The sequence below is a fragment of the Trinickia sp. Y13 genome, from assembly GCF_029522115.1.
In the GTDB taxonomy this organism is placed as follows: domain Bacteria; phylum Pseudomonadota; class Gammaproteobacteria; order Burkholderiales; family Burkholderiaceae; genus Trinickia.
Map to the genome: position 1 here is coordinate 456211 of NZ_JAKWFK010000002.1, position 207573 is coordinate 663783.

The 207573-nt window shown below is 63.0% G+C and carries 197 protein-coding genes, 2 tRNA genes, 8 pseudogenes and 1 riboswitch (1 of these 208 only partly in view); of the genes and pseudogenes, 96 read left to right on the top strand and 111 right to left on the bottom strand.

Annotated elements, in window-relative coordinates; genetic code table 11:
* Positions 1-2414: the 3' portion of an indolepyruvate ferredoxin oxidoreductase family protein gene (locus MMB74_RS05175; RefSeq protein ID WP_277427522.1), read on the top strand. The gene continues 1183 nt to the left of window position 1, outside the view; the window shows 2414 of its 3597 coding nt (coding positions 1184-3597); its start codon lies off the left edge, out of view; it ends in the stop codon at positions 2412-2414.
* A 57-nt stretch (positions 2415-2471) separates the two neighbouring features.
* Here MMB74_RS05175 and MMB74_RS05180 read toward each other — a convergent pair whose 3' ends face one another.
* The 9 genes from MMB74_RS05180 to MMB74_RS05220 form a co-directional block, all read right to left on the bottom strand.
* Complete coding sequence (locus MMB74_RS05180) at positions 2472-3677, bottom strand: branched-chain amino acid ABC transporter substrate-binding protein (RefSeq protein ID WP_277427523.1); 1206 nt, start codon at positions 3675-3677, stop codon at positions 2472-2474.
* A gap of 366 nt (positions 3678-4043) precedes the next feature.
* Positions 4044-5324, bottom strand: coding sequence for an EAL domain-containing protein (locus tag MMB74_RS05185; protein ID WP_277427524.1), 1281 nt, complete (start codon positions 5322-5324; stop codon positions 4044-4046).
* Positions 5325-5630: 306 nt separating this feature from the next.
* The gene (locus MMB74_RS05190; protein WP_277427525.1) at positions 5631-6938 is read right to left on the bottom strand and encodes a solute carrier family 23 protein; all 1308 of its coding nucleotides are present in this window, start codon (positions 6936-6938) and stop codon (positions 5631-5633) included.
* Between the two features lie 268 nt (positions 6939-7206).
* Positions 7207-7611 carry an adenosylmethionine decarboxylase gene (gene speD / locus MMB74_RS05195; protein WP_277427526.1) on the bottom strand — a complete coding sequence of 135 codons (405 nt, stop codon included), beginning with the start codon at positions 7609-7611 and terminating at the stop codon, positions 7207-7209.
* On the bottom strand, positions 7604-8827 hold the full coding sequence (locus tag MMB74_RS05200; RefSeq protein ID WP_277427527.1) for an MFS transporter: 1224 nt from the start codon (positions 8825-8827) through the stop codon (positions 7604-7606). The genes speD and MMB74_RS05200 overlap by 8 nt, the downstream gene beginning before the upstream one ends.
* A 2-nt stretch (positions 8828-8829) precedes the next feature.
* Positions 8830-10248: a radical SAM protein gene (locus MMB74_RS05205; protein ID WP_277427528.1), complete on the bottom strand. Its 1419-nt coding sequence runs from the start codon at positions 10246-10248 to the stop codon at positions 8830-8832.
* 417 nt (positions 10249-10665) lie between these two features.
* Entirely contained in the window at positions 10666-11088 is a 423-nt protein-coding gene (locus tag MMB74_RS05210) for a DUF305 domain-containing protein (RefSeq protein ID WP_277427529.1), read from the bottom strand.
* Between the two features lie 176 nt (positions 11089-11264).
* Positions 11265-12221, bottom strand: coding sequence for a substrate-binding domain-containing protein (locus MMB74_RS05215; RefSeq protein WP_277427530.1), 957 nt, complete (start codon positions 12219-12221; stop codon positions 11265-11267).
* Positions 12218-13744 carry a methyl-accepting chemotaxis protein gene (locus tag MMB74_RS05220; RefSeq protein ID WP_277427531.1) on the bottom strand — a complete coding sequence of 509 codons (1527 nt, stop codon included), beginning with the start codon at positions 13742-13744 and terminating at the stop codon, positions 12218-12220. The genes MMB74_RS05215 and MMB74_RS05220 overlap by 4 nt, the downstream gene beginning before the upstream one ends.
* A gap of 293 nt (positions 13745-14037) precedes the next feature.
* Here MMB74_RS05220 and MMB74_RS05225 point away from each other — a divergent pair, with 293 nt between their 5' ends.
* Both MMB74_RS05225 and MMB74_RS05230 read left to right on the top strand, forming a co-directional pair.
* Positions 14038-14643 (top strand): TMEM175 family protein, encoded by a 606-nt coding sequence (locus tag MMB74_RS05225; protein WP_277427532.1) that lies wholly within the window; start codon positions 14038-14040, stop codon positions 14641-14643.
* A gap of 105 nt (positions 14644-14748) precedes the next feature.
* Positions 14749-15072, top strand: a complete 324-nt coding sequence (locus MMB74_RS05230; protein WP_277427533.1) for a hypothetical protein — start codon at positions 14749-14751, stop codon at positions 15070-15072.
* Between the two features lie 61 nt (positions 15073-15133).
* On the opposite strand, the gene MMB74_RS05235 is transcribed toward MMB74_RS05230, so the two are convergent.
* Entirely contained in the window at positions 15134-15304 is a 171-nt protein-coding gene (locus tag MMB74_RS05235; protein WP_277427534.1) for a hypothetical protein, read from the bottom strand.
* Positions 15305-15751: 447 nt separating this feature from the next.
* Between MMB74_RS05235 and MMB74_RS05240 the strand changes: the two genes are divergently transcribed.
* The gene (locus tag MMB74_RS05240; protein ID WP_277427535.1) at positions 15752-16708 is read left to right on the top strand and encodes a chemotaxis protein; all 957 of its coding nucleotides are present in this window, start codon (positions 15752-15754) and stop codon (positions 16706-16708) included.
* A gap of 47 nt (positions 16709-16755) precedes the next feature.
* Here MMB74_RS05240 and MMB74_RS05245 read toward each other — a convergent pair whose 3' ends face one another.
* Together MMB74_RS05245 and MMB74_RS05250 are read right to left on the bottom strand one after the other, a co-directional pair.
* The gene (locus MMB74_RS05245; RefSeq protein WP_277427536.1) at positions 16756-18120 is read right to left on the bottom strand and encodes a Fic family protein; all 1365 of its coding nucleotides are present in this window, start codon (positions 18118-18120) and stop codon (positions 16756-16758) included.
* A gap of 167 nt (positions 18121-18287) precedes the next feature.
* Complete coding sequence (locus MMB74_RS05250; protein ID WP_277427537.1) at positions 18288-19085, bottom strand: H-NS family nucleoid-associated regulatory protein; 798 nt, start codon at positions 19083-19085, stop codon at positions 18288-18290.
* Between the two features lie 261 nt (positions 19086-19346).
* On the opposite strand from MMB74_RS05250, the gene MMB74_RS05255 reads away from it, so the two are divergent.
* The 3 genes from MMB74_RS05255 (at position 19347) to MMB74_RS05265 (ending at position 22418) form a co-directional block, all read left to right on the top strand.
* Positions 19347-20306, top strand: a complete 960-nt coding sequence (locus tag MMB74_RS05255) for an SOS response-associated peptidase family protein (RefSeq protein WP_277427538.1) — start codon at positions 19347-19349, stop codon at positions 20304-20306.
* A gap of 810 nt (positions 20307-21116) precedes the next feature.
* Entirely contained in the window at positions 21117-21839 is a 723-nt protein-coding gene (locus MMB74_RS05260) for a hypothetical protein (protein ID WP_277427539.1), read from the top strand.
* 78 nt (positions 21840-21917) lie between these two features.
* Positions 21918-22418: a hypothetical protein gene (locus tag MMB74_RS05265; RefSeq protein ID WP_277427540.1), complete on the top strand. Its 501-nt coding sequence runs from the start codon at positions 21918-21920 to the stop codon at positions 22416-22418.
* 58 nt (positions 22419-22476) lie between these two features.
* Here MMB74_RS05265 and MMB74_RS05270 read toward each other — a convergent pair whose 3' ends face one another.
* The 4 genes from MMB74_RS05270 to MMB74_RS05285 are packed head-to-tail and all read right to left on the bottom strand — an operon-like array spanning position 22477 to position 24528.
* Positions 22477-22797: a hypothetical protein gene (locus tag MMB74_RS05270; RefSeq protein ID WP_277427541.1), complete on the bottom strand. Its 321-nt coding sequence runs from the start codon at positions 22795-22797 to the stop codon at positions 22477-22479.
* Positions 22798-22823: 26 nt separating this feature from the next.
* Entirely contained in the window at positions 22824-23177 is a 354-nt protein-coding gene (locus MMB74_RS05275; RefSeq protein ID WP_277427542.1) for a hypothetical protein, read from the bottom strand.
* The gene (locus tag MMB74_RS05280) at positions 23174-23989 is read right to left on the bottom strand and encodes a hypothetical protein (RefSeq protein WP_277427543.1); all 816 of its coding nucleotides are present in this window, start codon (positions 23987-23989) and stop codon (positions 23174-23176) included. Before MMB74_RS05280 ends, MMB74_RS05275 begins: the two co-directional genes overlap by 4 nt.
* Complete coding sequence (locus MMB74_RS05285) at positions 23989-24528, bottom strand: PAAR domain-containing protein (protein ID WP_277427544.1); 540 nt, start codon at positions 24526-24528, stop codon at positions 23989-23991. The genes MMB74_RS05280 and MMB74_RS05285 overlap by 1 nt, the downstream gene beginning before the upstream one ends.
* Before the next feature lie 249 nt (positions 24529-24777).
* On the opposite strand from MMB74_RS05285, the gene MMB74_RS05290 reads away from it, so the two are divergent.
* Complete coding sequence (locus MMB74_RS05290; protein ID WP_277427545.1) at positions 24778-25287, top strand: H-NS histone family protein; 510 nt, start codon at positions 24778-24780, stop codon at positions 25285-25287.
* A gap of 554 nt (positions 25288-25841) precedes the next feature.
* Here MMB74_RS05290 and MMB74_RS27400 read toward each other — a convergent pair.
* The 6 genes from MMB74_RS27400 to MMB74_RS05315 form a co-directional block, all read right to left on the bottom strand.
* Positions 25842-26177: a TOPRIM nucleotidyl transferase/hydrolase domain-containing protein gene (locus MMB74_RS27400; RefSeq protein WP_346780668.1), complete on the bottom strand. Its 336-nt coding sequence runs from the start codon at positions 26175-26177 to the stop codon at positions 25842-25844.
* Positions 26177-27670, bottom strand: coding sequence for an AAA family ATPase (locus tag MMB74_RS05295; RefSeq protein ID WP_277427546.1), 1494 nt, complete (start codon positions 27668-27670; stop codon positions 26177-26179). Before MMB74_RS05295 ends, MMB74_RS27400 begins: the two co-directional genes overlap by 1 nt.
* Before the next feature lie 215 nt (positions 27671-27885).
* On the bottom strand, positions 27886-28443 hold the full coding sequence (locus MMB74_RS05300) for a hypothetical protein (protein ID WP_277427547.1): 558 nt from the start codon (positions 28441-28443) through the stop codon (positions 27886-27888).
* Complete coding sequence (locus MMB74_RS05305) at positions 28421-29155, bottom strand: hypothetical protein (RefSeq protein ID WP_277427548.1); 735 nt, start codon at positions 29153-29155, stop codon at positions 28421-28423. The genes MMB74_RS05300 and MMB74_RS05305 overlap by 23 nt, the downstream gene beginning before the upstream one ends.
* Positions 29156-29374: 219 nt before the next feature.
* Positions 29375-30253 carry a hypothetical protein gene (locus tag MMB74_RS05310; protein ID WP_277427549.1) on the bottom strand — a complete coding sequence of 293 codons (879 nt, stop codon included), beginning with the start codon at positions 30251-30253 and terminating at the stop codon, positions 29375-29377.
* Between the two features lie 58 nt (positions 30254-30311).
* Positions 30312-36242 carry a DUF3320 domain-containing protein gene (locus MMB74_RS05315; RefSeq protein WP_277427550.1) on the bottom strand — a complete coding sequence of 1977 codons (5931 nt, stop codon included), beginning with the start codon at positions 36240-36242 and terminating at the stop codon, positions 30312-30314.
* A 429-nt stretch (positions 36243-36671) separates the two neighbouring features.
* Between MMB74_RS05315 and MMB74_RS05320 the strand changes: the two genes are divergently transcribed.
* The 3 genes from MMB74_RS05320 to MMB74_RS05330 all read left to right on the top strand — a co-directional run bounded on the left by MMB74_RS05320 (position 36672) and on the right by MMB74_RS05330 (position 38090).
* Positions 36672-36986 (top strand): hypothetical protein, encoded by a 315-nt coding sequence (locus MMB74_RS05320; RefSeq protein WP_277427551.1) that lies wholly within the window; start codon positions 36672-36674, stop codon positions 36984-36986.
* Between the two features lie 348 nt (positions 36987-37334).
* The gene (locus tag MMB74_RS05325) at positions 37335-37535 is read left to right on the top strand and encodes a hypothetical protein (protein ID WP_277427552.1); all 201 of its coding nucleotides are present in this window, start codon (positions 37335-37337) and stop codon (positions 37533-37535) included.
* Positions 37536-37649: 114 nt separating this feature from the next.
* On the top strand, positions 37650-38090 hold the full coding sequence (locus MMB74_RS05330; protein ID WP_277427553.1) for a hypothetical protein: 441 nt from the start codon (positions 37650-37652) through the stop codon (positions 38088-38090).
* A gap of 726 nt (positions 38091-38816) precedes the next feature.
* On the opposite strand, the gene glmS is transcribed toward MMB74_RS05330, so the two are convergent.
* The 5 genes and pseudogenes from glmS to MMB74_RS05355 all read right to left on the bottom strand — a co-directional run bounded on the left by glmS (position 38817) and on the right by MMB74_RS05355 (position 44520).
* Positions 38817-40634, bottom strand: coding sequence for a glutamine--fructose-6-phosphate transaminase (isomerizing) (gene glmS / locus MMB74_RS05335; RefSeq protein WP_277427554.1), 1818 nt, complete (start codon positions 40632-40634; stop codon positions 38817-38819).
* Positions 40635-40736: 102 nt separating this feature from the next.
* On the bottom strand, positions 40737-42098 hold the full coding sequence (gene glmU / locus MMB74_RS05340; protein WP_277427555.1) for a bifunctional UDP-N-acetylglucosamine diphosphorylase/glucosamine-1-phosphate N-acetyltransferase GlmU: 1362 nt from the start codon (positions 42096-42098) through the stop codon (positions 40737-40739).
* Between the two features lie 121 nt (positions 42099-42219).
* A pseudogene (gene ttcA, locus MMB74_RS05345) lies at positions 42220-43128 on the bottom strand (tRNA 2-thiocytidine(32) synthetase TtcA); the annotation flags it as partial.
* 104 nt (positions 43129-43232) lie between these two features.
* Entirely contained in the window at positions 43233-43634 is a 402-nt protein-coding gene (locus tag MMB74_RS05350; RefSeq protein WP_277427557.1) for a dihydroneopterin aldolase, read from the bottom strand.
* Positions 43635-43698: 64 nt separating this feature from the next.
* On the bottom strand, positions 43699-44520 hold the full coding sequence (locus MMB74_RS05355; RefSeq protein WP_277427558.1) for an SDR family oxidoreductase: 822 nt from the start codon (positions 44518-44520) through the stop codon (positions 43699-43701).
* A 13-nt stretch (positions 44521-44533) separates the two neighbouring features.
* Here MMB74_RS05355 and MMB74_RS05360 point away from each other — a divergent pair, with 13 nt between their 5' ends.
* Positions 44534-45757, top strand: coding sequence for an SAM-dependent methyltransferase (locus tag MMB74_RS05360; protein ID WP_277427559.1), 1224 nt, complete (start codon positions 44534-44536; stop codon positions 45755-45757).
* A gap of 3 nt (positions 45758-45760) precedes the next feature.
* Here the strand turns inward: MMB74_RS05360 and MMB74_RS05365 are convergent, their stop codons facing one another.
* From MMB74_RS05365 to MMB74_RS05380, 4 genes are all read right to left on the bottom strand, one after another.
* Positions 45761-47002: a multifunctional CCA addition/repair protein gene (locus MMB74_RS05365; protein ID WP_277427560.1), complete on the bottom strand. Its 1242-nt coding sequence runs from the start codon at positions 47000-47002 to the stop codon at positions 45761-45763.
* Positions 46999-47649, bottom strand: coding sequence for a glutathione S-transferase family protein (locus MMB74_RS05370; protein WP_277427561.1), 651 nt, complete (start codon positions 47647-47649; stop codon positions 46999-47001). Before MMB74_RS05370 ends, MMB74_RS05365 begins: the two co-directional genes overlap by 4 nt.
* A gap of 252 nt (positions 47650-47901) precedes the next feature.
* The gene (locus tag MMB74_RS05375) at positions 47902-48858 is read right to left on the bottom strand and encodes a complex I NDUFA9 subunit family protein (protein ID WP_277427562.1); all 957 of its coding nucleotides are present in this window, start codon (positions 48856-48858) and stop codon (positions 47902-47904) included.
* Positions 48859-48925: 67 nt separating this feature from the next.
* Positions 48926-50911 carry a lytic transglycosylase domain-containing protein gene (locus MMB74_RS05380; protein ID WP_277427563.1) on the bottom strand — a complete coding sequence of 662 codons (1986 nt, stop codon included), beginning with the start codon at positions 50909-50911 and terminating at the stop codon, positions 48926-48928.
* 20 nt (positions 50912-50931) lie between these two features.
* On the opposite strand from MMB74_RS05380, the gene MMB74_RS05385 reads away from it, so the two are divergent.
* On the top strand, positions 50932-51540 hold the full coding sequence (locus MMB74_RS05385) for a 5-formyltetrahydrofolate cyclo-ligase (protein WP_277427564.1): 609 nt from the start codon (positions 50932-50934) through the stop codon (positions 51538-51540).
* A gap of 59 nt (positions 51541-51599) precedes the next feature.
* On the opposite strand, the gene MMB74_RS05390 is transcribed toward MMB74_RS05385, so the two are convergent.
* Positions 51600-52112 (bottom strand): winged helix DNA-binding protein, encoded by a 513-nt coding sequence (locus MMB74_RS05390; protein ID WP_277427565.1) that lies wholly within the window; start codon positions 52110-52112, stop codon positions 51600-51602.
* Between the two features lie 155 nt (positions 52113-52267).
* On the opposite strand from MMB74_RS05390, the gene pxpB reads away from it, so the two are divergent.
* Genes pxpB through pxpA form a run of 3 tightly spaced genes read left to right on the top strand, consistent with a single transcriptional unit; the run spans position 52268 to position 54749 of the window.
* Positions 52268-52921: a 5-oxoprolinase subunit PxpB gene (gene pxpB / locus MMB74_RS05395; protein ID WP_277427566.1), complete on the top strand. Its 654-nt coding sequence runs from the start codon at positions 52268-52270 to the stop codon at positions 52919-52921.
* A complete protein-coding gene (locus tag MMB74_RS05400) occupies positions 52918-53976 on the top strand; it encodes a biotin-dependent carboxyltransferase family protein (RefSeq protein ID WP_277427567.1) in 1059 nt (352 codons plus the stop codon). Before pxpB ends, MMB74_RS05400 begins: the two co-directional genes overlap by 4 nt.
* 20 nt (positions 53977-53996) lie before the next feature.
* Positions 53997-54749, top strand: coding sequence for a 5-oxoprolinase subunit PxpA (pxpA, locus tag MMB74_RS05405; protein ID WP_277427568.1), 753 nt, complete (start codon positions 53997-53999; stop codon positions 54747-54749).
* 366 nt (positions 54750-55115) lie between these two features.
* Here pxpA and MMB74_RS05410 read toward each other — a convergent pair whose 3' ends face one another.
* The 7 genes from MMB74_RS05410 to MMB74_RS05440 form a co-directional block, all read right to left on the bottom strand.
* Positions 55116-56240, bottom strand: coding sequence for a TraB/GumN family protein (locus MMB74_RS05410; RefSeq protein ID WP_277427569.1), 1125 nt, complete (start codon positions 56238-56240; stop codon positions 55116-55118).
* Entirely contained in the window at positions 56233-57252 is a 1020-nt protein-coding gene (locus tag MMB74_RS05415; RefSeq protein ID WP_277427570.1) for a peptide ABC transporter ATP-binding protein, read from the bottom strand. Before MMB74_RS05415 ends, MMB74_RS05410 begins: the two co-directional genes overlap by 8 nt.
* On the bottom strand, positions 57249-58256 hold the full coding sequence (locus tag MMB74_RS05420; RefSeq protein ID WP_277427571.1) for an ABC transporter ATP-binding protein: 1008 nt from the start codon (positions 58254-58256) through the stop codon (positions 57249-57251). The genes MMB74_RS05415 and MMB74_RS05420 overlap by 4 nt, the downstream gene beginning before the upstream one ends.
* 2 nt (positions 58257-58258) lie before the next feature.
* Positions 58259-59173 carry an ABC transporter permease subunit gene (locus tag MMB74_RS05425; RefSeq protein ID WP_277427572.1) on the bottom strand — a complete coding sequence of 305 codons (915 nt, stop codon included), beginning with the start codon at positions 59171-59173 and terminating at the stop codon, positions 58259-58261.
* Between the two features lie 13 nt (positions 59174-59186).
* The gene (locus tag MMB74_RS05430; protein ID WP_277427573.1) at positions 59187-60197 is read right to left on the bottom strand and encodes an ABC transporter permease subunit; all 1011 of its coding nucleotides are present in this window, start codon (positions 60195-60197) and stop codon (positions 59187-59189) included.
* A 130-nt stretch (positions 60198-60327) separates the two neighbouring features.
* Entirely contained in the window at positions 60328-61965 is a 1638-nt protein-coding gene (locus tag MMB74_RS05435) for an ABC transporter substrate-binding protein (RefSeq protein WP_277427574.1), read from the bottom strand.
* A 329-nt stretch (positions 61966-62294) separates the two neighbouring features.
* The gene (locus MMB74_RS05440) at positions 62295-63935 is read right to left on the bottom strand and encodes an ABC transporter substrate-binding protein (protein WP_277427575.1); all 1641 of its coding nucleotides are present in this window, start codon (positions 63933-63935) and stop codon (positions 62295-62297) included.
* Positions 63936-64191: 256 nt separating this feature from the next.
* On the opposite strand from MMB74_RS05440, the gene MMB74_RS05445 reads away from it, so the two are divergent.
* Complete coding sequence (locus tag MMB74_RS05445) at positions 64192-65049, top strand: MurR/RpiR family transcriptional regulator (protein WP_277427576.1); 858 nt, start codon at positions 64192-64194, stop codon at positions 65047-65049.
* Positions 65050-65158: 109 nt separating this feature from the next.
* Complete coding sequence (gene ggt, locus MMB74_RS05450) at positions 65159-66877, top strand: gamma-glutamyltransferase (RefSeq protein ID WP_277427729.1); 1719 nt, start codon at positions 65159-65161, stop codon at positions 66875-66877.
* Between the two features lie 184 nt (positions 66878-67061).
* Here the strand turns inward: ggt and MMB74_RS05455 are convergent, their stop codons facing one another.
* The 6 genes from MMB74_RS05455 to MMB74_RS05480 form a co-directional block, all read right to left on the bottom strand.
* Positions 67062-67586, bottom strand: coding sequence for a hypothetical protein (locus tag MMB74_RS05455; protein ID WP_277427577.1), 525 nt, complete (start codon positions 67584-67586; stop codon positions 67062-67064).
* Between the two features lie 318 nt (positions 67587-67904).
* The gene (gene metF / locus MMB74_RS05460) at positions 67905-68750 is read right to left on the bottom strand and encodes a methylenetetrahydrofolate reductase [NAD(P)H] (protein ID WP_277427730.1); all 846 of its coding nucleotides are present in this window, start codon (positions 68748-68750) and stop codon (positions 67905-67907) included.
* 15 nt (positions 68751-68765) lie between these two features.
* The gene (locus tag MMB74_RS05465) at positions 68766-69119 is read right to left on the bottom strand and encodes a phage holin family protein (RefSeq protein ID WP_277427578.1); all 354 of its coding nucleotides are present in this window, start codon (positions 69117-69119) and stop codon (positions 68766-68768) included.
* Between the two features lie 208 nt (positions 69120-69327).
* Positions 69328-70749 (bottom strand): adenosylhomocysteinase, encoded by a 1422-nt coding sequence (gene ahcY / locus MMB74_RS05470; protein ID WP_277427579.1) that lies wholly within the window; start codon positions 70747-70749, stop codon positions 69328-69330.
* A 35-nt stretch (positions 70750-70784) separates the two neighbouring features.
* Positions 70785-70910, bottom strand: a riboswitch (S-adenosyl-L-homocysteine riboswitch).
* Between the two features lie 103 nt (positions 70911-71013).
* Complete coding sequence (locus MMB74_RS05475) at positions 71014-71742, bottom strand: LrgB family protein (RefSeq protein WP_277427580.1); 729 nt, start codon at positions 71740-71742, stop codon at positions 71014-71016.
* A gap of 33 nt (positions 71743-71775) precedes the next feature.
* On the bottom strand, positions 71776-72195 hold the full coding sequence (locus tag MMB74_RS05480; RefSeq protein ID WP_277427581.1) for a CidA/LrgA family protein: 420 nt from the start codon (positions 72193-72195) through the stop codon (positions 71776-71778).
* 112 nt (positions 72196-72307) lie between these two features.
* Between MMB74_RS05480 and MMB74_RS05485 the strand changes: the two genes are divergently transcribed.
* Positions 72308-73249, top strand: coding sequence for a LysR family transcriptional regulator (locus MMB74_RS05485; protein ID WP_277427582.1), 942 nt, complete (start codon positions 72308-72310; stop codon positions 73247-73249).
* Here the strand turns inward: MMB74_RS05485 and MMB74_RS05490 are convergent.
* Positions 73207-74868 (bottom strand): GMC family oxidoreductase N-terminal domain-containing protein, encoded by a 1662-nt coding sequence (locus MMB74_RS05490; RefSeq protein ID WP_277427583.1) that lies wholly within the window; start codon positions 74866-74868, stop codon positions 73207-73209. The two genes, MMB74_RS05485 and MMB74_RS05490, sit on opposite strands and share 43 nt — an antisense overlap.
* A 311-nt stretch (positions 74869-75179) precedes the next feature.
* Between MMB74_RS05490 and MMB74_RS05495 the strand changes: the two genes are divergently transcribed.
* Together MMB74_RS05495 and MMB74_RS05500 are read left to right on the top strand one after the other, a co-directional pair.
* Complete coding sequence (locus MMB74_RS05495) at positions 75180-76886, top strand: isovaleryl-CoA dehydrogenase (RefSeq protein WP_277427584.1); 1707 nt, start codon at positions 75180-75182, stop codon at positions 76884-76886.
* A gap of 89 nt (positions 76887-76975) precedes the next feature.
* Positions 76976-78394, top strand: coding sequence for a coniferyl aldehyde dehydrogenase (locus MMB74_RS05500; protein WP_277427585.1), 1419 nt, complete (start codon positions 76976-76978; stop codon positions 78392-78394).
* A gap of 148 nt (positions 78395-78542) precedes the next feature.
* Here MMB74_RS05500 and MMB74_RS05505 read toward each other — a convergent pair whose 3' ends face one another.
* From MMB74_RS05505 to MMB74_RS05515, 3 genes are all read right to left on the bottom strand, one after another.
* The gene (locus MMB74_RS05505) at positions 78543-79580 is read right to left on the bottom strand and encodes a serine/threonine protein kinase (RefSeq protein ID WP_277427586.1); all 1038 of its coding nucleotides are present in this window, start codon (positions 79578-79580) and stop codon (positions 78543-78545) included.
* A 43-nt stretch (positions 79581-79623) separates the two neighbouring features.
* Positions 79624-81021, bottom strand: a complete 1398-nt coding sequence (dbpA, locus tag MMB74_RS05510) for an ATP-dependent RNA helicase DbpA (RefSeq protein WP_277427587.1) — start codon at positions 81019-81021, stop codon at positions 79624-79626.
* Between the two features lie 381 nt (positions 81022-81402).
* The gene (locus MMB74_RS05515) at positions 81403-81618 is read right to left on the bottom strand and encodes a hypothetical protein (RefSeq protein WP_277427588.1); all 216 of its coding nucleotides are present in this window, start codon (positions 81616-81618) and stop codon (positions 81403-81405) included.
* A gap of 360 nt (positions 81619-81978) precedes the next feature.
* Here MMB74_RS05515 and MMB74_RS05520 point away from each other — a divergent pair, with 360 nt between their 5' ends.
* Together MMB74_RS05520 and MMB74_RS05525 are read left to right on the top strand one after the other, a co-directional pair.
* Positions 81979-82194 carry a hypothetical protein gene (locus tag MMB74_RS05520; protein ID WP_277427589.1) on the top strand — a complete coding sequence of 72 codons (216 nt, stop codon included), beginning with the start codon at positions 81979-81981 and terminating at the stop codon, positions 82192-82194.
* A gap of 155 nt (positions 82195-82349) precedes the next feature.
* A complete protein-coding gene (locus tag MMB74_RS05525; protein ID WP_277427590.1) occupies positions 82350-82535 on the top strand; it encodes a hypothetical protein in 186 nt (61 codons plus the stop codon).
* Between the two features lie 57 nt (positions 82536-82592).
* Here the strand turns inward: MMB74_RS05525 and mgrA are convergent, their stop codons facing one another.
* Complete coding sequence (gene mgrA, locus MMB74_RS05530) at positions 82593-83636, bottom strand: L-glyceraldehyde 3-phosphate reductase (RefSeq protein WP_277427591.1); 1044 nt, start codon at positions 83634-83636, stop codon at positions 82593-82595.
* A gap of 135 nt (positions 83637-83771) precedes the next feature.
* Here mgrA and MMB74_RS05535 point away from each other — a divergent pair, with 135 nt between their 5' ends.
* The gene (locus MMB74_RS05535; protein WP_277427592.1) at positions 83772-83978 is read left to right on the top strand and encodes a DUF3185 family protein; all 207 of its coding nucleotides are present in this window, start codon (positions 83772-83774) and stop codon (positions 83976-83978) included.
* Between the two features lie 35 nt (positions 83979-84013).
* Here MMB74_RS05535 and MMB74_RS05540 read toward each other — a convergent pair whose 3' ends face one another.
* The gene (locus MMB74_RS05540; protein WP_277427593.1) at positions 84014-84775 is read right to left on the bottom strand and encodes a phytanoyl-CoA dioxygenase family protein; all 762 of its coding nucleotides are present in this window, start codon (positions 84773-84775) and stop codon (positions 84014-84016) included.
* 332 nt (positions 84776-85107) lie between these two features.
* On the opposite strand from MMB74_RS05540, the gene MMB74_RS05545 reads away from it, so the two are divergent.
* From MMB74_RS05545 to MMB74_RS05570, 6 genes are all read left to right on the top strand, one after another.
* On the top strand, positions 85108-85440 hold the full coding sequence (locus MMB74_RS05545; protein ID WP_277427594.1) for a hypothetical protein: 333 nt from the start codon (positions 85108-85110) through the stop codon (positions 85438-85440).
* Positions 85441-85578: 138 nt separating this feature from the next.
* Positions 85579-85797 (top strand): hypothetical protein, encoded by a 219-nt coding sequence (locus tag MMB74_RS05550; RefSeq protein ID WP_277427595.1) that lies wholly within the window; start codon positions 85579-85581, stop codon positions 85795-85797.
* A gap of 101 nt (positions 85798-85898) precedes the next feature.
* Complete coding sequence (locus MMB74_RS05555) at positions 85899-86117, top strand: hypothetical protein (protein ID WP_277427596.1); 219 nt, start codon at positions 85899-85901, stop codon at positions 86115-86117.
* 117 nt (positions 86118-86234) lie between these two features.
* A complete protein-coding gene (locus MMB74_RS05560; protein WP_277427597.1) occupies positions 86235-87104 on the top strand; it encodes an AraC family transcriptional regulator in 870 nt (289 codons plus the stop codon).
* 92 nt (positions 87105-87196) lie between these two features.
* The gene (locus tag MMB74_RS05565; protein WP_277427598.1) at positions 87197-87574 is read left to right on the top strand and encodes a cupin domain-containing protein; all 378 of its coding nucleotides are present in this window, start codon (positions 87197-87199) and stop codon (positions 87572-87574) included.
* 90 nt (positions 87575-87664) lie between these two features.
* Positions 87665-88294, top strand: coding sequence for a LysE family translocator (locus tag MMB74_RS05570; protein WP_277427599.1), 630 nt, complete (start codon positions 87665-87667; stop codon positions 88292-88294).
* 232 nt (positions 88295-88526) lie between these two features.
* Here the strand turns inward: MMB74_RS05570 and metK are convergent, their stop codons facing one another.
* Positions 88527-89714: a methionine adenosyltransferase gene (gene metK, locus MMB74_RS05575; protein WP_277427600.1), complete on the bottom strand. Its 1188-nt coding sequence runs from the start codon at positions 89712-89714 to the stop codon at positions 88527-88529.
* Between the two features lie 288 nt (positions 89715-90002).
* On the opposite strand from metK, the gene MMB74_RS05580 reads away from it, so the two are divergent.
* The 11 genes from MMB74_RS05580 to MMB74_RS05630 all read left to right on the top strand — a co-directional run bounded on the left by MMB74_RS05580 (position 90003) and on the right by MMB74_RS05630 (position 101752).
* Positions 90003-90890, top strand: coding sequence for a lipid A biosynthesis lauroyl acyltransferase (locus MMB74_RS05580; protein WP_277427601.1), 888 nt, complete (start codon positions 90003-90005; stop codon positions 90888-90890).
* Between the two features lie 33 nt (positions 90891-90923).
* Positions 90924-91796, top strand: coding sequence for a diaminopimelate epimerase (gene dapF / locus MMB74_RS05585; protein ID WP_277427602.1), 873 nt, complete (start codon positions 90924-90926; stop codon positions 91794-91796).
* A 51-nt stretch (positions 91797-91847) separates the two neighbouring features.
* Positions 91848-92600: a DUF484 family protein gene (locus tag MMB74_RS05590; RefSeq protein WP_277427603.1), complete on the top strand. Its 753-nt coding sequence runs from the start codon at positions 91848-91850 to the stop codon at positions 92598-92600.
* Positions 92601-92637: 37 nt separating this feature from the next.
* A complete protein-coding gene (gene xerC / locus MMB74_RS05595) occupies positions 92638-93567 on the top strand; it encodes a tyrosine recombinase XerC (protein WP_277427604.1) in 930 nt (309 codons plus the stop codon).
* Between the two features lie 70 nt (positions 93568-93637).
* Positions 93638-94846 carry a class I SAM-dependent rRNA methyltransferase gene (locus MMB74_RS05600; protein ID WP_277427605.1) on the top strand — a complete coding sequence of 403 codons (1209 nt, stop codon included), beginning with the start codon at positions 93638-93640 and terminating at the stop codon, positions 94844-94846.
* Between the two features lie 177 nt (positions 94847-95023).
* Positions 95024-96097: a GTP-binding protein gene (locus MMB74_RS05605; protein ID WP_277427606.1), complete on the top strand. Its 1074-nt coding sequence runs from the start codon at positions 95024-95026 to the stop codon at positions 96095-96097.
* A gap of 468 nt (positions 96098-96565) precedes the next feature.
* Positions 96566-96985: an RNA polymerase-binding protein DksA gene (gene dksA / locus MMB74_RS05610; RefSeq protein ID WP_277427607.1), complete on the top strand. Its 420-nt coding sequence runs from the start codon at positions 96566-96568 to the stop codon at positions 96983-96985.
* Positions 96986-97388: 403 nt separating this feature from the next.
* Positions 97389-97925 carry an ATP-dependent protease subunit HslV gene (hslV, locus tag MMB74_RS05615; RefSeq protein ID WP_277427608.1) on the top strand — a complete coding sequence of 179 codons (537 nt, stop codon included), beginning with the start codon at positions 97389-97391 and terminating at the stop codon, positions 97923-97925.
* A 15-nt stretch (positions 97926-97940) separates the two neighbouring features.
* On the top strand, positions 97941-99284 hold the full coding sequence (gene hslU, locus MMB74_RS05620; protein WP_277427609.1) for an ATP-dependent protease ATPase subunit HslU: 1344 nt from the start codon (positions 97941-97943) through the stop codon (positions 99282-99284).
* Between the two features lie 61 nt (positions 99285-99345).
* Positions 99346-99762 carry a tRNA (N6-threonylcarbamoyladenosine(37)-N6)-methyltransferase TrmO gene (gene tsaA / locus MMB74_RS05625; protein ID WP_277427610.1) on the top strand — a complete coding sequence of 139 codons (417 nt, stop codon included), beginning with the start codon at positions 99346-99348 and terminating at the stop codon, positions 99760-99762.
* Positions 99763-100048: 286 nt separating this feature from the next.
* Positions 100049-101752, top strand: coding sequence for a carboxylesterase family protein (locus tag MMB74_RS05630; RefSeq protein ID WP_277427611.1), 1704 nt, complete (start codon positions 100049-100051; stop codon positions 101750-101752).
* 23 nt (positions 101753-101775) lie between these two features.
* Here the strand turns inward: MMB74_RS05630 and MMB74_RS05635 are convergent, their stop codons facing one another.
* Genes MMB74_RS05635 through MMB74_RS05645 form a run of 3 tightly spaced genes read right to left on the bottom strand, consistent with a single transcriptional unit; the run spans position 101776 to position 103860 of the window.
* Complete coding sequence (locus MMB74_RS05635) at positions 101776-102318, bottom strand: response regulator transcription factor (RefSeq protein ID WP_277427612.1); 543 nt, start codon at positions 102316-102318, stop codon at positions 101776-101778.
* Positions 102319-102330: 12 nt separating this feature from the next.
* Positions 102331-103608 carry an ATP-binding protein gene (locus MMB74_RS05640; RefSeq protein WP_277427613.1) on the bottom strand — a complete coding sequence of 426 codons (1278 nt, stop codon included), beginning with the start codon at positions 103606-103608 and terminating at the stop codon, positions 102331-102333.
* Between the two features lie 6 nt (positions 103609-103614).
* Positions 103615-103860: a cysteine-rich CWC family protein gene (locus MMB74_RS05645; RefSeq protein ID WP_277427614.1), complete on the bottom strand. Its 246-nt coding sequence runs from the start codon at positions 103858-103860 to the stop codon at positions 103615-103617.
* 223 nt (positions 103861-104083) lie between these two features.
* On the opposite strand from MMB74_RS05645, the gene argB reads away from it, so the two are divergent.
* From argB to MMB74_RS05675, 6 genes are all read left to right on the top strand, one after another.
* Entirely contained in the window at positions 104084-104983 is a 900-nt protein-coding gene (gene argB / locus MMB74_RS05650) for an acetylglutamate kinase (RefSeq protein ID WP_277427615.1), read from the top strand.
* A 68-nt stretch (positions 104984-105051) separates the two neighbouring features.
* Entirely contained in the window at positions 105052-105834 is a 783-nt protein-coding gene (locus MMB74_RS05655; protein ID WP_277427616.1) for a pyrimidine 5'-nucleotidase, read from the top strand.
* A gap of 41 nt (positions 105835-105875) precedes the next feature.
* Positions 105876-106496 (top strand): nucleoid occlusion factor SlmA, encoded by a 621-nt coding sequence (gene slmA, locus MMB74_RS05660; RefSeq protein ID WP_277427731.1) that lies wholly within the window; start codon positions 105876-105878, stop codon positions 106494-106496.
* A 263-nt stretch (positions 106497-106759) separates the two neighbouring features.
* Positions 106760-107935: a homoserine O-acetyltransferase gene (locus MMB74_RS05665; RefSeq protein WP_277427617.1), complete on the top strand. Its 1176-nt coding sequence runs from the start codon at positions 106760-106762 to the stop codon at positions 107933-107935.
* Positions 107932-108561, top strand: coding sequence for a methionine biosynthesis protein MetW (gene metW, locus MMB74_RS05670; RefSeq protein ID WP_277427618.1), 630 nt, complete (start codon positions 107932-107934; stop codon positions 108559-108561). The genes MMB74_RS05665 and metW overlap by 4 nt, the downstream gene beginning before the upstream one ends.
* Before the next feature lie 37 nt (positions 108562-108598).
* Positions 108599-109885 carry an AmpG family muropeptide MFS transporter gene (locus MMB74_RS05675; RefSeq protein WP_277427732.1) on the top strand — a complete coding sequence of 429 codons (1287 nt, stop codon included), beginning with the start codon at positions 108599-108601 and terminating at the stop codon, positions 109883-109885.
* A 427-nt stretch (positions 109886-110312) separates the two neighbouring features.
* Here MMB74_RS05675 and MMB74_RS05680 read toward each other — a convergent pair whose 3' ends face one another.
* Complete coding sequence (locus MMB74_RS05680; RefSeq protein ID WP_277427743.1) at positions 110313-110627, bottom strand: hypothetical protein; 315 nt, start codon at positions 110625-110627, stop codon at positions 110313-110315.
* On the opposite strand from MMB74_RS05680, the gene MMB74_RS05685 reads away from it, so the two are divergent.
* On the top strand, positions 110626-112116 hold the full coding sequence (locus MMB74_RS05685; protein WP_277427733.1) for a carboxylesterase family protein: 1491 nt from the start codon (positions 110626-110628) through the stop codon (positions 112114-112116). The two genes, MMB74_RS05680 and MMB74_RS05685, sit on opposite strands and share 2 nt — an antisense overlap.
* A gap of 42 nt (positions 112117-112158) precedes the next feature.
* Here the strand turns inward: MMB74_RS05685 and MMB74_RS05690 are convergent, their stop codons facing one another.
* The 5 genes from MMB74_RS05690 to gatC form a co-directional block, all read right to left on the bottom strand.
* A complete protein-coding gene (locus tag MMB74_RS05690; RefSeq protein ID WP_277427619.1) occupies positions 112159-112935 on the bottom strand; it encodes an exodeoxyribonuclease III in 777 nt (258 codons plus the stop codon).
* Between the two features lie 72 nt (positions 112936-113007).
* Entirely contained in the window at positions 113008-113847 is an 840-nt protein-coding gene (locus MMB74_RS05695) for a PPK2 family polyphosphate kinase (RefSeq protein WP_277427620.1), read from the bottom strand.
* 90 nt (positions 113848-113937) lie between these two features.
* Positions 113938-115413: an Asp-tRNA(Asn)/Glu-tRNA(Gln) amidotransferase subunit GatB gene (gatB, locus tag MMB74_RS05700; RefSeq protein ID WP_277427621.1), complete on the bottom strand. Its 1476-nt coding sequence runs from the start codon at positions 115411-115413 to the stop codon at positions 113938-113940.
* A complete protein-coding gene (gene gatA / locus MMB74_RS05705) occupies positions 115410-116912 on the bottom strand; it encodes an Asp-tRNA(Asn)/Glu-tRNA(Gln) amidotransferase subunit GatA (protein ID WP_277427622.1) in 1503 nt (500 codons plus the stop codon). Before gatA ends, gatB begins: the two co-directional genes overlap by 4 nt.
* Positions 116913-116951: 39 nt before the next feature.
* Positions 116952-117251, bottom strand: coding sequence for an Asp-tRNA(Asn)/Glu-tRNA(Gln) amidotransferase subunit GatC (gene gatC / locus MMB74_RS05710; RefSeq protein WP_277427623.1), 300 nt, complete (start codon positions 117249-117251; stop codon positions 116952-116954).
* Between the two features lie 378 nt (positions 117252-117629).
* On the opposite strand from gatC, the gene MMB74_RS05715 reads away from it, so the two are divergent.
* The 5 genes from MMB74_RS05715 to rodA all read left to right on the top strand — a co-directional run bounded on the left by MMB74_RS05715 (position 117630) and on the right by rodA (position 123889).
* On the top strand, positions 117630-118673 hold the full coding sequence (locus MMB74_RS05715) for a rod shape-determining protein (protein ID WP_017772379.1): 1044 nt from the start codon (positions 117630-117632) through the stop codon (positions 118671-118673).
* Between the two features lie 99 nt (positions 118674-118772).
* Positions 118773-119774, top strand: a complete 1002-nt coding sequence (gene mreC / locus MMB74_RS05720; protein WP_277427624.1) for a rod shape-determining protein MreC — start codon at positions 118773-118775, stop codon at positions 119772-119774.
* On the top strand, positions 119771-120283 hold the full coding sequence (gene mreD / locus MMB74_RS05725) for a rod shape-determining protein MreD (protein ID WP_277427625.1): 513 nt from the start codon (positions 119771-119773) through the stop codon (positions 120281-120283). The genes mreC and mreD overlap by 4 nt, the downstream gene beginning before the upstream one ends.
* A 19-nt stretch (positions 120284-120302) precedes the next feature.
* Entirely contained in the window at positions 120303-122729 is a 2427-nt protein-coding gene (gene mrdA, locus MMB74_RS05730; protein ID WP_277427626.1) for a penicillin-binding protein 2, read from the top strand.
* An 11-nt stretch (positions 122730-122740) separates the two neighbouring features.
* Positions 122741-123889: a rod shape-determining protein RodA gene (gene rodA, locus MMB74_RS05735; RefSeq protein WP_277427627.1), complete on the top strand. Its 1149-nt coding sequence runs from the start codon at positions 122741-122743 to the stop codon at positions 123887-123889.
* Between the two features lie 56 nt (positions 123890-123945).
* Here rodA and MMB74_RS05740 read toward each other — a convergent pair whose 3' ends face one another.
* The 15 genes from MMB74_RS05740 to def form a co-directional block, all read right to left on the bottom strand.
* Positions 123946-124677, bottom strand: coding sequence for a tetratricopeptide repeat protein (locus tag MMB74_RS05740; RefSeq protein ID WP_277427628.1), 732 nt, complete (start codon positions 124675-124677; stop codon positions 123946-123948).
* Positions 124674-125462 carry an aldolase/citrate lyase family protein gene (locus tag MMB74_RS05745; RefSeq protein ID WP_277427629.1) on the bottom strand — a complete coding sequence of 263 codons (789 nt, stop codon included), beginning with the start codon at positions 125460-125462 and terminating at the stop codon, positions 124674-124676. Before MMB74_RS05745 ends, MMB74_RS05740 begins: the two co-directional genes overlap by 4 nt.
* A gap of 261 nt (positions 125463-125723) precedes the next feature.
* Entirely contained in the window at positions 125724-126173 is a 450-nt protein-coding gene (queD, locus tag MMB74_RS05750) for a 6-carboxytetrahydropterin synthase QueD (protein WP_277427734.1), read from the bottom strand.
* A gap of 9 nt (positions 126174-126182) precedes the next feature.
* Entirely contained in the window at positions 126183-126815 is a 633-nt protein-coding gene (gene queE / locus MMB74_RS05755; RefSeq protein ID WP_277427630.1) for a 7-carboxy-7-deazaguanine synthase, read from the bottom strand.
* Between the two features lie 72 nt (positions 126816-126887).
* Complete coding sequence (gene queC, locus MMB74_RS05760) at positions 126888-127619, bottom strand: 7-cyano-7-deazaguanine synthase QueC (protein ID WP_277427631.1); 732 nt, start codon at positions 127617-127619, stop codon at positions 126888-126890.
* 290 nt (positions 127620-127909) lie between these two features.
* Positions 127910-127985 (bottom strand) — tRNA-Phe (locus tag MMB74_RS05765).
* Between the two features lie 205 nt (positions 127986-128190).
* The gene (locus tag MMB74_RS05770) at positions 128191-128751 is read right to left on the bottom strand and encodes a hypothetical protein (protein WP_277427632.1); all 561 of its coding nucleotides are present in this window, start codon (positions 128749-128751) and stop codon (positions 128191-128193) included.
* Positions 128752-129361: 610 nt separating this feature from the next.
* Positions 129362-130054, bottom strand: coding sequence for a response regulator transcription factor EsaR (esaR, locus tag MMB74_RS05775; protein ID WP_277427633.1), 693 nt, complete (start codon positions 130052-130054; stop codon positions 129362-129364).
* A complete protein-coding gene (locus MMB74_RS05780; protein WP_277427634.1) occupies positions 130055-132466 on the bottom strand; it encodes a PAS domain-containing sensor histidine kinase in 2412 nt (803 codons plus the stop codon).
* A complete protein-coding gene (locus MMB74_RS05785; RefSeq protein ID WP_277427635.1) occupies positions 132456-133049 on the bottom strand; it encodes a DUF4390 domain-containing protein in 594 nt (197 codons plus the stop codon). Before MMB74_RS05785 ends, MMB74_RS05780 begins: the two co-directional genes overlap by 11 nt.
* The gene (gene rsmB, locus MMB74_RS05790; protein WP_277427636.1) at positions 133046-134500 is read right to left on the bottom strand and encodes a 16S rRNA (cytosine(967)-C(5))-methyltransferase RsmB; all 1455 of its coding nucleotides are present in this window, start codon (positions 134498-134500) and stop codon (positions 133046-133048) included. The genes MMB74_RS05785 and rsmB overlap by 4 nt, the downstream gene beginning before the upstream one ends.
* Positions 134501-134765: 265 nt before the next feature.
* Positions 134766-135623: a zinc metalloprotease HtpX gene (gene htpX / locus MMB74_RS05795; protein ID WP_277427637.1), complete on the bottom strand. Its 858-nt coding sequence runs from the start codon at positions 135621-135623 to the stop codon at positions 134766-134768.
* A 129-nt stretch (positions 135624-135752) separates the two neighbouring features.
* Positions 135753-136403, bottom strand: a complete 651-nt coding sequence (locus MMB74_RS05800) for a LysE family translocator (protein WP_277427638.1) — start codon at positions 136401-136403, stop codon at positions 135753-135755.
* Positions 136404-136507: 104 nt separating this feature from the next.
* Positions 136508-137503, bottom strand: coding sequence for a methionyl-tRNA formyltransferase (fmt, locus tag MMB74_RS05805; RefSeq protein WP_277427639.1), 996 nt, complete (start codon positions 137501-137503; stop codon positions 136508-136510).
* Positions 137504-137546: 43 nt separating this feature from the next.
* On the bottom strand, positions 137547-138050 hold the full coding sequence (gene def, locus MMB74_RS05810) for a peptide deformylase (protein WP_277427640.1): 504 nt from the start codon (positions 138048-138050) through the stop codon (positions 137547-137549).
* A gap of 223 nt (positions 138051-138273) precedes the next feature.
* Between def and dprA the strand changes: the two genes are divergently transcribed.
* From dprA to MMB74_RS05825, 3 genes are all read left to right on the top strand, one after another.
* Entirely contained in the window at positions 138274-139701 is a 1428-nt protein-coding gene (gene dprA / locus MMB74_RS05815) for a DNA-processing protein DprA (RefSeq protein ID WP_277427641.1), read from the top strand.
* A gap of 73 nt (positions 139702-139774) precedes the next feature.
* A complete protein-coding gene (locus MMB74_RS05820; protein ID WP_277427642.1) occupies positions 139775-140152 on the top strand; it encodes a thioredoxin family protein in 378 nt (125 codons plus the stop codon).
* 241 nt (positions 140153-140393) lie between these two features.
* A complete protein-coding gene (locus tag MMB74_RS05825) occupies positions 140394-143048 on the top strand; it encodes a DNA topoisomerase III (RefSeq protein WP_277427643.1) in 2655 nt (884 codons plus the stop codon).
* 143 nt (positions 143049-143191) lie between these two features.
* Here MMB74_RS05825 and MMB74_RS05830 read toward each other — a convergent pair whose 3' ends face one another.
* Both MMB74_RS05830 and MMB74_RS05835 read right to left on the bottom strand, forming a co-directional pair.
* Positions 143192-144295 carry a LysR family transcriptional regulator gene (locus MMB74_RS05830; protein WP_277427644.1) on the bottom strand — a complete coding sequence of 368 codons (1104 nt, stop codon included), beginning with the start codon at positions 144293-144295 and terminating at the stop codon, positions 143192-143194.
* Between the two features lie 341 nt (positions 144296-144636).
* Positions 144637-146496 (bottom strand): phosphoenolpyruvate carboxykinase (GTP), encoded by a 1860-nt coding sequence (locus tag MMB74_RS05835; RefSeq protein WP_277427645.1) that lies wholly within the window; start codon positions 146494-146496, stop codon positions 144637-144639.
* Between the two features lie 373 nt (positions 146497-146869).
* Between MMB74_RS05835 and MMB74_RS05840 the strand changes: the two genes are divergently transcribed.
* Positions 146870-147883: a D-2-hydroxyacid dehydrogenase family protein gene (locus tag MMB74_RS05840; RefSeq protein ID WP_277427646.1), complete on the top strand. Its 1014-nt coding sequence runs from the start codon at positions 146870-146872 to the stop codon at positions 147881-147883.
* A gap of 164 nt (positions 147884-148047) precedes the next feature.
* Here the strand turns inward: MMB74_RS05840 and MMB74_RS05845 are convergent, their stop codons facing one another.
* Entirely contained in the window at positions 148048-148920 is an 873-nt protein-coding gene (locus MMB74_RS05845) for a patatin-like phospholipase family protein (protein WP_277427647.1), read from the bottom strand.
* Positions 148921-148963: 43 nt separating this feature from the next.
* Positions 148964-149368, bottom strand: coding sequence for a PaaI family thioesterase (locus tag MMB74_RS05850; RefSeq protein ID WP_277427648.1), 405 nt, complete (start codon positions 149366-149368; stop codon positions 148964-148966).
* Between the two features lie 265 nt (positions 149369-149633).
* On the opposite strand from MMB74_RS05850, the gene MMB74_RS05855 reads away from it, so the two are divergent.
* Together MMB74_RS05855 and MMB74_RS05860 are read left to right on the top strand one after the other, a co-directional pair.
* Positions 149634-149709 (top strand) — tRNA-Lys (locus tag MMB74_RS05855).
* 94 nt (positions 149710-149803) lie between these two features.
* Complete coding sequence (locus MMB74_RS05860) at positions 149804-150505, top strand: site-specific integrase (RefSeq protein ID WP_277427649.1); 702 nt, start codon at positions 149804-149806, stop codon at positions 150503-150505.
* Positions 150506-150773: 268 nt separating this feature from the next.
* Here the strand turns inward: MMB74_RS05860 and MMB74_RS05865 are convergent, their stop codons facing one another.
* The 5 genes and pseudogenes from MMB74_RS05865 to MMB74_RS05885 form a co-directional block, all read right to left on the bottom strand.
* Complete coding sequence (locus MMB74_RS05865; protein WP_277427650.1) at positions 150774-151724, bottom strand: hypothetical protein; 951 nt, start codon at positions 151722-151724, stop codon at positions 150774-150776.
* Positions 151725-153794 (bottom strand): hypothetical protein, encoded by a 2070-nt coding sequence (locus tag MMB74_RS05870; protein ID WP_277427651.1) that lies wholly within the window; start codon positions 153792-153794, stop codon positions 151725-151727. It abuts the gene before it with no gap.
* On the bottom strand, positions 153755-154705 hold the full coding sequence (locus tag MMB74_RS05875) for a hypothetical protein (protein WP_277427652.1): 951 nt from the start codon (positions 154703-154705) through the stop codon (positions 153755-153757). Before MMB74_RS05875 ends, MMB74_RS05870 begins: the two co-directional genes overlap by 40 nt.
* Positions 154702-156039, bottom strand: a complete 1338-nt coding sequence (locus MMB74_RS05880) for a hypothetical protein (RefSeq protein ID WP_277427653.1) — start codon at positions 156037-156039, stop codon at positions 154702-154704. The genes MMB74_RS05875 and MMB74_RS05880 overlap by 4 nt, the downstream gene beginning before the upstream one ends.
* A 1656-nt stretch (positions 156040-157695) precedes the next feature.
* Positions 157696-157794, bottom strand: a pseudogene (locus tag MMB74_RS05885) (transposase); the annotation flags it as partial.
* A gap of 109 nt (positions 157795-157903) precedes the next feature.
* On the opposite strand from MMB74_RS05885, the gene MMB74_RS05890 reads away from it, so the two are divergent.
* The 4 genes from MMB74_RS05890 (at position 157904) to MMB74_RS05905 (ending at position 160170) form a co-directional block, all read left to right on the top strand.
* The gene (locus tag MMB74_RS05890) at positions 157904-158284 is read left to right on the top strand and encodes a PIN domain-containing protein (RefSeq protein ID WP_277427654.1); all 381 of its coding nucleotides are present in this window, start codon (positions 157904-157906) and stop codon (positions 158282-158284) included.
* Between the two features lie 301 nt (positions 158285-158585).
* Positions 158586-158837, top strand: a complete 252-nt coding sequence (locus tag MMB74_RS05895; RefSeq protein ID WP_277427655.1) for a hypothetical protein — start codon at positions 158586-158588, stop codon at positions 158835-158837.
* Positions 158834-159217 carry a hypothetical protein gene (locus MMB74_RS05900; RefSeq protein WP_277427656.1) on the top strand — a complete coding sequence of 128 codons (384 nt, stop codon included), beginning with the start codon at positions 158834-158836 and terminating at the stop codon, positions 159215-159217. The genes MMB74_RS05895 and MMB74_RS05900 overlap by 4 nt, the downstream gene beginning before the upstream one ends.
* 380 nt (positions 159218-159597) lie before the next feature.
* Entirely contained in the window at positions 159598-160170 is a 573-nt protein-coding gene (locus MMB74_RS05905) for a hypothetical protein (protein WP_277427657.1), read from the top strand.
* A 139-nt stretch (positions 160171-160309) separates the two neighbouring features.
* Here MMB74_RS05905 and MMB74_RS05910 read toward each other — a convergent pair whose 3' ends face one another.
* From MMB74_RS05910 to MMB74_RS05935, 6 genes are all read right to left on the bottom strand, one after another.
* Entirely contained in the window at positions 160310-160978 is a 669-nt protein-coding gene (locus tag MMB74_RS05910; protein WP_277427658.1) for a phage tail tip lysozyme, read from the bottom strand.
* A 269-nt stretch (positions 160979-161247) separates the two neighbouring features.
* Positions 161248-161607, bottom strand: a complete 360-nt coding sequence (locus MMB74_RS05915) for a hypothetical protein (protein ID WP_277427659.1) — start codon at positions 161605-161607, stop codon at positions 161248-161250.
* A gap of 35 nt (positions 161608-161642) precedes the next feature.
* Positions 161643-162272, bottom strand: coding sequence for a YceI family protein (locus MMB74_RS05920; protein ID WP_277427660.1), 630 nt, complete (start codon positions 162270-162272; stop codon positions 161643-161645).
* A gap of 42 nt (positions 162273-162314) precedes the next feature.
* The gene (locus MMB74_RS05925; RefSeq protein ID WP_277427661.1) at positions 162315-163115 is read right to left on the bottom strand and encodes an anti-sigma factor; all 801 of its coding nucleotides are present in this window, start codon (positions 163113-163115) and stop codon (positions 162315-162317) included.
* A complete protein-coding gene (locus tag MMB74_RS05930) occupies positions 163112-163633 on the bottom strand; it encodes a sigma-70 family RNA polymerase sigma factor (RefSeq protein WP_277427662.1) in 522 nt (173 codons plus the stop codon). Before MMB74_RS05930 ends, MMB74_RS05925 begins: the two co-directional genes overlap by 4 nt.
* 15 nt (positions 163634-163648) lie before the next feature.
* Positions 163649-163810: a hypothetical protein gene (locus MMB74_RS05935; RefSeq protein ID WP_277427663.1), complete on the bottom strand. Its 162-nt coding sequence runs from the start codon at positions 163808-163810 to the stop codon at positions 163649-163651.
* A gap of 242 nt (positions 163811-164052) precedes the next feature.
* Between MMB74_RS05935 and MMB74_RS05940 the strand changes: the two genes are divergently transcribed.
* Entirely contained in the window at positions 164053-164715 is a 663-nt protein-coding gene (locus MMB74_RS05940; RefSeq protein ID WP_277427664.1) for an alpha/beta hydrolase, read from the top strand.
* 354 nt (positions 164716-165069) lie between these two features.
* Positions 165070-165465, top strand: coding sequence for a hypothetical protein (locus MMB74_RS05945; RefSeq protein WP_277427665.1), 396 nt, complete (start codon positions 165070-165072; stop codon positions 165463-165465).
* Positions 165466-165515: 50 nt separating this feature from the next.
* Here MMB74_RS05945 and MMB74_RS05950 read toward each other — a convergent pair whose 3' ends face one another.
* Positions 165516-165773 carry a LysR substrate-binding domain-containing protein gene (locus MMB74_RS05950; RefSeq protein WP_277427666.1) on the bottom strand — a complete coding sequence of 86 codons (258 nt, stop codon included), beginning with the start codon at positions 165771-165773 and terminating at the stop codon, positions 165516-165518.
* Between the two features lie 57 nt (positions 165774-165830).
* On the bottom strand, positions 165831-166817 hold the full coding sequence (locus tag MMB74_RS05955) for a zinc-dependent alcohol dehydrogenase family protein (RefSeq protein WP_277427735.1): 987 nt from the start codon (positions 166815-166817) through the stop codon (positions 165831-165833).
* 100 nt (positions 166818-166917) lie between these two features.
* On the opposite strand from MMB74_RS05955, the gene MMB74_RS05960 reads away from it, so the two are divergent.
* Positions 166918-167787 (top strand): LysR family transcriptional regulator, encoded by an 870-nt coding sequence (locus MMB74_RS05960; RefSeq protein ID WP_277427667.1) that lies wholly within the window; start codon positions 166918-166920, stop codon positions 167785-167787.
* A 79-nt stretch (positions 167788-167866) separates the two neighbouring features.
* Here the strand turns inward: MMB74_RS05960 and MMB74_RS05965 are convergent, their stop codons facing one another.
* The gene (locus tag MMB74_RS05965; RefSeq protein WP_277427668.1) at positions 167867-168721 is read right to left on the bottom strand and encodes an oxidoreductase; all 855 of its coding nucleotides are present in this window, start codon (positions 168719-168721) and stop codon (positions 167867-167869) included.
* 151 nt (positions 168722-168872) lie between these two features.
* Here MMB74_RS05965 and MMB74_RS05970 point away from each other — a divergent pair, with 151 nt between their 5' ends.
* The 5 genes and pseudogenes from MMB74_RS05970 to MMB74_RS05990 form a co-directional block, all read left to right on the top strand.
* Positions 168873-169817: a LysR family transcriptional regulator gene (locus tag MMB74_RS05970; protein ID WP_277427669.1), complete on the top strand. Its 945-nt coding sequence runs from the start codon at positions 168873-168875 to the stop codon at positions 169815-169817.
* A gap of 138 nt (positions 169818-169955) precedes the next feature.
* A pseudogene (locus tag MMB74_RS05975) lies at positions 169956-170195 on the top strand (helix-turn-helix domain-containing protein); the annotation flags it as partial.
* 33 nt (positions 170196-170228) lie between these two features.
* Positions 170229-170552 (top strand): annotated as a pseudogene (locus tag MMB74_RS05980) (LysR family transcriptional regulator); the annotation flags it as partial.
* 8 nt (positions 170553-170560) lie between these two features.
* Positions 170561-171007, top strand: a pseudogene (locus MMB74_RS05985) (succinylglutamate desuccinylase/aspartoacylase family protein); the annotation flags it as partial.
* A gap of 31 nt (positions 171008-171038) precedes the next feature.
* Positions 171039-171755, top strand: a pseudogene (locus MMB74_RS05990) (MBL fold metallo-hydrolase); the annotation flags it as partial.
* Between the two features lie 45 nt (positions 171756-171800).
* Here the strand turns inward: MMB74_RS05990 and MMB74_RS05995 are convergent.
* A complete protein-coding gene (locus MMB74_RS05995) occupies positions 171801-172016 on the bottom strand; it encodes a DUF3820 family protein (RefSeq protein ID WP_277427670.1) in 216 nt (71 codons plus the stop codon).
* Between the two features lie 316 nt (positions 172017-172332).
* On the opposite strand from MMB74_RS05995, the gene MMB74_RS06000 reads away from it, so the two are divergent.
* The 15 genes and pseudogenes from MMB74_RS06000 (at position 172333) to MMB74_RS06070 (ending at position 185535) form a co-directional block, all read left to right on the top strand.
* Entirely contained in the window at positions 172333-173841 is a 1509-nt protein-coding gene (locus MMB74_RS06000) for an SAM-dependent methyltransferase (RefSeq protein WP_277427671.1), read from the top strand.
* A gap of 147 nt (positions 173842-173988) precedes the next feature.
* Positions 173989-174312, top strand: a complete 324-nt coding sequence (locus MMB74_RS06005; RefSeq protein ID WP_277427672.1) for a metalloregulator ArsR/SmtB family transcription factor — start codon at positions 173989-173991, stop codon at positions 174310-174312.
* A gap of 13 nt (positions 174313-174325) precedes the next feature.
* The gene (locus tag MMB74_RS06010) at positions 174326-174802 is read left to right on the top strand and encodes an ArsI/CadI family heavy metal resistance metalloenzyme (protein WP_277427673.1); all 477 of its coding nucleotides are present in this window, start codon (positions 174326-174328) and stop codon (positions 174800-174802) included.
* Positions 174803-174834: 32 nt separating this feature from the next.
* Positions 174835-175329, top strand: coding sequence for an arsenate reductase ArsC (locus MMB74_RS06015; protein ID WP_277427674.1), 495 nt, complete (start codon positions 174835-174837; stop codon positions 175327-175329).
* Between the two features lie 26 nt (positions 175330-175355).
* Entirely contained in the window at positions 175356-176426 is a 1071-nt protein-coding gene (gene arsB / locus MMB74_RS06020) for an ACR3 family arsenite efflux transporter (protein WP_277427675.1), read from the top strand.
* Between the two features lie 10 nt (positions 176427-176436).
* Positions 176437-176988, top strand: a complete 552-nt coding sequence (locus MMB74_RS06025; RefSeq protein WP_277427676.1) for an aspartate carbamoyltransferase — start codon at positions 176437-176439, stop codon at positions 176986-176988.
* Between the two features lie 138 nt (positions 176989-177126).
* Positions 177127-177372 (top strand): DUF1272 domain-containing protein, encoded by a 246-nt coding sequence (locus tag MMB74_RS06030; RefSeq protein ID WP_277427677.1) that lies wholly within the window; start codon positions 177127-177129, stop codon positions 177370-177372.
* A gap of 137 nt (positions 177373-177509) precedes the next feature.
* The gene (locus MMB74_RS06035; RefSeq protein ID WP_277427678.1) at positions 177510-178034 is read left to right on the top strand and encodes a hemerythrin domain-containing protein; all 525 of its coding nucleotides are present in this window, start codon (positions 177510-177512) and stop codon (positions 178032-178034) included.
* Positions 178035-178316: 282 nt separating this feature from the next.
* Positions 178317-180596, top strand: a complete 2280-nt coding sequence (locus MMB74_RS06040) for a nitric-oxide reductase large subunit (RefSeq protein WP_277427679.1) — start codon at positions 178317-178319, stop codon at positions 180594-180596.
* 105 nt (positions 180597-180701) lie between these two features.
* The gene (locus MMB74_RS06045) at positions 180702-181040 is read left to right on the top strand and encodes a metal-sulfur cluster assembly factor (protein WP_277427680.1); all 339 of its coding nucleotides are present in this window, start codon (positions 180702-180704) and stop codon (positions 181038-181040) included.
* A gap of 5 nt (positions 181041-181045) precedes the next feature.
* A complete protein-coding gene (locus MMB74_RS06050) occupies positions 181046-182179 on the top strand; it encodes a hypothetical protein (RefSeq protein ID WP_277427736.1) in 1134 nt (377 codons plus the stop codon).
* 103 nt (positions 182180-182282) lie between these two features.
* Positions 182283-182522 (top strand): annotated as a pseudogene (locus MMB74_RS06055) (DUF2249 domain-containing protein); the annotation flags it as partial.
* A gap of 307 nt (positions 182523-182829) precedes the next feature.
* Positions 182830-184620, top strand: coding sequence for a ribonucleoside triphosphate reductase (locus tag MMB74_RS06060; protein WP_277427681.1), 1791 nt, complete (start codon positions 182830-182832; stop codon positions 184618-184620).
* A 2-nt stretch (positions 184621-184622) separates the two neighbouring features.
* A complete protein-coding gene (nrdD, locus tag MMB74_RS06065; RefSeq protein ID WP_277427682.1) occupies positions 184623-184799 on the top strand; it encodes an anaerobic ribonucleoside-triphosphate reductase in 177 nt (58 codons plus the stop codon).
* Positions 184792-185535, top strand: a complete 744-nt coding sequence (locus MMB74_RS06070; protein WP_277427737.1) for an anaerobic ribonucleoside-triphosphate reductase activating protein — start codon at positions 184792-184794, stop codon at positions 185533-185535. Before nrdD ends, MMB74_RS06070 begins: the two co-directional genes overlap by 8 nt.
* A gap of 70 nt (positions 185536-185605) precedes the next feature.
* Here MMB74_RS06070 and MMB74_RS06075 read toward each other — a convergent pair whose 3' ends face one another.
* From MMB74_RS06075 to MMB74_RS06095, 5 genes are all read right to left on the bottom strand, one after another.
* The gene (locus MMB74_RS06075; RefSeq protein WP_277427683.1) at positions 185606-186022 is read right to left on the bottom strand and encodes a putative zinc-binding protein; all 417 of its coding nucleotides are present in this window, start codon (positions 186020-186022) and stop codon (positions 185606-185608) included.
* Between the two features lie 68 nt (positions 186023-186090).
* Positions 186091-186558, bottom strand: a complete 468-nt coding sequence (locus tag MMB74_RS06080; RefSeq protein WP_277427684.1) for an SCP2 sterol-binding domain-containing protein — start codon at positions 186556-186558, stop codon at positions 186091-186093.
* Positions 186555-187475, bottom strand: a complete 921-nt coding sequence (locus tag MMB74_RS06085) for a U32 family peptidase (protein ID WP_277427685.1) — start codon at positions 187473-187475, stop codon at positions 186555-186557. Before MMB74_RS06085 ends, MMB74_RS06080 begins: the two co-directional genes overlap by 4 nt.
* Before the next feature lie 20 nt (positions 187476-187495).
* Positions 187496-188491, bottom strand: a complete 996-nt coding sequence (locus MMB74_RS06090; protein WP_277427686.1) for a peptidase U32 family protein — start codon at positions 188489-188491, stop codon at positions 187496-187498.
* Between the two features lie 72 nt (positions 188492-188563).
* The gene (locus MMB74_RS06095) at positions 188564-189796 is read right to left on the bottom strand and encodes a nitronate monooxygenase family protein (RefSeq protein ID WP_277427687.1); all 1233 of its coding nucleotides are present in this window, start codon (positions 189794-189796) and stop codon (positions 188564-188566) included.
* A gap of 119 nt (positions 189797-189915) precedes the next feature.
* Here MMB74_RS06095 and MMB74_RS06100 point away from each other — a divergent pair, with 119 nt between their 5' ends.
* Both MMB74_RS06100 and MMB74_RS06105 read left to right on the top strand, forming a co-directional pair.
* The gene (locus tag MMB74_RS06100) at positions 189916-190152 is read left to right on the top strand and encodes a DUF2249 domain-containing protein (RefSeq protein ID WP_277427688.1); all 237 of its coding nucleotides are present in this window, start codon (positions 189916-189918) and stop codon (positions 190150-190152) included.
* Positions 190152-191474 carry a hypothetical protein gene (locus tag MMB74_RS06105; RefSeq protein WP_277427738.1) on the top strand — a complete coding sequence of 441 codons (1323 nt, stop codon included), beginning with the start codon at positions 190152-190154 and terminating at the stop codon, positions 191472-191474. The genes MMB74_RS06100 and MMB74_RS06105 overlap by 1 nt, the downstream gene beginning before the upstream one ends.
* Here the strand turns inward: MMB74_RS06105 and MMB74_RS06110 are convergent.
* Positions 191445-192146, bottom strand: coding sequence for a Crp/Fnr family transcriptional regulator (locus MMB74_RS06110; RefSeq protein ID WP_277427689.1), 702 nt, complete (start codon positions 192144-192146; stop codon positions 191445-191447). The genes MMB74_RS06105 and MMB74_RS06110 overlap by 30 nt on opposite strands.
* A 23-nt stretch (positions 192147-192169) precedes the next feature.
* On the bottom strand, positions 192170-193615 hold the full coding sequence (gene hemN, locus MMB74_RS06115; protein ID WP_277427690.1) for an oxygen-independent coproporphyrinogen III oxidase: 1446 nt from the start codon (positions 193613-193615) through the stop codon (positions 192170-192172).
* Positions 193616-193807: 192 nt separating this feature from the next.
* Here hemN and MMB74_RS06120 point away from each other — a divergent pair, with 192 nt between their 5' ends.
* Positions 193808-194278: an Rrf2 family transcriptional regulator gene (locus MMB74_RS06120; RefSeq protein ID WP_277427691.1), complete on the top strand. Its 471-nt coding sequence runs from the start codon at positions 193808-193810 to the stop codon at positions 194276-194278.
* Between the two features lie 31 nt (positions 194279-194309).
* Here MMB74_RS06120 and MMB74_RS06125 read toward each other — a convergent pair whose 3' ends face one another.
* Positions 194310-195170 (bottom strand): MBL fold metallo-hydrolase, encoded by an 861-nt coding sequence (locus MMB74_RS06125; protein ID WP_277427692.1) that lies wholly within the window; start codon positions 195168-195170, stop codon positions 194310-194312.
* A gap of 92 nt (positions 195171-195262) precedes the next feature.
* Here MMB74_RS06125 and MMB74_RS06130 point away from each other — a divergent pair, with 92 nt between their 5' ends.
* The 5 genes from MMB74_RS06130 to MMB74_RS06150 are packed head-to-tail and all read left to right on the top strand — an operon-like array spanning position 195263 to position 198896.
* Positions 195263-195598 carry a metalloregulator ArsR/SmtB family transcription factor gene (locus MMB74_RS06130; RefSeq protein ID WP_277427693.1) on the top strand — a complete coding sequence of 112 codons (336 nt, stop codon included), beginning with the start codon at positions 195263-195265 and terminating at the stop codon, positions 195596-195598.
* The gene (locus MMB74_RS06135) at positions 195595-196020 is read left to right on the top strand and encodes a YeeE/YedE family protein (protein WP_277427694.1); all 426 of its coding nucleotides are present in this window, start codon (positions 195595-195597) and stop codon (positions 196018-196020) included. The genes MMB74_RS06130 and MMB74_RS06135 overlap by 4 nt, the downstream gene beginning before the upstream one ends.
* A gap of 1 nt (position 196021) precedes the next feature.
* Complete coding sequence (locus tag MMB74_RS06140; RefSeq protein WP_277427695.1) at positions 196022-196447, top strand: YeeE/YedE family protein; 426 nt, start codon at positions 196022-196024, stop codon at positions 196445-196447.
* Positions 196448-196463: 16 nt separating this feature from the next.
* Complete coding sequence (locus MMB74_RS06145; protein ID WP_277427696.1) at positions 196464-198062, top strand: bifunctional protein tyrosine phosphatase family protein/NAD(P)/FAD-dependent oxidoreductase; 1599 nt, start codon at positions 196464-196466, stop codon at positions 198060-198062.
* Positions 198063-198077: 15 nt separating this feature from the next.
* Complete coding sequence (locus MMB74_RS06150; RefSeq protein ID WP_277427697.1) at positions 198078-198896, top strand: sulfite exporter TauE/SafE family protein; 819 nt, start codon at positions 198078-198080, stop codon at positions 198894-198896.
* Between the two features lie 12 nt (positions 198897-198908).
* Here the strand turns inward: MMB74_RS06150 and MMB74_RS06155 are convergent, their stop codons facing one another.
* Genes MMB74_RS06155 through MMB74_RS06180 form a run of 6 tightly spaced genes read right to left on the bottom strand, consistent with a single transcriptional unit; the run spans position 198909 to position 203984 of the window.
* Entirely contained in the window at positions 198909-199697 is a 789-nt protein-coding gene (locus tag MMB74_RS06155; RefSeq protein ID WP_277427698.1) for a c-type cytochrome, read from the bottom strand.
* Positions 199694-201319 carry a b(o/a)3-type cytochrome-c oxidase subunit 1 gene (locus MMB74_RS06160; protein WP_277427699.1) on the bottom strand — a complete coding sequence of 542 codons (1626 nt, stop codon included), beginning with the start codon at positions 201317-201319 and terminating at the stop codon, positions 199694-199696. The genes MMB74_RS06155 and MMB74_RS06160 overlap by 4 nt, the downstream gene beginning before the upstream one ends.
* The gene (locus MMB74_RS06165) at positions 201309-201878 is read right to left on the bottom strand and encodes a cytochrome C oxidase subunit II (RefSeq protein ID WP_277427700.1); all 570 of its coding nucleotides are present in this window, start codon (positions 201876-201878) and stop codon (positions 201309-201311) included. Before MMB74_RS06165 ends, MMB74_RS06160 begins: the two co-directional genes overlap by 11 nt.
* 9 nt (positions 201879-201887) lie before the next feature.
* Positions 201888-202070, bottom strand: coding sequence for a hypothetical protein (locus MMB74_RS06170; protein WP_277427701.1), 183 nt, complete (start codon positions 202068-202070; stop codon positions 201888-201890).
* Between the two features lie 13 nt (positions 202071-202083).
* Entirely contained in the window at positions 202084-203361 is a 1278-nt protein-coding gene (locus tag MMB74_RS06175; RefSeq protein ID WP_277427702.1) for a cytochrome c, read from the bottom strand.
* A gap of 11 nt (positions 203362-203372) precedes the next feature.
* Positions 203373-203984 (bottom strand): c-type cytochrome, encoded by a 612-nt coding sequence (locus tag MMB74_RS06180; protein WP_277427739.1) that lies wholly within the window; start codon positions 203982-203984, stop codon positions 203373-203375.
* A 678-nt stretch (positions 203985-204662) separates the two neighbouring features.
* Between MMB74_RS06180 and MMB74_RS06185 the strand changes: the two genes are divergently transcribed.
* Positions 204663-205469 carry a helix-turn-helix domain-containing protein gene (locus MMB74_RS06185; RefSeq protein WP_277427703.1) on the top strand — a complete coding sequence of 269 codons (807 nt, stop codon included), beginning with the start codon at positions 204663-204665 and terminating at the stop codon, positions 205467-205469.
* A 117-nt stretch (positions 205470-205586) separates the two neighbouring features.
* The gene (locus tag MMB74_RS06190; RefSeq protein WP_277427740.1) at positions 205587-205730 is read left to right on the top strand and encodes a glycine zipper 2TM domain-containing protein; all 144 of its coding nucleotides are present in this window, start codon (positions 205587-205589) and stop codon (positions 205728-205730) included.
* A 95-nt stretch (positions 205731-205825) separates the two neighbouring features.
* On the opposite strand, the gene MMB74_RS06195 is transcribed toward MMB74_RS06190, so the two are convergent.
* Together MMB74_RS06195 and MMB74_RS06200 are read right to left on the bottom strand one after the other, a co-directional pair.
* Positions 205826-206962 (bottom strand): porin, encoded by a 1137-nt coding sequence (locus MMB74_RS06195; RefSeq protein ID WP_277427741.1) that lies wholly within the window; start codon positions 206960-206962, stop codon positions 205826-205828.
* Between the two features lie 147 nt (positions 206963-207109).
* A pseudogene (locus MMB74_RS06200) lies at positions 207110-207573 on the bottom strand (sulfate adenylyltransferase); the annotation flags it as partial.

Here is a 207573-nt window from a genome sequence, read left to right on the forward strand (position 1 = left end):
CGCGCGTGCTGCCCGTGTTCGCGCAATGGCTGGCCCGGCATAAGCCTCATCTGGACCGGCGCGAGCGCGTCGTCGATCTCGTCGCGCCGAGCATCCTCTCGAATGCGGCCGACGCCGTGCGCCGCACGCCCTACTTCTGCTCGGGCTGCCCGCACAACACGTCGACGAAGGTGCCCGAAGGCTCGATCGCTCATGCGGGCATCGGCTGCCATTTCATGGCTTCGTGGATGGATCGCGCTACCACGGGCTTGATTCAGATGGGCGGGGAAGGCGTCGACTGGGCCTCGCACTCGATGTTTACGAAGACCAAGCATGTCTTCCAGAACCTTGGCGACGGCACGTATTTTCATTCGGGCATCCTCGCCATCCGCCAAGCCGTGTCGGCCAAGGCCAACATCACCTACAAGATCCTCTACAACGACGCCGTCGCCATGACGGGCGGCCAACCCGTCGACGGCAGCATTTCGGTGCCACAGATCGCCCGGCAAGTCGAAGCCGAAGGCGTCTCGCGCTTCGTCGTCGTCTCCGACGAGCCCGAGAAGTACGACGGGCATCACGCCCTGTTCCCGAAAGGCACGACGTTCCATCATCGGCGCGAACTCGACGACGTCCAGCGGGAGTTGCGCGACACCCCAGGCGTGACGGTCCTCATCTACGATCAAACCTGCGCCGCCGAAAAACGCCGCCGCCGCAAGAAAGGCGAATTCCCCGACCCGGACAAGCGGCTGTTCATCAACGAAGCGGTTTGCGAAGGCTGCGGCGACTGCGGCGTGCAGTCGAACTGCCTGTCGGTCGAACCCGTGGAAACGCCGCTTGGCCGGAAGCGCCGCATCGACCAATCGTCGTGCAACAAGGACTTCTCCTGCGTGAACGGCTTTTGCCCAAGCTTCGTCACGATCGAAGGCGGCAAGCTGAAGAAAGCGGCCGGCGTGGCGTTCGACGAAGCGGCTTTGGCGCACAGCGTCGAGGCGTTGCCCGTTCCACGCACGCATCTGGACGCCGCGCCTTACGACATCCTCGTGACCGGCGTGGGCGGCACGGGCGTCGTCACCGTCGGGGCGCTGATCAGCATGGCGGCTCACCTCGAAGGTAAGAGCGCATCGGTGCTCGACTTCATGGGCTTCGCGCAAAAGGGCGGCTCGGTGCTCTCGTTCGTGCGTTTCGCGGCGCGCGACGAGTGGCTGAACCAAGTGCGCATCGACACGCAGCAAGCCGACGTGCTGCTTGCCTGCGACATGGTCGTCGGGGCGAGCGCGGACGCACTGCAAACGGTTCGCCACGGCCGCACGCGAATCGTCGTCAACACGCACCAGATCCCGAACGCCTCGTTCGTCCATGATCCGGACGCGAATTTGCACGCCGATGCGCTCGTCGACAAAATGCGCGCCGCCGCAGGCGCCGAATTCATGTCGACCTGCGATGCGCAGGCGCTGGCCGCGAAGTTCCTCGGCGATTCGATCGGCGCGAACATTCTCATGCTGGGCTTCGCCTGGCAGTTGGGCCTCGTGCCGGTCTCGCACGCGGCATTGATGCGCGCGATCGAGTTGAACAACGTCGCCGTGCCGATGAACAAGCTCGCGTTCTCGGTGGGCCGCCTCGCGGCGGGCGATGCCGCCGCGCTCGAAGCGCTTTGGGCCGAGCGTCATATGGCGCGCGCGGCCGCTGGGACGTCCGAGGACGCGCTCGCCGAACTGGACGCGCTCGTCGCCGATCGCGAACGGCGCCTTGCCGCCTATGGCGGACCGCGCTACGTCGAGCGCTACGGCGCGCTCGTTGCGGCGGCGCGCCAGGCCGAAAGCCGCGTGCCGCAAGCGCGGGTCACGCGCGCCGTCGCGACCACGTTTTACCGCTTGCTCGCCGTCAAAGACGAATACGAAGTCGCACGCTTGCATACCGACGCCGCATTCCGCGAGGCGCTCGAAGCGCAATTCGAAGGCAAGGCCGGCAAGGATTTTCGCGTCAATTTCAACTTGGCGCCGCCGGCGCTCGCGAAAGCCAAGCCGGGCCAGGCGCCGCGCAAGCTGACGTTCGGCCAATGGCTCTGGCCGGTGCTCGGCATGCTCGCGAAATGGCGCGGTTTGCGCGGCACCGCGCTCGATCCGTTCAGCCGCACCGCCGAACGCCGCATGGAACGCGCGCTTGCCGACGATTACCAAACGACGATGGAGCGCGCGTTCGATCGGATGAACGCGGAAAATGCCGAAGCGATCGCGCAGCTAGCGGAACTGCATGCTCGCGTGCGCGGCTACGGGCACGTGAAACTGCGCAACCTTGCCAGCGTGAAACGCAGCGAGCGCGAGCTGGCTGCCCGCCTTGGCTTGGAAGCGGCGACCAGCCCCGCCGTGCAACACGCGCTCGACGAGATGAAGGGCGCGGGCTCGCTGCGCGGCATCCCGGTCGTCGTTGCGAAATAAGAAAAAGAGACTCGGCACACAAGGCGCGCCGCGTTCCGGCGGCGCCCGCTACTCCGCTTACTTCGACGCCACCCAGCGCCCGTTCCGATCGAGATGCCGGTAGGCTTGGAACTTCCCGCCTTTCACGATCACGGCCACATAGACTGCCTTGGAGCGATCGCCTCTCTCGTTGAACGCGATCTCGCCCGTCGCCCCGTTGAAATTCGATATCTTATGCAGAGCGGCGACGATGTCCGCGGGCTTGGTCGAATGGGCGTTCTCGATCGCTTTGGCCGTCACGGCGATGGCATCGTATTCGTAAATCGAATACGGTCCGGGCTCGACGCCGTAAGCTTTCTTGTAAGCGTCGACGAATCGGCGCGCCTTCGCGCCGGTGAGGAATGCGGGCAGCGGGGCCGTGGTGCAAATCATGCCGTTTGCCGCGCTACCGGCGGTTTTGATGAGCGTGGGCTGCGTCGTCCCGTCGCCGCCCATGAAGTATTTGACGCGAAGCTTCAACTGGTGAAAATCCCTCGCTAGCAAGGCGGCCTCGGGGTAATAGCCCGTGTAGTAGACGACGTCGGGCTTGAGCGCCGCCACTTGCTTGGCGAGATCGGCGTAATCCATTTGCCCCGGCGTCAGCGCGTCGTCGTACACCACCTCGATGCCCTGCTGCTTCAACGCTTGGACGGCGTTCTCGGCGAGCCCTTTCGAATAAGTCGTGTTGTCGTTCACCACGGCCACCGACTTCGCATGCAGGACTTCCTTCATGAGCTTGGCGGCGAATGGACCCTGCTCGTCGTCTCGGCCGATCGTGCGAAACGCGTTGTCCCACCCTTTCTCGGTCAGCTCCGGATTCGTCGACGCATCCATCACGTACGCCAGGCCAGCGCCGTGAAAGACGCGCAACTCGGGCAGCGCCGCGCTCGAGCAGTAGCCGCCCGCCACCGCCACGACGCCCTTCCCCACAAGAGTTTGTGCAGCCTGAGCCGCCTTGTCCGCGTCGCATTCGTCGTCTTCCTGCACGAGCTCGATCTTTTTGCCGAGCACGCCGCCCCGGCGATTGATGTCGTCGGCGGCCAGTTGCGCGCCGTTCAAGATATCCTTGCCGGCCATCGCGTAACCGCCTGACAGCGGCACCGGCACCCCGATCTTGATCGTCTCTTGCGCCCACGCCGCGCCAGGGGCGGCGGCGATCGATAACGCGGCTATGCCGAAGCCGGCGAGCGCCGCTCGCCTCAAACTGCTCCATCCGCGCGCTGCAGCGGGTTGCCGAACCGTCATGTCTGTGCTCCTTGTGGTTTTTATGAACGGGGAGCGCGTCTCGGCCATAGGGGCAGCGAACGCCGAGCCGCGGCTGCGGACGCGCGCATCGCTAGTAGCAATCCACGCGCCGCGCCGCTCGGGCCGGCGAAGCATCGATCGCGCCCAGCCCGCCGCGCTGTCTTGATGATACGCGTCGAACCGGGCAGATCAAGCGAGCGAGTGCTAGATACAATGGGAAGGGCTGCTCAGTAAGCCCCTTGGAGTAAAACGAGAGTTCGCAGACTCGTTTTGGTAAGGAGCACGCAAATGGATGCGTCCGAGACAGCCCTTCCCATAGTATCTAGATGACGGCGGCGGTCGCGGATGGCGGCCCGCCAAGCACGTCTAAAGGCCAGTGGCGTCTTCCTGCCAATCGATGTCGCCGCACAGAACGCACAGGCCTGCGCCGATCCGCACGGCCACCGACAGCGTCACGCAAGGAAGCGCTTCGTTGATCGACAGGTACGGCCGGGTGGCATGAACGCGATCGGGCGCCTCGATCGCAGCATGGAAGTAAGGACGGCGCATCCAGTTCGCACCTTGCGCGTCGGCCACGGGTAAAAACCGCGCTTCGTGCCCGGCGCGATCGGCGCGCAGCACGACGTTGCGGCCCTTCTGGCGGCCCTCTTCGTCCAGGAGGAAGCAGCGCGCGGCATGATCGAGCGCGAGGAAGTTCCAGCACACTTCATCGAGCGGCTCGCCTTGCGCGAGGCGCTCAGCCGCGCGTTCGAACGCGCGCACGTAGGGCGCGAGCCGGCTGGCACGCGCACGCTCGCGCGCTTGGGTCTGCGCGCGGTGGCACTCGGCCAAGGCCGCAATGCGCTCGGCGGCGTAGGCGCTATCGGCAGCGCCCGGACCCGGCCGTCCGAAGTGAAAGCCCTGAACGAAATCCGCATCGCAGGAAAACGCCAATTGCGCCTCGTGCTCGGTCTCGACGCCCTCGATGAGCACGAGCTTGCCGGCCTCGTGCAGCATCGCCACGAAGCCGGGCAGAATGGCCGCCGCTTCCGTGCGATGCGCCGCTTGCGAGAGCATCATGCGATCGACCTTGACGATATCGGGATCGAGCTGCCAAATCCGCTCCAAATTCGAATCGCCCGCGCCGAAATCGTCGAGTGCGATCAAGAAGCCCTGCGCGCGAAACCGGCGCGCTTCGTCGGCCAATTTGTCGAAGTCTTCGGCGCGCACCGCTTGGAGCTCTAGCACGATGCGGCGCGGCGACAGTTCGAGCCGCTCGAGGTGCGCGCGCAGCGCGGCCTCGTGATAGGAGTCGGCGAGCGCGCCCGCGTGAATGTTCAGGAAGAGCCACTCGCGCTCGGCATGCAGCGTCTTGAAGTTCTCCAAATGCAACGACTGCGCGAGACGATCGACATAGTGAAGCTCGCTCTGGCGCGCCGCGTCGCCGAATACGTCGAGCGGCGGCACGGGCCGATCGAAGATATCGTGGGCGCGCAGCAGCGCCTCGTAGCCGACGGCGCGCAAGTGCGACAAGCTGAAGATCGGCTGAAACACGCTCGTGAGCGTGAGGTCGCGATGGCGCAACGCGTAGCGCTGCAACCCGGAGATCAGATCGGGTTCAAGCGATCGCGGCGCAGCTACGCCGCTTTCCCGCACGGAAATCACCATGGCGCTCCCCACGCGCGGCGCGCGCGAACGCCGGACACGACGCTGGAACGATGACGACGAACACACATGACGATAGACCTCATCGACGGCTCCCTCGGTTCTTTGTACTGTAGTGGCAGCCGGGAGCAAAGCAAGGTCCGTGCGCAGCGATCATCGGTGCATGGCGCGGCGGCGCGACGAGCGCGCAGCGAGTGGTGGCGAGATTGGCGCTTTCAAGCGTCTTGACAGACGCAGCGCCAGGGCGTGCGCGCTCGCACCATCGAGGTGCAATCACGCACGCGGCAAGACCGATGACGGGGCTTACGCTTAGAGCACCGGGCCGCGCGCCAATTCGCGGCGCAGCAATGCATAGAGGAGGATGGCGCCGAAGGTGGCGGTGCCGATGCCGCCGAGGGCGAACCCGCCGAGCTGCAACGAGAAGTTGCCCGCGCCGATCACCAATGTCACGGCCGCGACGATCAGGTTGCGGTTGTCGGAGAAGTCGACTTTATTGACGACCCAAATGCGTGCGCCCGTCACGGCGATGAGGCCGAAGACGACGATCGACACGCCGCCCAGCACGGGTCCGGGAATCGTCTCGATCAGCGCGCCGAACTTCGGCGAGAAGCCGAGCACGATGGCGATGACGGCCGCGACGACGAACACGATCGTCGAATAGATCTTGGTGACCGCCATGACGCCGATGTTTTCCGCGTAGGTCGTGACGCCCGTGCCTCCGGCGAAGCCCGAAACGATGGTCGCGAGGCCGTCGCCCACGAAGGCGCGACCAATGTAGCGATCGAGATTGTGCCCCGTCATCGCGCTCACCGCCTTGATGTGGCCGAGGTTCTCGGCGACGAGGATGATGGCGACGGGCGCGAGCAGCAACATGGCATGCCCGTCGAAGACCGGCGCCGAGAAGTGCGGCATGCCGAACCAGGCGGCGTTGCCGACGATCGAAAAATCGATCGGCTTGCCAAGGCCCATGCCGTTGGTGGCGACGGCGTAGATTGCGTAGGCGATCAGCAGGCCTACGAGAATGAGCAGCCGCTGCACCATGCCGCGCGTGAACACGGCGACGATGCCGACGCTGAGCACGGTCACGACGGCCATCCACGAATCGAAGTTAGAGCCGCTCACGCCTTTCACGGCGATGGGGGCGAGGTTCAGGCCGATGACCGCGACGATCGAACCGGTGACGACGGGCGGCATGAGCGTCTCGATCCACTTGGTGCCGACCGCTGCGACGACAAGCCCGATGATGGCGTACACCACGCCGCAGACGATAATGCCGCCGAGCGCGACGGGGATGTTCAGGTTGGGGCCGTGTCCCGCATAGCCCGTCACGGCGATGACGAGCCCGATGAACGAAAAGCTCGAGCCCAGGTAGCTCGGCACTCGACCGCCGACGAGCACGAAGAACAGCAAGGTGCCGATGCCGGACATGAGAATGCACAAGTTCGGATCGAAGCCCATGAGCAGCGGGGCGAGCACGGTCGAGCCGAACATAGCGACCACGTGTTGAACGCCCATTGCGAACGTCTGTGGCCAGGGCAAACGCTCGTCGGGCGCGACGACGCGGCCCTCGGCGGCGCGCGGCGCGACTCGCCAGCGCGGAAAATAGGACTCGGCCATGCTGATTGGGCTCCTTCTCGCGTGGGGGGACCGCCTTGGTGCGGCGGCGTATTGGAATCACGCGCGAGTTTAAGGACGGCAATAAGCGGTGGCAAGCTGTCGATGGACGGCATGGGCTCTAAATTGCCGCACAGCGGCGTACGGGTGAATCCTGCCGAGCACAGCCGAGGACCGCAGAAGCCGAGACTTGGCACAGCCACTGCGGCGCGATTAGCGATAAAAGTGCCCGTGCTCACCCGCATGCGGTCGGCGCAGCCTTCTCTCCATCTCAGGCCACGCCACCGGCCCCGCACGGCACCGTCTCCCGCGGCCCGGCTTCGCCGCGCTCGCAAAACACCATTCGATACGTGCCCACCGGATGCGCGGCGACGAACCGGCGAAAGATCCGGACCGGCTCGCACCGCACGCCGCACGTGAACGCATCGAAGAATGCGCGTCCTTCGTCGGGATACGTATGCAGCGAAACGTGCGACTCGGCGAGCAGCAGCAAGATCGTGACGCCGTTCGGTTCGAACGCGTGCTCGATCGTGCCAAGCACGGTCGCGCCCTCGGCCACCGCAGCATCGGTCAACGCGCGCACGAGTGCCCCGCGATCATTGAGCAGCGCATGGTCGGCTTGTGCAATGTCGACCAGCACGTGACGGCCATAGGCCAGATGCGGCGATTCACTCATGACGTTTGGACGCCCGTGCAGTGCCCGCATAGCCCACCGATACGACGGCTACGCCGATGATCGATATCCCGACGGCCACCGGCGCAATGGCGCTGAGCGCACCCGCGAACGCGCCCGACATCGCCTCGCTCGTGTTGGCCAACGTCGAGAACAAGCTGAAGTTCTTGCCGACGTTCGCGTCGGTGGACAAGCGCTGAATGTTGGTGGGCAACACCACATCGACGAATGCACCGATCGCACCGAGCACGAAACAACCGGCGAACGTCGCCGGCGCGCTGACCGCGCACAACGGCAGCAGCGCCAGCATGAAGCCGTAGCAGCGCCAATACGTCATCAAGCTCGGCGTGCTGAAATCGCGCGAGACGCTACTGCACACGAGCGCGCCGCTGAACGCGCCGAGGGCGATGGCGCTCATTGCGAAGCCGATGACGCTGTCGGCGTAGCCTTCGCTCTTGAGCATCGTCGGGATGAGCACGCGCAAGGCCGCGCCGACGAACAGAATGCACAACGCCGAGTATCCGATGCTGACGAATAACTCGCGCTTGGCCAGCGATGCCTTGAAGTTCGCCGCGAACTCGCCGTACAAGCCGCGCAGCGTGCAGCGCGCGATGGGCTCACGGTGTGCGGCCTGTTCCGATGCCGCGATCGTTCGCCAAACGCAGAGCGCCGAGATCAAATAAGTGGCCGCATCGATCGCCAGCACGTAGCCGGAGTCGGCCACGGCATAAAGCAGCCCGCCACCGAGCGCGGGACCGACGAGCCCGCCCATTTCCGCCGCCATTTGCGCTGCGCCGTTGGCCGCGGGCAAGTGATCGGCCCGCACCAGCAAGGGGATCGTGCCTTGGAACGCGGGCTGAAACAGCGTGCGAAACGCCGTCATCGACATGCCGATCAGGGCCAGCGCCGCCACGTCGATCTGCGTGCTCGACAACAGAAAACAGAACACGGCGGTAATGCTCATCCGCGCCAGATCGGCGGCGATCATCAACGAACGTCGCGAGCGCCGATCCGATAGCGCGCCGCCCAGCGGTCCGAGCACGACGTACGGGATGAATCGGAAGAAGTAGATCGCGCCCGAGAGCGCCACGTTCGCATGCGTGACGTTGAGCACGGTGACGATGAAGATGAATTCGTGAACGCCGTCGCCGATCTGCGACAGCAGATTGCCCGTCAGCAGGATGGACAGCCGGCGTTCCTTGCGCAGCATCGCGAGCATCGTCATCCCTCGGCGACTTGCGCGGACACGAGCGGAAACAACAGTTCCCGCTTGGAGAACCGCCGGCCAGAGTCTTTCAGCTTATCGATCACCATGCCGTTCATCAGCAACTGGTCCGCGTTCGGCATGAGGTAGTACATGAGATTGACGTACCAATACCAGCCGAGCTTGGTCAACGCCAACGACGTATCGTCCTCGACGACGAATCCTTCTTGCCGAACGCGGTCCAGCTTTTCCAGCACTTCCGGATGCACGGCATCCCATCGCACGTGCCGTTTATCGAGCCGGCCGTGATACGGCAAACGCAGCACGATCGGCCGGGCGAAATCGAGCGCCCGCTCATGCCGGCTGATTTCGCAAGGGACGCGGCCTTGCGCGATTGCCTCGCGATAAACCTTCTTGCTGTGGGTTTGCGTCAGCACGTGCCCGATCGTCGAGCTGATCGCATTGACGCCGAAGCCCATCAGGTCGTGATCGTGATAGCCGTACACATGCTCGTGATAGACGAACGAATATGCGTCGCTCACGACATCGCCCGTAGCGGGCGTGCGAACGTAGCCGTGGCCGTTATGCGGCATGAACCCCGCGTGGCGCATCGCTTGATCGATCAACAGGTTCATGCCGAACTTGCGCATGGCCGAAGTGGGCGCGGCGCCGGCCGCCTCCAGTTTGGCGTGCAAGCCGACCTGCGTGACGATGTTATCGATCGGATAGATGTCGACGTTGGTCGTTCCGAGCGCAACGGCCGCTTCCAGATCGGCGATCAACTCCTCTTCGTCTTGACCGCTCATGCCGTACAAGATGTCGAACGTTTGATACGGAAAGCACTGTTTCAACAGCGCGGCCGCATCATGGATTTGATCGAGCGTGGCGGTCAGATCGAACATGTCGCGCCATTTCAGCGAAAAGCTCTGCAAGCCGAAGCGCGGGTGCGTAACCCCGATGGCGCGCATGGCTTGCGCGCGCTCCTGGGTCAAGCTCTTGGCTTCGACCTCGAACGAAAATTCCCGCAGGTGAGACAAGTCGAAGGTGCGCCGTATCAAATCGCCGAGTTCGACGATCTGCTCCGGATCCAGCAAGCTTGGCGTGCCACCGCCGAAGAAGATTGCCGAAACCGGCACGCGCTTCAAGTCGATCAGATCCGCTTTCAAACGAATTTCGGCAAGCAAGCTCGCGAAGTATTCGTCGATGACGGCGCGGCTCGAATAGCGGCCCCGCGTAAATGGGCAGAAGTTGCAGATCGTGTCACAAAACGGGATGTGGAAATACAGCGCGCGCGAGCGCACATGGCGCGCCGCCTCGTTCCAGACTTGCGGCACGGACAACGCAGCGCGCGCTTTTCCCTGGTTCGGAAAGAAGAAGTTGTAGATCGGAAACTGGCGATCGAATTTGACGAGCGTGCTGCCTGAGCGCAACTGCATGCGTTTCTCCAAATGGAAGGGGCGCACGGCCCCTTCTCGCTTCTATACCGGACCGCTTACCAAACGCCCATCTTCACGGGCATGGGCTGCACCTTGGGCGGCTCGAAGTAGTGCGACACGTCGTTCATTTCGGACTCCTAATTGAGTGCAGGACACCTCCTGCGGGACGTTGGCCGGGAATGCCAACATTCGGTGAGTCATCGCCACGAAATCTTACACGGGCGACGTTTATCTCGATTAGGCGAATTTAACGGAGGGCGCGATCGCAACGAACCCGTCAAGCTTGATAGGAAGCGCACGCGCTACGGACGTGCCATGCGGGGCACCGGACCGAATGAACGACAGGCGGGGAGCGGGCGCACATAGCGCCCGGTAAGAGGAGAGGGGACGATGGCTAAAGCGGCCGCGTTGGGCGGCTTATCGCTTGGCGTGCTTGGCTTGCCACGCTTTCATGAACTGAATCTCTTTGCGCTGGCTCGCCACGATGCGCTCGGCCAGGCGCTTCAGCTGCGGGTCTTTGCCATATTTGAGCTCGACTTGCGCCATGTCCACCGCGCCTTGATGATGCGGGATCATGTGCGACACGAAATCTTCGTCGGCATGGCCGGTATAGGCTGATCCTTCCATCGACTTCATCATCCGCTCGTCCGCGGACTTGAATGCGGCGGTTGAATCGCCGGTCGCGCCTTGACTGCCTGCGGGCGCCGATTGCGCCTCGGCCGTGCTGCTCATGCTGGGCATCGATGCACTCTGCTGCGCCTGAGCTAGGAGCGGCGCGCCGTAGAGCGCGGCGGCGGCAACCCAAAGCAGCGGTGAGCCGATTTTGCGGGGACATTGCATGCGTATCACCTCCTCATTGACGGTGGACAGTCGTGCGCGAGCGGCGGACGGAACGCGGGCCGCGGGCCGCGCCATCGGCATGCCAGGCCGTTGATTGCGCTGCCTCTAAAGCAGCTCGCAGCAAGTTCTCAGCAAATTCGATGCCAATGATCGGGCCGGGTGCCCCCGCCGCGCGCTCAGTACGCCATGAGGTCCTTATAGTTCTGCGGCGTGATGAGCTTGAACGGCACGTCGACGGCGCGCGGCACGTTCGGCTCGCCCTTCTTCATGGCAATCGCTAGATCGACGGCCGCCACGCCTTGTCCCTTCGCGTCTTGATAGACGGTCGCCTTCATCGCGCCTCGATCCATCTGCGCGAGCGCATCGGGGGTGGCGTCGATGCCCATGATGAACATGCTGCCGGGCGCGCGACCCGCCTTGTGCAAGGCGATGATCGCGCCGATCGCCATCTCGTCGTTGTTCGCGACGATCGCATCGAGCTTTTTGTCCTGCTTGAGCCAATCGGCCGTCATCGCCATGCCCTTCTCGCGCGACCAATCGCCCACCTGTTCGATGGCCAGATGCATGCCGGGATAATGCGCCAGAACTTCCTTGAACCCCCGCGTGCGCAAGACCGCCGCCTCCGTGCTCAACTGGCCGACCATCAACGCGACCTCGCCTTTGCCGCCCAGTTGCTGCGCAACGTAGTCGGCTTGCATCCGCCCCGCCAGGATGTCTTGCGATCCCACATACGCCATGCCCTCGCCAATGGGCTCGCTCGGCTTGCGATTCACGTAGACGAGCGGCACCTTGGCGTCGCGAATCGTCTTGGTCATCGTCGCCGTCGCCGTGGCATCGACGGGCAAGATCACGATCGCATCGACGTGATCGTTCGCGATCAGCGAGGCGACCTCTTCGTTTTGACGCTGCTGATCGGAATGGCCATCGGCGAACACGGGTTTCCACCCTTGCTTGCGCGCTTCCTTGGACATCGCTTCGCGCAAAAGCGTGGGGAAGTTGTCGTCGAATTCGGCCATGGCAATGCCGATCTTCGGTTTAGCGGGCGCGTCCGTTTGCGCCGAGGCGCCCGTCCAGGATGCGGCCCAGAGGCACACTGCAAAGAGCGAAGCGCCTAGAAAATCGATCGCTTTCATGCTGCGCTCACCCGGAACACTGCCACGAGAGAAGCGAGCCGGTCCGCTTGATCACGCAACGACGAAGCGGCCGATGCGGACTGCTCGACGAGCGCGGCGTTTTGCTGCGTCGTCTCGTCGATATGCACCACGGCCTCGCGCACTTGCACGAGATCGCGTTGCTGTGCGTGCGAAGCGTCGGCGATTTCGCCGATCAGCGCGCCGACGTGGCGGACGGCTTCGATGATGTCGCCCATCGCGCCGCCCGCTTCGCCCACGAGCTGGCCGCCCGCGCCCACGCTGGCGACCGACGACTCGATCAACTCCTTGATCTCCTTGGCGGCGGCAGCCGAGCGTTGCGCGAGGCCGCGCACTTCGCTCGCGACCACGGCAAAGCCGCGGCCCTGCTCACCCGCGCGCGCAGCTTCGACCGCAGCGTTCAGCGCGAGGATATTCGTCTGGAATGCGATGCCGTCGATCACGCCGATGATGTCGCTGATCTTGCTCGACGAGGCCGTGATCTCGTTCATGCTCGTCACGACGCGCGAGACGATATCGCCGCCGCGCTCGGCCGCATTGAACGCCTGCTGCGAAAGCGCGTTGACCTGCAACGCGGTGTCGGTCGCTTGCGAAGCCGACTGGCCCAGTTGGTCCATGTACGTCGCCGTTTGCTGCACGCTGAACGCGACTTTCTCGGTGCGGGCGCTCAAATCGAGATTGCCCGCCGCGATTTCGCTCGATGCGGTATTGACCGATTCCACGCCGTCCCGCACCTCGGCAATGAGCGTGCGCAGGCGATCGGACATTTCGGACAACGAACGAATCATGCGTGCGACTTCGTCGTCGCCCTGCGCGCGCAGGTTGACCGTCAAGTCGCCGCGCGCGACAGTCTGCGCGAAGTCCACCGCCGCATTGAGCGGCACGCTGATCGCGCGCGCAACGAGCGTCATCAAGATTGCGGCGATGGCCGCCGCGATCACCACCGCAATCGCGATCAACGTGAGCGAGCGATGCGCGGCGCTCGTCGCCGCGTCGCTTGCGTGCGTCGCCTCGCCCTGGCTCGCGCTCGCCAATTCCGAGAGTTCGGTCGTCAAACGCTCGAAGCTTTTTGCGCTGTCCTGCATGATGATGGCGCGCGCCGCGTTGGGCGATGCATTGTCGACTTCGTCTTGCAGCTTCGCATCGAGCGCGAGATAGTCGCGCCACTCGGCGCTCGCTTGCTCGTACGTCTTGCGCTCGGCATCGCCGAGTTGTTGTTCGCCGAACGCTTTGAGCTGCGCAGTCATCGCATCGATGCTCTTCTTCAGCTCCGGCAACACTTGGTCGCGCTGATCGTAGCGCACGAGAATGTAGGCGAATTCCTTGTTGCGCACGGTAGCCGCGAGTTGAGCGGTGCGCTGCGCCCCCATGGCCGTGGGCATCCATCGGCCGCTGATCGCCCCGCTTTGGGACGCGATCCGCGCGATTTGAATGGCGCCGAACCCACCGACCAACAACAGGCTGGCCAATGCCACGGCAAGCACGATCTGCAGCTTACGGGCCACAGATACTTGAGAAAGAGCGTTCATAGTCGAAAGTAAGAAGTCCGTGTAAATGCTTAAAAGAGCATTTCCCGCACTGCTTATCGGCACCGGAGGCGGCCCGCTTAATCTTTTAAGTATCTTTTTATTTAGCACCGGACCCTCGTGCGCGCGCGGCGTCCGCTTCCGTGCCGCGACCTGTGCTCAAATCAAGGGGCGCGACATCGGCGGTCACGTTACGGCTTCAAGGTGGAAGTCGAAGCGACCGCAGTCATTTAACCTAGCTCGAACACACGTAGAACCGCGAACCGACGACAATGGAAAAAAACCGATTGGAAGCATTCAGCGACGGCGTGATGGCCGTCATCATCACCATCATGGTGCTCGAACTGAAAGTTCCGCACGGCGAGGACCTGCCCGCACTGGCGCAGCTTTGGCCCATTGCCATGAGCTACGTGCTCAGCTTTATCTACATCGGCATCTATTGGAACAATCACCATCATCTGCTGCAGGCTTCGCACCGCGTGACCGGCGCGATTCTCTGGTGGAATCTGCACCTCTTGTTTTGGCTGTCGCTACTGCCGTTCAGCACGGGATGGATGGGTGAGAACCATTTCGCACGATGGCCGACCGTGCTCTACGGCGTGAACCTACTCGCATGCGCGTGCGCCTGGTTCATCTTGGAAACGGGGCTCGTGCGCCATCATGGGCCGGGCAGTCTCCTTGCACAGGCGATTGGCCGCGATACGAAAGGAAAGGCTTCGCCGCTCTTGTACCTGCTGGGCATCGCGGCCGCGTGGGCAGGCTATCCGCGCATCGGTCTCGCCTTCTTCGCCGGAGTGGCGTTGCTGTGGCTCGTGCCGGACCGTCGGGTCGAACGGCTGATCGCGGCGCGCGATAAGGGGAGCGGGGATGTACGCTAGCGGCGCTGCACGAATGCGTAGGAGTCCGCGCGGTCAACCGGCGGGGTCGCGCACCGTTAACGGGGAGAAGCCTTTTGCTTCACACCACTTCAGGAGGGAATGGTCATGTTGAACAAATTTGTCTTGGCGGCTATCGCGGGCATGTTTGCTGTGGGCATGGCCCACGCTCAAGCCTCCGGCGCCGCGGCGGCAAGCGGTGCGGCGGCTGCGCCCGCTTCCTCGGATTGCGCGGCACAGGCAGTGGGCAAGAACGGCAAACCGCTGTCGGGCGCGGCCAAGGCGTCGTTCATCAAGAAATGCAAGGCCGACAAGATGAAGTCGGCGAAGGCGGAATGTGAAACCAAGGCCGTCGGCTCGAACGGCAAGCCGCTCGCCGGCGCGGCGAAGGCCTCTTTCATGAAGAAGTGCGAAGCGGACGCCGCCAAGTAAGGCTTCACTGAAAAGCGGGGCGAGCCGATCAGCACCGGTTCGTCCCGCGCAAACCCCAAGGCTAGCCGACGCTCGGCTCGCCCTCGCCAGACTGCCGCCCCGGCTTATCGGCCGGAGACTGCTTGCGCCCGCGATCGTCGCGTTCCGGCATGCGGCTACGCGCGTTATCGCTGTGATGCGCCGGCTCGGGCCGATCGGCCACCTGTTTCGGCTCCTTGCTACGCTGGTTCATGCTCGCCCCCCAAGAGTCGTTACGTAGGCACATTCCGGGCTGCAATAAACAGGCCCGCGGCGGCCTGGGCCGTGCAGCCGAATCCATTCCTTACTTTCGCGTGTGTATCGCCGTCCGAAAGAGCCCCGTATAAATTCGAACTCGGTTCGACGATCAGGTGAGTGTTTTCCCTGATGGAGCGGCGATCCGCTCCGCTGGGTTGGCGATCGGCGAACCGCTGGAGTGGTGCGTGCTTGCTGCCTGCTCGGTACGTGGTGGCGGGCTGCGCTGCCCTTGGCCCTCATTGCGGGTCTCCCCGCACCACTAACCGAGCCCCGATTTTTTCGGCGAATCGAGCGTGTAACGCGCCTTTAGTTTTATCCGCATGCCGCCGACAACCAGATAGATAGTGGGCGTCCTTGGCGAAACAGCGCGGGGCGCCGTTGGGATTCTACGCAGAGGGCAGGCATGACTAGCCACGACATCACGCACGACGAGCGCACGCAGCTCACGAGCAAGAACAAGTTCGAACTTCTTCTCTTTCGCTTGGGCCAAGCACGCCCGGGTGCGGAGCAGGCGCTGTACGGCATCAACGTTTTCAAGGTTCGAGAAATCATCACGAACCGTGAAATTACGCCGATTGCCGGCGCGCCGGATGCGGTGTCGGGCGCCATCGATATTCGCGGGCAGATCATTCCGGTGATCGATTTGTGCAAGCTCACGCGCAGCACGCCGACCCGCGAACCGAACATCTTGTTGATTACCGAGTTCGCACGTACGACGCAGGCGTTTGCTGTCGAAGACGTCGACGACATCGTCCGGCTCGAGTGGAGCCAGGTGCATCCGGCGGAATGCGCGGGCGGCGCGGGCTATATCACGAGCATTGCGCGCTTCAATGGGGAATCGGGCGAATTACGCCTTGCCCAAGTGCTCGACGTCGAGCAAGTCATGCGCGACGTTTTCCCCGAGCAGCATCGCGACGTCGACAAAGCGGAGCTGAGCACCGAAATCACCTATGCGGCAGGCGGAAAGATTTTGGCCGCGGACGATTCGGCGTTTGCCCGTACCCTGCTCGATCAAGCGCTGACGGCAATCGGCGCGCCGCACATGCTCGCGACGACGGGCGAAGAAGCGTGGCAAATGCTGCAGCGCGTCGCCGACGAAGCCGAGAAAGAAAAAGTGCCGGCGCGCGACAAGATCTCGCTTGTCATTACCGATTTGGAAATGCCTGAAATGGACGGGTTCATGCTGACCCGCCGTATCAAAGCCGACGAGCGGCTCAAGCATATCCCCGTGATCATTCATTCGTCTTTGACGGGATCGGCGAACGAGGCGCATGTGCGCAATGCGGGCGCGAACGGCTATGTGGCCAAGTTCGCGCCGAAGGAGCTGTGCGAAGCGATTACGGAGGCGCTGGCTTCTTAAGTGTGGGGCGGCCGCTTGCTTTGTCTCCGCTTGTCGCGCACTCGCGTTTAATGCGGGCGGCCTGCATCGAGCCACGCTTGCACTGTGTTCGGTGTCAATCGATACCGAGCGCAGTTGAATACTTCCAACTTCTCCAATTCATCGAGCAGCATGACATCAAAGCCTGGCGCCGTGCTCTCCGAGAGCCCCAATTCGGCCTGCGCGGCCTGTGCGGACTTGCGGTTTGCAACGACCAAAACGATGGCCTCCGTCAGGCGTTCACGGTACCGAAGCCGAAGCGCGTCAGGCCTACCCATCGATTCCATGACGACGACATACCGCTTCATCGAGCGCCGGTACGTCCACGCGAACAGATCCACGGCTAGCGAGGTGTCTCTATACTCGTACACGCCGAGCATTGCCCGCGCATAGTCGGATGGCTCGACGTCCAAGAACGATAGCGGCGCGCAGTTGTACAGCATCAGCGGGATATTCGCCGCTAGGCGGCTAGTGCGCTTGTTGCCGTCCTCGAACGGCTGCAGATAGGCCAGATTCACCCAGAGGAAAAAGGCCGCCTCGATCGGATTCTTGATGTATCTCGCCTTGTTCAGGATGCTCTCGAGCATCTCTTCGAGTATGGCCGGTACCTGCGTCGGCACATAAACCGTGTCGCTGATATTGACTACTTTCCTTCTAATCGCCCCCAACCCCCGGGTATCCGCGAGAAGGTCTTGCATCAGCACGGCGTGTAGGTTTCTGATGAGCGAACTAGACAACCCTTGAAGCGGGACCGCGTCCACGAGGAATTCGATAGCCGCCTTGTGATTGAGCAGCATCACTGCATCGGCATCGTCGTCGACCGTTCCACGCTTGAACAACTCCTGGGTTGCCAGCATGGTGTACGGGTTGCCTTCCAGGCGAGATGACGACCAGGACAGGTCGATCAGCCATTGCTCGAGCACTTTGCGCGCGTAAGTGCCAGCCGGCAATTGCTCCTTCATGCTCCCCGCACGATAAAGCGCTTCGGCCAGGCCCCTCGGCATCAGCCAACTATCGTTAGGAACGTAGCTTTCGACGAAGTCGCGTTGGTATGTGACCGGGTCGCGCGCGGCAAGAGGGACGTCGAGCTTCTTGCGCAGATTGATCGCTGCGGCCGACCATACCGGCTGAGATGGCGTTTCGACTTCGGTCGGTGCCGTGGGGGCGATAGGTTGCGCAGTGGAGGCGCCCGCAGCCAGTCGATAGCGGGTTGCCCGGGCTTGGCCGCTGCGCGTGAGCTTTCCGCTATCGCGCAGCGCCTCGAGATGGCGTCGGACGGTGGCCGAACTGCCGCCCGTCGCGGCAATGACCTGGGCGGAGGACACCTCCGGCTGCCCGGCTTCGGCCAGGCGCTGGACGACCGCCAGGATGACTTCCGGTGTCACTTTGGTCATTTATCTGCTCAGAACCTGCTCAAATTTGAGCAGATTCTATAGAAATGAGCAGATACTTCAAGCAGGTGAGCAGATACTACGAATGCGTGAGCAGATATTGAGCCGATTTAGGCACAATCTGGTCGCAGAGCGCCGGCTGGACCTTGCCGAGCGATGCGACGCCTCACTTAGGCAGTGGCCTTGTGCGCGCCATTCGGACGGATCAGAAATTCCGAGCGGTCACTGGTAGCCGCGAGCCACGCCGGCGCTGGACCGCGCCCGCTCCACGTCGCGCCGGTTTCGGGATTCAGATATTTGGCAGCCTGCTTGCCTTTAGGCGGTCCTTTCCGTTTGGCGGCGGTCGAGGTCTTTTTACTTGCACGCGTCGACGTGACCTTCGCACGTCCGTTGGCCGCCGCTATTTCGAATTTCGCTCGATCCTTCGCATTCGCTATCCATGCCGGGGCGCGACCACGGCCCGACCATGTGGCGCCGGTTTCTGGGTCGCGGTACTTCGCCGGCTGCTGCCCTTTGACGTAGTTACCCTGTCGCTTCGCTTTAGGCGCATCGGGCGCCGCAGGACTCTCTACATTGCCATCGACGAGAAAGCGGTCGCGATTCTTCGCATTGGCAATCCAAGCCGGCGCGCGACCACGGCCAGACCATGTCGCGCCGGTTTTCGGGTTGATGTATTTCGGTGCAACGGCTGAAGCGCTTGCGGTTGCCTTCTTACCGACCCTTCCCCTGCGCTTCGCGCCGCCAAGATGAGCCTCGACGTCTGCAACCGTAATTCCATTCTTCCGCATGAGTTCGGCAATGCGATCGAGCGTAGCCGACGCCGCTTTGATTCTGATCGCCTCGGCTTGCTCTTGCAGACGCTTGATCTTGATCTCGATTGCTTCCAGGGTGGGCATGGGTTCCTCCATAAAGACGAATGGACGCACTATGCCATGAGAGCAACGGCGCTGCCAGCAGAGGTGATTCAAGAACTCATACTGAGGGAGCCTCGCTCACTGCGGAGAGAAACGATGACGATCGGCATGGTCTACCAGAGCGATCGCCAAGCGCAGGTCGCCCATGCTCTGGGGGTCGCCCCCGAATAGCGTTTTGCATAGCGTTATGGAACGATCTCGGCCATCCTCAACCAAGAGAGCACCTTGGTCTGCGCACGTGTTCTTGCTTTGCACCTGTGCATACGCGCAGCGAAGTCCATACTATCCTGAGCTAGGTATTCAGGAGGCGATGAGATGTGCTATTCGGCTCAGATAAAGGCGGACTACGGACGATTCGTCAGGACCTTCGGCGCGCGCATCGGCCTCGATGAGTTCACGAGGCTGTACTGGGAACGAGAGCAAGGTGCGACGCATTTGATTCCAAAGGCAGTCGACGCGATGTTCTTGGAGCCGCAGACGCCCGACGAGCAGCGCATCAAAGACATGATTGAACGATTCAACCAGTCTCAGGCAGCCAAGCTCGAGGAGGAATTGTTCAAGCAACGCACGCGTCTTGCCGACGCCGAGCGGGCGCTACAAGCAAAGGTGACGAAGGCCGCGGCCGAAAGCAAACGGATTGCGACCAACAAAGTAGAAGCGCTGCGTCGCCGGCTGGACGACCTATGGCGAACGGAACTGCTCGAACGCGACGCGCGAATTTTTCCCGGGCACTACGCGCCGGTCATCGTCATGGAGAACGGCGAGCGGGTTGTGAAGCCTATGCGATATCAGTGCCGCCCTGCTGGCAAACCCGCGCTCTATGACAAGAAGTTTCCCGGTACGTATAACGCCAGACGAGACAGCCTCGAAGGCTTCTGGCGGCAACTGTTCGGTTACTCGCACGGCGTGCTGGTCGCAACGGCGTTTTTCGAGAATGTCGGCAAAGCAAAGCTCGAGAGGCGTGAACTCAAAGACGGCGAAAAAGACGAAAACATCGTCTTGCGATTCGAGCCCCGCCCGGCGGAAGACATGCTGGTGGCCTGCTTGTGGTCACGCTGGACTGGAACAGACGCGCCCGACTTGCTCTCGTTTGCCACCATTACCGACGAGCCTCCCCCTGAAGTGGCCGCCGCGGGCCACGACCGATGCATCATCCCGATAAAGCCCGAGAATGTTGATGCGTGGCTGGTGCCAGAGGCGGACAACATCGAGGCGCAATACGCGATACTTGATGACAGGGAACGGCCGTACTACGAGCATCGGTTGGCGGCATAAAGAGACGCGTGATGTCTCCGATGCACTCGTTGCCTGCTCGAAAGGCTTGTCGATTCGATGGTTAGGGAATTTGGTGCGCCTTTGTCGTCGCCCTGCGGCCGTTTGCAGGAATTTCGTCGTGCGTTAAGTGAAACATTGCGACCCGCGTGAAGTAAAACTATTAAGACTTGCCAGTGCTGAATTGCAATAGCTTCGGTTACACGCCATCGTCAGTTCCGATTACGCGCAGATTTCGTTGGAAAAACAATAACTTGTCGCCCCGGCGCTGGCACGTCCAATCGGGCGGATGTTTGCGCGGAGACGTTGCACATCAACATCCTCGCATTTCCAATATTTTCGGTTACGGCGGGCCTCGGCACTGAGCTGAGAACAGTGTGCGGATTTGTCATGCCCAAAAGAGCAATCCACCACGCGGATGAACGTCACTTAATGGTCGTCGAGGTCAACGGCCTTGGCCGCCATATGCTGACGGTCAGCCCCAAAGCCATGTCCAGCACTAAGAGGGCTCCCAGCTCCAACGGTCAGACCGTCGGAGGTTGTTCCCAACGAGTGACGATTGCCGTTCCCGGCGGTGATTTCACCAAGCGGACTTGCAGTTCAAGCTTGAACAACGCGCCCCGATTGTAGCGGCCGTCTTTGTTTCGAGTAAGTCTTTCGTACTGGCGCCCGTCATACGAGTGTCCGACGAGAGCACCCCAGAGGACCGACTTCATGACGAGTCTGAGAGTTTCTCGAAATTGCAGGCGCATCTTTCTCGCTATAAAACGGTAACATGATGGAACAATAACCAACGCCCCCATGCACGGAATTATGACCACGGACATCGCAACCCTGCATTGCAACGCACGCATTGCGGCGATTGAACGAGCAGAAAAGGAGTATAAGCTTCAGTGCGACGTCTTCGACACAGCGGACCGCAAAGCGCAAGCGACGACCACAATCGCCGGTGCGCTTCTCGCCGCGGACTTGGGCTTTGTCGCCAAGATGAGTGATGCCCCCGGCTCGCTTGCCCAGACTGCTCTCGTCGCAATCACAGTCGCCCTCGGCGTCAGCGTCTTGATGGCGCTATGGGCCATGTACGCGCGAGATTCAAACCTACCAGCGAGCGTCGCCGAGACCGAGCCCAAGTACGCGAAGTTGATGAATCAAAACGCGCCGGACGACTTCAAGGCGGCGGAAGCCGAACTGCTTGATTTTTTGATAGGCGAACTTAAGCGGGCAAATGCTTCCGTCGAGAGCGTAAGCAAAGCAAAGGCGACATGGGTGCTTCGAGCGCAGATCGCCCTCATCGTTGCCGCTTTCTTTACGATACTCCTCACTCTCGGCTTGATTGCAAAACCTGACCTCCTTGCTTTCAAGGCGACGACGGACTCACTCCCCTTGAACGCATCCGTGGCAAGGATGACCACCCCGTTGCGAAACTCCCGTCCCGAGCTGCCCCCGAGCGAAGCCTCGGCGAATAAATCGTCACCCCGAAGCGCATCTTCCGGGGCCGCTGCTTCCCTCCCGGCTGGAATTCCGCCTCGCAAATAGCTGTCATCCTTGACACGAGGAGAGTGACGCGCAGACTTCCCCCTCTCTCCGGGGAGCAGACACAAACGGAGACGTCACGTGTCACTTTCGTCAACTCAGGTCGGCGTCATCGGAGAGAATCTCCTGGTCAACGCCGTCATGAAGGCAAGCGATGAGCGCATTTCGCCGTTCACGTCGATTGCGGATGACGACGGCCTCGATGTCCTCTTCTTCGACAAGGAGACCGGCAATTCGCTCGCGATACAACTCAAGTGTCGCACTGTCACCACTCGCAAGCGCAGTTCGGATGACCGAGGGAACGTCACTTACTTCCAAGTTCGAAAGGCCGCGTTCAACGGAGCACGGCGGGCGTATTTGCTGGCAGCGCTTTTCAACACTGAGCTCACGGAGTTCGTCGCCACGTGGTTCATCCGAATGGAACAATTGCGTCACGTAGGAAGGGACGCTTCCGCCAAGTGGGTCATCCAACCGAGCAAAGCCCAGGCGAGTGCGGACCGCTACACGCCGTATCGGTGCTCAACCTCCCTGGAACTCGCGCAGAGAATTGTCGAGGTCTGCGAAGCCAAGACTCAATCCTGACCTCGCGTTCTTTCAGGATTCATCAACGCCGCGGCGCTCGCCGCTCTTCGTTACCGCGTCAGTACGGTCGAATCCCGATGCGCGGGCTGATGCACGCGTAAACGAGCGTCAGAGCGATGAAAAGAAAGAGGATGCCTGCCGCGAGTCTGCTGTAACGGCGAACGCGGTCCACTTTCGTGAACATCACGCTACCGACCAGAAGCAATGCGACGCCGACAAAGAAGTCACTGACCATCCCCCCCATCGTCACGCCATCGACAAAGCTGACGTAGTCGTACGTCAGGAGACGATGAAGTCCATCAAGAGTTCTCAGCGGGGCGAGCGCTCCGATGGTAAGAACGAGGCCGACTAGTGAGATGATGCCAGCGAAGAATGTCACGAGAATGCTCGCTCGCGGTTTCATAGTTATCCCACTGTGTAAAAGGCTTGCATCTGCGCATAGGCGAGGAGAGCGAGCAGCACGATGGACCAGGAAAGCATGAAAGCGAAGCGGCGACCGGTTGCATCGACCCGAAACGCGGAAATGCCCGCCACCGCGCTGACGACTGCAAGTATCAGTACGTAAAAGCGGCTCGCCAATAACTCCGCCTCCGGAATTGCGCGGTCAAAGCGATTCGCCCAGTGGTAAGTAATTGGTTTGAGCGCGAGGGCGTCACCTAGGACGGACGGTTTGAATAGCAAGCCAACTGCAGGCGCCCCCGCCGCGATATAGCACGCGACAAGGAGCACGAGCACGACGATAGCGGCTCCAAGCTTCATAGGTAGTTGAACTCCGCAAAATTCCAGCGCACATGCTTGTTCATCGTTCCCCAGACATCGGCATCCCAATCCCTGTAGTTTCCGTAGAGACGCTGATACATCCACTTTCCGCTACGTTGTTCATAAACGGCATCCTGAACAGGCGAGCCAAGGTAGTTCGAGCTATCCCGATTTCCGTCGTTCGTCGCACGCAGCCAGGGCCCAAGCTCTAGGTAGCTCGTCCACTTCCGACGCGGGGTTTCACCGGGGCCGGGGAAATTGCCCTGCATGATTTCAATCTTCCCCTGTTCGACGCCCGTCACTAATTGGATGTGGCCGCCGTTGAACTCAACGAAGAGGTCACCCGGTAACAGGTCACCGTCAGCAACAGGAGAAGAATTCTTCAGCACGTCTGGGGCGCCGCTCGCGTAAGCGACATCGAGCGCGAAACCAGCGGGAGTCGGCGGAGCCGTCTTATTTCCGGACAGGTACTCCTTGTCGATATTCTTGAACACGGCCGAGTTCGTCTTGATTTTCAACGGGAGCTTGTTCCGCGAAGCGAATTCTATGAGGACTTCGAAGGCGAAGTCTTCACAAGTGAACCGATTCGCGTCGCTGCCGCCGGTAGGAGAGCCGTCGATGGGCTCACTCTCCAGCTTGGACATGTCGACCTTGCGTGCCTGAATCTCCTTTGCCAGCGCGGGCGCCGCAGTGTGGTACGTCGCAATCCACTGGGCATTCCATTCATGACGGTGAATCCAGTAGACTTTGCATTGAACGGTGACGGGCTTCCGGTCGTCCTTCGGCGTCATCAAAGCGTTGGCTAGCTGCATCACTCGCTCCCGGCCGCCAGGTGAAGAAGGAATTGCACTTCGTGCGCGTCGTTCGCCGAGAGAAGTTCAGTCTTCCCGTTGGCCATCGTGACGCCCTTCACTGTGGTCCCATCTGCACTCTTGAGCAGGTACGGTAGGCCTTCCACAGGTTCTCCGTCGCTGTTGACAATTCGAAAGTGTTGGTCGTAGGTCTTGGAGGCGTGCTCAAGCAGTTCACCCGTCGCCGCATAGCCCATGCTTGCCAACTCATGGCCTTCGTACGTCTCGTACATGTCGGATTGAGAGGCAAGCATGACCGGAGGCGGCTCGCACTTGCACGAGCAAATATCGCCTTCCAGTGCAGCCTGCTTGTCCATCCATGAATCCGGCCACCGTGGGCCCTGTGCCACGATGCGTCCGACTGATTTGCACGCAGGACAGGAGACCTGTGCTCCGACGAAGGTGAGCTCTGTTCCGTTGTGAGTGGTTCCCGGAATTCCTTCAACCACGGTTCCGCCGGCGGACGACTTATCGCCGACCTTCAGATAACTACGATTCATGCCTTGATACCCTCGGTTCTTATATATTGTCGGGCGAATAAATAACACGACGCTCGCCCATATTGCAAGTCGGCTCCAGGAGTAGATGAGAATAGCTCGGGGAGTCAAAAATGGCACGCCCGCGCACGAAACTCCCGTAGCAGAACGGTCGCTCAAAAGACGCCGCGGTGTCCCCAAGAGCACGCCCTGCTGGCAGAACCGATGCCGCCGTGGCATAGTGCGTCGAAATCGTTTTCTTGAGAGGAACCCATGCCCACCCTGGAAGCAATCCAGACAAAGATTCGCCGCCTGCAGGAACAAGCCGAAGCCATTAAGGCGAAGAAGGCCTCGGCCACACTCGACCGTATCGTCGGACTCATGCACGAGAGCGGCGTTACGGTGGCCGACATCGAGGCTCACCTTGGTGGCAAGAAGCGCGGACCAAAACCCGGTAAGAAGGCGACGGCGGCCGCTGCGGTTGTTCCGGCGAAATACATGAATCCGAAGACTGGAGCGACGTGGTCGGGCCGTGGTCGTGCGCCGGCGTGGATTGCGAGCGCGAAGAATCGAGACCGGTTCCTTGTTGATGGAAAGTCGTCGAATGCCTCTACGTCTGGGAGCACCAAAGCGAAACGACCCGGCAACTATGCTCGCGGTCCGCAGCCGGCGAAGTATCGCGACCCCGAGACTGGCGCTACATGGTCGGGACGTGGGCCCGCGCCAGCGTGGATGGCGAACGTAAAGGACCGCGGAATATTCTTAATCGACGCCGCGGCCTAAGAGTCGCGAGCAAAGGTTCCTCGTCGAACATGCTACTTCGCAAGACCCCGCAGACGGGCACTGTAGTCCTACTGGACTCCTATCCGAGGCCGGCCTCGGGCGCGACAGAGCCATTCGTCGTCGCGAACGAACATCAGGTTGCACTGGCATATCGAATCGCCCCAATCGATTTCGAGCGATTTGGACCCTTCCGGGACGACGACGAACCGTTCTGCCTTCTGCTGTTCCCGTGGGCGGCGTTCCATCGGCTGGGACCTCCCAACGATGAGGGCTTAGGTGCTCACCCATTGGCGGCTCTGGGCCTGAAGTGGTACTCGGTTCACGAGGTCATGAATTCATCGTTTGTCACCGACCAATGGAAAGTGGTGTCGCGGCATCATCCGCGGCGCCATTTCGTTATTACCCTTCAGGACAGCACATTCGAGTGCGTCGCGACGGACTGCGTTATGGGTGGGGTATACGGCTCGAGAAACTTCGCCAGCAGCGAAGCCTTCGGTCGGCTCCGCCGATAGGCCGTTGTCAGCCTATGGCGGACACCCGCGCAAACTTGGCGTTCACTGCGGTTCAATCGGCCCGCCGAAATACGCAATGCGAACTGCCTCTTGGAATGCATCAGGCAATTGCCCCTGATTGTGGAGCCTCTCGACGTTGAGAACCGCCGTAAATGGCTTGTTCTTTTTGGGTGGTTCATATCCCAACAGGCCCTCAAGGTCAGGGGTTACTAAGTGTAGCGGCGCCCCTCTATCCGGCAAAAGCGCGCGAATTCTCCCGTTTTCCGCTTGCTCAGTGTCGCTACCAGGGTCTTCGTCATGAAGCACGCGATACGGTATGTCGAATGCGTTGAGCACACGAAGAAACGCGACAATATTGTGCTTTCCGTTGCAGTCAATTAGCGCAGCCTCGGATGCCGCTCAAACAGTCCCATAAGCTCCGCCGCTCGTTCGAAAGCAGCAATGGCGCTGAACTCCTCCATGAGCACGACGCTCTTCGCAAAGAACAGCTCGTTCACTGTGGGGTCGAATTTCGCCACGGTGTTCAAACGCAACCTGTCTGATTGATTGGGCGCGCCCGGGAACAACTCCCGTGTGACTTGACTGACTGCGGTATCACCCTGGGCATTCTTGAACATCCTTACGATTGCGCGATAGTTGCCGGCGATGTCCAGGAAGATTGGAGAATGTGTGCAGCACGCGACCTGCATACCCCCTTGAGACGCAAGTCGCTGCAACACGTCTCGCATGAGCCGCTCCATTTGCGGGTGCAGATAGAGTTCGGGTTCTTCGACGAGCAGTATGGTAGACCGACGCGGTCCAACTTGAACTCCTGCCGCCGGCTCCGCCTGAGCATCAGCTAGCTGTTGTAGGAGCGTGATAATTAGAGTTCGCTGAAGGCCGTGGCCTTGATGGCCCACTTCGGTTTCGATTCCTGCAAGCGTGTCGCGAATCACTAGGGACGTTGATGGAAGCACCATTGTGCGAGCCTGGGGCGCTTCCGTGCGTATCACCGCGTGGCCGCCAACCACCTCGTTCAGGCTTCGATTGATGCGCTCCTGGAGGTCTCTGACTTCTTGTGCTTGGCGCTCAGGATGTGATTCATCTAGCCTAAATAGGGCGAGCACCTCATCCATCGCCGCCTGCAGGCGAGCCATTTCCGGGCGCTCCATCAGACTACGTTCGACAATGAGGTTCACGAGCTTGCCGAATGTCGACGCGTCCTTCGCGTTTGTTTCATCGCTGGCCTCCTGTACTGCTCTCACCAGTATCGGACGCGGAAGGATGGAGTTAGCGTTGCTTTTCCAGTTCCCTCCACCACCCGGGTTCGCCACCCAGTTCGGCGCGTCTCGTACAATCAGGTCCGGCCGTTGCTGGCGCACCGCAGCTCTGAGGGCTTCCTTTTGTGCTGCGTTCGGACGTGCTCCGCGGTCCGGCAAAGCTTCAACTAGAGCTCGATATTGCTTAGGGAAAGCTCCCCAAGTATTGTCTGCTTCGGGCCAATCGACGAACCGCTCCGTGCTTGAATACGAGAAAAGTTGCTCCTTCCATCCGCCGGCTTCCCCATCATTGCCTGCCTCGTACCAATACTTCTTTTTCAAGACCCATCGCTCACCTTCCATACGTCCACGGACGGCGGTTTGGTCTTTCTCTTCGTCACTCAAGTTATCGAAGTGCCCGATGAGCTCGATGGCATGCGGCTCCTCAGCCTGGTGCCTTCGAAAAAGCGATAAGTCTCTGATTGCGCTTCCGCTGAGAAAGATGGCAATCGCTGATAGAACCGATGACTTTCCTACATTGTTCTCGCCGATGAGGACGAGCATGTCAATCCACTCGAGACTAGCGTACTCGATATATTTGAAATTGCGAATTTCGAACCGTACCAGCCGCATTTTCTCCCCCGTTGTCCGTCTGGATACAGGAATCTAACCTTCCGACTTACTCTAAGCTCGATTACCGGGCCGTCCGCACTTCAATTCCAACTCATAATCCTATGACATGTCACTCGGTGAAAGCAACGCATCGACACGAGAGCCAAGAGCGCATCCAACGGAAGTGCAGCGAGAAGGCATCGCACTGGTGAAGCTTCGAAACACCCATAGGGGCATCATTTGACCCAGAGGGGAATGTGATATCCTTTCCCGTACACATCGTCCTCAACCCGGATACAAACGGGGGTCTTCCCATTTTTCAATTGGCAGGTTCCGACGTCGAGACGGCCACCTTGACTGTTGAGGGTATCGACCGTTTGCTGCAGGCTGGCTTTTTCCCCTTCGAGCTGACGAACCTTGTAAGCGGTGATTCCATACCAGGTTCCCATTGCCGCCAATGTGGCGAGAACTGCCGGCAGAAATACAAAGAATGTCGCACTCTTCCTCGCACGTTGAAATGCATCTGCCGCCTCGGTAGCTTTGATGTTCGCATCCGTCACCTGCTTGACGAGGTCCGCACACGCAGTTTTCATCGTGCTCGAAACGTCCGTTTTGACGGTCTCAACAACATTCGCACCCAACTCACGCCCCTGCTTCTCAAGCGCCTTCGAGACACGTTTCATTTCCTCGATAGCCTCACCCGTTAACCTCTGGTCGCGGATGGCATGCTCGAGTAAAGTCCCAAGAGCGTCGTAAAAAATCTTCGTTTTTTCAGCGTTCGTAGGTTGGTCCATCACGTTCGATTTCTCTAGTTAACGACTTTCCACGTGACCTTGCCATCACAGCGTTCTCACGGTCCTGTTCTATGGCTTTTTCCTGTATGCGCTTAAAGTACACCTCTCGGACCAACCGATGGTTGAGCAGTAGGTCTCGAATATCGGAGACCGGCACATAACGAATGCCATGCTCTTTGGTGTAGTTGACGATGAGACCGCCCGACGCCCCTTGCAGACCGCCATGGGAGACTGCAACCAAATTCACGTACTTCTCGTAAGCAGCCCGCGTTTCTGCGTCAATTTCCATGGAAACGGCATCGAGAGCGGCTGCGTTCGTGAACTTCTCGATGGTTGTGCCGACGACCTTCTTTTCTGCAAAATCGAGGTAAGGAACGACTCGGGAAACCAAGCTCGCCACGTCCTCCGATGTCTCGATGTACCAGTGAATCTCTCGCGATATCGCCTGCATGTAGGTGTCGCCGGCCAAAACCCGCGACAATATCGTGCGCTTGGTCTCCTCTTTGTCGGAGTCATTTCTGCTGCGTTTGAACTCCAATAGCCTCGTGACGCCAGCATTCGCAAACATGAGGTCACCCAGCGCTCGGTCAATCGGTGTCTGCTGCAGCAAATTGATGCACATTGGTCGCACATCCGCTGTACTGACCTGGCCGATAGCCAGCCCGAAGCTATAGAGAAAGTTGCCAATCACAATGTTCTCGTATGGTTCCATCAAGCTCCCATGTCCAAAGCACAGTTATGCATATCGCCTGTGCATGTTTCGATTCGTGCCTACAAAGAGGCTAACTATCCATTCAGGGGTAACGGCAGTAGTAAGCTTACTCTTTAGAAAATTGGAGCGCGCATACGGTCTACCAATCTTGTGACGCGCGCAACTCAGGCTCGGTACGTAGCAGCCATCAAATGACGGCACCGCTGCGACAGCTTCGCGCTACTCCTCTGCGACAGGCTGCGCCGACTCCTCCAGCTCTACCATCATGCCGACTAGCGAAGCCGTCGTGGTCAAGACCATTGCGGCGTCCCGGCGACTAAACACCTCGGGCTGGCCCTCGCCACCTACGTGATGACTGAGGTGGGTATAGTTGCGGACCGCGTTATAAATCGCAGCCGCACGTTGCGGTTTTGAGAACTCGCTACTCCTCCCTCCCCAGACGGATTTGCTCAATTCCTGAAGGACTGGCGATGCTTCCTTTAGGCTGTCCAGAGCGAGCCGGCAGGAGCCGACAGCGTGATGATATTCCCCAGCGACCAGTGAATCACGCGCCTTTTTCAGGCACGTCACTACATGGACCATCCGCGTGGGAGCGTTCAGGGGAATGTCTACCCCAACTACAATTGAATCGGCAGCCCCCAAGGATTCCAAGACTTTCGCCCAATGGCTGAGATTCATCTCGAAGCGGACAGTATGCTCTGTCGGGTGGGTGTCATTAGGAGCATGGGCCAGGCCTATGACCTCGACTTCGAACACCACGCCGCCACCGCCCCGCAGCTCTTCCAGAGCCAGCAATTGCGCATCGCCGAACGTCACGCGGAGCAGCGACGACTGCGTTGAGGAATTCATCAGCCTGCGGATAATCAGTGGTTTCTCGAACTCTCCGGTTCCCAGAAGGAGGCGCCCTCTATTGGATGCATGAACCCACACGTTTGCACGCAGGCAATCGATGAACATGCCCGGCAGGTCGCCGGGATACTGATTGGTGATTGAGAAGTTAACGCTGAATCTCAATGCGTGTATGCCGAGGCCACGCTCCCCGGCAACATGTTGAATCTGGACATCCGCCATGTGGTATTGATGAACCGCCAGACTCATGACTTCCCTTTATAAATATACGCCGTCAGCGCCGATGCCACGCCGCGCACGCAGCAGCTCATTTCCGTAAACGGACAGAACCGTCCTCGATGGCCACTAGCGTCTGAACCCGTCCATGGGTCAATGCTCGTGAAATCCGCACTCCAGCCTCAGAAGTTGTCCGGGCCACGCCCAGCAACCGGCAAACCGCTTTTGCAAGTCCATCGTGCGATGTGCCACCTTGCAGCGACAGGATGTACACGGCCGCATTGCCCAGTTCCTCGAGGCTAATCTCGTCAATACCGCGACGGGTTTCCGCGTCGCTGCTTGGCACTCGGATTCCTTCCCAGATACTCGGATTGGCATGTTCCGGCCAGTAGAAGGCAACACCGTCGTCCGTTGTTCGAGTTATCTGCCGGGGAACCAATGCGCTCAGATGAGCCTCAATGCGGCTTCCGACGCGAGACAGCCCCCAAGCGCGCGTCACGCGCTTGAACACTATCGCCTGCGATACCGGACCTTCTGTTTCGATTACCTTGAGTAGCTGGCTTGTCAAAGTCGAAATCGAGCCGCGCTCATAGAAGAGGTCCGGATTTCCTTTATCAAGACTGGCTAGTTCGTATTCGAGCGACTGAGTGGCGGGCGCAATCGACTCTACGACGGATTCGGCCCCGGCATACAAAGCGTGCGACTCTTCCTCGGGTGTAGTTTCTTCTGGCAGCTCAACAACCGGCTCATCCTCCGTCGGCACCGTCTCCACCAATTCTTCCAGTCGAGCCACAAGTTTTCGCATTGGCTCTTCTGGATTCAGCCACCAGTCGGTAGACCAGATGCGGTACAGCTCCCAACCAAGGCCTTCAAGGACGTGCTGGCGAAGCCGGTCACGGTCGCGGGCAGTTGCGCCCGAGTGGTACATGGCGCCATCGCATTCGACACCCAGCAGATAGCGGCCCGGCGCACGCGGGTCGACCACGCCAATATCAATCCGGTATCCGGACACGCCGACCTGCGGATGGACTGTCCATCCTTTCTCACGAAGAGCGGAAATCACCTGACGCTCGAACGGGCTATCGGGCTCCCGTCCAGTCGGCATACTTTGCTCAACCAAGGCACGCGGGCCGCGAATGGCGAACTCCATGTAGTTCTTCAGGTCTCGTACGCCGGCGGCCCGGACACGCGACAGGTCAATCTGCTCCGGAAGCAGCGTGCTAAAAATCACGACACCAACGCGGGCGCGCGATACGGCCACGTTGAGACGCCGATGGCCACCCTCCAAGTTCAACGGCCCAAGGTTGAGACTGACCTTGCCCGATGCATCCGGACCATAGGTGATGGAAAAGAAGATGATGTCCCGCTCGTCACCTTGAACGTTCTCGAGGTTCTTGATGAACAGCGGCTCGTGCGCAGCCTGTGAAACTGCCTGGTCTAGCTGCTGAGACGCGCGACGGCGTTCATCCAGCATCCGCTCAATCAGGCTTTGCTGCGCCTGATTGAATGTCACTACGCCGAGCGTCAGATGCCGCTTCGCCGAATCCAGATAGTGCCGCTCAATCGCCTTGACGATGGCATCGGCTTCCGCCCGATTGGTTCGCGAGCCGCCGCGGTCGTAGACACCCTGTACGCGTTCAAAACGCACGCTCTGGTCGTTTGTCACCGGCGACGGGAACGTGACAAGTTCGTTGTCGTAGTACGTGACATTGCTGAAGGTAATCAGCCCTTCATGCTTGCTTCGGTAGTGCCAATTCAGCCGCAGCTCAGGCAGGCCGATACTGAGGCACTCGTCCAAAATGCTCTCCAGGTCCTGTACATCATCGCTATCCGCAGCGTCTTCCGAGTCATCAGACCGAGAGAAGAAACTGGTCGGCGGCAGTTGCTTTGGGTCGCCGACGCAGACAAGCTGCTTGCCGCGAGCGATGGCGCCGACAGCATCCCACACCGGAATTTGGGACGCCTCATCGAAGATGACCACGTCGAACTGCGCGTGCGACGCGTCCAAATATTGGGCGACCGACAAAGGTGACATCAGCAGGCATGGCTTCAAACGGGTCATCAGGCTCGGTAGGCTTTGCACCAGCTGGCGAATCGGCATGTGCTTGCGCTGTTTCTGCAATTCGCGGCGCAGTTTCCCTAGTTCGGAATCAGCACCAGGCACAACCTCGACGCTCGCCGGAATCTGGCCCGCCAGTTTGGCCGCAATGTATTGCTGGGTCAGCCTCTGAAAACGCTCATCGGCCTCCTTGAACTCAGCAATCTTGCGGTCATGCTCGGCACTCGAGAAATTGCAGAGCACCGGCTCCCCGTCAATCGCTTTCCGCAGCCACCAGCTCTGGTAGCTGTATTCAAAGAACGTCGCCACACTGGACAAAGGCGCTTGGCCACCCTCCAGTGCGTCCACAATGCCCTGCAACCCGCTGCTGATTGCATGGGCGCGGGATTTCCTCCATAGGCACCACGGCTGCAGCTGCCTCGAAGCAGATTGCCATCCTTGAAGCAGGCTCAATAGTCGAGGAACCACGCCGGCGGCAGCTGGGTCAAGTCCGAGGTCTGCCTGACAATGGCCAAGCTCAATGACCGTGCGGAGTTGAGCCATCACGTCTCGGTAGCAATCGCGATACGACAACAAACCGGAGCCGAGAGGCGTGTCTGCCTTCAGCATGCCCCGGTTGTCGGAAACAAATGGCTGCAGCTTTGCGCGGAGCGTCTGGGCCAATTCGATGTCATTGCTCGCGATTGCCGTTACGGCGTCCGCGAATGACGTCGCCCACCGCTCGGCCGACTCGACGGCGTTCCAGTCCGTCTTCGACGCAGCGAAGGCTTCATGCAGCAATTGCGACGCGTCGTGAGACATGGACTCGATGACCTTGTCCTCGGCATTGACGGCGGTCAATGCGGCGATGACGGCCGGAACATCCCCAGTTTGCGGCCGACGCTGGTCCTGTCGGTACAAGCGCAGTCGTCCGGTAACCGCGCGCTGCGCAAACAGGCTCTTCGGCCACCAGGTATTGGTTGCGGCGGCCCACTGCAGTTTGAGCTCGGACGCATTCAGGGTGGCGACGTCGTCGACGTAGTGTTTGCTCAGCGGCTCCCACGCCTGATTGCGCGCCACACCATGCTGACGAAGGGCGGCGAGCCGGTCGCGCACGGACTCGTCATGCGCCGCCCTGGCCACCTCGACCGGAACTGTGGGCGCGGCGGAAAGCACGTCGGCCAGTACATCGAATTTGCCAAGCCCATTCAGGGAGAGAGCTACCTTGGGAAGGCCCAGCTGATTCAGCAGGTTCGATGTGGCCTCATCCAGTTTCTTGATGTGGGCTTCGAATGCCGAAACCGCATCGAGAAACTCTTGCTGCCAGGACGGCATCCATTCGGTCTTGTGGATGACTGCCAGGGGATGATTCTGTAAGCCAGTCAACTGACCGGCCAGAGCGCCCATCTGGCGACAGGTCTCACGCAGGGCTTCTAGCTGGGCGCGGTCATGCGCATCCGCATCGGTCCACGGCATCGCGCCAGGTCGCATTTCCGCGTGCTGCAAGCTGGTACCGATGGCGTCGTACACGGTCAGGTCGTTCGGATGAATGCGATGGAGCGCACGCGCTACGCCATTGAGGTCTGTGCGGAGCGTCAGGAGTCTTTCGGACTCTCGCTCCCAGTCCTTCACAGTGCGGGCACCGGCGGCATCAAGCGCGATGCCCAGCTGTTTTAGGACGTCCGCTTTCTTTGCCTTGGACGAATGCAGCTCGAGACAAAATGGTCCCAAGCCCAGACTGCTAAGCCGGCGATGCACCACCTCCAGCGCCGCCATCTTCTCCGAAACGAACAACACCGTCTTCCCGGTGGCCAACAGATGGGCAATCAGGTTCGAGATAGTCTGGCTCTTACCCGTCCCTGGCGGGCCTTCGATGACAAGATTCTTGCCTTCGGCAGCGACGCAAACAGCACGCAACTGCGACGAGTCCGACAGCAATGGCGTAAACAGGTCTTGAGGCCGGAACTTCTCATCCAGGGTACTGGGCTCGAAGCCAGTCGCGCTGTCAGCAAATGCCTTGCCGGGATTGTTAATCAAATGAGCGACAACACTGTTTTCCTGGAGCTGTTTTTGGCGGTCCTGGAGGTCCTTCCACATCAGGTACTTCGTGAAGGAGAAGATACCCAGATGGACCTGCTCCTTGACCTCCCATCCCTTCAGTTCGCCCACATGCAGCCGGAAGGACTGCAGAATCCGGTTGACATCGATGCCACGGTCATCCGTCGGCAAGACATCGAACGAAGGCATTTTCAGGCTGAAATCCTGTTGCAATTTCTGTAGCAACGTCGGATTCACGAGCGCGTCGTCATCGTGACGAGCCAAGCGGAAGCCACTCCTCACAGACTGGCGGGACAACGTGACCGGGATGAGCAAAATCGGAGCAAGATGGCTGGATTCGGCGTCCTTGCTTTCTTGCCATTCGAGCATTCCGAAAGCCAGAAATAAGGTGTTTGCCCCGCCTTCCTCCATGCCTGTGCTGGCCGCGCGGAATATTTCCAGCAGCCTGCCTTCCAGCGCCTCCTCTTCGATGTCTGTGACAATTTCGTTTCGGTCAAGGGCGTCGGTCGCCAAGTCATCCAATGCAGCCGTACCATTGCGGCCGGCGTACACATTGGCATCGCGACCATCCGAACCGGACATCAACTTCGGTCTCGCACGAACGCGGAATTCGTTCCCCTCTGCCAATCGGTCTTCCAGCGCACCCGGGTCCGGGCAAATGACTCGCAGCGTGGATTTAGTGGGTTTGAAATTCAGGAGCTTGTTTCGGAGCGTCAGGTCGAGCAGCTTGCTCTTCCATTTCGCTAGGCGACCCTCTGGTGTGTCGGGTGTCGCGTCGACGCGCAACGGTACGACGACCGGGTCCAGCGGTGGCAGTTGCGGTACGTCCTCAATGACGGGCGTGTCGGCTTTCGCAATCGGGACAGCAGGCTCATCGGCCGGCGACGAACGGGATGGCAGCGGGCGAATCCGGACTTCTCGTGCGCGACGAATGTCCACTGCATACGCGAACTGGTCTTCGTCGTTTAAGTGTTCTTCGCCACGAGTGCAGGCCCACCTGAGGGATGGCTTCTGGCCGCTCGCCACTCCGGTGGTCTCGAAGACCATGAACTCGCCGGATTTCACCCGCTTGCGAATCGCCTGAATATCGTCCACCAAGGCGGTAGGGAAGCTGGTCTCTATCAGCCAAACGCCCACCCACGCGTGGCCTTCTTTGAACAACACGGCAGGGTGCAGCCCAGCCTGTTCCAAGCAAGACGCGAACAGCATGGCAAGGTCCAGACATGTCGCCAGCTTACCGTCGAGAATACGCTCCGGGATCCGGATTTTCTGGCCGTCGTTTCCGAACGACGCCGGTGGATTGGAGTATTGGATATCCTCGGCAACTATCGTGCTGTAGATAGCTGACACCTGCTTCCAGACCTTCTCGCGATTTTTGGACTGGTAGCCGTCCATGGATAGGTCGGGCGACGTCTGCCGCAGAAGCCCGGATGCCCGCGCGAGAAGTTTGTCCACGACCCGCGAGTTCGGCATGCAAAACGCAGCCAACAGTTCGGGCAACGACCGCGCGCCGGCCCACTGGTCGTACGCAAGTACATCAATGTTGTGTGTTGCCGTTACGAGCTCAGTTTCCTGAACACGCAGTGATGCCGTGATGACTGCCCGCTCGGATTCGTCTAGCTGACTGAAATACTGGTGGTCGGGCCGCAGGTCGACAGGTGCTAGACGGCGGCTTTCGCCGGGCGCCAATGCTTCGAAACGGAAACGTGCGCTTTCGGCAAAGGCCGGCACACATTTGACGAGCAGTTCGATATCAGAGAGCGCCACCTCCCCATCGTTCGTGACCAGAATTTCGCGGATGACCGGAACGTTGTTCTGAATCGCCGCATACCCTATCGTCAGGTCGGCAATAATCTGAACGCTCGGTCGCTTTATATCAGCACTACTCGTCAACTCATCAACGCCGTCTGTCTGCCCGTTCGTCATCACCCCGTTCCCCGTTGTTCTCACCGAGTTCAACGGAATCGCCATTGCTGTGAACGACGTCAACCAGGTTGAACCGTGACAGTGATTGCGCTTTTACATGTAATGCTTTGCAGGGAGTGCGTTGACGGTTTACTAAGCGAATTGCGTAGAAATCACGCCTTTGTGCGTTCCCGATGCGCAACAGGAATATACGCCTTTTTGACCGTCATCTTACGAAACTGGCTGGACATCCACGTAGCCACGCTGGAGCTTCCCGACATGGGCTGTACCGGCTTTTCGCTATGCACGCAGGTCACCAAGCCACGAGTGAATCTCCTCGGCCAAGACGGAACCGCGAACACAAGTAAGGCATGGCGTCCTGTATGTATATACAGTATCATGGACTCAGCTCCGGTATTGTCGACGCGGCGTTTCTTGAGGCATCGAGCTATGGGCACGCGAGTTTGCAAACCAGTCACTCACCCGATGCCCGAGATGGCCGAGTTCGTCGCCGCTCTGAGAGCAGCATTCGGCGACGATGTTATCGACGATGCGGTGCGACGCGGAAGGGCGGGCGAGCCCACGTTCTTCGCGAACGAAAATGGCCGCTCTGTTGGTACGCCAAGTCCAACTGCGCACAATGTCTGGCGTGTCGACAAAACGTTGCTTGACCGACACTATTGCGCGGGCTGTGACGGCAGATGTGTCGGCCAGGCCATCCGTTGTAGCGAAATGGCGCTGTTTGCCTCGAAGGTAGGGAGATGAGATGTTGCGTGTTCTAGGTGTGATATTGCTGGCAGGAGCATCCGTTGCCCATGCCGGCGAACACTATCGCGAGGTGTGGAATCCGCCGGAGGCTATGCACGCGCTGCACTCGCCCCACAAAGCGCACCACAAGCCAGCGGCGCATCGATTGTCGGCAAAGCGGTCTACGAAGGCGAAGGCATCCCGTGCGGTTGCCTGCGTGCCCACGCCGACCAAGCGAGCGCATGCTGGACGCGCTGTCCGCATCAACGCCGAGCCGCGCGCACAGAGCCTCCCGCCTCTACTCACGCCCGAGGGCAATGTCCTGCGGGTCGATTCGCACGGTGCGCGGCCCGCGGTAGCTCGCTGATGGACGCGGAAACCTACAAGGGATATTCGATTTGGGGACATGCTATCCGGCAAGGCCACGAATACGCCGCCAGTGGCACCGTTACCCGAAACAACAAGCTCATCGAAACATCGGGCGTGCTGGGCACCTTCGATAGCGAGGACGAGGCACAGTTCGTCGGCCTGAACTGGTGCCGCGCCTGGGTAGACAGCCATGGGTAACGCGACGGATAGCCGCACGCACTTGGCTACAGACATCGTGTCGTCAAAAAGCGATACGGCCGTGCCTGCGGACAATATACTCCCTGACATTTGCTTCAATCGAAGGAACAGGACATGGCCGTGTCGAGCAGCAACTCGCTACTTGAAGAAGCATGGATTGCAGTGCAGTTCCAGCTCGCGGAGCTGACGGCTGAATTCGGTGGGGACATTCCCGACATCGTGCGTGACGTCCACGACGACGCCCGCGCCGCGATTGAAGGGGAGTATCGGGGCTTGTCGTCGATGTATGGCGGCCATAATGACGTTGAGGTCCCGACGTACGACATCTGCACGAATGACGAAGGTTTCCAAGAGGCGCGAGGCCGCCTCGTCGCGTCGATATCGTTTGTAAGTTCCACGGACTTTACCGATGAAGCAATTGCCGAGCTGAAAGCCCTATGCATAGCGAAATTCGCCGAGGCAGCTGCGGCGCACGGCATACCTTGCGCCTTTGCGGGTATCGAGGGCTGGCGCCGTTTTTCCTACACCGAGCAAGTCGTTATCGAAACAGCTTAACGGAAAAGTTCGGTCGATACGTGGTTTCGGCCGACGGCGGCGAGGTGCGAAAGTACATTGACGCAGACCCCTGCCGGTTACGAAGCGCGCTAACCTTCGTCAACTTTGCACTTCCTCTCAATGATTTGGTAATAATGGCGACGACATCGTCTTCCGGACTGCCCGCAATAACTCCAGCGCCGACGTGACCGCTTGTGCGCCCACCATGCTCCGCGGTTGCTCAGCGCCGGACGTGGTGGAACGGATTCACGAGGCAATCCTTTCGGGGGGAAAACCATTGACGAACCGAGCCCGCTCGCACTGAGTGCGATGACTAAGTGCAAAGCATGTGAGCGGCGTTGCGTGCATGCGCTACGGGAAAGGCCGGGAGATGGGGCGCTCCTCAGTTCATGCCATACACTCCTGAAGACAGAAATCAGTAGACGTCGATGACGCATGCGTGCTGGAACGCCCCGTTTTCAAATGCGAGAGTTGACGTGCCTTGTGAGTCGCTAGCCAGGAATATTCGAATCTGGGCGGACCATGCCGCAATCCGTAGCGCATCCGCAGGGCAACCGCAAAAAGGGGAGTCGGAAAAAGCCCCCCCGCCCCTTTGGCAATAGTTTCGGCTACGCGTTGTTAGACAAGGCTAAACGGCAGGTAAAAGCCCCCGTAACCAAAACAAAAACGATGCGCCGCAACCGAAATTAATGCACCTCAGCAGCTTGGCAAATAGCCCCTCTTCCCTCACTCCACCGTCACCGATTTCGCCAAATTCCGCGGCTTATCGACATCGGTCCCGCGCGCACACGCCGTGTGATACGCCAGCAACTGCAGCGGCACCACATGCAGAATGGGCGACAGCATCCCATAGTGCTCCGGCATGCGAATCACGTGCATGCCTTCTTCATTGACGATCTTCGTATCCGAATCGGCGAACACATACAGTTGGCCGCCACGCGCCCGCACTTCCTGCATATTCGACTTCAGCTTTTCGAGCAGCGTATCGTTCGGCGCGACCGTCACGACAGGCATCGCTTCGGTCACGAGCGCAAGCGGCCCGTGCTTCAACTCGCCCGCGGGATAAGCCTCGGCGTGAATGTAAGAGATTTCCTTGAGCTTGAGCGCACCCTCGAGCGCGATCGGATAATGCAGCCCGCGGCCGAGGAACAGCGCATTCTCTTTGCGCGAAAACTCCTCCGACCAGGCGATGATTTGCGGCTCGAGCGCAAGCACGCTATTGAGCGCGGCCGGCAAGTGGCGCAACTGCCGCATGTAATCCGCTTCCTGTGCGGCCTCGACACGGCCACGCATCTTGCCCAGCGCCACAGCCAGCGTAAAGAGCGCCACGAGCTGCGTGGTGAACGCCTTCGTCGAAGCCACACCGATCTCACGCCCCGCACGCGTCAAGAACTGCATCTGCGTCAAACGCACCATCGCACTCGTGCCGACGTTGCAAATCGCCAGCGTATGCCGATGACCCAGCGCTTGCGCATGCTTGAGCGCAGCCAGCGTATCCGCCGTCTCCCCCGACTGCGAAATCACCACGACGAGCGCTTTCGGGTTCGGCACCGATTCGCGATAACGGTACTCGCTCGCAATTTCGACCTGCGTCGAAATCTTCGCAATCGATTCAAGCCAATATTTCGCCGTCAATCCCGAGTAATAACTCGTGCCGCAAGCCAAAATCAAAATGCTGTCGATTTCGTCGAAGGCGGCAGGCGCGGCGTCGCCGAACAGCGTCGGCTCGAAGGTATCGCTGGCCGGAATCGTGTCGGAAATCGCACGCGGCTGCTCGAAGATTTCCTTTTGCATGAAGTGACGGTACGGGCCCAGTTCGACCGCGCCGCCGTAGGCCTGCACCGTGCGCACCTCGCGCTTGACGGCGTTGCCGTCCCGGTCGCTGATGCGAACGCCGCTTAGCGTGAGTTCGCACACATCGCCTTCTTCCAGGAACATGAATTGTTCGGTGCTACCCGCGAGCGCCAACGCGTCGGATGCAAGGAAGTTCTCGCCCCGCCCCACCCCGACGACGAGCGGCGAACCCTGCCGCGCACCCACTACTGTGTTCGGCTCGTCCTTATGCACGACCGCGATCGCATACGCGCCATGCAATTGCTTGACCGCTTCGCAAACGGCGTCGTAAAGGCTGCCGCGATATAGGCTGTGAATCAGGTGGGCGATGACTTCCGTATCCGTTTGCGAAACGAACACGTAGCCCTTGCCGCGCAGCATTTCGCGCAACGGCTCGAAGTTTTCGATGATGCCGTTATGAACGAGCGCCACCGCATCGCGCGAAAAAATCGGATGCGCGTTATCGGTAACGGGGGCGCCATGCGTGGCCCAACGCGTATGCGCGATGCCGGTGACGCCCTCGAGATGCCCCGCGCGCACTTGCGCGTCGAGATCGGCCACGCGCTCGACGCTGCGCGCGCGGCGCGGCTCGCCGTTCGTCAGCACGGCGACGCCGCACGAATCGTAGCCGCGATATTCGAGGCGACGCAGTCCTTCGACCAGAACAGGAACGATATTACGCTGCGCAACGGCGCCGACGATGCCACACATGGGAACCCTTCCTTTCGCGAGTAGTACTTCTCTTTTCGATCCTGCCGTGCATTCGCGCCCACGTCTGTGCGTGAGCGCATGCGCCGTCAACGCCGCGCCGGTTCAGCGCTTTTTCTTCACCGGACGCACGTAACCGTCACGCGCCACCTGCGTCTTCTCATTGAGCACAAGCGCGCCTTCGGGCACGTCCTTCCACACCGTCGTGCCCGCCGCGATCGTCACGCCGCGGCCAACGCGCACAGGCGCCACCAATTGCGTGTCGGAACCGACGAAAACATCGTCTTCGATCACCGTGCGATGCTTGTTCGCGCCGTCGTAATTGCACGTGATCGTGCCCGCCCCGACATTCACGCGCGCGCCGATGTCCGCATCGCCAAGGTACGTCAAATGGTTCGCCTTCGAACCCTGTCCCAGCGTCGCATTCTTCACTTCGACGAAATTGCCGACATGCGCTTCGTCGCCCAGCACAGCGCCCGGCCGCAGCCGCGCGTACGGTCCGAGCACGGCGCGCGCGCCGACCTGCGCGCCCTCGACGTGCGTGAACGGCTCGATACGCGTGCCCGCGCCGATCGTCGCATCGCGCAACACGCAGTTGGCGCCGACGGTGACGTCGTCCGCCAGCGTCACCTTGCCTTCGAACACGCAATTGACGTCGATCGACACATCGCGGCCGCACGTCAGTTCGCCGCGCACATCGAGCCGCGCGGGGTCGATGACGGTCACGCCGACGCCCAGCAGCGCGTTCGCAATGTTGCGCTGATGGATCCGCTCGAGTTCGGCCAGTTGCGCCTTGCTGTTCACGCCCAGTGTTTCCCACGCCTCGTCGGGCTGCGTCGTGACGACGTCGAAGCCCGCTTCGATGGCATGCTCCACGACGTCGGTCAGGTAATACTCGCCTTGAGCGTTGTCGTTCCTCAGTGCGCCAAGCCACATGGCAAGCTGGGCCGTGGGCGTAACGACGATGCCCGTATTGATCTCGCGGATGCGCAACTCGTCCGGCGTCGCATCCTTCTGCTCGACGATGCGCGTGACGTAGCCAGCCGCGTCGCGCACGATGCGGCCGTAGCCGGTGGGATCGTCGAGCGTCACGGTCAATATGCCGTAGCGGCCATCGACGGCCGCATCGGCCAAGCGCTTGAGGGTCGAAGCCCGCGTGAGCGGCACATCGCCATACAGCACGAGCGTAGGTTTCGCCGGATCGAGCAACGGCAACGCCTGTTGCACGGCGTGCCCGGTGCCGAGCTGCTCGGCCTGCACCGCGAACGCGACATCGGGCGCGGCGACGGCTTGCTGCACCGCTTGCGCGCCATGCCCCACGACGACCACGATTCGGGCCGGATCGAGCTCGCGCGCCGTATCGATGACGTGAGCGAGAAGCGGACGGCCAGCCAGCGGATGGAGCACCTTCGGCAGCGCGGAGCGCATGCGCTTACCGGTGCCTGCAGCCAAAATGACGATGTTCATGGCATCGGCGAAAGAGTAAGGGACAAAGTGCGCGATTTTAACACGCGCCAAGCCGCCCAAAGGCCGCCCGGCAAAGCGTCGAAACCCTCCCGCTCAGGGCGCTACCGCGCGCGCGAGCGCGTCAAAGATCGTCGAACTGAACGAACGAAATCGCTTGGCCGCTCTCGCCGCTCGACCCCGTGGTGCAAGGGTCTTCGTCGAAGGCGATGTCGCCGTCCGGATCGGCCTGGCCCGTCGCCCGCAAACCCGAGAATGGAAACAGCGCGGGGTCCATCAAGTGCGACGGCACCACGTTCGACAACGCATTGAACATGTTCTCGACGCGCCCTGGAAAGCGCTTGTCCCAATCGCGGATCAGCGCCTTCATTTCCGCGCGCTTCAGGTTCGGCTGGCTCCCGCACAAATTGCAGGGAATGATCGGGAACGCACGCAATTGCGCGTATTTCTCGAGGTCGACTTCCTTCACGTACGCAAGCGGCCGAATCACGATGTGCTTGCCGTCGTCGGATTGCAGCTTCGGCGGCATGCCCTTCAGTTTGCCGCCGTAAAACAGATTGAGCAGCATCGTTTGCAAGATGTCGTCGCGATGATGACCCAGCGCGATCTTGGTCGCGCCCAGTTCGCCGGCCACGCGATAGAGAATGCCGCGCCGCAGCCGCGAGCACAGCGAGCAGGTGGTCTTGCCCTCGGGCACGAGGCGCTTGACGATGCTGTACGTGTCTTGATTCTCGATATGAAACGGCACGCCCACGCTCGTCAGGTAGTCGGGCAAGACGTGTTCGGGGAAACCGGGCTGCTTCTGGTCGAGGTTGACGGCCACGATATCGAAGTGGATCGGCGCGCGCTCGCGCAGCCGCATCAAGACGTCGAGCAGCGCATAGCTATCCTTGCCGCCCGACATGCAGACCATCACTTTGTCGCCGTCCTCGATCATGTTGAAATCGCCGATCGCTTGGCCGACGAGCCGAGCCAGCCGCTTGAACAGCTTGTTGTTCTCGTAGGCTTCCTTTTGCTCGCGGCGCGTGAGCGCGGGGCGCGCGTGGGCCGGCTCCGGCTGCCCCGCCGCTTCCTGCGTCAGCCCGGCGGTTTCGGGTTGGGCCGCCGCGCCCGGTTGCGCGATCGTCTCTGGCGCGTTCATACCGATGCCTCTTTGATCCGAAATACCTCGACGCCCACCGCGTCGCAATCGGGATACACGTCGGGCTTCTCCGTCGATACGGAAACAGCCCGCACGCGCGGATGCTCGAGCATCGTCGCCGCGATGTCGTCGCACAACGTCTCTTGCAGATGGATGTGCCCCAGCCCGACGCGGCGCGCGATCGTCGCGCGCATGAAGTCGTAATCGAGCACTTCATGCAGCTTGTCCTCGACCGGCGTCGTGTCGGCCAGCGGCACGAACAGCTCGACGTTGATCACCACGCGCTGCTCGCCGCGCTTTTCGAACTCGTGCACGCCGATGTTGATATAGACCTCGTAATTGCGCAGAAAAAGCCTGCGGCAATCGGCGAGCCGGGGATGCAAGAGTGAGGCAACCATGTTCGTTCCAGTCAAAGTACGCGCGCAAAGCGCGAGGGCCCGGGGGAGCCGGGGCCGACGCGCGTCACCGCGTCAAAAACATTACGTCGCGCGGCAGCGGCACGAGATGCTGCCCCCCGTCGACGATCAAAGTGGCGCCCGTCACGCCATGCGCTTGCGCCAAGTAACAGGCCGCCGCCACCACGTCCTCGGGCGTCGATGCCCGGCCGAGCGGCGTAACGCGGTGCGCCTGCGCGAATTCGTCCGGCGTTTGATCGGCCGATTGCAGCGTCAAGCCCGGCGCAATGCCCACGACGCGCACTTTCGGGGCCAGCGCCTGCGCCAACGTGACCGTCGCGCTCTGCAGCGCCGCCTTCGACAGCGTGTACGACAAGTAATCCGGATTCAGGTTGTACAGCTTCTGATCGAGCACGTTGATGACCACGCCGCGCAGCGCTTCGTCCTCGCGCGCCGCTTCCGGGGTCGCATCGAACAGGGCGCGCGCGAGCACCAGCGGGGCCGCGACATTGACGGCCATGTGCGCGAGCAGCGTCTCGTAGCCGACGTCTTGCGCGGTATCTTCGACGAAGCGCGACGCATTGTTGACGACGCACACCGGCCGGCCGAGCGCGGCCGTGCATGTCGCAAGGAGCCCCGCCGTTTCCCGCTCGACGGCGAGATCGGCCGCCAGCGCCACGGCGCGGCGCCCCAGCGCGCGAATTTCGGCGACGAGCGAATCGGCTTCGGCCTTGGATGCGCCGTAATGGACGCCGACATCCCAGCCCTGCGCCGCGAAGCCAAGGGCGAGCGCGCGGCCGATGCGCCGCGCCGCGCCCGTCACCAGGACGACGCGCGCGGGCGCCGCGGCAGCGCCGGCTTCAGATCGAGGATGGGGGGAAGCGGTCATTTACAATGCCGGGATGAATCAGAATGCTCACGAACCCGCTAGTTTACCCGTTCCGGCCGCCGATGCGCTCGCGGCCAGCGCCGCACTCGTCGCGCACATCCGTCACGAAATTTCGGCGGCGGGCGGCTGGGTGCCGTTCGATCGCTACATGGAGCTCGCGCTATACACGCCCGGGCTCGGCTATTACAGCGGCGGCGCGCGCAAATTCGGCCGCCGCGCCGAGGACGGCAGCGATTTCGTCACGGCGCCGGAATTGTCGCCCCTGTTCGCACGCACGCTCGCCCGCCCCGTCGCCCAAGCGCTGGCAGCGAGCGGCACGCGTGAAGTCATGGAGTTCGGCGCCGGCACGGGGCGGCTCGCGGCCGGTGTACTGTCCGCCCTCGATGCGCTCGGCGCGCCGCTCGAGCGATATGCCATCGTTGATCTGTCCGGCGAGCTGCGCGAGCGCCAGCGCGAAACGATCGAAGCGCTCGGGGGCGAACTGGCTGCACGCGTGTGCTGGCTAGACTCACTGCCGGCGCGCTTCGAAGGCGTCGTGCTAGGCAATGAAGTGCTCGATGCCATGCCGGTGGCGCTTTTCGTGCGTACGGGAGGCATCTGGCATGCACGCGGCGTCGCCGCCTCCGGCGAAAACGGCAGCTTGCGTTTCGAGGTGCGCGCGCTCGATGCCGCCGGCGTCCGATTGTCCAAGGAAGATGCCGCCTTGCTCGCCGAAATCGACGCCGATATCGACCCGGCGCTCGACTACGTCGCCGAAACGCACGCTGCCGGCGCGGCCTTCACTCGCACGGTCTGTTCGATGCTCGCAAAGGGCGCGGCCTTTTTGATCGATTACGGCTTTCCGCGCGCGGAGTACTACCACCCGCAACGCACCGAAGGCACGCTGATGTGTCACTACCGGCACCGCGCGCACGGCGATCCGTTCCTTTATCCGGGGCTGCAGGACATTACCGCACACGTCGAGTTCACGCGCATCGCCGAGGCGGGCGTCGATGCGGGGGCGGACCTGCTCGGCTACACCTCGCAAGCGCGTTTTCTGATGAACGCCGGCATCACCGAGGCCCTGTCCGAAATCGACCCCGCCGACGCCGCGCGCTTTTTGCCCGCGGCCAACGCCGTGCAAAAGCTACTGTCCGAAGCGGAGATGGGCGAGCTGTTCAAAGTGATCGCGTTTTCGCGGGGCATCGACGAGCCGATCGATGCGTTCGCGCGCGGCGATCGATCGCATACGCTCTGAACGTTACGCCGTTTCCCCCAAGCTGCCCGCCACGGCTTCGACCCGCGCGCGATGAACGGCGTCTTTGATTTTCGCCGGCTGACCGGCGAACGCTTGCGCAACCGCACCCGCATCGACGGCGCGGGCGGCCGTCAGCGCAAGGCGCAGCCGCTCGGCTTGCGGATACTCGCGCGTCTCGAAGCCGAGCCGGCCGCGCGCATCCGATTCGCATGCTTGCAGCGCTTCGGCGAAGCGAGCGGGCTTGCGCAGCGCATCGCTGCGCTCGAACAGCCGCACGAGCGCGGCGGCGCCCATTTCCATCACCCGATGAATATTGCCGTGCTCGCGCGCGACGAGCAGCGCCAGGTCGCGGCAGTCGTTCGGCACGCGCAAGCGTTCGCATAGCGGCCGCAGCAGATCGGCGCTGCGCGTCTCGTGACCGATATGGCGCGGAAGGATATCGTCGGGCGTCGTCGCCTTGCCTAGATCGTGCGTGAGCGCGGCGAACCGGACCGGCAAGGCATAGCCGCGCGCGGCTGCGTAATCGACGACCATCATCACGTGCACGCCGGTGTCGACCTCGGGATGGTAGTCGGCCCGTTGCGGCACGCCGAACAGCGCATCGACTTCCGGCAGCACGCGCACGAGCGCGCTGCATTCGCGCAGCGCTTCGAACATGCGCGAGGGCTTGCGCTCCATCAGCCCACGCGAAATTTCCTGCCAGACGCGCTCGGGCACGAGCGCATCGACTTCGCCGGCCGCCGTCATCGTTCGCATCAAAGCGAGCGTCTCGGGCGCCAGCGTGAAATCGTGAAAGCGCGCCGCGAACCGGGCCACGCGCAAAATCCGCACCGGATCTTCGACGAACGCCTCGCCGACATGCCGAAAGCGCCGCTCGCGCAGGTCTTCTTGCCCGCCGAACGGGTCGATGACCGGCCCGGTCATCGACCCGTCGGGGCACACCTCGCGCGCCATTGCGTTGATCGTCAAATCGCGGCGAGCAAGATCTTCTTCGAGCGTGACGTCGGGCGCGTAGTAGAACTGAAAGCCGTGATAGCCCGCGGCTGTCTTGCGCTCGGTGCGAGCGAGCGCGTATTCCTCTTGCGTCTCAGGATGCAGAAAAACGGGGAAATCCTTGCCGACGGGGCGATACCCTTGCGCCACCATCTGCTCGGGCGTCGCGCCGACCACGACATAATCGCGGTCGGACACCGGCACGCCGAGCAGCGCATCGCGAATCGCCCCGCCCACTGCGTAAATCTTCATGCGTCGTCTTCGTAATAGCCAATGCGATGCGTCTCGGCCTGCGCATCGTCGAACCAAGCGCGCACCGCCGGCACGGCACGCACGCTTTCGATGTAAGCGCGCGCCGCATCGGACAAGGGCGGCGCATAGGTGATGAAACGCGAGACGACGGGCGCATACATGGCATCGGCCGCGCCGAACGCGCTGCCGAACAAGAACGGGCCCTGGTAGCGTGCGAGACACTCGCTCCAAATCGCGTCGATGCGCGCGACCTCGGCGAGCACCGCGGGCGTTGCGCCCCTGCCCGGCCGCCGGGCGCGCACATTCATCGACATCTGCGAGCGCACTTCGCCAAAGCCCCCGTGCATCTCGCACGCGATCGCGCGCGCGTGAGCGCGAGCGGCCGGGTCGCTCGGCCACACGCCATGCTGCGGATAACGCTCGGCCAGCGTCTCGAGAATCGCGAGCGACTCCCAAATCCCTTGCCCCTCGTCGGTGATCAAACACGGGATCTTGCCCGACGGCGAATGCTCTAGAATTCGGGCCTTCGAATCGGCCTCGCCGAGCAACACGATCACTTCCTCGAAGTCGATGCCCATGTGCTTCATCATGACCCAAGGCCGCATAGACCACGACGAGTAGTTCTTATCACCGATAATGAGTTTCATGCGTCACCGCCACGAACGTTGATTGGTTGGTTGATTGGTTGGTCGACCGAATGGGAGAAAGCAAGAACCGCCATGGTGCCACGATGGCGCAATCCGCGCAGCGAGGGACGCGCCGTGCCGGGCTCGCACCGAGGGCGGCGAGCCGGTTTTCAAAGCGACGGCAAGGCGCGCCGAGCATGCGCTCGAAGCGCGCAGCGCGTACGCCGATCGCGCCGGCATCGTCTCGCGGCGATCGGCGCACGACGAGCCCGGTCAGCGCCCCGCCGTGGTCCGAAATACGTTGAAGCGCGAGCGCAGCGATGCGTCGTTCAGGTACGTCGGCGCGATCGCCTCGACGGCGACGGGCGCCAAGTCCAACTCGGGCGCAAGCGGCCCGCTCAGCACCGCATCGCGCGACATCGAATCGAGGTTGTCGCGGGTGATGAGCGGCTCGCCCGGTAGCGATTCGAAGGTCAGCGCCTGCATATAAGCGAGCGCATCGGGCAGCCGCACGATCCGGGCTTGACGCCCGATGACCTCGCCGCAGTAGCGCACGAGCGCTTCGAGCGTATAGACGGTAGGTCCGCCCAACTCGTAGGTCTTGCCATGGGCCGCATCGAGATCGAGTGTGCCGACGATCGCCTTGACCACGTCGCCGACATACACCGGCTGAAACTTCGCATCGGGCTTGGCGAGCGGCAATACGGGAAATAGGCGTTCGAGCACCGCGAACGTATTGAGGAAATGGTCTTCGGGACCAAACACCACCGACGGCCGAAAAATGGTCGTCGCGAGTTGAGCGGCCGCGCGCACGGCTTTTTCGCCATCGCCTTTGGAGCGCAGATACATGCTCGGCCCGTTCGGATCGGCATTGATCGCGCTCAGATGGATGAGTCGGTGCACGCCTTTGCCTTCGCAAGCGGCCGCGATCTTCGACGGCAGTTCCACATGCAGCTTGGCGAATTCCGGCCCGTACGGCGTGCCGCGCCGGCCGTGCAAGGTGCCGACGAGGTTGATGACGGCATCGGCCCCCTCGACGAAGCGGGCCAATTCGATGTGATCGAACACATCGAGCTCGATCACGTCGAGCGGCAACATCGTGAGGTGGCTCGCATGGCTGCGGCGCCGAGTTGCCACTCGCACGTTTTTGCCCGCGGCGACGAGCGCGTTGGCCAGATGCCTGCCGATGAACCCGGAACCGCCTATCAATGCAATCGATTGATGCCGCATGTTCGCCTCCCTGCGAGCGACTACCGCTACCGCGTTGCCGCCGCCCCTCGCTGACCGCGCAGCCCCGTCAGGGCGTTTGCGGCAGGATGACGCCGAGGCGCTCCTTCAGCGATTGCGGGCGGCCTTCGAACAGCGCCGCATAGTAGACCGTGTTGGACAGCACGTTCTTGACGTAGTCGCGCGTTTCGTTGAACGGAATCGTCTCGGCGAAGATCGCGCCTTCGACGGGACGCTGCAACGCCGCTTGCCATTGGCGCGGACGGCCGGGCCCGGCGTTGTAGCCGGCCGTGGCAAGCACGGCGGAACCGTCGAACTGATTGTAGATCATCGACAAGTAGCTCGTACCCAGCAAAATGTTCGTGTCGATGTCGTTCATCTGCTCGCGCGAGAGCGGCCCGAGGCCGATTTTGCGGGCCACCATCCGCGCCGTCCCTGGCATCAATTGCATGAGCCCCCCTGCGCCCACTTCCGAACGCGCATTGATGATGAAGCGCGACTCTTGCCGAATCAGCCCGTAGGCCCACTCGACGTCCAGCCCCGTCGATTTCGCGTCGCGCTCCACGATGTCGCGGAACGGCGAGAGATAGCGCAACGAGAAGTCGTGGTCGGCTTGCGTGCGGTCGGCCGTGTTCACGGTGCGATCGTAGAGCTCAATGCGGCGCGCGTATTCGGCCACGGCCAGCAATTGCCGGTCGCTCATGCCCCGCAACGGCCAGTTCCACTCGCGATTGCCCTCGAGCCGCAGGTTCAGCGCGTAAAAGCGCCGAGCAAGGTCGAAGCCTGGCGTGTGGCTCACGGCTTGCACTTCGGCATCGGTCACGCTCGTTTTCGGCGGCACGGTGATCTTGCGGCCCAGCTCCTCGCTGGCGAGCTGCCCGTAGAAATTGAAGCCTGCGGCGATGCGCGAGAATTCCTGATTGGCGAGCGCCTTGTCGTCGGCATCGCCGATCTGCTTGAGCGCGCGCGCGTGCCAGTACACCCAAGCCGGCTGGCTGCGCAGCGGGGCCGGCATCTGCTCGATCGACCAGCGCACCATCGTCCAATCGCCGGCCAGCAACGCGCTGCGCGTGCGCCACATATACGCCGGATACGAGAGCGGCGCGTTCGCCGACAGCCGGAACCAATCGACGGCTCCCGGGACTTGGCGCGCCGCACCCTGATAGCCGATCGTGCCCCAGCCGATCGCGCGCTCGGCCAACGTCAGCGACGGCGCGATCGTGGCGAAGGTGGCCGCGGCCGATACGGCATCGTTGCGTGCCATGGTCGTGATGGCGAGCAACGCCAGTGCGTGCGACGCCGAATCGCGGCCGACGCCGCGCGCGAGCAGCAGCGGCGGGGCGCTCGTGGCTTGATCGACGAGCTTCGGATCGGGGCGTGTCGCACCGAGCGCGTCGAACAACCGGCTGCCGGTATTCGTGCTGTTTTGCTCGTAGGCAAGACGGATTTGCTGCCAGACGTCGTCGTCGCTGAACTGATGGTTGGCCGCCAGCGCGACGATCAAATCGACGCAGCCATCGCCGTAATATTTGGGCTCGACGAGCAGCGCGCGCGCCGCTTCGGCGACGTTCTCGCCGCGCGCGGCGCGCGATTCGAGCGCGTAGCACTTCACTTGCGTGTCGTCGTCCAGCACGAAGCGCGCGTACTGCGCATCGAAATCGCGCCAGTCGTGCCGCGCCCCCAGTACGACGAGATAATCGTTGCGCAACCGATCGGCGATCGCTTCGCCGTCGTGGCGCTGCAAAAACGAGAGCACGGGCGCGTCCGGCGCGTCGATGCGCGCATGACCGCTGCCGTCGAACAATTGCGGTTTGAGCTGGAAATACTCGAGGTACGACGGCGCGGGGTAGTTCGGAATCATAGCCGCGAGTTGCGCCGCACGCGCCGCGTCATTGTTGCGGGCAGCTTCGCGCAAGCGCACGAATATCTGATCGTCGGTGGGCGCCGCGGTGGGGCGGGCGTGACGGCCGGCGCTGGCCGTGCCGCAGGCGACGAGCGCAACGGCGGCCAGCGCCAGAGCGGCCGCGCGATATACTCGAGCGAAGCGTTTCGACATCGTGGTTCGTGGAGCGAAAATTGAGCGAAAGCATAGCACGCAACCCTTCGACAAATTCGAAAGCCGAGCTGCGAAAACGCTTGCTGCAAGCTCGCAGCGAGGCGGCGGCGGCAGGCGGCGCCGACCCTTTGCTCGCGGCTCATTTGCGTGCCGCGCTGGCGCGCTATGCGCCCCACACTGTGGGCTTTTACTGGCCGCTAGACGGCGAGTTCGACGCGCGCACGATCGTCGCCGAATGGCTGGCACAGGACGTGCGTCGCCAAGCCGCGCTACCGGTGGTCGCCATGAAGGGCTATGCGTTGGAGTTTCATGCGTGGACGCCCGATGCGCCGATGCGCGTCGGCCACCATCGAATCCCCGAGCCGGAGCAGGCGCAATCGATCTTGCCGGACTTGCTGCTAGTGCCCTGCGTGGGATTCGACGACGACGGCTTTCGCCTCGGTTACGGCGGCGGCTATTACGACCGCACGCTCGCGGCTTGGCCCGATATCGCCAAGCCGGTCACGCTCGGCATCGCTTACGAGGCATGCCGCACCGCGTTGCCGCGCGAGCCGCACGACATTGCGCTCGACGCCGTCGTCACGGACGCCGGGCTATTCGCGAGCGCACACGCCATCGAACGTTCTTAGGCGCAGATGTTTGCGCGCAGGCCGCCGCCGCGTCGGGCCCGGCGCCGGGCGGCTTACGCTTAAAGCGAAGCGGCGGCCCGCGCCGCCGTGTCGTACAGGCCAGATGCATTGCGCATGAGTTGGGCCGCCTCGCCGATCTGCTCGTTCGCGAGCGTGCTCTCCTTGAGCGCCGCAATCAGACAGCTTTCTCTCACTTCCCGGTACTTGCCGCAAAGCTCGCGCCCCGCCGGGGTCGCGGAGAAGAACACTTCCTTGCCGGTCTTTTCGCTTTTTACATACCCTCTACTCACGAGCTTCTTGAGCGCGTAAGTCGCGACATGCGTGTCTTCGATGTTGAGCACGAAGCAGATATCGGCGAGCTTTTTCTTGCGTTCGCGATGGCTGACATGGTGCAGCAGCGAGACTTCGATGGCGGTCATGTCCTTGGCGCCCGCCGCCGACATGCATCGCACCATCCAGCGGTTGAACGCGTTGCTCGCCATGATGAGCCCGTATTCGAACTCGGATAGTTGGACGCTCGTCTCGGAGACGAGATGTTCCGAAGACACGATCTTGGTCGGGTGACGCGACATAGCGGGCTGCTGCCGAGGATGAGAAGGAGTGGGCGAAGTGTACGCCGGCCGCTACCCGGTCAGCATTAGCGAAAACTCTTATTGGTAAAATGTCGATAAATTATCGATAATGCGATCACATACAACGCACGCATGCGACCGGCGAAGGCGCTCAGATGACAGAACCTCGTATCTATCCGTTCGGCGACAGCGCCCTCGTCTGCGAGGCGCCGCCACCGGCTACGCTCGCATGTCAGGAGCGCATCTGGGCGCTCGCGCAGGCGGCGCGCGAATGGGCGCACGTGGTCGAAGCGGTGCCGGGCATGAACAATCTGACGATCGTCTTCGATCCGCTTCGCGCGGATATGGAAGCGCTCGCGCGCCAACTGGCGCAGGCTTGGGACCGCACCGTGGCCGTTAAGGCCGCCGCCCGCGAGATCGAGATTCCCGTGCGCTACGGCGGCGAGGACGGTCCCGATTTGCATGAGGTGGCGCAGCACGCGGGGCTCAGCGCCGAGGAAGTCGTCAGGCGCCATTCGAGTGCGGAATACGTCGTGTTCTTCATCGGCTTTCAGCCCGGCTTCGCCTATCTGGGCGGGCTCGACGCCTCGCTGCATACGCCGCGCCGCGCGGTGCCGCGGCTCGAAGTGCCGGCCGGCTCGGTCGGCATCGGCGGCGCGCAAACCGGCGTTTATCCGGCCGCGTCGCCCGGCGGCTGGCAGCTGATCGGGCGCACGGCGTCGGCCCTGTTCGATCCCGCGCGCAATCCGCCCACCCTGCTGCAAAGCGGCGATCGGGTTCGGTTTTCCGTCGTGGAGGTCGCCCTATGATCGAGGTGCTGCGCGCGGGCGTGCTGTCGTCGGTGCAGGATTTGGGCCGCGCGGGCTTGCGGCATCTCGGGGTTGCCCAAGCCGGCGTGCTCGATACGCTCGCGCTCGAAGTGGGCAACCGCCTCGTCGCCAATGCGCCGCAGGCCGCGGCGATCGAAATCACCGTCGGCCCCGCCGCGTTTCGCTTCACACGGGCCACGCGCGTCGCGATCACGGGGGCGCAGTTCGCCGCCACCCTGGATGGCGTGCCCGTCTATACGTGGTGGAGCTTGCCGGTGCGCGCCGGGCAAGAATTGGTGTTGCACGGCCCGACGCGCGGGATGCGCGGCTATTTGTGCATCCGCGGCGGCATCGACGTGCTGCCCGTCCTGGGCTCGCGCAGCACCGATCTTGCCGCGCGCTTCGGCGGGTTGGGCGGCCGCAAGCTGCGCGACGGCGACAGGCTCGCGCTGGGCGTGCCCGCGGCGGCGCTGCGCGGCGCTTCAGCGGTCGACGCGCCGGCATTCGGCGTCAAGGCGCCGCAATGGTGCCGCTTCGCCGAAGTGGCGCACGAGCCCGTGCGGCGCGGCAAGCACGTCGCCGGCGCCGAGCGCGCGGCGGTGATCCGCGTGCTGCGTGGGCCTGAATACGATGCTTTCGACGAAGCGGCGCGTACGGCGTTCTGGTCGGACGAATGGTGCGTCACACCGCAAAGCAATCGCATGGGATACCGCCTGGCCGGCAGCGCGCTCACCGGCACGCACAGGGGCGACATGCTCTCGCACGCGGTGCTGCCCGGCACGATTCAAGTGCCGAGCAATGGCCAGCCGATCGTGCTCATGAGCGATGCGCAAACGACGGGCGGCTATCCGCGCATCGGCGTCGTCATCGCCGCCGATCTATGGAAGCTTGCGCAGGTGCGGCTAGGCGGGGCTGTGCGCTTCGTGCGCTCGACGCGCGAAGAAGCGCGCTACGCGCTCGCCGAGCAGCAGGCGTATTTGCGGCAGATCGATGCCGCGATCGCCATGCATGAAGAGCAGATGCAGCGCCTTGCCGGGCGCGCGCACGCCGCTTGATGGTTTTGAATGAGGATGTCATGCAAATCGATTTGAACGCCGATCTCGGCGAAGGCGGCGACGCGGACGAAGCGCTGCTCGGTCTCGTGAGTTCGGCGAACATTGCCTGCGGCTGGCACGCCGGGGGCGCCAATGCCATGCGCGACAGCGTTCGGCTTGCCGTGCAGCGCGGCGTCGCGATCGGCGCGCATCCGAGCTTTCACGATCCAGCCAATTTCGGGCGTAAGGAAATGCATCTGCCGCCCGACGACATCTACGCCGGCATCCTTTATCAACTCGGCGCCCTATCTGCAATCGCGCAAGCCGAAGGCGCACGGGTGGCCCATCTGAAACCGCACGGGGCGCTCTACAACCAGGCCGCGCGCGATTCGGCCATTGCCGAAGCGATCATTTCCGCCGTGCACGACTTCGATCCGTCGGTCGCCATCTTCGGCCTGGCCAACAGCCGCTTCATCGCGATGGCGCGCGGGGCGGGACTCGTGGCGATCGAAGAAGGATTCGCCGATCGCGGCTATCGCGGCGACGGCTCGCTCGTGCCGCGCTCGGAACCCGGCGCCCTCATCGACGATGAAGACGAAATGCTCGAGCACGTGCTGTCGATGGTGCGCGACAAGCGGGTGCGCGCGGTGACGGGGGGCTGGGTGCCGCTGGACGTGCGCACGTTGTGCTTGCACGGAGATGGCCCGCACGCGCTCGTGTTCGCGCAGAGATTGCGCGACACGCTCGAGGCGAACGGCATCGCTGTGCATGCCGCTTCCGCGCAGTCGAATTGAGATCTAGGCTCGCGCCTGCGAGCCGTTGACGATGCCATGAAGAATGCGAACCCCGCAACGGCAAGATTTCCGATGCCGTCCGCTATAAATTGCGCGCGTCTCGGCGGCCACCAGCCCGATTGCCAGGGTTCCGGCGGCGCTGACAACGGCGGCAATCGTGAGGTGTGGGCGTAACCGGCCGCCTGCCCCACGAGGCTCCCGCGTCGCCGCCGCTCCCGTCGCCGCCAGCCACTACCCGACACCGGCCTCGCCCAATGCCAGGCGCAAGCGCACTCGGTTGATCGGATCGCAGGCCACGCGGATTAGACCGCCGGCCTTTGACAGTTAAGGAACCGCACGCCAGATGAGATGGCTCTGCGGTGGGTCCTACTCCGCCTCCACAGCAAACCCCCGCTTACGCAACAAGTTCAGCACCCCTTTCGGCCCGCCCAGGTGCAGCGACCCAATCGCGACAAAGATCGGCCGGTTTGGCGCCGCTATCGCCATCATGCGCACCACGAAGCGCCGGTTGCGCGCGTAGACGATGCGGTTGTCTAACGCACGCGCGATCTCCGGCGTGCGCGCAAGCCGCTCCGACTTCGCCGACGCCCATGCCGCGATTGCATCGGCGTCGCCCACACGCCAAAGCCGGTGCAGCGTCTTCACATCGTCGATATTCTGCGCAGGCGTCTGCGCAAGATCCTGAGCAAGCATCTCGCGCTGTTGGGCAAGGGTCAGACTCGTGAACGCACGCATTTGCTCGGCCAGCGTTTCGAGTCCGACCACTTTGCCGCGCGTGCGCAAATACACATTCTGCAATTGCGCTTCGGTTCCGTATTCGGTTTGCAAGCCGGCCGCGATCGAATCGTAGGTTTCGACCAGCAACGCGGCGAGCCAGGGCCGCGTCTTTTTGATTTCCTCGAGCGCACCCGGATTGCCGCGCAGGCGCCACGCCAGCCGCCGCCATAGCGCATCGGGCAGAAGACGCGGCAAGCATGCATACGAGCAGACCCCGTACTTCGAGACGTCATCCTGCGATTGAAGCAGGTCGTCCGGTGAAATTTCGAGCGCGAGCGTAGGCGATGCCGCCAACGCCGCCAAGATAGGCGGCCGAAACGGTTGGCTTCGCGGGTAGTCGTAAGGGTCGCCCACGTGCAAGGTTCCGAGCACGTAGATCGTCGTCGTGCCTTTCGTCGCGACGTAAAACGGCATGTGCGCCGGCTCGGCCCGCACTGGCCCGCTCGCGCTCGTCCCGCCGAAGTCGGGCGGCGGCCCGTGAAAGCCAGGAATCGTCGCGCCCGGAGCAGCCGGCGCGCCAGGCGCCGCCTGCACCACCGGCGCGACGGCCGGCCCGGCGAACGCCGGCGCGATCAAGCCCCCCGAGCGCGGATCGATTGCCAACGTGAAGACCAGCGCAAGCACGAGCGCCTGCGCGCGCCGCACGAGGGCCACCGCTAGCGCGCCCCGACGCGAACGGCGCGCACGATTACGCGCCGCCCGCGCTTCAGGCATCCACGTCCCCCACCTCCTCGGCACGGTGACAAGACACGAGCCGAGCGTCGACCTCGCGCAGCTTGGGCTCTTCCATCCGGCAGCGCTCGATCGCATACGGACAGCGCTGGTGGAAGGGGCAGCCCGAAGGCGGATCGAGCGGCGAGGGCATCTCGCCCTGCAGCTTGATTTGCGCACGCCGGTCGGATTCGAAGATAGCCGGCGTCGCCGACATCAGCGAGCGCGTGTAGGGATGCCGCGGCTTGGCGAAGACCGTCTTCTTATCGCCCAGTTCGGCCACGCCGCCGAAATACATGACCATGACGTCGTCGGCGATATGCTCGACGACGGCCAAATTGTGCGAAATAAAGACGTAGCTCGTCTTGAACTGCTCTTGCAAGTCCATAAAGAGATTCAGAATCTGCGCCTGGATGGAAACATCGAGCGCCGAAACGGGTTCGTCCGCCACCACGATGCGCGGCTCCAGAATCATCGCACGAGCGATCGCGATGCGCTGCCTTTGTCCGCCCGAAAACATGTGCGGGTAGCGTTTCGCATGCTCGGGCCGCAATCCGACCGTGCGCATCATATGCGCCACGCGGCCCGCGCGCTCGGTCGCGCTCAGCTGCGAGTTGATCTGCAGCGGCTCGGCCAGGGTCTGTTCGACCGTCTTGCGCGGATTGAGCGATGCGAACGGATTCTGAAACACCATCTGCACCCGGCGACGCAGCTGTGCGATCTTCGCGCGATCCGCTCCCGCGACGTCCTCGCCTTCCACGAGCAAACGCCCGGAGGTGGGCGGCTCGATCATCGTCAATTGGCGCGCCAGCGTCGATTTACCGCACCCCGATTCGCCGACGACTGCGAGCGTCTTGCCGCGCGTCAGCGAAAACGATACGCCGTTGAGCGCCTTGATGGTGCCGTGGCCGAACATGCCGCGCCGCACCGCGTAGTGTTTGGTCAACTGCTCGGCCGCGAGCACGGTATCCGCCTCATGTCCCGGCGCGCGCGAATTTTCCGGTACTGCGTTCATCGGGCGCCTCCCTGGTGTGTGCTCGCGGAGCGAGCGGCATCTAGATTCAACGGTTTGATGCAACGCGCCCGGGCGAGCGCATCGTGCGGCTGCGGCGGATCGAGCGGAGGCCGCCCCTTGCGGCAATCGTCGGCGACGTACTTGCAGCGAGGCGCGAACAAGCAGCCGCTTGGCCGGTCGTCGCGCCCGGGCACCATTCCAGGCAGCGCCGACAATCGCTTGGCCCCGCGGTTGTGCTCGGGGATGGCGGCGAGCAGGGCCTCGGTGTACGGATGATGCGGCCGCGCGAAGATATCGGGCACGCGGTTCGTTTCGATCACTTCGCCCGCATACATGACGGCCACGCGCTGCGCGACCTGCGACACCACGGCCAGATCGTGCGAGATCAACACGAGCGCCATGCCGCGCTCCTTTTGCAGCGTGACGAGCAAATCCATGATCTGCGCTTGGATCGTCACGTCGAGCGCCGTCGTGGGCTCGTCGGCGATCAATAGCTTCGGGTTGCATGCAACCGCCATGGCGATCATCACACGCTGATTCATCCCGCCCGACATCTGATGCGGGAAAGCGCCGATGCGATTCTTGGCATCGGGAATGCCGACTTGGTCGAGCAGGTCCAGCGCCCGCCGATCGAGCGCCGCGCCGCGCAGGCCCTCGTGCAGCTTCAGCACTTCCTTGATTTGATAGCCCACGGTGTAGCTCGGGTTCAGGCTCGTGAGCGCGTCCTGGAACACCATCGCCACGTCCTTGCCGATAATCCTGCGGCGCGTTTTTGCGGAGGCACGCAGCAAGTCCTTGCCGTCGAACGTGATTTCGTCGGCGGTGACGACGCCGGGCGCATCGATGAGTCCCATCAGCGCCATCATCGTCACGCTCTTGCCCGAGCCCGATTCGCCGACGACGCCGACGACTTCTCCCGGCGCGACCGAGAAACTCACACCGTCGACAGCCGGTGCGCCGCCGAAGGTGACGGCCAGGTTTCGGATGGTCAAAAGATCGTTCATGTTCAAGCCATCCGTTTCAGTTTCGGATCGAGCGCGTCGCGCAGCCCGTCGCCGAGCAAGTTGATCGCGAGCACCGAAATGAGAATCGCCATGCCCGGCATCGTCACGATCCACCAGGCATTGTCGATGTAATCGCGCGCCGATGCCAGCATCGCGCCCCATTCGGCCGTCGGCGGCTGCACGCCCAGGCCCAGGAAGCCCAACGCGGCCGCGTCGAGAATCGCCGAGGAGAAACCGAGCGTGGCCTGCACGATCAGCGGCGCGGTGCAATTGGGCAACACTTGAGAAAACATGAGCCGCGGCGTGCCCGCACCGGCCACGCGAGAGGCCGTCACGTATTCCTTCTGCAATTCGCCCTGCGCGGAGGCGCGCGTCAAGCGCACGTACCCGGGCAGCGCAACGATCGCGATTGCGAACATCGTGTTGGTCAGCCCCGGCCCGATGATGGCCACGACGGCCACCGCGAGCAGCAGCGACGGCAATGCGAGCAAAACGTCCATCGCCCGCATGATCGGCGTGTCGGCCCACTCGAAGAACGCCGCGCACAGCCCGAGCACGATACCCGGAAACAGCGCGAGCACGACGGACACGCAGCCGATCCAGAACGACATGCGCGCACCGAACATGAGGCGCGAGAGGATGTCGCGGCCCGCTTCATCGGTGCCGAGCACGAATCTCCAGTTGCCGCCATCGAGCCAGGCGGGCGGGATCTTGACGTAGTCGCGGTATTGTTCGACCGGGCTATGCGGCGCGATGAGCGGCGCGAAGATCGCGACGACGACGAGCACGAGGACGATCGCGCCGGCCCCCACCGCGCCGCGGTTGCGTGAGAAGTTGTGCCAGAACTCGCGTAACGCGAGGGCCCGCCCGCTAGGCGGCGTGACGCTCTGCGGCGCCGCGTTTTGAATATCTGCCATGGTTGCGGGCTCCTTAGCGCGTGTGGCGAATGCGGGGATTGAGCACGCCGTAAAGCAGATCGACGCACAGATTCACGACGATCACGAGCGTCGCGATCATCAGAATGCCGCCTTGCACGACCGGATAATCGCGCCGGCTGATGGCGTCGATGAGCCACTTGCCGATGCCCGGCCAAGAAAACAGCGTCTCGGTCAATACCGCACCGGCGAGCAACGTGCCCACTTGCAAGCCGATCACCGTCACCACAGGAATCAGCGCGTTGCGCAACGCATGCACGACAATTACGCGCACCGGAGAAAGCCCCTTCGCGCGCGCCGTGCGAATGTAGTCTTCGCGCAGCACCTCGAGCATCGACGAACGCGTCATGCGGGCCACCACGGCGAGCGGGATCGTGCCGAGCACGATGGCCGGAAGGATCAAATGGCTCAGCGCCGATTTGAAGGCGCCTTCGTCGGGGGCGAGCAGCGAATCGACGAGCATGAAGCCGGTCACGTGCGGAATGTCGTATTCGACGGCGATGCGCCCCGACACGGGCGTCCAACCGAGCGTGACCGAGAACAGCATGATGAGAATGAGCCCCCACCAGAAGATCGGCATCGAATAGCCGGCAAGCGCCGTGCCCATCACGCCGTGATCGACGATGGTGCCGCGCCTCAAAGCCGCGCAAACACCGGCGGGCAGCCCGATGACGAGCGCGAACAGCATGGCGCAAATGGACAATTCGACGGTGGCCGGAAAGCGCGCGAGAAACTCGCCCATCACGCTCGTGTTGGTGATGATCGAATCGCCGAGGTTGCCGTGCAACGCGCGCCAAACGTAGTGGATGTATTGCATCGGCAATGGCTCGTCGAGCCCGAGCCGGTGCAAAGCGGCGGCATGCATCGCCGGATCGACGCCGCGCTCGCCCATCATCACTTCGATGGGATCGCCGGGGATCAAATGAATCAAGGCGAACGCCAGGATCGTGATGCCGATGAACGTCGGTATCACCATGCCGATGCGGCGTAAAACGAATCGGAACATAGTTCGTCCCTTCAGCTTGCAAGAAAAAATGCGACCGGCGACGAGAAGCGGCGCCGCGTGCAGCGCCGGCCCCTGTCGCCGGAGGACGTACGCGCTCTCCCGCTTGACGAGAGAGCGTAGCGCATCGTCGTTACTTCACGCTGACGCCGTCGAAACGGGCGTAGCCGAGCGGGTCGATGCGCATGTCGACGACTTTCTTGCTCACTGGCTGGTAGAGCGTCGAGTGAGCGATCGGAGAGAACGGCAACTCCTTGGCGAAGATCTCTTGCGCTTGCGTGTAGATCTTCGTGCGCGCCGCGACGCCGTTGGTGCTGCGGCCCTTTTGGACGAGATCGTCGAACGGCTTGTAGCACCACTTCGAGAAGTTGTTGCCGTTGATGGCCTCGCAACCGAGCAACGTGCCGAGCCAGTTGTCGGGGTCCCCGTTGTCGCCGTTCCAACCGATCAACATCGTGTCGTCTTCGCCCGCGTGCGCGCGCTTGATGTACTCGCCCCACTCGTAGCTGACGATCCTCGCCTTCACACCGATCTTGGCCCAGTCGGCCTGGATCATTTCGGCCATCAGGCGTGCGTTGGGGTTGTAGGGGCGCTGCACGGGCATCGCCCAGAGCGTGATCTCCTGCGGCAAGCCGTTCGGGTAGCCCGCCTTCGCGAGCAGCTTCTTCGCGCCTTCGGGATCGTACGACTGCGCTTTCAGATTCTTGTCGTAGGACCACTGCGTCGGCGGCATCGGGTTCGTTGCGCTCTGGCCCGCGCCCTGATAGACCGACTCGATGATCGCCTTCTTGTTGATGGCCATATCGAGCGCTTGGCGCACTTCGGTCTTGTCTAGCGGCTTATGCTGAACGTTGTACGAAACGTAGCCCAAGTTGAAGCCCGGAATCGACGGCATGTCGATGTTCGAATCGGCTTTCAACGGCGCGATGTCCTGGGGCTTGGGATAGCTCATGACCTGGCATTCGTCGCGCTTGAGCTTCTGCACGCGCACACCGGCATCGGGCGTGATCGAGAAGATCAAATGCTTGATCTTCACGGCGCCGGGCTTCCAATAGTCGGGATTGCCTTCGTAGCGGATCGTTGCGTCCTTCGTGTAGCTCTTCAGGATGAACGGCCCCGTGCCGACGGGTTTCTGGTTGATGTCGGCGGCCTTGCCCGCCTTGAGCAACTGGTCGGCGTACTCGGCCGAGAGAATCGACGCGTACTCCATCGCCATGTTCTGGATGAACGGCGCGTTCACTTCCTTCAGCGTGAAGCGCACGGTATACGGATCGACTTTTTCGACTTTGGCGATCAGCTTGTCGAGCCCCATGTCGGTGAAGTACGGGAACTGCACCGGATACGCCTTGCGGAACGGCTGATTCGGATCGAGCATGCGCTCGAACGTGAAGATCACGTCGTCGGCGTTGAATTCACGCGTGGGCTTGAAAAAATCCGTCGTTTGGAATTTCACGCCATGACGGAGATGGAACGTGTAGGTCTTGCCATCGGGCGAGACGTCCCACTTTTCCGCGAGCCCGGGCTCCACCTTGGTGCCCCCGCGCTCGAATTCGACGAGGCGGTTGTAGACCGTAAACGTGTTCGCGGTGAAATCCGTGCCCGTCGTGTATTGCGCCGGATCGAAGCCGGCCGGGCTGCCTTCCGAGCAGTAAACGAGGGTTTTATTGGGAATGTCGGCGGCGTGCGCAGCAGATGCGGCAAGCGATACCGTCACGGCGGCGGCCGCGATCGCGGTCACCCGCACGGCGCGCAACAGTCTGTTTTGCTTCATGTTTCCTCCAATTCTGAGACCGGCAGAAGCCAGCGTACGCGGATATTACTGAGCTTTGATACCCCGAACAAGCGGTCGGGAAAAGGCAACGCCCCGCACTTGTACGCGTTGACTTTGGCCGCGCCGCATGTTTAGTGCCACTAAAATTGCAGGTCGATTATGCACGACGCTGGCGCCTACGGAGGTCTAGGCCAATATTCGGATCTTTCAACACGCAGTTTCCCGCAGCACGGCGCCAAGCGCCGCGGGCGCGGCTGTCCGTCGCATCGAGACAGTCGCCGCCCAAACGGCCCCGCGCATGCCAGATGAAGGCGATGCCGCCCGAGGCGCTAACGCAGCCCCACGTTCCAAAATTGCGTCGGCCCGAACGGGTCGATCTTGAAGCCGACCACGTTCTTGCGCAGCGGCTGGTACACGGTTGAATGTGCGATGGGGGTAAAGGGGACTTGCTGTTTAAAGATGCGCTGCGCCTGCGTGTAGAGCTTGACGCGCTCTGCCATGTCGTTCGTCTCGCGCGCCTTGACGATCAAATCGTCGAACGGCTTATAGCACCACTTCGCGAAATTGCTGCCGTGCACCGCCGAACAACTGAGCAGCACGCCAAGCCAATTGTCAGGATCGCCGTTATCGCCCGTCAGGCCGATCAGCATCGCATCGTGCTCGCCCGCGTGCGCCCGTTTCACGTACTCGCCCCACTCGTACGTCGTGATCTTCGCGCGCACGCCGATCTTCGCCCAATCTGCCTGAATCATTTCGGCCATCAACCGTGCGTTCGGGTTATAGGGCCGCTGGACCGGCATCGCCCATAGCGTGAGTTCGAACCCCTCCGGATATCCGGCCTTGGCGAGCAGCGCCTTCGCGCGAGCCGGATCGAGGGGGGCATCTTTGAGGCTGGCATCGTACGACCACTGCGTCGGCGGCATCGGATTGACGGCCGCTTGCCCCGCGCCTTGATACACCGATTTGATGATCGCTTGCTTGTCGATAGCCATGTCGAGCGCGCGGCGAACGTCGACGTTGTCGAGCGGCTTGTGCGTCGTGTTGTAGGCGAGAAAGCCGAGATTGAAACCGACTTGATGCGGCATTTGCAGGTTCGGATCTGCCGACAGCGAAGCGATATCGGCCGGGCGCGGATAGCTCATGACTTGGCACTCGTTGTCCTTGAGCTTTTGCTCGCGCACGGCAGGATCGGTCGAGATCTCGAACACGAGCTTGCCAACGCGCACGACGCCGGGCTTCCAATACCCGGGGTTGCCGTCGAAGCGAATCGTCGCGTCTTTTTCGTAACTGTGAAAAATGAAGGGCCCAGTGCCGATCGGATAGCGGTTCAGATCCGCCGCCTTGCCGGCGCCAATCAATTGCTCCGCATATTCGGCCGAGAGGATCGAAGCGAAAGGCATCGCCAATTCCGACAAGAACGGAGCGCTAACCGAATTGAGCGTCATTCGCACCGTGTACGGATCGAGCTTTTCGACTTTGGCGAGGTTTTTCGCGAGCCCGAGATCGTTGAAGTACGGAAATACCGCCGGATAAGCGACGCGTAGTGCGTTGGCGGGGTCGCGCATGCGCTCGAATGTCAGCACGACATCGTCGGCATTGAACTCGCGGGTGGGCTTGAAATACGACGTCGTGTGAAATTTCACCCCATGGCGCAGGTGAAACGTGTAGACGAGACCATCATCGGAAATCTCCCAACTCTGTGCGAGGCCCGGTTCGACCTTGGTGCCGCCGTGCTCGAATTCGACGAGACGGTTGTACACCGTGTAGGCCGCCGCCGAGAACTCGACGCTCGTCGTGTATTGAGCGGGATCGAAGCCCGCCGGGCTCGCGTCGGAGCAGTACACGAGCGTTTTCGCGGGCAGCTCGGCCGCTTCGCTGCTGCCGCCGCCGAATAACGCATAGGCGCCGCCTGCGGCGGTGATGATCAGAGAAGTCAAACGAACGGCGAAAAGCGGACGACACACCGGCATATGCGCTCCTTCCATGACTGAGGCGCCAAGCGTAGCACGGCCCTTCGGCAGCCTTGCTGCGCGCAATGTAATAACCATCACGTCCAAAATCGCGGCTCACGATCTTCGCGCATATTCGCAGCGGGTAAACACCGATCAATTGCACCATTGACGCTCATTTATGGCTTGTTAGCATCGACTCCACGTAACAGACATTACACAGCGGTGTCTTCGGCCCGCTCGTGTATTCGAAGCTTTCATCGAATGAGGCATTTGCGTGCGCCCTTCCGTGCGGACCCTGCTCGAACAGCGCGAAGAAACCTTTACCGTGTCGGAGCGGCGCGTCGTAGGCGTGCTGCTCGCCAATTACCCCAGCGCCGCGCTCACTTCGATCTCGCAGCTCGCAGGCAGCGCCGGCGTCAGCGATCCCACTGTCCACCGCCTCGTTCTCAAGCTGGGTTTCGAAGGCTATCCGGAGTTCCAGCGCGCCCTGCTCGCCGAGGTGGATGCACGGATGAATTCGCCGCTATCGCGCCTGGAAGCCTCTGCTGCAGAGCCTCACGCGCAGGACATGCAGCAGGCGATGCTCGGCTCGCTCACCCTCGCTATCGGCAATACGGCCGAGCAAGCGTCGCGCGATGACTTCGAGGCGGCCGTGTCGTTGCTGGCCGACCCGCGGCGCACCGTCTTCAGTTGCGGCGGCCGGGCGAGCAGCTTCATCGCCTCGTGGCTCGTCACGTTGCTGAGCCAATTGCGCTCGCACGCGCGCCATATCGAACCGTCGCTCGAACGCAGCTCCGAAGCGCTCGCCGATCTCGAACCCGGCGACGTGCTCGTCGTCTACGACTATCGCCGGTACCAGGAAAGCGTCGTTCAATTCGCGCGCGCGGCCAAGACGCTCGGCGCGAAGGTCGTGTTGTTCACCGACGAATGGCGCTCGCCGATTTCGAGCTTCGCCGATGCCGTGCTCGTCTCCCTCGTGCAAAGCGCCTCGCCGTTCGATACGAAGGTGCCTGCACTCGCGCAAACCGAATCGATCGTCGCCGCGCTCGTGCATCGGCTGCCCGACGAAGCCAAAGCCAGATTGAAACGCATCGAAGCACTGAGAGCCGGGCGCGTCGCCGAGGACGCGTAACCGGCCGATCATCCCCAACGAAACGAGATCCCTCACAGTCAGAGTGAACATGATGAACAAGAACCGCATATGCATGGCCGCGCTCGTCGCGGCGCTCGTCGCCTCCGGCATGGCAGCCGGCGGCGCGATGGCCGCCTCTCGCCCCGCCGTCGAAGCGGCGAACGGCATGGTCGTCACCTCGCAACACTTGGCGTCGCAAATAGGCGTCGACATCCTCAAGATGGGCGGCAACGCGATCGACGCCGCCGTGGCCGTCGGCTACGCGCAAGCCGTCGTCAATCCCTGCTGCGGCAATATCGGCGGCGGCGGCTTCATGACGATTCATCTCGCCGATGGACGCGACACGTTCATCAACTTCCGCGAAACCGCTCCGGCGGCAGCCACCGCGAACATGTACCTCGACGCCGCCGGCAACGTGAAAAAAGGCGCGAGCCTCTACGGCTACGCCGCCGCTGGCGTGCCCGGCACCGTGATGGGGCTCGACCTGGCCGAGCGCAAGTACGGCAAGCTCACGCGCGCGCAAGTCATGGCGCCCGCGATCCGCCTCGCCCGCGACGGCTTCATCCTCACGCGCGCGGACACCGACATCCTCGATACGACGGTCAAGCGCTTCAAGGACGATCCGGACGCCGCGCGCATCTTCCTGCGCAAGGACGGCACGCCGTTGCAGCCTGGCGATCGGCTCGTGCAGAAGGAGTTGGCCAAGACGCTCGAAGCAATCGCGAAGCACGGCCCCGACGCGTTCTACAAGGGCAAGATCCCGCGGACGATCGAAGCCGCATCGAAGGCGGGTGGCGGTTTGCTGACCGCGGCCGACTTCGCGAACTATCGCGCAACCGAAATGACGCCCGTCACATGCGACTACCACGGCTTCAAATTCATTTCGGCGCCACCGCCTAGCTCGGGCGGCACGACCATGTGCGAAATCTTGAATACCGTCGAAGGCTACGATCTCAAGGGCTTCGGATGGCATTCGGCGACGGCCGTGCATTACCTCTCGGAGGCAATGCGGCACGCCTATGCCGATCGCAATACGAAGCTTGGCGATCCGGCCTTCATCGACAATCCGCTCGACCAGTTGCTCAGCAAATCGTACGCGGCGCAGATTCGCGCTTCGATCAGCCCCGACAAAGCCACCCCGTCGATGGACCTCGCCGACGCAGCCTCGTTGCCCGAGAAGAAAGAGACGACGCATTACTCGATCGTCGACAAGCAAGGCGATGCGGTGTCGACCACCTATACGATCAACGGCCGCTTCGGCGCCGTCGTCATCGCGCCGGGCACGGGCTTCTTCCTGAATGACGAAATGGACGATTTCACGTCGAAGGTGGGCGCGCAAAACATGTTCGGCCTAGTGCAAGGCCCGAACAACGCGATCGCGCCGGGCAAGCGGCCGCTATCGTCGATGGCGCCGACGATCGTGACGAAGGACGGCAAGGTGTTCCTCGTGATCGGTTCGCCGGGCGGCTCGCGCATCATCACGACGACGCTCGAGACGGCGATCGACATCATCGATTACGGCATGGCGCCGCAAGAAGCCGTGGACGCCGCACGCATTCACGAGCAATGGCTGCCCGATGTCGTCTATTACGAGCCGTATGGGCTGTCGGCCGATACACTCAAGATCCTCGCGAGCGAGGGCTACAAGATGGTTCAGCAAACGCCTTGGGGCGCGGCCGAACTGATCGAAGTGGGACTACCCGGCCTGGCCGCCGACACGTCGCAAAGCTCGGGCAACGATTCTTCCGTATCGGGCAAGGTGCGCGTGGGTTACTTCTATGGGGCGAACGACGAACGACGCCCGGCAGGCGAGGCGCTCGGGTATTGACGCAAGCGGAGCGCAGCATGAAGGGTGCCGATACCCGCGGCGGCAGGAGCAGCGGGTGTCGGCGGCCCCGAACGAACGATGGTATTCGCCTCGCCATCGACCCATCGACTCATCGACATCAGCAATCTAACGACAGCCGCCTGAGGACGCCGACGTTTCGGTGCAATCCCGACGGAAGGCAGCGTCATGTGCGCCTCGTATCGCGCAGATGTTTGTGCCGCGTCGCGTAGTACTCGTATAGGTGCCTTAGCCAAACCTTCCGCTGTTGCAATTCACGCTTGAGCTTTGGATCGCTAAGCCCTTTTTGTTGTAAATCGACGCGTCGAAAAACGTCGATGGTCCTGCCCGCAAATAGGTCCAGCAGGTCCAATTGTCGAGCCAACCGCCACTCGCGCAAATACGAGAATTCGCGGAACTGTTCATCGCTGCTGGCGCGAAGCGCGGCGGTTTGCCGCCAACTTGGAAGATCGGACTTGAACTCTCGAGACAATTCTTGTTCCATCTGCCTCGATAACGTATCCATTTCGTGTTTGATATCGTCGAGCACAGACGACGCCTGCACCCGCTGGTAACGTGGGGGCTTGGCGCTAGCCGCCGCAGGATCTTCGCCGCTTGTCTTCTCGACATATCTCGGCGGCATTCCCCGCATCGCGACTTCATAGCCGGGGGGAAGACCATATCCCGCCGCGACCCGATCGTAACCGGGCACGGGCGCCTCGTCAGGCGCCCTCACGTCACTGGATGACGGCGCTCGTCGACGGGCATTCGTGCGCCTGGTGCTCGTCCAACGTCGCAAGAGGCGGCTGAAAGATGGCATGAGCTCCCTCTCTCCTTCCGGTCGATGGCCGCCAGAAGGAGTCCCTCCTTGCGAGGGCATGCAACCATGCAGTAGGCTCGGCACGGTGAGCGCGCAGCGCATCCGACCGCGATCATCTTCTTATCATCGCGCCGATAACAAGAACGCGGCAATGCTCCGGCGCCGCACCGGAGCACGGAACTCAACTATTGAACAATCGATGGGTCTAGGCTAAGCCAGCCGCCCGCCGTACCCCAACCGTTCGCAGACCGCCTTCGTCGCCGCGGCCGCGTTGAGGGTGTAGAAATGCAGCCCCGGCGCGCCTTCTCTGACGAGCCGCTCGCACAACTGCGTGACGACGTCGAGCCCGAACGCGCGAATCGCTTCCTTGTCGTCCCCGAAGCTTTCGAGGCGCTTGGCAATCCAGCGCGGCACTTCCGCCCCGCACATCTCCGAGAAGCGCATCAACTGCGAGTAGTTCGTAATCGGCATGATGCCGGGCGCGATCGGCACGTCGACGCCGAGCTTGCGCGCATCGTCGACGAAACGGAAATAGGCGTCCGCGTTGTAAAAGTATTGCGTGATCGCCGCGTTCGCGCCCGCTTTCACCTTGCGCGCGAAGTTTTCCAAATCGTGCCGCGGCGAGCGCGCCTGCGGGTGGTACTCGGGATAGCCCGCCACTTCGATGTGGAACCAGTCGCCGTGCTCGGCGCGAATGAACGCGACGAGTTCGGAGGCGTAGCGCAACTCGCCCACTTCGCCCATGCCTGACGGTAAATCGCCACGCAAGGCGACGATGTGGCGAATACCGTTCGCGCGATAGCGCTCGAGGATCTCGCGCAGGTTGTCCTTGGACGAGCCGATGCACGACAGATGCGGCGCCGCTTCGAGCCCGTCCTTGGCCATGTCGAGCACCGTATCGAGCGTGCCTTGCTGGGTCGAGCCGCCCGCGCCGAACGTCACCGAGACGAACTTGGGCTTGAGCAACGCCAATTGCGCGCGTGTCGCGCGTAGCTTCTCGACGCCGTCGGGCGTCTTCGGCGGAAAAAATTCAAACGAGATTTCGATGGTCATGATGCGATGGATGCGCAATCAGCCGAGGCTGCGATTGCCGAAGATCAGCGCCGACAGCAGCCAAGACACGATGCTGTACAAAATCGAACCGAAGAACGCAGACCAGAATCCCGAGACCTCGAAGCCCTTGAGCAGCGATGCGGCCAACCAAAAGCACAACGCGTTGACGACGAGGATGAAGACGCCGAGCGTGACGATCGTCACCGGCAGCGTGAGCAAAATCAGCACCGGCCGCAGCACGGCGTTGATGAGCCCGAGCACGAGCGCGACGATGAGCGCCGTGCCGAAACTGCGGATGTGAATCGACGGCACGAGGTACGTGATGATCAACAGTGCAAGCGCGTTGATGATCCAGGTCAGCAGCACGGTCATAGCGGTTCCTTCGGCGTATGGGTCGGTGGTATTCGGTTTTCGGGTCTGGCGAACGGCGGCAAGGCTGGCGACGGCTAACGGCGCGAGCCGGTAGTCGGTGTTAAGTGGATGATCGCGGCGTCGCCAACGGCTGCGCCGCGATCATATACGGGCCGCGTCGCCGCGCGCCTCGCTCTCGCAAGACGCGCGACGCCAACGCCCGCCTACATCAATAGCGGTAGTGATTCGGCTTGAACGGGCCGTTCTTCTCTACGCCGATGTAACCGGCCTGCGCGTCCGTCAACTCGGTCAGATGCGCGCCGATGCGTGCCAAGTGCAGGCGCGCCACCTTCTCGTCCAATTGCTTGGGCAACACGTACACCTTGTTCTTGTACTGGCCGCCGCGCGTGAACAGTTCGATTTGCGCCAGCGTCTGATTCGCGAACGAATTGGACATCACGAACGACGGATGGCCCGTCGCGCAGCCCAGATTCACGAGACGGCCCTCGGCCAGCAAGATGATGCGCTTGCCGTCCGGGAAAACGATGTGATCGACTTGCGGCTTGATGTTTTCCCAGGTGTACTGGCGCGTCGATGCGACGTCGATTTCCGAATCGAAGTGGCCGATGTTGCAAACGATCGCGTTGTGACGCATCGCCTTCATGTGATCGTGGTTGATCACGTGGTAGTTGCCGGTCGCGGTGACGAAGATGTCGGCCTTGTCGGCCGCGTATTCCATCGTGACGACGCGGTAGCCTTCCATCGCGGCCTGCAACGCGCAGATCGGATCGATTTCGGTGACCCACACCGTCGCGCCGAGTCCGCGCAGCGACTGCGCGCAACCCTTGCCCACGTCCCCGTAACCGGCCACCACGGCGACCTTGCCCGCGATCATGACGTCCGTCGCGCGCTTGATGCCGTCCACCAGCGATTCACGGCAGCCGTAGAGATTGTCGAACTTCGACTTCGTGACCGAATCGTTGACGTTGATGGCCGGGAACGGCAAACGGCCATCCTTTTCCATTTGATAGAGACGATGCACGCCCGTCGTCGTTTCTTCCGTCACGCCCTTGATCTGCGCGAGACGTTTGGAATACCAAGTCGAGTCGATCTCGAGGTGGCGCTCGATCGACTTGAACAAGGCGACTTCTTCCTCGTTCGTCGGCTTGGCGATCACCGAGCGGTCCTTCTCGGCTTTCGAGCCGAGGATCAAGAGCAGCGTCGCGTCGCCGCCATCGTCGAGAATCATGTTGGCGAACTCGCCGTTCGGCCATTCGAAGATGCGGTGCGAGAACTCCCAGTACTCGTCGAGCGATTCGCCCTTGAAGGCGAACACCGGCGTGCCCGTCTTGGCGATGGCGGCGGCCGCGTGATCCTGCGTGGAGAAGATGTTGCACGACGCCCAGCGCACGTCGGCGCCGAGCGCTTTGAGCGTCTCGATCAGCACCCCGGTTTGGATCGTCATGTGCAGCGAGCCGGCGATGCGCGCACCCTTGAGCGGCTGCGCGGCTTTGTATTCATCGCGGATCTGCATGAGACCGGGCATTTCGGTCTCGGCGATCGTCAATTCCTTGCGCCCCCAATCGGCCAGCGACAGGTCGGCAACGACGAAATCTTGGTTTTGCTTCGAATCGATCACAGCGGCGTTCATCACGCCCTCCTTTTCTAAATGAGTTCTAGAAAATATAGACGTGAGCGCCGTTCGATGGAGCGAGCCCGCCAGCGCGCCATTGCATTGCGCGCGAAAGCATGCCGTCCGATTGAAGTTCCCGAGCCTGGCGGAAGTGGTCCGTCGCAACGCTCCTCGGAAACGCGGCAATTGTAGCAAAAATCGGCGAGCCGGCCAGCGCGCCAAGCGAGGCTCTTCACCCGCATGCTGCCGAATGAAGATCGTTGGTGACGACGACCAAAGGCGCTACCCGAAGGTCGCACCGAGCAGCGGCGCCAGCAACACCATGACGACACCCGCAATCATCATCGTCAGGCTGGCGACGACACCTTCCTCGCTGCCGAGCTCGCGCGCCTTCGCCGTCCCCACGCCGTGCGCCGCCGCGCCGAACATCGCGCCGCGCGCCAAGCGGCTGCGCAACGGCAGAAACGCCAGCACGAGCTCACCTAGCAACATTCCGCATACGCCGGTCGCAATCACGAACAGCGCGGTCAATTGCTTGGGCGCGTGGATCTGATCGGACACCGCAAGGGCAAATGGCGTCGACACCGAGCGCGTCATCAAGCTGCGCGCGACATCGGGCGCGAGGTGCAGCAGCTTGGCCAGCGCGAGCGATCCGCTGACCGCCACGACGATCCCCACCGTGACGCCCGCTGCGAGCGAAATCCAATGCCGGCGCATGAGGTCGCGATATTCGTAGATCGGCACCGCAAACGCGACCGTGGCCGGCCCGAGCAGCCACATCAACCAGCGCGTGTCGGCGAAATAAACCGAATACGGAATGCGCATGCCGACCACGAGCACGGCGAGCATGGCCGGCACGATCACGAGCGGCGTGAGCCAGGGCCGCTTGAAGCGCGCGTACAGGCGCTTGCCCACTGCGTAAAAGGCGATCGTCAACACGAAGCACGCGGCCGCCACCCACCGCGGTCCCGCTTCGGTAACGGGCCAAGACAAAATCGACGAAAGCGACATCGACGTACCCTCGCTATTGCGCGCGCGGCCGGACTATGCGCGCCGCATCGCGGCGACGCGGCGCGCGGCCAAAACGCGTTCGAGCCGCACCGCCTGGTCGACGGTGTAAGCGACCGCCACCATGACCAGCAACGTGCCCACCACGACGACGAGCGCAAGGCGCCAGCCATCGGACTTGAACAATCCGCCGTACTGCACGACCGCGACGGCCGCGGGGACGAAGAACAGCAGCATGTCGGAAAGCAGCCAGTCGGCTCCCGCCTTGACCCAGCGCGGAGCGATACCGCCCGTGAGCAGCAGCGCGAGGAGCAGCGCGAGTCCCAGGACGCCGCCCGGCACCGGCAAGCTCAAATGGCGTGCGGCGAAATCGGCGGCAAACCACACGCCGGCCAACAACGCGCTTTGCGCCGCAATGCGGGCCAAGCCCGTCAGGCGTTCGATCGATCTGGTCATGGCGCAACCCCCTATTGACATCACAACCAAATTGTAAGAGCGAGCAATCCATAAATAAAATGACTTAAACTTATCGCTATCATTCCAATTTGGAACTTTCCGGGGCCACGTCATGGAACTGCGCGCGCTGCGCTATTTCGTCGAAGTCGTTCGGCAGCAAAGCTTCACGCTGGCGGCGGAACACATGTTCGTCACGCAGCCCACCATCAGCAAGATGGTCAAAGCGCTCGAAGAAGAGATCGGCGCACCGCTGCTGCTTCGCGAGGGCCGGCAAATGGTGTTGACGGACGAAGGCCGCATCGTCTTTCAGCGCGGGCAGGACGTGCTGGCGGCCTACGCCCAACTGCAGGCCGAACTCGACGATGTGGGCACGCTCGGCCGCGGCACGCTGACCATAGGCATTCCGCCGATGGGCGGCTCGCTCTTCACGCCGGTCATCGCGGCGTTTCGCACGCGCTATCCCAAAGTCGAGCTCAAGCTGTTCGAGCAGGGCTCGCGCGCGATCGAAGCCGCACTCGTCGCGGGCGAATTGGAGTTCGGCGGCGTGCTGCTGCCCGTCGATGCGCAGATGTTCGACGTGCTGCCGATCTCGCGGCAACTGCTGTGGGTCGTCGCGCGGCACGGCTCGCGCTTCGACGGCGCAGGTGAAGTTCGCCTGCCCGAACTCGCATCCGAACCGTTCGTCTTCTACGGCGAAAGCCTGGCGCTGAACGATGTCGTCACGCGCGCTTGCCGCGACGCAGGCTTCGCGCCCCAAATCGTCTCGCGCAGCAGTCATTGGGATTTCATGGCCGCACTGGTGCACGCGGGCGTCGGCATCGCGCTGCTGCCCGCGCCATACTGCCGGCGGCTCGATCCGGCGCACTTCACTTGCCGGCCCGTGGTCGAGCCCGAAATCCGCTGGGAAATGGCCATCGCCTGGCGCAAGAGCGTCTACCTCTCGCATGCCGCGCGGGCCTGGTTGCAAGTCGCGCGCGAAACGCTGCCGGGACAGCCCGGCGACGACTTCGTCTACACGCGCTCGGACAACGCCGCAGCGCCGGGCTCGGCCTGAATCGCGCCGCGCGCCGACGCGATGAAATCGGCGGCGCGCTCGGCGATCATGACGGTCGGCGCGTTCGTGTTGCCCCCGATCAGCGTCGGCATCACGGAGGCATCGACCACGCGCAAGCGGCTCACGCCACGCACCCGCAGTTCGGGATCCACGACCGCGCACGCGTCGCCGCCCATGCGGCAAGTGCCGACGGGGTGATAGATCGTGTCGGCGTGCCGAGCGATGACCTCGCGCAGTTGGGCGTCGGTCGCATGCGGCGGAATGTAGAGCGTGCGGCCGCCTTTTTCGGCCAGCGAAGGCGAGGCCACGATGCGCTGCGCGATGCGCACGCCGGCAACGAGCGTGTCGGCATCGTACGGATCCGACAGAAAACGCGGATCGATGCGCGGGGCGGCGCGCGCGTCGGCGCTCGCGAGTGAAACGGTGCCGCGGCTTTTGGGCCGCAGCACGCAGACGTGGACCGAGTAGCCGTGCCCCCAATGCAAGCGCCGGCTGTGGTCGTCGACGAGCGCCGCGCAAAAATGCAATTGCAGATCGGGGCGATCGAGCGAGGGGTCGGTCTTGATGAAGCCGCCCGCCTCCGCAACGTTGCTCGACCACATTCCCTCGCCGCGCCGCAGATACGCCGGTAGTTGCGCCGCCATTTTGGCGAAGCCGCGCAGCGAGTAGCCGACGGGATCGGTCGAAGCGACCCGCACATTCAACGTGAAGTCGATGTGGTCGATCAGATTGCGTCCAACCTCGGCCGCCTCGTGCACGAGCGGCACGCCGAACGCGCGCAGCGTCTCTTGGGGGCCGATTCCGGAGCACATCAACAATTGCGGGGAGCCGAACGCACCGGCCGCAAGAATCACCTCCGCCCGCGCCGAGAGCGTCACGATGCGGCCGCCGCGCATCGTTTCGACGCCCGTGGCGCGACGCGCGCCGTCGAACAGGACACGCATGGCGCAGGCATCGACGAGCACGTCGATGTTGGCGGGCATGCGGGCCTGGGCGCCCGCCGCTTCATACAAGTAGGCACGCGCCACGCTGCAGCGCCTGCCCCCGCGTTGCGTCACCTGATAGAAGCCGACGCCTTCTTGCTCCGCGCCGTTGAAGTCGTCGTTCTGGCGGTACCCGGCCTCGACGGCGGCGGCGACGAAGCGTGTCGAAAACGCGTTGCGAAAGCGCAAGTCCGCTACGCTGAGCGGGCCGTTCGCGCCATGCCACTCGTCCTCGCCCCGCTCGTTGCGTTCGGCCCGGCGAAAATACGGCAACACATCGGTCCAGCCCCAGCCCGCGCAGCCCAAGCGCGCCCATTCGTCGTAATCGAGCGGGTGCCCGCGCGTGTAGATCATGGCGTTGATCGCGCTCGAACCGCCCAGGCCCCGTCCGCGAGGCTGATAGCCGCTGCGCCCGGCCAACCCCGGCTGCGGCGTAGTGCGATAGCCGTAATTCGTCTTCAGTTTGAACGGCACGAGCGCGGCAATGCCCAGCGGGGTATTGACGAGCCAGTTGCGCTGCGTATGCGCGCCTCGTTCGATCAATGCGATGGTCGCGTCCGGGCATCGTTGCGCGAGCCGTCCTGCGAGCGCTGCGCCGCCCGAGCCGCCGCCGACGATGATGTAGTCGTAGTGCATTCGCTCCTCCTTCACGCCTGTCTCGACGCCCTGCGGCAAGCCTCGCCAATGGGCGTTCGTCGTTATGTTTTCGGGCATTGTAAAGAGCGCCGCGATGCACGCGTGGCCGGGGACGCAGAGCGATTCCTCTAAACGGCGGAGCCTGCGCGAACCTATCATTGAGTCAAGCGCACACCCGCGCGCGGCCTGTGCGCGCCTGGATCAAACGGCCATCCCGAGCCCCTCGCCCGCTGCTCACGGCCGACGCGCCAACTTCGAACGCACCGCCGAAAAATTTCTCCCCTCCGGCCCGATCACAGGAGACGCTCGACATGGAACCGCAAGCCCCGCCGGCTACGCACGAGGTCACGAATCAGGTACCGCCGCTCGAAAACTACAACCTGTTCGAATGCGATACGACGCTCACGGCCGCCGTCGAGCGCGAGGGCGCCGATTGGCATGCCCAGGCGCTCGCGCGCGACGGCGCCGCGCTCGGTACGCCCGAGGCGCTCGGGCTCGCCGCATCGGCGAACCGTCACCTGCCCGAGCTTTTCACCTTTAGCCCGCGCGGCGAGCGGATCGACGCGCTCGAATTTCATCCGAGCTGGCATCGATTGCTCGCGTTGCTGCGACAGGAAGGGCTGCATGCGCTGCCCTTCGATACGCCTCGCGCGGGGGCGATGGCGGCACGCTGCGCCGGTTATTTTCTGCATGGCCAACTCGAATCGGGCTCGCTGTGTCCGCTGACGATGACGTTCGCGAGCATCCCCGTGTTGCAACGCGAGCCCGCGCTGTTCGCGCAGATCGCAGATAAGCTCTATGCGCGCGAACACGACCCGAGCGACGCGCCGCTCGCGCTCAAGCGCTCGATGATGGTCGGCATGGGCATGACCGAGAAGCAAGGCGGCTCGGACGTGCGAACGAACCAAACGCGCGCGACGGCGGCGGCGAGCACGACCGGACGCGGGGGCGAGTATCGTCTCATGGGCCACAAATGGTTCTTCTCGGCGCCGCAGTGCGATGCGCATCTCGTGCTAGCCCGCACGCATGCCGACGCGGCGCTTTCGTGCTTCTATGTGCCGCGCTTCGCCCCCGACGGCGCACGCAACGCCATCCGCATTCAGCGTTTGAAGGACAAGCTCGGCAATCGCTCCAACGCCAGCGGCGAAGTCGAATTCGTCGACGCCTACGGCATCATGGTGGGCGACGAGGGACGCGGGGTGCCGACCATCATCGAGATGGCGAACTACACGCGGCTCGATTGCGTGATCGGCAGCGCGGCGCTGATGCGCGCCGCACTCGTGCAAGCGATCCATCATGCGCGCCATCGCGTTGCGTTCTCCCGCAAGCTCGTCGATCAGCCACTGATGCGCAACGTCCTCGCCGACCTGTCGCTCGAAAGCGAAGCGGCCACCGTGCTCTTCATGCGGCTCGCACGCGCATTCGACGCCCGCCTGGCCGCAGCGCGGACCGGCGCCGCGGAGTCGGACCTAGAACGCGCGTGGCGCCGGATCATGACCCCGGCGGCGAAGTTCTGGGTCTGCAAGCGCGCGCTCGAATTCACGGGCGAAGCCATGGAAGTGTGGGGCGGCAACGGTTACGTCGAAGAAGGCCCGATGGCGCGCCTCTACCGCGAGGCGCCCGTCAATTCCATCTGGGAGGGGTCGGGCAACGTCATGTGCCTCGATGTGCTGCGCGCACTCGAGCGCGATCCCCAAGCGGCACATGCGCTGATCGCCGACTGGCGCGCCGATGCGCACGAGACGAGCGCGCTCGCTCGCGCGCTCGATGCACTCGAAGCCACGCTCGGCGCATCTGCCGAGCAGCGTGAAGCGGCCGCCCGCGCGCTGGCGCAACAACTCGTTTTGTGCGCCCAGGCGGTGTTGCTCTTGCGCACGGCGCCCGCCCAGCACGCGCAGGCATTTGCCGCGACGAGACTGGCCGCCGTCGACGCGGGCCTCGCTTGCGGACGTGTGTACGGAACGCTGCCCGCCGCCTTCGATCACGGCGCGATCGTGGAGCACGCGTTCGGCGCCTGAAACACGATGGCAGCGATCGCTGAAAGGCGCGGCTACGAACGCCACAACGTGCTAGCGAAACCATCCCATTGCGCACTGGAGATCATCGAATGAAAAACGACTTGCCCGCCGATACGACGCTCGTGGCCTTGCTGCGGGTCCAGCGAGAGGCGTACGCGCGCGAGCCCTACCCATCGTGGGAGATGCGGGCCGCACATTTGCGCGCGCTGCGCGCCATGCTGCTCGAGAACGTCGACGCGTTCGCCGCCGCGCTCGAGGCGGACTTCGGCCAGCGCTCGAAAGCCGAACTGCTGCTCTCCGAACTGTGGCTCGCCAAGAGCGAAATCGACTCGGCGCTCAAGCACGGCAAGCATTGGATGAAGCCGCAGCGGCGCGCCACCGGCATTTGGCTGCGGCCCGCCGCGGCGAAGCTCGTCGCCCAGCCGCTCGGCGTCGTCGGCATCGCCGCGCCATGGAACTATCCGCTCTTGCTCGCCGTGGGCCCGCTGATCTGCGCGCTGGCGGCGGGCAATCGCGCGATGATCAAGATGTCGGAACTCACGCCGCGCACGGCCGAGTTGTTCCAGCAATGCGTCGGACGCACGTTCGCACGCGAGCACGTCGCGGTCGTGACCGGCGATGCCTCGGTGGGCGCGGCGTTCTCTGCGTTGCCCTTCGACCATCTGATCTTCACCGGATCGACGGCGGTCGGCCGCGAAGTCATGCTTTCGGCAGCCGCCAATTTGACGCCCGTGACGCTCGAGTTGGGCGGCAAATCGCCTGCGATCGTCGGACCGCGCGGGCGCCTTCCCGCCGCGGTCGATAGCATCGTCGCCGGTAAGACGCTCAACGCGGGCCAGACCTGCATTGCGCCCGATTACGTGCTCGTGCCGCGGGGCTCGGAGCAAGCGTTCATCGAACGTGCACGCTCACGCGTCGCTCGGCTCTACCCAAGCTTCGCCGCCAATCGCGACTATACGAGCATCGTGTCCGAGCGCCATTTCGCGCGGCTGCAACGACTCGCGGACGAAGCGGTGGCGGCCGGCGCCGTCCTGCATCCGTTGACCGATGCGCAACCGGACGCCACGCGCAGGCTGTTCCCGCCTTGCGTGGTCACCCATGCGCCCGATACGTGCGCACTGATGCGCGAAGAGATCTTCGGCCCGCTGCTACCGCTCGTGCCCTACGAGACGCTCGACGACGCGATCCGCCACGTCAACGCGCGGCCGCGGCCGCTCGCCCTTTATCTATTCGAGGACGAGCGAGCAAGCGTCGAGCGCGTGCTGCGCGAAACCGTCTCGGGCGGCGTATGCGTCAACGAGACATTGCTGCACATCGCGTGCGAGGGACTCCCATTCGGCGGCGTCGGCGCGAGCGGCATGGGCGCGTATCACGGATACGACGGCTTCAAGACGTTCTCGCAAATGAAGCCCGTGCTCGTGCAGCCACGCCTGAACGCACGCGCGCTACTGCTGCCTCCCTACGGGCGGCGTTTTCACGCGGTCATGCGGCTGATGTTCAAGCTTTAGGCGATGCGGCGGTTCGATGCGGGCCGCCGGGCGCGCGCAGATCTAAGCGCACGCGCGATTGCACGGGGCGCAGCGGTTGCATCGACGGGACGGGTCCCGCGGGTCATCCGGATCATCCGGGTCAGACGGGTCATCCGGATCATCCGGGTCAGACGGGCCAAAGCGGCCCCTCGAGCATCGCGCCGATTTGCTCGCGCAACTCCAGCACGCGCGCTTCCCAGTAGCGCTGAGTATTGAACCAGGGAAACGCGGCCGGAAACGCCGGATCGTCCCAACGCCGCGCAAGCCAAGCGGCGTAGTGGATCAGCCGCAGCGTGCGCAGGGCCTCGATCAAATGCAACTCGCGCGGCTCGAACTCGCAAAAGTCTTCATAGCCTGCGAGCAAGTCGGTCAACGCGCGCGAGGCGTCCGCGCGCCCGCCCGGAAGCAGCAGCCATAAGTCCTGAATCGCTGGGCCCATGCGGCTGTCGTCGAAGTCGACGAAGTGCGGGCCTGCGTCGGTCCACAGGACGTTGCTTGCGTGGCAGTCGCCGTGCAGCCTCAGGTGAGCGATGTCGCCAGCCGCTTCGAAGGCGCGCTCGACACCCTCCAAGGCAAGCGTCGCCGCCGCCTCGTAGGAAGCGCGCAGCTCCGGCGGCAAGAAATCGTGCGAGAGCAGAAACTCGCGCGGCTCGTAGCCGAAGGAGGCAATATCGAGCGTCGGCCGCGACACGTAGGGCTTGCGCTTGCCGACCGCGTGAATGCGGCCGATGAAACGGCCCATCCATTCGAGCGTATCGCGCCGGTCGAGCTCGGGCGAGCGCCCGCCGCGCCGCTCGAACACCGCGAACCGAAAATCGTCGAAGGTATGCAAGGTCGCGCCGTCGATCGACAGCGCTGGCACCGCGGGAATTTCCGCTTCGACGAGTTCGGCGACGAATGCATGTTCTTCGAGGATCGCTTCGTCGGACCAACGCTGCGGCCGATAAAACTTCGCGACGACGGGCGGGCCGTCCTCGACGCCGACTTGATAGACGCGGTTCTCGTAGCTGTTCAGCGACAGCAGCCGCCCGTCGGTGCGCACACCGGTTCGAGCCAGCACGCTATCGATCGCGTCGAGCACGCACTCCGGGGTGAGCCGGGTGAAAGGATGCGCGGCGCTTGCGCCGTGCACGTCGGAGGAATCGGGAGAAAGCGGATCGTTCATGCCCGCATTGTGCCGCATCGGCGGCAAACCGTTATTTGTCGCCCTACTCGTCCATCAAACGAACCTTCACCTTTTTGCCTTTCACCTTGCCGGCGCTGAGCCTGCGCACCGCATCGGGCGCGATGCTTCGCTCGACGGCGACGTAGGTCGAATAGTCGGTCACGTTGATCTTGCCGATCTGCGCGCCGCTAAAGCCCGCTTCGCCGGTCAGCGCCCCGAGCACGTCGCCGGGGCGGATCTTCTCTTTGCGCCCGCCGAGAATCTGCAGCGTTGCCATCGGCGGCAACAACGGTGCGCCGTCTGCTTTCTGCAGCTCGGCAAGCGCGTGCCATTCGAACTCGCGTTGCTGCGCCTGCTCGATGTTTCCGACTCGCCCCATCTCGTTCATGCTCGCGAGGCTCAACGCCCAACCGTCCTGATCCGCCCGGCCCGTGCGGCCGATCCGATGGACATGCACCTCGGGATCCGGCGTCACGTCGACGTTGATCACCGCTTCGAGCTGCGCGAAGTCGAGGCCGCGCGCCGCAACGTCGGTGGCCACGAGCACCGAGCAACTGCGGTTAGCAAACTGGATCAGCACCTGATCGCGCTCGCGCTGATCGAGCTCGCCGTGCAACGCCAATGCATGAAAACCTTGCGCGCGCAGCACATCGAGCAGATCGCGGCATTGCTGTTTCGTGTTGCAAAACGCGAGCGTGCTCACGGGGCGATAGTGATTGAGCAACATCCCGACCGCGTGCAGCCGCTCGTCTTCCGTCACCTCATAAAAGCGCTGACGAATCTTGCGATCGTCGTGATGCGCTTCGAGCCGCACTTCTTTCGGATTGCGCAAGAACCGCTGACTCAGTTTGGCGATGCCTTCGGGGTAGGTCGCGGAAAACAGCAACGTTTGCCGCTCCTTTGGGCACTGGCTCACCACCGTCGCGATGTCGTCGTAGAAACCCATATCGAGCATTCGGTCCGCTTCGTCGAGCACGAGTGTGTTCAATGCATCGAGCGTGAGGCTGCCGCGCTCGAGATGATCCATGATGCGCCCGGGCGTGCCCACCACGATATGCGCGCCGTGCTCGAGGCTCGCGCTCTGCGGCGCCATCGGCGTGCCGCCGCATAGCGTCAGCACCTTGACGTTCTCCTCGGCGCGCGCGAGGCGGCGGATTTCCTGCGTCACTTGGTCGGCAAGTTCTCGCGTCGGGCACAGCACCATGGCCTGCACTTGCACGCGACGAACGTCGAGCCGCGCGAGCAACGCGAGCGCGAATGCCGCCGTCTTGCCGCTTCCCGTCTTCGCCTGAGCGATGAGGTCGTGTCCCGCGAGCGCGACGGGCAGGCTGGCCGCTTGGATCGGCGTCATGTCGGTATAGCCCAGCCGGTCGAGGTTGGCGAGCATGGCGGGCGCAAGCGCGAGCGTGGTGAAAGGCGTGGCGGTCGGTGTATGTGTCATGTCGTGGTTGTCAAGCAAAGCCCAATCTGCCCTGCGGCACGACGGGAGGTCAATGGCGGGTCTTGCGCGAGAGCGCGGCCTCGTCGACGCACCGATTTCGAAACGAAACGAGCCTTGCAAGCATTGCATGACGGCGTCGTCGCTTGCAGGCGGATGCGTCTGGCGTTAACGCGGGTACCCGAGCGCTGCATCGAGCGCCGCGGATCGGTGAGGAACGAATTGTACGCTGCGGGGACAAGCAGCCGGGCACGGCGGCTTACCGTGCCGGAATGGGGCAACTCACGAGGTGGCGCCGGGACGAGGCAGGCCGAGCGAACGGCATTGCGTCCGGGCCGTGCGCGGCGCGGCCAGGGTGCGGGCTGTGACCCCGCGCGCCACGGGTCAATGCACGAGCGAACCGGCCGGGCGTGCGACGAGCTCGCCCGTGTCGATCAGATCTTCCAGAAAGAACGGCTCGGTGTTCAGCTGCAGCGACGAGCCGGGCTCGCCGGCATACCAAACGACCATCGCCATATCGCCGAGTATGCGCATGACGATGCCGCGGGCCCCTGACGGCACGGCCATATGCACCGACCTGACGATTGAACCGATTTGCATGATGTATCCCCTCAGGGTATTTGAGCGATGACTCGATTGTTCACGGAACGGGCCATCGAGAAAAGCCGAATGTGATGGTCTATTGGGTGCTATTTCTCCCGATCATCCTTACAGCAAACTGACTACCCTAGATGGCGAACAGTTACGCTCGCGCGCCGTGCGGCTGCGACGCCGTTGCGTTCGGCGAGGGCGCGCGGCGCGCATCGCAGACGAGCGCTATAGTCAAAGCATAGCGCGACCCGGGCGAGCGTCTATTGCGCGCCGCAGCATTCGGGCGCGCATCGCGGCGGCGCACGGATGACACGCCGCCTCCTGCACCGAGCGTTACGGTGCTTGATCAGCACGAAAGGGAGAACCGCGATGACACGATCTTCGCAATGCAGCGCGCCGCATCGGCTACGGGCAGGGCACAGCGCGTGGCTCCGCTCGCTCGGCCTCGCGAGCGCCGCGCTAGCGCTCGGCGCTTGCGCGCAGCAGGGGCTGGACAACGTCAAACCGACGGCGACGACGGCATATCATTCGTCGCAGCCCAGCGCGCCGCCCGCGCCGGCAGCGGAATCGGCGCCTCCACAATGACGGCGCAACGCCGGTAGCCTGCCGCCGAACCATTGATGCCCGGTGCGCCCGTAGGCTGCCGCCATGTAGCAAACGCTGCAATGTCTCCTATACTCGATCAACGCATACGCACGCCTGCGGCGTAGCGCCACAGAGACAACAGGGAGGGGACGAGCATGCCGACATCCTTCACGATCAGCGATTTCATCTTGATCATTCCGATGGCGCTAGCGGGTGCGCTGTTTCTAGGGGCGCTGCCGACGTCCTCCCGCTCGTTGCACAATGTCTTGCGCGTGCTGGGCGCACTGATCGGTGTGGGCTTCGCCGTCGTGCTCGTCGAAGGGCTGCCCGCGCTGATGTAGGGCCGGGGCGAACGTCGTCCACGCGTTCGCCCGGCGCACGAGCGCTACGCCCTTCGCCTATACGCGCTGATCGGTCGAGGGCTTTTCCCACAGATTGATGCCGCCCTCGGTCGCATAGCGATCGATCTCGGCGATCTCTTCGTGCGAAAACGCGAGGTTCGCCAGCGCCCCGACGTTTTCGCGCACTTGCTCTGGGCGGCTCGCGCCGATCAGCGCCGAGCTCACGCGGGCGTCGCGCAAAGTCCATGCGAGCGCCATCTGCGCGAGGCTTTGGCCACGCCGTTCGGCGATCGCGTTGAGCTTGCGCACGTGCTCGATGTTTTCCGCACTGAGGTGGCTTTGCTGAAGGGAGCCGCCGCCCGGTTTGTTGATGCGCGCATCGGCCGGCACGCCATGCAGGTACTTCGAGGTCAAGAGGCCCTGTGCCAGCGGCGTGAACGCAATGCACCCGGCCCCCGCTTCGTCGAGCGCGTCGAGCAACTCGTGCTCGATCCAGCGATTGAGCATGTTGTAGGACGGCTGATGGATCAAGAGCGGCACCTTGTGCTCGCGCAGCAGCGACGCCATTTCCCGCGTCTTGGCTGCCGAGTAGGAGGAAATGCCGACATAGAGCGCCTTGCCTTGCTGCACGGCGCTCGCGAGCGCAGCGGCCGTTTCTTCGAGCGGCGTATCGGCGTCGAACCGATGCGAGTAAAAGATGTCGACGTAATCGAGGCCCATCCGCGTTAGGCTCTGATCGAGGCTGGCCAACACGTATTTGCGCGAGCCGCCGCCCTGGCCGTAGGGCCCCGGCCACATGTCCCAGCCGGCCTTGGTCGAAATCAACAGCTCGTCGCGGTACGGACGAAAATCGTCCTTGAACAGGCGGCCGAAATTCGTTTCCGCGCTGCCGTAAGGCGGCCCGTAGTTGTTGGCCAAGTCGAAGTGGGTGATGCCGAGATCGAAGGCCGTGCGCAGCATGTCGCGCTGCGTCGACAACGGTGTCGTATCGCCGAAGTTGTGCCATAAGCCGAGCGAGAGCGCGGGCAGCTTCAGGCCCGAGCGGCCGCAGGTGCGGTATTGCATGTCGGAATAGCGGGCGGGCGCAGCGTCATAAGCCATGGGAGTTCCTCGATGTAAACCGTGGATGAAGCCGTCGCGCGAGATCGCGCGCGGCGGCGATGAGTGCGAATCGATGGACACGCGCCCGGCAAGTTTCATACACTGCCGCCTGCTCGAACCATCATTGAGACCAACATGATCAAAGCGATTTCCATAGCGTTGATTGCAGGTGGCGTGGTGCTCCTGTATTTCGGCGGCCAGTCGTTCCACTCGTTTGCGAACGACCTCTCGCGTACCTTCACCGGCGCGCCCACCAACAAGACGATATGGCTCATCGCGGGCGGTGCGGTCGCGACGCTCGCCGGCATCGTCGGCTTGACCACCTCTTTCGGCAAGCGCTGAACCCGGCAGCGAACGGCCATGCCGGGTCGTGTCGTTCACAGCGCGACTTCCGGCTTGGAGGCCGAACGCGTACCGGGCAGCGGTAGATTGCTCGCGCCATGGTAGGTGCACACGAGCGAGAACTTCACCTGGTCGCTGCGGTTCTGCCCCGCCGAGTGCAGCGTGTTGCAGTGGAAAAAGACGACGTCGCCCGCCTCGAGTTCCGGCGATACCGCCGTCCGAATCAACGCTTCGTTTTCCGGCAGGTCCGCGCGAAAAAACTTCTGTCCGTCGAACCGTTCGGAGGTGAAGGCGATCGCGTGGGAATCAGGGACGAACCAGAGCCCGCCGTTCTCGACCGTCTCGTTGCCGAGCGCAAGCCAGGTCGAGACCAAATCGTCACGCTCGAACGACCAGTAACGCGCGTCGCGATGCCACCCGGTCAAGCTTCCGTAAGTGGGGTGCTTGGTCATCATGCAGTTATGGTGGGCGCGCGACAGGCGCGGCGCCTCGCCGAAATATAACTCCATCCAGCCCTTGATTTCCGGCGCCATGGCCCATTCCCGAAATAGCGCGTCGCGGGCATAGGCATCGAGCAAGCGGCGCACCGTCTGGCCGCCGGGCGCATGCTTGGACTCGGGCGCGCCCGGATAGCGCAGATCGGCTTCGTACTCTAGCGGTTGCGCCGCTTCGGCCAATTGGCGCTCGGCCACCGCTTTGATCGCCGCACACCGCTGCGGCGCCAAAAGCCCTTTGACGACCACGAAGCCGCGCTCGCGCAGCACTTGCACTTGTTCTTTTTTCGATTGCGCTGACATGAAACCTTCCTTGCTGAAGGGCCGCCCGTAGCGGAAACGTTTTATTTTACGGCGGGCGCGAGCGGTGCGTCGCTGCACCAGAGAGGGGCGGGGTCTGCACGACTTACACGCGTCACGATTCGCGTGTAGTCTGCCTCGCATGTCGATTGCCATTGCCGGCCGCTTGCGACGCCATATCGCGCCGCGCGCCGTTCACGCTCCTACCGAATTCGCTGTCACCGCGCACATCAGGCACGATTGCTGCGTCGATGCGGCAGCCTCGCCCTCCATGCGAGGCAGCACCCCGTTTTCTTTTCGCCATGCATAAACGTCTTGCTTCTCGCCACAACCGTATGACGCTTAGTCCTGCGCGGCCGATCCGCCGCGCGCCGATGCCCGCGTTACGACACCACGCAGTACGCACGCGCGCCCTTTCGCAGCAACCGGCGCACGCGCAACCCTCGTCCGGCCGGGCGCACGGCCTGCGCGCCTGGCTCAGCGCCGTTCTCTCGGCATTGCGCACCGGCACGCGGGCGCGGCGCCTGCTGCTGCGCCGGTTACTGCGGCGCGCGACGATCCGTCGTTCGGCGGTCGCGCCGGCCAAACGCTCGGCGACCGCCGGCGGCAATCGCCGGCCGCGCCGGCTGGCGGGCAGCGCGGGCTGGTTCGGGTTCGCTAGCCGGTAGTCACTGCTCGTAGCCGCTGCCCGCCCGCGCCCTTCGCTCCCGTCTGCGCAGGGGTGCCTCGGCGTTCGGCGCCATCGCGCTGGCGTAGAATCGAGTGGTCTACATCGAATGGCCTGGCCCAGCGGCCAGGATGTCGTCATGAATACGCCCACTCCCGAACCGCACACGCGTAAGGGGCCGTCCAAGCGTACGCTCAATGTGTTGACGGCGCTCGTTGGCGTGGCAACGCTCGCCGCCGGGATCGGCTGGCTCGTCTACAGCTGGATCACCGACTTAGAAGTCCCGTACTTCGCCATTCCCATGGTGCTTTGCGTCCCCGTGATCGCCGCCGTTGCTTTCCGCAACTGCTGGGATTGAAGCGCACCCTGAAGGCAGGCTGGAACAGCGCCGACGGCTAGTGGCCGGCATAGCGTTTGCGCGACGTGGTGACCGAACTGCACTTGACGAAGGAGCGTTCGATGATCACCCAATCGACTCTATCGACGCGCGAGCGCCGCGTCGCCGTGTGCTGCCGCGGTGCAGGAAAAGTGGAATGCGCTACGGCGCAACCTGGGCAGCCTGCGCCACAGCAGCCTTCGCCGAATCCCGACACCGAACCGCGCGGAGAGCCGAAAGCGCCCAGCGACAAGCCTTTGCCGGACTTGCCCAATCCCACGGAGATCGGCGAGGACGGCTAGCCGCCGGCCGTGGCGCCTCCCCACCCGCGTGCGCGGCAAGCCCCGCCGGCTGGCCTGCCCGCGCGCGGCGCAAAACCGCCGTGTAGAATCGACCGCACCCCAAGCGGAAGCGGCAGCATGCTCAGAACCCTCGAGCCCGGCGATTACTTCGGCGAGACCATCGAACACTACGGCGGCGAAGGTTTGTCCGTGGTGGAAACGCGCTTCGCCAACGATCTGATCATTCCCGAGCACGAGCACGTCAACGCCTTCTTCTGCTACGTCCTCGCGGGGCGTGGGACACGATCGTGGGCCACGCGCGCCGGCGAGCACGCGCCGATGTCACTCACCTTTTTCCCGGCGGCCCTGCCACACGCGAACTGCTGGCACGGCGCCGGCGGCCGTGTGCTGCACCTCGAGTTCGCTTCGGCTTGGCTCGAAAGGCTGGGCAGCCGCACACGCGTGCTGCATCGTCCCGGCGATTTCGCACGGGGGGCGCCTATGTCGCTGATGCGGCGCCTCGCGCTCGAAATCGCGCATCAAGACGGCGCCACGCCGCTCGCTGTCGAAGGTCTCGTGCTCGAGCTCGTCGCGGCCTGCGCACGCTGCGAGCCGGGCGAGCGTCACGCCTCGTCCTCCTCGTCCTCCTCGTCCTCCTCGTCCTCCTCGTCCTCCTCGTCCCGCCGTTGGCTCGCGCGCGCCGAAGCGCTGCTCAGAGAGCGGTTTCAAGCGCCTTTATCGCTCGAATACATTGCCTCGGAAGTTCACGTCAGCGCGGACCATCTCTCGCGCGAGTTTCGCAAGCACCTGGGCTGCACCGTCGGCGAGTACGTGCGCGACTTGCGCCTCGACTTCGCCGCCGGCAAGCTCGCGCGCACCGGGGAACCGCTCGCGCAGATCGCCGAAGCAGCGGGCTTCGCCGATCAAAGCCATTTCACGCGCGTGTTCCGCCGCAAGCTCGGCGTAACGCCCGGAGCTTACCGCGCCTCGAAGCGGGCACATCGCTAGCGTCCCAACGATTGCCGGTTGCGTACAAGATCGATCGCCCTCTCGGCACTACAGTGTCGTTGCATTCCAATGCGCAACCTCAGGAGGCCGAAATGAACGCCGAACCGTATCCTTACTTGACCCGCCTCGACGTGCTGCACGGGCCGGGCGAATTGATCGACATTGCAGCGATCGCCGCCGGCAATAGTCATCCTTGGTTCAATCAAACGCTATGCCGCGTGAACGAATCCGTGGTTAGGCTCGGCGTCGTGCAAGGGGAATATCACTGGCATAAGCACGATGATCTCGATGAGTTCTTCTACGTGGTGCAAGGACGATTCTCGATCGACCTCGAAGCGCGCACCGTCGATTTGAACGCGGGGCAAGCGTTCGTCGTGCCCAAAGGCGTCCTGCACCGGCCGCGGGCGCCGGAGAAAACGATCATTTTGATGGTGGAAGGCGAGGCTATCGTGCCGACCGGCGATGCTTGATCCGCCTCGACTACGAAACGCCCTGCTCGTGTCACGGCGCCGACGTCGATATACTCGGCTCGATGCGCCGATCGAAACGAGGAAGTCGTCATGCATGAAACCACGTTGCTGCTATTCGCTGCCGTCTCGTTCGTCGGCATCGCCACGCCGGGACCGACCGTGCTGCTCGCTCTCACCAACGGCTCACGCTATGGCGTCAAGCGCGCCGCCTACGGATTCGCGGGGGCCGTCGCATCCGACTTCGTGCTCATCTTCGCCGTAGCGCTCGGCCTTGGCGCGTTGCTCGCAGCATCCGTGTTCTGGTTCACGGTGGTGAAGTGGGTGGGCGCCGCCTATCTCGCCTACGTGGGTATCCGGCTATTGTTGTCCAAAGGCGCGTTCGACGCCGCCGATCAGAGCGGCATAAGCGCCGACAGCAACCGGTCGATCTTCCTGAAAAGCTTTTTGACGGCGGTGACGAATCCGAAGGGCTACCTGTTCTTTTCAGCCTTCTTGCCGCAGTTCATCGCGCCCACGCAGCCGCTCGCGCCGCAGTACAGCGCGCTGGCCGTCACCTTTGCGCTGCTCGATTTGTCGATCATGTTCGGCTACGCGTTATTCGGCGCGCGAGCGATCCGTTTGCTCAAGCAAGCGGGCGCGCGCTGGCTCGAGCGCATCTGCGGCGCGATGCTCGTCGCGCTCGCAGGCTCGCTCGCGCTCTATCGGCGACATGCGGCGTAACGCCGCCCGCCGATCCGTCCATACGGACCGTCCCGTCCACGCGCAACCCACGCGCATGTCGATCACATGGCAGGCAGCGGCAGGCGGACGCTCGAAGCGGCGATGAAGATCAACCGAGCATCTTCGCTCAGCGCATACAAAAAAACCCTGGGGTCAGCCAGGGTTTTGTATAGCGGCAGCGATCAGATCACTGCCGCTTTTGCATGCCGCGCCGCATTGGCGCGGCTGCTCCTTACGCCACTTCCACGACCGGCTCCGTACCAGCCGCCTCGGCGAGCGCAAGCGCCTTGTCGGTCGCTTCCCACGTGAATTCCGGCTCTTCGCGGCCGAAGTGGCCGTATGCGGCCGTCTTCTCGTACACCGGGCGCAGCAAGTCGAGCATCTGGATGATGCCCTTCGGACGCAGATCGAAATGCTCGCGCACCAGCGCGGTGATCGTCGAATCCGACACGCGGCCCGTGCCGAATGTATTGACCATGACCGAAGTGGGCTGCGCCACGCCGATGGCATACGACACTTGGATCAAGCAACGCGAGGCGAGCCCCGCCGCGACGATATTCTTCGCGACGTAGCGGCCGGCGTAAGCGGCCGAGCGATCGACCTTCGAAGGATCCTTGCCCGAGAACGCGCCACCGCCGTGCGGCGCCGCGCCGCCATACGTATCGACGATGATCTTGCGGCCCGTCAAGCCACAATCGCCCTGGGGGCCGCCAATGACGAAACGGCCGGTCGGGTTGACGAGGAACTTGATGTCGCCTTTGATCAGATCGGCCGGCAACGTCGGTTTGATGACTTCTTCGATCACGGCTTCGCGCAACGTCGAGAGCTCGACTTCGGGCGAATGCTGCGTCGAGAGCACGACGGTGTCGATGGCATGCGGCTTGCCGTCGACGTAGCGCACCGTCACCTGCGATTTCGCATCGGGACGCAGCCAAGGCAGACGGCCGTCGCGGCGCAAGCACGCTTGGCGCTCGACCAGCCGATGCGACAGGTGAATCGGCAGCGGCATCAGCTCGGGCGTTTCGTCGCAGGCGTAACCGAACATCAAGCCTTGGTCGCCCGCGCCTTGATCGAGATTATTGTCGTGCGCGCGATCCACGCCTTGCGCGATATCGGGCGATTGCTTGTCGTACGCGACGAGCACCGCGCAGCCGCGGTAGTCGATGCCGTAATCGGTGTTGTCGTAACCGATGCGCTTGATCGTATCGCGCGCGACTTGGATGTAATCGACGTTGGCCGTCGTCGTGATTTCGCCCGCCAGAACGACGAGACCCGTATTGCACAGCGTTTCGGCGGCAACGCGAGAGTACTTGTCCTGCGTGAGGATGGCGTCGAGGATGGCGTCCGAGATTTGGTCGGCGACCTTGTCCGGATGGCCTTCGGAAACGGATTCGGACGTGAAGAGATAGTCGTTTGCCACGTTGCAGACTCCTTGGTTACGGTGTTTGAGTTCACGTAGCCAGCTTCGGGAGCCTGAAGCGGCGACGCTTTAGCGGATTTCCTAACGCACCGGATGCTGCTGGCGCCCGGCGGCTTCGCCCCGCAAGTTGTCTATTAACTCGGCGAAGCCCTTATTATAGCGGCTTCTTCAGATTGTCACAGAGCGAATTGCCGTGCCTCTTTCCGTCTATTCGTCCAATTGCGCGCCGCTCGCGCGCTCGGCGCAGGCTTTGCCGCCCCAATGCGCTCGGCCGTTGGAGGTCCGAGCATGTTGACGCGACTCGGCACGAAGCTTGCCGTCGGCCTGCTCAAGTTTCTCGCGATTCTGCCGTACGGTTTCGTCGCTCGCTTGGGCGATGGCCTTGGCTGGCTGCTCTATCAAGTTCCGAGCAGGCGCCGCCGGATCGTTCACACGAATCTCGCGCTGTGCTTTCCGGAGTGGAGCGAGCAAAAACGCGAAGACATCGCGCAGAAGCATTTCCGGCACGCGATCCGCAGCTACGTCGAGCGCAGCGTGCAGTGGTTCGGCTCACTCGAAAAGCTCAAGAAGCTCGTGCAGGTCGACAGCGAAGTCGATTTGACCGATCCCGACATGCCGCCCACCTTGCTGCTCGGTTTTCACTTCGTGGGCATCGAAGCGGGCTCGGTTTTCATCAACGTCGCGCTGCAACGCCAATGCGCCGCGCTCTATCAGCCGATGTCCAATCCCGAGCTCGACGAGATCGCCAAGACCGCGCGCGGCCGCTTCGGCGCCGACATGGCGAGCCGCGCCGACAGCGCCCGCGTCGTGCTGCGCTGGCTGCGCGAGCGCAAGCCCGTGATGCTCGGCGCGGACATGGACTACGGCGAGCGCAATTCGACCTTCGTGCCCTTCTTCGGCCTGCCCGCCTGCACGCTGACGGCGGTCGGCCGCTTCGCGCAGGTGGGGCACGCGCAAGTGCTGCCCTTCATCGGCGAAGTGCTGCCGAACTATAAGGGTTATCGGCTCAAAGTCTTCAAGCCTTGGGACAACTACCCCACGGGCGACGACGACGCCGACGCGCGCCGCATGAACGCGTTTCTCGAAGAGCAGATCCCGCTCATCCCCGAACAGTATTACTGGGTACACAAGCGATTCAAAACGCGGCCGCCGGGCATGCCGAGCGTCTACGAATAGGGGGCGGGCCGCGTCCCGTACAATAGCCGGATCATGAAGCTCAAGTTCACCAAGATGCATGGCGCGGGCAACGACTTCGTCGTGCTCGACGGCTATAGCCGGCCGCTCGCCCTCACGAGCGCGCAAGTGCGCGCGCTCGCCAACCGGCATTTCGGCGTCGGGGCCGATCAGTTGCTGCTCGTCGAGCAGCCCACGGTCGAAGGCGCCGATTTCAAATACCGCATCTTCAACTGCGACGGCGGCGAAGTCGAGCACTGCGGCAACGGCGCGCGCTGTTTCGTCAAGTTCGTGCGCGACACCGGGCTCACCGACAAGCGCAGCGTGCGGGTGCAAGTGCAAGGCGGCCTCATCACGCTGACGATGCAGGAGAACGGAGAAGTCGTCGTGGACATGGGCCGGCCGGTCTTCGAGCCGGAGCGCGTGCCGTTCGACACGACAGGCTTGAGCGGCCGCCGCGAAGGCGCCGATACCGTTTGGCCCCTGGATGTCGACGGCGATACGCATTGGATCTCGGTTGTATCGATGGGCAATCCCCATGCCGTGCAAATCGTCGACGATGTCCGCGCCTATCCGGTCGCGCAGGTCGGGCCGAAAATCGAGCATCACGCGCGCTTTGCGCAGCGCGTGAACGTCGGCTTCGTGCAGGTGCGCTCGCGCCGGGAAATCGCGCTGCGCGTGTTCGAGCGCGGCGCAGGCGAAACGCTGGCATGCGGCACTGGCGCCTGCGCGGCCGTCGCGGCAGGCATTCGCCGCGGCCTGCTCGATTCGCCCGTGACGGTTCATGCGCTCGGCGGCACGCTGACGATCGCATGGGACGGCGCGCGCGACGAAGCCGCCCCGCTCCTCATGTCGGGGCCTGCTGTCACCGTATTCGAGGGGGAGATCGAGATCGACGACCGATCCTGACACCACACGCCCTTTTCTCCCATCCGCTTTGCTCGCCCTTTTGCCGACACCATGAACGATCGCGACGTCGCCGACTATCTGCTCGCCAACCCCGAATTCTTCTCGCAACATGCCGAGCTGCTCGCGGCCGTTCGCCTTGCGAACCCTCATGGAAAGTCCGCCATCTCGCTGCAAGAGCGCCAGATGGACATGCTGCGCGAAAAGAACAAGCTGCTCGAACGGCGCCTTGCCGAGCTGCTGCGCTACGGCCACGAAAACGACAGCATCGCCGCGAAGTTCAACCGCTGGACCACGCGCGTGATCGCGCAGCGCGACGCCCACGCACTGCCGCGCACCGTCGCGCAAGGCCTGATGGAAGTGTTCGACGTGCCACAAGCGGCGCTGCGCCTCTGGGACTTGGCCGACACCTATCGCGACGCCGAATTCGCCCGTCAAGTGGGCGAAGAAGTGCGGCTCTTCGCCAATGGGCTCGATGCGCCTTATTGCGGCGCGAATGCGGGCTTCGAAGCGGCGCAATGGCTAGCAGACGGCGAATATGCAAGCGCCGCGGCCTCCAGCGAGACGGCCGCCGGCGAATCCAACGTCGCGCAGTCGGTGGCGTTGCTGGCGCTGCGCGACCCGCGCTCGACCGGCTCGGCGGAGCGCGCAGGCGAATCGGAGGGCGCGGCCCCCGCGCCCGCGTTCGGCTTGCTGGTAATGGGCTCGCCCGATCCGCGCCGCTTCCACGAAGGCATGGCGACCGATTTTCTGATGCAGATCGGCGCGCTCGCAAGCGCGGCGCTTAGCCGCCTGCTCGCGCGATAGCGCCGCTTGCGCCGTGTCGACGAGCGAGCGTCCCCCGATGTCGCCGGCCGATTCCGGCCTGATCGCCGACTACCTCGCCGCCCTCACGCACGCGCGGCGGCTCTCGGACCATACGCTGCGCAGCTACGCGCACGAGCTCGACATGCTGGCGCAACTCGCCGGCGGCCGACCGCTCGCGAGCCTGTCGGCGATCGATATGCGGGGAGCGGTCGCGAAAGCTCACGCGGCTGGGCTGTCGCCGCGCTCGATCGCACATCGGCTCTCTGCCTGGCGCGCGTTCTACCGTTGGCTCGGGGATCGCGTGGAACTCGCGGCCAATCCCGTCGCCGCGGTGCGGGCGCCGAAACAGCCCAAGCGCCTGCCCAAGGCGCTCTCGGTCGACGACGCCAATGCGCTCATGGAAGCGCGCAGCGCTCAGAGCGCCGAGAGCCTGCGCGACCATGCGATCCTCGAGTTGTTCTATTCGTCGGGACTGCGGCTCTCGGAACTCGTCGGCTTGGATGCCGCGTACGCCGAGGGCGAGGGCTACCGTTCGTCGGGCTGGCTCGACCTCGCCTCGGCCGAAGTCACCGTGCTCGGCAAAGGCAAGCGGCGGCGGACAGTGCCCGTCGGCGCAAAGGCGATGCAAGCGCTCGCCGCCTGGCTCGACGTGCGCGGGCAATGGTTGAAGGCCGATCCGCATCCGTTGTTCGTATCGGTGCGCGGGGCGCGCATGTCGCCCAACGTCGTGCGCGAGCGCGTCAAGCGCGCCGCGCTCGCAGCCGGCATTCCGGCCAATGTCCATCCGCACGTGCTGCGCCATTCCTTCGCGACGCACCTGCTGCAATCGAGCGGCGACCTGCGTGCGGTGCAGGAGCTGCTCGGCCACGCGAGCGTGGCCGCAACACAGATTTACACCTCGCTGGACTTTCAGCATCTGGCGCGGATCTACGACAGTGCGCACCCGCGCGCCAAGAAGCGCGACTAACACGCTCGTCCCCGTTTGGCAACGCCGGTGGCGCGGCTGCCGTTTACCTCTCGCTTTTTAGAAGTCATCGATGAAGACCGTTACGCTCAAACCCTCGAAGGAAAAATCTCTGCTGCGCCGCCATCCGTGGGTCTATGCGAATGCGATCGAGCGCGTGGAGGGCAAACCCGCCCTCGGCGCCACCGTGCTCGTGCGCGCTCACGACGGCCGTTTTCTCGCCCGGGCGGCCTACAGTCCTCATTCGCAGATCCGCCTGCGCGTCTGGAGCTTCGACGAAACCGAGCCGATCGACCACGCCTTCTTCAAGCGGCGCGTGCAACGCGCACTCGCCCATCGGCAGGCGTTCGTGCGCGACACGGGCGCGGTGCGGCTCGTTTTCGGCGAGGCGGACGGCTTACCGGGATTGATCGTCGACCACTACATCGAAGATGCGCCAGGCGGCGCGGGCCGCGGTCAATTGGTCTGCCAGTTCATGGCAGCGGGCGTCGAAGCATGGAAGGAGGCAATCGTCGCCGCACTCGTCGGCGCCACCGGGTGCCCTAATGTCTACGAACGCTCGGACGTGTCGATTCGCGAGAAGGAGGGCCTCGAGCAAACGACGGGCGTCCTTGCGGGCGAGCCGCCGCCCGCGACCCTCATCACACGCGAAAACGGCGTGCGCTATCACGTGGACGTGCGCGCCGGGCATAAAACCGGCTTCTACATCGATCAGCGCGACAACCGCGCGCTCGTGCAAGCCTATGCGGCCGGGCGCGACGTCCTGAACTGTTTTTGCTACACGGGGGGCTTTTCCCTGGCGGCGCTCGGCGGCGGCGCCGCGCGCGTGGTCTCGATCGACTCGTCGGGGGAAGCGCTCGCGCTTGCGCGGGCAAACGTAGAAGCCAACGGTTTCGATGCCGAGCGAGCGCAATGGCTCGATGCGGACGCCTTCCGCACGCTGCGCAGCCTCGTCGATGCGGGCGACCGGTTCGACCTCGTCGTGCTCGACCCGCCCAAGTTCGCCCCGGCGCGCGAGCACGTCGATCGCGCGGCGCGCGCCTACAAGGACATCAATTTGTCGGGTTTTCGGCTGCTGCGCCCGGGCGGCCTGCTGTTCACTTACTCGTGCTCGGGCGCGATCGATGCGGAGCTGTTCCAAAAGATCGTCGCGGGCGCGGCGGCCGATGCCCGCGTCGACGCGCGGATCTTGAAGCGTTTGGGCGCCGGGCTGGATCATCCGCTGCTGGCGGCGTTCCCGGAGGGCGAGTATCTGAAGGGATTGCTGTTGCAAATCGCCTGACCGGCCCCATTTACGGGCGGTTTCTTCGGCGATCCTGTCCTGACTCGGCCTCGCGCGCCGCCGCAAAGCTCCGCTTGCCGGCGGCCGGCGCAAAGGCCAGCGGGCCGGTATGCTTGCATATTTTCCCGGTCGGCTCGACTGAACCGTCCCTGATTTTCGACTCATAGGCGATTGAACATGATCCCCGTCACCATCCTGACCGGCTTCCTCGGCAGCGGCAAAACCACGCTGCTCAAGCGCATCCTCAACGAAAAGCACGGCATGAAGATCGCCGTGATCGAGAACGAATTCGGCGAGGAAAACATCGATAACGAGATCTTGGTGCAGAACCAAGCGGAGCAGATCGTGCAAATGAGCAACGGCTGCATCTGCTGCACGATCCGCGGCGATTTGGCGCGTGCGCTCAGCGATCTGGCTTCCCGCAAGCGCGCCGGCGAGATCGCGTTCGATCGCGTCGTGATCGAAACGACGGGTTTGGCCAACCCCGGGCCGGTCGCGCAAACCTTCTTCATGGATAGCGAGATCGGCGACGAGTTCTTGCTCGATGCGATCATCACGCTCGTGGACGCCAAGCATGCGAACGCGCAACTGGACGAGCACGAAGTCGTGCAGCGCCAAGTGGGCTTCGCCGATCGCCTGTTCATCACGAAGGCCGATCTCGTCGATGAGGCCGCCGTGTCGGAGCTGCGGCACCGCCTCGTGCACATGAACCCGAAAGCGACGATCAAGGTCGTCAATTTCGGCGAAGCGGACATCAAGGAAATCTTCGATCTGCGCGGCTTCAACCTGAACGCCAAGCTCGAGATCGACCCGGACTTCCTGGCCGAGGACGAGCACGATCACGCCCATCACGACCATGGTCACGATCACGGCCATGACCACGAGCATTGCGATCACGACCATGGCCAGTGCGCCCATGAAGGCCACGCGCATCATCACCACGCGCACCATGACGATCGCATCAAGTCGTTCGTCTATCGCAACGATCGCCCGTTCGATCCGAACAAGCTCGAAGATTTTCTGGGCGGCGTGCTGCAGATCTACGGCGAACGCCTGCTGCGCTACAAGGGCGTGCTGTATATGAAGGGCGTCGACCGGAAAGTCGTGTTCCAGGGCGTGCATCAAATGATGGGAAGCGACCTTGCCGCCAAATGGCTTCCCGCCGAAAAGAAGACGAACAAGATGGTCTTCATCGGCATCGATCTGCCGCAGGACCTCATCACCGACGGACTCGACGCCTGCCTCGTCTGAAGCTGCGCCGGGCGTGGGATGCCGCACGCGCGCAAGGTATCGATCGTTCGCTTTTTGGACGAGCGCGCGCTATATTTTCATGATAACGAGGGTGCCTCGGCAGGGTTTTCTCTGTTGCGGCGCTCGAGATCGATTCAGTTACAATACGCCCCGCCGCCAGGGCGGCGGGTAATACGACGGCGCCGGGAAACCTTATCCGGACTACGCCAAAGCAAAAACTTCGAGACACCGAAAGAAACGCTGCACGGGAGTTCGCGCATTACCGGCCTTCTCGTGTTGCGATGCCGTATCGACTGGGTAGAGGCACCCGAGGATCGGTTTCCAGAGGAGTTCGGCCCCGCATCGGCGCGACGGCGTCTTGACGGCCCATGGGCCGCGGGCGTCGGCGCTTCCAAGGCACCGCTTGCGGGCAATACGAAAGTGCGGGCAATATGTATGGGTTTTGCCTCACATTGAAGAAGCACGCAGATGACGACGAAACGACTCTTGACCGAAGCCGAAATCCTGAAGATGAGCGACAAGGATTACATGAACGAGGATCAGCTCGCCTTCTTCAAGAACAGGCTCGAACAGCTTCAAGCGGAAATCCTCCGCAACGCCGGACAGACCACCGAGAACTTGCGCGAGACGGTGATCGTTCCCGATCCGGCCGATCGCGCAACGATCGAGGAAGAGCATGCGCTCGAGCTGCGCACGCGCGATCGCGAACGCAAGCTGCTGAAGAAGGTTCAGCAATCGCTCGCGCGGATCGAATCGGGCGATTACGGGTGGTGCGAAGAAACGGGCGAGCCGATCGGCATCCCGCGTCTGCTCGCACGGCCCACCGCCACGCTCTCGCTCGAGGCGCAAGAGCGCCGCGAGTTGCGGCAGAAGCTGTTCGGCGATTGACGGGCGCGGCGGCGCGGCCCGACGCGCCGCGCGCTTTGACGCTGCTTCGGACGAGGCGCGCGGAAATCCCGCGCGCCTTTTGTTTTTGCGTGCCGTTTTTGCGTTCTGTCTAGCTGCCGATCCGTTCTCCACCGTCGGCAAAGCTTACCGATATCGCCCGAACACCGGGTGTCGAACCGTCTCGCTTACCGCTCCAAGCGGCGTACCGCTCGGCTGGCGTACGGCCGGCCGAAGCCTGCCAAGCTCCGTGGCGGCCGCCTCTTGATAAACCCGAGTACGCCCTAAAATGGGTTGAATGTGCTCGCGGGAAGCCTCCCGCCTGCGGCGCGGCGCGCCATCCGTTTTTCGCTCGCGCGGCGCTCGCACGCCACCGAGCCCATTTCGCATTCTCGAGGAACGCACCATGGAGCAATTTCACGGCACGACGATCGTCTCCGTGCGCAACGGCGACAAAGTCGCGCTGGGCGGCGACGGTCAAGTGACGCTCGGCAATATCGTCATGAAAGGCGGCGCAAAGAAAGTGCGCCGCATCTTTAACGGCAAGGTGCTCGTCGGCTTTGCCGGCGGGACGGCCGATGCGTTTTCGCTGCTCGACCGCTTCGAGGCGAAGCTCGAGAAGCACCAGGGCAACCTAACGCGCGCCGCCGTCGAGCTGGCCAAGGATTGGCGCACCGACCGCATGCTGCGCCGGCTCGAAGCGATGCTGATCACGGCCGATGCGCTGACGACGCTCGTCATCACCGGCAACGGCGACGTGCTCGACCCCGAAGGCGGTATTTGCGCGATCGGTTCGGGCGGCGCCTATGCGCAGGCGGCCGCGCGTGCGCTCGCCGAGAACACGACGCTCTCGCCGCGCGAGATCGTCGAGAAGTCGCTCGAGATTGCGGGCGACATGTGCATCTACACGAACCATAACCGCGTCATCGAGACGATCGAGTAAGTGAGGTAGGAACCGATGAGCACCATGACCCCGGCCGAGATCGTCTCGGAACTCGACAAGCACATCATCGGCCAGAACAAGGCCAAGAAAGCCGTGGCCGTCGCGCTGCGCAACCGCTGGCGGCGGCAGCAGGTGGCCGAACCGCTGCGCCAGGAGATCACGCCGAAGAACATCTTGATGATCGGGCCGACGGGCGTCGGCAAGACCGAGATCGCGCGACGTTTGGCCAAGCTCGCCGATGCGCCATTCATCAAAATCGAAGCGACCAAGTTTACGGAAGTGGGCTACGTAGGTCGCGACGTCGACAGCATCGTGCGCGACCTCATCGAGATCTCGCTGAAGCAGACGCGCGAATCGGAGATGCGCAAGGTGCGCTCGAAGGCGCAAGATCAAGCGGAGGACCGCATCCTCGACATCCTGCTGCCTAGCGCGCGGCCCGTCGGCTTCGGCTCGTCGATCGAGAACGAGGCGTCAGGCAGCGACAACGCGACGCGTCAGACTTTCCGCAAGCGCCTGCGCGAAGGCCAGCTCAACGACAAGGAAATCGAGCTCGACGTCGAGATGCCGCAAGTGGGCATGGACATCATGGGGCCGCCGGGCATGGAGGACATGACCGAGCAGATTCGTTCGATGTTCGCCAATCTGGGCGGCGGCAAGAAGACGCGCCGCAAGCTGAAAGTGGCCGAGGCGCTGAAGGTGCTGACCGACGAAGAAGCCTCGAAGATGCTCAACGAGGAAGAAGTGAAGGCCAAGGCGGTGCAGAACGTCGAGCAGAACGGCATCGTGTTTCTGGACGAAATCGACAAGATCGCCTCGCGCAGCGAAGCGGGCGGGGCCGAAGTTTCGCGCCAAGGCGTGCAGCGCGACTTGCTGCCGCTCGTCGAGGGCACGACGATCAATACGCGTTACGGGATGGTGAAGACCGACCACGTCCTATTCATCGCGAGCGGCGCATTCCATCTGTCCAAGCCGAGCGATTTGATTCCCGAGTTGCAAGGGCGCTTTCCGATTCGCGTGGAACTGGATTCGCTGTCGGTCGAGGATTTCGAATCGATCCTCGTGGCGACCGACGCGAGCCTGGTCAAGCAATATCAGGCGCTGCTCGCCACCGAGGACGTCGAGCTCGAATTTGCGCCCGATGGGATCAAGCGAATGGCCGAGATCGCGTTTTCGGTCAACGAGCGCACCGAGAACATCGGCGCACGCCGGCTCTATACGGTGATCGAGAAGCTGCTCGAAGAAGTGTCGTTCTCGGCCGGCAATCACACCGGTCAGAAGGTGACGATCGATGCGGCCTACGTCGATCGCGCGCTCGGCGAGGTCGCGCAAAGCGAGGATTTGTCGCGGTACGTGCTCTGAGCGGACAAATCTCGGACAATAAGGCTACGGTCCCCGACGACGCGAGAGGAAAACAAATCCGATGTCACAGCCATCCGATGCATGCAGCCTCACCCCGATCGGCCATGTTCGATCCACGCTCGGCGATCCGGCTCGCGCGCCGCATCAAGGCCACGAAGGCGCGCCGGACGCCTGGATCGAAATCGATCCGCGGTACGCAGAAGGATTGAAAGGGTTGTCGGTCGGGGATGAAGTGATCGTGCTCGCTTGGTTTCATCAAGCCGATCGCACGAAGCTCGCCGTGCGCCCGCGCGGCGAATCCGATCGGCCGCTCACGGGCGTGTTCGCGACGCGCTCGCCGCACCGCCCCAACCCGATCGGGCTGCACCGCGTGACCGTGCGCGAACTCGCCGGCCATCGGCTGCGCGTCGGCCCCATCGAAGCAATCGACGGTACACCCGTCGTCGATATAAAGATCGTGATCGGGACAGACGAGTAGCGCCACTCTTTGGGTCGGCATGGGCGGCACTGATCACTGCCAATCCAGGCTCTCGCGAAATCACCGCCCCGCTGGCCTCTTCGCCTTATCCCGAATCTTCGCCCGCTCCTGCGGCTCGGATCACCTCGCCTGCCTGCTGGAATGAACGCCTCCCGTGACGGCGGCGCCGGCAATCCGTCTGATTCGAACGCACAACAGATTTTGAGACGCTTTTCGCGTCGATGATCGAGCCTCCCACCCACGGTGGGCTTTGAACCCGATGTTCATCCGGAAAGGAGGCAAATCCATGATCGTTTCATTTCATCGCGCCGCAAAGCATCACATCCCGGCTGCCATTGCGGCGGCCGCGTCGCTTTTAAGCCTGACACTTGCCACCAACGGTGCACATGCCGCGCGGGCGCTGCAGTCGCCGCAAGTCACGCTCGCCGACGGCGTCGTCGAAGGCGTGAAGATGCGCGGCGAGCACAAGGAGGTGCGCATTTTTCGAGGCATCCCGTACGCGGCCCCGCCCGTCGGCGATTTCCGTTTCCGCGAGCCGCAACCGGTCGCGCGATGGGCCGGCGTGCGTAACGCGCGGCAATTTGGCCCGCGCTGCATGCAATCGTTCGTCGCCGGCAAGCTCGACTTCCGCTCGACGACCATGAGCGAAGACTGCCTTTATCTGAACGTCTGGACCAGCGCGAATGGTTCGGACGGCAAGCTGCCCGTGCTCGTCTACTTCCATGGCGGCGCGTTCGTATCGGGCGACGGCTCCGAACCCCGCTACGATGGCGCGCAACTCGCCTCGCGCGGGGCGATCGTGGTCACGGCGAATTACCGGCTCGGGGCGTTCGGTTTCCTCGCGGCGCCCGGAGCGGCCAGCGAGTCGTCGCACGGCACCGCAGGCAATTACGGCCTGCTCGATCAAGTCGCAGTGCTCAAATGGGTGCGCGACAATATCGCCCAGTTCGGCGGCGATCCGTCTAACGTCACGATCGCCGGCAATTCGGCCGGCTCGACGTCGGTCAGCGCGCATATGGCCTCGCCACTTTCGCGCGGGCTCTTCGCGCGCGTGATCGGGCACAGCGGCGCGGCGTTCGCGCCCGACGCCATATGGTCGAGAGAGGAAGCCGAGCGCGCAGCCAAGGCGTTCACGGCGCGAATCGGCGCCGCGTCGCTGCAGCAATTGCGCTCGCTGCCGGCAAAGACGCTGCTCACGTCGGCAGCGCAAGCGCAACGTTCGCACGAGCCCACGAGCTTCAAGCCGAGCATCGACGGTCACTTCCTCACCGAGTCGCCCGAACAAGTATTCACTCGAGGCGGGCAAGCGCAGGTTCCGCTGCTGCTGGGATCGAATGCGCAAGACGCGGTGTTGCCGGGGGTTGGCGCGGCAGCGGAAGCGACCGTCCCGGGATCGGGCGCTCGGCTCGCGACGCTCCAAGAAAAGTTATCGGCGTTCCGAGACCACGTGGACGAGGGCCTCGCGCTTTACCCTGGCAGCGACAAGGTGAGCCAGAGCACGCGGCGGTGGATGGACCTGCACCGGCAGACGGGGCAGGCGCCTGTCTTCTACTATCGATACACGCAACGGCTGCCGGCAGAGATCGATGTGCCGACGGACCGCGTGCCACCGCCGGTGCTGGGCCGCGTGCAAGACGCCCAGGTGCCCTACGCGCTCGGCAACCTCGATGTGCAAAAGCGGTATACGTGGACGGCCGCCGACTACGACGTCTCTCGCATCTTTTCGCGCTACATCGAACGGTTCGTGAAAACCGGCGACCCCAACGGTACGACGCCCGGGGCTGAATCGGCCGCCGATCAGGCGCCGCGACAGGCAGGCTCGGTCCCGAACTGGCCCGCCTCGCGCGTGGAGAATCAAGGCACGTTGCTGCAGATCATCGGCGAAAACACGCATTCCGCCTGGGATAACCCAGCGTCGTCGCAGGACCTTACCGCGCAGCCGCCGGCCGACTCGCTAGCGGAGAGCGCACCGGCGCCCGTCGTTCGATAGCGCGCTGCGGCCGGTCGCGCTCGTTATTGCCTGACCGGCCGCTTCGCGAGCTTTCTCTGCAACGTTCGCCGGTGCATGTTCAACGCGCGTGCAGTCGCCGAGATATTGCCGCCGTTCTCGGCCAACGCGCGCTGAATGTGTTCCCATTCGAGCCGCGCCACGGACAACAGCGTCGGGTGCTCGATGGCGGCCTCGGCTTGGTTGGCGCTCGCTTCCGTTTGCAGCGCCGCCAAAATCGATTCGACATTGGCCGGCTTGGCCAAATAGTTGTCGGCCCCATCCTTGACCGCCTGCACCGCAGTGGCGATGCTCGCGTAGCCCGTCAGCACGAGCATGCGCGCGTCCGGTTGCAGCTCGCGCAGCGGTGCGACGAGGTTCAGCCCCGAATCGCTGCCCAAATGCAGATCGACCGTGATGAAGTCGAATTTGTGCTGGTTCGCGAGCGCGATCGCCTCCTCGGCGTTGTGCGCTTGATGCGTGATATAGCCACGCCGCGTCAGCCCGCGAGCCAAGATGCCCGAGAAGACTTCGTCGTCGTCGATGACGAGAAAATTCGTGTCGCTCATAGTGCGTTCTCCTTATTCCGATGTAGAAAGCGCGGCGCGCTGCAGTTGTCCGTCGTCGTTCGCTGCCGGCACGCGCAGGACAGCGCGCGTGCCGCGCGGTTCGCCGTCCAGCAGTTCGATCGACCCGTTCAAGCGCGCCGCGGCCACGAATGCGAGATACAACCCCACGCCGTGGCCGCCTTGGGTGCTGTCGACCGGGGCGCTGCCAAGCTTGGTGCGCAGCGCCGGCGAAATGCCCGGCCCCGAGTCGCAAATCTGAAATTCGATGTAGCCGTCCGAGACGGCGGCAGCGAGCGTGACGCTGTCGCGACTCGCGCGCGCGGCGTTGTCGAGCAAGATGGTCAGGATCTGCCCGACCGCCGACGTTTCGGCCAGCCAGGCATCGTCGATCGCCGCGCCGAGCCGCAGAAACTTCACGTGCGGATGACGCAAGCGCCACTGCTCGCAAAAGCTCGCCAGCCACACATCGAGCCGCTCGCGCGAGGGCGCCACCGACGCGCGCGTGCGCAGCCGCGCGAGCGCGGACGTGCACAGCGTCATCTGCTGCTCGAGCAGCCCGAAATCGTCGGCGTAAGGGGCGAGCCCCTCGTCGCTGCGCGCGGCCTCGCGCAACTCTTCCGTCACCATCGCGATCGTCGATAGCGGCGTGCCCATCTCATGGGCCACCGTGGCCGCCTGCACGCCCAGCGCCACGGCGCGCTCGTCGCGCAAGAGCCGCTGCTGCGCATCGCCGAGCGCCGCATCGCGCTGGCGCAACGCGTGCGACATGCGAGCGACGAACCAGGCGATCAAGCCCACGCTCACCATGAAGTTGACCCACATGCCCGTGCGGTAGTAATCGAACAGGTTCGCAGGGTTATCCATGTTCAGCGGGACCGAATCGAAACCGAGCGCGACGTAGCAGCACATCGCGAAGATCGCGAGCCAGATCATGTGCCGCCAGGGAAGCACGGCCGCCGCGATGGCGAGCGAGGGTAGATAAAGCGAAACGAACGGATTGGTCGTGCCGCCGGATAAAAACAACAGCGCCGACAGCGCGCCCAAATCGACCCACAACTGCCCGAGCAGCTCGAGGTCCGTTTCGGGCCGAGCGCTCGCGACGCGGAACCAAGTCGCCGCATTGAAGATCGCTTCGAGGGCGATGATGATCAGCATGGCCGGCAACGGCAGATGCACGCCGAAGAACTGCTGAACGACGGCGATCGTGACGAGCTGCCCGATAATCGCGAGGCAGCGCAACCAAAAGAGATGCCCGAGGTTGACGCGGCCGGTATTCGTAATACGTTGCATCACAATTCAAGAATTCGGAGGATCGCGCACGGCGCCGGGATTGCCCGAAGCGGCAAGCGCATCGGCGTAGCAATCCGGACACAGGCAAAGCGCCGACGCCGCACCGGTGAGCACGGCGGCGGCCGGCAGAGGCGGCAGATTCGCGCACCAACAGTCGAACGGCTGCGACGACCGGCCGCAGTCGAATGCGACGCCGCAACGCGGACAACGGGTGCGAAAATCCTGCTTCGCCTGGCAGTCACGGATGCTCATGGACGACGCCATCGGCAACAACACACAAAAAAATGTCGTAAAAACAATACGATGCGGCCATGATGCCAGCGTTCTCGGCATGCCGCATGCATCTATGTCAAAGAAATGGCGCGTCATACGCGCGCTGCGACCAAAAACCGCGGCTGCGTTTCTCCGTCCTGTACAATTGGCGCCTGTTTTCGCCCGCCCCCCGTTTGAACCGTTGCCTGCCGAGCTTGCCGCCATGTCAGAGCCTCTCGACCTCTCCCAGATCGCGCCCACGCTGAAAGCCGAAATTCTGGCCGAGGCCTTGCCCTATATCCGCCAGTATCACGGCAAGACCGTCGTCATCAAATACGGCGGCAATGCCATGACCGAAGAGCGCCTGAAGCAAGGCTTCGCACGCGACGTCATTTTGCTCAAGCTGGTCGGCATCAATCCCGTCATCGTGCACGGCGGCGGGCCGCAGATCGATCAGGCGCTCAAGAAGATCGGCAAGCAAGGAACGTTCATCCAAGGCATGCGGGTGACGGACGAGGAAACGATGGAAGTCGTCGAATGGGTGCTCGGCGGCGAAGTGCAGCAAGACATCGTCACGCTCATCAACCACTTCGGCGGCCATGCGGTGGGCCTCACGGGCAAGGACGGCGGGCTCATCCACGCGCGCAAGTTGATGATGCCCGACCGCGACAATCCGGGCCAATACGTCGATATCGGGCAAGTCGGGGAAGTCGAATCGATCAATCCGGCCGTCGTGCGCGCGCTGCAGGACGACGCCTTCATTCCGGTCATTTCGCCGATCGGCTTCGGCGAAGACGGTCTGTCCTACAACATCAACGCCGATCTCGTGGCCGGCAAGCTCGCCGTCGTCCTGAATGCCGAAAAGCTCGTCATGATGACCAATATCCCAGGGGTCATGGACAAAGCGGGCACGCTGCTCACCGATCTCTCGGCGCGCGAGATCGACGCGTTGTTCGAAGACGGCACGATCTCGGGCGGCATGTTGCCGAAGATCGCCTCGGCGCTCGACGCCGCCAAGAGCGGCGTGCGCTCGGTTCACATCATCGACGGACGCATCGAGCACTCCGTGCTGCTCGAAATTCTGACCGAGCAACCGTTCGGCACGATGATTCGCTCGCACTGAGCTTGCCCGTCCTCGGCGCCGGGCGGGCAAAAGCGCCCCGTCTCCGCGCCGCTTTGGAGCACCCGTTCATGTCCCTGTCGCCGCCGTCCCGCAGGCAAGGCCGGGCACGCCCGCGCGCGGGCAGCCCGGTGTGGCTTTTCGATCTCGACAACACGCTGCACCACGCCTCGCACGCGATCTTTCCCGCGATCAATGCGGCGATGACCCGCTATATCGTCGATGCGCTCAGCATGGCCACCGCGCAAGCCGATGAACTGCGCCTGCGCTATGTTCGGCGCTACGGGGCGACGCTGCTAGGGCTCGCGCGGCACCATCCGATCGATCCGCACGATTTTTTGCGCTCGGTCCACACGTTCCCCGATCTGCCCGCCATGGTGCGCGGCGAGCGCGGGCTCGCCCGGCTGATCGCCACCCTGCCCGGCCGCAAGATCATCCTGACGAACGCCCCGGAACGCTACGCGCGCGCCGTGCTTGCGCAGCTCGGGATCGAGCGGCTGTTCGAGCGCGTCATCGCGATCGAACATATGCGCCGGCGCGGCGCGTGGCACGCCAAGCCCGATCTGGCAATGTTGCGCCGCGTGCTGCGCGAGGCGCGCGTGCCGCTCGCCGACGCCATCCTCGTCGAGGACACGCGCTCGCATTTGAAGCGTTACCGGCGGCTCGGCATCGGCACGGTGTGGATCGTCGGCCACCTGCCCCGTGCGGCCCGCACGCAGGAAAGCCGCGGCCGTATGGCGGGCACCGGACGTCCGCACTATGTCGATCGTCGCATTCGTTCGCTAAAATCGCTGAAACGGGGTCACGGAGCGGGGCGCAAATGGAACCGATCGAAGAGCGGGACGCGGAACTAGACCGCGATACACAGCCGGAGCACGCCGCACGCACGCCGCGGATGAAGCCGGGCGAGCGGCGCGTGCATATCCTGCACACGCTCGCCGCCATGCTGGAGACGCCCAAGAGCGAGAAGATCACGACCGCCGCGCTCGCCGCCCGGCTCGGCGTCTCGGAGGCCGCCCTCTACCGCCAGTTTGCCAGCAAGGCGCAGATGTTCGAGGCCCTCATCGAGTTCATCGAAGCGACTTTCTTCGGGCTCATCAATCAAATCGCCGAAAAAGAGCCGAACGGCGTGCTGCAAGCCCGCGCCATCGGCATGATGCTGCTCAACTTCGCGGGCAAGAACCCCGGCATGACCCGCGTGCTGACGGGCGAAGCGCTCGTGGGCGAGCACGAGCGGCTCGCCGAACGCGTCGCCCACATGCTCGAGCGCGTCGAGGCGTCGGTCAAGCAAAGCTTGCGCATCGCGCTGATGGAAGCGCACCAAGCCGAAAGCGAGGGCCAGGCCGCTCCAGCCGCGTCCGCGCCGGGGCCGCTTCCAGCCGATTACGACCCCGGCGTGCGCGCCAATCTGCTGGTCAGCTACGTCGTCGGCCGATGGCACCGCTACGCCCGCAGCGGGTTCACGCGTGCGCCGGCCGAGCATGCCGACGCTCAACTGCGCTTGATCCTGCAATAGCGCAATAGCGCGTTTTCGGGTTTTCCGCTATCCTTTGCCGTTCTATTGCTTTGAGCGAAAGCGCACGTCGTTTGCGCGGAACCACCCGGCCGGGTGTCGCCAAAGCCAGCGCGCCGATTTGTCGACTCGATTGCGGGCGCGCGAACCCGAGCACCGAATGCGCGGGTTCACTATAAATGCGGCTAAAGAGGTCGTCAGCCGCGCTCCGTTTCGTTCCGCGCACCGCCGACACCATTTAGCCGCCCATTTGGAAGGCGGAATACATGGAATCGATCGGCATCGTCGCTCCACAACGCATGCATTTCACCGAGCCGCTCGCGCTGCAAAGCGGCTCGACGCTCGCCGGCTACGACCTCATGGTCGAGACGTACGGCACGCTCAACGCCGCGCGCTCCAACGCCGTGCTGGTCTGCCACGCCCTGAATGCTTCGCACCACGTCGCGGGCGTCTACGCGGGCGAACCGAAGAACGTCGGCTGGTGGGACAACATGGTGGGGCCGGGCAAGCCGCTCGATACGAACCGCTTCTTCGTGATCGGGGTCAATAACCTCGGCTCGTGCTTCGGCTCGACGGGGCCGATGAGCCTCGATTCCGCGACCGGCAAACCCTACGGTGCGCGCTTCCCCGTCGTGACCGTAGAAGATTGGGTTCATGCGCAAGCGCGCGTGGCCGACGCTTTCGGCATCGAGCGCTTCGCCGCCGTCATGGGCGGCAGCCTCGGCGGCATGCAGGCGCTCGCCTGGACCCTCATGTATCCGGATCGCGTGGGCCATTGCATCGTCGTCGCCTCCACGCCGAAGCTTTCCGCGCAGAATATCGCGTTCAACGAAGTGGCGCGCTCGGCGATCCTGTCCGACCCGGATTTCCACGGCGGCGACTACTACGCCCATGGGGTCAAACCCAAGCGGGGCCTGCGCGTCGCGCGCATGATCGGCCACATCACCTACCTGTCCGACGACGACATGGCCACCAAGTTCGGCCGCGCACTGCGCCGGCCCGGCGCCACCGGCGGGGCCAGCAGCGCGACGGGCAGCCTCGCGGAGGACTATCGTTTCAGCTTCGACGTCGAGTTCGAGGTCGAATCGTACTTGCGCTATCAAGGCGACAAGTTCGCCGACTACTTCGATGCGAACACGTACCTCTTGATCACACGCGCGCTCGACTACTTCGATCCGGCCAAGGCGTTCGACGGCGATTTGACGGCCGCGCTCGCGCACTCGCGCGCCCAGTATCTGATCGCCAGCTTCACCACCGATTGGCGCTTCGCCCCGGCGCGCTCGCGCGAGCTCGTCAAGGCGCTGCTCGATCACAAGCGGCGGGTCACCTATGCGGAGATCGACGCACCGCACGGGCACGACGCCTTTCTGCTCGACGATGCGCGCTATCACAACGTCGTGCGCGCCTATTACGAACGTATCGCACAGGAGGTGAGCGCATGAATCAGGCCGCCATCGATTCGCTCTCGACGCGCTCGGATTTCCGAGCCATCTCCCGCTGGGTCGAGCCCAACGGCACCGTCCTCGATCTGGGCTGCGGCGACGGGAGCCTGCTCGCACTGCTCATCGAGGAGCTCGGCGTGACGGGGTACGGCATCGAAATCAACGATGCGGGCGTGCTCGCCTGCGTGCGGCAAGGCGTCAACGTGATCCAGCAAAATCTCGAAGACGGCCTGCGGCTATTCGAGGACGGCAGCTTCGACTTCGCCATCCTTTCCCAAACGCTGCAGACGATCCACCAAACCGCGGCGATCCTGCGCGAGACGGCGCGCGTCGGCAAAGAGTGCATCGTCTCGTTTCCGAACTTCGGCTACTGGCCGCATCGGCTGTCCGTGCTGCGCGGGCGCATGCCTGTCTCGAAGTCGCTGCCCTACCAGTGGCACAACACGCCGAACGTGCGCGTGCTCACGATTCGCGACTTCGAGGCGCTCGCACCGGAAGTGGGGATCGAAATCCTCGACCGCGTGGTGCTGCACGGCGGCCGCGTGGTCCGTTGGGGCGCGAACTGGCGTGGTAGTCTTGCGGTCTACCGCGTCAGGCGCAGCCCGAACGGGCCGACGCCCGGTTGAACGCGCCGCTCCGAAGAGGTTCGCCATCAAACGAGACATCCCGCCCCCGTCCCACGAAAGCGCCGCGCTGAGCGCTCACGAGGCGCATCCCGGCTGGCGCGCGTTTCTGAACCGGCACATGCTCATTTGCGTGTTTCTCGGCTTCACGTCGGGATTGCCGCTCTTCACGCTCGTCTATCTCGTGCAGGCATGGCTGCGCTCGGAAGGCGTCAACTTGAAGGAAATTGGCCTCTTCGCGCTGATTCAATTTCCGTATACGTGGAAGTTCGTTTGGGCGCCGCTGATGGACCGCTACGTCCCGAGGCTGCCGTTCTGGCGTCCGGGGCGTCGCCGCGGCTGGATGCTCTGCACGCAATTGCTGGTTGCCGGCGCGATCGCCTCGCTCGGATTCGTCTCGCCTCGCGACGCGATTTGGACCGTCGCCGCACTAACGACGCTGGTCGCGTTCTTCGGGGCGAGCCAGGACATCGTGATCGACGCCTACCGGCGCGAATTGCTCGCCGACACCGAGCAAGGGCTCGGCAACGCCGTGCATGTGAACGCCTACAAAGTCGCCGCGCTCGTGCCCGGCTCGCTGTCGTTGATCCTGTCCGACCACCTGCCTTGGACGGCCGTGTTCGTCGTCACCGGCGCATTCATGCTGCCCGGGATCGTGCTGACGCTGCTCGTGAGCGAGCCCGATGTGCATGGCGCGCCGCCGAAGAATTTGCGCGAAGCCATTACGTTCCCGCTCGCGGAGTTCGTCACGCGCGACGGGCTCAAGGCGGCCCTGCTCGTGCTCGCGTTCATCTTCCTGTACAAGCTCGGCGATACGATGGCGACGACGCTTTCGACCTCGTTCTTCCTCGACCTGGGCTTCAACAAGACGGAGATTGGCGTCATTGCGAAGACGACCGCGTTTTGGGCGAGCCTCGCGGGCGGCATCATCGGTGGCGCCTGGCTCGTGAAAATCGGCATCGCACGCGGGCTGTGGATCTTCGGGTTCCTGCAGATCGTCTCGACGCTCGGTTTCGCATGGCTCGCGAAAATCGGCCCCTCGCCGGCCGCGCTTGCGCTGATCTACGGCTTCGAAACGTTCGCGACGGGGCTCACGCTCGCGGCTTTCACCGCGTATATCGCGAGCACCACCGATCCGCGCTATACCGCCACGCAATTCGCGCTCTTCACGAGCCTTGCCTCGGTGCCTCGCACGCTGGCCTCGGCGGCGAGCGGATTCGTCGTCGCGAAGATAGGCTGGTTCGACTATTTCCTCGTGTGCGCCGTGCTGGCCGCCCCCGGGATGCTGCTATTGCCGAAGATCGCCCCGTGGCGGGAGCGCAGCTAGCCTCGCTATCGATCAATACGATTGCAATCGCTTCGAATTGGATTACATTCTTTCCGCAAGCGTAAAATCGATTCCATGCAATTCGATGCAAAACGTCTTATAGCTATCCGATAAATCGTTGCATGGAATCGAATACATACCCCTAGGCAATTGCATCATTTCGTCCTAGCGTTATTCGCTCGGTCTGATTTGGAAAAATTACGGCAATTGCCAGCAGAATCTACATCACAATGTCGCTCACGCCCTCGCCACACTGCGCAAGGCGCCTGAGGAACGACGCCCCATCGCTTCGCTCCTGAAAAAATTCAATCGAGCAGTCAATGTCATTACGCCGCTCACTCATGGCGTCGATGGCTTATTCGCGTCTTCAATGCGAAATGCGGTCCACGCTCATCACTTAACGACCTGAGAGGATCAAGATGAAGACTCAATTGAGGATGATTCGACGCATTCGTTTTTCCCGCCTTTCCCGCCTTTCCCGCCTTTCCCGCCTTTCCCGCCTTTCCCGCCTTTCCCGCCTTTCCCGCCTTTCCAGCCTTTCCAGCCTTTCCAGCCTTTCCAGCCTTTCCAGCCTTTCCAGCCTTTCCAGCCTTTCCAGCCCGTCCCGCCATCGCGCCGCCGCCGTCTTCGTCGCCGCCTCGCTGGCATGGCTGCCGTCGGCCCCACTCGGCGCGGCGACAAACCCGCCATCCACCCGAATCGATCTGCCCGCGGGCGCGATCGAAGGCGCCAAGAGCTCCATTCAAGGTGTCGAACTGCGGGTATTTCGAGGCATTCCTTACGCGGCGCCGCCCGTGGGGGAACTGCGCTGGAAGCCGCCGCAGCCGGTCAGCGCGTGGGCCGGCGTGCGCAGCGCAACCGAGTTCGGCGCACGTTGCATGCAATTACCGCTGTTTCAGATGGAATTTCGCTCGCGCAGCATGAGCGAGGACTGCCTTTTTTTGAACGTATGGACGCCGGCGCGCGCCTCCGGCGAGAAACTGCCCGTGCTCGTCTACTTCTATGGCGGCGGCTTCGCCGCAGGCGACAGCTCGGAGCCGCGCTACGACGGCGCAGCCCTCGCCGCGCGGGGCATGGTGACGGTAACGGTCAACTATCGCCTCGGCGTGTTCGGTTTCCTGGCACTGCCGGAAATGGCGCGCGAATCACCCCATGGCGCTGCCGGCAATTACGGGTTGCTGGACCAGCACGCCGCGCTGCGCTGGGTGCGCGAAAACATCGAGAAGTTCGGTGGCGATCCCGATAAGGTCACGATCGGCGGCGAGTCGGCCGGCTCGGTGGCCGTCAGCGCCCATATGGCGTCGCCGCTCTCGCGTGGGCTCTTCGCTCGCGCGCTCGGTCAAAGCGGCGCGGCCATGGGACCGCTCACGGTGTGGTCGCCCGACGATGCACGAACGGCAGCCGAGCACTTTCAAGAGAAGATGAAAGCGGCGTCGCTTGCCGCACTGCGGAGCATGCCGGCCGATGTCCTGCTCGCCGGCACGGGTCCCAAGGAAAAACCGGCGTTCCTCTTTTGGCCGTCGGTCGACGGCCGCTTTCTTACACAATCGCTGGAAGCAACCTATGAGGCGGGTTCGCAAGCGCGCGTGCCGCTGCTCGTCGGCAGCAACTCGCACGAAGCGCCGCACACGATGGTGCTCGACCAACATCCGCCCACCCCGCAACACTGGCGCGCCACGCTCAAGCGCATCTTCGGGCCATACGCCACCGATGTCCTCGCGCTCTACCCCGGCAACGACGACGACGAAGTGCGGCGCTCCGCCACCTCGCTTGCGAGCGACCTGTTCATCAGCCACGCCACGCGCCGCTGGGTCGATGCGCACCGGCAGACAGGCGGCTCGCCCGTGTACTTCTATTACTACACGCACAAGCGCCCGCAGAAACGCCACCCCGAAGCGGGGCAACTGCCCGAGGACGGCGCGGTGCACAGCGCCGAGATCAAGTACGCGCTCGGCACGCTGGGGTTGTCGAATCGCTTCGTGTGGCGACCGGAAGATCACGCCGTGTCGCGAATTTTCTCGGGCTACGTGGCGCACTTCGTGAAAACAGGCACGCCCAACGATCCGTCGCTGCCCAAGTGGCCCGCCTCGCGCGAGGAACGCGGCGGCCTGCTGCGTCAGCAGATCGCCGTGGAAACGAAAACGATCACCGATCTCGACGCGCCCCGGCATTCGCTTCTACGCCGCTATTTCGAGGCGAACCCGCAGTTGTACCGCGATCGCCGTCGATGAGCGGGAGCCGCCGGCGCCGCGGCGAGCCAGCCCTTGCCGCGGTTACACGAGGCTATGCGCGTAGTCGATCGTCAGTGGCGCATGATCGCTGAACTTGATGTCGCGAAAGATCGCGGCGCGCTGCGCCGTCTCGGCAACGCCCGCCGTGGCGATGTGGTAATCGATGCGCCACCCGACATTCTTGGCATACGCTTGGCCGCGATTGCTCCACCACGTGTACTGCTCCGGCCGCTGATCGAGCCGGCGGAACACATCGACGTATCCGACTTCATCGAATAACTGCGTGAGCCAGGCGCGCTCTTCCGGGAGGCAACCGGAGTTTTTCTGGTTGCTCTTCCAGTTCTTGATGTCGATTTCTTTGTGAACGATGTTCACGTCGCCGCAGACGATCACCTCGCGCTCTTTGCGCAGTGCGGCCAGATGCGGCATGAACTCGTCCATGAAGCGGAACTTCGCCTGCTGCCTGTCCTCGCCGCTGGAGCCGGACGGCACGTAGACCGAGACGACCGACAGTTTGCCGAAGCGCGCCTCGACGTAACGCCCCTCGGAGTCGAACTCCGTGCTGCCGAAACCGATGACGACATCGTCCGGTTCGTGCCGCGTGTACAGACCTGCGCCGCTATACCCCTTCTTCACCGCATGTTGGAAGTAGCCGGTGTAGCCGTGCGGCGCGAGAAATTCCGGCGTCATGTCGTCCTGCGAGCATTTGACCTCCTGCACGCAGACGATATCGGCATCTTGTTGGCCGAACCAATCGAAGAAACCTTTCTTAGCGGCCGAACGGATGCCGTTCAAGTTGGCCGTAATCACTCGCATCATGCGTCATCCTTGTCGTAGTCGAGTTCAACACGTGTGATCGTCGCTAAGCACTGGGCGCCGGGCGCTGAGCGGTTAAGCAATCGTGAGTCCCTTGAGCGACTCCTTCCCGGGCGGGTAGCGCAAGTCAAGGCTCTGGAACATGCGAAGCAGCAAAGCCGCCACCATCAGATTGCGATGCGGCTTCGAATCGGCCGGTACCACATACCACGGCGCGTGTTCGGTCGACGTCGCGGCGAGCGCCTCTTCGTAGGCAAGTTGATAGTCGTCCCAGTGCCTGCGCGCCTCGATATCGGCCAGGTCGAATTTCCAATGCTTCGTTTCGTCGTCGATGCGCGCCTGCAGGCGCTCGCGCTGCGCATCCTTCGAGATGTGCAGGAAGCATTTGAGGATGGCCGTGCCCGATTGAGCCATCAGCGTTTCGAAATGACGGATGTGCGCGTATCGGCGCTTCAGTTCGTCCGCATCGATTTCGCCGCGCACGCGCGGGACCAGCACGTCCTCGTAGTGGCTGCGATTGAAGATCGTCAGCTCGCCGGCGGCGGGCGCTTGTCGATGCACGCGCCAGAGGAAATCGTGCGCGGCTTCGTCCGGCGTCGGCACACGGAACGTGGCGATGCGCAGCCCAAGCGGATCGACCTCGTGGAAAACGGCGCGAATGGTGCCATCCTTGCCGCTCGTATCCATGCCCTGCAGCACGAGCAGCACGCGTTCTCGTCGCTGCGCGTGCAAGCGCTCCTGCATCTCGTCCAATTGCGCGGCGTACGCCATCAGGCGCTCTCGATCGGCCTGCTTGGACCCGGCCGAAAAAGGCTTGCCGGCCGGATCGAAATCGGCGAGCGAAAAAACCTTGCCGCCCTTATCCCCGTTGGAAAAAGGGACGCGAAAGTCGTCCAATTGCTTGCGCTTGGCCATATCGTTTCGTCCCTCTTCGTTAGGCTCGCTTTCCACGCGGGCGGCACGTCGGCGCATATCGCCGCCCGCGACGAATGCGCGGCGCGATCGTCAAGAAAGCTTCTTCTTGAGCAACTCGTTGACCTGCTGAGGATTCGCTTTGCCCTTGGTCGCCTTCATCGCTTGACCGATCAACGCATTGAAGGCCTTTTCCTTGCCGGCGCGAAATTCCTCGACCGATTTCTGGTTCGCCGCCAACACTTCGTCGATGATCGCTTCCAGCGCGCCGGTGTCCGAAATCTGCTTCAAGCCCTTCGCTTCGATGATGCGGTCGGCCGCGTCTTCATCGGTTGCTTTCTCGTCCCACATCGCGAGGAAGATCTCCTTGGCGATCTTGTTCGATATCGTACCGTCCGCGATCCGCTGCAAGACGAGTGCGAGTTGGGCGGCCGAAACGGGGCACGCATCCATGTCGAGACCATCTCGATTCAGTTGCGACGACACTTCGCCCATCAGCCAGTTGGCGGCGGCTTTCGCCTGCGCCGGGCCCGTCTTCCCCACCACCGCCTCGAAGTAGCCGGCCATGGCCTTGCTCGACGTGAGCACCGTGGCGTCGTAGGCCGTGAGGCCATATTGCTCGACGAAGCGTTGCTGCATCGACGCCGGCAATTCGGGCATCTGCGCCTTCACGCGCTCGATCCAAGCCGCGTCGACGACGAGCGGCATCAGATCGGGATCGGGAAAGTAGCGGTAGTCGTGCGCGTCTTCCTTGCTGCGCATCGAACGCGTCTCGCGGCGATCGGGGTCGTACAGGCGCGTCTCCTGCACGACCGTGCCGCCGTCCTCGATCAGCTCGATTTGGCGGCGCACTTCGTAGTGAATCGCCTCTTCGAGAAAACGGAACGAGTTCAGGTTCTTGATTTCGGCGCGCGTGCCGAATTCCTTTTGTCCGACCGGGCGCACAGAGACGTTCGCATCGCAGCGGAACGAGCCTTCCTGCATGTTGCCGTCGCAGATGCCGAGCCAGACCACGAGGGCGTGCAGCGACTTCGCATAGGCCACGGCTTCGGCGGCGCTGCGCATGTCGGGCTCGGTGACGATTTCGAGCAGCGGCGTACCGGCACGGTTCAGATCGATGCCGGTCATGCCGGCGAAATCTTCGTGCAGCGACTTACCGGCATCCTCTTCGAGATGGGCGCGCGTCAACTGGATCGTTTTCTCGTACGCCGCCGTGCCGGCTTTGTCGTTGGCCGGCACCGCGATCGTGATCGTGCCGCCTTGCACGACGGGGATCTCATACTGGCTGATCTGATAGCCCTTGGGCAGATCGGGATAGAAGTAATTCTTGCGGGCGAAGATGCTGCGCGGCGCGATGGTCGCGCCGATCGCGAGCCCGAAACGAATCGCGCGCTCGACGGCGCCCCGATTCATCACGGGCAGAACCCCCGGCAATGCCAGGTCGACCGGGCAAGCCTGCGTGTTGGGCTGCGCGCCGAAGCGCGTCGACGCGCCCGAGAAAATTTTGGAAACGGTAGACAGCTGCGCGTGCGTCTCGAGTCCGATGACGACTTCCCATTCCATGTTCATGCCCCCAGAGCGGCCGCTTGCGGCGTTTGGCGATGCCAGTGCGTCACGCGCTGGAACGCATCGGCGACCTGCAGCATGCGCGCTTCGTTGAAATAGTTGCCGATGATCTGCAGGCCGACCGGACGCTTCGCATTGCCGCCGGCGCCGAAACCGCACGGCACGCTCATTCCGGGCAAACCTGCCAAGCTCACCGAAAGCGTGTAGATATCGGCCAGGTACATCTGCACCGGATCGTCGCCCTTGGCGCCGAGGTCCCAGGCAACCGAAGGCGCGACCGGGCCCATGATGAAATCGCAAGCTTTGAAGGCTTCCTGAAAGTCCTGCGCGATGATGCGGCGGATCTTCTGCGCCTGCAGATAGTAAGCGTCGTAGTAGCCGTGCGAGAGCACATACGTGCCGACGAGGATGCGGCGCTTGACCTCGGGGCCGAACCCTTCCGCCCGCGATTTCTTGTACATGTCCAGTAGATCGCGGTACTCGCTCGCGCGATGGCCGTAGCGCACGCCGTCGAAGCGCGACAGATTCGACGACGCCTCGGCCGGCGCAATCACGTAGTAGACGGGAATCGAGAGCTCGGTTTTCGGCAGCGAGACGGGCACGAGGGTCGCGCCGAGCGCCTCGTACTCTTTGAGCGCCGCATCGACGGCCGCGCGCACGTCTTCGCTCAGCCCCGCGCCGAAATACTCGGCGGGCAAGCCGATGCGCAGGCCCGACAGCGGTTTGCCCGCCGGTGCGTCGGCGGCAAGCGGCTGCCCCAAGTAACGTGTGTAGTCTTCGTCGGCGCGCTGCAAGCTCGTCGAATCGCGCTCGTCGAAGCCGGCCATCGCGTTGAGCAAGAGCGCGCAATCGGCTGCACTTGCCGCCATCGGCCCGCCCTGATCGAGCGAGGAGGCAAACGCGATCATCCCGTAACGCGAGACGCGCCCATAGGTGGGTTTGATGCCCGTCACGCCAGAGAACGAAGCGGGCTGGCGAATCGAGCCGCCCGTGTCGGTCGCCGTCGCGGCGGGCGCGATGCGTGCGGCCACGGCGGCCGCCGAGCCGCCCGAGGAGCCGCCCGGCACCGCCTGCGCGTCCCACGGGTTGCGCACGGCGCCGAACGCCGAGTTCTCGTTGGACGATCCCATCGCGAACTCGTCCATATTGGTCTTGCCCAGCGTGACCATGCCCGCGCGAGCCAACCGCTCGACGACGGTCGCATCGAACGGGCTCTCGTAGTTCGCGAGCATTTTAGAGCCCGCCGTCGAATGCCAGCCGCGCGTCACGAAGACGTCCTTGTGGGCGACGGGCACGCCCGTGAGCGGGCCGCCCTCGCCCCGCGCGAGCCGCGCGTCGGCGGCGCGCGCCTGATCGAGCGTGCGCTCGGGCTCGACTTCGATGAACGCGTTCAGATCGCGCGCCGCTTCGATCCGCTTCAAATACAACTGCGCGAGTTCGACGGCCGAAATCGCTTTGCCGGCGAGCGCACTCGCGAGCTCGCTCAAACTTTTCTCGTACATGTCGTTAACTTTTTCCGTAAGTCATGCGGCCGAAGACGGTTACTCGATCACCTTGGGGACCAAATACAGCCCGTCCTGCGTGGCGGGCGCGCAGCGTTGGTTGGCTTCGCGCTCGACGGTTTCCGTGACGGCGTCTTCGCGCAGCCGCAACGCGACGTCCTCGATCTGCTCGATCGGGTGCGCGAGCGGCGCAATGCCGGAGGTATCGACGGCCTGCATCTGCTCGACGAGTCCGAAAAACTCGTTGAGCTGAGCAAGCGTGTGCTCGCGGTCGGCATCGGCCAATTCGAGCCGCGCGAGGTGGGCGATGCGTGTCACATCGGTCAGGGTCAAAGCCATGCGTCTCACCGGGATCTAGAGCACGGCGCAACGCGGAAAAAACTGTGTTGCGCCGCGGGGTTAGGGCATCGGACCGCGCCCTCGGACATGGGGGCTGGAACGGCAAAAAGGACCGCCCGTTTACTACAAATAGGTCGAAATTATAAGGTATCATTACGCGTTCGAACCAAACCCGGACCGGCCCCGTAGCGGCCACTAGGCGCCTTGACGCTGAGCCGCCGCCTCCCGTGCCGCAGCCTCCGGTCGAATTCTTTGCAGCTTCGCGCTCGCGTGGCGGCGCTCGAACGGCAGCCGCTCAGAACCCGAAGCTTTTATTTTTTCCGCCGCCGCGCGGCGCCTTGAGGGCGAAGCGAGGCCTCTCCCGCGAGACAGGATTTCATGTTCGGCTTTTTGCGCAGCTACTTCTCCAACGACCTGGCCATCGATCTCGGCACCGCCAACACACTGATCTACATGCGCGGCAAAGGCATCGTGCTCGATGAGCCGTCGGTCGTGTCGATTCGTCAAGAAGGCGGCCCCAACGGCAAGAAAACCATTCAGGCAGTCGGCCGCGAGGCCAAGCAAATGCTCGGCAAGGTGCCGGGTAACATCGAAGCGATTCGCCCGATGAAAGACGGCGTCATTGCCGATTTCACGGTCACCGAGCAGATGATCAAGCAGTTCATCAAGACGGCTCATGAATCGCGCATGTTTTCGCCGTCGCCGCGCATCATCATCTGCGTGCCCTGCGGCTCGACGCAAGTGGAGCGCCGCGCGATCAAGGAAGCGGCGCACGGCGCCGGCGCCTCGCAGGTCTATCTGATCGAGGAGCCGATGGCGGCCGCGATCGGCGCGGGCCTGCCGGTGTCCGAAGCGACGGGCTCGATGGTCGTCGATATCGGCGGCGGCACGACCGAAGTCGGCGTGATCTCGCTCGGCGGCATCGTCTATAAGGGCTCGGTGCGCGTCGGTGGCGACAAGTTCGACGAAGCGATCGTCAATTACATCCGCCGCAATTACGGCATGTTGATCGGCGAGCAAACGGCCGAAGCCATCAAGAAGGAAATCGGCTCCGCGTTCCCGGGCTCGGAAGTCAAGGAGATGGAAGTGAAGGGGCGCAATCTGTCGGAAGGCATCCCGCGCAGCTTCACCATTTCGAGCAACGAAATTCTCGAAGCGCTCACCGATCCGCTCAATCAAATCGTCTCCTCGGTCAAGATCGCGCTCGAACAAACGCCGCCCGAACTGGGCGCCGACATCGCCGAACGCGGCATGATGCTCACGGGCGGCGGCGCGCTGTTGCGCGATCTGGACCGCTTGCTCGCCGAGGAAACCGGCCTGCCCGTGCTCGTCGCCGAGGATCCGCTCACCTGCGTCGTGCGCGGATCCGGCATGGCGCTCGAGCGCATGGACAAACTCGGCAGCATTTTCTCGTACGAGTGACGTTGCACGTGAAAGCGGCGCCGCGCTCGTTCGCCCTCGATCGAGCGCCGGTGCGCACCTTGCCGACACCCGCAAACGTTCACGCTCTCGGCGTCGACCATGGAATACAGTCCGCCGCCTCTTTTTAAGCAAGGTCCGTCCGCGCTTGCGCGGCTCATCTTCTTTGTCGTTCTCGCACTGGTGCTGCTCGTCTCCGACGCGCGCTTCAAGACGCTCGAAGTCGTGCGCGCCGTGCTCGACGCAGGGCTCTACCCCTTGCAGCGCGCGGCGCTGTTGCCGCGCGATCTCGCGCTTGGCGCCGCGCAGTTCGCGGTCACGAACAACACGTTGCGCAGCGAAAATCGAACGCTCGCCGCCAAGAACCTCGAACTCTCGCTCACGGCGAACCAAGTCGCTACGCTCAGCGCCGAGAACGCGCATCTGCGCGCGCTCCTCGATCTGTCGCGCAACGCTTCCACGCAGTCCATTCCCGCCGAAGTGCAGTACGGCATGCGCGATCCTTTCACGCAGAAGGTCGTGATCGGTCGCGGGTCTCAGCAAGGCGTGCAGAACGGCTCGCCTGTCGTCAGCGAGGACGGCATGATCGGGCAAGTCACGCGCGTGTTTCCGATGCAATCCGAAGTCACGTTGCTGACGGACAAGGACGAGGCCGTGCCCGTCGAAGTCGTGCGCACCGGATTGCGCAGTATCGTCTACGGCACGGCCGCCGGCGACACGCTCGAACTGCATTTCGTGCCGATCAGCGCCGACGTCGTCGCCGGCGACGAACTCGTGACGAGCGGCCTGGACGGCGTCTATCCGCAGGGGTTGCCCGTCGCCAAGGTCGTACGCGTCGACAAGCAAGCCGACACGGCGTTCGCGCGCGTCGTCTGCGTCCCCGTGGCCGCCGTGCGCGGTGCGCGCGACGTGCTCGTGCTGCACTATCGCAACGACGCACCGCCCCGTCCCGAAGAACCCGCAGCGCCGCCGAAAGATGCCAGGGCCAAGAAGGGCGGGAAGACGGCCGAGAAGTCAGCCGAGAAGTCAGCCGAGAAGCCGGCGGCCGACGCGAAAGCCCCCGGCGCACCGGCTGCGCGCACCGCATCGGGAGCCGCGCGATGAATCGTCCGCAGTACATCTTGCTGCCGGTGAATCCGTACTTCATCGCGTTTAGCCTCGCCGCGGCGTTCTTGCTGAACTTGATGCCGTGGGGCCGGTTGATCGGCATTCCCGATTTCGTCGCGCTGGTGCTGCTGTTTTGGAACGTTCATCAGCCGCGTAAAGTGGGGATGGGCATCGCATTCTTCCTCGGGTTGCTGATGGACGTCCACGATGCGAGCTTGCTCGGCGAGCACGCGCTCGCCTACACGCTGCTCTCGTACGGCGCCATCACCATTCATCGGCGCGTCCTATGGATGCCGCGCGGCCTGCAAGTTTTCGCGGTCGCGCCGCTGCTCGTCGTCGCGCAACTCGTGCCGTTCGTCACGCGCTTGCTGACGGGCGCGCCGTTCCCAGGTTGGGGCCAACTCGTGCATGGCTTCGTCGAAGCCGCGCTCTGGCCGCTCGCCTGCTCGCTGCTTCTCATGCCGCAGCGTCGCCCGGCCGATCCGGACGACACGCGGCCCATCTGAGCGGGCTGTCCGCCGACGCATGACCGAATTCAAAAACACCCAGCAGCAGCTCATGAGGTTCCGCTTCCGCGTAGCGGCGGCGGGGCTGTTCGTGCTCGTCTGCTTCGGGTTGCTCGTGCTGCGCTTTCTGTTCCTGCAGGTGTGGCACTACAGCAAGTATTCGCTGCAAGCCGACGAGAACCGCATTTCGGTCGCGCCGATCGTGCCCAATCGCGGCATCATCACCGATCGCAACGGCGTGGTGCTCGCTCGCAACTATTCGGCCTATACGCTCGAAATCACGCCGTCCAAGCTCGACGACTCGCTCGATCACGTCATCGATAAGCTCTCCTCGGTCATCACGATCGATGCGCGCGATCGCCGCCGCTTCAAGAAGCTGCTCGAAGATTCGAAGAACTTCGAAAGCCTGCCGATCCGCACGCGCTTGACCGACGAAGAAGTCGCGCGCTTCACGGCGCAGCGCTTCCGCTTTCCGGGCGTGGATGTGCGCGCGCGGCTGTTTCGCCAATATCCGCTCGGCACCACCGCGGCGCACGTGATTGGCTACATCGGGCGCATTTCGCAACGCGATCAGGAAAAGATCGACGCGACCAGCGAGCAGAACGACAGCGACCCCGATCATTACGATCCGCGGCTGGATGCGAACAACTACAAGGGCACCGACTACATCGGCAAGATCGGCGTCGAGCAGAGCTACGAGGCCGAGCTTCACGGGCTGACGGGGTTCGAGGAAGTCGAAGTGACGGCGGGCGGGCGGCCCGTGCGCACACTCTCGCGCACGCAGGCCACGCCCGGCAACAATCTCGTGCTCTCGCTCGATATCGGCGTGCAGGAAGTGGCGGAACAGGCGTTCGCGGGCCACCGCGGCGCGCTCGTGGCCATCGAACCCGCGACGGGCGATGTCCTCGCCTTCGTTTCCGCACCGAGCTTCGACCCCAATGCGTTCGTCGACGGCATCGATCAGCAGACGTGGGACGAACTGAACAATTCGCCCGATCACCCGCTGTTGAACCGGCCATTGCACAGCGCCTATCCGCCGGGCTCGACCTACAAGCCCTTCATGGCGCTCGCCGCGCTCACGCTGCATAAGCGCACACCCGAGTGGGGCTTCCACGATCCGGGCTTTTACACGTTCGGCGGACACACGTTCCGCAACGACGTGCCGCAAGGCCAGGGGTGGATCGACATGAACCGCGCGATCATGGTGTCGAACGACACCTACTTTTATATGCTCGCGCATGATCTGGGCGTCAACGCGATCGCCAATTTCATGAAGCCGTGGGGCTTCGGGCAGATCACCGGCATCGACATCGCCGGCGAGGCGCGCGGCATTCTGCCTTCGACCGAATGGAAGAAAAAGGCCTATCGCAAGCCCGAGCAGCAGCGTTGGTACGAAGGCGAGACGATCAGCCTGGGCATCGGCCAAGGGTATAACTCGTTCACGATGCTGCAGCTCGCACACGCGACGGCGACGCTCGCCAACGATGGCGTCGTCATGCGCCCCCATCTAGTCAAGGAAATCGAGAACCCGATCACGCGCGAGATGCGGCTGACGGTGCCGCATGAAAGCGCCCGCATCGCCGTGAGCCAAGCCGATATCGACGTCGTCAAGCGCGGCATGGTGAACGTGACGAGCAACCCGTCCGGCACCGGCTACGAAGTGTTTCGCAACGCACCCTATACTGTGGCGGGCAAGACCGGCACGGCGCAGGTGTTTTCGTTGCAAGGCGCCAAGTATCACGGCGGCGCGCTGGCCGAGCATCTGCGCGACCACTCGCTGTTCATCGCCTTTGCGCCGGCGGATCATCCGGTCATCGCCGTCGCCACGATCGTCGAAAACGGCGGCTGGGGCGCGAGCGTGGCCGGCCCGATCGTGCGGCGCGTGCTCGACTACTACCTGCTTCAACGCGGCAAGCCCGGCGTGTTGCAAGCCGCCGTTTCGGCGGCCGCCTCGGCCACGCAGGGCGCCGCCGGCCCGGTCATCGGCGCGACGGATGCCGAGGGCTCCACGCCTAGCGTGAAGGTGGCCGCCGGGTTCAAAGCCCTGCCGCCGCCCGTGTTGCCGGCCTCGGCGCCGCAAGATGCGTCGGCGCCGCTGATCGCTACCGATGTCGTCGCCGCCGAGCGCGCTGCGGCAGGGCAAGCCGGTTCGGCTGCCTCGGCCGCGAACGCCGCCGATACCCTCCCTCGCAGCGCCAGCGATAGCGCGACGAGCGCCGCAGCCTCGCGCTCGAAGGCATCGGCGCCGCCCGCCTCGGCCGCCGAAGCGATTCGCCGGCTGCATCGGGCCGCGCCGTCAGGCGCCGCGGCGCACAGCGCGCCCGGCTCGCCGCACAAGCGGCCCGCGTCGTCCGACGAACCCGCGAGCGCCGCGCTCACCGCGCCGCGCGAGCATCGCCCGGGGGCGAGCGCGGCTACGCCGGACGGTTCCGGCCCCAACGATTAACGGAGAAAGGCATGCCCAACGACAAGCGCGCCTGGCTCGAACGCATCAAGAAGATGTTCGTCGGGTTCGATCGTCCGCTCGCACTGACGGTTTTCCTGCTGCTGTGCGTCGGCATCGTCACGCTATATAGCGCGAGCATCGACGTGCCTGGGCGGGTCGAGGACCAGTTGCGCAACATCGTGCTCACGTTCGTGCTGATGTGGGCGCTCGCAACCGTCCCGCCGACCACGCTGATGCGCTTTGCCGTGCCGCTGTATACGTTCGGTGTGGCGTTGCTCGTGGCCGTCGCCGTGTTCGGCATCACGAAGAAAGGCGCAAAGCGTTGGATCAACGTCGGCGTCGTGATTCAGCCGTCGGAAATTTTGAAGATCGCCACGCCGCTGATGTTGGCGTGGTACTACCAACGCCGGGAAAGCTCGATTCGCTGGTACGACTTCGTCGTCGGCTTCGCCATCTTATTGCTGCCGGTGGGGCTCATCGCGAAGCAGCCCGATCTGGGCACGGCCGTGCTCGTGTTCGCGGCGGGCCTATTCGTCATCTACTTCGCCGGGCTTTCGTTCAAGCTGATCGTGCCCGTGCTGATCGCGGCCGTCATCGGCATCGCGTCGGTGGCGACGTTCCAAGACAAGATCTGCCAGCCGCAAGTGCAGTGGCCGCTGATGCACGACTACCAGAAGCATCGCATTTGCACGCTGCTCGATCCGACATCCGATCCGCTCGGCAAGGGCTTTCATACGATTCAAGCGGTGATCGCCATCGGCTCGGGCGGGCCGCTCGGCAAGGGCTGGCTCAAGGGGACGCAGGCGCACCTCGATTTCATTCCCGAAAAGCACACCGACTTCATTTTCGCGGTGTTCGCGGAAGAATTCGGGCTCGTCGGCGAACTCGTGCTGCTGACGCTGTACGTGGCGTTGATCGCGCGGGGCCTCTTTATCGCGGCCAACGGTGCGACGCTGTTCGGCCGGCTGCTCGCAGGCTCGCTCACCATGGCCTTTTTCACCTACGCGTTCGTCAATGTCGGCATGGTGAGCGGGATCTTGCCCGTCGTCGGCGTGCCGCTGCCCTTCATGAGCTACGGCGGAACGGCGCTGACGACGCTCGGCACCGCGGTCGGCCTCATCATGAGCATCGGCCGGCAAAAGCGCTTGATGAAGAGCTAGGGCCGAGGGGCTGCTCGCGCTCATCGCAGGGCTCGCGAGCGAGCCCCGGCTTCACGTCACTTCGCTTTCTGCTGTTTGTTCTGCTCCCTGAGCTCTCGGCTCAGTTCCTGGAACTTGAGCTTCGCAGCCGGGTCGCCCTGGGCCGCGGCGGCCGCGTAATAGGCGCGCGCCACGTTCAGGTTGCGCTTGACGCCGTCGCCGCCGCGCTCGTAGAACGAACCGGCCACGTACTGTGCGGTCATGTCGCCACCCTCGGCCGCCTTTTCATACCAGAAGAACGCCCGCGCGTTGTTGCGGGGCGTGCCGCGACCGTCGAGAAATTGATTGGCGAGCGCAAGCTCGGCCTGCACGTGGCCTTGTTGCGCCGCCTTCAAAAACCATCGATGCGCTTCGGCCGGATCGCGAGCGACGAACTCGCCGTCGTCGTACATCCGTCCGTAGACGTACTGAGCGTGCGACATGTTCGCGTCGGCGGCCTTGCGCAGCCATTTGCGGCCCTCTTCCACATTGGCCGCCGCGCCCTCGCCGTTGAGCAGCATCATCGCGTAGTTGAATTGCGCCAACCGATCGCCTCGCTCGGCCGCCGCGCGAAATTCTGCGAGCGCCGCCGGCAGGTTGCCGGCGTTGTAGTCGGCCACGGCCGTCTGCGTTTGCGCACCGCCGTTTGCAGGCGGCTGCGTTGGCGCTTGCGCCGCACTTTGCGCGGCTGCGCCGCACGCGATGGACCACGCCGACGCGCCGCATACGAGCAGCGACAGCGTGCGCGCCATGATCGTTCGTTGTTTCACGATCTCACCTCCTGCAATGCCGAGCGCGTCGCGCGGACGAGCCACATAATGTCCGCGGCAAGCGCGATGACACGAAAGCCGGCTTCGCGATACTGCCGAGCGAGCGCGACGTCCAGCGCAAAAATGCCTGCCGGGATGCCGGCGCGGCCCGCGGCCTCGACGATACGCGCGATGGCGGCCTGCACTTGCGGATGCTTCGAGTCGCCAAGATGACCGAGGCTTGCCGCCAAATCGGCTGGGCCCACGAACAAGCAATCGACGCCGGGCGTCGCGGCGATGGCCTCCACCTGCTCCAACGCGCGCGCCGATTCGATTTGCACGATCGTGGCGATCTGCGTATTGGCGCTTTGCACGTAATCGCGGCGCGCACCGAATGCGGCCGCGCGCACGACGCCCGCGACGCCGCGCAGTCCATCGGGGGCGGCGGCATCCGGATAGCGCGTCAGGCGCACCGCGTGCGCCGCTTGCTCGGCCGATTCGATGTTCGGGAACATCAGCGTGCGCGCACCCGCATCGAGCACGCGCTTGACGAGCCACCCTTCGCTCGCGGGCACGCGCACGATCGGCTCCGTGGGCAAATGCGCCGCGGCGATCGCCCGCAATTGCGCCGTTACGTCAGCCGAATCGTTCGGCGCATGCTCCATGTCGATGCACAGCCAGTCGAAGCCGGCATGCGCGAGCGCTTCGGCCGCATCCGCGCTGGCAAGCGAGAGCCAGAGCCCATACAACGGCTGGCCGTCGTCTTCCTTCAAACGCTGTTTCAGGGGGTTGGTGAACGCGCTCATCGGTTTGCTCCACGCCTACGCCTCGCAGGCAAGGAACGACGTGAGCTCGCAGATGCGGCGCCCGGCATGTCTCGCTCCTTGGGGACGTCTATCGGCCGGACGCGTCGCTGCGCATAAAACCGGCTCTGCCTCGATCATACCCTGACAATAAGCGGCCTCAGTGCGATGCTGCACGAGGGTTCGGGCGGCAAGGAACGGGTTCGCACCCGAGCGGCGACGCGACGCCACGAAGGCCGCCGCGGCCGGCTGCGACAACCCGCATCATTCGGCAGGGCGCACGACGTCTGCCCAGCAGTTCGGCGTTTCGTAGAGGCGGACTTGATGCAGCCGCAGATCGATGCCGTAATGCACGTCGTAGACTTGCGCCAGCGTCTCGAAGGCGATCGCGGCCAGGTTTTCGACGGTCGGCACGCGATCGATGACGACGGTCTTGTGATCCGGCATCGATTGCAGGAATTCGCGCACGCGCGTATCGCCCTCGAATACGATGAACGCGTGATCCCAGCGGCTCACGATGTGCTCCATGGCGAGCGATTTGACATCGGCGAAGTCCATCACCATGCCGCGATCCGGGGCGCCTTCCGTTTCCACCACCTTGCCGCGCAGTGTGATTTCGAGCACGTACCGATGGCCGTGCAAGTTGCGGCACTGGCTGCGGTGGTCGGGAATGCGGTGGCCCGCGTCGAATTCGAGTTTTCGGGTAATCGTCAGCACGGCGAATCAGGGAATGTTCAGATACTTGTGGGTCTGCATCGACAGGCGCCAGCGCGGATGGCGCTTGCACCAGTCTATCGCCAGGCGCGTATTCATCTCGCGCGATGGGCCGTCCATCGGCTGCACGAGAAAGTAGTCGAAGTCGAGTTCGGCATAGTCGGCAAGCCGTTGATTATCCTGCGGCACGACAACCTTGAGCTCGTTGCCCTTCGTGACGACGAGCGGCGCGTCGGCCTTGGGGCTCACGCAGATCCAATCGATCGATTCGAGCACGGGCAGCGAGCCGTTCGTTTCGATCGCCACCTCGAAGCCGGCGGCATGCAAGGCGGCCACGAGCGGCTCGTCCATCTGCAGCATGGGTTCGCCCCCGGTGCAGACCACGAAGCGCTGCGCCTCGCCTTCCGGCCACAGCGATGCAATGAGGTCGACGAGCGCACCGGCGTCCCGATACTTGCCGCCATTCTCCCCGTCCGTGCCGACGAAATCGGTATCGCAAAAGCGGCATACCGCGCTTTCACGGTCCTCTTCGCGGCCCGACCACAGGTTGCAACCGGCGAACCGGCAAAACACGGCGGGCCGGCCCGCATTCGCACCTTCGCCCTGCAACGTGTAGAAAATCTCTTTGACCGCGTACGTCATGCTGCGCTCGATTCGTCCAACTTGGTTGCTCCGCGGCGCACCGGTGCAAAAACACCGAGCCGCGTTCTGCCGTTACGCCGGCTGCGTCACCTTTTCGCCGGCGAGAAATGCCTCGTAACCGCGCTTGCGCAAACGGCAGGCCGGGCACTCGCCGCAGCCGAAGCCCCATTGATGCAATTCGGCGCGCTCGCCAACGTAACACGTATGCGTCTCGACGCGCACCAGTTCGACGAGCGCGTCGCCGCCCAACTCGCGAGCGAGCCGCCACGTGTCGGCCTTGTCGAGCCACATCAGCGGCGTCTCGACCAAAAAGCGGCTGTCCATCCCCAAATTGAGCGCAACTTGCAGCGCCTTCATCGTGTCGTCCCGGCAGTCGGGGTAGCCCGAGAAATCGGTCTCGCACATACCGCCGACGAGCACCGACAGCCCACGGCGATACGCGATCGCCGCGCCGATCGTCATGAACATCAGGTTGCGGCCGGGCACGAAGGTATTGGGCAAACCGTTCGCCGCGGATTCGATCTGAATCTCGCGCGTCATCGCCGTCTCGCTGATCGCGCCCAGCACGGACAAATCGATCATGTGGTCGTCGCCCAGGCGCGCTGCCCAGGCCGGAAATTCCCGCATGATCGCCTGACGCACGCCGTCGCGGCACTCGAGTTCGACGCGATGACGCTGGCCGTAGTCGAAACCCAGCGTCTCGACCGTCTCATAGCGCTCGAGCGCCCAAGCAAGGCATGTGGTCGAATCCTGACCGCCCGAAAACAACACGAGCGCGCCATGCTTCGCGTCTGTCCGAATCACCGTGATAACTCCGTCGACGTGATCAAAAATGGCTGCGCGTGGCGTGCGCCCACGTTGCGGCGCTGCACCGCCGGTGCCACCGCGCGGCACTTGGCAAGTATATGCCCCGCCCCGGCGAGCCGGGCTGCGCCCCGCTTATACCGTGCAGCAGCGCCGACGGGGTTCGGGCTCGGAATCCGGCTCGGATACGGGCTCGGAATCGCCGCCCCACCGGACCACGATCGAACCTGCCGCTTCGTCGCCATGAGAAAAACCCCAAGAACCTTGCGATTCTTGGGGTTGGATACTGCTGGTGGCCTGGGGCGGAATCGAACCACCGACACGCGGATTTTCAATCCGCTGCTCTACCAACTGAGCTACCGGGCCACGAAGAAGCGAGAGTATAGCAAGGAGTTTCGCCTCGCTCAAGACTTTCTTCCGATGCGTTCGCACAACATGGGGAAGGTCCGCTCGTCGGCGGCCGAGGAACCCTATTCATCCGGCTTTGGAATCGGGCAGCGCAAAACCGCCCAGTAATCCTGAGCGTCGACCCGAGTTTCGGCAGGCCCGCTTGCCGAAACTCAGACGGCTTTCATTGGGTAGGAAGAACTTGATCTCGGAGGGTCATCGATGGCGCTTCCCGACTAATGACCCTGGCTCGCTCGACGAGGAGCTGGTCTTGCGCATTCGGCGCGTTGGTATTCTGCTGAGACGCCGCAATCACTTCATTGGCGAAATCGAGCAGCGCGCCATCCCGGTCCAACCTAGCGCGATGTAGCGGTCCCGATTCCGGAAAGGGGGTTGAATCCCTATACAGGTACAGGATCGTCGCATAACCATCCAATGCTTCCACTAGATTTTGGAGACCTTCTCCCCCGGACTCAGACGCCGCGGCTATCACATTCGCATAACTTGACTTGAGATAGCCGGGTATCGACGATTCGGGTTGGGCCCGGATCAGTTTTGCCTCGGTTTGGGCGCACGCTTTTAGCTTCTGCGCCGCTGCCTTCACGGCCGGAACATTTTCTATCGCCGATGTCGCGGACAGCGCCGGTGCGGACGGCGCTTGAATATTAGGGGCTATCGTGATGCCGGGCTCCTTAGGCGGTAACGACTTTCGATCGAAGTCGTCGCCTTCGATTTTCTCCAGCAAAGCGCCGCCGCCCACAGCTGCCACCCCTATGAGGGTGACCTTCGCCGCGGTGCTATGGAGGAAAGACCTTCGAGTCGGGCCAACAGCCTGAGGTGCTCCAGCGGGAGGTGAGGACCAGGGGGGAAGCCCTGCGTCTTGCCCAGCGGGAGGCAAGGACCAGGCGGGGTACCCTGCGTCCTGTCCAGCGGGAGGCGAGGACCAGGCGGGATGCCCTGCGTCCTGTCCAGCGGGAGGCGAGGGCCAGGCGGGATGCCCTGCGTCCTGTCCAGCGGGAGGCGAGGGCCAGGCGGGATGCCCTGCGTCCTGTCCAGCGGGAGGCGAGGGCCAGGGGGGACGCCCTGCGCTTTGGAGAGGGTGTGATGCGTGACTAGACGGCGCACCAACTGACGGCCCACCTGCCGGATTGGTTGCGTGCGACCGCCGGGAGAACCAGTCTCGAACGGTGGCGGCGACACGGCTAGACTTGATTTCCATCATGCTTTCCCGAGTTGAATCAGGAAGCCAATCTAGTCTCCACCCGACGCGTTGTAGGAGCCCTACCACGAATCGATCAGTGTGGGAACGAAAGCGGCGTATGCACTCGGCATCGCGAGGGGCGAGTCACTCCTCGTCACTCCCCCTTGTTCTTGCTCAGATCGACGCCCAACTGCTTGAGCTTGCGATAAAGGTGCGTGCGCTCGAGACCCGTCTTTTCCGCCACACGCGTCATGCTGCCGTTCTCGCGCGCCAAGTGGTATTCGAAATAGGCGCGCTCGAAGGCGTCGCGCGCGTCGCGCAGCGGGATGTCGAATGAAATCGACGCAGCCTGCGGGAGCGCAGGGTGGCTGGTTGCCACGGCATCCGCCGCGAGCATCGGCAACGCGACGGCTGCCGCAACCGTCGTCACATTCGTGGGCGCCACAGCCTTCGCGGCCGCAGAGCCGACGGTGGGCGCGGCACTACCGCGAGCGAGCCCCTGCTCGACCGCTTTCAACAGCTTCTGTAGCGCGATCGGCTTTTCGAGAAAATTGAGCGCGCCGATTTTGGTCGCTTCGACCGCCGTATCGATCGTCGCGTGGCCGGACATCATGATGACCGGCATCGTCAATTGCCCTTGCGCGCCCCACTCTTTGAGCAGCGTGACGCCGTCCGTATCCGGCATCCAAATGTCGAGCAGTACTAGGTCGGGCGCCTGACGCAAGCGGTAGTCGCGCGCTTGTTGCGCATTCTCCGCCACCTCCACGGCATGCCCCTCGTCGCTGAGGATCTCCGAGAGCAATTCCCGAATACCCATTTCGTCGTCTACCACCAGTATGGTCGCCATTTATGCTGCCCTTGTCTGCGCTATTGCTTTTGTTGCACCCGGCACTGCGCCGCCGTGAGAGGCCGCTCCCCCGGAGGGCGCCGCATCGTCTGCCAATTGCAGGAACAAAATCGAAATCTGCGCACCTTCGATTGCTTCGCCTGCTTTCACTCGATTCCGAATATCGATTCGCGCGCCGTGTTCATCGACGATCTTCTTGACCATAGCGAGCCCAAGCCCCGTTCCTCTGGCTTTCGTCGTCACGTAAGGTTCGAACGCTCGCGTGAGGATGCGGGCGGGAAAGCCCGGGCCGTTATCGGATACGGTCAGGCGAACCGCGACGCGCACTTTGCCCTGCGCATCGGGGTCGCCATATTCTACTGTCTTGGTTTCGATGACGACACGTGGACTTGCGACATCGGCCACCGCATCCTGCGCGTTTTGCAGCAGGTTGTGTATGACTTGCCGCAATTGTGTCGCATCGCCACGGATCACGGGCAATGCCGATAGCTCGGCGGTGATCGCACTCTTGCGCTCTTCGACACCGTACAAGGTCAACACCTCCGCCACGAGATCGTTCAATTGCAGATTCGCGAGCACGGCGGGCGGGGTGCGTGCGTAATCGCGGAAGTTGTCGACCATTTGCTTCATCGCCGACACCTGGTTGACGATCGTCGTCGCACCGCGCTTGAGGACGTCGGCATCGTGCGGCGAGAGCTTGTCCGCCAGCTTCATCTGCAGCCGCTCGGCCGACAGTTGTATCGGCGTGAGCGGATTCTTGATCTCATGAGCCAAGCGCCGCGCCACCTCGCCCCAAGCCGCCGAGCGCTGCGCCGAAATGACGTCCGAAATATCGTCGAACACGATGACGTAGCCCGCCGTCCCCGCTTCGTCCCCATGCTCGCCCGGGGTGGCCGCCAACAAGCGCGAGCCGCGCACGAGCAAGGTCAGCGGCTCCGTTTCGCCGGGTACCGACACCGCCACCTGCTGCTGCCAATGGCCGCCATCTTCGACGACGCCCTCGCTGGCCGCCTCGCGATCGGCGAATGCCTTGCGCACCATCGCGGCGAACTCGGCCAGCACGCCGATGGTGTCCAGCGATGCGCCCAGCATCGATTGGAATGGCTGCCGGAAAATCCGCTCGGCGCCGCGATTGGCCGTCGTCAAGCGGAATTGGCGGTCGAGCACGAACACGCCGGCCGTCAGGTTCGCGAGGATGCTCTCGAGATACGCCTTCGAATGTTCCAGTGCGATGCGGTTGCGCTCGACCGCCGCGCGCGCCTCCGACAACTGGCGCGTCATCGCGTTGAACGACTGCGTCAAAAAGCCGAGCTCGTCACGCGACTTGATTTCTCGCTTGGGGGTGTAGTCGCCCTCGGCCACCTCCTTCGTGCCCTTGGCGAGCAAGAACAGCGGCCGCGCCAATTGGTTGCCGAGCGCGAGCGCGAGCATCATCGCGATGAACGTGGCCAAAAAGAGCGCGAGCGTCAGCGTGCCGATATACATCTTGCGCAAACCGGTGCGGCCGAGCGCCTTCTCTTGATACTCGCGATAGGCGCGCTGGACGGCATCGGCATTGCGCGCGAGCGATGGCGAAACCGGCTGCGTCAGCTGCAGGAAACGTTCCGCGGGCTGCAACAGCGACGTATTCGAATCGGGCACGCGCACGACCACCCGCAGGCGCAGCGTGCCTTTGGCGCCCTTTGCGTGCGGATCGCCGTCCACTTCGCCCTCGATGCCCGCATACCCGCGGCCGCGCGCTTGCTCGAGCATGGCCTGCGTCGGCAAATCGTCGGGCAGCAGCGAAGCGATGTTGCTCGAGGCTTGCGCCACCACGTGCACATCGGGCGACGCGCCCGAGACGCTGCGCGCCGATTCGACCAGCGTGGCCTCTTGGATGCCGAACTGATCGCGCATGCGCAACAACGTCAGCGTGGTGTTCGTCGGCGCCGTGCCGCCCAGCTGATCGGCCATGACGTGCGCCTTCGTCTGCAGATCGGACAACGAGGCATCGAGCATGCCGCGGCCCAGATTCAAGCCCGAGGTCAGCGCGGTTTCGACGTTGACGTCGAACCACGACTCGATGCTGCGCGACACGAATTGGTACGACACCACATAGATGATGCCGCCGGGCAGCACACCCACCAACGCGAAAAAAATCGCTAGCTTGGCGAGCAGGCGCGTGCCGAACTTGCCCTTGCGCAGGCGCGCGAGAATCATCGCGACGAGCGCGAGCACGATCAGCAGAAAGACGAGCGCCACGGCGATGTTCGCCGCATAGAGCCACGAGTAGTAGCGATCGAAGAACTCGGTATTGGCGCTGGCCGCCGCGAGCAGCACGAGCAGCAGCAGCGCCGTGACGGCGACCGTCGAGACGATCACGCGCACCACGATGCTGCTGAGATCCGCTTTTCGACGCATGCTATTTAGCACGTTCGGCCACCGTGAAGGTAAAGCGCTTCCAATCGGAAACGAGCGTCCAGTCGCGGTTGTTGACCGCATCGACCTGGAACGGCTTGGGCATCAACGCCGTGTCGAGTTGCATGCGCACCGACGCCGAATACGTTTCGCCAGGCTGGACCTGATTGCGATCGATCACGTGCCACGAGGTGACGTGCTTGATGACGGCCAAGGCGTCGGCCAGAGACGAGAAGCCCTGTTGCAGGCCGCCGCTCGATACGCGATATTCGCGCGTCAGCGGCTGAAACGACAGCCGCAGTGTTTGCGTGACCGAGACGGGCTGCTCGTCGAACCAATACCAGCGCGGACGCGTGAGATCGAACTCGGTCGTGAAATAAAGCGGCACGCCTTTGTTGACGGCATCTTCGAGACTGCTGTTCAGCTCGAAGTCGAAACGCGCGTCGAGGCTCCAGCCGTTGCCGTCAGCCTGCAACGACGCGCGCTGCACGGCGACCGTATCGGCACGCGCAGAGCCCGCCGCAACGAGGCAAACGGTCAGCCCGATCCAGAGCAAGGCCATGAGCCGAAGCGGAAAAAAGCGAGTGCTGATCGTCACCGTTTCTGAAAGCGCGCGTAGAAAAAACCGTCGTGGTCGATGTCGGCCCCGGTGCGCTCGAACTCAGCGGCGCGCTCTCCGGTGGATAAGGGAGCCGAGAACTCGGCTGCAGCGCCCCGGCAGGTCGGCAGCAGTTGCCCGGGCGCGTCCAATCGTACCGCATCTTCATGCGCGCGTTCAAACCAGTGCGCCTGTTCCTCGCCTTCCTCGGGAAAGATCGAGCACGTCACGTAAAGCAACTCGCCGCCTGGTGCGAGCAGCGGCCAGAGCGCGTCGAGGATGCGCCGCTGCTGCGCGACGAGCGCCGGAACATCGGCCACGCGCCGCAGCCAACGCACGTCGGGATGGCGGCGAACGATGCCCGACGCCGAGCACGGCACGTCGGCCAAAATGCGGTCGAACGCTCGCCCATCGTGCCACTGCGACGGGGCGCTCGCGTCCCCGACGAGCACCTGCACCGTCGCCTTCGATTCCGGCTGCGGTAAAGCGAGCCGCGACAGATTCTCGTCGATGCGCGTGGCGCGCGCCGCATCCGCTTCGAGCGCCACGAGTTCGACGTCGGCCAGCTCCAGCACGTGGCCCGTCTTGCCGCCGGGCGCCGCGCACGCATCGAGCACACGCATGCCGTCGCGCACGCCGAGCCATTGAGCGGCCAGCTGTGCGCCCGCATCTTGCACCGAGACGATTCCCTGCGCGAAGCCAGGGATGCGATCGACGGGAACCGGCGCGACAAGCCTGACGGCGCTAGGCCCGATTGCCGCGGCCGCGATCCCGTGCTCATCGAGCGTGCGTAGATATTCGGGCACCGTCGCGCGCCGCGCGTTGACGCGCAGCGTCAGCGGCCCCGGCGCATTGCCGGCGGCCAGCACGCGCTGCCAAGCATCGGGCCACGCACGCCGCACCGATTCGATCCACCACTGCGGATAATTCCACGCAGCCACGGGGTCCAGCGCGGCTTTCGCGAGCCAGCTTTCCCGCTCTCGCAGAAAGCCTCGCAGCACCGCATTGACGAGACCCTTGGCAAATGCGCACTCGCGCCGCGAGGCGATGGCGGTGACCGCTTGATCGACGACCGTATAGGCCGTGTATGCCGCGGCTGGGCCATCGTCGGCGAGCAGCGAGAAAGCGCACGCGAGCACGTTGCCGATATGCGCGGGCGGCGCTTTGCGCACGAGTTGACCGACGAGCCAGTCGGCCGTCCCCAGGCGCCGTAGCGTCCGGTAAGCGATGTCTTGAATCGCGCCGCGCGCGAGCGTCGCACTCGCCGCCGGCATCGCGGCCTGCACGGCGGCCAGCGCAGCCGGCAACGCCGTGCCGCCGCGGACGGCGCCCACGGCAAGCGCGGCGCCATCGAGTGCGAAGCCGAGCGAATCGGGCGCAAGATGAAGCGTCGAGAAGCGCGCGGCGCCGGATTGGGGCGCGGAACGCCGGGAAGAGGCGGATCGAGTCATTGGGAAGGCGGATCTTCGCGCGACGCGAGATGAACGGCCGCGTGACGTCGAGCGGCGTCACGACTAGCGCTTAGACGCGGAAATAAACGAGGCATTGTACCGCGTGGCCGGGGCGGCCCGATGGCGCCCCGTATCGTGAAGCCGCTAACGGCAGCCGCCTGAAAACGGCCTGCGCACAAAACGAAACGAGCCGAAACGCGCGGCAATCGGATCGCCGCTCCTCCCGGCCCGCTTCGCAAGCGTGCTGCTCGGGGAGCCTAGACGCTCACTCGTAGCGGCCCGTGCGCGCCATTTCCATCAGGCGCGCGATACGCTCCTCGGCGGCCGGGTGCGTAGAGAACAGATTCGCTATGCCGCCGCCCGAGAGCGGGTTCAAGATCATCATCTGCGCCGTCGTAGGATGCGCTTCGGCCGCGGCGAACGGAATGCCCGAGGCAAAACGGTGGATTTTGTCCAGCGCCGAGGCAAGCGCCTGAGGATCGCCCGACAGTTGGGCGCCGCCGCGATCGGCCTCGAATTCGCGCGCCCGCGAGATGGCCATCTGGATCATCGCTGCCGCAATCGGCGCGAGCAGCGCGACCGCGATCCCAGCGATCGGATTGGTTGGACGCCCTTCATCGTCCCGCCCGCCGAAGAACATCGCGAAGTTGGCGAGCGCCGAGATCGCGCCGGCCATCGTTGCCGAAATCGTCGAAATCAGGATGTCGCGGTGCTTCACGTGCGACAGCTCGTGGGCCATCACGCCGCGCATCTCGCGCTCGGACAGGACACGCAAAATGCCGGTGGTTGCAGCCACCGCCGCATGCTCGGGATTGCGCCCCGTGGCAAATGCGTTGGGCGCATCTTCGTTGATCAAGTAGACACGCGGCATCGGCAATTGCGCCCGCGTGGCGAGCTCGCGCACCATGCGGTAGAACTGCGGAGCGCTCGTTTCGTCCACTTCCTGCGCGTTGTACATGCGCAGGACCATCTTGTCCGAGAACCAGTACGAAAAGAAGTTCATCGCAAGCGCGATCACGAGCGCGAACATCATGCCGCGCGAGCCGCCGATCATGCCGCCGATCACGACGAACAGGGCCGTGATCGCGGCCATCAGCATCGCGGTTTTGACCCAATTGAACATGTGTGCTCCTATTTTCCGAATGCGCCCCGAACGGCCGGCTCAACCCGAGCCGCCGCCAAAGCACGGTCCAATTGTAAGCGATTTGTCAGAAACGAGTTGGGGCGCGCTGCAGCCGGGCGCGGCGCGCCGTTAGCGCGTGGCCGTCGCCAGTTTGAGCCCCAAACCGACGAAGGCGCTGCCGACAACGCGGTCGAGCCACTTCTTCACGCCGGGCTTGCCGCCCAAGCGGCGCGTCACGCCGCTCGCCACCCACACGAGGAACAAGCACCATACGACGCTCATCGCGATGAAAACCCCGCCCAGCGTGAGAAAAGCCAGCGCCTTGTGTTCGGTTTCGCTCGACACGAACTGCGGAAAGAACGAGACGAAGAAAAGCACGACCTTCGGATTGAGCACGTTGGTCCAAAAGCCTTGCAGGAAAAGCTGCCGAAGGGACTTGGCCGCCAACGCGGCGTCCTGCGCGGCGTCGCTTCGCGCCTGCTGCGATTTGCCTGTGGACGAGAAAGCGAGCCGCACGCCGAGGTAGATCAAATAGAGGGCGCCGGCGAACTTGATAACGGTGAAAGCCGTGGCGGAGGCGGCCAGCACCGCCGTCAAGCCGAACGCGCAGGCGATCGTATGGACGCAGCAGCCCGTGCAGATTCCAAGCGCCGACATCAGCCCGGCGCCGCGCCCCTGCGCGACGCTGCGGCCCACGATGTACGCCGTGTCGGGGCCTGGCGTCACGTTCAGCAAGAAGACCGCGGCGACGAAGAATGGAAAATGGACAATGCCGAACATGCTGGTGGGCTCCTTTGCCAAGTGCGTCGACCCTCCATGTTCGCATGGAGCGCCGGCGATGTGCATTCGTCTGTTCGGCCAAGCCGCGCGCCACCGGTCCGACGTCAGACCGCCTCGGGCAGACGCAGCCGTTGGCCCGGCGCCAAGGGGGCGCCAGCCAGGAATTCCCGGACGGGCAAGCGTTTGCCGCCCGGCTTTTGCAGTTGCGTCAAGCGCAGCGCCCCTTCGCCACAGGCAACGACGACGCCTTCCGGCGAGACGTGGACGATCGTCCCCGGCTCGGCCCGGGCGGCCTCGTTCGCCGCCTCGACGGGTTCGGCCGACCAAACCTTCAATGCCGTACCGTCCTCCAGGGTGGCAACGCCGCCCGGGAACGGATCGAAAGCGCGCACCTGCCGCGCGAGCGCAACGGCGCTGCGGCGCCAGTCCAGGGCCGCTTCGTGCTTGGCGATCTTCTCCGCGTAGGTCGCCCCCTCGGCCGGCTGCGGCGTCGCGGGCAAACTGCCCGTGCGCTCGAGGACGGTGAGCGCCTCGACGATGAGCCGCGCCCCCTGCGACGCGAGTTTGTCGTGCAGCGTGGCCGTCGTGTCGTGCGCGTCGATGGGCGTGCGCGCGACCTCGATCATCGCGCCGGTATCGAGTCCCGCGTCCATCTGCATCAACGTGATGCCCGTCTGCGCATCACCCGCTTCGAGCGCTCGATGAATCGGCGCGGCGCCGCGCCAGCGCGGCAAGAGCGACGCATGGATGTTGATGCACCCGTGCGGCGCGATGTCGAGCACTTCCGGCGGCAGCAACAAGCCATAGGCCGCCACGACCATCACGTCATGGGGTGTGGCGCGCAATTGATCGATCGCTTGCGCGGCTTCAGCGGGAAATTTACCCGTGCGGCGCAGCGACGGCGGCTGAGCGACGCAAAGCCCATGTTCGAGCGCGTACCGTTTGACGGCGCTTGCCTGCAGCTTCATGCCGCGACCCGCTGGCCGGTCGGGCTGGGTCAACACGAGCGGCACGGGAAAGCCGGCTTGATGGATGGCGGCGAGCGCTGCCGCGGCGAATTCGGGCGTGCCGGCGAAGACGACGCGCAGTGTGTGGGTCATGGAATGAGCGAGAACGGCGGAAAACGGCCAGTCGGAGAACGCATCACATCGCGTGCGCGAGTTTCTTCATCTTCGTCTTGATGCGAGTCTGCTTGAGCGGCGACAAGTACTCGACGAAGACGCGACCCATCAAATGATCCATTTCGTGCTGGATGCAGACGGCCAACAGCCCTTCGCAGTCGAGTTCGAATTGTTCGCCCTTCTCGTTCAGGGCCCGCACGCGCACTCGCTCGGCGCGCTCGACGCTGTCGTAGATGCCCGGCACCGACAAGCAGCCTTCCTCGTTGATCTTGCGCTCGTCGCTCGACCAGATGATTTCCGGATTGATGAAGGCGCGAAGTTGATCGTGCGTCTCCGAGACGTCGATGACGATCACACGCTCGTGCACGTCGACCTGCGTCGCGGCCAAGCCCACGCCGGGCGCGGCGTACATCGTTTCGGCCATATCGGCGACGAGCTTGCGGATACGCTCGTCGACTTTGTCGACCGGTTTGGCGATCTTATGGAGCCGCTTATCGGGATAGTTGAGGATGCTCAGTAAAGCCATGTTGTCAAAAGTGGTGGCGACGCAGCCGCGACGCGCGTTGAAGATCGACGATTCGGTAGGCCGTCCGGCCGGCTGGCGCCGCCCTCGGCAGACCCCGAAGATAACGCCGAACACGCACGCTTTGGGCGCCGCTCGCAGCAGCGGCAGCCACGCGTGCCGGCAACGTCGGAGTATTTCGGATGGTGAAAATCTTATCACGACGCACGGGAGCGCGCAGGCGCTCATGCGAAGTGGAGGCGCTATGCAGGCGCGAGCGCTAACACCGGCGCAGTTGAGCGCCTGGCTCGCGTTGTGCTCGGTGCGCGGCTTGCCGTCCGCGCTACTGCGCGAGCTGCTGTGCGCACACGGCGACGCGCAAGCGCTGATCGCGCAGCCGTTTCACACCCTGGCAGAAACGGCCGGCGAGCGCGCCGCCCGCGCCGTGGCGGCCGCTGCACGCTTTGACATCGCCGAGCAACTCGAGCGTACGCGCGCCTGGTGCGCCGCGCCCGGTCACACGCTGCTCACGCTGGACGACCCCGCGTACCCGCCTGCGCTGCTGACTATGCACGATCCGCCGCCCCTTCTTTATGTGAGGGGAGCGCTGCACTGGCTGCACGCGCCGAGTCTGGCGATCGTCGGCAGCCGCAATGCGACGTCACAGGGCGTAGACGACGCCGGACGCTTCGCGCGCGAGCTCGCGGCATCGGGGCTGGCAATCGTCTCCGGGCTTGCGCTGGGCATCGACGCCGCCGCGCACAGCGGCGCATTGGCGGCCGGCGGCTTCACCGTCGCCGTGGTCGGCACGGGGGCCGATCTCGTCTATCCCGCTCAGCACGCGGCGCTAGCGCGCGCGATCATCGCGCGCGGCGCCATCGTCTCGGAATGGCCGCTCGGCACACCGGCCAAGCCGGCGCACTTTCCGCAGCGCAACCGGCTAATCGCCGGCATGAGCCAAGGCGTGCTCGTGGTGGAGGCAGCCCAGCGCTCGGGCTCGCTCATCACCGCCCGGCTGGCCAACGAAATGGGGCGGGAGGTGTTTGCCATCCCCGGGTCGATCCACGCGCCGCTCGCGCGCGGTTGCCATCAGCTCATCAAGGAAGGCGCGAAGCTGACCGAGTCCACCCAAGACGTGCTCGACGAACTGCGCCCGGTGATGAGCCGGTCGTCGATCGCGCCGCCGGCGCGGCGGCCTCGATCAGCGGCGGCCGGGCCTACCGCCTCCAGTTCAGTTGGGAGCGGCGGGCCGAAAGGGGACAGGCCTGACGACGGCCCGGAACTGCGTGTCGGCAGCACGCAGCGGGGCACCCGACGGCGGGCGCCTGCTCGCCCGCGGCCCGTCCCCACGGCGCTACCGCTGTTCGACGGGCTACCGCCTGCGCCACGCTATCAAGTCGATGAAATCGATCACTTCGATCAATCTTCTGGAATTCATCGAACTCATCGAACGAACCCACCGACCCCATCCGCGCCGCCGCCCGAAGCCGAGCTCTCGCCCGCCGCCGCAAGCGTGCTGGATGCCCTCGGGCACGCGCCCGCAGCGCTTGAAATTTTGGCGGTTCGCACCGAAATGAGCAGCGCAGTCCTGCAGGGCGCCCTCCTGGAGCTAGAGCTACGCGGGCATTTAACTGTCTTGCCCGGCGGCCGTTACGTTCGGCACGTCCGCCGTTGACCCGGAACGATGGCCGAATCCGCCGTGCTAAAGTCCCCGAATCGCTACCGGGATAGAAAGAAAGGAATGCATCATGCCCGCGCTGAACCTCGATACCGACGCTGACCGGGTCGCCGAGCGCATCAACGAGCCGAACACGCTGCTTGTCGCCTGCCTTTGCGCGCAATGGTGCGGCACCTGCCGCGAATATCGCGCGACGTTCGACGCGCTGGCCGATGCGCATCCCGAGATGTGCTTCGTTTGGATCGATATCGAAACGCACGCGGATCGCTTCGACGATCTGGACGTGGAGAATTTTCCGACGCTATTGATCGAGGACGACGTCACGACGCGCTTCTTCGGCACCGTCTTGCCGCACGGCGCAATCGCCGACCGATTGCTGTCCGACCTGACCGCGCTGCCCGAGGCAGTGGGCGCGCCGAAGGTTCGCCCGGCCCTTGCAACGGCCTGATCCGTCCCCGGCCCTCGACGCGGCGGGGCCGAGACGCCGCGGCACGATCCATGCAGCGGGGAGCACGCCGGCGCGCCGCCCTCGATGGCCCTGCCGCACGGGTGCTCGGGGCGCCCACACAGCCGCCAGCCCGACGCTTTTTCGGGGGAACCGGACGCCGCTTTCGCGCCGTGTGCTATAAAGCGGTCGTTGAAGGGAACCCAATCCGGGATCGGACCCCGGTCACTAAACTAATCCTGTCATGTCCAAAGCACTGATCATTGCGGAGAAGCCGTCGGTCGCGAACGATATCGCGCGCGCCCTCGGCGGCTTCACCAAACATGACGAGTACTACGAGAGCGACGAATACGTCCTCTCTTCCGCGGTCGGCCATCTGCTCGAGATCGCCGCCCCCGAAGAATATGAAGTGAAGCGCGGCAAATGGAGCTTCGCGCATCTACCCGTCATTCCGCCGCACTTCGACCTCAACCCCATCGCAAAAAGCGAGTCGCGGCTGAAGGTCTTGACCAAGCTGATCAAGCGCAAGGATGTCGAACGTCTGATCAACGCGTGCGACGCGGGGCGCGAAGGCGAGCTCATTTTCCGGCTCATCGCGCAGCATGCGAACGTCAAGAAGCCGGTTCAGCGGCTCTGGCTGCAATCGATGACGCCGGCCGCGATCCGCGACGGCTTCGCGCATCTGCGCAGCGACGCCGACATGCAACCGCTCGCCGATGCCGCGCGCTGCCGTTCCGAGGCAGACTGGCTCGTCGGCATCAACGGCACCCGTGCGATGACCGCCTTCAACAGCAAGGGCGGCGGCTTCTTCCTGACCACGGTGGGGCGTGTGCAAACGCCGACGCTGTCGATCGTCGTCGAGCGCGAAGAGAAGATTCGTCACTTCGTGCCGCGCGACTATTGGGAAGTGCGCGCGCAATTCGTCTGCGCGGGCGGCTTCTACGAGGGCCGCTGGTTCGATCCGAAGTTCAAGCGCGACGAATTCGATCCGGAAAAGCGCGATTCGCGCCTCTGGAGCTTGCCTGCGGCCGAAACGGTCGTGGCCGCTTGCCGCGATCAGATCGGCACCGTCTCGGAAGAATCGAAACCGTCGACGCAGTTGTCGCCGGCGCTGTTCGACCTGACGAGCTTGCAGCGCGAGGCGAACGGCCGCTTCGGCTTCTCCGCCAAGAACACGCTCGGGCTCGCCCAGGCGCTCTACGAGAAGCACAAAGTCCTCACCTACCCGCGTACCGACGCACGCGCGCTGCCCGAGGACTACATCGGCACGGTCAAGAGCACGCTCGAAATGCTCAAGGAGAGCAACAACTATCTGCCGTTCGCAAAGCAGGTGCTCGACAAGAACTGGGTCAAGCCGAACAAGCGCATCTTCGACAATTCGAAGATCAGCGATCACTTCGCCATCATCCCGACGCTGCTGGCTCCTAAAGCGCTCTCGGAGCCGGAGCAGAAACTGTACGACCTCGTCGTCAAACGCTTCCTCGCGGTGTTTTTCCCGGCTGCCGAGTACCGCATTACGACGCGCGTCACCGAAGTGGTCGGGCATCACTTCAAGACCGAAGGCAAGGTGCTGGTCGAACCGGGCTGGCTGCAGATCTACGGCCGCGAGTCGAGCGGCGAGGATGCGAACCTCGTTCCGGTGCAGAAGGACGAAAAGGTCAAGACCGACGAGATCGCAGCACATGGCCTGACGACCAAACCGCCCGCACGCTATAACGAAGCGACGCTGCTCTCGGCGATGGAAGGCGCGGGTAAGCTCATCGAGGACGACGAACTGCGCGAGGCGATGGCCGCCAAGGGCCTGGGCACCCCGGCCACGCGCGCGGCGATCATCGAAGGGTTGCTCGGAGAGAAATACCTCGTGCGCGAAGGCCGCGAGTTGATTCCGACCGCGAAGGCATTCCAGTTGATGACGCTGTTGCGCGGCCTGGGCGTCAAAGAATTGACGGCGCCGGAGTTGACCGGCGAATGGGAATACAAGCTGGCGCAAATGGAACGCGGCAAGCTTGCGCGCGATGCATTCATGCAGGAAATCGCCCGCATGACGCAAACGATCGTCAAGCGTGCGAAGGAATACGACTCCGACACGATTCCTGGCGACTACGCGACGCTCGCCACGCCGTGCCCGAACTGCGGCGGCCAAGTCAAAGAGAACTACCGGCGCTTCGCTTGCACGCAGTGCGAGTTCTCCATCTCCAAGATTCCCGGCAGCCGCCAGTTCGAAGTCGATGAAGTGGAAACGCTGCTCAAAGAGAAGCAAATCGGGCCGCTGTCGGGCTTTCGCAGCAAGATGGGCCGCCCGTTCTCGGCCATTCTCAAGCTCACGTTCGACGACGAAACGAAGAACTACAAGCTCGAGTTCGACTTCGGCCAGGACCAGGGCGGCGAAGATGGCGAAGCGCCCGATTTTTCCGAGCAGGAAAGCGTGGGCGCGTGCCCGAAGTGTCACGCTCGCGTGTTCGAGCACGGCATGAGCTACGTGTGTGAAAACTCGGTCGCCAATCCGAAGACTTGCGATTTCCGCTCGGGCAAGGTCATCTTGCAACAGGAGATCGCGCGCGAGCAGATGGCAAAGTTGTTGGGCGAAGGGCGCACCGATTTGCTGACGGGCTTCAAGTCGTCGCGCACGGGCCGCAATTTCAAGGCGTATCTCGTCAAGCAGAGCGACGGCAAGATCGGCTTCGAATTCGAGAAGAAGGAGCCTTCGGCCAAGACTGCCGCCAAGACTGCGGCACGTGCGGCCGCCGCGGGCAACGCGCCGACCGACGAGGCAGACGAGGCAGCCACAGCCGCTCCGGCAAAGAAAGCCGCGGCCAAGACGGCGGCCAAGAGCGCCGCGAAGAGCGCCCCTGCCAAAACGCCGGTCAAGCGCGCGGGAGCTAGAAAGGTCAACGCCTAACGAGCAGAGACCAAACCCCTCGCAGGCCGCGGAAGTGCAAGGGGCAATACAAAGCGAGCGCCCTCGAGCGCTCGTTTTTTATTCTGCCGAATCCCTCCGGCGGTTCACCGACTCACCGCGCGCAAGCGCACTTGCGCGCTATGTCAAAGCGACGACGGTGGGCTGACGCGCCCGCGCGGCGGTCGCGCCATCTTGCGCGACGACGGCACATCGTGTCGGCCGCCGAATGCTTCGGCTTCGACTTCGAACGCCTCATCGTCAACCGCTTCGGCCGGTTCCATCGGCGGCTCCAAGGGGGACGCCGGCGCGCGCGAAGCCGGCGCGTCCTTCAGCCATAGCTCGCCGAGCGTCCCGTTCGGCGTTTGGCTGAAATGCTCGACGAGGTGGTCGATAAAGGTGCGCACCTTGGCGGGCAAGTGCCGGCGGCTCGGATAGCCGATATTGATTTCCACTTGCGGCAGCCGGTAATCCGACAAGACGCGCACGAGATTGCCGCGCGTCGCATCGCCGCCGATCAGATAGCTTGGCAAAATCGCGATGCCCATGTCGAGCAGCGCGAACTGCCGCAACATCTCCGTATTGTTCGCGATGATCACGTTCGACGGCCGCACGCGCACCTCGCCTTCCGGCCCCGTAAAGACCCGCTCATCGCCCCAATACTCAGTGGGCAGGCTCAAGCACGCGTGCTCGAGCAGTTCCTCCGGACGCGTGGGCGTGCCGTGCTTTTCCAGATAGGCCGGCGTGGCGCAGACGATCATGCAGCCCGTCGTCAGCCGGCGCGTGACGATGCTCGCGCTGCGCACTTTTTGGGCGATGACGATGCCTACGTCGAAGCCCTCTTCGACCAGATCGACGCTACGATCGACCAGCGTGAGATCGGGCACCACTTGCGGAAAACGCTGGGTGTAGGTTTGCAAGACGGGCGCGAGATTGTGCAGCCCGAAGACGACCGGTGCGACGATTCGTAGCGTGCCGACGGGCTCGTGGTTGCGCGCGACGACCATCTGCTCGACATCCTCGAGCTCATCGAGGATTTGACGGGCGCGTTCGAGATAGACCTGGCCCGACTCGGTCAGCGAGAGGCTGCGGGTGGTGCGGTTGAGCAGGCGCGTGCCGAGCCGGCCTTCGAGGTCTGCCACGTGGCGCGTAGCCACGGCGTTGGAGATGTCCATCGCGCTGGCCGCACGGGCGAAACTGCCAAGATCCGCCACCTTCACGAATACACGCATTGACTGCAAATGATCCATTGACGACTCCTGCCGCTTGTTGTTACTCAGAAAAAAAATTCTGAGCCAATCCGTAATTGTCCTACGACTTTGAAACGGGCGCAGAGTTGCGCGCGCAGCCAATTTTTATTTCGTAGCAAGAAACAAGCGGTCGGAACGATTGCGGAATGTGGGCGGTGAAATCGGACGGAACGTACGTCCAGTGCAAAAAAACCGCCCGAAGGCGGTTCTGGTCGGGCTTTTGAGTGAAGCGAAGCGATGCAATGCGGGGCAACGCCGTGCGACGCCGCCGACGCGCGCGCCGCTCGACGCCATCGATGCCGCCGGCGCCGAGCAGAGGCTCTAATCGCGCCCTAAAATCGTCAAGCCGAGGCGAGCCGGCTTTCGATTTCCGCTTTCGTCGCGGTCAGCGCCGCGGGCAGCCGCTGCCGAAGCGAATCGAAGAACTCGGCGTGCAGCGACAATTCGCTCCGCCAATCGGCATCGTCGACCGAGATGACCTGCTCGAATTGCTCGCGCGTGAACTCGAGCCCGCTCCAGTCGATGTCCTCGTAGCTCGGCGACACGCCGAACGCATGCTCGACGCCTTGCGCTTGGCCTTCTATGCGCCCGACCATCCAACGCAGCACGCGCATGTTTTCGCCGAAGCCCGGCCACACGAACTTGCCATCCGGCCCTTTACGGAACCAGTTGACGCAGAAGATCTTCGGCAGCTTCGCGCCGAGGCCGTCGAGCCGCTCGCCCACGTTCAACCAGTGGTCGAAGTAATCGCCCATGTGATAGCCGCAGAACGGCAGCATCGCGAATGGGTCGCGTCGCACGACGCCTTGCTTGCCCGCGGCCGCAGCGGTTGTTTCGGAGCCCATCGTGGCGGCCATGTAGACGCCTTCCACCCAATTGCGCGCTTCCGTCACGAGCGGCACCGTGCCCGAGCGCCGGCCGCCGAAGATGAACGCATCGATCGGCACGCCCGCCGGATTCTCCCAATCGGGATCGATCGACGGACATTGGGAAGCGGGCGCCGTAAAGCGGGCATTCGGATGCGCGGCTTTGCGGCCCGTTTCCTTGGCGATCTCCGGCGTCCAATCGTTGCCCTGCCAGTCGATGAGATGAGCGGGCGGCGTATCCGTCATCCCTTCCCACCAGACATCGCCGTCGTCGGTCAACGCCACGTTCGTAAAGATCACGTTGCGCTTGAGCGTGGCCATCGCGTTGAAGTTCGTCTTCTCGCTCGTGCCAGGCGCGACGCCGAAGTATCCCGCCTCGGGGTTGATCGCATAAAGACGTCCGTCCTTGCCCGGCTTGATCCACGCGATATCGTCGCCGATGGTCGAAATCGACCAGCCGTCCATCGAGCGGGGCGGAATCAACATCGCGAAATTCGTCTTGCCGCACGCCGACGGGAACGCCGCGGCCACACGGTACTTGCGGCCCTCGTTGGAGGTGACCGTGAGGATCAGCATGTGCTCCGCGAGCCAGCCTTCCTTGCGTCCCATCGTCGAAGCGATGCGCAGCGCGAAGCATTTCTTGCCGAGCAGCGCATTGCCGCCATAGCCCGAACCGAAGCTCCAAATCTCGCGCGCCTCGGGGAAATGCACGATGTACTTGGTCGAATTGCAAGGCCACGCGACATCGGCTTGACCGGCCGCGAGCGGCGCGCCGACCGAATGGACGCACGGCACGAAATCGCCGTTCTCGCCCAACGCGTCATACACGGAGCGACCCATGCGCGTCATGATGCGCATGTTGACGACCACATACGGGCTATCGGTCAACTCGACGCCGATATGCGCGATGGGCGAGCCGACCGGTCCCATCGAGAACGGCACCACGTAGAGCGTGCGGCCTCGCATTGCCCCGTCGAACAGACCGTCGAGCGTCTCGCGCATCTGCGAAGGCTCCATCCAGTTATTGGTGGGGCCTGCGTCGTCGCTATATTCCGAACAGATGAACGTTCGGTCCTCGACGCGAGCGACGTCCGACGGATCGGAGCATGCGAGATACGAGTTCGGCCGCTTCTCCGCGTTCAGGCGCTTGAGCGTGCCGGCCTGGACCATCTGTTCGCACAGGCGATCGTATTCTTCCTGCGATCCGTCGCACCAAAGCACGCGATCGGGCTTCGTCAGGGCAGCGATGCGCTGGACCCAGTCAATCAACCCGCGATGTTTGACGTAAGCGGGCGCTTCAACTGTGGCAGGGCCTCCAAAGGCGGAATGATTCATCGAGCAGTCTCCGTTTTGTGATCGTTAAGAAGGAAACGGGTGTCGCTCGCTGACGCTGCATGCGAGAGGCGCGTTCATGCGCGTACGCTGCGCGCGAGAACGAGTGCGTCAGGAGCGGGAAAGATCGCCTGCCCATGGGCGGGGCAGGCGCGATACGGGCGCGCCGGGGCGCGCGGAGGCAATTGTCGGCTTGCGCGCGGGCGCGACAAGCTGTTAAAAAGACGCAGTCCTGCCTAGTGAAAGCTTTGAGCATCGTGACGAGCTTCGTTGCATCGCTCATGCCAGCTTGTGATCCTGTGACAGGTTGGAACCGAGAAGCATATCACTCCGTCTATAGCGTGCATCGTGCGCTGCAAAACTCAATTCCTTGCTTATGAAGATTGCCATTCTCGACGACTACCAGGACGCCGTCCGCAAACTCGATTGCTTCCAACTACTGACCGGCCATGACGTCAAAGTGTTCAACAACACCGTGCGCGGGCTCGGGCAACTGGCCAGCCGGCTCGCCGAAGTCGACGCGCTGGTGCTGATCCGCGAACGCACGCGCGTCACGTCGCAACTGCTCGACAAACTGCCGCATCTGCGCATGATCAGCCAGACGGGCAAGGTATCGAGCCATATCGATCTGGCCGCGTGTACCGAGCGCGGCATTGCCGTGCTCGAAGGCGTCGGCTCGCCGATCGCGCCCGCCGAATTGACGTGGGCCCTCATCATGGCCGCGCAGCGGCGCATTCCGCAATACGTGGCGAACCTGAAGCAGGGCGCCTGGCAGCAGTCGGGGCTCAAGACCTCGGCCTTGCCGCCGAACTTCGGCTTGGGCACCGTGCTGCGCGGGCATACGCTGGGCGTGTGGGGCTACGGCAAGATTGGCCGAATCGTAGCCGGCTACGGTAAAGCTTTCGGCATGCGCGTGTTGATCTGGGGCCGCGAGCACTCGCTGGAAGCAGCGAAGAGCGACGGCTACGAAGTGGCGGCGAGCCGCGAAGCGCTATTCGAAGAGAGCGACGTCTTGACGCTGCATCTGCGCTTGCATGACGACACGCGCGGGATCGTCAAGCAAGCCGATCTGCTGCGAATGAAGCCGACGGCGCTGTTCGTCAACACGAGCCGGGCCGAATTGCTGGAAGAAAACGCGCTCGTCAATGCGCTTTCGCACAATCGGCCGGGGATGGTCGCAATCGATGTGTATGAAAGCGAGCCGATCTTGCAAGGCTATGGGCTCCTGCGGATGGAGAACGTGATCTGCACGCCGCACATCGGCTATGTCGAGCGCGAAAGCTATGAGCTGTATTTCAGCGCGGCGTTCAAGAACATTCTTGCGTTCGATGAAGGCGATATGGCGAGCGTCGTCAATTCGGAGGCGTTGAGCGTGGTGCGGCGGCGCTGAGCGCGCCCGGTGCGCTGATCGGCGTTTGCTTCGGCGGGCTTTCGCAGGCTTGCATGCGAGGGGCGCGGGCTTCGGCTCGCGCGCCGCGTTCGCTCGTTCGCTCGTTCGCTCGTTCGCTCGTTCGCTCGTTCGCTCGTTCGCTCGTTCGCTCGTTCGCTCGTTGATCAAGCTTGGTGGACGGCGAGTTCCGAGAGTTGCGGCAGGCGCTCGAGGAATGCTTCGCCATCCGCGCGGCCGAGGTCGTAGGCGGGCCTCATCAGCGCGGGCTGCGTATAGTCCCAGCTCGAGATCGGCACTTTGCGCGAGGGCTGCACATAGAGCCTTTGTTGCGAGCCGTGCGAAATCACGAACGTTTGCGGCCGCGGGTAGCGGCGCGTGACCATGACGAGCACGCGGCCCGGGGTTGCGTCGAGCGCGTCGACGGGTACGTTATCGACCATGCCGCCGTCGAGCACGGGACGGCCGTTGCGCCGCAGGACGGGCGTGAACGGCGGCGTGCAGGACGATTGCAAGATGAGGTCAGCCAACTCGTCGACGACGAGGCAATCTTGCGCGCGCACGAATTCCGGCCGAAAGCCGAGCGAGCGGCCGAGTGTCGGGTGAAGCACTTTGCGGATGTGCTTGTCGATGTTGTAGGCGATGAGGCCCGCGGCGACCGATGTGCGCGCGCCGAGCCAGCGCGGCACGCGCGAGACGCCGACGCGAATTTCGGGCGCGCTCGCGAGCTTGGCGAAAGGTTCGCCGTAAATGTCGAGCAATGCGCGGCGATAGATCTCATAGTGCGGGAATACCGCTGCGCCGCGACGCCATAGGTTGCCCCAATAGACGTTCTTCTTGTTGTGGCGAAGCACGTCTTCGTAATAGCGCATGACCCACTGCGAATCGCGCGTGTAGAGCATGCATGCTGTCGCCGCGCCGGCCGAGATGGCCGTGATGACGCGCGGCGCGAGTGCGAGTTCGGGCTGGACGACGTCCCAGAAGCCGGCCTGCCACCAGCAGCGGTTGCCGCCGCCTGCGAACACGACCTGATCGAACATGGCTGATTCCTTTTCGGTGCGCGCGTGCGGTGAAGGGGGCCGGTCAGTTGATGAGCGCGTACGTGGTCGTCGCGTGGACCGCCATCTTGCCTTCTTCGTCGACGAGCTCGATTTCGCCGAAGACCAGATTGCGGCCCATGCGCAGTACGCGCGCGGTGACGAGGACATCGCCCTTACGTACGGCGCGCATGAAGTTGATGTTCAGGGAGACCGTCGTCATGGGGCGAAATTCGCCGAGCGCGGCCGAAATCGCGACGATCATCGCCGTATCGGCCGCGGCCATGAAGACTTGACCGCAGATCACGCCGCCGGAGTGGCGCAATTCGCCTGAAAACGGCAGTTTTAGCGTAGCGCCTTCGTCGGAGACGGACACCGGCTTGAGCGCGAGCGCGCGCACCCACGGAGCCAGGACGCGGTCGAGCAGATCGAGGACGGCGGATTCGGTCATTGGGCTCTCCTGTCGGGAGTGGGTGCGGGCGACGCTGGCTTCGGGGTTTGGGTTCTGCGGTCGTGCTTTGCGGTCGTACTTTGCGGCAAAGCGCCGCGTCACGGTGGCGACATGATACCGGGGACGGAAAGATCGTATGTTTGAGCGGCGCTAGGTTTCTCGCCAACGGGAGCCCGTCCAGAGGCGATCAGCGAAGATTTTTTGGGAAAATGACGAAAAGGGACTAGGCAAGCATAAAAAAGTCCTGCATAATTCGCAGTCTCTTGGGGCGTTAGCTCAGTTGGTAGAGCAGCGGACTCTTAATCCGTAGGTCGAGTGTTCGAGCCACTCACGCCCCACCACCGAATTCTGCTGTAGGAAATCAGGCACTTGCGAGCGATCGCGGTGCTTTTTTTTCGTCTGTAGGGTGCGTGTGCGGGCGCCAAAAACTGGCCTTTGCCGGAAAACTGCCGGAACGGAAGAATCCAGACCAAGCGATCTCAATCTTTCGCATGGAGTCTGGAATGGCATACATCAATCAGGAAGCCGTCGGGAAGCAAGGCTCGCGACAGGCGCCTGCGTCCAGGTGAATTCGACAAGCTGAAAGCACTTCTGTCCGCCAGTCGTAACCCATGGGTTGCTCCGGCCTTTGAACTCGCCATCGAGACCAGCTTGCGTCAAGGCGCCTTATTCAGCCTCCGCTGGGAATGGGTGGACGTGGCGACACGCGTTATTCGCTTCCCTTCGGATGCGCGAGGTGCCGACAATAAAGGTGTGCCGGCAGTCTTACCGCTATCCATACGTGCAGCCGACATCCTCCGCCATCTCGCAGCAATCGCTGAAGGCGAAGAGGCTCGCCTTAGGCGCGCACTCTATGGCCCCGTCGACGCTCGGCAAGACTTATCTGGACCCGTTTTTGCAACCAGCACGAATGCAGTAATTTGTGTCTGGAAACGCATCCTCCGGGCGGCCGGAACGCATGATCCCGAACTTCTAACGCTTCGCTGGCATGATCTGCGCCACGAAGCAGCCTCCAGGCTTTTTGAGAAGGGTCTCCATCCAATGGAAGTCGCATCGATTACTGGCCACAGAAGCATGCAGATGCTAAAGCGATATACGCACCTCAGACCCGAGACCCTGATAGCCAAGTTGGGGTAACTCCCGCGTCCGACCAGTGCTGTTCGCACCGACAATCAAACAGGGAGCTTAGCGCACGGCCGCTTGCGGCTAAGCTCCTACAACCTTCGACACCCCCGCTCAAACAACGTTCTTGTGACGCCGCCGCAAAGGTTATGCTTATGCTAGCCGCAAGTAACGACACCAAGCGCCCTTTCCCCGCACACCCATTCGTTGGAAAATCCGAAAAAAACGGCAAGCATCCCGAAAAGGGATTCGCTCCGCCACGAGACGTTGAATGCATTCGGCATCACGTCTCAATAGTAAAGCTCCAAAGACGCTTCAGCCCTACGCTCGTCTCCCTAGAATATCTAACACACTCAGGAAGAAGCACGCTCACACGCCCTCTATGCCGACCTTCAAGCCACCAGTACAATGAAAAACCCAACACCTGCACCTTCGTGGAAAGCGGAGCCATGTAGATATTCGCGCTCCCGTCCAATCGATCGATCTCCCGTATGACATCCCGAATTATTCCAGCAGTGGAAAATGGATCATTAGCAGGCGCGAATCGGCGATTACTAATCCATTCTGGTGACAAGGCCACATCACCGCTCTGGTATGCACGCGTAGCACTCTGTTGATACATATCCGGACTAAGTGACGGAAACGCGAACAAAGGATAGACAATTGAATTGTCCTTGTAATGCGCTACCTCGCCAATTAGTTTATGATCGAAGCCAACCCCTACCAGCAGATAGTCCTTACCCTGCGATGAGTTCACACCCCGCATCCCTTGAATGGGGCGCACAACTCCGCTCGTAATCGTACTGAAGTTGGTTTGCTCTTGCCGTACATAATAAAGTGGCTCAGAGTAAAGCGCTGTAAATTGCTTTAACCCACCGACAGCCAGCTTCACTACCAAAAAAGTAAGAACATGACGCATAAACCCTGTGACATCAATACAGATATTCTTCCCCGCCAACTCTCCCATTTCGAGCAACAAAGCCGAGACTTGTGCTATTTCATCACGCGCACTAGGAGCGACGATAACGGCCCCAGTAGGCTGCTCGACAGGCGCATACTGGTATTCAGGATGCACGAGCCAGATCTTTTTACCTGCCCTCACCGAGCCAAAAACATTATTAACCCTATCGCTATTATTGAAAGCCGAAACAAATACATCAAACACCGGAAGTTCGTCTGATATCCGTTCGACATGAATGGGTCTTCTATAGAAACAACCATAATCGACATTCATTCAAAATAGCTCTTTCTGGTCAACGATCACGGATCGCTTTGAGAAGGGATTATTCCACCTACCCTCAAGCACCTTCAAATGCAAATCAAACTCATCCCTGCGCCCCGGCTCAAATATAGCCGTCAATAGATCACGCGAAAGGCTTATATCACCCCTTCGACCAATAGAGAGATCCCACCGCGGCGACAACACAGGATTCAACTGAATCTTTCGAAGTAGTTTATGGCTATTTCGATCTGGACGTCCCTCACCAATCTCGAAGACAAACGAGAGATTCAGAGCCCACCTCAAGGCGCTTCTCGCAACTTCGCTAAGATCCTCATCGGCGAAACTGACAGCCAAAGGGGAAACCTCCGGGATATTAAGCGAATACCTCGCCGTTCGCAGCAATGACGCTAGCTTTCCAACAACATCGCCAGCACTTTCAGAATGACTTCCTATATTGGCATCCGATTCGAGCATAAACCGCGCCGCCTCGTTGGCTGCTTGATTCTGTGAATCTATATCTAAGGCAGTACCGTTTATAAAATCCAATTCCTTGAATTTTGCAACACTATAAGCCCGTCCTAAAACAACCAGTAGGTTACGAGGATTCCCAGAGGACATTTGCACAAAGGTATCGAAGCCCGCATACGGAAAGTTGCGGCTACGTCGAAGCTCTCGACATAGTTGTGCTAATAGATCGCTTGCGTAATGCCCGTAGGCCGTCGAGTAATATTTTGGAGTATCTGCCGCTCCACTAGCGTATGACAGCGCATCAGCGTGAAGTGTACGCGCGACCTGCTCGCACGCGCCATTTCCCTTCGCTTTCTTACAAAACAGGAGAATGTTTAGCTTCTTAAGAAGCACGGGCAGTCCATCCGTCAGTAAGCCGCAGATTTGCTCGCCATTAACCCGTGCCCCGGTAGTCTTATCCACCAATGGCTCAAGCGCGCTGCGGAAATTCCGAAGAAACAGCGGTTCCATGCCCTGAGGAAGCAAGCGGGATAGAAAATTCTGATAGAAATTCGACGAATCGATCTCGTCAAAGAAATTTTTAGGATCCAAGGTCGCGGCAGACCTTATGCCGTCCAGCGAAAGATGCCCAGCCGTCACCAACCGTTTAATTACAAATTTACGCGCGAATTCAGGATATTTTGCGTAATTCCGCAAAATATCATCCAACAAAACCTTCTTGAACTCAGAGCCTTCTCGGTTGACTTCCCCGTTTGCCAAAGTCGCAAACGTCTTCATGGCATAGATTCTACCGCCTATCCGAAAGGTAGACCGCCCTTCGCCGAACCGAATCATGGTGTTCAGCACCTGCTGCTGCACCACAGAAAAATTTTCCACTTCGTCGATGAGGTATAGCAACGGACCATCCAACGAACGATGCCATTGCGCTATACACTTACTCATACCTAGCGACAATGCGCCAACAGCGAATGGAACCGACAGATTCAATTCACCTGAAAATGCGAAATTGTTGATTTGCTCATCGATCTCCCTCCGTTGGGCTGTCACCCATCTAGCGAAAGATGAGACCGACTCAAGCTTTTCTACTTGAGGGTCAGTAATAAACGATGCAGCCATTCTGATAAAACCTACATCGTCAAATTTGTCGTTTGGCGATGTATTTTTTATCAGATCAAGCGTCTCCAGCACAACCTCTGCAAGACGCAATTCTAAGTACAGCGAAAATGCCTTCGACCATCGCGCACCGCCGTCGTTATCCTGAAATTCAAATCGAGCGGCATCAAAGCTATTCGCGCGCAAAAATACCGCCAAAAACTTGTTCTTTTTGACAATATCCACACCGCTCATTTTCGGGAATCTAAGACGCATTGCCGAAAAAGAATAATATCGCAACAGGTGCGTTTTTCCCGTCCCCTTTCCGCCCAAAATAATTTTAGAGACGGGAGATCGAGGTTCAATTATTTCATCGATAGTGCTACCACCAATTTCCACCCAGAGATCATTTATCTGCTCGTCCGTGTAATCGGACGCCTTAAAGAAAGCAAACGGATTAGTGCGATCCATATTCACCACCATCAATATTTTTTGTCGTAGCGAACAAATATCGGTCGCCAAGGAACAGTTCTCCCCTCGTTCCAAAATACGGGAGGCACGTTGTCAGGCGTATTGTGCGAGAAACCCAACAGTAGCTGCCCATCTTTATATCCGAGCGGGATGCTAGGATTGAGCTTATCCCCGTAAAGCGAGCACATATTCTTCAAGGCGTCCAGTGAAAACCAGTCGGGCGGCGCATTAAAGTAGCGACTTTCCTGGCCAAATGCTTTATATGTGTCATCCAGCTCAAAGAGAGTCGTAACGTCTTTTCCAAAGAAATCACTTGCAGACAATTTCTCTAGGCCGCTGGTCGTCGCAAAGAGCGAAACGAAGCGCAACTCGACACCAGGACTGTTTTCACGAATGAGTTTAATATACGGCTTTAGATACTCCGTGGCCTGCGTTCCAGACCCGACCAAATCATCAAAAAAAACATACCGCGCAACTTGCGCCTCGCGCTGCTTATATATGATGCGTCCAGTCGGATCCGCGACGGGCACGAACGCACTAGTCACATCGGAAAACAGATCCTTCTTCAGATAGTTTACCTGTCTGAAATAATATAAAAGATGCGCTCCACTTTCCGCCGGATTTCCGACACCGATGAAACGCGTCGACGCCAATTCATCGCTATACAACCTCTGAACAAGATCGAAATCCCTGGTGTTACCACAATTCCGTCGTATCCGCTGTTTGATCGGGCTTTCAATTTGATCCCGATATACTGCCTTGAGCATCTGACGAACGAGGCCTTTGCTGAAGTACATGAATCGAGTCAGCATCAGCAGAGCCAGCCTCTGCTCGTCTTCGGCAGAGCAAGATTCGCCGGTGAAATTATGCACCCACGCCTCTATCTCGGGCCATCGGATCTCACCATCCCAGGCTTGCTCGACAATAACCCGCAATTTTTGTTGATATTCTTCGGCGCTCATTTTGAGGAGATCTTCCTAAAAACCAATACGCTTTCGCGCGAGATCACGGATGCGGTTCGATTTCTCTTTGTCATCAGCCCTCTTGATTTAATATCATCAAGCAGGCTAAGCTCCAACTCCAAACCCGAATTTTGCAAGATCTCAGAAAAGTAGCTGTCATTTCTAACAACCTCGCCAGTCACCGCATTATTTCCAACCACCAAAACAATACGCCCGTCAACGCTTGCCACCCGAGCTAGCTCCTTTAGTGTCTGAGCCATCTCAAAGAAGTACACCCGAGTGATCTTCGCTCGCGTCGGATTCGCCTTCTCGATTCGCTTCAACAACGTCTCGAAGCGTCGCGGAAGTTTTCCCGTATCAAAGTCGTTTGCACGCATTGGAACATGCTCACGGCCTATTGACTGAGCTTCTAGATGTTTTAGCTCGCGAGGCTCGGCCATTCCCAGCCAATTGAGTGACAAACTTGTTGCCCGTATGTATTTCTGGGCGCTCCCGTACGGTGGAGAGGTCACGATCAATGGAATAGTGCCGGAGCCCAGCGGCGCGTTAGCTTTAGCGAACGGATCGATCAACCTACGCGCGTCATGCCCGGCGATTTGCGCCTGTTTGCGCCGAGGGTTTGTTAAATTGGCTTCCTCAACACGTTGCACGTTCCAAGCGCAAATTCTGGCAAATTCCTCGACAGGGTCGACCTTCTCCAGCCAAGCGAGACGATCCTTTATTCTCGCCCGCACGGCATCGGGGAGCGCTTCCTTGTCGTTCAATCGCACAGGTACGGAGACGTTCGGGTCGGCATTACTGAGCCGTCTCGCGAGAACCGAGAAGCAAACTAAGAAAAATTGCTCGACACTGCCGGCGGCTACCTCCCGGACAGCGCGCAAGATGATCTCTAGCCGTCGCTTCCGTTCTTCGGAATACCACATGTGGTCATTCACAATTGCGATGACCGGGGCTATACGAAGCCGCTTAGCGCGACCACAGATGTTCCTTGCAACCTCTCTCAACTGCTCGGGATCATAAGACGTCGTTTTAACTTGTGTGATAAGGAGGGCCATGGGGTTCGCGTCCGCGACGAACGGCGAGCACCCAGCAAGGGAAGCCTCCAGGGCAACCGTCCCAGATCCACAGAATGGGTCTAGGACGACCGATTTTTTACCTGCCAAGGTACTTGCATGCACGAAGAAATGAGCAATGTGAGGAAGTAGCTTCGCAGGATACGGGTGCAGCAGGTGCGTCTCCTGATCGCCGAGCCGAATCCAGTCGACCAACTGGCGAAAATCTACTTCGACAGGCTTCTGAGAGTTTCGGAACGAAAGTCGCAGTTGATCGAACAAGACAGACGTGTCAAGTTGACCGCGCCGCTTCGATCGTGCTCGGAGAACATTTTCAAGCTCGTTTTTTTTACCGGGCGTCGCGGGCATGGATTGTTAGCATGTTGCATTCTGGGACAGCACTGAATCAGAACCCCCGCTGACGAAGCAGTTCGGTCAGCAGCGATGCTCTTCGCCAGTGTATTTTCTCACGACTTCCAGCGCCGCCGACACGCTGGCCATCGCTCCGGCAAGATGATCGATCGTGAGACCGACAGAGCCCCCTCGGACTGACATATGACGAATACCGGCGCAAGCCTATCCTGCCTTAGAACCAAACCGACCGCGTTTCTTGCGCTGTCGCAATTTTTTGCGTTGAAGGCGCATACGATGCCTTGCCCTGCAAGCCATCGGTCCGATATTGCCGTCAGAAAAGGCAGCGAGCGCGCCCTGCGCGCCCCCCGACCGCTGACGAAGAGCCGCACCGGAATCGCGAGACGCAGATACTTCAAGCGAAGCAATTTCGACGTGCGATTTGCGCTACGCTCGTGCGCTGAAGAACTACCGCCCGGATCACCACTCCCGTCGATGCTTGCTCAAACACCTACCCACGCGCCCCTCCTCCGACTCGCATGTTTTCGTCACGGCGAGAGCGCCGCAAACGCCGGAGATGCGACCGATGACCCGGAGTCAATTCCCTTGACGCAAAATGGACGGCCGCAGGCCGTCGCGATAAGCCTACGCTTTGCCACTGCGCCAAACCGCTTAATTTGCTCTCCCTTCCTCCGCGCCCGACAAACAGCAGCTCCGACGTTAAGCCGATTTCCGTTGACACCCACGGAGACATGGCCGATTCAGGAGTTTACGTACCTCGAGCCCGGCAAATGCGCCGGAACGGCGGCAATGCACCGGCGTCCATGGGTCGAAACATACTGGGACACATCCGATCCGACTCATGTGGACGGCCCCGGAGCGGAATCATTCGCTGCTTTCATCCAACGAGTGCGAGCCGCATTGTGCCGCCTCGCGACACTCCGCTGCTCGTCGGACTTTACGATCGCAATGTTTGGCCACGGACAGTTCTTTCAAGCGATGCGATGGCTAATTGAGACCGGCGCGGTGAACATTGATGCCAACGGGATGCGAGAGTTCCGGCTGCTCGACCAGCGCCGTCCTATTCGCAACGGAGACGGGTTTGTAGCGACGTTCGACGGCCACTTATGGATGCTGGAGCAGTGCGCCGAGACGCACCAAGGGACCACTCAAGGGGCTTAGTCCTACCCGCCGCGCCGGGGCAGGCCCTGTCCATCAATTCGGTCATCGCAGCTGAATCGCCTCCGGTACTTGCCTTGATACGTTACGTTACGATTGCCGCGTTACGTTATGTTATGAAATCGCACGGCCGACACCGTGCGCTGAAGAACTACCGCGTCTCGTCATAAGTCCGCGAACTGACCAAGCGCCGATTTGCGACAGCGCAAATTTCTTGCGCTGTCGCAAATCTTCGAGAAAGGCGCCTACCGTGTCCATTCGGCAGGATTACCCTTACGGCCTCGGCCGATCAGTTGGTCGCCGTCGACCCGTCGCTCGCTTGCTTTCCCCGGGCGATCCGAACGCGCCGGGTCGTGCATTCGCTGGGCCACCGGCATCTCCTTCACCAGGTTCACGATTTCGACGGCCAATGCCCAGCTCCCGACAGATCTCCGGTACCGCCACGCCAGCTTCCGCCCGTTTGAGCGCTTCCATGATCTGGCTATCCGTGAACTTCGACTTCTTCATTGCGTAGAACTCCCTTTGCTGGAAATTCTACTTCTGATCCCGCTTACTGGACGGGAGGATTACCCTTCGACCTGATCTAAAAGGTAAGCTCCAAGGTCGGCGAGACGACATGCGAGAAGCGGTGCCAGACTGGGAAGTAGACGAATCCGCATGGACCCCGCTCGTCGGAAATATGAAACTACCGGACCCTGACGATCAGCACGTTTTGGCAGCAGCAATCGCGGGCCACACGGACTGTATTGTGACGGCCAACCTGCGAGATTTCCCGGCCGAAATCGTCGATCCCTACGGAATCGAAGTCATCCATCCCGACCGTTTCATTATCAACCAATGGGATCCGAACCATATCGCCACCATGACGACATTCAAGGGCATGCGCGCACGGTTGAGAAACCCGAAGCCGACCCCGGAAGATTTCGCTCAAGCACTTGAACGTAACGATCCACCTCCAACCGCTCAACGTATTCGCGACGCGGCCGAGCTGATCTAGAACGCGCTCGACAATTTGGAGCGAGGATTAGGCGGGGCGGGGATTCCCGGCCATTACGCAAGCTATGATTTGTAGAGACCGACGGGCGAAAAGACCTTGATCGCAAACGAAACTGGCCCCTGCAGCTTTCCGCCGTCCTCCGCGCAGTTGACCTTGAATACGAGTTCGTTACCATCCGCGAACGCAGTAGCGCTTTCCCCCTCGAGGACCTCATGCTGCACGGTGCCGGGCCGGACGTGTTGCCAGTTGCAGTTCGTCAGGGTGACGACAACTGGGGCGAGCCGGCCGCCGGCTGTTGTTGGTGTCGCTCGCGGTCGCGGCCTATGATGTCGTCGAAGCCGACGACAAACCGCGTGAAGTCATGCGGCAAGGCGCCCTGGCCGGCGCCGGTCTTATCGGTGGCTGGGCCGCTGGCAGCGCAGCGGTTGCGGTGGGCGTGTGCGCGGCGACTGCGCCGGTGTGCGTCGGCGCGATCGCGTTCGTTGGTGGCCTGCTCGCGACCTATGGCGCTGAAGCCGGTTTCGGCTCTTTGTACCCTCGGCCGACCAGGTGATCATCGTGACGGAACCGTTGAACCTCGAACGCCGCGCCGCGGTTTGGGAAGCGCTCTCGGAACTGTTCCTCGGAAAGGAACTCCAGGACTACGATTACGCCGCGATTGCCGAGACACTGCGCGCATCCGGTTACTCACTCGACGAGCTCGAAAAGGTACTGCGCGAAGAGGTCGCACCCGTTTTTCGCAGCAATCTTTCAGCGCTCGCCGTGCCCGAAATGGAAGGGTGGGCACACGACACGGTCGTGGAAGAGATACGGGCTTACCTTGAACGCGAGAGAACCGGCATATCCCGGCTGTTGATGCGTTTTGGAACGTCCAGGGCGCTGCCAGATGCGGCGACTAAGCGGTGGCAGCGAATCAGATCTTCGCTTTCGTAACCTACCGTGAAGCGACGCTCGAGACTTGCTGGGCCGGTTCTCATGCAGGGCACAGGCCGCGCTCTCGCCTCGCGAGCAAATCAGCAATGACGTGGTTCACGGCGTCGATGATCAGCAACCAAGGGGGCCAGCAGAAACCGCGCGAAGTGGCCGCGCTGATGCCGCGCGGCCGGGCGTCGAAGGATCAGCGAACGGTTGCAGGGAAGACGATCAGTCGCTCCTCCACTACCCCTATCCCACCTCGCCCAACCCGGTCTTTATCGACAACCGCCAACTGCTGATCCAGAATCCCTACCCCGCGGCCCGAGAATCAAGCGCGCCCCAGAGCGCAGCGGAAGCCGGGACACTGCCGAGCATCATCAACCCGGGAACCGAGCCCCATGACGCAATTTGCACACGCCATCGACGCCTACATTCGCGCAAAAGACAACAATCGCCCCTATTTGATGGCGCAAGCCTTCGAGAGCGACGCGGCGCTAACCATGATCGTCGAAACCGATCAGATCTCGTTCCCCGCCGAGGCCCATGGACGAACCGAAATTGCGTCGGTGCTGGTCACGCAGTTTGCCCAGCGCTACGAGAACGTCTTCACGTTCTGCCTGAGCGCGCCGCCACCCGACGACGCAAGATCGTTCGAATGCGGCTGGCTAGTTTGCATGACGGAAAAAGAAACCGGGGCTGCACGAATCGGTTATGGCCGATACGACTGGCGGCGTGCCGACCGTTCGGCAAAAGTCTCGCGCCTTCAGATCACGATCGAGCAGATGATCGTCTTGCCCAAAGAGGCTGCCGAGCCCCTTATCCTATGGGCCCAGCAGCTTCCGTATCCGTGGTGTCTCCCCGAAAATCTAGCCAACGAGATGCCGCACATCGATGCAATACGCAACATCGTCGATGCCCTGACCGAAACCCGGCCCGAATCGGGCGATCGCGCGACACAAGCAACGCGATAAGTTTGCCATCGGCGGCGGCAATGCCCGCCCACTGCGTATGTCGGAGTCAATCACCTTTGAATCAGCCAGCGCTCCGATGGGGCTGCGCCGCGGCCTAATGCCGGTGCCTGCGCAGACGCCGAAGACAGCTTGTCGTTCATCAAAGCCCTTTGCGCAAGAAAGCATCGGCGTATTCGATGCGATTTCCCATCGCGGGGGTCCCCGCCTGCTCGAAGTCCCTCTCCCAAACCCTTGCCGCTTCGCCGGCAGTCGACGTTTGCTTGATATCGCGAATCGTCTTGCTGTAGGGCCCATCGAGCTCTTGGTTCATGTAGCCGATGTTGGCCTGAAGGCTGCCGGGGTCGAGACCGTGCTTTCTTGCATATTCGATCTCGGCCGCCTTGCGGCTCCCATCCCATTGCGCCAACCCATAGCCGGCGCCGCCCGAGCAATCGCCGTTCGGAGCACCCCGTCTGCCGCCTTGGTTGACGTTGCATTGCATCCCGCTTTCCTGCTGCATATTGCCCAGCACGCCCGCAGCCTGCGTGGGCGTCAGACCATAGCGCTGCTCGAGATCGGATGCAACGGCCTGGGCCGCGTCGTTCGACGAAATAGTGGGTACGGTGGACGATCCCTGCCGGTACGGTTGCGAGGTCCCACCGCCGCTCCACGAGCCTCCCCCGTACGACGATAAATATTTCATCAATAGCTGCCCGATGAGCTGGAGCAGCATGAGCTCTAATTGGCCGAACCCTTGGTCGCCGCCATTGGTTGGGAAAAGATCGGATACCTGCGCTTGACTCTCAGCTAACGGCACGGAAATCGTCATGACCCGCCTCTCCGCCTACACTCATCGAAGCACGATAGGAGTACGCAGCCTGCCCTCGCATGATGTCGGGCTCGCCGGAAACCAACTCGAAGGCGTATTGCCTGGTGACGGCTCGACATCGTCGAGCCAATGGCAGATCGCCTCACGTGAACCCATAATGCATTAAATGCAAAATGGGCAATGCCTGAGGTGCGAATACGCGGCTAGGCGCGCGAAGCGGGCAACCCCCCCCGTCGCCATGCGAGCGCGCCATCCGGTTCACCGCCCCGCTACGGCTTCGCAACGTGCCAAACCCCGGCAAACCCATCCCCGTTCTTCTCACCCGCCATCTTGTCGCCTGCGAAGCGATAAAGCGGATGCCCTTCATAAGTCCACTGGTGTTTGCCGTCGGCGGCGGCAATGAGCCCCCACTGTCCGCTCGGCTTGTCGTAGGCATCGGCGAGCGCGGCGGGCCATTTCGCCACGCAGCCGCCGGTGCAGGCGCTCTTGCCCGCGGTCGTGTCTTTGTCGAATGTGTAGAGCGTCATGCCTTCGTCGTCGACCACCATCCCATTCGCAATCTTCGGCGGCTCCGCGAACGATGCGGTCGATACAGCGCACGCTACGACACACAGCAAGGTCTTGATCATGATCGGTCTCCAGTTGCAATACGGGAACGCAATGACTAGGGATTCGCCCGCTCCCTGACGAATTCGACGTAAATCCTCATGTGGACATCGTCGCCAACCGCGGCAGGCCACCTCGATAGTCCGAATGCCGCTCGGCTGAAATGGCCGTCAGCCGAAAAAGCAAGCGGTCGCGCATCGCCGGGCGCGCCGCGCGGCGTTTCATCGAACGTCACGACGAGCGTAACCGGGCGCGTCGTCGTACGAATCGTCAGCTGACCCTCCAACAGGCCGCTCGAGGCGCCCGTGCGCACGAACCGCGTACTGACGAAGCGAATCGACGGGTAGCGCGCCGCGTCGAGCATCTCATCGCCTTCGACGATCCCAGCCACGAACGGCATGTTCGTTTCGAGGCTCGCCGCATCGATCGTCACGCTCACGCGCGCGGCGGCAAGGCCGTCCTCGGCCCCCGCTAGCTGCGCTCGCATACGGCCAAACCGCATCGAGAGCCGCGAGTGCCACAAGTACTTGACGTCGAACGCCACGCCCGATCGCGCGGGGTCCAGCCGATACCGCTCCAGCGCGACACTGTCGCTTGCATTGCCGCTCGCAACGGCAACGCCGAGCGCCGCGCAGGCAACGCACGTCACCCGCGCGATTGCCTTTAGCCATGCACCCAACGCACTCATGGTCCTCTCGTGGCCGCGCCAATCTTTCAGCGTCATGCGTCTTTATCGCCACTGCTCGGGCTGGCCGCCGAGATCGCCGCATACGTCCACGGCGATCGCACGCAGTCGGTCCTGCGCAATCTCTCCCGAGAGCGCATAAGCCGTCTGCCGGCTCACCCAGTAATACGTGCGGCGCTCGCCCTGGCGCCAGAGCCGAACCGGCGCCTCGCGAGGCGCCGCCGCACTCACATACAGCGCAAGTCTTTCGCCGTCGCGGCTTTCATACATGAACTGCGCGGCTGGGCCGCCGCCTATGCCCGGCAATAATCGCCCGCCGAGGAACGAATAGCCGTACTCGTCGAGAGACGGCACGGAAAGGGGGCGATTCAAGCGCTTCGAGAGCCAACCGACGAGCGCTCCCTCGCGCGAGCCCGCAACTTCAACCGCATGTTGCCGTTCAGGGGCGTAGACCGCATAGGCGAGGTCGGCCTGCCGAGCGAATGCCATCTGCGCAGCCGGTGGCGCACGATAAACCGCAAGCCCACCGGCAAACCACGCGAGCGCAGCACCCGCTGCGAGCGAGCACGCAGCCAAAGCGGCTTGCCGCCACCACGGTGTGCGTGTGCGCAGCACGATGCAGGGGCCGTTCGTTTGCGCCGCGGGATCGGCAAACAGCGCCCGCAATGCAGCGCGCTGCGCGCGGTAATGCGCGACGCGACTCGCCGCACCGGGGTCGGCAGCGAGCCGCTCGGCGACAGCCCGGCGTTCCGCTTCCGGCAGTTCGCCATCGACGAACGCCGACAGCGCGTCGAGTTCCGTTTCGCTGAAGCCATCCGGGGGCGTGGGGTGAGAATCGTCGCTCATCTGGTATTTCTCACTGCTTTCAACGAGGGCGCGTGACGCGGCGAACCATCGGCAAGCAATTGCCGCATATGCTCGCGGGCGCGCGCCAGCCGCGACATCACCGTGCCGATCGGCACGCCGAGCACTGCCGAGACCTCCTGATAACTCAACTCTTCCACGCAGGCGAGCAGAAGCACTTCCCGCTGCTCGAACGACAAGCGGTAAAGCATGCGCTGGACGTCGCGCAGCACGAGCGAGTCGACTTGGCCGCTCGGCGCCTCGAGCCCTTGCCACAGCGCATGTTCGCTATCGATCGCGGTTTCACGGCGCGCACGCAGCTGATCGATATAGAGATGGCGCAGAATCGTCAGCAACCACGCGCGCAGGTTGCTATCAGGGCGGAAAGCGCGCACGCGCGTGAGCGCACGCTCGGCCGTGTCCTGCACCAAGTCGTCTGCCCAAGCCGAATCGCCCGTCAACGCGCGCGCATACCGCCGCAACTGCGGAAGCCACCCGACGACGTCAGCTTCGAAGCTCACTGAAGAACACCTCGCTCAGTAACCACCGCTGCCGCTTCCGCCACTACTGGCGCCACTGCCATAGCCACCGCTCGTCGATTGCCCCGACGAGGACATGCCGCTCATCGATCCGCAGCCAGCGGACAACACGAGCGCAAGCACGCTGAATACGGCAAAAAGCATCCGCATCGATCTCATCTCCGCCTCCTTAGCGTCCAAGGACATGGCATAAACGGTCCGCGTACGTACCTTATTCCATGAGAGCAGAAAAAGATGGGCTCGTATGTTGGGCGCTGTCGATCCTTTGAGGCGCCGCTTCTTTTACCGGCTAAAGTTCCCGCATGTGTGGGGCGCGGATTGGAGCCGACGGTCGTATCGACGTTGCCGTGACCCACCATCCAACGCCGGCTAGCGCCGACGCATTCGAGAGGACAAAACACATGACGCGATTCGTTTTGGTGCCAGGCGGTTGGCACGGAGGTTGGGCCTTCGATGCCGTCAGCAAGCTGTTGACGAGCACGGGCCACGAAGTTCAGGCGCTCACGCTTTCAGGGCTCGGCGAAGAGGCTTCGGCCGGTATCAATCTAGACCGCCATATCGAAGACGTAGTGCAGGCGATTCGTAAGCAGGATACCCCCGCCGTTCTCGTGGGGCACTCGTACGGGGGAATGGTCATCACGGGCGCGGCGGACAAGGAACCGTCGCGTGTAGCGGCCCTCGTCTACGCCGACGCCTATGTGCCGGACAGCGGAGCATCGGTTTGGTCGCTCACCAGCCACGTCTATCGGGAACGCTTCATAGCGGGCGTGGCAGCAGACGGCTTCAATTGCACGCCCCCGGCGCATCTCGATAGCCGATGCCGGCCCCATCCCATCGCCACCTTTCTGCAAGCAATCAAGCTAACCGGCCATTGGCGCGATATCCGCAGCAAGACCTTCGTTGCCGCGTTCGGCTGGGAGGCGAGTCCGTTTCTCGACCTGTACGAGCGTCTGCGACGCGATCCTGAATGGGCCACGCATCGGCTCGATTGCGCACACGATATTCCGCGGCTAGCCCCCGAGGCATTCACCGATATTCTCTTGAAGACTTCGGCGACGATGTGAAGCCGCGCGCATGCAACATGTGCGAGGATGCGGCCTGTGGCAGGCCTACCCGACCCACTGCGTGCGAGCGTACCGACGATAGGCGCCTCGGTCAGTTGGCGTTGTGACGTGAATTCTTATAAATGCGAGGAGACCATGCCATTTCAAGCAGTTCCTGGAAGCGATGACGGATCCGGCGGCAATTTTCCGTCTGAACTGAGGACTTTTTTCAATCAATGCGGTTCCCGGCATTACCACGGATGCCTGACATTTTCCGACAGCCGCCACAGGGAGAGAGCCGTCCCCATCTTCCACGACGACTGTCTCGAAGGGAAGCCAGCGACATACACTCTCTTGCAACGGCTTCGCAAGGCGATGCGGACGAACAGCCTCGCTCACAGCTTCGAAGTCAATGCTCGCTCGATACATCAGAACGAGCATGGCTATTTGCCGTTCAAGGATGACGGGCCGGTACTCCGGCACGAGGTCAGTGCGCCGGTCATCCGGAACGCCGCGGTGACCGTCGGCGCATTGCCGCATAATCAAGCGTCGGCCGGCGCGACGACCCAAGGGCAATTCATGGAATACACGTGCCAAGACGGTATGCACGTGCAATGCCGACTCGTCGTCGACTACCGTTTCGGTTTTGTCTACATGACCTTTGGGCACTATCACGCGGATTCGTTTGCGCTACTGATCCGCTCTCCGGCAGAACTGTACTTCGAGGTCATGCCGACTCTGTCTGCGCTAGACGCCCGTTTCGTGCAATAACCGGGGCGAGGATAAATGGATGCAGGCCGGGCTTCACCGACAAGGCGGGGTCACGGCTCGCTGCCCCGACCCAACGTTTCCTGTAGAAAGGCGATAAAACTGACCAGCTTCGGTGGCAGGTGCGCATCGGGCAGATGCACCACATGTACAGGCCACGTGGGAGGCGGCCAGTCGGGAAAAAGCCGAACGAGCCGCCCCGCATCCAAATCGTCCTGCAGCATCACCTGCGGTTGCAGAATGATGCCCAATCCCGCAAGCGCGGCTTCTCGAAGCGCAAGCCCGCCGTTCACATCGAGACGACCGCGCACCGCGATGCGCTCTACGCCCTTGCCGTCGGGAGAGCGAGCGTCACCAGGTGACTCGCCTCACGCTACGTCCACCACGATTTTCCCCCGTGCGGTGCCATTCGTTATGGCGTCGTAGGCGAGTTCCGCGGATCCTAGGTCGAACCGGCGAGGATCGAGATTCGGCATGAGCTTGCCGGCTTCCGCCAGTCGTGCGGCTTCGCGCAGCATCGCTCCGTGGTGCGCGCGATGCAGGCCCGTCAGGAGCGGATAAAGCGTGAACACGCCTGAGTATGTGGCTTCGCGAAACGAGAGCGGAGCCAGCGAATGCGTGCCCCAACCCAATGCGCTGACCACATGGCCAAAATGCTTGACCGCGGCGAACGAAGCGTCGAGCGTTGCGCCGCCAACGGTGTCGACCACCACATCGAAACCTGCGCCCTGCGTCAATGATGCGACGTATTGCTCGACGGACTGCGCCCGGTAATCGATCGGCGTAGCGCCAAGACGCGCAATGAGATCTTGGTCCCCGGCGCTGCCTGTCGCGAAGACCTGTGCGCCGAGCGCGCGCGCCAGCTGCACCGAGACGTGCCCGACACCCCCTGCTCCTCCCTGCACCAGCACGGTTTGCCCCGCTTGCAAATGCGCCCGGTCGACGATGCCGGAATACGACGTGATAAACGCGAGGGGCAGTGCCGCGGCTTCGCGCATCGAGAGATTGGCCGGATGGATCGCGAGCAGATCAGTATCGACCACCGCATACTCGGCCAGCGAGCCTTGAATGCCCCCGACGCCGCCCGTCATCCCGTACACCTTGTCGCCGACATTAAAAGCGGTGACGCCGGGGCCTATGGCGTCGACAACGCCGGCCATATCGATGCCGAGCACCAGCGGCAGTGGATGTTTCGCATGCGCCGCGCTTCCGGCGCGGATCTTGGTGTCGAGCGGGTTGAGGCCGCTCGCGGCAATGCGCACCCGCACCTGACCGTGCGCGGGCTGCGGTATCGAGATTTCCGTCAATTCGAGCCGGCCGTTGTAGCGACTGAGGACGAGCGCCTGCATGGACATGGTCATTTCCTTTTCGATGGAACAAACAAGGGGATACGTGCAGAATGGACCATGCGAGAATGCATGTACATCAACGTTATCGCATGAGATCCAAACGAAAATGAATGGCATGAACTTGGACTGGAGCGACGTCCGGATCTTTTTGGCGATTGCTCGCTGCGGCACGCTGGGGGCGGCCGCAAAGCGCGTTGGACAGACCCAGCCAACCATGGGCCGCCGGTTGCGCGCGCTCGAGCAAGACCTAGGACACACGCTGTTTCAGCGCACCAGCGATGGCTTCGTCCTGACAGACGAAGGCGCGGCCGTGCTGTCCTATGCCGAGAGAATGGAAGAGGAAGCGCTTGGCTTCGCGCGGGCGCTAACCGGCAAGGAAACGCAGCTAATCGGGCTGCTGCGGGTTTCGTCGTCGGACTGGTTCGGCATACACATCCTCACGCCGGTGTTCGCGCGCTTTCTGGCAAAACACCCGGGTATCTCGCTGGAACTCGTCACGGATTCGCGCCTGTACAACCTCGCTCGGCGCGAAGCGGATCTGGTGTTCCGCATCACCCCCTTCGACGAACCCGACGTCATCCAGCGCAAGCTCATGCACATCGACTACGCGTTGTACGGGCATGTCGATCAGGTCCCGCCTTCACGCGGAGACGGTGACGGTCATAAGCTCATCAGCATGGACAGCGCGTTCGGCTCGCTGCCGGACGTCGAGTGGGTCAGGCGCATGCTGCCCAAGGCGAAGATTGTGTTTGGCAGCAACAATCGCAGCGTGCAGGCGCGCATGTGTGTCGAAGGAAGCGGCTTCGCCGTGCTGCCTTGCCCGCTTGGCGACGCCACGCCCGAACTTCGGCGAATCGATCTTGGCGAGGCGCCGCCGGGGCGCGATGTCTGGCTTGGCTATCATCGCGATCTGCGTCGCGTCGCGCGACTACGGGCACTTCTGGATGCGACGATCGAGGCGTTGGCGAGCGTTTGAGCGCGGCTCGCATTGCGCCTTGCCGCACTCGAACATGCCGGGTCCCGTTGCGCGCCGCCTCACCTCTGTTTGGGGTCCGCTATGCGTCCTCGAAGCCCGTTGACGACGACACCGCTCGCCACGCTTCTGTTTCCGCCGCAACGAAGGCACTCTTCTGTTCGATTGCCGCAAGCGTGTCGTTGCCTAGCGGCAAGCGCACAGGCGGCGTGCCGCTATCCACCAGTTTGACGACCGCTGCGGCGAGCTTCGCCGGATCGCCCGGTTGCTGGCGATTCAGCCCGCCGGCACGCGCGCGAGTCGCGCCGGAAGTCGCGGCGTAGTCGTCGATCACGTGGGGCGCTATGGCGAGCGACGAAGCGTCGAGGAAGTCCGTGCGAAAGTAGCCCGGCTCGATCACGGTCACATGAATGCCAAGCGGCGCGAGTTCCGCGTGCAGCGCTTCGGTCAGGCCTTCGACGGCGAACTTGGTCGAGCAATACGCACCGAATCCAGCCACCGCGCGAAAGCCGCCGATCGACGAGACGTTGATCACGTGGCCCGAGCGCTGCGCACGCAGCTTCGGCAAGACGGCCCGGGTAACGTTGAGCAGCCCGAACACATTGGTGTCGTACATTCTGCGCACGTCGGCATCGCTCGATTCTTCGACCGCGCCAAGCAGGCCGAAGCCCGCGTTGTTCACCAGCACGTCGATGCGGCCGAAATGCGCGACACCCATTTCCACAGCGGCGCGCGCCTGTGCTTCATCGGTCACGTCGAGTTTGACGGCAAAAACTGCCGGGTTATCGCCGAACCGTGCCGTCACGGCTTTCGTATCGCGGCCGGTTGCGATCACCGCATCGCCCGCAGCCAACGCCGCTTCTGCGATCTTGGCGCCGAGACCGCGCGCCGCGCCGGTGATCAACCATACCCGTCTGAACTGTTTCGCTTCATTCATGATCTGTGTTTCCGCTTGATGGTTGAACGGTGAACAAAGTTTAGGGAGGCACGTTGCTGCTCACTAGGCGGCAAACTGCAGATTGATAATCCAAATTCACTTGCTAATCGACCGCTCATTCGCAAGAATATTGAGCCAACCTGGAGTGCAGATGAACGAAATCCGCGCGATTTCCGTGTTCACGCGTGCAGCGGCACTCGGAAGCCTGCGCCGCGCGGCCGTTGATCTCGGCGTGTCGCCGCAGGCCGCAAGCCAGGCGCTCGCGCAACTGGAAAAAGAACTGGGCGTACGGCTCTTTCACCGTTCGACGCGCAAGCTGAGCCTGACGGAAGAAGGCCAACGCTTCCTCGATTCGGTCGAACCGGGGCTCGTGATCCTGACTCGCGCAATCGACGAAGCACGCCGTTCGCGCGAAGAGGTACGTGGCCCGCTACGGGTGAGCGCGCCACGCGCGTTCGGCGTCAAGGTCCTGTGGCCGCACATCCTGCAGTTCTCGCGGATGTATCCGGAAGTGCAGGTGGATGCGCAGTTCGACGACCGCTTCACCGATCAGATAGCGGAGCGCGTCGATGTGGGATTTCGCGGCGGCTCGCCGCCGGCCGACGGCGTCATTGCGCGACGCCTGAGCCCGATTCAGCTGATCGTCTGCGCGGCGCCCGCCTATCTAGCGCGCCACGGCAAGCCGGCATCGATCGACGCCCTGGCCGCGCACGCATGCACAGGCTACCGCCGGGCGAACACGGGACGCCTCGCGCCATGGGAATTCCAGTCGGGCGAAGAGATCGAATACCGCGAAATTCAGCCGTCCGTCTCGACCAACGACGTCGACGCCGAAACGGACGCCGTGCTGGCTGGCCTATGTATAGGCCAACTCGCGAGCTTCACGGCGGCCTCGCATATTCGCGCCGGCCGGCTCGTGCCGCTCTTGACGGAAACAGTCACACAACGCGAATCGCTATACGTTTACTACCGCAGCCGCACGGACCAGCCGCTGCGTGTGCGGCGGTTGGTGGATTTCATGATCGAGCAGATCAGTGCGAGCCGGGACTTTTATCTGACGCCATCGGAACTGCGGGAAGCCGAAGGAGAGAGTTGAACCGAAGCCGGTTCCGCAAAATACGAACGCGGCCGCTGCGCGGTCGGATCGACGTCGACACGTGGATAGTCGCTGGCGTGAACGACTCGCTCGGTTCGCCGGCAGACGACAAGATCCTGAAGTTCCTACGCAAGGCATCCGCGTCAATTCAGCCGTGTATTCTCACTCGAAACGGGTCGGTCTCCAGCAAAAGCGATCGAAAAGTTGCGCATCGAGGCAGTGCGGCTGATGATCGAGCAAAGCCGTTACCCGCCCGACGTGATCGCGAAGGAAACGGGTTTCCGCGACCGCCGCCATATGCGAGAGGCCTTCATGCGCGACTTTCACCTTCCGCCGCAAGCCATTCGGCGCAACGCGCGCGGTGCCGAGTCTCCTTAGCATCGCCTACAACCCATCCTGCCTGGATCAAGCATGGAACTTCGGCATCTTCGCTATTTCATCGCCGTCGCCGAGCTGCGCAGCGTGCGCGCCGCATCCGAGCAGTTGCACGTGACGCAGCCGGCCATCTCGCGCCAAATCCAGGATCTCGAAGAGGCCATCGGTGCGGCGCTGTTCGAACGCACGCCGCGCGGCTTGACGCTGACGCCCGCAGGCGATGCGTATCTGTCGGAGGCGCGCGACATCCTCGCTCGCGTCGATGGCGCGAACCGGCTAGCGCGCCGCATCGCATCGGGCGTGCAGGGCCACTTGCGCATCGGCTTCGTCGAAAACGCCGCGTGGAGCGGCATCGTCTCGCACGCGCCATGTCCCGTCCTGCTACGCTCATCGCCACCGATATCGACTTCGAACGCACCGGCTTCCAAACCGGCACGTTGCGTCTGCCCTATTCACACGACCGGTCGGCATACGGCCATGTGCCGATTCCCCTCGCCGTGCTCAATGCGGGCGCCGCCACCGGGCCCACCGTTCTGCTGACCGGCGGCAATCACGGCGACGAATATGAAGGCCCCGTCGCGCTGATGAAGCGGATGCAGCGCATGCCGTCGCTGTCGATACGCGGCCGCCTGATCGTCGTTCCCGGCCTGAATTTCCCGGCTTTCATCAACGGCACCCGCACCTCGCCGATCGATCACGGCAATCTGAACCGACTGTTCCCCGGCGCGCGCAACGGGCACCCCACGGAGATGATCGCGCACTACGTCGAAACGGAGCTGCTCCCGCGCGCCGACGTCGCGATCGATTTGCATGCTGCAGTGGCCTCGCCATCGTGCTCTACGGCGCCAGCGCGTGCCCTTGCACACGCATCTGTGGGTGGTCGAAATCGACTGCGCGACGATCGTCGTCGATACGGGCATCGGCAATGGCAAGGGGCGGCCGTTCAGTGCGCTGTTCGACAAGCTCGACAACCCCGTGCTCGAGCGCCTGGACGCGGCAGGGTTCAAGCGCGAGAAGATCGATTACGTGCTGCTTACGCATCTGCATGTCGATCATGTCGGCTGGAATACGCATTGGCAGGACGGTCGCTGGGCGCCCGTGTTTCCGAACGCGACGTATGTATTCGGCGAGCGCGAGCGCGATTTTTTCGCCACGCCGGAAGGGGCGCCGCGGCAAATGGTCTTCGACGATAGCGTGCTTCCGGTTATCGAAGCCGGACAGGCGCGTGTAGTGCCGGACGCGGGTGAAGAAATTCTCGATGGCATTCGCTTTCTACCGACGTTCGGCCACAGCATCGGCCACATGGCGATCGAGATACGCTCGCGCGGCGAAGCGGCGCTTTTCTCCGGCGACGTGATGCACAGCGCGGTCCAAGTGCATCGGCCGGAATGGAATTCGGTGTTCTGTCTCGATCAAGAGCAGGCGCGCGCATCGCGTCGACACTTGCTGACGTATGCCGCGGAGACGGGCGCGACGATATTTGCCGCGCACTTCGCACAGACCTCGGCGGGGACGGTCAAGCGGCTCGACAATGGCTTCGAGTGGCGCTACGCGGCCGCTTGATCCGAATCAGTGATCCAATCCCCTCGATTCAATTCACAGTTGCCGCTATCCGCGTTTGCGCAGCGGCTCGAGCAAGCCTCTCAAGCCGTTATGGTCCATCTCGTGCATCAGCGCGAGCAGCCGGCCGATGTCGCCCCGCGGAAACCCTTCGCGCGCCAGCCAATTGAGGTAGTGGCCGGGCAGATCGGCGATGAGCCGGCCCTTGTATTTGCCGAAAGGCATGGCGACGGTGACGAGGCGTTCGAGGTCTGGGGCTTGCATGCCCGATATTGTGCATCGCTTTGCGTGCCGTCGCGCCGAAAGCTGGTATTGTTTCTACCGCCCGTCGCGCTGCCCTGCTTAGGCTTTCATTTGGCCTAGCATGGCTGCATGCGCGGCAATCCTGCACAGCAAGGGATGCGCGCGCCGATGGAATCAGTCGCGTCGTCGCTGCGATCGCGCTGACGAGATTTGCACGGCTTGCATCGCATTGCGCATGCGAAAGCGAATCTCGACAGCCGGTATGGGATCCCTACGCCCGCCGCCCGCGATGAAAACAGCGGCGACCGACCGACCCAATACGTGGGAGCAAATGCGCATGGAATCAAAACACGCGAGTAGCGACGGACTCGACACCACGTATGACTCCGGGCCGGATGCCGTCGCGCGCACGGACCCGGCGTGGATCGCCCTCGTCGAAGAGATCCGCCAAGCAGTGGCGCAAGCGCAGCCCGCCGCGAGCCATGCGGCGCAGGCGCTAGCGTGGCGCTGGATCCGATCCTTGACCCTAATGACACCCCACGACTCGACCCTCGCCTTCGAGCTCCTAAGGATGCAGCTTGGCGAGCTGCCCGCCCCGCAAGTCGCGGGCATGACCGCAGCGATGCTCGCATGGATCGAGGAAGCATTCATCCACGCGCGCTGCGCGGTATTCGCGAAGTATCTCAGCGCCGCGCAGGCCGAAGAGGTGCGGCGTCGGCAGCTCGCGCCCAAGAACCGGCGAGCGAAGCCCGAGCTGATTACTGAACTGCGAGCTCACATGGAGGCTGGCACGGATGTGAGGGCTGCCCCCGTGCAGGCGATGGTCGAGCGCTGGCAGCAGCTTTTTCGCGAAAGCTTCTGCGGAGACGACGCTGTGTTGGAAGCCTGTGTTCGCGGAGCCTTGATGCGCGAACCGGATTTGTTCTTGGGCATTGGTTTCGACGAGGCGACGCTCGCCTATCTGCACAAGGCGCGCATGGTGGGCAACGACTTCACCCCCGCTGCCGCTGGACCCAAACCGAGCGCACTGACCGTGGCCATCCAGCGGGCAGCGCACCAGTTGCTCGATCGTCCGCTCGTGCTCGACGATCCGCTCGCGCTGGCGCTTCTTGGCGAAGGCGAGCAGCAGGCACTGCGCGAGAACCTCGAGAAGTTTCGTCAGCCGGTGTCCTTAGGCATGCGCAGTTCCTTGGTCGTACGCAGCCGGTTGGCCGACGACGTGTGGGGCGAGGCGCTCGAGCGCGGCGTTCGCCAATACGTCGTCCTCGGCGCGGGCTTAGATACGACCGCTTACAGGCATCCCGATGCACCGGGGCGTGTCTTCGAAGTCGATCTGCCGGCCACCCAGGAGTGGAAGCGCGCGCGCCTGCAAGAAGCCGGCCTCGCGGCGCCGCAGTCGCTGCGTTTCGTGCCGGTCGACTTCGAGCGCATCGGGCTGGCCGAAGGCTTGGCGCGCTCCGGCTTCGATCCTAGCGCCCCGGCTCATTTCAGCTGGCTGGGCGTGACGATGTATCTCGACGAGGACGCCGTCACCGAGACCTTGCGCTTCATCGCAAACTGCGCCAAGGGCAGCGCCGTGCTGTTCGAATACGCGGTGCCGCTGTCGAGCTTGCCCCCCATCATGCGCATCGCAATGGAGCAGATAACGGCGCAATTTGCCGAGCGCGGCGAGCCGTGGAAGAGCTTCTTCGAACCTGCCGCTTTGACCGAGACGTTGACTAAGCTCGGCTTCAGCGGCAGCATGAGCTGGACCGCGAGCGAGTTGAACGAGCGCTATCTCGCGAACCGCGCGGATGGGTTGAAGCTCGGCGCGCCACCGACGCGGCTCGTTCTGGCAACGGTCTGATCTGGGTGTGCCCATGCATCACCCGTCACCAGGTGGGTGATGCAATCGGGCGATGCAAGCCGCTTCATCGTTTGCAGCCCGCGCCCGATTCAGGCGGCGCATCCGCCGCGCCTTGCGGCGGCATAATATTTCGATTATATTGGAAATATGGAAGAGAACGAAGTCATCCGCGCCCTTGCGGCGCTGGCTCACGAGTTGCGCTTGCGCGTGTTCCGGATGCTCGTCGTCGCGGGACCGGGCGGCCTGACGCCGGGTGCCATTGCGGGCGAGCTCGATATCCCCAATGCAACCCTCTCCTTTCATCTGAAGGAGTTGATGCACGCAGGCCTCGTCACTCAGCAGCGCGACGGGCGCAGCCTGATCTATCGGACCGCGTTCGAGCGAATGAACGCGCTGCTGGGCTTCCTCACGGAAAACTGTTGTCAGGGCGAGGCTTGCCTCGCGCCGAGCGCCGATTCCTGCAAGTGCTGAAAGGAGCACCCTCATGAAGCGATTTCACGTCCATGTTCACGTCGACGATCTGGCACAGAGCGTCGCGTTTTATACGAAGCTGTTCGCGGCCGAGCCGGCAAAGCTCGAAGCGGACTACGCCAAATGGATGCTGGACGATCCTCGCATCAACTTTGCGATTTCGACTCGTGGCACGAAAACCGGCGTAGACCATCTGGGCTTTCAGGTGGAGGAGGCCGCAGACCTCGCCGACCTCGCGCAGAGAGCGAAGGCCGCCGATATGGCCTTGCTGGACCAGGGCGAAACCACATGTTGCTATGCGCGCAGCGACAAGCACTGGATCGTCGATCCGCAGGGTATCGCTTGGGAACACTTTCATACGCTGGATAACGTTCCGGTTTTTGGCGGCGGCAGTCAGCAGACGTCATCCTCGCGTGCATCGGTTTGCTGCGCCTCACCGGGCAAAGCCGCCGACGACTCTGTCAAACCGGCCGGATCCGCCTGCTGTTGAGCCCACTTCACGACGATCAGGCGAAGCCCGCAATGACGACGAACGTACTCATTCTCTGCACCCATAATTCCGCGCGCAGCGTGCTTGCCGAAGGCATGTTGAACCACTGGGCAAGCAAGCTGGGCAAGGATGTGCGCGCCTACAGCGCCGGCAGCGCGCCGAGCGGGCGCATCAATCCGTTCGCGCTCGAAGCGCTGTCCAATGCGGGCGTCGATACCGCCGGCTATCGGAGCAAAAGCTGGGATGAATTCGCCGCCGACGATGCGCCGCGAATGCGTATCGTCGTTACGGTGTGCGACAGCGCGGCCGCGGAGCAATGTCCGCTTTGGCCTGCAAGCCCCGTCAAGGTTCACTGGGGCTACCCCGATCCGTCCAATGCGCCTGGCGGCGACGAGGGCAAACGGCAGGCGTTCGAACTCACACGCCAGGCGATCGGCTACCGCATGCTGCAGTTGCTCGCACTTCCGCTCGATCGTTTAAGCGACACCGAGCTTCGACACGCGTTGAACGGCATTCAAACGCGCTGAACCGCCGGACCTGCCCAAAAAATCTCATGACCGCCACTCACGTCACGCCTTCGAAAAAGTCCCTGGCGAAAGCGCCCATCAGCTTCTTCGAGCGATACCTCTCCGTCTGGGTTGCCTTATGCATCGTCGCCGGGATCGTCTTCGGCCAGTTGCTCCCCGGTGTGTTCCAGGCGATCGGTCGAATGGAATACGCGCACGTCAATCTACCGGTCGGTCTGCTGATCTGGATCATGATCATTCCGATGCTGGTCAAGGTGGACTTCAGCGCGTTGCATGAAGTTCGTCAGCACGTCAAAGGCATCGCCGTCACGTTGATCGTGAACTGGCTCGTCAAGCCGTTCTTGATGGCGTTTCTCGCCTGGCTGTTCGTCAAGCACCTGTTCGCGCCGATGCTGCCTGCCGCGCAACTGGACAGTTACGTCGCAGGCCTCATCCTGCTCGCCGCCGCGCCCTGCACGGCGATGGTGTTCGTCTGGAGCCGGCTTACGGGCGGCGATCCGTTGTTCACGCTGTCGCAGGTGGCGCTGAACGACAGCATCATGGTGATCGCTTTCGCGCCGCTCGTCGGGTTGCTGCTCGGCATTTCCGCCATTACCGTGCCATGGGCCACGCTGCTCACCTCGGTTGTCCTCTATATCGTGATTCCGGTGATGCTCGCGCAGATGCTGCGCAAGGCACTGCTGCGCAGGGGACAAGCCGCATTCGATGCGGCGATGGAAACGATCGGGCCTTGGTCGATCACGGCGTTGCTTGCGACGCTCGTGCTGCTGTTCGCATTTCAAGGCGAGGCGATCCTCGAGCAACCGCTCGTGATCGCCCTGCTCGCGGTGCCCATTCTGATCCAGGTGCTGTTCAACTCGGCGCTCGCGTACTGGCTCAACCGAGCGGTCGGCGAAAAGCACAACGTCGCCTGTCCGTCTGCACTCATCGGCGCGTCCAACTTCTTCGAGCTCGCGGTCGCCGCCGCCATCAGCCTATTCGGCTTCAATTCCGGCGCGGCGCTGGCAACCGTGGTGGGTGTGCTGATCGAAGTACCCGTCATGCTGCTCGTGGTGCGCATCGTCAATCGTTCGAAAGGCTGGTACGAACGCGCCTGAGGTGTATTCGATGAAACGCTCGTCCATCGTGGTTATCGCAGCCTCGGCCGCCGTCTTGTTCGGCGCCGCTGTGCTCGCGCCGCCCGCTATTGCCGAAACCACCGCACGCCAGAGCGATGTCGCGCGACGCGGATCGCAGGTGATGCCGTTTTCCCTTACCGCGACCACTCACGTCTTTACGAAGACGGCAGACGGCGGAATCCAGCAGGTACTCACGAAAAAGCGCCCGGACCCGAAGCAGGTCGCATTGATTCGCGCCCATCTTGCGGCGATCGCCCAGGACTTTGCGGCAGGGCATTTCGATGCACCGGAGCAGATTCACGGCAACGACATGCCGGGCCTGCGGGCGTTACGTGCGGCACGGCAGGGCGAGCTCGATATTCACTATCGGGACGTGCCCGATGGTGGCGAAGTCGCCTATCGCAGCCGCAACCCTCGCCTCGTCGCAGCGATCCATGAATGGTTCGACGCGCAGGTGTCCGACCACGGCCGCGACGCGATGGCAGGGCATCAGGGGGGCATGATGCAACATCATGGGTCCGATGGCTCGATGCAGAAGTAGAAGGCGGCACTGACAGCTAAATGGCAGTCATCGACGTTGCCGCCTTGATACCCTGCTTTTGTGCTTGCGCGGCGCATCGGCCACCGCACAGCCCGCGCCCCCGCCATCCCCCCTCTCTCAAGCAGGAGAATAGCGCCCATGCTCGAACTGCGCCCAGGATGCGAATGCTGCGACAAAGATCTCCCGCCCCAAGCCGAAGACGCACGAATCTGCTCATTCGAATGCACGTTCTGCGCCGAGTGCGCGACGAACGTCCTGCACGGCGCCTGCCCCAATTGCGGCGGCGAGTTGGTCCCGCGGCCACGCCGCCCCGCGACCAAGTTGGCCAACAATCCCCCATCGAGCAAGCGGGTCTTCAATCCCGAATGCGGCAAGGCAACCTGAGCGTAGGAGCGGCCAGCGTCCACCGGACGCGACCATGAACCGCGGTTCGCTTCTTCGCAAACCCTTGACATATATCACTCGGCCCCGCGCCGAGCGCTGCAACAATACGCCGATCCTGGTCCCCGAGCGTATCGAGCATGCCTCCGTCATTAGCCCCGCAAGACATCGGCTTCGCCGACCCCATGAAGCAGTTGCTGGGTTGTCATGCCGACATTCGCCGTTTCTCGGGCCTAATGCTGCGGCTCGATATCCATCTCATCCATTACGGGCCCGACGATACGGCGCGCTCGACGGCGCATGACATCCTCGCCTATTTCGAGCAGGAGGTGCCCCTGCACCACGCCGATGAGCGCGGCGACTTGTTTCCCACGCTGCGTCGTCTCGGCGACACCGACATCGTGCAATCGCTCGACGCCCTCGACGCCGAGCACGAATCGCTGATGCGCACCTGGCGCGCCGTGCGCGCTTGGCTGCAAGGGGTGCGGGACCGACGCCCATCGAAGCGCCCCGACGTGCTCGGCAAATTCGCCGCGCGCTACCCCGCCTATGCCGACCGCGAAGAACGCGAAGTATTCGGCGCCATCCTGCGGCTGCCGCGCGATCAGATTTTGTCGCTCGCCGACGGCATGCGCAGACGCAGGACGTTGCACGGCGCCGGCTGAACGCACCGCCGTACCGCTGCAACAACGTCTTCAAGTCCCTGCGTCAATATGGCGCGAATCCCCATCAAAGCGCCCATAAACATCGATTTCTTATAGATGTTTTCTCGCGTACCCCGCGCAAAACTGCAGCATGCAACCTGCGCTCAACCTTTACATAGATCAAAAATCGATCTTATGATCCGCCTTAACATGTACACGCAATGCATGTTAAACGCAGCTTCAGCGGGATCGCATCGCGAATCGCGCCACGTCCCCGGCACTTCACCCTCTAGGAGAGAGGATATGCAATCAACACGACGCTTATGGAGATGGCTGGGCCTGGTCTGCCTGCTATCGTTCGCCGCCTTGCTTTGGCTGGGCAGGGAAATCTATTTGGCCGCCCCGCCTATTCCGAGCGCGGTCGTAAGCGACAGCGGTCAAGTCCTGTTCACCGGCGATCAAGTCAAACGCGGCCAGCAAGTCTGGCTCGCAGCCGGCGGCCAGCAGCTCGGCACCGTCTGGGGTCACGGCAGCTATGTTGCACCCGATTGGTCGGCCGATTGGTTGCACCGTGAAGCGCTGCAACTGCGCGAAAACTGGGCCCAGCAACAATTCGGCAAGCCGTATGCGGCGCTCACGCCGGACGAGCAAGGCACGCTGGACGCGCGCCTGAAGCGCGAGATGCGCGCAAACCGCTACGACGCCACGACGGGCCGTATCACGTTGTCCGATGCGCGCACCAGCGCCGCCCGCGATGTCGCCGCTCACTACGAAGCGTTGTTCGGCACCGATCACTCGCTCGATACATTGCGCGATCAATACGCCATGAACGCGGGTTCGGTTCAAAGCGCAGACGATCGCACAGCACTCGCCGCGTTCTTCTTCTGGTCGGCTTGGTCGGCAACGACCGATCGCCCCGGGCAATCGAACATCACGTACACGAACAACTGGCCGCACGAACCGCTCGTGGACAACAATCCGACGGTCGCCAACGGCATGTGGTCGATCGTGAGCGTGATCCTGTTGCTCGCCGGTATTGCCGCCATGATCTGGTATCACTCGGCGCACGACTCCGGCGAAGCGCCGGTCGCGCCGCCCGCGCAAGACCCGCTGTTCAATGTGAAGGCAACGCCTTCGATGAAGGCGACCAAGAAGTACTTCTACGTCGTCATCGGCTTGCTGCTCGTGCAAGTTGGCATGGGCGCCATCACGGCCCACTATGCCGTCGAGGGTCACAGCTTCTTCGGCTTCCCGCTGGCCGAGGTGCTGCCGTGGGTGGTGAGCCGCACGATTCATACGCAGTTCGGCGTGCTGTGGATTGCCACGGCCTGGCTCGCGACCGGCTTGTATATCTCGCCGCTGTTGTCGGGACACGAGCCCAAGTACCAAAAGCTCGGGGTCGATGTCCTGTTCTACGCGCTGCTGTTCATCGTCGTCGGATCGACGGCATTCGGCTGGCTCGGCACGCTGCAGCATCGCGGCACCGATTTCGCGTTCTGGATCGGCAACCAGGGGCTCGCCTATACGAGCATGGGTCGCGTCTGGCAAATCCTGCTGTTCGTCGGCCTGTTGTTCTGGCTGGTGTTGATGGGTCGCGCATTGATGCCTGCGCTGAAGAACCCGAAGACGAACGGACGCGGCCTGATCGGCATGGTGTTCCTGTCCGCCGCCTGTATCGGCGCGTTCTACTCGACCTCGCTCGCCTGGGGCCAGCACACGCACTACTCCATGATCGAGTACTGGAGATGGTGGCTCGTGCATCTGTGGGTTGAAGGCTTCTTCGAAGTGTTCGCCACGGCCGTGATCGCACTGATCTTCTCGCGCCTGGGCCTCATTCGAATCGAGTCGGCCAACAACGCCATCGTGCTCGAAACGATCGTGTTCCTCTTCGGCGGCATTCTCGGCACGCTGCACCACCTGTACTTCACCGGCGCCTCGACGGCCGTGATCGCTGTCGGCGCGGTGTTCTCCGCGTTCGAAGTCGTCCCGCTCGCACTCATCGGGCTCGAAGGCTGGCAAACGTACCGCAAGACGAAGGCGGCGCCGTGGGTTCAAACGTACAAGTGGGCCATTCTCTGCTTCGTCGCAGTGGGCATTTGGAACACCGTCGGCGCAGGGCTGCTCGGCTTCTCGATCAATCCGCCGATTTCGCTCTACTACGTGCAAGGGCTCAACATCACGCCCGCGCACGGCCACGCCGCGCTGTTCGGTGTCTACGGCATGCTCGGCATCGGTCTCATGTTGTTCTGCCTGCGCGGCCTGTCGGCGCGCGAAGCTTGGGACGACTCGCTGCTCAAGCCCGCGTTCTGGCTGCTCAACATTGGTCTATTCATGATGGTGTTCTTCTCGATCCTGCCGTCGGGGATCTACGAAGCATGGGCCAGCGTCAGCAAGGGGCTCTGGTACGCGCGCTCGCCTGAAGTCGTGCATGCGCCGATCATGCAGGCGCTCGTCTGGGTGCGCGTGCCCGGCGACATCCTGTTCGCGATCGGTGTGCTTTACCTCGGGTGGTTCGCCCTGCGCCTGCTGCGTCCCGGCCGGCCGATCGAAGCGCCCGTGAAGTCCGCGGTGCATCGCGTGTAAATCGCGCCATGCTCAGTTGATAGGGCTCGTGTTCGCATGACGCCTCGCGACGGCCGGACCCTTGGGTCCGGCCGTCTGGCCATCGAACTTGTTGGGAGAAATACCATGAACGCCACACCGATCGCCTCCACCGCGCCCATGACGCGCGAGCTGATACACGCTGCGCTCACGCAAGTCATCGATCCCGAGATCGGCATCAACATCGTCGATCTGGGCCTCGTCTACGACGTCGAATCGAACGACGAAGGCTGGCGCATCGCCTTGACCATGACCTCGCCCGCGTGCCCGATGGGTCAATCGATCCTCGACGACGTGCGCGCGGTCATCGACACATCGCTCTCGATCGGCACGAGCGTCGACATCGATCTCGTTTGGGAACCGCCCTGGGACCCGTCCATGATGAGCGATGCGGCGCGCGACACACTGGGATGGAGCGACGATTGAACCGGATGCCGCACGCCGTTTCGAAGGCCCCGCCGCTACGCGTTGCCATGCGGCTTGCGTTCGCCGCGGCAATCGTGCTCACGTTCGCTTGCGGCGTGCTCGCCGGGCTGGCGCGCTTCGGCGTGGCGCTGCCCCGCCATGCACTGACCAATGCGGTGTGGCACGGCGTGCTGGTGCTGCCCATGTTCTTCGGCGCGGTGGTGAGCTTGGAGCGAGCCGTCGCGCTCGGCGGCGGCCGTCACCTGTCCGCGCCGGTGGCCGTCGCACTCGCGGCGGTGCTGCTGTTGGCGGGCGCGCCGCCCATGTTCGCGCAACTGCTGCTCTTCGCGGGCGCCTCGCTCGCGCTCGCGAGCGTGCTGGGCTTGGTGCGCCGTCACACCGAGTTGCATCTGGCGATACTCGCACTCGGGGTATCGAGCTGGTGGTTCGGCGATCTACTCTGGCTCACGACAAGCACGCCCCTCGTCGCAGTGCCGAGCTGGATCGCGTTTCTCGTTTTGACGATCGCCGCGGAACGGCTCGAGCTCACACGCCTGCGGCCCACGCCGCGGCGCGCACGGGCCTGGTTCGTGACGATCGTCGTCGTTTTGCTCGCCAGCGTCGTTTGGGCATTGCGCATGCCCGACGCAGGCCTGCGCATCTTCTCCGCATGCCTCGCGCTACTAGCCGCGTGGCTCACGCGCTACGACATCGCGCGCGTCACGGTGCGCCAACGCGGCCTGACGCGCTTCATCGCAGTGTGCTTGCTGTCGGGCTATGCATGGCTGGCGCTGAGCGGCGCGCTAGGCGTGTTCGGCGCTTGGCGCGTCGGCCACCCCTGGCACGACGCCGCGCTGCATGCGCTCACGCTCGGCTTCGTGATCTCGATGGCACTCGGCCATGCGCCGATCGTGCTGCCCGCGGTCGCACGCCTGCGCGTGAGCTATCGCCCCGTCTTCTACCTGCCGCTCGTCGCGCTCCATATCGCGCTCGCCGCGCGCGTGGCCGGCGCGCTCATGGATGCGTTCGCCTTGCGCCGCGCGGGCGCCATCGGCAATGCCATTGCGCTCGCATTGTTCGTCGCCGTCATGGCGCGGGCGGCGTGGGCTGCGCGCACCGAATCGCGCATCGAATCGCGCACCGTCTCGCACAGGAGGTGACGCAAGCAATTCGCACTCCTAACCGTTCTCTCTATCGATTACCGGCGGCGCGCTTCTCGGCGCGGACCGCATTTTTCCTTTGATTTGCCTATCGGAGTCAAGCATGGCCCACCCTTCCCCCGACGCCACCTATCTGTTCGATGCCCGCGGCATCGCCAAGCGCTTCCGTCACGCCGCAATCTTCGCGGCACTGGAGACGCTCGATCACGGCGAAACGATGCGCTTCGTCAACGATCACGATCCACTGCCGCTGCTCAATCAAATCCAGCAGCGCTACGGCGACCAGGTCCGCATTCAGTATGTCGAGCGCTCCCCTGAGCGCGTCGCCATCGACTTCGGCATCTGGCTCACCGCAAACGAAGGCGCCCCCGCCGCCGAGCAATCCTCTGCAGGCGGCTGCGCCGGTGGCGGCGCCGGCAGCTGCGGCTGCAGCGGCGGCTAAGCAGCTCGGCATCTGGGCAGCCCCGGCAGGCCAGCGGCGGAACCGCCAGCCGCCACGGCAATCGGTCGCGCACCGCGTGGGGGCGCGACCGCTCGAAACTTAACCCAGGTCAAGAAGACGCGATAATGCCGACAACCGGCATTGACCCCACCATATATGGTGCATACGATGAGCAACATCACAACATATTGTGCTCATCGAGGACCGCATGGAACGCCAGCCAACGCTTGACAGTCTCCCCCAAGCCATTCGTCTCGCGCCAGCGGCCGATCGGTCCAAGCCTTTCGTCGAAGTCGGTTCCGCCATCGACGAATATCTCGACCGGCTAGACTGGCGCGTCAATGCGAACGCCAATCAGGGCTACTCGCTGGGCGGGTTGATTCTCAACATCTCGGGCAAGCTCGTCGCCAACTATTGGCTGAGCCATATCTATCCGCCCGCCGTCGGCCAAGCGCATCGCGACGCCGATCTGCATATCCACGATCTCGACATGCTCTCGGGATACTGCGCCGGCTGGTCGCTGCGCACGTTGCTGACCGAGGGGCTGAACGGCGTGCCCGGCAAGGTCGAAGCAGGCCCCCCCAAGCATATGTCGAGCGCCGTCGGGCAAATCGTCAATTTCCTCGGCACGCTGCAGAACGAATGGGCCGGCGCGCAAGCGTTCAGCTCATTCGACACGTACATGGCGCCGTTCGTGCGCACGGACGGCCTGCGCTACGACGAGGTGCGCCAATACATTCAGGAACTCATCTACAACCTGAACGTGCCTTCGCGCTGGGGCACGCAAACGCCGTTCACGAATCTCACGTTCGATTGGGTTTGCCCGGAGGATCTGCGCGAGCAAGTGCCCATCATCGGCGGCAAGGAGGTGGACTTCACCTACGGCGAGCTGCAAGCCGAGATGGACATGATCAACCAGGCCTACATCGAAGTCATGCAGGCCGGCGACGCCAAGGGCCGCGTCTTCACGTTTCCGATTCCGACCTACAACATCACCGAAGACTTCGACTGGACGAGCCCCAATGCGAACCGTCTGTTCGAGATGACAGCGCGTTACGGCCTGCCGTACTTTCAGAACTTCATCAATTCGGAACTGAAGCCGAACATGATTCGGTCGATGTGCTGCCGCCTTCAGCTCGATCTGCGGGAGTTGCTCAAGCGCGGCAACGGCTTGTTCGGCTCGGCCGAGCAAACCGGTTCGATCGGCGTCGTCACGATCAACTGCGCGCGGCTCGGCTATCTGTATGCGGGCGACGAAGCGGCGCTCATGGCGCGCATCGACACCCTCTTGGAGTTGGGCAAGGACAGCTTGGAGATCAAGCGGCTCGTCATTCAAAAGCACATCGACAACGGGCTTTTCCCCTACACGAAGCGTTACCTCGGCACGCTGCGCAATCACTTCTCCACGCTCGGCGTGAACGGCATCAACGAGATGATCCGCAACTTCACGGGCGACGAGCACGACCTCACGACCGAATGGGGCCATGCGTTCGCCGTGCGTCTGCTCGACCGGATTCGCGCGAGGATGCTCGCGTTCCAAGAGGAAACGGGGCATATGTACAACCTCGAGGCCACGCCGGCAGAAGGCACGACCTATCGTTTCGCCAAGGAAGACCGCAAGCGCTACCCCGACATCTTGCAAGCCGGCACGCCCGAGATGCCGTACTACACGAACTCGTCGCAGTTGCCGGTCGGCTTCACCGAAGATCCGTTCGAAGCGCTCGAGCATCAAGACGACTTGCAGCGCAAATACACGGGCGGCACGGTGCTGCATCTTTACATGACCGAGCCGCTATCGTCGACCGACGCCTGCCGAGAACTCGTCAAGCGCACGCTGAGCCGCTTCTCGCTGCCGTACATCACCGTCACGCCGACGTTCTCGATTTGTCCAAAGCACGGGTATCTGCCCGGCAAGCATGAGTTTTGTCCCAAATGCGACGAGGCGCTGCTTCAACGCAAATGCAATCAACCCGCAACGACTGAAACTACGGAGTCCTAACAATGAACGCGACCACTCAAAACGCCACCCCCGTGCTGCTCGATGAAGAACGTCAGCCCTGCGAGATCTGGACGCGCGTGATGGGATACCACCGCCCGGTCTCCTCGTTCAACACCGGCAAGAAGGGCGAATTCTACGAGCGCACCTACTTCACGGAAGAGGCCTCGCTTGCTGCCTGAGGCCGAATCCGCGCCCGCTGCCAAGCGCGCGACGCCGCTGCGACTGCTCAAGGTCGGCGGCATCGCGCCGTTCACGGCCACCGATTATCCGGGCCAGTTGGCCGCGGTCGTGTTCGTGCAAGGGTGCCCGTGGCGTTGCGGCTACTGCCACAACACGCATTTGCAGCCGCGCACGCGCGAGGGCGCCGTATCTTGGGCGAAGGTGATGAGTTTCTTAGCGCGCCGCGTCGGGCTGATCGATGCCGTGGTGTTCAGCGGCGGCGAGCCGACCTCCGACCCGGCGCTGGCCACCGCCATCGGCGATGTGCGCGCGCTCGGTTTCAAGATCGGACTGCACAGCGCGGGAACGCATCCGCGGCGGTTCGAACGCGTGCTGCCGCTCGTCGATTGGGTCGGTTTCGACGTGAAAGCGCCGTTCGACGATTACGAGCAAGTCACGCGCATCCGCGAGAGCGGCACGTTCGCGCAGCGCAGCCTCGAAGCGCTGCTTTCCAGCGGGATCGATTACGAGTGCAGGACGACGGCGCACCCAAGCCTGCTGACCGATGCCGATCTGCTCAAGCTCGCGCACGCTCTCTCGTCCATGGGCGTGAAAAAGCACTACCTGCAGATCTTCCGCAAGCAAGGCTCAGCCGATGCCGCGTTGAATGCGGTAGGCACGACGGGCTACCCGAGCGGGCCGACGCTCGATGAAATGAGCCGGCTCTTTCCTACGTTCGATGTGAGGCGCGGCTAGGCGTTGGGCGCGGCGGGCGATGCCGTATGTGCGAGACGCCCTAGCCGCGCTCGCCAATCGACGGCTAGGCTCAGCGATGCTCCGCGGAGGCGGTATCGCAAGCCTGCGCTTCGCCCTCGACGAGCGAGCTCGCCGCACGCGCGACTTCCTCGATGACCTGCTCCGCCTGCTCCACGTCGAAGTCGGCATGAAATCGCTTCTTCACCCCATGCTCGGCCAACTGCACATATTCGTCGGCGGCAATGTCGTGCCGCGCGAGCGAACTCTTCACGCATGCGAGCGGGCACCCGTCGATGGCAATGATCGGCCGCCCGGAGAGGGCGATCTTGACCAGTGCGGGGACATCCCCGCCCACGCCGGCGATGCACGACATCTCGGCCATGCCGCGCCGGTCGAGCTGCAAGGCGACGTAGTTGGCCATCTGCGCCGCGCTCGAGCACCCCGAGCACGAGTAGACGAGCGGTAACGCGCGACGTTCGTTGTTCATCTTCAAACCTCCGTGACCATGCTCCCCGCCGACGAGCGTGGGAGCCGCCCCCCGCGGGAGGCGCCCTGCTATCGCGGCGGGCTGCGCCTGCCGCGAACTGCGAACGCGGGCGCGAAGCGCTCGAGCGAAAAGTTCGACAAGTCGATCGCATCGAGCGAATTCTTCACGAGCAGCCCGAGCTCCGTGTCGCCTTCCATCGTCAACCGGCGACTGAAAAACAGCGTGTCGGGGTCTTGCGTGCGCCGCGCCAGCTGAAAGAAGTCGTAAGCGCTCGCGCTAATCGTCAGCGCGACGTCTCCGACGTGTCGCGCCGCGCGAAACGCGCCGCCGCGGTAGACGAAATCGAACGCCACGCCCGCGTCGCGCACTTCGATTCGCAACGCACGATCTTGCAGATGCGCGAGCGTATCGTCGGGAAGATGAGGCTTCACCGTCAAATTGAGGCCACCGACGAACAACAGCGAGCCCGGATACGCCGGGAGCTTGGACAGCACGCCGCGTATCAGCGAAGGCACCTCGTAGCCGCTCTGACTCATTGAGCACTCCTAATGGATTCCACCTGCGTCGATTCCTGTTTCTGAGCCAGCCCCGGCATGCCGTGCCAGTATCCGTCGCAGCGCGATTCGGGCATGAGCAGCGCCATGCGCTCCAAGGCCCGCGTACCGCTTAGCCTGCCATCGGCCGCATCTCGAAAGATGGCGACGATTTCGCTCATCCCTTGTGACTGCGGGCTCAAGCGGAGCACATCGACGCCGAGCGCTTTCAACGTATCGATCGAATCGACGAGGTTGTAGACGCGCGCCGATTGAATCGAGATGCCGTTCAAGACGAGGAAGGGCTGCCCTTCTCGCGTGCGCAGCATGAGACCGTCTGGGTGTTCGATGCAGACGTATTGGCAGTTTTCGCGCGGGAGATTTCGTTGCCGCGCGGTGAAGCACCGCGCGGAAAACGCGAGCGGCAAACGCCCGTAGGCAAAGACTTCGGTCTGCACGCCATCGGGCCGCGCGCGCTGCATCTGCGCGAGCGCATCGGCGCTCATCTCCAGCGGCATGACCCAGCGCTTGGCGCCCACGCCGGCCAGCACGTCCAGCGTCGGCTCGTTGTAGACGTTGAGCCAGGGACCCGCGACGAACGCACTGCCTTGCAGGTTGCGAACCGCGCCCATGTCGTTCGCTTCGACGAGGTACCGGCCATTGCCGGTCACGGCTTTCATCGTCGCGACGTCCTTGCCCGATTCGAGCAGAATCTGCGTCGACAGCACGACTTCCTTACCTGCCTGCGAAAGCATCTGCGCGATCTCAAGCCAATCGGGCAGGCGCAACTCGTGACGCCGCGAGCACACCGTCTCGCCCAGATACACGACGTCGACGGGCGCCGTGCTCATTTCTTCGTAAAACTGCAGCGTCTTGACGCGCGACCAATAGTAATGAATCGGACCGATTGCGATCTTCACTTGCTCTCCTGCACTGCGCCTCATTTCCAAGGACGATGGTAGGCGCCCAGCGTGTGTTGCTGACCTTCCGCCACTTTGTCGAGTTCGCCCATCCAAGCGGGCTTGACGCTGTAGCGCTGTGGGTTGGCCTGGCATTGATCGATCGCGTCGCGCCATACGCGCGTGACTTGCGCCACGTAGGCGGGGCTGCGCTGCCGGCCTTCGATCTTGATGGCCTTCACACCCATTTGCATGAGGCGCGGCAACAATTCGAGCGTATTCAAGCTCGTCGGCTCTTCGATTGCGTAATAGCTTTCCCCGGCCACATCGAAGCGGCCTTTGCACAGCGTCGGGTAGCCCGCGTTCTCGTCATCGGCGTAACGGTCGATCAGCACGCCGTTCAAGCGCGACTCGAGCCCCTGCGAGGTTTTTTGCCAGCGCACGTGCTTCGCGGGCGAACAGACGCCGTGGGTATTGGGCGACTCGCCCGTCGCATACGAGGACAGCGCGCAGCGCCCCTCCACCATCACGCACAGGCTGCCGAAGCCGAACACTTCGAGTTCGACCGTCGTGTTTTCCGTCACGTGCTCGACTTGTGTGAGCGAGAGCACGCGCGGGAGCACGGCGCGTGAGACCCCGAAATGCTGCTGATAGAAGTTGATCGCTTCGTAGTTCGTCGCCGACCCTTGCACCGACAGATGCAAGCGCAGATCCGGATAGCGATCGCGCGCGTAACGCATGAGCCCCGGATCGGCCACGATAACGGCATCGACGCCGGCTTCGGCCGCGCGGTCGACAGCGGTGCGCCAGACGGGCCACGCCGTCGGTTGCGGGTACGTATTGAGGGCGACCAGCACCTTGCGGCCACGCTCGTGCGCGTAGTCGATGCCTGTGCGAATCGACGCTTCGTCGAAATTCAAGCCTGCGAAGTTTCTCGCGTTCGTCGCGTCGCGAAAGCCGAGGTAGACACAATCGGCGCCGTTATCGACGGCGGTCTTCAATGCCGGCAGGCTGCCGGCCGGACAGACGAGCTCCATCTATTGGGAATGCCTCTTCATGAAAAATGCGCTGTCATGCGCGCGCCGCCATACGGCCAGACGGCTATGGAGTTACGCCGCGGCGTCCACGGGCATGCGCGCGTGCGACGCGTCGTCTGCCTCGGGCGTCCCGGCGCTCGCTTCGTTCTCCGCGGGCTTGACGCCGGTCAGCAGGTAGGTGATGAGATCGCGCACGGGGCGGATCTGCCTGCCGAACGGCAGCGTTTCCGAGCCGCGGAAGAAGAGCCCCCGCTTGACGTCGCCGGCGAGCGCATAGGCAAGTCGAGTGTCGATGCAAAATTGCCCGTGCTTGGCGATGCCGTCGCGCAAGCCGCATTGGGCCAGGCAATCGAACCCGACCGTGCACTTGCGCGCTTTGGCCACGCGCTGCAGCTTGGCTTCCTTCTCGAGATAGTCGGCTAGCCAAGGCGTGCGCACTGCGCGCGCGGGAAGCCCCGCCACGCTCATGAACGTGACGATGTCATCGGGCGTTGCCTCGACCAGCACGCGCTTGAAGTTCGGATGCGCATCGCCCTCCTCGCTCACTGCGAACGGCGTACCCAGTTGCACCGCGCTCGCGCCGAGCGACATCAACTCGCGCACTTGCTCCGGCGTGTGAATGCCGCCGGCGGCGATGAGCGGAATGCGCTCGCGTTCGAGCCCGAGTTCCTTGAACAAGGCGAGCGTGCTTTCGATGACTTCGGCGAACGCAAACTGCGGATTGGCAACGCTCTCGAGCGTGGGTGCGCCAAGATGGCCCGCCGCGTAGCGCGGATTTTCGATGACGATCGCATCGGGCAAACGTTGCTTGCGCATCCACTTTTTGAGCACGAGGCCGATGCCGCGCGCATCCGAAAGAATGGGGATCAGCGCCACCTCGGGATGGTCGGCCGTGAGTTCCGGCAAATCGAGCGGCAAGCCCGCGCCGACGACGACGGCATGAGCCCCGCTTTCGCACGCGCGGCGCACGTAATCGGCATAGGCCGAAACCGCGCGCATCACGTTGACGGCCACGGCGCCGCGGCCGCCCGACAACGCAAGGGCCGAGCGAATCTCGCGATCGAGCGCTTCCAAATTGACGGCGTCGATCAACGCGCGGTCGCGCGAGCGGGCCGTCTTGACCATGAGATCGGGATGATGGCGGCGCAGATCGACGCTCGAAATCGTTCCGAGCGCACCGAGCGAGGCGACGGTTCCAGCCAGGCGATGCGCGGATACGCCCACCCCCATTCCGCCTTGCACGATGGGCAGCAACGCTTTGCCCTTGATGCGCAGGGGTTCGAATACAGCCTTCGGCACTGACACGGGACAACCTCACGACGATCGCAGTAACCGGTAGTGTGAGGGGGAGAACGACTGCGGACCTTAATCTGGATCAAGAACCGGTCGCAGCTTCGGTGCGACAATCGATCGCTGATGAAACCATGATGAAACCCCTTGCTTGTGAAACGATGCTCGCGCTATGCGGGCTCGAACCTCCCGAACCGATGGAGCGCGTGATCGCGGCGCTGCGCACGCTCGCCGACGATTGCTTCCTGACCATGCACATCGATCGCGAGCCGTTGCCTCTATTTGCGCTGCTCGCGCGCGGCGGTTACGACTACGAAATGCGCGGGTCGCTTGGCGGGCGCTACGAGATCGATATTTGGCGCAGGGCGTGATGCGGCGCGATCTGGAACTCGATGCATCGCCGCCGCTCGGCGCACCGTTGCGCTTCTTCTTGAACGCCCCCGTGTTCGCGGCGATCGCCGCGGTGCTGCTGCTCTATGCCGGTCCCGCCGCGTTCGCGTCGCGCTGGTCGCCGTTTGCGCTCGCCGCCACGCACGCGCTCACGCTGGGCGCATTCGCAAGCGTCATGATGGGTGCGTTAATCCAAATCCTGCCGGTCGTGGCAGGCGCGCAAATCGCATGGGCTCGCACGAGCGCCATCGGCATTCATGCGCTGCTCACGCTCGGCACGCTCTTGCTCATCGCCGCATTCTTAAGCGCGAAGAGCGCCCTCTTTCCCTTCGCCGGTTCGCTATGCGCCGCCGCGGCCGCATGGTTCGTCCTCGCTTGCGCCATCGGCCTCGCGCGACGGTCCTCCGCTAGAACGCGCGGCACGGCCGACATCGTGCGGGCGGTGCGCCTCGCGTTGACTGCCCTGCTCGTCACGGTCGCACTTGGCGCCATGCTCGCGCTGTCGTTGTCGCGCCCCCTGTCGCTACCGATCCTCACGCTGACGAACCTCCATCTCGCTTGGGGGCTGGCCGGATGGATCGGATTGCTCACCGCGGGCGTGGCCTATCAAGTGATCCCGATGTTTCAGGTCACCGAGCCCTACCCGCGCATGCTCACGCGTGCGTTCGCACCGCTCTCGTTCTGCGCGCTCGTGCTTCTCACGCTAGCCGGCTCGGGACTCCCCGCGCATGGGTCCATCGCCACCGCTGCATTGCACGGCTCATTGCTTGCGCTGTACTGCGGCTTCGCGGTGGTGACGCTCGCGCTGCTCCATCGCCGCAAGCGCCCTTCACCCGATGCGACGACGCTCTTTTGGCGCACGTCGATGACGAGTGTCATCTGCGCGGCGCCCGTATGGGCCATCGGTGTGGTGGCGGACCGTCCATCGGCCGGCGTCATCGTGGGGATTTTGTTGCTTGCAGGCGGCGTTTGGTCGGCAATCAGCGGGATGCTCTACAAGATCATTCCCTTCTTGCTTTGGTATCACATGCAAGCGTCGATCGACGTGCGCTCATCGATCGTGCCGAAAGTCAAAGCGGTGCTGCCCGACACGCACGCCCGGGCGCAGTATTGGGCGCATTCGATCGCACTCATGCTGTTGGTCGCCGCGGGCGCGTCGCCCGCGTGGTTATCGCGCCCCGCCGCATTGGCGTTCGTCGTGTCGAACCTATGGCTCGGCGCAAATATCGCGAGCGCGTTGCGGGTGTATGTGCGGGTGGTGCGCGAGCTCGCTTCAGTACGCGCAAGCAGCCTCGAGCTTTGACGGATCCGGGATCAAGATCTCGCGGCCGCGAATGGTGACGAGCCCGCGCGTGCCCAGCTCATGCAGGATGCGCGAGAAATGTTCCGGTGTGAGATTCAAGCGCGAGGCGACCATCTTCTTTCCCGCCTCTAACAGCACGCGCCGCCCCGACTCCGCGCACCCGGGCTCCGGCTCGCCTTTTTGCGCGAGCAGATAACTGATCACGCGATGCGTGCCCGTGCGCAGCGAATAGGCCTCGACGTCGCGCATGAGCGCATGCAGGCGCGCGCTCATACCGGCGAGCATCTTGCAGGCGAAGTCGGGATCGGTGCGCAAGCCGTCGATAATCGCCGCACGGGTCACGTGTAGCAGCAACGAATCGCTGAGCGCCTGCGCCGATACGAAGTACGGCTTGCCCAGAAACATCAGCGCTTCGCCGAAACTGTCACCTGGGCTGACGAGCCGCACCACTTTTTCTTCGCCGAGGGGCGAGGTCACGCTGAGCTTGATCTGACCGTAGACGACCGCGTGCAGACCCGTGCAAGGGTCGCCGCAGTGAAACACCATCTCTTTTCGCGCAACCTGTTGCTGCGTCGTGCCGAGCGCGACACGATCGAGCTCGGCTTCCGTGAGCTCGTTGAACAGCGGCATTCGGGCGAGAAAGTCCTGAACGCGAATCTTCCCTTTTTGCATCGATCGCCCCTATCCGCTAAGAGTCAAATCAGCTTCGAATACGACGCGGCGCTGGGTCGCCCCAGGTACTTGTCGAAGATCATCGCCACGGCGCGCACGAACAGCCGCCCTTTGGGCAAGATTCGAATCGAATCTTCGTCGACGGCAACGAGCTGCGCTTGCTCGAACGGCGCGAGCGCCGCGAGCTCCCCCTGAAAGTAATGCGCGAATTCGATGCCGTGCCTGGCCTCGACTTCGCCGAATACGAGCGGCATGCTGCACATCAACGTCATCACGACTTCGCGGCGCAAGAGGTCGTCGGCGCTCAGCGTCATGCCGCGCTCGACCGGAAGGCGCCCTTCGTTCAGCCGCTCGTAATAGGTCTTCACCGAGCGCGTCGATTGACAGTAGGCCCGCCCGATCTTACCGATGGCCGACACGCCGAAACCGACCAGATCGCATTCGGCCTGCGTCGTGTAGCCCTGGAAGTTGCGATGCAGGCTGTTCTCGCTCAGCGCACGACTCAATTCGTCGTCTGGCTTGGCGAAATGATCGAGGCCGATGTAGACGTAGCCCGCGTCGAGCAGCCTGCGCGTCGCCCGCATGAAAATGCGTAGCCGGTCCTCGGCGAGCGGCAGCTCGCGCGCGTCGATGAGACGCTGCGCCTTGAAGCGCGAGGGAAGGTGAGCGTAGTTGTAGAGCGCGATGCGATCGGGGGCGAGGCGCACCACTTCGTCGAGTGTGCGCTCGAAACTAGCGACCGATTGTCGCGGCAGACCGTAGATCAAATCCATGTTGATCGACTGAAAGCCGGCGTCGCGGCTCGCGCCCAATGCACGCTCGACCATGTCGAGCGGCTGAATGCGGTTCACGGCCTGCTGCACGGCCGGATCGAAGTCCTGCACGCCGAAGCTCGTGCGATTGAAGCCGAGCGAGGCGAGCTCGGCCAATGTCGTCGGCTTTACCGTTCGCGGGTCGATCTCGACGCCCAACTCGGCGTCGGGCACGAAGTCGAAATGCCGACGCAGCCCATCGAGCAACGTGCCAAGCTCGGCCATGCTGAAAAAGGTCGGGGTGCCGCCGCCCAGATGCAGTTGCGAGGTGCGCCGATCGTCGCCCAGTTCGGGTGCGACCATCTCGATTTCGCGCAGCAGGTAGTCGAGGTACTCGGTGGCGCGCCCATGCTCGCGCGTGATGACTTTGTTGCAGGCGCAGAAATAGCAGAGCGATTCGCAAAACGGCAAATGCGCATAGACCGAGAGCGGGGGCTTGACCGCCGCGGCGGCGCGCTCGCCCAGATGAGCGCGATAGGCTGCCACGTCGAAGCTGGGCACGAATCGATCGGCGGTCGGGTAGGACGTGTAGCGCGGCCCCGCATTGTCGAAGCGGCGGATCAACGCCTCCGATATCTCGATGTCGGCGAAACGATCGAGATCCGATCCCGGTGTAGAGGACGAGGTTTCGCGGCTTGACGCCGTATCTGCAGACATATTCGTTCCCATGGACGTGCACCGCCGGCAGCGATGCCGGCTGCGATCATTATCGAACCGGCAGTCCATCAGAACTTGATGTATGTCATCAATGTTTCGTTCGGCGGCGCGCTCCTGGCGGCCGTCTTGCCTAGCCGCAAGGTCCGCGATGCGCGTAAAAGATATACAATGGATCCACTTTATAGGTGGCGTATGCGACTCACGGATTTCACGGATTACAGTTTGCGCGTGCTCATGTATGCAGCCGTGCGCTCGGACGAACTCGTCACGATTGCCGAAATCTCCGAGGCGCTAGGGATCGCGCGCGGGCATCTCGTCAAGATCGTGCATGCGCTGGGACGCGCCGGTTATCTGAGCACGACGCGCGGCCGCACGGGCGGCTTGAAGTTGGGACGGCCGGCCTCGCGCATCACGGTCGGCGATGTGGTGCGGACGATGGAGGCCGACTTTCGGATGGTGGAGTGCTTCGACACCGAGGGCAACGCCTGCGTGATTACGGCCGCATGCGGCCTGCGCGGCGTCCTCGGCACCGCGCTGCGCGCGTACTTCGAGGTGTTGGATAAGTTCACGCTGGCCGATATCGCAGCGGAGCAGGGCAAGCTATCGCGGCTGCTCGGGTTGAGCTCCACCGAGCAGCCGCTCGTGCGCATGGCGCGCAAATAGCGGGGCTCACACCGTCGCGAGCCGCCTTCGGTCAGAACGCGTTGACCGGAATCTTCAGATAGCGCACGCCGTTCGATTCGGGCGGGGGCATCTCGCCGGCCCGGATGTTGATTTGGACCGCCGGCAGGATCAGCACCGGCATCGAGAGCGTGCGATCTCGCTCCGTCCGCATTTGGACGAATGCATCCTCCGATATGCCATCGTGCAGATGCACGTTCGCACGGCGCTCTTGCTCGACGCTCGTCTCGCAGCGCGCCTCGCGCGAAGGCGGGGGATAGTCGTGACACATGAACAGGCGCGTTTGCGGCGGCAAGGCGAGTAGCTTTTGCACCGAGCGGTAAAGCGCATGGGCGTCGCCGCCGGGAAAATCGCAGCGCGCCGAACCGACGTCGGGCATGAACAGCGTGTCGCCCACGAACACCGCATCGCCGATCTGGTACGCCATGTCGGCAGGCGTGTGGCCCGGCACGTGCAGCGCGCGCCCGGTCAATTCGCCGAAGGTGAAAGTCTCGTCCGCGGCGAACAGGTGGTCGAATTGCGTCCCATCCGCGGGCACGTCGCCGCCAAGGTTGAACACGCGCTTGAACACGCCCTGAACCGTGCGGATCTGCTCGCCTATCGCCGTCTTGCCGCCCAGCTCGCGTTTCAGGTATTGGGCCGCCGAAAGATGATCGGCATGCGCATGGGTCTCGAGCAACCATTGCACCTGCAGACGATGCTCTCGCACGAACGCTATGACTCGGTCGGCCGAAGCGGTGCTCGTGCGGCCCGACTTCGGGTCGTAGTCGAGCACCGAATCGATGATGGCCGCCGGCGTGCCGTCGCCGGCATGCACGACGTACGTGAACGTCGAGGTCGCACAATCGAAGAATGGCACTACTTGGGGACGCATCGTCAATCCCTTCCAAAGTGGAGTTGCCAAACAATATATCAATTCATATAATGTTGTTCAACATATTGTTGAACCTGCACAGAACGCATTCCATGGAAAGCCAGCTTACGCCGCAAACGTTGGACCACCTGCGCCACTCGGCCACGCAGTGCTGCGCGCTCCTCAAAGCCATGGCGCATGAGGATCGGCTGCTATTGCTGTGCCAGCTCACCGAGGGCGAGCAAAACGTCGGCGAGCTCGAAGCGAGCGTCGGCCTGCATCAGCCCAGCCTGTCGCAACACTTGGGCGTGTTGCGTGAAGAAGGGCTCGTCGCCGCAAGGCGAGAGGGCAAGTACATCTATTACAGCCTCGCCAGCGAGGAAGTCATCGCCATCATGCAAACTTTGTCGAAGCTCTTTTGCGGTAAGGCCAAGGGGGCGAAGGCATGATCGTCGATATGTCGCATTTCACGCCTGCCGCGGCCGTCGCGGGCGGGCTGCTCATCGGCGCGGCCTCGGGGCTCTACATGCTGCTCAACGGCCGCATTGCCGGCATCAGCGGCATGATCGGCCGCGTGTTGGAGCCGCAAACGCTCGAACGCGCTTCGGCGCTCGCCTTTCTGCTCGGGCTCGTTGCAGCGCCGTGGTTGTGGCGGTTGGCTGCGCCGCTGCCCGCAGCCGTCATCGAAGCCTCGCCGCCCACGCTGATAGCCGCCGGTCTGCTCGTCGGGTTCGGCACGCGCTACGGCTCGGGTTGCACGAGCGGCCACGGCGTATGCGGCATCTCCCGCGGCTCGGCCCGTTCGATCGCGGCCACGCTTACGTTCCTCTCGTTAGGGTTCCTAACCGTCTTCCTGCTTCGCCACTTTTAATATGCTCGCTTTGTCCGGTTTCGCCGCAGGTCTCTTGTTCGGCTTGGGTCTCATCGTCTCCAATATGGCCAATCCCGAGAAGGTGCTCGGCTTTCTCGACCTGACCGGCCGCTGGGATCCTTCGCTCGCGTTTGTCATGGGCGGCGCCGTCGCGATCGGCGCCATCGCCTTCGCGCTTACGCGCCGGGCCAGCCGCAGCCTGCTCGGCGCACCGATCTCGTGGCCCGCGTCCACGCGCATCGATCGTGCCCTTATCCTCGGTAGCGCGATGTTCGGCGTCGGTTGGGGGCTTGCAGGCTTCTGCCCCGGCCCGGCGCTCGTCGCCGCCTCGAGCGGACAACCCAAAGCATGGCTGTTCGTGCTCGCGATGTTGGCGGGCATGAGCCTTCATTCGCTCATCACGCGGCTGCACGCCGCACGCGCCTGAAACGGAGTTCGCGCCAATGTCCACGCCATTCGTGCAGCACGATCCGACTTTTTCCACGACCGCGCAGGTGCTGCCGGACGACCTGCCCGGCATCGCCGCCGCGGGTTTCCGCTCGCTCATCTGCAATCGTCCCGACGGCGAAGGCGGCCCTTCGCAGCCGAACTCACAGGCCATGCGGGAGGCAGCCGAGCGCGCCGGGATCGCCTTCGCCTATCTGCCCGTCGAGCCTGGCAAGATGACACCCGAGCAAGCGCAAGCCTTCGCACGCTTGCTCGAAACGATGCCCAAGCCCGTGCTCGCTTATTGCCGCACGGGCAACCGGTCCGCGGGACTGTATCGAGCCGCGACCACGCCGGAGCAAGCTCCCAAGGCATCATCCATTGCGCCGGCTTGCACCTGGGAAAAGACGTTCGACGTCGTCGTCGTGGGCGGGGGCAGCGCAGGGATCGCCGTGACGGCCAGCCTGCTTCGCCGTCAACCGGGCCTCAATGTCGCGGTGATCGAGCCGCGCGACACGCACGACTATCAGCCCGCGTGGACTCTCGTCGGCGGCGGCCTGTTCGATGCACGCAAGACGCGCCGGCCGATGAGCGAAGTCATGCCCAAGGGCGTCACTTGGATTCGCGCCGCCGTCGCGAGATTCGAGCCCGACGAGAACCGGGTGCGGCTCGACACCGGTGAAGCCGTGCCTTATCGGGACCTCGTGGTTGCTCCGGGGCTGCGCCTCGCATGGGAGCGCATCGAAGGGCTCGAAGCGGTGCTCGGCAAGTATGGCGTGACGTCGAACTACCGCTACGACCTGGCGCCTTACACCTGGGAACTCGTCCGCGCGATGGGCAGCGGCACGGCGCTCTTCACGCAGCCGGCCATGCCGATCAAATGCGCGGGCGCCCCGCAAAAAGCGATGTATCTTTCCTGCGATCACTGGCAGCGCGTCGGCGCGCTCGACAAAATCAACGTCGAGTTCAATACCGATGGCGCCGTGCTGTTCGGCGTCGCCGCCTTCGTGCCCGCGCTGATGCAATACGTGTCGCGCTACCGCGCCAACCTCGCATTCGGCTCCAATCTCGTTGCCGTCGACGGGCCGAACAAGCTCGCCTATTTCGATGTCAAGGATGCCGACGGCGGCACCGAGCGCGTGGCCAAGCCTTTCGACATGCTGCATGTCGTGCCGCCGCAAGTCGCACCCGATTTTGTCCGCGACAGCCAACTGGCCGATGCAGCCGGGTGGTGCGAAGTCGATCCCGCCACGCTGCAGCATCCGCGCTATCCGAACGTGTTCGCGCTCGGCGACGCCTGCTCCGCACCCAACGCCAAGACGGCCGCCGCCGCGCGCAAGCAGGCCGTCATCGTCGCATCGAACCTGCTCGCGATGCGCGCTGGACGGCCGCTGCCGCGCCGCTACGATGGTTACGGCGCGTGCCCGTTGACGGTCGAGCGGGGCAAGGTAGTGCTGGCCGAATTCGGCTACGGCGGCAAGCTGTTGCCCACCTTTCCGCTCGATCCGCGCCGCCCGAGCGCCTTTGCTTGGCTGCTCAAAGCCAAGCTGCTGCCCTGGTTCTATTGGAACGGCATGCTCAAAGCGCGCGAATGGTTCACGGGCACGAGCGTTTGATGGACCTAGCCTGCCATGTTCGATCCATTCATCGTTAGCGCCGCGCTCGGCTCGCTCGTCGGCGTCATTCTCGCTTTGACGGGGGCCGGGGGCGGCATCGTCGCGGTGCCGCTGCTCGTCTTCGGTTTAGGGCTCGATGTCGCGACCGCCGGGCCCATCGGGCTAGCTGCAGTCGGGCTCGCCGCGGCGCTAGGCGCTTTGCTCGCGTTGCGCGAGGGGCGCGTGCGGTACAAGGCCGCGGCGCTGATGGCAGGCGCGGGCGCGCTCGTCTCGCCGCTCGGCCTATGGCTCGCGCGGCGGGTTCCGAATGCGCCGCTCATGCTGCTGTTTGCGTTCGTGCTGTTTTACGTTGCCGCGCGCATGTTGCTGCAGCATTTCGGGCGCGCGTCGCGCAAGCCGGTGCAGGCGCCGAGCGACGCGGCGTGCCGCATCGATCACGCGCGCGGCAAACTCGTCTGGACCGCGCCTTGCGCACGCGCGTTGACGCTATCGGGCGCGATCGCGGGCCTGCTGTCGGGGTTGCTGGGCGTCGGTGGCGGCTTTGTCATCGTGCCCGCGTTGCGGCGCGTCTCGGACATCGCGATAGAGAACATCATGGCCACCTCGCTCGCGGTCATCGCGCTCGTATCGGTGTCGGGCGTCGTCGCATCCGGGCTAGCCGGTCAGATGGCGTGGGCGGCGGCGTTGCCGTTCACCGCCGGTGCGATCGCCGGCATGCTCGGCGGGCGGCTCCTAGCCCGGCGGCTGAGCGGTGCACGCCTGCAGCAAGCGTTCGCCGTCTTCGCGGGCGCCATCGCCGTGGCGATGGCCGTCAAAGCCCTCACGCAGCTTTGACGGCAACGCCGGTTACGGCTGGCCTGCGTAGTAGCGCGCCGCCGCTTCGATTTCTGCGGGCGTCATCTGCCGCGCGACATTGCGCATTTGCTCGTTGATGTCGTTGTGACGATCGCCCGCGGCGAAAGCCTGCAATTGCGCACGAATATAGACCTCCGGCTCGCCTTCGAGCCAAGGCGTGCCCGTCTTGTGATCGGCGGCGCCGTGGCACGATGCGCATGGTGCGATGTTGCGCATCGGCGAGCCCGTCGCGACGATCGGCGGCACGACCTGGTTGGCCGGATGGTAGCCGGGTAGCTTAGGCAGATACGCGTAGTACGCGGCGAGGTCGCGCATATCCTGATCGGACAGCGTCTGCACCATCGGGCTCATCACCGCATTCGTGCGCGCACCGGTCTGGAAGTCCTTCAACTGCTTGTAGACGACCGTTTCGTATTGGCCGGCGAGGTTCGGCGAATTGGCTTGACTGACACCTTGCGGCCCGTGGCACATCGAACAGCGCAACGCAAGCGTCGCGCCGCGGCCGATCGACAGCGCATCGGCATTGGCGAACATCGTCGGCGTCACGACGACTTGGCTCGTCTTCACGCGCGAGGTCACCGGGGTCGAAACGAACCATTGTTGCGGAACCCCGGCCGCGCTGCAGATCGCGTTCCAGACGCCGGCGAATTGCGAACCGGTTTGGACGGACGGCAACCAGATGAAGCCGATCAAGATCGAAACCACGGCCACGCCCGCGGTCAAGCCTACGCTAACCGTAAACCACCGGTTGCGCAGCGAGAACAAGCGTTCGGTGCTCATCGTGCGCCCCCCATGTAGATAGCCGGCACCGAGGTTTGCTTGAGGACGAGCAACTGCGCAATCGGATAGCCGTAGTTGACGACGGTCAGCGCGATCATCAGCGCGACCCACAAGCCGAAGCTATTGAGCGCGATCGGCAATGTCTTGGGCGGATGCACGGCGGTGCTGAATGTGAATTTCTGCGGCGCCGCGGCCGGTCCGCGATGGCCACGCGCGAGCACGATGAAGAACAGCACGGCGGAAGCGACGAGAATCAGCGCGCCGACGAACGACATATCGACGGTGATGGCCTCGGGGGCGAGCGCCGGATTGCTGTAGTCGAAGTACGCCATGCGCCGCGGCATGCCGAGAATCCCGGCATAGTGCCAGGGGAACGTCGTCACTATCATGCCGATGAACCACAGCCAAAGTTGCCAGCGCATGAGCTTCACGCTCGTCAGCACGCGGCCCGTGAGCTGCGGCCAGAGGTCGTAAGCGATCGCGAAGTACATGATGACGATCGCGCCGCCGAAGATCAGATGGAAGTGGCCCGTGATCCACTGCGTATTGTGGATCGTCGAATCGAGCTGGTAGCTCATGTTGATGAGCCCGCCCGCGCCGCCGAAGCCGAGCATGACGAACGAAAAGGCGACGGCCAGCATCATCGGCTCATGCCAGGGCAGGGCGCGCAGCCAACCGAACGGTCCGCGTCCGCCGCGCAGGCGTCCCGCGATTTCGATCGAAGCGCAGATCGTGAACACCGTCAGCAGCGTCGGCACCGATACGAATGCCGTGAACACCGATTGCAGGAACTTGAAGCCCGAGCCGACTTGCGGATCGGCGAACAAGTGATGGATACCGATCGGCATCGCGACCACGAGGAACAGAATGAACGAGATGCGCGCCATCGCATCGCTGTAGAGCCGGCCCCCGACTGCGCGCGGCACGAGCGTGTAGTACGCGATGTAGGCCGGCATCAGCCAGAAATAGACGATCGCATGCAGCGTCCAAGAGAAGAACACGCGAGCGAGGCCCGAATCGATGGTCGTCTTCAGGCCGAGGGCGACAGGCAGAATCTGGAACAAGATCTCGATCGCGGCGCCCACGGCGGTCCAGGCCCACAAGTACGATCCGGCCACGTTGGCGAACATCGGCAACGGCACGGGCTTGCCGGGGTTCGCGCGCTTCCACGTGCGCAGATTGATCGACATCAGCGCGACCCAGATCCACGATCCCACGACGACGAGCACGATGCCGATGTAATAGAAGGGATTACCGACCATCGGAGGATAGAACGTATAAAGCACCGATGCGCGGCCAAGCGAGACGGGGATCATCGCCGTGATCGAACCGATCGCGACCAGCCACCAGCCGATCCACGCCCAACGCTTGCCCACGAGCGGCTGCTCGAGCGACAGCTCGCTGATCGCATAGCCGAAGCCCATCGCGATCAACGTCGGGAACACGTACCCCATGACGGAGCCGTGCGCCGTGACGGAGCGGTAGTAGAGCTCGGGCTGCCTGAGCCATATATGCAGGGGGCTGCGCACGTACATCTGCCAGGCGCCGAGCAACAGCGCGACGCCGAACGTGGCGAAGGCGAACCAGAAGTGTGCGAGTACGAGTCGTCTGTTATTGAGCACAGCTAAGCCTCCGAGCATTGGCCGCGAGCTTGTCGAATGCGGCGCGATCGAGCACTTTCACGTGCGCCCACATGCCCTCGTGACCCGTGCCGCAGTATTCGTGGCAGGGCATCAAGTGATCGCCGCTTTCGGGAAAGCTCGTCTTGAAGGTCGAGACATACCCCGGCTCGACCATGGAATTGATATTCGTATTGGCGATGAGAAAGCCATGCACGACGTCGGCGCTCGTCGCGCGAAACGTGATGGGTGTGTCCGCCGGCACGACGATGCACTGCGGCGTGAACGAGTACTGCTGCGCGATGATACGCACCGTGACAGAGCCGTCGGTCTCGACGGCGCTGCCCAGGTTGCTTTCGATGAATTCACCCGATACGTGAAGCGTCGTCGGGTCTATCGTTTCGACGCGCGAGGGCGGCATCGCGGCCCAATGCAACCCGGTGAAGACGACCATCGCAATGAGGAGCAGGATGATCGCGACCGAGACGGCCGCCCATTTGCGCTCCACGCGTGCGGCAACCGCGGCGCCTTCGTCGTGGTTGGAAGATGGAATGTTCGACATGTCGCTCGCTCAGTGGATGACGCCGCGCGGCAAAAAGACTAGGAAGTAGAACGCGAACCAGAGCGCCACGACGATGGCGGTGGCGATGCCGGCCACCGCGATCGCCCCCGCTGGCCCCGAGCGAACGATCTCGTCCACGCGCTCGTCTTCTTGATCACCGGCGCCCGCTCGCGCCTCGTTGTTCGGATTCATGGCGTGCCTCGATTCAATTAAGCGTCGCGGAGCGCAAAGCATTGGCTTCCTTGGCCGTGACCGGCGTGCCGCGGTTGCCCCAAGCCGTGCGAATGAAGGTGACCACCGCCGCGACTTCCTCGTCCGACAACGACTGGGCGAACGGCGGCATGCCGTAAGGCGCGGGGTTTTTCATCGTGCCGGGGGCATAGCCGCCGTTGAGCACCATGCGAATCGGATTGACCGCAGAAGTCATTTGGATCGACTGATTGTTCGCGAGCGGCGGAAAATCGGGCAGCTTGCCTTCGCCGCGCTTGCCGTGACAAGTGGCGCACTGTGCGTCGTAGATCTTCGCGCCGAGCCGCACGAGCAGCTCGCGCTCTTCGCCCGACATCGCACTCTTGCCGTTCGCGCCGTTCTCGCCCCCGTGTTGCGGCAACGACTTCAGATAGACGGCCATCGCGCGCACGTCGTCGTCGGACAGGTACTGCAAGCTGTCGTAGACCACTTCGGCCATCGGGCCGTACACCGCACCGCGTTTGGCTACGCCTTTTTGCAGCAGATCGGAGATGTCTTCGATGCTCCAATCGCCGAGACCGGCTTCCTTGTTGGACGTGAGCGAGGGCGCGTACCAGTCCTGCATCGGAATCAACCCGCCTTCGAATGCCTTGGACTCCGAGCTCCCACCGAGCGCATTGATCGCCGTATGGCACATCGAGCAGTGGCCGAGCCCCTGCACGAGATAAGCGCCCCGGTTCCATTCGACCGAACGCGTCGGATCGGCTTGGTATTCGCCTTCACGGAAATACAGCGTGCGCCAACCGAGCAGCAACTCGCGGTTGTTGTACGGGAAGCGCATCTCGTGCGGCCGGTTCGGCTGATTCACGGGCGGCACCGAGCGCAGGTACGCGAAGATCGCATCCGAATCCGCGCGCGTGACCTTCGTATAAGCGCCATAGGGCATCGCGGGATACAGTAGCGAACCGTCGCGCGAGCGGCCCGTGTGCATCATTTGATAAAACTCGTCGGCGGTCCATTTGCCGATGCCCGTTTGGTTATCGGGGGTGATGTTCGGAGAGTAAAGCGTGCCGAACGGCGTCGGCATGGCGCGTCCGCCCGCGAACAGTTTATCGCCGGGCTGCGTATGGCAGGCCACGCAATCGCCGGCGCGCGCAAGGTACTCGCCGCGCTTGACGATGTCGGCCGACGCGCCGCTCGGACCCTGGGCGAAAGCGAGTGCGCTCGATGCGGCAAGTGCGAGGCCCGCGCCCGCGCGAGCGAGCGTGCGTGTAAGAGAAAGAATGGCAGGCACGAAAGACTCCATCATTGCGGTTCGCTGCCGCAACGCAGCGGCATCTTCAAGCTTCCCGCGGGAGCGAAAGCGGGATTGGCCGGACCCGGCGACGCCGCAAGCCATGCTGCGACGGCCGTGATGTCATCGTTCGTCAAACGCGAAGCGACCTCATGCATGCAATCGGGTGCGTACGATTTGCGCGTGCCGTAACGCCATGCGCCCAATTGCGCGCTGATGTAGTCGGCGTGCAAGCCGAGCAGGCCGGGGATCGCCGGCTCCATGCCGGTCAACGCCGCGCCGTGGCACGAAGCGCAGGCGGGGATGTCCTTGGACGGATCGCCCCGCTTCGCCAGTTGCTGCCCGCGCGCAAGCAGGGAGGCGGGGATGGCCGGCGTCGATGCGGGCGGATAGGGCGGGCGTTGGCTCGCGAAGTACTCGGCGATCCGATGCAGATAGGCATCGGGCAGATACGCGAGCAAGTAGTTCATCGGCGGATACTGCCGATGACCGTCGCGAAAGGCGATCAGTTGGTTGTAGAGATAGCCCGCGGGTTTGCCCGCCAGGCGCGGAAAGTAGTCGTTATCGGTGCCTTCGCCTTTTGCGCCGTGGCAGGCCGCGCAGGCCAGCACTCGCGCTTGCATCGTATCGGGCGCCCGCTCCGTTTGCGCATCTTGCGCGTGAGCGGCCCCCCCCAACACCAGGCTCGCAAAGACAGCCACTACAGCAGCAGTTCTTCTTCTCAGCATCACTTCATCGTCTCCGGGGACACCCAACGATATGCGGCGCGCCCACGGCTTTCACGGCTTAAGCCTCGCAGCGGTGCGGACCGAAACGGCAATGCGTCTTCTCTAGCTGTGCCGTCGATTCTAATCAAAACAGACGAAATCCCACAGCACTGTCTGCAGCGAGAGGACGCACTCGAAACCCGATGCGGCATTGAGTCTCGATTCGATCGCCAAAACCCGACGATTAGAACATGGACCGATACCTCACGGGTTGATCTAAATCAGACCTGCGCCAGTCGGACGCACCCTGTGCGCAGCCCTTGCGACGGTTGGTCGCGCGGGTTATGCGTGACAAATGTCGCGTAACGCAAGAAGCTAGCCAGAATGGCCTTCGTCGGAGGGTGGGGGCGCTTCGTTGTAGGAATCGGCTGACACCGAGTGAGCGAGGGCCGACAAAACTCTCGGCGCAACCCGATAGGCTCGGGTGGGCCGCCAGCGGACACTTTGTGTCGACAGCCGTTGCATGCCGCCTGCGATGCGGGTGTGGGGCGTAAGCCGTCCCGCGTTTATCGATCAAACCAAGGAGAGCATGACATGTTCGGTGCCAGCGAACGAGCCAGCGCGCGCGACGCGATGAGCAAGACCCCACTGCCCATTTCCGCGCGTGCCGAGACGATCAAGCGTTCGCCCGCCGTACGTGGCACTTCGTCTTCCTGCAAGAATTGCACGCTGCGCTCCGTGTGTTCCGTCAATCCCGACGAGCTCGCGTGCTCGCGGCAAATGGACGACTTGATCCTCGGGTATCGCCACGTCAAGAAGGGCGATGCGCTCTATCGGGTCGGCGATGCGTTCCGCAATCTGTATGCCGTGCGCACGGGCTCGTACAAGAAAGTCACGTTGCTGGCCGATGGCCGCGAACAAGTCACGGGCTTCTACGTCTCGGGAGAATTGCTCGGCGCCGATGGCATCTCGACGGACCACTATGCAAGCGATGTCATTGCACTCGAAGACAGCAGCGTATGCGTGATGCCGTTCGATCTGCTCGAATTGCTCAGCCGCGAAGTCAAGGCCGTGCAACATAACGTTTTTCGCATGCTCAGCGCCGATCTCGTTCGCGAAAGCAATGCATTGATGCTGCTCGGCACGATGACGGCCGACGAACGGGTCGCCGCGTTCCTGCTGGATTTATCGCGTCGGTGGCAGGCGCGCTCGTACTCGCCCAATGCGTTCGTGTTGCGCATGACGCGGGAGGAGACGGGGAGCTTTCTCGGGCTCAAGCTCGAAACGGTCAGTCGAACGTTGTCGCGCTTTCAAAAGCAGGGGCTCATCAAGGTGCACGGCAAAGAGGTCGAAATTTTGGATCTCGACGGCCTCTCCGATGTGGCACGGCGATCCGTGTGAGCGAGGAGCCGACCGGCACGATGTTTGCGTGATCGTTGTCATGCTGTTTTCATAAACAGGGAGACGATCGTGAAACCGTTCAGACGATTCAAGTTCGCCGGTGCGGCCGGCGCCGTCGTGGTCGCGCTTCTGACAGGCTGCACGCTGGGCGGCGCAGCCGTAGGCGGGTATGCGGGCAACAAGCTGACCCACGGCAGCACGGCCGGCACGGTCGGCGGTGCGGTGGCCGGCGGCATAGTCGGCTACGAGCTCAGCAAATAACGGCACGACGCTTGCAAAAAAAGGGGCGCTCGGTCTCCGAGCGCCCCTTCTCATTCGAACTACGACGCAGCCGCTAGGCGGCCTCGACCGCTAGGTCAGAACTTGTGACGAATGCCCACGCGTGCGGCCAGTTGCGAGTGCGAATCCGAACCCGACGTGCTGAAGAAGCCCGCCGAATCGCCGATTTGCGCTTGCACGCGCGTCGCGCCGTTGTTACCCGAGGCGATCTGGTAGATCCCGAGCACATAGACGTCGGTGCGCTTGCTGAGCGCGTAGTCCAAGCTCAAGTCGACTTGATTGAAGTGGCCCTTGGCGGCATCGTTCAAATGCATGTACGTGTAGCCGAGGCCAGCCGAGAGCGCCGGCGTGAATGCATATTTCGCACCCACGTCATAGGCGTCGAACAGCAGCGCCGTGCCGGCGACCGGCACGAAGCGCGTGTTCGTCCACAGCGCCCAGAACGTCGCCGGGCCGAGCAGATAGCGCGCACCCAAGCCGAACGTGCGCAGTTCTTGCACGTTGGTCAGCGCCGTGTTCGCGATCGTCGCGTTACCCGGATAGCGAATATCCGTGTAGGCCGCGCCCACGCCGACGGGGCCAGCCGCGTAGTTCAATCCGAAGCTGTAGGTGCGCGACGAACCCGGGTTCGCGGCGCCGTTCGCGAGCGAACCTGCAAACGCACCGGCTTGGTTCGAGAAGCCGTACAACGCGCCGAACGTGACGCCCGAGAAGTTCGCGCTAGCGAATTTGACGGAGTTGTCGATGCGGCTCGATGCGAGTTGGTCGACGTCGTTGATGTGGAAGGCATAGTTGCCTGCCACCGTGTTGCCGCCGGTGGAATAAGCGGCCAACACGTCCGTCGACAGCGAGTACTGACGGCCGAACGTCAGCGCGCCGACGCCGTTTTTCGCGAGACCAACGTAGGCTTGGCGGCCGAATTCGCGGTTGCCTTGCCCCAGCGTGCCATTAGCAATGCTGAAGCCGTTTTCGAGGGTGAAGATCGCCTTGAGGCCGCCGCCCAGATCTTCGCTGCCCTTCAGGCCCCAGCGCGTGCCTTGTGCAACGCCGTCATCGAACTTCGCAAGGCGGCTCGAATGCCCCGTCGCGTCGCGGCTGTTGTTGACGTAGCTCACGCCCGCGTCGATCACACCGTAAAGCGTCACGCTGCTTTGTGCATGCGCTGCAACGCCGATGCTGCTAAGCACGGCGGCGACAAGAATACGTTTGTTCATCATTGTATTGATTGGTCCGTTTGTGGAATGGAAAGCGGCCCCATTAGCGCCGGGGCGAATTCTTGCCGATTTTCATTGGCGTTTTATGAACTTTTTGTTTAACGTGGCATTTTGTCTACACCGATTATTTCAATCGGCGCAATACACTCATGCACACGATGTGCGAATCATGCCGGCGGCCACGGTATGGTGCGTCGTTTCGTCGATCAGCACGAACGCGCCCGTCCCCGGATGCACGTCGTAGGCATCGCAAACGATCGGCTTTTGCAGCGTCAACGCCACGCGCCCGATATCGTTCATCGCCAATGCGCCCTTCTCGCTCGTATGCGAGAGCGTATGCACATCGAGTACTTCCTTGATCGCGCCGATGCGCGCAAATACCGTATGCGTCGTTTGCTTGAGCAGATATTTACGCTGCGTCGAAAGCGGCTCTTCATCGAACCAGCATAAATCCGCTTCGAGCTTCTTGGCCGGTTGCGGCGCATCTTGCGCGGCCACGAACGTGTCGCCGCGCGACACGTCCACGTCCTGCGCCAGGCGAATCGTCACCGTCTGCCCCGCAAACGCGCGATCGACCTGCGCCGTGCCGCCCGGCACCGGCGCGATGATCT

What these genes read in the sequence shown, in the direction of transcription:
- MMB74_RS05550 (WP_277427595.1), top strand. Translation starts at nt 85,579, where the DNA reads ATGAATACGCCCACTCCCGAACCGCACACGCGTAAGGGGCCGTCCAAG.
- MMB74_RS05355 (WP_277427558.1), bottom strand. Translation starts at nt 44,520, where the DNA reads ATGACCGCTTCCCCCCATCCTCGATCTGAAGCCGGCGCTGCCGCGGCG.
- MMB74_RS06150 (WP_277427697.1), top strand. Translation starts at nt 198,078, where the DNA reads ATGTTCGATCCATTCATCGTTAGCGCCGCGCTCGGCTCGCTCGTCGGC.
- arsB (WP_277427675.1), top strand. Translation starts at nt 175,356, where the DNA reads ATGACCGCCACTCACGTCACGCCTTCGAAAAAGTCCCTGGCGAAAGCG.
- MMB74_RS05715 (WP_017772379.1), top strand. Translation starts at nt 117,630, where the DNA reads ATGTTCGGCTTTTTGCGCAGCTACTTCTCCAACGACCTGGCCATCGAT.
- MMB74_RS06045 (WP_277427680.1), top strand. Translation starts at nt 180,702, where the DNA reads ATGAACGCCACACCGATCGCCTCCACCGCGCCCATGACGCGCGAGCTG.
- dksA (WP_277427607.1), top strand. Translation starts at nt 96,566, where the DNA reads ATGACGACGAAACGACTCTTGACCGAAGCCGAAATCCTGAAGATGAGC.
- metW (WP_277427618.1), top strand. Translation starts at nt 107,932, where the DNA reads ATGAATCAGGCCGCCATCGATTCGCTCTCGACGCGCTCGGATTTCCGA.
- MMB74_RS05300 (WP_277427547.1), bottom strand. Translation starts at nt 28,443, where the DNA reads ATGGACCAACCTACGAACGCTGAAAAAACGAAGATTTTTTACGACGCT.
- MMB74_RS06180 (WP_277427739.1), bottom strand. Translation starts at nt 203,984, where the DNA reads ATGCAAGCGCGAGTGCTGGCCTGCGCGGCCTGCCACGGCGCAAAAGGC.
- MMB74_RS05875 (WP_277427652.1), bottom strand. Translation starts at nt 154,705, where the DNA reads ATGAGCGCCGAAGAATATCAACAAAAATTGCGGGTTATTGTCGAGCAA.
- MMB74_RS05410 (WP_277427569.1), bottom strand. Translation starts at nt 56,240, where the DNA reads ATGCCTGAAGCGCGGGCGGCGCGTAATCGTGCGCGCCGTTCGCGTCGG.
- MMB74_RS05290 (WP_277427545.1), top strand. Translation starts at nt 24,778, where the DNA reads ATGCCCACCCTGGAAGCAATCCAGACAAAGATTCGCCGCCTGCAGGAA.
- hslU (WP_277427609.1), top strand. Translation starts at nt 97,941, where the DNA reads ATGAGCACCATGACCCCGGCCGAGATCGTCTCGGAACTCGACAAGCAC.
- MMB74_RS06140 (WP_277427695.1), top strand. Translation starts at nt 196,022, where the DNA reads ATGCTCGCTTTGTCCGGTTTCGCCGCAGGTCTCTTGTTCGGCTTGGGT.
- MMB74_RS05970 (WP_277427669.1), top strand. Translation starts at nt 168,873, where the DNA reads ATGAACGAAATCCGCGCGATTTCCGTGTTCACGCGTGCAGCGGCACTC.
- MMB74_RS05515 (WP_277427588.1), bottom strand. Translation starts at nt 81,618, where the DNA reads ATGCAAATCGGTTCAATCGTCAGGTCGGTGCATATGGCCGTGCCGTCA.
- glmS (WP_277427554.1), bottom strand. Translation starts at nt 40,634, where the DNA reads ATGTGTGGCATCGTCGGCGCCGTTGCGCAGCGTAATATCGTTCCTGTT.
- MMB74_RS05180 (WP_277427523.1), bottom strand. Translation starts at nt 3,677, where the DNA reads ATGACGGTTCGGCAACCCGCTGCAGCGCGCGGATGGAGCAGTTTGAGG.
- MMB74_RS05210 (WP_277427529.1), bottom strand. Translation starts at nt 11,088, where the DNA reads ATGCAATGTCCCCGCAAAATCGGCTCACCGCTGCTTTGGGTTGCCGCC.
- hemN (WP_277427690.1), bottom strand. Translation starts at nt 193,615, where the DNA reads ATGTCTGCAGATACGGCGTCAAGCCGCGAAACCTCGTCCTCTACACCG.
- MMB74_RS05850 (WP_277427648.1), bottom strand. Translation starts at nt 149,368, where the DNA reads ATGACCGAATCCGCCGTCCTCGATCTGCTCGACCGCGTCCTGGCTCCG.
- MMB74_RS05200 (WP_277427527.1), bottom strand. Translation starts at nt 8,827, where the DNA reads ATGCTCGCGATGCTGCGCAAGGAACGCCGGCTGTCCATCCTGCTGACG.
- MMB74_RS05185 (WP_277427524.1), bottom strand. Translation starts at nt 5,324, where the DNA reads ATGGTGATTTCCGTGCGGGAAAGCGGCGTAGCTGCGCCGCGATCGCTT.
- MMB74_RS05400 (WP_277427567.1), top strand. Translation starts at nt 52,918, where the DNA reads ATGATCGAGGTGCTGCGCGCGGGCGTGCTGTCGTCGGTGCAGGATTTG.
- MMB74_RS05240 (WP_277427535.1), top strand. Translation starts at nt 15,752, where the DNA reads ATGACTAGCCACGACATCACGCACGACGAGCGCACGCAGCTCACGAGC.
- MMB74_RS05665 (WP_277427617.1), top strand. Translation starts at nt 106,760, where the DNA reads ATGGAATCGATCGGCATCGTCGCTCCACAACGCATGCATTTCACCGAG.
- MMB74_RS05540 (WP_277427593.1), bottom strand. Translation starts at nt 84,775, where the DNA reads ATGTCAGCGCAATCGAAAAAAGAACAAGTGCAAGTGCTGCGCGAGCGC.
- MMB74_RS05655 (WP_277427616.1), top strand. Translation starts at nt 105,052, where the DNA reads ATGTCCCTGTCGCCGCCGTCCCGCAGGCAAGGCCGGGCACGCCCGCGC.
- MMB74_RS05690 (WP_277427619.1), bottom strand. Translation starts at nt 112,935, where the DNA reads ATGATGCGAGTGATTACGGCCAACTTGAACGGCATCCGTTCGGCCGCT.
- MMB74_RS05680 (WP_277427743.1), bottom strand. Translation starts at nt 110,627, where the DNA reads ATGGAGCTCTTGGCGCCTTCGATCGCGCCCGCGGGCAGATCGATTCGG.
- MMB74_RS05925 (WP_277427661.1), bottom strand. Translation starts at nt 163,115, where the DNA reads ATGAGCGACGATTCTCACCCCACGCCCCCGGATGGCTTCAGCGAAACG.
- MMB74_RS05940 (WP_277427664.1), top strand. Translation starts at nt 164,053, where the DNA reads ATGACGCGATTCGTTTTGGTGCCAGGCGGTTGGCACGGAGGTTGGGCC.
- argB (WP_277427615.1), top strand. Translation starts at nt 104,084, where the DNA reads ATGTCAGAGCCTCTCGACCTCTCCCAGATCGCGCCCACGCTGAAAGCC.
- speD (WP_277427526.1), bottom strand. Translation starts at nt 7,611, where the DNA reads ATGAGTGAATCGCCGCATCTGGCCTATGGCCGTCACGTGCTGGTCGAC.
- MMB74_RS06120 (WP_277427691.1), top strand. Translation starts at nt 193,808, where the DNA reads ATGCGACTCACGGATTTCACGGATTACAGTTTGCGCGTGCTCATGTAT.
- MMB74_RS05545 (WP_277427594.1), top strand. Translation starts at nt 85,108, where the DNA reads ATGACGCTTAGTCCTGCGCGGCCGATCCGCCGCGCGCCGATGCCCGCG.
- MMB74_RS05605 (WP_277427606.1), top strand. Translation starts at nt 95,024, where the DNA reads ATGATCCCCGTCACCATCCTGACCGGCTTCCTCGGCAGCGGCAAAACC.
- MMB74_RS05430 (WP_277427573.1), bottom strand. Translation starts at nt 60,197, where the DNA reads ATGTTCCGATTCGTTTTACGCCGCATCGGCATGGTGATACCGACGTTC.
- MMB74_RS05480 (WP_277427581.1), bottom strand. Translation starts at nt 72,195, where the DNA reads ATGACCAGATCGATCGAACGCCTGACGGGCTTGGCCCGCATTGCGGCG.
- MMB74_RS05535 (WP_277427592.1), top strand. Translation starts at nt 83,772, where the DNA reads ATGATCAAAGCGATTTCCATAGCGTTGATTGCAGGTGGCGTGGTGCTC.
- MMB74_RS05945 (WP_277427665.1), top strand. Translation starts at nt 165,070, where the DNA reads ATGCGGACGAACAGCCTCGCTCACAGCTTCGAAGTCAATGCTCGCTCG.
- esaR (WP_277427633.1), bottom strand. Translation starts at nt 130,054, where the DNA reads ATGGCGACCATACTGGTGGTAGACGACGAAATGGGTATTCGGGAATTG.
- MMB74_RS05630 (WP_277427611.1), top strand. Translation starts at nt 100,049, where the DNA reads ATGATCGTTTCATTTCATCGCGCCGCAAAGCATCACATCCCGGCTGCC.
- MMB74_RS05845 (WP_277427647.1), bottom strand. Translation starts at nt 148,920, where the DNA reads ATGTTCGATCAGGTCGTGTTCGCAGGCGGCGGCAACCGCTGCTGGTGG.
- MMB74_RS05390 (WP_277427565.1), bottom strand. Translation starts at nt 52,112, where the DNA reads ATGTCGCGTCACCCGACCAAGATCGTGTCTTCGGAACATCTCGTCTCC.
- MMB74_RS06105 (WP_277427738.1), top strand. Translation starts at nt 190,152, where the DNA reads ATGCGGCGCGATCTGGAACTCGATGCATCGCCGCCGCTCGGCGCACCG.
- dbpA (WP_277427587.1), bottom strand. Translation starts at nt 81,021, where the DNA reads ATGACACATACACCGACCGCCACGCCTTTCACCACGCTCGCGCTTGCG.
- MMB74_RS05490 (WP_277427583.1), bottom strand. Translation starts at nt 74,868, where the DNA reads ATGCACTACGACTACATCATCGTCGGCGGCGGCTCGGGCGGCGCAGCG.
- slmA (WP_277427731.1), top strand. Translation starts at nt 105,876, where the DNA reads ATGAAGCCGGGCGAGCGGCGCGTGCATATCCTGCACACGCTCGCCGCC.
- htpX (WP_277427637.1), bottom strand. Translation starts at nt 135,623, where the DNA reads ATGTTCAATTGGGTCAAAACCGCGATGCTGATGGCCGCGATCACGGCC.
- dprA (WP_277427641.1), top strand. Translation starts at nt 138,274, where the DNA reads ATGCGAAGTGGAGGCGCTATGCAGGCGCGAGCGCTAACACCGGCGCAG.
- MMB74_RS06015 (WP_277427674.1), top strand. Translation starts at nt 174,835, where the DNA reads ATGACGACGAACGTACTCATTCTCTGCACCCATAATTCCGCGCGCAGC.
- MMB74_RS06165 (WP_277427700.1), bottom strand. Translation starts at nt 201,878, where the DNA reads ATGTCGAACATTCCATCTTCCAACCACGACGAAGGCGCCGCGGTTGCC.
- MMB74_RS05230 (WP_277427533.1), top strand. Translation starts at nt 14,749, where the DNA reads ATGTTGAACAAATTTGTCTTGGCGGCTATCGCGGGCATGTTTGCTGTG.
- MMB74_RS06050 (WP_277427736.1), top strand. Translation starts at nt 181,046, where the DNA reads ATGCCGCACGCCGTTTCGAAGGCCCCGCCGCTACGCGTTGCCATGCGG.
- MMB74_RS05275 (WP_277427542.1), bottom strand. Translation starts at nt 23,177, where the DNA reads ATGAAGCTTGGAGCCGCTATCGTCGTGCTCGTGCTCCTTGTCGCGTGC.
- MMB74_RS05310 (WP_277427549.1), bottom strand. Translation starts at nt 30,253, where the DNA reads ATGAGTCTGGCGGTTCATCAATACCACATGGCGGATGTCCAGATTCAA.
- MMB74_RS05435 (WP_277427574.1), bottom strand. Translation starts at nt 61,965, where the DNA reads ATGAAGCAAAACAGACTGTTGCGCGCCGTGCGGGTGACCGCGATCGCG.
- xerC (WP_277427604.1), top strand. Translation starts at nt 92,638, where the DNA reads ATGTCGCCGGCCGATTCCGGCCTGATCGCCGACTACCTCGCCGCCCTC.
- MMB74_RS05965 (WP_277427668.1), bottom strand. Translation starts at nt 168,721, where the DNA reads ATGAATGAAGCGAAACAGTTCAGACGGGTATGGTTGATCACCGGCGCG.
- MMB74_RS05955 (WP_277427735.1), bottom strand. Translation starts at nt 166,817, where the DNA reads ATGTCCATGCAGGCGCTCGTCCTCAGTCGCTACAACGGCCGGCTCGAA.
- MMB74_RS05600 (WP_277427605.1), top strand. Translation starts at nt 93,638, where the DNA reads ATGAAGACCGTTACGCTCAAACCCTCGAAGGAAAAATCTCTGCTGCGC.
- MMB74_RS05590 (WP_277427603.1), top strand. Translation starts at nt 91,848, where the DNA reads ATGAACGATCGCGACGTCGCCGACTATCTGCTCGCCAACCCCGAATTC.
- gatC (WP_277427623.1), bottom strand. Translation starts at nt 117,251, where the DNA reads ATGGCTTTGACCCTGACCGATGTGACACGCATCGCCCACCTCGCGCGG.
- MMB74_RS05820 (WP_277427642.1), top strand. Translation starts at nt 139,775, where the DNA reads ATGCCCGCGCTGAACCTCGATACCGACGCTGACCGGGTCGCCGAGCGC.
- MMB74_RS06145 (WP_277427696.1), top strand. Translation starts at nt 196,464, where the DNA reads ATGTCCACGCCATTCGTGCAGCACGATCCGACTTTTTCCACGACCGCG.
- MMB74_RS05915 (WP_277427659.1), bottom strand. Translation starts at nt 161,607, where the DNA reads ATGATCAAGACCTTGCTGTGTGTCGTAGCGTGCGCTGTATCGACCGCA.
- MMB74_RS05695 (WP_277427620.1), bottom strand. Translation starts at nt 113,847, where the DNA reads ATGGCCAAGCGCAAGCAATTGGACGACTTTCGCGTCCCTTTTTCCAAC.
- MMB74_RS05995 (WP_277427670.1), bottom strand. Translation starts at nt 172,016, where the DNA reads ATGCAAGCCCCAGACCTCGAACGCCTCGTCACCGTCGCCATGCCTTTC.
- MMB74_RS05415 (WP_277427570.1), bottom strand. Translation starts at nt 57,252, where the DNA reads ATGAACGCAGTACCGGAAAATTCGCGCGCGCCGGGACATGAGGCGGAT.
- MMB74_RS05375 (WP_277427562.1), bottom strand. Translation starts at nt 48,858, where the DNA reads ATGCGGCATCAATCGATTGCATTGATAGGCGGTTCCGGGTTCATCGGC.
- fmt (WP_277427639.1), bottom strand. Translation starts at nt 137,503, where the DNA reads ATGACCCACACACTGCGCGTCGTCTTCGCCGGCACGCCCGAATTCGCC.
- MMB74_RS05800 (WP_277427638.1), bottom strand. Translation starts at nt 136,403, where the DNA reads ATGTTCGGCATTGTCCATTTTCCATTCTTCGTCGCCGCGGTCTTCTTG.
- MMB74_RS05360 (WP_277427559.1), top strand. Translation starts at nt 44,534, where the DNA reads ATGAATCAGAATGCTCACGAACCCGCTAGTTTACCCGTTCCGGCCGCC.
- MMB74_RS05485 (WP_277427582.1), top strand. Translation starts at nt 72,308, where the DNA reads ATGGAACTGCGCGCGCTGCGCTATTTCGTCGAAGTCGTTCGGCAGCAA.
- MMB74_RS05960 (WP_277427667.1), top strand. Translation starts at nt 166,918, where the DNA reads ATGAATGGCATGAACTTGGACTGGAGCGACGTCCGGATCTTTTTGGCG.
- MMB74_RS05560 (WP_277427597.1), top strand. Translation starts at nt 86,235, where the DNA reads ATGCTCAGAACCCTCGAGCCCGGCGATTACTTCGGCGAGACCATCGAA.
- MMB74_RS05555 (WP_277427596.1), top strand. Translation starts at nt 85,899, where the DNA reads ATGATCACCCAATCGACTCTATCGACGCGCGAGCGCCGCGTCGCCGTG.
- MMB74_RS06185 (WP_277427703.1), top strand. Translation starts at nt 204,663, where the DNA reads ATGTTCGGTGCCAGCGAACGAGCCAGCGCGCGCGACGCGATGAGCAAG.
- MMB74_RS05425 (WP_277427572.1), bottom strand. Translation starts at nt 59,173, where the DNA reads ATGGCAGATATTCAAAACGCGGCGCCGCAGAGCGTCACGCCGCCTAGC.
- MMB74_RS05440 (WP_277427575.1), bottom strand. Translation starts at nt 63,935, where the DNA reads ATGCCGGTGTGTCGTCCGCTTTTCGCCGTTCGTTTGACTTCTCTGATC.
- MMB74_RS06125 (WP_277427692.1), bottom strand. Translation starts at nt 195,170, where the DNA reads ATGCGTCCCCAAGTAGTGCCATTCTTCGATTGTGCGACCTCGACGTTC.
- MMB74_RS06135 (WP_277427694.1), top strand. Translation starts at nt 195,595, where the DNA reads ATGATCGTCGATATGTCGCATTTCACGCCTGCCGCGGCCGTCGCGGGC.
- MMB74_RS05215 (WP_277427530.1), bottom strand. Translation starts at nt 12,221, where the DNA reads ATGAAAGCGATCGATTTTCTAGGCGCTTCGCTCTTTGCAGTGTGCCTC.
- MMB74_RS05225 (WP_277427532.1), top strand. Translation starts at nt 14,038, where the DNA reads ATGGAAAAAAACCGATTGGAAGCATTCAGCGACGGCGTGATGGCCGTC.
- pxpB (WP_277427566.1), top strand. Translation starts at nt 52,268, where the DNA reads ATGACAGAACCTCGTATCTATCCGTTCGGCGACAGCGCCCTCGTCTGC.
- def (WP_277427640.1), bottom strand. Translation starts at nt 138,050, where the DNA reads ATGGCTTTACTGAGCATCCTCAACTATCCCGATAAGCGGCTCCATAAG.
- MMB74_RS05865 (WP_277427650.1), bottom strand. Translation starts at nt 151,724, where the DNA reads ATGAATGTCGATTATGGTTGTTTCTATAGAAGACCCATTCATGTCGAA.
- MMB74_RS05350 (WP_277427557.1), bottom strand. Translation starts at nt 43,634, where the DNA reads ATGGTTGCCTCACTCTTGCATCCCCGGCTCGCCGATTGCCGCAGGCTT.
- MMB74_RS05525 (WP_277427590.1), top strand. Translation starts at nt 82,350, where the DNA reads ATGCCGACATCCTTCACGATCAGCGATTTCATCTTGATCATTCCGATG.
- mreC (WP_277427624.1), top strand. Translation starts at nt 118,773, where the DNA reads ATGGAATACAGTCCGCCGCCTCTTTTTAAGCAAGGTCCGTCCGCGCTT.
- dapF (WP_277427602.1), top strand. Translation starts at nt 90,924, where the DNA reads ATGAAGCTCAAGTTCACCAAGATGCATGGCGCGGGCAACGACTTCGTC.
- MMB74_RS05935 (WP_277427663.1), bottom strand. Translation starts at nt 163,810, where the DNA reads ATGAGATCGATGCGGATGCTTTTTGCCGTATTCAGCGTGCTTGCGCTC.
- MMB74_RS06005 (WP_277427672.1), top strand. Translation starts at nt 173,989, where the DNA reads ATGGAAGAGAACGAAGTCATCCGCGCCCTTGCGGCGCTGGCTCACGAG.
- MMB74_RS06075 (WP_277427683.1), bottom strand. Translation starts at nt 186,022, where the DNA reads ATGAACAACGAACGTCGCGCGTTACCGCTCGTCTACTCGTGCTCGGGG.
- MMB74_RS05255 (WP_277427538.1), top strand. Translation starts at nt 19,347, where the DNA reads ATGTGCTATTCGGCTCAGATAAAGGCGGACTACGGACGATTCGTCAGG.
- MMB74_RS05830 (WP_277427644.1), bottom strand. Translation starts at nt 144,295, where the DNA reads ATGGATCATTTGCAGTCAATGCGTGTATTCGTGAAGGTGGCGGATCTT.
- MMB74_RS05580 (WP_277427601.1), top strand. Translation starts at nt 90,003, where the DNA reads ATGTTGACGCGACTCGGCACGAAGCTTGCCGTCGGCCTGCTCAAGTTT.
- rsmB (WP_277427636.1), bottom strand. Translation starts at nt 134,500, where the DNA reads ATGACTCGATCCGCCTCTTCCCGGCGTTCCGCGCCCCAATCCGGCGCC.
- queE (WP_277427630.1), bottom strand. Translation starts at nt 126,815, where the DNA reads ATGACGTACGCGGTCAAAGAGATTTTCTACACGTTGCAGGGCGAAGGT.
- mgrA (WP_277427591.1), bottom strand. Translation starts at nt 83,636, where the DNA reads ATGGCTTATGACGCTGCGCCCGCCCGCTATTCCGACATGCAATACCGC.
- MMB74_RS05890 (WP_277427654.1), top strand. Translation starts at nt 157,904, where the DNA reads ATGCGAGAAGCGGTGCCAGACTGGGAAGTAGACGAATCCGCATGGACC.
- MMB74_RS05475 (WP_277427580.1), bottom strand. Translation starts at nt 71,742, where the DNA reads ATGTCGCTTTCGTCGATTTTGTCTTGGCCCGTTACCGAAGCGGGACCG.
- mrdA (WP_277427626.1), top strand. Translation starts at nt 120,303, where the DNA reads ATGACCGAATTCAAAAACACCCAGCAGCAGCTCATGAGGTTCCGCTTC.
- pxpA (WP_277427568.1), top strand. Translation starts at nt 53,997, where the DNA reads ATGCAAATCGATTTGAACGCCGATCTCGGCGAAGGCGGCGACGCGGAC.
- MMB74_RS06195 (WP_277427741.1), bottom strand. Translation starts at nt 206,962, where the DNA reads ATGAACAAACGTATTCTTGTCGCCGCCGTGCTTAGCAGCATCGGCGTT.
- MMB74_RS05520 (WP_277427589.1), top strand. Translation starts at nt 81,979, where the DNA reads ATGACACGATCTTCGCAATGCAGCGCGCCGCATCGGCTACGGGCAGGG.
- MMB74_RS05245 (WP_277427536.1), bottom strand. Translation starts at nt 18,120, where the DNA reads ATGACCAAAGTGACACCGGAAGTCATCCTGGCGGTCGTCCAGCGCCTG.
- gatB (WP_277427621.1), bottom strand. Translation starts at nt 115,413, where the DNA reads ATGAACATGGAATGGGAAGTCGTCATCGGACTCGAGACGCACGCGCAG.
- MMB74_RS05190 (WP_277427525.1), bottom strand. Translation starts at nt 6,938, where the DNA reads ATGGCCGAGTCCTATTTTCCGCGCTGGCGAGTCGCGCCGCGCGCCGCC.
- MMB74_RS05920 (WP_277427660.1), bottom strand. Translation starts at nt 162,272, where the DNA reads ATGAGTGCGTTGGGTGCATGGCTAAAGGCAATCGCGCGGGTGACGTGC.
- ahcY (WP_277427579.1), bottom strand. Translation starts at nt 70,749, where the DNA reads ATGAACGCCGCTGTGATCGATTCGAAGCAAAACCAAGATTTCGTCGTT.
- MMB74_RS05320 (WP_277427551.1), top strand. Translation starts at nt 36,672, where the DNA reads ATGGGCACGCGAGTTTGCAAACCAGTCACTCACCCGATGCCCGAGATG.
- MMB74_RS05420 (WP_277427571.1), bottom strand. Translation starts at nt 58,256, where the DNA reads ATGAACGATCTTTTGACCATCCGAAACCTGGCCGTCACCTTCGGCGGC.
- MMB74_RS05505 (WP_277427586.1), bottom strand. Translation starts at nt 79,580, where the DNA reads ATGAACGATCCGCTTTCTCCCGATTCCTCCGACGTGCACGGCGCAAGC.
- MMB74_RS06060 (WP_277427681.1), top strand. Translation starts at nt 182,830, where the DNA reads ATGGAACGCCAGCCAACGCTTGACAGTCTCCCCCAAGCCATTCGTCTC.
- MMB74_RS05905 (WP_277427657.1), top strand. Translation starts at nt 159,598, where the DNA reads ATGACGCAATTTGCACACGCCATCGACGCCTACATTCGCGCAAAAGAC.
- MMB74_RS06010 (WP_277427673.1), top strand. Translation starts at nt 174,326, where the DNA reads ATGAAGCGATTTCACGTCCATGTTCACGTCGACGATCTGGCACAGAGC.
- MMB74_RS05260 (WP_277427539.1), top strand. Translation starts at nt 21,117, where the DNA reads ATGACCACGGACATCGCAACCCTGCATTGCAACGCACGCATTGCGGCG.
- hslV (WP_277427608.1), top strand. Translation starts at nt 97,389, where the DNA reads ATGGAGCAATTTCACGGCACGACGATCGTCTCCGTGCGCAACGGCGAC.
- MMB74_RS05370 (WP_277427561.1), bottom strand. Translation starts at nt 47,649, where the DNA reads ATGAAACTCATTATCGGTGATAAGAACTACTCGTCGTGGTCTATGCGG.
- MMB74_RS05910 (WP_277427658.1), bottom strand. Translation starts at nt 160,978, where the DNA reads ATGACGATTTCCGTGCCGTTAGCTGAGAGTCAAGCGCAGGTATCCGAT.
- MMB74_RS05205 (WP_277427528.1), bottom strand. Translation starts at nt 10,248, where the DNA reads ATGCAGTTGCGCTCAGGCAGCACGCTCGTCAAATTCGATCGCCAGTTT.
- nrdD (WP_277427682.1), top strand. Translation starts at nt 184,623, where the DNA reads ATGAACGCGACCACTCAAAACGCCACCCCCGTGCTGCTCGATGAAGAA.
- MMB74_RS05495 (WP_277427584.1), top strand. Translation starts at nt 75,180, where the DNA reads ATGGAACCGCAAGCCCCGCCGGCTACGCACGAGGTCACGAATCAGGTA.
- MMB74_RS05645 (WP_277427614.1), bottom strand. Translation starts at nt 103,860, where the DNA reads ATGAGCATCCGTGACTGCCAGGCGAAGCAGGATTTTCGCACCCGTTGT.
- tsaA (WP_277427610.1), top strand. Translation starts at nt 99,346, where the DNA reads ATGTCACAGCCATCCGATGCATGCAGCCTCACCCCGATCGGCCATGTT.
- MMB74_RS05825 (WP_277427643.1), top strand. Translation starts at nt 140,394, where the DNA reads ATGTCCAAAGCACTGATCATTGCGGAGAAGCCGTCGGTCGCGAACGAT.
- MMB74_RS05380 (WP_277427563.1), bottom strand. Translation starts at nt 50,911, where the DNA reads ATGTCGAAACGCTTCGCTCGAGTATATCGCGCGGCCGCTCTGGCGCTG.
- MMB74_RS06025 (WP_277427676.1), top strand. Translation starts at nt 176,437, where the DNA reads ATGAAACGCTCGTCCATCGTGGTTATCGCAGCCTCGGCCGCCGTCTTG.
- MMB74_RS05565 (WP_277427598.1), top strand. Translation starts at nt 87,197, where the DNA reads ATGAACGCCGAACCGTATCCTTACTTGACCCGCCTCGACGTGCTGCAC.
- MMB74_RS06035 (WP_277427678.1), top strand. Translation starts at nt 177,510, where the DNA reads ATGCCTCCGTCATTAGCCCCGCAAGACATCGGCTTCGCCGACCCCATG.
- MMB74_RS05635 (WP_277427612.1), bottom strand. Translation starts at nt 102,318, where the DNA reads ATGAGCGACACGAATTTTCTCGTCATCGACGACGACGAAGTCTTCTCG.
- MMB74_RS05465 (WP_277427578.1), bottom strand. Translation starts at nt 69,119, where the DNA reads ATGACCGTGCTGCTGACCTGGATCATCAACGCGCTTGCACTGTTGATC.
- MMB74_RS05325 (WP_277427552.1), top strand. Translation starts at nt 37,335, where the DNA reads ATGGACGCGGAAACCTACAAGGGATATTCGATTTGGGGACATGCTATC.
- MMB74_RS05315 (WP_277427550.1), bottom strand. Translation starts at nt 36,242, where the DNA reads ATGACGAACGGGCAGACAGACGGCGTTGATGAGTTGACGAGTAGTGCT.
- mreD (WP_277427625.1), top strand. Translation starts at nt 119,771, where the DNA reads ATGAATCGTCCGCAGTACATCTTGCTGCCGGTGAATCCGTACTTCATC.
- MMB74_RS05570 (WP_277427599.1), top strand. Translation starts at nt 87,665, where the DNA reads ATGCATGAAACCACGTTGCTGCTATTCGCTGCCGTCTCGTTCGTCGGC.
- MMB74_RS05365 (WP_277427560.1), bottom strand. Translation starts at nt 47,002, where the DNA reads ATGAAGATTTACGCAGTGGGCGGGGCGATTCGCGATGCGCTGCTCGGC.
- MMB74_RS05295 (WP_277427546.1), bottom strand. Translation starts at nt 27,670, where the DNA reads ATGCGGCTGGTACGGTTCGAAATTCGCAATTTCAAATATATCGAGTAC.
- rodA (WP_277427627.1), top strand. Translation starts at nt 122,741, where the DNA reads ATGCCCAACGACAAGCGCGCCTGGCTCGAACGCATCAAGAAGATGTTC.
- MMB74_RS06000 (WP_277427671.1), top strand. Translation starts at nt 172,333, where the DNA reads ATGGAATCAAAACACGCGAGTAGCGACGGACTCGACACCACGTATGAC.
- MMB74_RS05235 (WP_277427534.1), bottom strand. Translation starts at nt 15,304, where the DNA reads ATGAACCAGCGTAGCAAGGAGCCGAAACAGGTGGCCGATCGGCCCGAG.
- MMB74_RS06170 (WP_277427701.1), bottom strand. Translation starts at nt 202,070, where the DNA reads ATGAATCCGAACAACGAGGCGCGAGCGGGCGCCGGTGATCAAGAAGAC.
- MMB74_RS06040 (WP_277427679.1), top strand. Translation starts at nt 178,317, where the DNA reads ATGCAATCAACACGACGCTTATGGAGATGGCTGGGCCTGGTCTGCCTG.
- MMB74_RS05840 (WP_277427646.1), top strand. Translation starts at nt 146,870, where the DNA reads ATGAAGATTGCCATTCTCGACGACTACCAGGACGCCGTCCGCAAACTC.
- MMB74_RS05835 (WP_277427645.1), bottom strand. Translation starts at nt 146,496, where the DNA reads ATGAATCATTCCGCCTTTGGAGGCCCTGCCACAGTTGAAGCGCCCGCT.
- ggt (WP_277427729.1), top strand. Translation starts at nt 65,159, where the DNA reads ATGGCAGCCGGCGGCGCGATGGCCGCCTCTCGCCCCGCCGTCGAAGCG.
- MMB74_RS06100 (WP_277427688.1), top strand. Translation starts at nt 189,916, where the DNA reads ATGATGAAACCCCTTGCTTGTGAAACGATGCTCGCGCTATGCGGGCTC.
- MMB74_RS05640 (WP_277427613.1), bottom strand. Translation starts at nt 103,608, where the DNA reads ATGCAACGTATTACGAATACCGGCCGCGTCAACCTCGGGCATCTCTTT.
- MMB74_RS05500 (WP_277427585.1), top strand. Translation starts at nt 76,976, where the DNA reads ATGAAAAACGACTTGCCCGCCGATACGACGCTCGTGGCCTTGCTGCGG.
- MMB74_RS06030 (WP_277427677.1), top strand. Translation starts at nt 177,127, where the DNA reads ATGCTCGAACTGCGCCCAGGATGCGAATGCTGCGACAAAGATCTCCCG.
- MMB74_RS05745 (WP_277427629.1), bottom strand. Translation starts at nt 125,462, where the DNA reads ATGAGCGCGTTCACCAACCCCCTGAAACAGCGTTTGAAGGAAGACGAC.
- MMB74_RS05330 (WP_277427553.1), top strand. Translation starts at nt 37,650, where the DNA reads ATGGCCGTGTCGAGCAGCAACTCGCTACTTGAAGAAGCATGGATTGCA.
- MMB74_RS06130 (WP_277427693.1), top strand. Translation starts at nt 195,263, where the DNA reads ATGGAAAGCCAGCTTACGCCGCAAACGTTGGACCACCTGCGCCACTCG.
- MMB74_RS06080 (WP_277427684.1), bottom strand. Translation starts at nt 186,558, where the DNA reads ATGAGTCAGAGCGGCTACGAGGTGCCTTCGCTGATACGCGGCGTGCTG.
- MMB74_RS06090 (WP_277427686.1), bottom strand. Translation starts at nt 188,491, where the DNA reads ATGGAGCTCGTCTGTCCGGCCGGCAGCCTGCCGGCATTGAAGACCGCC.
- MMB74_RS06155 (WP_277427698.1), bottom strand. Translation starts at nt 199,697, where the DNA reads ATGAGCACCGAACGCTTGTTCTCGCTGCGCAACCGGTGGTTTACGGTT.
- gatA (WP_277427622.1), bottom strand. Translation starts at nt 116,912, where the DNA reads ATGTACGAGAAAAGTTTGAGCGAGCTCGCGAGTGCGCTCGCCGGCAAA.
- MMB74_RS05285 (WP_277427544.1), bottom strand. Translation starts at nt 24,528, where the DNA reads ATGAATCGTAGTTATCTGAAGGTCGGCGATAAGTCGTCCGCCGGCGGA.
- MMB74_RS05305 (WP_277427548.1), bottom strand. Translation starts at nt 29,155, where the DNA reads ATGGAACCATACGAGAACATTGTGATTGGCAACTTTCTCTATAGCTTC.
- glmU (WP_277427555.1), bottom strand. Translation starts at nt 42,098, where the DNA reads ATGAACATCGTCATTTTGGCTGCAGGCACCGGTAAGCGCATGCGCTCC.
- MMB74_RS06110 (WP_277427689.1), bottom strand. Translation starts at nt 192,146, where the DNA reads ATGCAAAAAGGGAAGATTCGCGTTCAGGACTTTCTCGCCCGAATGCCG.
- MMB74_RS05280 (WP_277427543.1), bottom strand. Translation starts at nt 23,989, where the DNA reads ATGCAGCTAGCCAACGCTTTGATGACGCCGAAGGACGACCGGAAGCCC.